The organism is Paenibacillus sp. FSL W7-1088 (assembly GCF_037969855.1).
In the GTDB taxonomy this organism is placed as follows: domain Bacteria; phylum Bacillota; class Bacilli; order Paenibacillales; family Paenibacillaceae; genus Paenibacillus.
Genome location: NZ_CP150216.1, coordinates 6,398,079 through 6,628,764 on the forward strand (window position 1 = coordinate 6,398,079; position 230,686 = coordinate 6,628,764).

Annotated in this window: 180 protein-coding genes, 1 tRNA gene, 3 rRNA genes, 1 pseudogene and 1 riboswitch; of the genes and pseudogenes, 24 read left to right on the forward strand and 161 right to left on the reverse strand. The window is 46.9% G+C overall.

Annotated elements, in window-relative coordinates:
- Window positions 1-72: 72 nt before the first annotated feature.
- The 12 genes from pssA to MKY42_RS29115 form a co-directional block, all read right to left on the reverse strand.
- Entirely contained in the window at window positions 73-804 is a 732-nt protein-coding gene (pssA, locus tag MKY42_RS29060; RefSeq protein ID WP_090905263.1) for a CDP-diacylglycerol--serine O-phosphatidyltransferase, read from the reverse strand.
- Window positions 805-847: 43 nt separating this feature from the next.
- On the reverse strand, window positions 848-1,924 hold the full coding sequence (disA, locus tag MKY42_RS29065; RefSeq protein WP_076292150.1) for a DNA integrity scanning diadenylate cyclase DisA: 1,077 nt from the start codon (window positions 1,922-1,924) through the stop codon (window positions 848-850).
- A gap of 13 nt (window positions 1,925-1,937) precedes the next feature.
- Window positions 1,938-3,305, reverse strand: a complete 1,368-nt coding sequence (radA, locus tag MKY42_RS29070; protein WP_090905261.1) for a DNA repair protein RadA — start codon at window positions 3,303-3,305, stop codon at window positions 1,938-1,940.
- A gap of 300 nt (window positions 3,306-3,605) precedes the next feature.
- A complete protein-coding gene (gene clpC, locus MKY42_RS29075) occupies window positions 3,606-6,068 on the reverse strand; it encodes an ATP-dependent protease ATP-binding subunit ClpC (protein WP_110002403.1) in 2,463 nt (820 codons plus the stop codon).
- A gap of 187 nt (window positions 6,069-6,255) precedes the next feature.
- Window positions 6,256-7,326, reverse strand: a complete 1,071-nt coding sequence (locus MKY42_RS29080; protein ID WP_053779232.1) for a protein arginine kinase — start codon at window positions 7,324-7,326, stop codon at window positions 6,256-6,258.
- Window positions 7,327-7,354: 28 nt separating this feature from the next.
- The gene (locus tag MKY42_RS29085) at window positions 7,355-7,879 is read right to left on the reverse strand and encodes a UvrB/UvrC motif-containing protein (protein WP_339846574.1); all 525 of its coding nucleotides are present in this window, start codon (window positions 7,877-7,879) and stop codon (window positions 7,355-7,357) included.
- 30 nt (window positions 7,880-7,909) lie between these two features.
- The gene (locus tag MKY42_RS29090) at window positions 7,910-8,371 is read right to left on the reverse strand and encodes a CtsR family transcriptional regulator (protein ID WP_024633618.1); all 462 of its coding nucleotides are present in this window, start codon (window positions 8,369-8,371) and stop codon (window positions 7,910-7,912) included.
- 472 nt (window positions 8,372-8,843) lie between these two features.
- Window positions 8,844-10,019 carry a GNAT family N-acetyltransferase gene (locus MKY42_RS29095; RefSeq protein ID WP_339846578.1) on the reverse strand — a complete coding sequence of 392 codons (1,176 nt, stop codon included), beginning with the start codon at window positions 10,017-10,019 and terminating at the stop codon, window positions 8,844-8,846.
- A 231-nt stretch (window positions 10,020-10,250) separates the two neighbouring features.
- Window positions 10,251-10,367, reverse strand: a 5S ribosomal RNA gene (gene rrf / locus MKY42_RS29100).
- A 146-nt stretch (window positions 10,368-10,513) separates the two neighbouring features.
- A 23S ribosomal RNA gene (locus MKY42_RS29105) occupies window positions 10,514-13,438 on the reverse strand.
- A 209-nt stretch (window positions 13,439-13,647) separates the two neighbouring features.
- Window positions 13,648-13,723 (reverse strand) — tRNA-Ala (locus tag MKY42_RS29110).
- A gap of 153 nt (window positions 13,724-13,876) precedes the next feature.
- Window positions 13,877-15,428 (reverse strand): 16S ribosomal RNA (locus tag MKY42_RS29115).
- Together the 16S, 23S and 5S rRNA genes with 1 tRNA gene alongside form the textbook arrangement of a ribosomal RNA operon.
- 700 nt (window positions 15,429-16,128) lie before the next feature.
- On the opposite strand from MKY42_RS29115, the gene MKY42_RS29120 reads away from it, so the two are divergent.
- Window positions 16,129-17,481 (forward strand): molybdopterin-dependent oxidoreductase, encoded by a 1,353-nt coding sequence (locus MKY42_RS29120; protein WP_339846581.1) that lies wholly within the window; start codon window positions 16,129-16,131, stop codon window positions 17,479-17,481.
- A gap of 150 nt (window positions 17,482-17,631) precedes the next feature.
- Here the strand turns inward: MKY42_RS29120 and ligA are convergent, their stop codons facing one another.
- From ligA to uvrB, 15 genes are all read right to left on the reverse strand, one after another.
- Window positions 17,632-19,650 (reverse strand): NAD-dependent DNA ligase LigA, encoded by a 2,019-nt coding sequence (ligA, locus tag MKY42_RS29125; RefSeq protein ID WP_090903600.1) that lies wholly within the window; start codon window positions 19,648-19,650, stop codon window positions 17,632-17,634.
- A gap of 81 nt (window positions 19,651-19,731) precedes the next feature.
- Window positions 19,732-22,095 (reverse strand): DNA helicase PcrA, encoded by a 2,364-nt coding sequence (gene pcrA, locus MKY42_RS29130; RefSeq protein ID WP_339846586.1) that lies wholly within the window; start codon window positions 22,093-22,095, stop codon window positions 19,732-19,734.
- A gap of 292 nt (window positions 22,096-22,387) precedes the next feature.
- Window positions 22,388-23,083, reverse strand: a complete 696-nt coding sequence (locus MKY42_RS29135) for a heptaprenylglyceryl phosphate synthase (RefSeq protein WP_339846589.1) — start codon at window positions 23,081-23,083, stop codon at window positions 22,388-22,390.
- A 281-nt stretch (window positions 23,084-23,364) separates the two neighbouring features.
- On the reverse strand, window positions 23,365-24,240 hold the full coding sequence (locus MKY42_RS29140) for a phosphatidylinositol-specific phospholipase C/glycerophosphodiester phosphodiesterase family protein (RefSeq protein ID WP_339846593.1): 876 nt from the start codon (window positions 24,238-24,240) through the stop codon (window positions 23,365-23,367).
- 190 nt (window positions 24,241-24,430) lie between these two features.
- Complete coding sequence (gene rfbD, locus MKY42_RS29145) at window positions 24,431-25,312, reverse strand: dTDP-4-dehydrorhamnose reductase (protein ID WP_339846596.1); 882 nt, start codon at window positions 25,310-25,312, stop codon at window positions 24,431-24,433.
- Complete coding sequence (gene rfbB / locus MKY42_RS29150) at window positions 25,309-26,334, reverse strand: dTDP-glucose 4,6-dehydratase (RefSeq protein WP_090903595.1); 1,026 nt, start codon at window positions 26,332-26,334, stop codon at window positions 25,309-25,311. The genes rfbD and rfbB overlap by 4 nt, the downstream gene beginning before the upstream one ends.
- A gap of 55 nt (window positions 26,335-26,389) precedes the next feature.
- Window positions 26,390-26,938 (reverse strand): dTDP-4-dehydrorhamnose 3,5-epimerase, encoded by a 549-nt coding sequence (gene rfbC / locus MKY42_RS29155; protein WP_064641968.1) that lies wholly within the window; start codon window positions 26,936-26,938, stop codon window positions 26,390-26,392.
- Between the two features lie 181 nt (window positions 26,939-27,119).
- A complete protein-coding gene (gene galU / locus MKY42_RS29160; RefSeq protein WP_179262867.1) occupies window positions 27,120-27,998 on the reverse strand; it encodes a UTP--glucose-1-phosphate uridylyltransferase GalU in 879 nt (292 codons plus the stop codon).
- Window positions 27,999-28,079: 81 nt separating this feature from the next.
- Window positions 28,080-31,700, reverse strand: a complete 3,621-nt coding sequence (locus MKY42_RS29165; RefSeq protein WP_339846605.1) for a DEAD/DEAH box helicase — start codon at window positions 31,698-31,700, stop codon at window positions 28,080-28,082.
- Window positions 31,701-31,873: 173 nt separating this feature from the next.
- Window positions 31,874-34,387, reverse strand: a complete 2,514-nt coding sequence (locus MKY42_RS29170; RefSeq protein ID WP_339846607.1) for a DUF3656 domain-containing protein — start codon at window positions 34,385-34,387, stop codon at window positions 31,874-31,876.
- A 511-nt stretch (window positions 34,388-34,898) separates the two neighbouring features.
- Window positions 34,899-36,797 carry a stalk domain-containing protein gene (locus tag MKY42_RS29175; RefSeq protein WP_256222280.1) on the reverse strand — a complete coding sequence of 633 codons (1,899 nt, stop codon included), beginning with the start codon at window positions 36,795-36,797 and terminating at the stop codon, window positions 34,899-34,901.
- 43 nt (window positions 36,798-36,840) lie between these two features.
- Window positions 36,841-38,007 (reverse strand): trypsin-like peptidase domain-containing protein, encoded by a 1,167-nt coding sequence (locus MKY42_RS29180; RefSeq protein ID WP_339846610.1) that lies wholly within the window; start codon window positions 38,005-38,007, stop codon window positions 36,841-36,843.
- A 272-nt stretch (window positions 38,008-38,279) separates the two neighbouring features.
- Window positions 38,280-38,492, reverse strand: a complete 213-nt coding sequence (locus tag MKY42_RS29185) for a hypothetical protein (RefSeq protein ID WP_090903589.1) — start codon at window positions 38,490-38,492, stop codon at window positions 38,280-38,282.
- A gap of 322 nt (window positions 38,493-38,814) precedes the next feature.
- The gene (uvrA, locus tag MKY42_RS29190; RefSeq protein WP_339846615.1) at window positions 38,815-41,673 is read right to left on the reverse strand and encodes an excinuclease ABC subunit UvrA; all 2,859 of its coding nucleotides are present in this window, start codon (window positions 41,671-41,673) and stop codon (window positions 38,815-38,817) included.
- Between the two features lie 527 nt (window positions 41,674-42,200).
- Window positions 42,201-44,192 (reverse strand): excinuclease ABC subunit UvrB, encoded by a 1,992-nt coding sequence (gene uvrB, locus MKY42_RS29195; protein ID WP_090903587.1) that lies wholly within the window; start codon window positions 44,190-44,192, stop codon window positions 42,201-42,203.
- Window positions 44,193-44,361: 169 nt separating this feature from the next.
- Between uvrB and MKY42_RS29200 the strand changes: the two genes are divergently transcribed.
- Window positions 44,362-45,159 (forward strand): flagellar motor protein, encoded by a 798-nt coding sequence (locus MKY42_RS29200; RefSeq protein WP_339846620.1) that lies wholly within the window; start codon window positions 44,362-44,364, stop codon window positions 45,157-45,159.
- Complete coding sequence (locus MKY42_RS29205; RefSeq protein WP_090903585.1) at window positions 45,143-45,985, forward strand: flagellar motor protein MotB; 843 nt, start codon at window positions 45,143-45,145, stop codon at window positions 45,983-45,985. The genes MKY42_RS29200 and MKY42_RS29205 overlap by 17 nt, the downstream gene beginning before the upstream one ends.
- A gap of 133 nt (window positions 45,986-46,118) precedes the next feature.
- Here the strand turns inward: MKY42_RS29205 and MKY42_RS29210 are convergent, their stop codons facing one another.
- From MKY42_RS29210 to MKY42_RS29235, 6 genes are all read right to left on the reverse strand, one after another.
- A complete protein-coding gene (locus MKY42_RS29210; RefSeq protein ID WP_090903584.1) occupies window positions 46,119-46,802 on the reverse strand; it encodes a DUF1266 domain-containing protein in 684 nt (227 codons plus the stop codon).
- Window positions 46,803-46,814: 12 nt separating this feature from the next.
- Entirely contained in the window at window positions 46,815-49,604 is a 2,790-nt protein-coding gene (locus tag MKY42_RS29215) for a J domain-containing protein (protein ID WP_090903583.1), read from the reverse strand.
- Between the two features lie 7 nt (window positions 49,605-49,611).
- Window positions 49,612-51,309 (reverse strand): molecular chaperone HscC, encoded by a 1,698-nt coding sequence (locus tag MKY42_RS29220; RefSeq protein WP_090903582.1) that lies wholly within the window; start codon window positions 51,307-51,309, stop codon window positions 49,612-49,614.
- A gap of 290 nt (window positions 51,310-51,599) precedes the next feature.
- Window positions 51,600-52,778: an ABC transporter permease gene (locus MKY42_RS29225; protein ID WP_339846629.1), complete on the reverse strand. Its 1,179-nt coding sequence runs from the start codon at window positions 52,776-52,778 to the stop codon at window positions 51,600-51,602.
- Window positions 52,771-53,961 carry an ABC transporter permease gene (locus MKY42_RS29230; RefSeq protein ID WP_339846632.1) on the reverse strand — a complete coding sequence of 397 codons (1,191 nt, stop codon included), beginning with the start codon at window positions 53,959-53,961 and terminating at the stop codon, window positions 52,771-52,773. Before MKY42_RS29230 ends, MKY42_RS29225 begins: the two co-directional genes overlap by 8 nt.
- Window positions 53,962-53,972: 11 nt before the next feature.
- Complete coding sequence (locus MKY42_RS29235) at window positions 53,973-54,908, reverse strand: ABC transporter ATP-binding protein (protein WP_339846635.1); 936 nt, start codon at window positions 54,906-54,908, stop codon at window positions 53,973-53,975.
- A gap of 218 nt (window positions 54,909-55,126) precedes the next feature.
- On the opposite strand from MKY42_RS29235, the gene MKY42_RS29240 reads away from it, so the two are divergent.
- Together MKY42_RS29240 and MKY42_RS29245 are read left to right on the forward strand one after the other, a co-directional pair.
- Entirely contained in the window at window positions 55,127-56,401 is a 1,275-nt protein-coding gene (locus MKY42_RS29240; protein ID WP_339846638.1) for a sensor histidine kinase, read from the forward strand.
- A gap of 19 nt (window positions 56,402-56,420) precedes the next feature.
- A complete protein-coding gene (locus MKY42_RS29245) occupies window positions 56,421-57,110 on the forward strand; it encodes a response regulator transcription factor (RefSeq protein ID WP_339846640.1) in 690 nt (229 codons plus the stop codon).
- Window positions 57,111-57,162: 52 nt separating this feature from the next.
- Here the strand turns inward: MKY42_RS29245 and MKY42_RS29250 are convergent, their stop codons facing one another.
- The 5 genes from MKY42_RS29250 to ftsE form a co-directional block, all read right to left on the reverse strand.
- Window positions 57,163-58,488 carry a PDZ domain-containing protein gene (locus MKY42_RS29250; protein WP_179262859.1) on the reverse strand — a complete coding sequence of 442 codons (1,326 nt, stop codon included), beginning with the start codon at window positions 58,486-58,488 and terminating at the stop codon, window positions 57,163-57,165.
- A gap of 64 nt (window positions 58,489-58,552) precedes the next feature.
- The gene (locus MKY42_RS29255) at window positions 58,553-60,022 is read right to left on the reverse strand and encodes a S41 family peptidase (RefSeq protein WP_076287642.1); all 1,470 of its coding nucleotides are present in this window, start codon (window positions 60,020-60,022) and stop codon (window positions 58,553-58,555) included.
- A 134-nt stretch (window positions 60,023-60,156) separates the two neighbouring features.
- The gene (locus MKY42_RS29260; RefSeq protein ID WP_090903575.1) at window positions 60,157-61,437 is read right to left on the reverse strand and encodes a M23 family metallopeptidase; all 1,281 of its coding nucleotides are present in this window, start codon (window positions 61,435-61,437) and stop codon (window positions 60,157-60,159) included.
- 153 nt (window positions 61,438-61,590) lie between these two features.
- Entirely contained in the window at window positions 61,591-62,508 is a 918-nt protein-coding gene (gene ftsX, locus MKY42_RS29265) for a permease-like cell division protein FtsX (protein ID WP_063567509.1), read from the reverse strand.
- The gene (ftsE, locus tag MKY42_RS29270; RefSeq protein ID WP_024631580.1) at window positions 62,498-63,184 is read right to left on the reverse strand and encodes a cell division ATP-binding protein FtsE; all 687 of its coding nucleotides are present in this window, start codon (window positions 63,182-63,184) and stop codon (window positions 62,498-62,500) included. Before ftsE ends, ftsX begins: the two co-directional genes overlap by 11 nt.
- Before the next feature lie 252 nt (window positions 63,185-63,436).
- On the opposite strand from ftsE, the gene MKY42_RS29275 reads away from it, so the two are divergent.
- Window positions 63,437-64,870: a VanW family protein gene (locus tag MKY42_RS29275; protein ID WP_179262855.1), complete on the forward strand. Its 1,434-nt coding sequence runs from the start codon at window positions 63,437-63,439 to the stop codon at window positions 64,868-64,870.
- 156 nt (window positions 64,871-65,026) lie between these two features.
- Here MKY42_RS29275 and MKY42_RS29280 read toward each other — a convergent pair whose 3' ends face one another.
- The 4 genes from MKY42_RS29280 to MKY42_RS29295 all read right to left on the reverse strand — a co-directional run bounded on the left by MKY42_RS29280 (window position 65,027) and on the right by MKY42_RS29295 (window position 68,766).
- Complete coding sequence (locus MKY42_RS29280; RefSeq protein WP_179262853.1) at window positions 65,027-66,589, reverse strand: MDR family MFS transporter; 1,563 nt, start codon at window positions 66,587-66,589, stop codon at window positions 65,027-65,029.
- A gap of 73 nt (window positions 66,590-66,662) precedes the next feature.
- On the reverse strand, window positions 66,663-67,367 hold the full coding sequence (locus tag MKY42_RS29285) for a hypothetical protein (RefSeq protein WP_339846652.1): 705 nt from the start codon (window positions 67,365-67,367) through the stop codon (window positions 66,663-66,665).
- Window positions 67,368-67,402: 35 nt separating this feature from the next.
- Complete coding sequence (locus MKY42_RS29290) at window positions 67,403-68,128, reverse strand: polymer-forming cytoskeletal protein (RefSeq protein ID WP_179262849.1); 726 nt, start codon at window positions 68,126-68,128, stop codon at window positions 67,403-67,405.
- A 14-nt stretch (window positions 68,129-68,142) separates the two neighbouring features.
- Window positions 68,143-68,766, reverse strand: coding sequence for a YhbD family protein (locus MKY42_RS29295; protein WP_179262847.1), 624 nt, complete (start codon window positions 68,764-68,766; stop codon window positions 68,143-68,145).
- A 305-nt stretch (window positions 68,767-69,071) separates the two neighbouring features.
- On the opposite strand from MKY42_RS29295, the gene MKY42_RS29300 reads away from it, so the two are divergent.
- Complete coding sequence (locus MKY42_RS29300) at window positions 69,072-69,860, forward strand: alpha/beta hydrolase family protein (protein WP_179262845.1); 789 nt, start codon at window positions 69,072-69,074, stop codon at window positions 69,858-69,860.
- 211 nt (window positions 69,861-70,071) lie between these two features.
- On the opposite strand, the gene argH is transcribed toward MKY42_RS29300, so the two are convergent.
- The 7 genes from argH to argC form a co-directional block, all read right to left on the reverse strand.
- Window positions 70,072-71,475: an argininosuccinate lyase gene (gene argH, locus MKY42_RS29305; protein WP_090903650.1), complete on the reverse strand. Its 1,404-nt coding sequence runs from the start codon at window positions 71,473-71,475 to the stop codon at window positions 70,072-70,074.
- Window positions 71,476-71,580: 105 nt separating this feature from the next.
- Window positions 71,581-72,816 carry an argininosuccinate synthase gene (locus MKY42_RS29310; protein ID WP_090903568.1) on the reverse strand — a complete coding sequence of 412 codons (1,236 nt, stop codon included), beginning with the start codon at window positions 72,814-72,816 and terminating at the stop codon, window positions 71,581-71,583.
- A gap of 85 nt (window positions 72,817-72,901) precedes the next feature.
- The gene (gene argF, locus MKY42_RS29315) at window positions 72,902-73,870 is read right to left on the reverse strand and encodes an ornithine carbamoyltransferase (RefSeq protein ID WP_090903567.1); all 969 of its coding nucleotides are present in this window, start codon (window positions 73,868-73,870) and stop codon (window positions 72,902-72,904) included.
- Window positions 73,871-74,069: 199 nt separating this feature from the next.
- Entirely contained in the window at window positions 74,070-75,326 is a 1,257-nt protein-coding gene (locus tag MKY42_RS29320; protein ID WP_090903566.1) for an aspartate aminotransferase family protein, read from the reverse strand.
- 369 nt (window positions 75,327-75,695) lie between these two features.
- Window positions 75,696-76,535 (reverse strand): acetylglutamate kinase, encoded by an 840-nt coding sequence (gene argB, locus MKY42_RS29325; RefSeq protein ID WP_090903565.1) that lies wholly within the window; start codon window positions 76,533-76,535, stop codon window positions 75,696-75,698.
- Window positions 76,536-76,855: 320 nt separating this feature from the next.
- Window positions 76,856-78,094, reverse strand: coding sequence for a bifunctional glutamate N-acetyltransferase/amino-acid acetyltransferase ArgJ (gene argJ, locus MKY42_RS29330; protein ID WP_339846659.1), 1,239 nt, complete (start codon window positions 78,092-78,094; stop codon window positions 76,856-76,858).
- 116 nt (window positions 78,095-78,210) lie between these two features.
- Complete coding sequence (argC, locus tag MKY42_RS29335) at window positions 78,211-79,260, reverse strand: N-acetyl-gamma-glutamyl-phosphate reductase (protein ID WP_110000868.1); 1,050 nt, start codon at window positions 79,258-79,260, stop codon at window positions 78,211-78,213.
- A 330-nt stretch (window positions 79,261-79,590) separates the two neighbouring features.
- Here argC and cls point away from each other — a divergent pair, with 330 nt between their 5' ends.
- Window positions 79,591-81,039, forward strand: coding sequence for a cardiolipin synthase (gene cls, locus MKY42_RS29340; protein WP_090903562.1), 1,449 nt, complete (start codon window positions 79,591-79,593; stop codon window positions 81,037-81,039).
- Window positions 81,040-81,237: 198 nt separating this feature from the next.
- Here the strand turns inward: cls and MKY42_RS29345 are convergent, their stop codons facing one another.
- From MKY42_RS29345 to rfbH, 9 genes are all read right to left on the reverse strand, one after another.
- Window positions 81,238-82,143: a YitT family protein gene (locus tag MKY42_RS29345; RefSeq protein ID WP_090903561.1), complete on the reverse strand. Its 906-nt coding sequence runs from the start codon at window positions 82,141-82,143 to the stop codon at window positions 81,238-81,240.
- Between the two features lie 100 nt (window positions 82,144-82,243).
- Window positions 82,244-83,357 (reverse strand): peptide chain release factor 2 gene (gene prfB / locus MKY42_RS29350; RefSeq protein ID WP_143067070.1). Its coding sequence is split into 2 segments (ribosomal slippage): window positions 82,244-83,284 and window positions 83,286-83,357, totalling 1,113 coding nucleotides; the frame shifts between segments, so codons are not numbered across the junction.
- Window positions 83,358-83,796: 439 nt separating this feature from the next.
- Entirely contained in the window at window positions 83,797-86,301 is a 2,505-nt protein-coding gene (gene secA / locus MKY42_RS29355) for a preprotein translocase subunit SecA (protein ID WP_090903559.1), read from the reverse strand.
- Window positions 86,302-87,315: 1,014 nt separating this feature from the next.
- Window positions 87,316-87,879 carry a ribosome-associated translation inhibitor RaiA gene (gene raiA / locus MKY42_RS29360; protein ID WP_062329707.1) on the reverse strand — a complete coding sequence of 188 codons (564 nt, stop codon included), beginning with the start codon at window positions 87,877-87,879 and terminating at the stop codon, window positions 87,316-87,318.
- Window positions 87,880-88,296: 417 nt separating this feature from the next.
- Window positions 88,297-88,494, reverse strand: a complete 198-nt coding sequence (locus MKY42_RS29365; RefSeq protein ID WP_024631599.1) for a cold shock domain-containing protein — start codon at window positions 88,492-88,494, stop codon at window positions 88,297-88,299.
- Between the two features lie 150 nt (window positions 88,495-88,644).
- Window positions 88,645-89,535, reverse strand: coding sequence for an NAD-dependent epimerase/dehydratase family protein (locus MKY42_RS29370; protein ID WP_339846666.1), 891 nt, complete (start codon window positions 89,533-89,535; stop codon window positions 88,645-88,647).
- 13 nt (window positions 89,536-89,548) lie between these two features.
- Entirely contained in the window at window positions 89,549-90,625 is a 1,077-nt protein-coding gene (gene rfbG / locus MKY42_RS29375) for a CDP-glucose 4,6-dehydratase (RefSeq protein ID WP_339846669.1), read from the reverse strand.
- Entirely contained in the window at window positions 90,625-91,422 is a 798-nt protein-coding gene (rfbF, locus tag MKY42_RS29380) for a glucose-1-phosphate cytidylyltransferase (protein WP_339846672.1), read from the reverse strand. The genes rfbG and rfbF overlap by 1 nt, the downstream gene beginning before the upstream one ends.
- A 17-nt stretch (window positions 91,423-91,439) precedes the next feature.
- Window positions 91,440-93,005: a lipopolysaccharide biosynthesis protein RfbH gene (rfbH, locus tag MKY42_RS29385; protein ID WP_339846675.1), complete on the reverse strand. Its 1,566-nt coding sequence runs from the start codon at window positions 93,003-93,005 to the stop codon at window positions 91,440-91,442.
- Between the two features lie 246 nt (window positions 93,006-93,251).
- Between rfbH and MKY42_RS29390 the strand changes: the two genes are divergently transcribed.
- Complete coding sequence (locus tag MKY42_RS29390) at window positions 93,252-95,123, forward strand: glycosyltransferase (protein ID WP_339846678.1); 1,872 nt, start codon at window positions 93,252-93,254, stop codon at window positions 95,121-95,123.
- Window positions 95,124-95,269: 146 nt separating this feature from the next.
- On the opposite strand, the gene pseC is transcribed toward MKY42_RS29390, so the two are convergent.
- The 80 genes from pseC to MKY42_RS29790 all read right to left on the reverse strand — a co-directional run bounded on the left by pseC (window position 95,270) and on the right by MKY42_RS29790 (window position 186,611).
- Window positions 95,270-96,472, reverse strand: a complete 1,203-nt coding sequence (pseC, locus tag MKY42_RS29395) for a UDP-4-amino-4,6-dideoxy-N-acetyl-beta-L-altrosamine transaminase (protein ID WP_339846681.1) — start codon at window positions 96,470-96,472, stop codon at window positions 95,270-95,272.
- 16 nt (window positions 96,473-96,488) lie between these two features.
- Window positions 96,489-97,331: a TylF/MycF/NovP-related O-methyltransferase gene (locus MKY42_RS29400; RefSeq protein ID WP_339846683.1), complete on the reverse strand. Its 843-nt coding sequence runs from the start codon at window positions 97,329-97,331 to the stop codon at window positions 96,489-96,491.
- Between the two features lie 49 nt (window positions 97,332-97,380).
- A complete protein-coding gene (locus MKY42_RS29405) occupies window positions 97,381-98,337 on the reverse strand; it encodes a GDP-mannose 4,6-dehydratase (protein ID WP_339846686.1) in 957 nt (318 codons plus the stop codon).
- Between the two features lies 1 nt (window position 98,338).
- Entirely contained in the window at window positions 98,339-99,385 is a 1,047-nt protein-coding gene (pseI, locus tag MKY42_RS29410; protein WP_339846689.1) for a pseudaminic acid synthase, read from the reverse strand.
- The gene (gene pseG / locus MKY42_RS29415) at window positions 99,385-100,461 is read right to left on the reverse strand and encodes a UDP-2,4-diacetamido-2,4,6-trideoxy-beta-L-altropyranose hydrolase (protein ID WP_339846692.1); all 1,077 of its coding nucleotides are present in this window, start codon (window positions 100,459-100,461) and stop codon (window positions 99,385-99,387) included. The genes pseI and pseG overlap by 1 nt, the downstream gene beginning before the upstream one ends.
- Window positions 100,443-101,126, reverse strand: a complete 684-nt coding sequence (locus tag MKY42_RS29420; protein ID WP_339846694.1) for an HAD family hydrolase — start codon at window positions 101,124-101,126, stop codon at window positions 100,443-100,445. The genes pseG and MKY42_RS29420 overlap by 19 nt, the downstream gene beginning before the upstream one ends.
- Window positions 101,123-102,082: an ATP-grasp domain-containing protein gene (locus tag MKY42_RS29425; protein WP_339846696.1), complete on the reverse strand. Its 960-nt coding sequence runs from the start codon at window positions 102,080-102,082 to the stop codon at window positions 101,123-101,125. The genes MKY42_RS29420 and MKY42_RS29425 overlap by 4 nt, the downstream gene beginning before the upstream one ends.
- A 31-nt stretch (window positions 102,083-102,113) precedes the next feature.
- Window positions 102,114-102,842 (reverse strand): glycosyltransferase family protein, encoded by a 729-nt coding sequence (locus MKY42_RS29430; RefSeq protein ID WP_339846699.1) that lies wholly within the window; start codon window positions 102,840-102,842, stop codon window positions 102,114-102,116.
- Window positions 102,843-102,901: 59 nt separating this feature from the next.
- A complete protein-coding gene (locus MKY42_RS29435; protein ID WP_339846700.1) occupies window positions 102,902-103,105 on the reverse strand; it encodes a hypothetical protein in 204 nt (67 codons plus the stop codon).
- Between the two features lie 145 nt (window positions 103,106-103,250).
- A complete protein-coding gene (locus tag MKY42_RS29440) occupies window positions 103,251-104,243 on the reverse strand; it encodes a UDP-N-acetylglucosamine 4,6-dehydratase family protein (RefSeq protein WP_339846703.1) in 993 nt (330 codons plus the stop codon).
- 16 nt (window positions 104,244-104,259) lie between these two features.
- Window positions 104,260-106,041 (reverse strand): 6-hydroxymethylpterin diphosphokinase MptE-like protein, encoded by a 1,782-nt coding sequence (locus tag MKY42_RS29445; RefSeq protein WP_339846705.1) that lies wholly within the window; start codon window positions 106,039-106,041, stop codon window positions 104,260-104,262.
- 240 nt (window positions 106,042-106,281) lie between these two features.
- Window positions 106,282-106,626 carry a hypothetical protein gene (locus tag MKY42_RS29450; protein WP_339846706.1) on the reverse strand — a complete coding sequence of 115 codons (345 nt, stop codon included), beginning with the start codon at window positions 106,624-106,626 and terminating at the stop codon, window positions 106,282-106,284.
- A complete protein-coding gene (gene fliS / locus MKY42_RS29455; protein ID WP_339846708.1) occupies window positions 106,623-107,006 on the reverse strand; it encodes a flagellar export chaperone FliS in 384 nt (127 codons plus the stop codon). The genes MKY42_RS29450 and fliS overlap by 4 nt, the downstream gene beginning before the upstream one ends.
- Before the next feature lie 21 nt (window positions 107,007-107,027).
- Window positions 107,028-108,533 (reverse strand): flagellar filament capping protein FliD, encoded by a 1,506-nt coding sequence (gene fliD, locus MKY42_RS29460; protein WP_339846710.1) that lies wholly within the window; start codon window positions 108,531-108,533, stop codon window positions 107,028-107,030.
- A 17-nt stretch (window positions 108,534-108,550) separates the two neighbouring features.
- The gene (locus MKY42_RS29465) at window positions 108,551-108,922 is read right to left on the reverse strand and encodes a flagellar protein FlaG (protein ID WP_339846713.1); all 372 of its coding nucleotides are present in this window, start codon (window positions 108,920-108,922) and stop codon (window positions 108,551-108,553) included.
- Window positions 108,923-109,075: 153 nt separating this feature from the next.
- Window positions 109,076-109,855, reverse strand: a complete 780-nt coding sequence (locus MKY42_RS29470; protein ID WP_339846716.1) for a flagellin — start codon at window positions 109,853-109,855, stop codon at window positions 109,076-109,078.
- A gap of 191 nt (window positions 109,856-110,046) precedes the next feature.
- Window positions 110,047-110,280 (reverse strand): carbon storage regulator CsrA, encoded by a 234-nt coding sequence (gene csrA / locus MKY42_RS29475; RefSeq protein ID WP_337033165.1) that lies wholly within the window; start codon window positions 110,278-110,280, stop codon window positions 110,047-110,049.
- Window positions 110,280-110,729, reverse strand: coding sequence for a flagellar assembly protein FliW (locus MKY42_RS29480; RefSeq protein WP_339846722.1), 450 nt, complete (start codon window positions 110,727-110,729; stop codon window positions 110,280-110,282). The genes csrA and MKY42_RS29480 overlap by 1 nt, the downstream gene beginning before the upstream one ends.
- An 88-nt stretch (window positions 110,730-110,817) precedes the next feature.
- Entirely contained in the window at window positions 110,818-111,726 is a 909-nt protein-coding gene (gene flgL, locus MKY42_RS29485; protein ID WP_339846724.1) for a flagellar hook-associated protein FlgL, read from the reverse strand.
- Between the two features lie 23 nt (window positions 111,727-111,749).
- Window positions 111,750-113,312 carry a flagellar hook-associated protein FlgK gene (flgK, locus tag MKY42_RS29490; protein ID WP_090903543.1) on the reverse strand — a complete coding sequence of 521 codons (1,563 nt, stop codon included), beginning with the start codon at window positions 113,310-113,312 and terminating at the stop codon, window positions 111,750-111,752.
- Window positions 113,313-113,330: 18 nt separating this feature from the next.
- Entirely contained in the window at window positions 113,331-113,831 is a 501-nt protein-coding gene (locus MKY42_RS29495) for a flagellar protein FlgN (protein ID WP_090903542.1), read from the reverse strand.
- 8 nt (window positions 113,832-113,839) lie between these two features.
- Window positions 113,840-114,124: a flagellar biosynthesis anti-sigma factor FlgM gene (gene flgM, locus MKY42_RS29500; protein WP_062329757.1), complete on the reverse strand. Its 285-nt coding sequence runs from the start codon at window positions 114,122-114,124 to the stop codon at window positions 113,840-113,842.
- A 152-nt stretch (window positions 114,125-114,276) separates the two neighbouring features.
- Entirely contained in the window at window positions 114,277-114,684 is a 408-nt protein-coding gene (locus tag MKY42_RS29505; protein WP_064641917.1) for a TIGR03826 family flagellar region protein, read from the reverse strand.
- Window positions 114,685-114,994: 310 nt separating this feature from the next.
- Window positions 114,995-115,699 carry a hypothetical protein gene (locus tag MKY42_RS29510; protein WP_339846734.1) on the reverse strand — a complete coding sequence of 235 codons (705 nt, stop codon included), beginning with the start codon at window positions 115,697-115,699 and terminating at the stop codon, window positions 114,995-114,997.
- Window positions 115,700-115,706: 7 nt separating this feature from the next.
- The gene (locus MKY42_RS29515) at window positions 115,707-115,901 is read right to left on the reverse strand and encodes a hypothetical protein (RefSeq protein WP_339846737.1); all 195 of its coding nucleotides are present in this window, start codon (window positions 115,899-115,901) and stop codon (window positions 115,707-115,709) included.
- A gap of 109 nt (window positions 115,902-116,010) precedes the next feature.
- Window positions 116,011-117,150, reverse strand: coding sequence for a helicase-related protein (locus MKY42_RS29520; RefSeq protein WP_339846740.1), 1,140 nt, complete (start codon window positions 117,148-117,150; stop codon window positions 116,011-116,013).
- A gap of 1,315 nt (window positions 117,151-118,465) precedes the next feature.
- Window positions 118,466-118,873, reverse strand: coding sequence for a hypothetical protein (locus MKY42_RS29525; RefSeq protein WP_339846743.1), 408 nt, complete (start codon window positions 118,871-118,873; stop codon window positions 118,466-118,468).
- 299 nt (window positions 118,874-119,172) lie between these two features.
- Window positions 119,173-119,895: a response regulator transcription factor gene (locus tag MKY42_RS29530; RefSeq protein ID WP_024631627.1), complete on the reverse strand. Its 723-nt coding sequence runs from the start codon at window positions 119,893-119,895 to the stop codon at window positions 119,173-119,175.
- Window positions 119,896-119,899: 4 nt separating this feature from the next.
- The gene (locus MKY42_RS29535) at window positions 119,900-121,060 is read right to left on the reverse strand and encodes a sensor histidine kinase (RefSeq protein ID WP_024631628.1); all 1,161 of its coding nucleotides are present in this window, start codon (window positions 121,058-121,060) and stop codon (window positions 119,900-119,902) included.
- A gap of 47 nt (window positions 121,061-121,107) precedes the next feature.
- Window positions 121,108-123,831 carry a stalk domain-containing protein gene (locus MKY42_RS29540; RefSeq protein WP_339846747.1) on the reverse strand — a complete coding sequence of 908 codons (2,724 nt, stop codon included), beginning with the start codon at window positions 123,829-123,831 and terminating at the stop codon, window positions 121,108-121,110.
- A 325-nt stretch (window positions 123,832-124,156) separates the two neighbouring features.
- Window positions 124,157-124,561, reverse strand: a complete 405-nt coding sequence (locus MKY42_RS29545; RefSeq protein ID WP_339846750.1) for a hypothetical protein — start codon at window positions 124,559-124,561, stop codon at window positions 124,157-124,159.
- Window positions 124,562-124,792: 231 nt separating this feature from the next.
- Entirely contained in the window at window positions 124,793-128,554 is a 3,762-nt protein-coding gene (locus MKY42_RS29550; protein WP_339846753.1) for a SwmB domain-containing protein, read from the reverse strand.
- A gap of 207 nt (window positions 128,555-128,761) precedes the next feature.
- A complete protein-coding gene (metK, locus tag MKY42_RS29555; protein ID WP_094939255.1) occupies window positions 128,762-129,964 on the reverse strand; it encodes a methionine adenosyltransferase in 1,203 nt (400 codons plus the stop codon).
- Between the two features lie 257 nt (window positions 129,965-130,221).
- Window positions 130,222-130,494, reverse strand: coding sequence for an alpha/beta-type small acid-soluble spore protein (locus tag MKY42_RS29560; RefSeq protein ID WP_053782866.1), 273 nt, complete (start codon window positions 130,492-130,494; stop codon window positions 130,222-130,224).
- Window positions 130,495-130,642: 148 nt separating this feature from the next.
- On the reverse strand, window positions 130,643-131,236 hold the full coding sequence (locus tag MKY42_RS29565; RefSeq protein ID WP_339846761.1) for a hypothetical protein: 594 nt from the start codon (window positions 131,234-131,236) through the stop codon (window positions 130,643-130,645).
- Between the two features lie 148 nt (window positions 131,237-131,384).
- Window positions 131,385-134,030, reverse strand: a complete 2,646-nt coding sequence (locus MKY42_RS29570) for a hypothetical protein (RefSeq protein WP_339846764.1) — start codon at window positions 134,028-134,030, stop codon at window positions 131,385-131,387.
- Window positions 134,031-134,170: 140 nt separating this feature from the next.
- Window positions 134,171-137,695: an S-layer homology domain-containing protein gene (locus MKY42_RS29575; RefSeq protein ID WP_339846767.1), complete on the reverse strand. Its 3,525-nt coding sequence runs from the start codon at window positions 137,693-137,695 to the stop codon at window positions 134,171-134,173.
- Window positions 137,696-138,211: 516 nt separating this feature from the next.
- Window positions 138,212-138,553, reverse strand: a complete 342-nt coding sequence (locus MKY42_RS29580; protein ID WP_179262783.1) for a hypothetical protein — start codon at window positions 138,551-138,553, stop codon at window positions 138,212-138,214.
- A 207-nt stretch (window positions 138,554-138,760) separates the two neighbouring features.
- Entirely contained in the window at window positions 138,761-142,651 is a 3,891-nt protein-coding gene (locus tag MKY42_RS29585; RefSeq protein WP_339846772.1) for an S-layer homology domain-containing protein, read from the reverse strand.
- Between the two features lie 161 nt (window positions 142,652-142,812).
- On the reverse strand, window positions 142,813-143,940 hold the full coding sequence (locus MKY42_RS29590) for an MraY family glycosyltransferase (protein WP_072733618.1): 1,128 nt from the start codon (window positions 143,938-143,940) through the stop codon (window positions 142,813-142,815).
- A gap of 370 nt (window positions 143,941-144,310) precedes the next feature.
- Window positions 144,311-145,069, reverse strand: coding sequence for a WecB/TagA/CpsF family glycosyltransferase (locus MKY42_RS29595; RefSeq protein WP_339846780.1), 759 nt, complete (start codon window positions 145,067-145,069; stop codon window positions 144,311-144,313).
- Window positions 145,070-145,075: 6 nt separating this feature from the next.
- The gene (gene csaB, locus MKY42_RS29600) at window positions 145,076-146,230 is read right to left on the reverse strand and encodes a polysaccharide pyruvyl transferase CsaB (RefSeq protein WP_339853156.1); all 1,155 of its coding nucleotides are present in this window, start codon (window positions 146,228-146,230) and stop codon (window positions 145,076-145,078) included.
- Complete coding sequence (locus MKY42_RS29605) at window positions 146,206-148,227, reverse strand: DUF5693 family protein (RefSeq protein ID WP_090903525.1); 2,022 nt, start codon at window positions 148,225-148,227, stop codon at window positions 146,206-146,208. The genes csaB and MKY42_RS29605 overlap by 25 nt, the downstream gene beginning before the upstream one ends.
- Before the next feature lie 238 nt (window positions 148,228-148,465).
- Complete coding sequence (locus MKY42_RS29610; RefSeq protein WP_339846783.1) at window positions 148,466-150,187, reverse strand: phospho-sugar mutase; 1,722 nt, start codon at window positions 150,185-150,187, stop codon at window positions 148,466-148,468.
- A 57-nt stretch (window positions 150,188-150,244) separates the two neighbouring features.
- Window positions 150,245-150,676: a 3-hydroxyacyl-ACP dehydratase FabZ gene (fabZ, locus tag MKY42_RS29615; protein ID WP_024632705.1), complete on the reverse strand. Its 432-nt coding sequence runs from the start codon at window positions 150,674-150,676 to the stop codon at window positions 150,245-150,247.
- 482 nt (window positions 150,677-151,158) lie between these two features.
- Window positions 151,159-151,383 (reverse strand): DNA-directed RNA polymerase subunit beta, encoded by a 225-nt coding sequence (locus MKY42_RS29620; RefSeq protein ID WP_024632706.1) that lies wholly within the window; start codon window positions 151,381-151,383, stop codon window positions 151,159-151,161.
- A gap of 12 nt (window positions 151,384-151,395) precedes the next feature.
- Window positions 151,396-152,235 (reverse strand): flagellar hook-basal body protein, encoded by an 840-nt coding sequence (locus tag MKY42_RS29625; protein WP_339846787.1) that lies wholly within the window; start codon window positions 152,233-152,235, stop codon window positions 151,396-151,398.
- 523 nt (window positions 152,236-152,758) lie between these two features.
- Window positions 152,759-153,643, reverse strand: coding sequence for a flagellar hook-basal body protein (locus MKY42_RS29630; protein ID WP_090903522.1), 885 nt, complete (start codon window positions 153,641-153,643; stop codon window positions 152,759-152,761).
- Between the two features lie 102 nt (window positions 153,644-153,745).
- A complete protein-coding gene (locus MKY42_RS29635) occupies window positions 153,746-154,744 on the reverse strand; it encodes a rod shape-determining protein (RefSeq protein WP_090903521.1) in 999 nt (332 codons plus the stop codon).
- A 219-nt stretch (window positions 154,745-154,963) separates the two neighbouring features.
- On the reverse strand, window positions 154,964-155,251 hold the full coding sequence (gene spoIIID / locus MKY42_RS29640) for a sporulation transcriptional regulator SpoIIID (RefSeq protein WP_024632710.1): 288 nt from the start codon (window positions 155,249-155,251) through the stop codon (window positions 154,964-154,966).
- A gap of 171 nt (window positions 155,252-155,422) precedes the next feature.
- Complete coding sequence (locus MKY42_RS29645) at window positions 155,423-156,163, reverse strand: M23 family metallopeptidase (RefSeq protein ID WP_090903520.1); 741 nt, start codon at window positions 156,161-156,163, stop codon at window positions 155,423-155,425.
- 555 nt (window positions 156,164-156,718) lie between these two features.
- Window positions 156,719-158,065 (reverse strand): stage II sporulation protein D, encoded by a 1,347-nt coding sequence (gene spoIID / locus MKY42_RS29650; RefSeq protein ID WP_179262771.1) that lies wholly within the window; start codon window positions 158,063-158,065, stop codon window positions 156,719-156,721.
- 461 nt (window positions 158,066-158,526) lie between these two features.
- Window positions 158,527-159,873 (reverse strand): UDP-N-acetylglucosamine 1-carboxyvinyltransferase, encoded by a 1,347-nt coding sequence (gene murA / locus MKY42_RS29655; protein WP_083678749.1) that lies wholly within the window; start codon window positions 159,871-159,873, stop codon window positions 158,527-158,529.
- A 520-nt stretch (window positions 159,874-160,393) separates the two neighbouring features.
- Complete coding sequence (locus MKY42_RS29660) at window positions 160,394-160,651, reverse strand: DUF1146 family protein (protein ID WP_090903518.1); 258 nt, start codon at window positions 160,649-160,651, stop codon at window positions 160,394-160,396.
- A 604-nt stretch (window positions 160,652-161,255) separates the two neighbouring features.
- Window positions 161,256-161,660 carry a F0F1 ATP synthase subunit epsilon gene (locus tag MKY42_RS29665; RefSeq protein ID WP_090903517.1) on the reverse strand — a complete coding sequence of 135 codons (405 nt, stop codon included), beginning with the start codon at window positions 161,658-161,660 and terminating at the stop codon, window positions 161,256-161,258.
- Window positions 161,661-161,719: 59 nt separating this feature from the next.
- Entirely contained in the window at window positions 161,720-163,123 is a 1,404-nt protein-coding gene (gene atpD, locus MKY42_RS29670) for a F0F1 ATP synthase subunit beta (protein ID WP_024632716.1), read from the reverse strand.
- A gap of 94 nt (window positions 163,124-163,217) precedes the next feature.
- Window positions 163,218-164,090, reverse strand: coding sequence for an ATP synthase F1 subunit gamma (gene atpG / locus MKY42_RS29675; protein ID WP_090903516.1), 873 nt, complete (start codon window positions 164,088-164,090; stop codon window positions 163,218-163,220).
- A 130-nt stretch (window positions 164,091-164,220) separates the two neighbouring features.
- Window positions 164,221-165,735 (reverse strand): F0F1 ATP synthase subunit alpha, encoded by a 1,515-nt coding sequence (atpA, locus tag MKY42_RS29680; protein ID WP_090903515.1) that lies wholly within the window; start codon window positions 165,733-165,735, stop codon window positions 164,221-164,223.
- A gap of 16 nt (window positions 165,736-165,751) precedes the next feature.
- The gene (locus MKY42_RS29685; RefSeq protein WP_090903514.1) at window positions 165,752-166,300 is read right to left on the reverse strand and encodes a F0F1 ATP synthase subunit delta; all 549 of its coding nucleotides are present in this window, start codon (window positions 166,298-166,300) and stop codon (window positions 165,752-165,754) included.
- On the reverse strand, window positions 166,297-166,785 hold the full coding sequence (atpF, locus tag MKY42_RS29690) for a F0F1 ATP synthase subunit B (protein WP_063568355.1): 489 nt from the start codon (window positions 166,783-166,785) through the stop codon (window positions 166,297-166,299). The genes MKY42_RS29685 and atpF overlap by 4 nt, the downstream gene beginning before the upstream one ends.
- Window positions 166,786-166,900: 115 nt before the next feature.
- Window positions 166,901-167,125: a F0F1 ATP synthase subunit C gene (gene atpE / locus MKY42_RS29695; protein WP_090903513.1), complete on the reverse strand. Its 225-nt coding sequence runs from the start codon at window positions 167,123-167,125 to the stop codon at window positions 166,901-166,903.
- Between the two features lie 76 nt (window positions 167,126-167,201).
- Window positions 167,202-168,020, reverse strand: a complete 819-nt coding sequence (gene atpB, locus MKY42_RS29700) for a F0F1 ATP synthase subunit A (RefSeq protein ID WP_090903512.1) — start codon at window positions 168,018-168,020, stop codon at window positions 167,202-167,204.
- A gap of 41 nt (window positions 168,021-168,061) precedes the next feature.
- Window positions 168,062-168,442, reverse strand: a complete 381-nt coding sequence (locus MKY42_RS29705) for an ATP synthase subunit I (protein ID WP_090903511.1) — start codon at window positions 168,440-168,442, stop codon at window positions 168,062-168,064.
- Window positions 168,435-168,689 (reverse strand): AtpZ/AtpI family protein, encoded by a 255-nt coding sequence (locus MKY42_RS29710; protein ID WP_076287589.1) that lies wholly within the window; start codon window positions 168,687-168,689, stop codon window positions 168,435-168,437. The genes MKY42_RS29705 and MKY42_RS29710 overlap by 8 nt, the downstream gene beginning before the upstream one ends.
- 186 nt (window positions 168,690-168,875) lie before the next feature.
- The gene (gene wecB / locus MKY42_RS29715) at window positions 168,876-170,033 is read right to left on the reverse strand and encodes a UDP-N-acetylglucosamine 2-epimerase (non-hydrolyzing) (RefSeq protein ID WP_076287588.1); all 1,158 of its coding nucleotides are present in this window, start codon (window positions 170,031-170,033) and stop codon (window positions 168,876-168,878) included.
- Window positions 170,034-170,071: 38 nt separating this feature from the next.
- Window positions 170,072-170,701, reverse strand: a complete 630-nt coding sequence (gene upp / locus MKY42_RS29720; protein WP_053782842.1) for a uracil phosphoribosyltransferase — start codon at window positions 170,699-170,701, stop codon at window positions 170,072-170,074.
- Window positions 170,702-171,127: 426 nt separating this feature from the next.
- A complete protein-coding gene (gene glyA, locus MKY42_RS29725; RefSeq protein WP_143067069.1) occupies window positions 171,128-172,375 on the reverse strand; it encodes a serine hydroxymethyltransferase in 1,248 nt (415 codons plus the stop codon).
- A gap of 217 nt (window positions 172,376-172,592) precedes the next feature.
- Window positions 172,593-173,186: a TIGR01440 family protein gene (locus MKY42_RS29730; RefSeq protein WP_090903509.1), complete on the reverse strand. Its 594-nt coding sequence runs from the start codon at window positions 173,184-173,186 to the stop codon at window positions 172,593-172,595.
- A 139-nt stretch (window positions 173,187-173,325) separates the two neighbouring features.
- A riboswitch (ZMP/ZTP riboswitch) is annotated at window positions 173,326-173,407 on the reverse strand.
- Between the two features lie 115 nt (window positions 173,408-173,522).
- Entirely contained in the window at window positions 173,523-174,095 is a 573-nt protein-coding gene (locus MKY42_RS29735) for a low molecular weight protein arginine phosphatase (RefSeq protein ID WP_090903508.1), read from the reverse strand.
- 124 nt (window positions 174,096-174,219) lie between these two features.
- Window positions 174,220-174,780: a manganese efflux pump MntP family protein gene (locus MKY42_RS29740; protein ID WP_064641890.1), complete on the reverse strand. Its 561-nt coding sequence runs from the start codon at window positions 174,778-174,780 to the stop codon at window positions 174,220-174,222.
- Between the two features lie 172 nt (window positions 174,781-174,952).
- The gene (locus MKY42_RS29745) at window positions 174,953-176,146 is read right to left on the reverse strand and encodes an L-threonylcarbamoyladenylate synthase (RefSeq protein ID WP_090903507.1); all 1,194 of its coding nucleotides are present in this window, start codon (window positions 176,144-176,146) and stop codon (window positions 174,953-174,955) included.
- 248 nt (window positions 176,147-176,394) lie between these two features.
- On the reverse strand, window positions 176,395-177,054 hold the full coding sequence (spoIIR, locus tag MKY42_RS29750; protein WP_090903506.1) for a stage II sporulation protein R: 660 nt from the start codon (window positions 177,052-177,054) through the stop codon (window positions 176,395-176,397).
- 292 nt (window positions 177,055-177,346) lie between these two features.
- Window positions 177,347-177,601, reverse strand: coding sequence for a hypothetical protein (locus MKY42_RS29755; RefSeq protein ID WP_339846816.1), 255 nt, complete (start codon window positions 177,599-177,601; stop codon window positions 177,347-177,349).
- Between the two features lie 81 nt (window positions 177,602-177,682).
- Window positions 177,683-178,906, reverse strand: a complete 1,224-nt coding sequence (locus MKY42_RS29760) for a glycoside hydrolase family 18 protein (protein ID WP_339846818.1) — start codon at window positions 178,904-178,906, stop codon at window positions 177,683-177,685.
- Window positions 178,907-179,526: 620 nt separating this feature from the next.
- The gene (locus MKY42_RS29765; protein ID WP_090903505.1) at window positions 179,527-180,747 is read right to left on the reverse strand and encodes an FtsW/RodA/SpoVE family cell cycle protein; all 1,221 of its coding nucleotides are present in this window, start codon (window positions 180,745-180,747) and stop codon (window positions 179,527-179,529) included.
- Between the two features lie 215 nt (window positions 180,748-180,962).
- Window positions 180,963-182,183, reverse strand: a complete 1,221-nt coding sequence (locus MKY42_RS29770; RefSeq protein WP_090903504.1) for an FtsW/RodA/SpoVE family cell cycle protein — start codon at window positions 182,181-182,183, stop codon at window positions 180,963-180,965.
- A gap of 85 nt (window positions 182,184-182,268) precedes the next feature.
- Window positions 182,269-183,153, reverse strand: a complete 885-nt coding sequence (gene prmC / locus MKY42_RS29775) for a peptide chain release factor N(5)-glutamine methyltransferase (protein ID WP_339853159.1) — start codon at window positions 183,151-183,153, stop codon at window positions 182,269-182,271.
- 25 nt (window positions 183,154-183,178) lie between these two features.
- Entirely contained in the window at window positions 183,179-184,246 is a 1,068-nt protein-coding gene (prfA, locus tag MKY42_RS29780) for a peptide chain release factor 1 (protein WP_090903503.1), read from the reverse strand.
- 601 nt (window positions 184,247-184,847) lie between these two features.
- Window positions 184,848-185,948, reverse strand: coding sequence for a redox-regulated ATPase YchF (ychF, locus tag MKY42_RS29785; RefSeq protein ID WP_090903502.1), 1,101 nt, complete (start codon window positions 185,946-185,948; stop codon window positions 184,848-184,850).
- A gap of 192 nt (window positions 185,949-186,140) precedes the next feature.
- Window positions 186,141-186,611, reverse strand: coding sequence for a GNAT family N-acetyltransferase (locus MKY42_RS29790; RefSeq protein WP_090903501.1), 471 nt, complete (start codon window positions 186,609-186,611; stop codon window positions 186,141-186,143).
- Between the two features lie 528 nt (window positions 186,612-187,139).
- On the opposite strand from MKY42_RS29790, the gene MKY42_RS29795 reads away from it, so the two are divergent.
- Window positions 187,140-187,571 carry a hypothetical protein gene (locus tag MKY42_RS29795; RefSeq protein WP_090903500.1) on the forward strand — a complete coding sequence of 144 codons (432 nt, stop codon included), beginning with the start codon at window positions 187,140-187,142 and terminating at the stop codon, window positions 187,569-187,571.
- An 81-nt stretch (window positions 187,572-187,652) separates the two neighbouring features.
- On the opposite strand, the gene MKY42_RS29800 is transcribed toward MKY42_RS29795, so the two are convergent.
- Together MKY42_RS29800 and MKY42_RS29805 are read right to left on the reverse strand one after the other, a co-directional pair.
- Window positions 187,653-187,826: an aspartyl-phosphate phosphatase Spo0E family protein gene (locus tag MKY42_RS29800; RefSeq protein WP_090903499.1), complete on the reverse strand. Its 174-nt coding sequence runs from the start codon at window positions 187,824-187,826 to the stop codon at window positions 187,653-187,655.
- A gap of 355 nt (window positions 187,827-188,181) precedes the next feature.
- A complete protein-coding gene (locus MKY42_RS29805; RefSeq protein ID WP_339846829.1) occupies window positions 188,182-189,507 on the reverse strand; it encodes a transcriptional regulator in 1,326 nt (441 codons plus the stop codon).
- Between the two features lie 218 nt (window positions 189,508-189,725).
- On the opposite strand from MKY42_RS29805, the gene MKY42_RS29810 reads away from it, so the two are divergent.
- The 3 genes from MKY42_RS29810 (at window position 189,726) to MKY42_RS29820 (ending at window position 191,501) form a co-directional block, all read left to right on the forward strand.
- Complete coding sequence (locus MKY42_RS29810; RefSeq protein ID WP_090903497.1) at window positions 189,726-189,983, forward strand: hypothetical protein; 258 nt, start codon at window positions 189,726-189,728, stop codon at window positions 189,981-189,983.
- Between the two features lie 124 nt (window positions 189,984-190,107).
- Window positions 190,108-190,974, forward strand: a complete 867-nt coding sequence (locus MKY42_RS29815) for a hypothetical protein (protein WP_143067068.1) — start codon at window positions 190,108-190,110, stop codon at window positions 190,972-190,974.
- Window positions 190,975-191,051: 77 nt separating this feature from the next.
- Entirely contained in the window at window positions 191,052-191,501 is a 450-nt protein-coding gene (locus MKY42_RS29820; RefSeq protein ID WP_090903495.1) for a membrane lipoprotein lipid attachment site-containing protein, read from the forward strand.
- 403 nt (window positions 191,502-191,904) lie between these two features.
- Here MKY42_RS29820 and MKY42_RS29825 read toward each other — a convergent pair.
- Window positions 191,905-192,291 (reverse strand): annotated as a pseudogene (locus MKY42_RS29825) (transposase); the annotation flags it as partial.
- Between the two features lie 286 nt (window positions 192,292-192,577).
- On the opposite strand from MKY42_RS29825, the gene MKY42_RS29830 reads away from it, so the two are divergent.
- Entirely contained in the window at window positions 192,578-193,036 is a 459-nt protein-coding gene (locus MKY42_RS29830) for a hypothetical protein (protein WP_090903494.1), read from the forward strand.
- Window positions 193,037-193,277: 241 nt separating this feature from the next.
- On the opposite strand, the gene fni is transcribed toward MKY42_RS29830, so the two are convergent.
- From fni to MKY42_RS29875, 9 genes are all read right to left on the reverse strand, one after another.
- The gene (gene fni, locus MKY42_RS29835; RefSeq protein ID WP_090903493.1) at window positions 193,278-194,345 is read right to left on the reverse strand and encodes a type 2 isopentenyl-diphosphate Delta-isomerase; all 1,068 of its coding nucleotides are present in this window, start codon (window positions 194,343-194,345) and stop codon (window positions 193,278-193,280) included.
- A gap of 333 nt (window positions 194,346-194,678) precedes the next feature.
- Window positions 194,679-196,160 carry a phytoene desaturase family protein gene (crtI, locus tag MKY42_RS29840; RefSeq protein ID WP_339846836.1) on the reverse strand — a complete coding sequence of 494 codons (1,482 nt, stop codon included), beginning with the start codon at window positions 196,158-196,160 and terminating at the stop codon, window positions 194,679-194,681.
- The gene (locus MKY42_RS29845) at window positions 196,157-197,305 is read right to left on the reverse strand and encodes a glycosyltransferase family 2 protein (RefSeq protein WP_339846839.1); all 1,149 of its coding nucleotides are present in this window, start codon (window positions 197,303-197,305) and stop codon (window positions 196,157-196,159) included. The genes crtI (MKY42_RS29840) and MKY42_RS29845 overlap by 4 nt, the downstream gene beginning before the upstream one ends.
- 2 nt (window positions 197,306-197,307) lie before the next feature.
- A complete protein-coding gene (locus MKY42_RS29850; protein WP_090903490.1) occupies window positions 197,308-198,066 on the reverse strand; it encodes a lysophospholipid acyltransferase family protein in 759 nt (252 codons plus the stop codon).
- A complete protein-coding gene (locus MKY42_RS29855; protein WP_339846843.1) occupies window positions 198,035-198,802 on the reverse strand; it encodes a carotenoid biosynthesis protein in 768 nt (255 codons plus the stop codon). Before MKY42_RS29855 ends, MKY42_RS29850 begins: the two co-directional genes overlap by 32 nt.
- A complete protein-coding gene (locus tag MKY42_RS29860; protein WP_339846845.1) occupies window positions 198,802-199,674 on the reverse strand; it encodes a phytoene/squalene synthase family protein in 873 nt (290 codons plus the stop codon). Before MKY42_RS29860 ends, MKY42_RS29855 begins: the two co-directional genes overlap by 1 nt.
- A complete protein-coding gene (gene crtI, locus MKY42_RS29865; RefSeq protein WP_179262748.1) occupies window positions 199,671-201,134 on the reverse strand; it encodes a phytoene desaturase family protein in 1,464 nt (487 codons plus the stop codon). Before crtI (MKY42_RS29865) ends, MKY42_RS29860 begins: the two co-directional genes overlap by 4 nt.
- Window positions 201,131-202,681 carry a phytoene desaturase family protein gene (gene crtI / locus MKY42_RS29870; protein WP_339846850.1) on the reverse strand — a complete coding sequence of 517 codons (1,551 nt, stop codon included), beginning with the start codon at window positions 202,679-202,681 and terminating at the stop codon, window positions 201,131-201,133. The genes crtI (MKY42_RS29865) and crtI (MKY42_RS29870) overlap by 4 nt, the downstream gene beginning before the upstream one ends.
- 285 nt (window positions 202,682-202,966) lie before the next feature.
- Complete coding sequence (locus MKY42_RS29875) at window positions 202,967-203,899, reverse strand: MerR family transcriptional regulator (RefSeq protein ID WP_090903646.1); 933 nt, start codon at window positions 203,897-203,899, stop codon at window positions 202,967-202,969.
- Between the two features lie 321 nt (window positions 203,900-204,220).
- Here MKY42_RS29875 and MKY42_RS29880 point away from each other — a divergent pair, with 321 nt between their 5' ends.
- The 8 genes from MKY42_RS29880 (at window position 204,221) to MKY42_RS29915 (ending at window position 214,142) form a co-directional block, all read left to right on the forward strand.
- Window positions 204,221-205,696, forward strand: a complete 1,476-nt coding sequence (locus tag MKY42_RS29880) for a phospholipase D family protein (RefSeq protein WP_256222267.1) — start codon at window positions 204,221-204,223, stop codon at window positions 205,694-205,696.
- Window positions 205,697-205,821: 125 nt separating this feature from the next.
- Window positions 205,822-206,445, forward strand: a complete 624-nt coding sequence (locus MKY42_RS29885) for a TetR/AcrR family transcriptional regulator (RefSeq protein ID WP_090903484.1) — start codon at window positions 205,822-205,824, stop codon at window positions 206,443-206,445.
- Window positions 206,442-206,783, forward strand: a complete 342-nt coding sequence (locus MKY42_RS29890) for a multidrug efflux SMR transporter (RefSeq protein WP_090903483.1) — start codon at window positions 206,442-206,444, stop codon at window positions 206,781-206,783. Before MKY42_RS29885 ends, MKY42_RS29890 begins: the two co-directional genes overlap by 4 nt.
- On the forward strand, window positions 206,783-207,097 hold the full coding sequence (locus tag MKY42_RS29895) for a multidrug efflux SMR transporter (RefSeq protein ID WP_090903482.1): 315 nt from the start codon (window positions 206,783-206,785) through the stop codon (window positions 207,095-207,097). The genes MKY42_RS29890 and MKY42_RS29895 overlap by 1 nt, the downstream gene beginning before the upstream one ends.
- Window positions 207,098-207,460: 363 nt before the next feature.
- Window positions 207,461-207,592: a hypothetical protein gene (locus MKY42_RS29900; protein ID WP_256222266.1), complete on the forward strand. Its 132-nt coding sequence runs from the start codon at window positions 207,461-207,463 to the stop codon at window positions 207,590-207,592.
- A gap of 281 nt (window positions 207,593-207,873) precedes the next feature.
- Complete coding sequence (locus tag MKY42_RS29905; RefSeq protein WP_179262744.1) at window positions 207,874-208,821, forward strand: TetR/AcrR family transcriptional regulator; 948 nt, start codon at window positions 207,874-207,876, stop codon at window positions 208,819-208,821.
- A 40-nt stretch (window positions 208,822-208,861) separates the two neighbouring features.
- Complete coding sequence (locus MKY42_RS29910) at window positions 208,862-212,080, forward strand: efflux RND transporter permease subunit (protein WP_339846859.1); 3,219 nt, start codon at window positions 208,862-208,864, stop codon at window positions 212,078-212,080.
- 373 nt (window positions 212,081-212,453) lie between these two features.
- On the forward strand, window positions 212,454-214,142 hold the full coding sequence (locus tag MKY42_RS29915; protein WP_339846861.1) for a PucR family transcriptional regulator: 1,689 nt from the start codon (window positions 212,454-212,456) through the stop codon (window positions 214,140-214,142).
- A gap of 4 nt (window positions 214,143-214,146) precedes the next feature.
- Here MKY42_RS29915 and MKY42_RS29920 read toward each other — a convergent pair whose 3' ends face one another.
- The 11 genes from MKY42_RS29920 to MKY42_RS29970 form a co-directional block, all read right to left on the reverse strand.
- The gene (locus MKY42_RS29920; RefSeq protein WP_110000715.1) at window positions 214,147-214,374 is read right to left on the reverse strand and encodes a hypothetical protein; all 228 of its coding nucleotides are present in this window, start codon (window positions 214,372-214,374) and stop codon (window positions 214,147-214,149) included.
- A gap of 5 nt (window positions 214,375-214,379) precedes the next feature.
- Entirely contained in the window at window positions 214,380-215,819 is a 1,440-nt protein-coding gene (gene hydA, locus MKY42_RS29925) for a dihydropyrimidinase (RefSeq protein ID WP_339846866.1), read from the reverse strand.
- Window positions 215,816-217,111, reverse strand: coding sequence for an NAD-dependent dihydropyrimidine dehydrogenase subunit PreA (gene preA, locus MKY42_RS29930; protein ID WP_339846869.1), 1,296 nt, complete (start codon window positions 217,109-217,111; stop codon window positions 215,816-215,818). Before preA ends, hydA begins: the two co-directional genes overlap by 4 nt.
- Window positions 217,112-217,575: 464 nt before the next feature.
- Window positions 217,576-218,946, reverse strand: a complete 1,371-nt coding sequence (locus MKY42_RS29935; protein ID WP_339846872.1) for an NAD(P)-dependent oxidoreductase — start codon at window positions 218,944-218,946, stop codon at window positions 217,576-217,578.
- Window positions 218,947-219,073: 127 nt separating this feature from the next.
- On the reverse strand, window positions 219,074-219,955 hold the full coding sequence (locus MKY42_RS29940) for a nitrilase-related carbon-nitrogen hydrolase (RefSeq protein ID WP_339846875.1): 882 nt from the start codon (window positions 219,953-219,955) through the stop codon (window positions 219,074-219,076).
- Between the two features lie 166 nt (window positions 219,956-220,121).
- Window positions 220,122-221,387, reverse strand: coding sequence for a M20 family metallo-hydrolase (locus MKY42_RS29945; RefSeq protein ID WP_339846878.1), 1,266 nt, complete (start codon window positions 221,385-221,387; stop codon window positions 220,122-220,124).
- Window positions 221,388-221,466: 79 nt separating this feature from the next.
- Window positions 221,467-222,840 (reverse strand): aspartate aminotransferase family protein, encoded by a 1,374-nt coding sequence (locus tag MKY42_RS29950; RefSeq protein ID WP_339846881.1) that lies wholly within the window; start codon window positions 222,838-222,840, stop codon window positions 221,467-221,469.
- 87 nt (window positions 222,841-222,927) lie between these two features.
- Entirely contained in the window at window positions 222,928-224,001 is a 1,074-nt protein-coding gene (locus MKY42_RS29955) for an ABC transporter substrate-binding protein (RefSeq protein WP_090903472.1), read from the reverse strand.
- Between the two features lie 102 nt (window positions 224,002-224,103).
- Window positions 224,104-225,054, reverse strand: coding sequence for an ABC transporter permease (locus MKY42_RS29960; protein ID WP_256222263.1), 951 nt, complete (start codon window positions 225,052-225,054; stop codon window positions 224,104-224,106).
- Entirely contained in the window at window positions 225,051-225,884 is an 834-nt protein-coding gene (locus MKY42_RS29965) for an ABC transporter permease subunit (RefSeq protein WP_339846885.1), read from the reverse strand. The genes MKY42_RS29960 and MKY42_RS29965 overlap by 4 nt, the downstream gene beginning before the upstream one ends.
- A complete protein-coding gene (locus MKY42_RS29970; RefSeq protein WP_339846887.1) occupies window positions 225,844-226,659 on the reverse strand; it encodes an ABC transporter ATP-binding protein in 816 nt (271 codons plus the stop codon). The genes MKY42_RS29965 and MKY42_RS29970 overlap by 41 nt, the downstream gene beginning before the upstream one ends.
- A 543-nt stretch (window positions 226,660-227,202) precedes the next feature.
- On the opposite strand from MKY42_RS29970, the gene MKY42_RS29975 reads away from it, so the two are divergent.
- Window positions 227,203-229,425, forward strand: a complete 2,223-nt coding sequence (locus MKY42_RS29975; protein WP_339846890.1) for a methyl-accepting chemotaxis protein — start codon at window positions 227,203-227,205, stop codon at window positions 229,423-229,425.
- Between the two features lie 120 nt (window positions 229,426-229,545).
- Window positions 229,546-230,547: a GTP 3',8-cyclase MoaA gene (gene moaA, locus MKY42_RS29980; protein ID WP_090903468.1), complete on the forward strand. Its 1,002-nt coding sequence runs from the start codon at window positions 229,546-229,548 to the stop codon at window positions 230,545-230,547.
- Window positions 230,548-230,686: the final 139 nt, after the last annotated feature.

Genomic DNA, 230,686 nt, shown 5'->3' on the forward strand with positions numbered 1-230,686 from the left:
GTTCAGGAGCGTACGTGCTTTTTTGTATTGGTTAGGAACACGGACCAACCGATTTACACCATACTGGATTGCCTAGCGATCGGATGGACGGGAAGACTTCTCTTCTTTACGCTTTTTGGCCCGGTTACGTGAGGCTGCCGTCCGCATATTATGCTTCATCCCATAAAGAGCGTATAACACAAGTGGAATAAAGATCAATTTGGACAATTGTTCTGGAAACATAACCGCCACCACTACCGCGAAGACGATAACCCAAGGTGCAATCCAGATCGCTTTGCGCGGCAGACCAACCTTTTTGAAATTGGGGTATTTCAGCGAACTTACCATCAGATACGATAACAGCAACGTGGCAATCATCATACTCACGGGACCGATATCCTTATTAAACAGGGACAGTGTAGCCAGTACCCCTCCGGCCGCTGGAATCGGTAAACCTGTAAAGTACCCGGGGATGCCGGGGCGAACGTTAAACCGGGCAAGCCGGATAGCCCCACAAATGGGAAAGCTTGCGGTTGCGATCCAGGCAAGAACCGTTGTTGCATCCTGAAACGAGACCATGAATATAATCAGAGCTGGAGCTGCACCAAATGAAACCATGTCAGACAAAGAATCCAGCTCTTTACCAAACTCACTCTGGGCATTAAGTGCACGTGCCACACGGCCATCCAGACCATCCAGCAACATCGCAATAATGACCAAAATCGCAGCCAAACTATAATTCCCATCAATTGCAAGCAGGATTGCCATCATTCCAAGAAACAGATTACCCAAGGTAAAGAGATTCGGAATGAATCTGGTTAACATCGTTGTTTCACCTCATTATTTTCAAGCCGTTATAGGCAAACCCTTACATTTGTCTGTCAATAAACATCTGCTCCTGCAAACGCTTGAGACCTTCCTTAATGGTTCGGGCGCGTACCTCTCCAATCCCGTCCACTTCGTCCAGCTCTTCAATTGTAGCCATGATGACATGAGGCAATTGTTCGAACTGATCCACCAGGTTATGGATGATGACATTCGGCAAGCGGGGGATCTTATTTAATACCCGATATCCGCGAGGTGCAACCGAATCTTCGGACGTAGCTGCTGACGAAGGGTATCCCAGCAGACGTACAATATGATGTGCATCCAGCAATTCATCGTCCGATAATCTTTTCAGACCAACGATAATCTCACGGATTTTGTCATCACTGTCATCACGGGCATAGTCCTTATACAGCAACCAGGCTTCTTCTTCCGTAGTACCGACGAGTTCCTCCATTTGCATGGAGATCAGACGTCCCTCGTTGCCGAGTTCATGAATATAACGCTTGATTTCCGTTTTGATCCGCATAACCATTTCCGTACGCTGAATGACATTAACCACCTCAGGAATCGTTACCAGTTCCTCGAACTCGGAGGCACTCAGATTCGTAAGGGACTGTGTCAATACAGCTTTGTATTTTTCCAAGGTTTGAATCGCTTGATTCGCCTTGGTCAAAATAACCCCAATTTCTTTGAGGGAATACCGTAGTGTTCCTTGATATAAGGTGATAATATTCCGGCGCTGCGATATAGATACGACTAATTTGCCTGTTTGTTTCGCGACACGCTCAGCCGTCCGGTGACGGATACCTGTCTCAGATGAAGAGATGGATGAGTCAGGAATGAGCTGTGTGTTGGCGTATAAAATACGCTTTAAATCCTCGCTAAGGATGATGGCACCATCCATCTTGGCGAGTTCATACAGATAGTTCGGGGAGAAATCACAATTAATTGAGAATCCTCCATCCACTACTTCCATCACTTCAGGGCTGTATCCTACAACCAGCAGTGCACCCGTCTTGGCGCGCAGCACGTTCTCCAGACCTTCGCGGAAAGGTGTACCTGGTGCGATCAGCCTTAACAATTCGTTCATATTATCCAGTTGGCTCGAATCTTTCATCTTGTTATGCCCCCTAATCTAAAGCAACCGCTAGTGCATCTGCCACGGTATTCACACCGATCAGTTGTATCCCGCGAGGATGTTTCCAGCCCTTTAAGCTTTTTTCTGGTAAAATGACACGCTTGAAGCCCAATTTCTGAGCTTCTTTCACACGTTGTTCAGCCCGCGAAACGGCCCGAACCTCACCCGTCAAACCGATTTCCCCAAAGATAACGTCATCTGGCTTGGTAGGCACATCTCTCAAGCTGGATGCGATACTTATAGCAACCGCCAAGTCCACTGCCGGCTCATCTAATCTCACACCACCAGCTACGTTCAGATAAGCATCCTGTGTTTGCAGGAACATGCCCATCCGTTTCTCCAGTACCGCAATAATCAAATTTAATCGATGGAGATCTACCCCAGTTGCCATACGTCGGGGAGAAGGGAAATGTGTGGTAGAAATCAATGCCTGCAATTCCACAAGCAGAGGACGTGTGCCCTCCATGCTGGCCACTACGGTAGAACCAGCCACACCCAGTGGACGTTCTGACAAAAAGAGCTCAGAAGGGTTGCCTACTTCACGAAGTCCATCTTCGCCCATTTCAAAAATACCGATCTCATTGGTCGAACCAAAACGGTTCTTGACCGCACGTAAAAGGCGATACGTATGATGCCGCTCTCCTTCAAAATAAAGAACACAGTCCACCATATGCTCCAACATACGGGGACCGGCAATAGCACCTTCTTTCGTAACATGCCCCACAAGTACGGTTGCAATGCCTCGCCCTTTGGCGATCCGCATGAACCGTGACGTACATTCCCTTACCTGAGCTACACTACCGGGAGCACTGGTGACTTCTGGCAGATATACGGTCTGAATGGAGTCGATGACTAGAAAATGCGGTTGGATCTGCTCCACCGCTTCCTCAACCCGCTCCATATTGGTCTCACATAGTACATATAACTCAGGAGACAGCGCACCCAGACGGTCAGCCCGCAATTTCGTTTGCTTAACGGATTCCTCGCCTGAGACATATAACACGCGCAAACCTGAATGAGTCAATGCATGAGATGTTTGCAACATTAACGTTGATTTTCCGATTCCGGGGTCTCCGCCCACCAGAACGAGAGATCCTGGAACAATTCCGCCGCCCAAAACCCGGTTCAGCTCTTCAATTCCAGTCTGTACACGCGGTTCCTGACCGCTATCTATATCTATGATGGGAAGTGGCTTATCTTTACTCTCAAAAAGAGGGGAATTTCTCCCTTGTGTTTTGACCACTGTTTCGGTTTCTTCCACCATTGAATTCCAAGACTGACAACCCGGACATTTGCCGTACCATTTGGGGGCTTCATAGCCGCATTCCGTACACTGAAACTTGGTTTTAACTTTGGCCACTTCAGCACTCCTAGGATTTATTTTATAACAGCATTTTGCATTTTTCGACGAATTTTGCCTAAACTCCCTGACGTGCAGGGTTAATAAAAGTTTACCATTGTTTGAGATTTTTCGTAAAGGATTATCGCAAACTTTACACATGTTCGCAGCCAGTTCAACGTTTGTTTCCTGATAAACAACAGCTTTGGGGCTATGACTGGCACTAAAACAAAAAAAAATCCTTCCCGACAAAAGCCAGGAAGGATTTTTGTTTTATACATCAGACTCAGTAGCACCAGCTATTCACTAGCTATGTGTCACTTATTTCGTTTCGATTTCCTCAGTAGAAGGAACAACAACTTCTTTTTTCGTTACCGACAATGCTCCATTCTCTTCATCGATGAGTAACGAATCACCTTTGATCACATTACCCGTGAGCAACTCTTCAGACAATTTGTCTTCAATATGCTTCTGGATCGCCCGACGAAGCGGACGAGCACCATAGGCTGGATCGAAGCCTGCTTTGGCAAGGAATGCCTTGGCATTGTCGGTGAGTTCAAAGTCGACCTCATACTCACGCAGCCGTTTGCGAAGCTCTTCGCTCATCAGTGTAACAATCTCCGCGATATGTTTCTCTTCAAGAGAGTGGAACACGATAATTTCATCAATCCGGTTAAGGAACTCAGGACGGAAGCTTTTCTTCAGCTCATCCATCACTTTACCCTTCATGTTATCGTAATCCGCACCTGCATCCACTACTGCCGTAAAGCCCAGTGTAGAATTACGTTTGATCGCTTCTGCACCCACATTGGATGTCAAAATGATCAACGTATTCCGGAAGTCTACGACGCGTCCTTTGGAGTCGGTCAGACGACCATCCTCAAGCACTTGCAGCAAGATGTTGAATACTTCCGGATGTGCTTTCTCGATCTCATCGAGCAGGACAACGGAGTAAGGTTTACGACGAACTTTCTCAGTCAGCTGTCCACCTTCTTCATATCCCACATATCCCGGAGGCGCTCCGACGAGTCTTGAAGTGGAATGCTTCTCACCATACTCGGACATATCAATCCGGATGACTGCATTTTCATCGCCGAACATGGCTTCTGCAAGTGCACGAGCCAGCTCGGTTTTACCTACCCCGGTAGGACCCAGGAAGATAAATGAACCCATCGGACGTTTCGGATCTTTCAATCCGGCCCGAGCACGACGAACTGCACGGCTGACGGACTTCACAGCCTCATCTTGACCGATGACACGTTCATGAAGAATAGATTCCAGGTTCATCAAGCGTTGTGTTTCTTCTTCTTTCAGCTTGTTCACAGGAATTCCAGTCCAGTTGGCTACCACTTGCGCGATATCCTCAGGCGTTACTTCAGAATCCGTGCGACCTTGTTTTTCTTTCCATTGGTTCTTCGTTACATCCAGCTCTTCACGAATTTTTTGTTCCGTGTCACGCAGAGCTGCTGCTTTTTCGAACTCCTGACTTTGAACCGCTGCGTCTTTTTCCTTACGGATATCTTCAAGACGGCTTTCCAGTTGTTTGAGGTTTGGTGGGATCGTGTAAGAGTTCAATCTGACTTTGGAACCCGCCTCATCAATCAGGTCAATTGCTTTGTCCGGCAGGAAGCGGTCTGTAATGTACCGGTCAGACAGTTTAACCGCCTGTACAATCGCTTCATCCGTAATTTTCACCCGGTGATGCGCTTCGTAACGATCACGCAAGCCGTGTAAAATCTGAATTGCTTCTTCTGGAGAAGGTTGATCCACAGTGATCGGTTGGAAACGACGCTCCAGGGCAGCATCCTTCTCGATATATTTGCGGTATTCATCCAGTGTTGTTGCACCGATGCACTGTAATTCTCCACGGGCCAACGCCGGTTTCAAAATGTTCGAAGCATCAATTGCACCTTCCGCTCCACCTGCACCAATCAGGGTATGCAATTCGTCAATGAACAGGACGATGTTACCCGCTTGACGAATCTCATCCATAATTTTTTTCAGACGATCTTCGAATTCACCACGATATTTTGTACCTGCAACAACCGAACCCATATCCAATGTCATGACACGTTTGTCACGCAAAGTCTCCGGAATTTCATTCGCGATGATTTTTTGTGCAAGTCCTTCAGCAATGGCTGTTTTACCTACACCTGGTTCACCGATCAGTACCGGGTTATTCTTGGTACGACGGCTCAGTACCTGAATAACACGTTCAATTTCTTTACTACGTCCAATCACGGGGTCCAGGTTGTTCTCTCTGGCATACGCCGTGAGGTCACGTGCCAGACTGTCCAGTGTTGGTGTGCTGACATTGGCAGGTGTACCGTTATGACTGGATACAGCTTCACTGCTGCCAAGCAGTTGCAATACTTGTTGACGTGCCTTGTTCAAACTAATACCCAGGTTGTTCAGCACACGTGCCGCAACCCCTTCGCCTTCTCGGATCAATCCGAGCAGGATATGCTCTGTGCCCACATAAGTATGGCCCAATTTGCGCGCTTCATCCATAGACAGTTCAATTACTTTTTTCGCACGAGGCGTATATGCAATGTTCGTAGGTTGCTCTTGACCGCGGCCAATCAGCGTTTCTACTTCATCTTGAATTTTTTCCAATCCGAGTCCCAGGCCGATCAGCGCTTTGGCTGCGATGCCTTCGCCTTCACGAATGAGGCCGAGCAAAATGTGCTCTGTACCGATGTTATTATGACCAAGACGGACAGCTTCTTCCTGCGCCAATGCGAGCACCTTTTGGGCCCGTTCCGTAAATCTTCCAAACATCATATCTCCTGCACCTCCATGGTTTTGGATAAAACGGGGGCTGTTAAAAGGATCCCACCGTATTCTTCATATCATTTTTTTTGCAGCCGTGCTGCGAATAAAATCATTCAGCATTCAGTTATAGAAAATGCTCTATTATATAGAAGCCGCAGATGCGGCGTGAAACCTTTATAAACAACGCTTGAACAACCTAAGATTGATTGGCTGCACTGATCGTATCACGAATCAACTGAGCCCGATATATGTCACGCTCATCTGTCCGCATGTCTTCCCCAAATGTTTTCTGCAAAAAGCCCGGCTGCGTCATCACATTCAACTCGTTCATCACGGTTATGGACAAGCCGTCCAACAAGCCGAGATCCACACCAAGTCGAACATCAGACAAACGCTGTGCAGCTTCCTTCGAATCGACAATTGCAGCATGGGACAGAATGCCATATGACCGCATAACCCTGTCGGTAATTCGCAGTCTGGAGTCGGTAATTAACCGTTCTCTCGCGGTACGTTCATGCCCTATCATCTGTAACACAACACTATGCAGGTTATCAATGACTTCTTGTTCCGTCTGCCCCAGTGTGATCTGGTTCGAGATTTGGAACAGGTTACCCATCGCCTCACTGCCTTCACCGTAAATTCCCCGTACAGTCAGTCCGACTTGGGAGACTGCGGTTAGAATGCGGCCGATCTGCTGTGTCATCACCAGAGCGGGCAGATGCATCATGACAGATGCTCTTACACCTGTACCTACATTTGTAGGGCAACTGGTTAAATATCCTCTGCGGTCATCAAAAGCATAATCCACATGCGCTTCAAAAGCATCATCTATGGCGGAAGCTTTCTCCCAGGCTTCTTTCACCTGGAACCCCGGATAGAGGCACTGGATACGAAGATGATCCTCTTCATTAATCATAATACTGACAGATTCATCCTCACTGAGAATAACAGCACCATTTCTGGATTCGTTCGCAAGACTGGGACTTATCAGATGTTTCTCCACCAGCACCCGTTTGTCAAGGTCATCGATATCAATCAGATCCAGAGTATGAAAATCTCCAAAGGCATGAACGTCATCGTATTGAAGTACTTCGCTCAGCTTATTCAGCACTTCTTCCGATTGCTCATTGGAAGCCAGCATCGGAAACGGATAATGCTGCAGGTTGCGTGCGATCCGGACCCGGCTGCTAATGACGATTTCGGAATCAGCCGCATCACTACGCATCCAGTCGCTGAGCGCCTTCTCTGTAAAACGAAGATTAGGCATTACGCATCCCTCCTACTCATCACAAACTTTACTCCTGAGCTATTTCTTTTTCAAGTTCCCTGATCTGATCACGAATTTGAGCAGCTTCTTCAAACTCCTCTTGCGTTATGCTCTCCTGAAGATCCCGTTTCAGATCAGCAATCTGTCTTTTGACCTTGATGCGGCCACCAGCTCGTGCAGGCACTTTCCCCACGTGGAGAGTGCTGCCATGAACCCGTTTGAATAGCGGGTCCAAACGACTGTCAAAATATTTATAACAAGAACTACAGCCAAAGCGGCCGATTTTGCTAAACTGTGAATAGGTCATGCCGCATTCTTCACAACGAAGGGATTGTGCAGGTGTTGCTCCCGCATTCCCATTCTTGCCTGAGGGTTCAAAATCAAGCAACCCGGACAATAAGTTGTGAATGGAAAATCCGTTGGATGTTCCGGGAATCATTTCCCCTTTTTCACGAGCACATGACTCACAAATATGGAATTCCGTCTTCTCTCCGTTCACGATCTTCGTGAAATGGAGTGTTGCCGGTCGTTTGTTGCATTCTTGGCACAGCACAATGATGTACCCCCTTGATCCCGATAGTTTTCATTTACCGAGCAAAGATATTAACATCGCCTTTAACATTCTGGCACGAATTTGATCCCGGTAAGGAAGTTTGACCAATATAATCTCTCTCGATACAGCTGCCCGCATCAACCCGGCTTCCCTTTTGCTCAAGAAACGTGCTTCTTCCAGTTGGTAGATCAGACCTTCGGCAGCTGTCTGCCCGATCTCATCTCCAATACTATGGTGCAAATGGTTATGCAGAGCCGAGTGAGCTGGCAATTCGATCCGCTGTATGCGAACATAACCGCCGCCGCCACGTTTACTCTCTACAAGGTAACCTTTTTCGAGTGTAAATCGGGTGCTGATGACATAATTGATCTGGGAAGGCACACATGAAAATTGGTCAGCCAGATCATTACGTTGAATTTCGACCATTCCTTCGGGACTTTCATGCAAAATACTCTTCAGATATTGTTCGATAATATCAGAGATATTACGCATCCACTCATCCTCCACTGTCTGAAACGTTAAGTCAATAAGGACCCACACGCCCCTACAGAGTACACCTTCTCAACCCATTTAACCAATCAAGGAAACAGCGAAACTGATCTTCAACGGTCTTTAACAGGAGAGCGAAGGACGCTCGAAGGTCCTTTAATATTGCCTTTATCCGCTGATGTGCACTACCTTTAAAATGGCTCCCACCACCGGATTGCAGAAAGAAAGCTACGTAAGTATTTAACCTTTAGTTGACTTTGACTTTCTTTGACTTTATATACATTATAGCATATTTTGTGGTTTTGCCAAGAGGGAGCACTATTCATTTTTTACGATTTTACACGAAATATTCGGCTGACACAAAAAAACCTCTCCAAAATAACTGGAGAAGTCCATTTGTCTCACACTAGCAACGTAATGCTATACACGTTAAATCTATGAAATTGATCCTAGAAAACTCTTTACTCTATGAGGATCAGAAAAAATCAAGTAAATACGTTTCCCGATCAGGAATTGCTTGTTCCAGAGCTTTTATTGCTTCATTTGGTCCTTCCATTCTACCTATCTGAGCCATCTCTGTGGGCCTACGATACCCCATCAGCATAGCGGTAAGCGTCTGAATGTCTACTTTAACAGTCTGATCTTTAGCAGCAGGCTCAGATGTTTTCCATATTGAAGCTGTACCGTTCATCGCCACATTTAATTGCCATACCCCTTCATTCCATGGTGCGTATGCATCCTCTACCTGGAGATTAATCTGTACTGGTGAGTCTGGGCTCGCAAAAGGATACTGGGAAATAAATTGTTCGACACTCACAATACGTGCCATGAAGAAAGGTACAATTTCCTGCTGAATCCGCGGATTATCTAATTGAAAAGCAAGCATATCACTGGCTGGTGCCTGTAAAGTGACTTCCTCAATCATGGAATCATGGTTGGCTATAAAGGTCCACAAACCTTGTCTTGCCTCTTCATTCAGATAAATGATCTCTTTAATGGTAAACTTTCTTTCCTTAACCTCATATAAAACATAGCCTTGTGCTTTACCAGCTTCATCATAATATACAGCCTTCTGGCTGGCTCCATTAGTGAGAACTGAATTCTCCCATCTCGCATCATCTCGGATTAAGGTTCCGTTATAGCGCTCAGCATACGCACTGTATACTTCCTTTAATACGCTGATTCCCGGATCGCCACGCCGAATTGTTCCAGGGGTTGCCTTTTTTGCAGGCAGATGAGCTGTAGGCACTTTATATCGTTTAAACTCAACATACGTCTCCCATCCATATCTCCGATAAAATGCAAAAGAGAACGGATGCAAAAACGATATACTTTGTTTGTTACGGTTCATTTCCTCCAGCGCATGCTTCAATAGCCCGGCTACCCAGCCTTTGCGTCTATATTCTGGCCATGTGGCTACTCCCGCAATACCGCCCATCTCGAACGATCTTCCGTGAATATAAGTTTGATAAGGAATAATGTGAAGTTTGGCACCCAATTGTCCTTCCTCAAATACACCCCATATATCCTGTGAATCAAATTGACTCCGTCGCTTCTCCGTTTGTTCTTCACTCATTACCACTTGAAAAGCATACTCGGAGAGTGCCATAGCTGGCTCAAAATCATCTACGGTTAATTTCTGAATTTCCATGTCGTCCTGCACCCCGTTCTCTAAGTTATGATATCTTTCAAATCATGGCCTGATACGTGATGTATGTATCTATTTATGAGTGTGTCAGAGGAACGGGACAAAGTCAAACAAGAGATGCGTGGGCATCTCTCGGGAATATTTTTTTCGTGTATAATAATTGTTCCACCTGTGATCTATAGTAAAAAAACGCAAATAAAAACCACCACCGAATAACATCGGCAGTGGTTCTTCGCTTGGCGGCGTCCTACTCTCCCAGGACCCTGCGGTCCAAGTACCATCGGCGCTAGAGGGCTTAACGGTCGTGTTCGGGATGGGTACGTGTGGAACCCCTCCGCCATCGCCACCAAACGCGATTTGTCGAAGCATAGCTTCTTGAAATCCAATATGGAACTGAAAATCATACGCACATTCTGTGATGTACCAATTTTCATTTCAGAGATTATTCTCTGAAAACTAGATCCGAAACGAACTTTGCGAGTTATAACCTGCATATCTTGGATAAGCCCTCGACCGATTAGTACTGGTCAGCTCCATGCATTGCTGCACTTCCACCCCCAGCCTATCTACCTCGTCGTCTTCAAGGGGTCTTACATACTGGGAAATCTCATCTTGAGGGGGGCTTCACGCTTAGATGCTTTCAGCGCTTATCCCTTCCGTACATAGCTACCCAGCGGTGCTCCTGGCGGAACAACTGGTACACCAGCGGTACGTCCATCCCGGTCCTCTCGTACTAAGGACAGCTCCTCTCAAATTTCCTACGCCCACGACAGATAGGGACCGAACTGTCTCACGACGTTCTGAACCCAGCTCGCGTACCGCTTTAATGGGCGAACAGCCCAACCCTTGGGACCTACTTCAGCCCCAGGATGCGATGAGCCGACATCGAGGTGCCAAACCTCCCCGTCGATGTGGACTCTTGGGGGAGATAAGCCTGTTATCCCCAGGGTAGCTTTTATCCGTTGAGCGATGGCCCTTCCATGCGGTACCACCGGATCACTAAGCCCGACTTTCGTCCCTGCTCGACTTGTAGGTCTCGCAGTCAAGCTCCCTTATGCCTTTGCACTCTTCGAATGATTTCCAACCATTCTGAGGGAACCTTTGGGCGCCTCCGTTACTCTTTAGGAGGCGACCGCCCCAGTCAAACTGCCCACCTGACACTGTCCCCGCACCGGATTACGGTACCAGGTTAGAACCTAGATACGATCAGGGTGGTATCCCAACGGTGCCTCCACGCAAGCTGGCGCTCACGCTTCAAAGGCTCCCACCTATCCTGTACAGATCGTACCCAAATTCAATATCAAGCTGCAGTAAAGCTCCATGGGGTCTTTCCGTCTTGTCGCGGGTAACCTGCATCTTCACAGGTATTAAAATTTCACCGGATCTCTCGTTGAGACAGCGCCCAAGTCGTTACGCCATTCGTGCGGGTCAGAATTTACCTGACAAGGAATTTCGCTACCTTAGGACCGTTATAGTTACGGCCGCCGTTTACTGGGGCTTCGGTTCACAGCTTCGGATTGCTCCTAACCGCTCCCCTTAACCTTCCAGCACCGGGCAGGCGTCAGCCCGTATACTTCGCCTTACGGCTTCGCACAGACCTGTGTTTTTGCTAAACAGTCGCTTGGGCCTTTTCACTGCGGCCCCCTCGTGCTATTCACACTACCGGGGCACCCCTTCTCCCGAAGTTACGGGGTCATTTTGCCGAGTTCCTTAACGAGAGTTCTTCCGCGCGCCTTAGAATTCTCTTCTCGCCTACCTGTGTCGGTTTGCGGTACGGGCACCATCACCTGGCTAGAGGCTTTTCTTGGCAGTGTGAGATCATGACCTTCGCTACTATAATTTTCGCTCCCCATCACAGTCCAGCCTTACGATGTGCGGATTTGCCTACACATCAGCCTCACTGCTTAGACGGACATCCATCAGTCCGCGTCACTACCCTGCTGCGTCCCCCCATTGCTCATAACGGCTTACGGTGGTACAGGAATTTCGACCTGTTGTCCTTCGACTACGCCTTTCGGCCTCGCCTTAGGTCCCGACTTACCCTGAGCGGACGAGCCTTCCTCAGGAACCCTTAGGCTTTCGGCGGATCAGATTCTCACTGATCTTTTCGTTACTCATACCGGCATTCTCACTTGTATAATGTCCAGCGCTCCTTACGGTACACCTTCAACCCTTATACAACGCTCCCCTACCCCTGATGCAAGCATCAAGCCATAGCTTCGGTGGTGTGTTTAGCCCCGTTACATTTTCGGCGCAGAGTCACTCGACCAGTGAGCTATTACGCACTCTTTCAATGGTGGCTGCTTCTAAGCCAACATCCTGGTTGTCTGTGCAACTCCACATCCTTTCCCACTTAACACACACTTGGGGACCTTAGCTGATGGTCTGGGCTGTTTCCCTTTTGACAATGGATCTTAGCACTCACTGTCTGACTCCCGGAAGTAAGTCTATGGCATTCGGAGTTTGACTGAGCTTGGTAACCCTTGCGGGCCCCGCACCCAATCAGTGCTCTACCTCCACGACTCTGTTTTCCGAGGCTAGCCCTAAAGCTATTTCGGGGAGAACCAGCTATCTCCGAGTTCGATTGGAATTTCTCCGCTACCCCCACCTCATCCCCGCACTTTTCAACGTGCGTGGGTTCGGGCCTCCAGTGCGTGTTACCGCACCTTCACCCTGGACAGGGGTAGATCACCCGGTTTCGGGTCTACGTCCACGTACTACATCGCCCTATTCAGACTCGCTTTCGCTGCGGCTCCGGCTCTTCACCTTAACCTTGCACGGGAACGTAACTCGCCGGTTCATTCTACAAAAGGCACGCCATCACCCCTAAAACGGGCTCTGACTTTTTGTAAGCACACGGTTTCAGGTTCTATTTCACTCCCCTTCCGGGGTGCTTTTCACCTTTCCCTCACGGTACTGCTTCACTATCGGTCGCTAGGAAGTATTTAGCCTTGGCAGATGGTCCTGCCGGATTCATACGGGGTTTCACGTGCCCCGCACTACTCGGGATACATCTCGGAGAGAGCCAACTTTCAACTACAGGGCTTTTACCTTCTTTGGCGGGCCTTTCCAGACCTCTTCGTTTAACCGGCTCCTTTGTAACTCCATGTGAGATGTCCCACAACCCCAGAGAGCAAGCTCTCTGGTTTGGGCTTCTCCGCGTTCGCTCGCCGCTACTGACGGAATCACTATTGTTTTCTCTTCCTCAGGGTACTTAGATGTTTCAGTTCCCCTGGTATGCCTCTACATAACCTATGTATTCAGTTATGAGTAACTGGAAATTACCCCAGCTGGGTTTCCCCATTCGGACACCCCCGGATCAAAGCTTGCTTACAGCTCCCCGAGGCAGTTTCGTTGTTCGCCACGTCCTTCATCGGCTCCTAGCGCCTAGGCATCCTCCGTGTGCTCTTAGTAGCTTAACCATTCCGCTCGTGTTCGAGCTGTCGCTCCGCTTGTTTTGGACTGCGTCCAAAGCCAAAAGTCGCTCCATTTCGATCACTCGCTCATGCAATCTACCGTTTTTATTGAAACTTGTTTTAACACAAGTTCAGCTTAAAAAGGAATGTTCTAATTCGCAATTTTCGTTTCGATATCTAGTTTTCAAAGAACAAGCTAAATAGACGAAATTCTTTGGTGGAGCCAAGCGGGATCGAACCGCTGACCTCCTGCTTGCAAGGCAGGCGCTCTCCCAGCTGAGCTATGGCCCCTCAAATTCCATCAAAACTGAACAAATGGATAAGTAACTGTGTTTTGCTCTTCATTTCATCCACACTAATGTGATGGACCGAAATGAATCGCTGCCGCAGGTTCTAAGAACCTGCGTATTTGAATGTTTCCACGCAGGAAACGATTCTCCATAGAAAGGAGGTGATCCAGCCGCACCTTCCGATACGGCTACCTTGTTACGACTTCACCCCAATCATCTATCCCACCTTCGGCGGCTGGCTCCTTGCGGTTACCCCACCGACTTCGGGTGTTATAAACTCTCGTGGTGTGACGGGCGGTGTGTACAAGACCCGGGAACGTATTCACCGCGGCATGCTGATCCGCGATTACTAGCAATTCCGACTTCATGCAGGCGAGTTGCAGCCTGCAATCCGAACTGAGACCGGCTTTTTAGGATTCGTTCCACCTCGCGGCTTCACAGCCCGTTGTACCGGCCATTGTAGTACGTGTGTAGCCCAGGTCATAAGGGGCATGATGATTTGACGTCATCCCCACCTTCCTCCGGTTTGTCACCGGCAGTCACCTTAGAGTGCCCACCCGAAGTGCTGGCAACTAAGATCAAGGGTTGCGCTCGTTGCGGGACTTAACCCAACATCTCACGACACGAGCTGACGACAACCATGCACCACCTGTCTCCTCTGTCCCGAAGGAAAGGTACATCTCTGTACCGGTCAGAGGGATGTCAAGACCTGGTAAGGTTCTTCGCGTTGCTTCGAATTAAACCACATACTCCACTGCTTGTGCGGGTCCCCGTCAATTCCTTTGAGTTTCAGTCTTGCGACCGTACTCCCCAGGCGGAGTGCTTAATGTGTTAACTTCGGCACCAAGGGTATCGAAACCCCTAACACCTAGCACTCATCGTTTACGGCGTGGACTACCAGGGTATCTAATCCTGTTTGCTCCCCACGCTTTCGCGCCTCAGCGTCAGTTACAGCCCAGAGAGTCGCCTTCGCCACTGGTGTTCCTCCACATATCTACGCATTTCACCGCTACACGTGGAATTCCACTCTCCTCTTCTGCACTCAAGTCACCCAGTTTCCAGTGCGATCCGGGGTTGAGCCCCGGGATTAAACACCAGACTTAAATGACCGCCTGCGCGCGCTTTACGCCCAATAATTCCGGACAACGCTTGCCCCCTACGTATTACCGCGGCTGCTGGCACGTAGTTAGCCGGGGCTTTCTTCTCAGGTACCGTCACCTTGAGAGCAGTTACTCTCCCAAGCGTTCTTCCCTGGCAACAGAGCTTTACGATCCGAAAACCTTCATCACTCACGCGGCATTGCTCCGTCAGGCTTTCGCCCATTGCGGAAGATTCCCTACTGCTGCCTCCCGTAGGAGTCTGGGCCGTGTCTCAGTCCCAGTGTGGCCGATCACCCTCTCAGGTCGGCTACGCATCGTCGCCTTGGTGAGCCGTTACCCCACCAACTAGCTAATGCGCCGCAGGCCCATCCCCAAGTGACAGATTGCTCCGTCTTTCCAGTTCTCTTCAGGAGAAGAAAACAACTATTCGGTATTAGCTACCGTTTCCGGTAGTTGTCCCAAGCTTGAGGGCAGGTTGCCTACGTGTTACTCACCCGTCCGCCGCTAACTATCTGAGAAGCAAGCTTCTCATCAAGTCCGCTCGACTTGCATGTATTAGGCATGCCGCCAGCGTTCGTCCTGAGCCAGGATCAAACTCTCCAATAAAGTATTGAAAAGAGCGATAAGCTCATTTTGAAACTGACGATTCATTATGAATCAAAAGTTACTATCCATTTGTTCAGTTTTCAAGGAACTTGTTGTCCGTTCGTGTTAATGCTTGTCAACCGGACAGGAATCTTATCTTATCATGTTGACTAACTAACTGTCAACTCTTTTTTTCGTCAGCGTTCAAAGCGTTTCGACAATCATTCGTTTGAGGCGACAAGAAATAATATATCATGATCTAATTTATTTAGCAAGCACTTTTTAATAACCTTTATATAAATGATTTATAATCCACAACTCCCGCTAACTCAAGAGACTCTCAACTACATCATTCGACAGATTATATGAATGCAGAAGGATCAACTCTATTTACATAAAGATACTTCGGGTTACTGAATAAATGAATTCTATTTACTAAAAATAGATGAACACATCTACTTGTGAACAAATAGTATTTAGATAACCACTTAGAGGATACTTTTATATAAGAGGTGTTTCCCCTCCCCTTTTGATGAAGTGATCCAAACGCTCTATAATAAGGTATATATAATATAGAATAAGGAATGAATATGATACTCCCTCAAGTAGTCACTGACACAATACTCAATAATACTAAATTCAGAACCCTCTCTCTAATCACAATAAGACTTCATTTATATCAAAGATGCTCTGATGAATAACCTATATGGGGTGAACGCAAATGCTGCAATGGCTGAAGAACATTCGAAAGGGTTATGGTAAAAAGCTCGTTTCTATTCATGCCTGGAATGCCTGGATTGTTGTCATCCTCGCGGTATCAGGTCTTATGTTGGTCGGTGGTTTCTGGCGCGAGTTACTCGGGATTGGACGCGTATGGTTAAAGTGGCTACATATTTTCGTCGGGCTAGCTATGCTGGCACCCGTGGTGTATTACTTACTTTTGGCCGGAAAGCATTGGAAACAACTTCGTAATCGGCCTTGGCAAAGAGCAAATACAATCGTTGTTCTTATACTGCTGGTAGGGTGGCTGTTATCAGGGATTGTGTTATGGCAGTTCAAGCTCGCTGGGCCGAGATGGTCGAATACCGCGCTTCTTGTTCATGATTTGCTGACTTGGGTTGGCCTGCCTTATATTATCTACCACTCCATCACGCGAACGAGATGGTTAAAAGACCCTGCACGCCGTGCAGTAAAAGCAACGACAGTTGTAGCAGAGGGTAGAAATATGGTGCATCCAGCTGATGCTCCTGATGAAAATACGACGCCAGCTGCGTTAGTTTCCACCGAATCTATACGTACCATTAAGGAGAGTCCTCTCCATCAACCAGAGAAACCTCAACCCGTGTATACACGGCGGGCCTTTATTCGGTCTGCTGTAGGCGTGGGCCTAGCTGTGACTTTAGGGCCTACTTTTATATCATGGGTTGGACGAAACCTCAAACTAGACAACAGTATTGATAGCATGCTGGAGAACGACCCCAATCGCATGGTGCCCTTACCACAAGCACTGCCAGCTTCCTCACCTCCCGTTGGAGGCGGGTCCGAAGGTCATTTTCGTGTATACACCGTAACACCGATACCTTCCTTTTCCAATGCAAACTGGTCATTCCGGATTGATGGGCTTGTTGAACGCGCACAGGTATGGAACTGGGGGCAATTTGTGAAGCTTGCTCGTACCGTTCAGGTCAGTGACTTTCACTGCGTAACAGGCTGGTCTGTTTATAAGAACACCTGGGAAGGCATATCTCTTAAGCAACTATTGACCCAAGCCGGCGTAAAACCCGAAGCACACAGCGTCAAGTTCTACTCAGGAGACGGTGTATATACAGATGCGATAACGATGGATCAGGCACAGATGGAGGATATAATGATAGCTGTCATGCATGATGGGAAACCGATTCCAGCAGATCTGGGCGGTCCGGTACGATTGGTCATTCCCCAGATGTATGCCTATAAGTCCGTCAAGTGGTTGAATCGTATTGAACTGATTGACAGCGAACATATCGGCTACTGGGAAGAACGAGGATACGACAAGGATGCATGGCTTACTGGTGCTTCTCAGGCGCGTTCCTGATTGGAGTTACTGCCGATATAGTTTAGTTTAAATAAATGTGCAAACCAAAGACCCCCGTTCCACTTATTCGTGGTACAGGGGTCTTTAAGTTATCTATTACTTATTCGAGATAAGCTGCGATTTAATCAAAGCCTACTCCACATTCAAATTCTATCCCTCTTGATTCAAAAGACGTACAAGTTCGTCCTCATCCTCAATGGTAGGAATGCCGAGATCATGAGCTTTGGTCAGTTTAGAACCTGCCTTCTCTCCGGCTATAACGAGGTCTGTCTTTTTGGAGACACTGCCCGTTACCTTCGCTCCAAGTGCTTCTAGTCGTTGCGTCGCTTCTTCCCGCGTGAGTTGATGCAGCGTTCCGGTCAGCACGACCGTTTTGCCACTGAAGAAGGAATCTTCCACAATCGCTGCTGGTGCCTCAGGTGCCTGGGCTTTCACACCCAAATTCAGCATCTTCTCGATAGCTGCCTGTGTAAACGGGTCTGCAAAGAAAGTCACGATGCTCTCAGCTACAATGCCGCCTACGTCCGGAAGTTCAACGAGCTCCTCTGCCGTTGCATTCATAATGGCATGCAGGTCGCGATAATGGTCAGCCAGCATACGTGTAGTTGATTTACCTGTGTTCGGAATACCCAGTGAGTATAGGAACGAAGCGAGGTCACGATCCTTGCTCTGCTCTAGGGCAGCAATAAGGTTGTTTGCTTTCTTCTCACCAAACCGCTCCAGCTTCACCAAATCATCGAATTGCAATGTATACAGGTCAGCGGGCTCACGCACATTCAATTCATCGTACAGTTGAATCGCCGTTTTCTCGCTGAATGTCTCAATGTCCATTGCATCACGGGAAGCAAAATGAGAAATCCGGGCCACCGTCTGCGGTTTGCACGCCAGCTTGTTGTTACAGAACAAATGCGCTCCACGCTGTTCCAGCGGGAATCCACATGCCGGACATTGCTCAGGGAATACAATCTCCTCGCCGTCACTCTCTTCAGTCACTTTACCCAGGATTTCAGGAATGACATCATTGGAACGACGGATAAAGACACGTGTACCCAAGGCAAATTTCAGATTTTTCCGCTCAATGTCACCTACGTTATTCAACGTGCAGTTCTGTACCGTTACCCCAGCTAACTCAACCGGTTCAACTCGAGCAAGTGGTGTCACTTTACCGGTACGGCCCACATTCCAGACAACAGAGTTCAGAACGGTCGTGGTCTCTTCCGCCTCAAACTTGTAAGCTACCGCCCAACGAGGGAATTTATCGGTGTAACCCAGTACCTCACGGGTGCGCATGTCTGTGATTTTGATAACAGCTCCATCAATCAGGTAGTCCAGTTGACCACGACTCTCCTGTATCGCTGCCAATTGCTCCATCACATCATCAAACTCATGGAAATACGTAATGGATGGATTGACTTTGAATCGATTCTCACGGAGAAAGTCCATCATCTCCTGATGGTTGGCAAACTGAATATCATCCGAATAACCTACATTATAGAAATAGGCGTTCAACCGCCGCTCAGCGGTAGTCTTCGGATTCAGGTTGCGCAGTGCTCCTGCTGCGGCATTCCGGGCATTTTTAAGCGGCTCTGCTGCTGTTTCATTATAACGATTCAATACAGACAGGTTCATGATGCCTTCACCCTGAACTTCAATCGTGCCGCCTGTATAAGGTATTTTGAGGGGAACCGACTTAATCGTTCTAACCTGTGCCAAAATGCCCTCGCCTACGGTTCCGTTTCCACGCGTAGAGGCTTGAACCAATTCACCGTTTGTGTACGTTAGATTCAGGGTCAAACCGTCAAACTTCAGTTCAATCACATAGCCAGGTTCGGGCAACGGATTGTCCGGATTTTTGGTGTTGTAGTCATTGACCAGCTTGAGCACGCGAGTATTCCAGCTTCGCAGCTGCTCTATATTCTGGGCTTTGTCCAAGCTCCACAATGAGGATAAATGTCGATGCGGTGTAAACCCTTTGAGCAGTTCACCACCCACACGCTGTGTCGGAGAATCAGGCAAAACCATACCACTCTCCTGTTCCAGCGTAACCAGTTCGTCGTACAGAAGATCATACTCCTTATCACTGATCTGCGGCTGATCCATCGTGTAGTACTGATAATTATGCTGGTTCAGCTCGGTAACGAGTTGCTCCATCCGGTGCATCGGGTCCATACAGGGCCATCCCTCCGTTATTATAATTTGGATCTATGTAGAACGAACGTTAGAGCAATCTCTACGTTCGTTCATGAATATCTATTCCACTTTGGTGATTGGGGCAAAGCCTGCAAGCAGACGTTTTAGGCCAACCGGGGCCGGGAATGCGATCTGAAGCTCTGTGTCATTACCCGAGCCTTTCACCCCAACAATGGTACCTGTTCCCCATTTTCCGTGTTGTACTTTATCTCCTGCTTTGAAACCATCAGAACCAGCTCCGGCAGCAACCGGTTTAGATGCCGACGACGGGGCAGGCGTGCTGGATGTGCTGGACGACGTACTCATGGTAACCCGTGAGGAAGTAACTGACGAAGCGGAAGAACCGCTTTGGCTCTGACGATCAAACAGCTTGCTTGCTCCGCCACCAAAATTGCTCCCTCCACTTGCACCAAGTCCACGGCCACCATATGATCCCCCTGCGCTGCTACCACGACGATAGCGGTCACGAGCGATGGAGGTATCTTCTTTGAGCTCATCCGGAATTTCATCCAGGAAGCGTGAAGGCGGGTTCGCGGTTGTGCGTCCGAACAAGGTCCGCATTTGTGCGCAAGACAGGAAGAGTTGTTCTTCCGCACGCGTAATGCCCACATAAGCCAGTCTGCGTTCTTCCTCCAGCTCCTCGTTATCCATAAAGGCCCGGCTGTGCGGGAACACACCTTCCTCCATACCAACGATAAAGACGACAGGGAATTCCAGACCTTTGGCACTGTGCATCGTCATCAGGGTAACGGCGTCACTCTGATCTTCTTCATCATCGTTCATGCTGTCGATATCCGCAATCAGTGCGAGATCGGTGAGGAACGACACGAGCGTTTTGTCTTCATTATTTTTCTCAAATTCCATGGTAACGGACAGGAACTCATCAATATTCTCCAGCCGTGCACGGGATTCGAGTGTGTTTTCATTTTGCATCTCAAGTCGGTACTGGCTCATCTCGAGAATCTTCTCGGTCAATTCGGTCACAGACAAGTATTCTACCATCTGATGCAGCGCGGCGATCATGTCATAGAACTCCACCAGCGCATTCCGCGTTCGACCGGCAAAACCGAGATCGTCCACGACCTGAAGCACACGGTATATTGAAATCCCTCGTTCTCCTGCTGCAGCTGCCAGCTTCGCTACCGTTGTATCACCAATGCTGCGTTTTGGTACATTAATAATCCGGGTAAGGCTGATGTCATCATCAGGGTTGGAAAGCAGGCGTAGATACGCCAGAATGTCCTTGATCTCTTTACGATCATAGAACTTGATGCCGCCAACGATCTGATACGGAATATCAGACTTGATCAGAATTTCCTCTATAACCCGGGACTGGGCGTTGGTACGATACAAAATGGCATGGTTCTGATAGGATTTGCCGTTCTTCACATTTTTACTAATCTCGGAAGTTACAAAATACCCCTCATCATGTTCGGAATCCGCACGGTACACCTTGATCTTGGAGCCACCCTCTTTGTCCGTCCACAGTTTCTTCGGTTTGCGCCCAGTATTCAGGCCGATTACCTCATTCGCTGCATTCAGGATATTCGAAGTGGAACGATAGTTCTGCTCGAGCAAAATCGTATTGGCTTCAGGGTAGTCTTTCTCAAAATTCAGGATGTTGCTGATATCCGCTCCACGCCAGCGGTAGATTGATTGGTCACTATCCCCTACGACGCAAATGCGGTGATGACTATCAGCGAGCATACGGCACAGCATGTACTGCGCACGGTTGGTATCCTGGTACTCATCCACGTGAATGTACTGGAATTTCTTTTGGTAAAAGTCGAGAACTTCCGGTACCTCTTTGAAAAGTTGAATAGTCGCCATGATGAGATCGTCAAAGTCGAGCGAGTTGTTAGCACGGAGCCGTTTCTGGTACATCTTATACACTTTCGCCACAATGCCTTCAAAATAGTCAGCAGCCTGCTTCTCATATTGCTCCGGACTGATCAATTCATTCTTCGCGGTACTCATCATCGATTGAACAGCTTTTGGTTCAAATTTCTTGGTGTCGATGTTCTGGTCTTTCATACAGCTACGGATTACAGATAATTGATCAGATGAATCCAAAATGCTGAAATTGGAGGTGAAGCCGATGCGTTCAATGTCACGGCGCAGAATACGCACGCACATGGAGTGGAACGTTGATACCCAGATGTCACGACCCTGAGAGCCGCCAACCAGTTGGGATACCCGGTCTTGCATCTCGCGTGCTGCTTTGTTCGTAAACGTAATAGCCAAAATGCCCCACGGGGGTGCTTTGCGTGTTGCAATAAGATAGGCAATCCGGTGTGTGAGCACCCGGGTCTTGCCACTGCCCGCTCCGGCCATAATCAATAGCGGTCCATCCGTCGCCTCGACGGCTTGCCGTTGAGGGGGGTTAAGCCGTGCAACGGCATCATGTATATTTACAGGTTGCATGCATGCATGCTCCTTTCGTTGGTTAATCGGTTAAGCAAAATCAGAAGGTTACACTTGTCACTCCGATGGCAGTACCATCTTCCGATCGTTGTTATCCCCAGATTTTTTGATCCCCTTCTTCAAAGGGAAAATCCGGTGATAAACACGACCACTTCGTTTCTTCAGATTGGTTCTGCCCTCTCCGTTATTGTGTAAACGTAATTGTGCTTAATATAACTTTTTAATTAGTAAGGTCAAAGTTCTATTTTAACAGATCAAGAGGGGAAATTGGGGGAATGGTAAACTAAACCGATTAAACGGATTGTTTCACAGCTTGGACCGTCTCCAGCGCCTTGTTCAAATCACTGTAAACAATGTTGCCAACCACTACGGTGTCTGCGACCTGTGCGGCTTGTCCAGCTTTCTCCGGACTATCAATCCCGCCGCCATAGATGAGATGCGCCTTGGTGAGTTGTCTGTGTGTCTCTCCAACCAGCTCCATATCTCCAAACGTTCCGCTGTACTCCATATATACGATAGGCAGGTTCAGCAGACGTTCCGCAGCCTGGGCGTAAGCAACTGCAGCATCCGTCGTTAATTCCGTATCCGCTCCGGTCATTCGGGCAACAGTGGATTCGGCATTGAGGACAATATAGCCTTCTGCAATAAGCAAATCCCATGGAATCAGATATCCGTAACGCTCGATGGCTTGCTGGTGCTGTCCGATCATCCATTTGCTATCCGTTGCATTCAGCACAATCGGAATCAGATATCCGTCAAAACCAGGCACAACTGCCTCCAGCTCGGATACTTCAAGCACGCAGGGCAGCTCGTAGCGACGTACTCTGGACATCAGGTCCACCGTGTTGTCATAGGTAATTCCCGAAGACCCGCCAACAATAATGGCATCGGTTCCCGACATGCAGATCAGGTCGAGTGCTTCATCCGTTATTTCCCGGTCCGGGTCTAGCTTAAATACATGTCTCCACTGCTTAATCATGTCTATCAACGAACATTCCTCCAGAGGTTCTTCTGCATCCTAAAAAGCTTGTAAACTAAGTCTAAGTCAGCAGGGGGTGAGTGTCAATGTTCGTATAAAAAGGGGAACAAAAAATCACAGACTTTTCCCTGGAATTGCAGGAGAAGCCTGTAATTTCAGATGGCAGGGGTGTAATGCACCAAAAATTAAGTCAGGCCTGGTGTTACTACGGACACGAACATGCATATCTTAGGTGGGGTTAAACAGTCTCAAGTAGGAGCAACTGCATGATTTGAAGCACTATTTAATACTTAAGGCTTCCAGGCAAAACGTGTGTTCATCTCATCCAGTTCCTGCTCGGTTAATACATCCGAATACACGCCGTACACGCCCCATTTCTCATAGTTCGCTACCTGGTCGGTGTCATTAATGGTATGCACGTAGGTGACGGCTCCTGCCTGCTTCAGCTTGGCAACAAAATTCTGGTTTACTTTATATTCCGGCATGGTTACGGCATCGATGTCATTCTTTTGTACAAAATCAACCACCTGAGCTTCAGTATCCTGCGTAGCGTAAAGAGTATAGATAATAGAAGGAAACGCATAGATTTCTTTCACGGTTTCGAGCATTGGCTCGTTATAGATCTGAACTACAACCCGATTAAGGATTGAAGGGTCATGTTTCTTGGCTGCGTCCACGAGTGATTTTAGCACCTGCTGAATATCCTCGTCCTTCTGTTCTTTGGTATCAGTCACGATATACATATCCGGGTACTTGGCCAGTACATCCATAATGCCTTCGGCATCCATCGGTTGGTACATGCCCAGAATGGGCGTATTCATAAATTCATCATGTGTCAATGCTCCAGCCTGTTTGTCTTCGGGTAACTCCTCGTCCTGTCCCAGCATTTTGCTCATGTTGGCGGTCCATTCATGTCTGGCTACTGCTTTACGGTCCGAGGTCAGCATAAAGTCAATCTCAAACACACGTGTGCCCTTCTCATAATTGGCAATCATCGCCTCATAGGCGTTGGTGTAAGGCTGTTCACGGATACTGCCCATGGCATGAGCAATCAGTCGATAGGCCGTAAACCCATCATGCTGCTCCTCACTTTGACTGTCATAGGCAAAAAAGAGTGTGCCCACGGTTACAATGAGTAGTGTAATGACGGCTGCAATTCGTTTCATATGGCGTTCACATCCTTAGTAAGGTGGTAGGGAAGAAAGAAAGTATGATAATTATGATATGACGAAGCATGTGCGGTATTTCCTTTTTGATAGCTAACTACCCTGATTGGAGAGGTGTAAAACAAAAAGCCGCCCGAAGGCGGCTGTTAAATCTAGGGGTGCAGTATTTCGGATGGATAAGAAGCAGCATCTATTCGGCTTGTTGTACACTCAATTCATTCAGAAATGCGATCAAAGCTTCACGCCAAGCTCTCATGGGTGGCAGACCGTTTGTACGAATAGCGAGATGATCCATTACGGAATATTGAGGTCGAGGAGCAGGACGTGGGAATTGTCCGGTGGTGCACGGCTCGAGAACAGCATTCTGTTTGAATCTGGATTGCTTGGATGCTTCTTCTGCAATCGCCTGTGCAAATTCATACCAGGTGCATGTTCCAGAATTAGAGGCATGGTAGATACCATATTTCTCAGTTAATGAAAGGTTACTCACGAGTCTGGCTAAATCCACAGTATATGTGGGCGACCCTTGTTGATCATGAACCACCTGCAGTCGGGGACGCTTCTCCAGAAGTTCCAGCATGGTTTTGACAAAATTGCTGCCGCGTACTCCAAACACCCAGGATGTTCGTATAATAAACCATCGCGTGCAGAGACTCTCGACCAATCTCTCTCCGGCAAGCTTTGACTTGCCATACACGGTCTGCGGGTTCGTCAAATCAAATTCCTGATAAGGTCTCGTTGCGGTGCCATCAAATACGTAATCGGTACTAATATAGATCAGTTTGGCTTTCACTTTCTCTGCAGCAACGGCTATATTTCTAGTGCCTGTTACATTGACTGTGTACGCCATATCCTCATCTGACTCGGCCTTATCAACGGCTGTATAGGCAGCACAATGAACGATGATGTGAGGCTGAAAAGCGTTAATGGTATCTCTGCATTGCTGTTGGTCTGTAATGTCCAATTGATCCCTGTCACAGGCCATGACATCATGACCACCTGCTTGAAAGGTCTTTACAACGTCGTATCCGAGCTGTCCCGCAGCCCCTGTAACCATCACTCTATACTTCATTCTGCAGGATCACCCATTCGATTACCATACTGAAGCTTTACATAATCTTGATACGTACCCGATTGAATTCGTGTCCACCATTCCTGATGGTTCAGATACCACTGGATGGTTTCCTTGATCCCTGTCTCAAAATTGTGCACGGGCTTCCAGCCAAGTTCGGTATGCAATTTGGTCGGGTCAATCCCATAACGTCGGTCGTGGCCCAGTCGATCCTTTACATATTGAATCAAACTTGCAGGTTTGCCTAGTTGTTCTAGAATCTTTTCAACAATATATATATTAGTACGTTCATTATTTCCCCCGATGTTATATACCTCTCCAATCTTGCCATTATGAATGACCAGATCGATAGCACTACAGTGATCTTCTACATAGAGCCAATCACGAATATTAAGCCCATCCCCATAGACAGGAATAGCCTCATCATTTAATGCACGAGATATAATAAGCGGTATAAGCTTCTCTGGAAATTGGAAAGGTCCATAATTGTTCGAACAACGTGTAATGTTTACAGGCAAACCAAAGGTTTCATGATACGCTCTTACAAGCAAATCCCCACCCGCTTTACTGGCAGAGTAAGGACTGTTCGGCATTAGAGGCGTCTCTTCTGTAAACAAACCTGTTGGACCAAGCGAGCCATATACTTCATCCGTAGACACCTGAACATATTTGGTAACCTGATATTTTTTCGCGGCATCCAGCAACACCTGAGTTCCAAGTACATTGGTGCGCACAAAAATATCCGGGGACAGAATGCTGCGATCCACATGAGACTCAGCCGCAAAATTGACGATTACATCGATCCCTTGGGAGATAATTTGTTCCATCTGTTGTACGTCAGTGATATCCGCTCGGATAAACGTATATTGAGAATTCGATTCTACCGATTGCAAATTCTCAAGGTTGCCCGCATACGTTAAGGAATCCACGTTAACAATTTCATAATCAGGATGTTCACGAAGCATATACATCACAAAGTTGCTGCCAATAAATCCAGCCCCTCCAGTAACGAGCAGTTTCATGTTATCTCTCTCCTTCTGCCCCCAGATACTGTACGATCCGAGAAGCTTGTTTTAGTTACCCAAAATTCAGTTCCGCTCCTTGAAGTAAAGGATGCTTCTGATCTTTCTCGGAGAGAATGGGATCCGACACAGGCCAATCAATTCCGAGCGCTGGATCGTTCCACAAAATACCCCTGTCATGTTCAGGCGAATAGTATGCATCCACCTTGTATGTCACCTGTGTATGTGGCACCAGTGTACAGAATCCATGAGCGAAACCTTGAGGGACAAGCAACTGCCGCTGATTATACTCACTGAGAATGACACTTTTCCACTGTCCGAAGGTTGGTGAAGTGGTACGAATATCTACAATAACATCATAAATGGCTCCAGATATAACTCTGACCAACTTGGTCTGTGCTCTGGGCTGAAGCTGGTAATGAAGTCCACGAAGAACTCCAGCTTCTGCGGACAGGGATTGATTGTCCTGAACGAATACATGATGTATACCATTTTCATACAGAACACGTTCATTATAACTTTCCATGAAATATCCCCGATGATCGCCATAAACCTTAGGTTCCAATATAGCTGCGCCATCCATAAACAGCGGAATCACCTTCATGTTATCCCTCCGTTATTGCTATTAACAGCATTTCTTCATATTAATCTATGTATATGTAAGGCGTCGGGCAAGTGATCGTTCATTGGCCTGGTTAAATCATGATATTTCAATACTGTTCCATAAAAGAATAAAAACCCAGCCGGTGTCTAACTTTCGGCTGGGTTTAATCATAGCTATTTCTCTATTTGTTCTGTACTATCTGCTCCAAATACTTCAACAAATCCTCCCGCAAATCCGGGCGCTGAAGTGCATAATGAATCGTGGTTTCAATAAAACCAAGTTTCTCCCCAACATCATGACGTAGGCCATCAAAGTGATAGGCAAGAATCTGTCGTTGGTCATTCAGACGGGACAAGGCATCCGTTAATTGGATTTCTCCACCCACGCCAGCAGACTGCTGACCTAGGATATCGAAGATATCTGGCGTCAGAATATAACGTCCCATAATCGCCAGATTGGAAGGTGATTCATCCGTCTTCGGTTTCTCGATCAAACGACGCGCGCGGTACACACGATCTTCGGTGCGAGAGAGCAATTCCCCATCCACAATGCCGTAACGTGACACTTCGCTCCAATCAACAGGCTGTACACCTACGATCGGAGATTGCAATTCATCATAGACTTCGATCATTTGCTGAAGACAGGGATGATTGGACTCCACAATGTCATCTCCTAGCAAGACAGCAAATGGTTCATTTCCGATAAACTTGCGGGCACACCAGATGGCGTGTCCAAGACCTTTCGGTTCCTTTTGACGGATATAATGGATGTCTGCCATCTCGGAGGGTTTGCGAACTTCATTCAGCAGATCCCATTTCTGTTTACCAGCCAGGTTCTGTTCCAGTTCGAATGAATAGTCAAAATGATCCTCGATGGCCCGTTTACCTTTACCTGTCACGATAATGATATCCTCAATGCCTGAAGCCACAGCTTCTTCAATAATGTACTGAATCGTCGGCTTATCGACGATGGGCAGCATTTCCTTGGGCATCGCCTTCGTGGCAGGCAGAAACCGTGTACCGAGCCCGGCTGCTGGAATAATTGCTTTACGGATGTGCATGCTGAGCCCCACTCCTTTTTTTTGCTAGAGTCATATTTAAATATATTAAATGATGGCAAACTCCAATGCGATTGGACTTCATTATACCATCAGCAGTTCCCGGATATCCTGCTCGGATAAGGTAGTCGATCCTCGATCTCCGGGTTCAATGACTTCGGCAATCAAATCTTTTTTGCGCTGCTGCAGTTCCAGAATCTTCTCCTCAATCGTACCTTCCGTAACGAGGCGGATAACCTGTACGACTTGTTTCTGTCCCATACGATGGGCACGTCCAATGGCCTGTTCTTCAACTGCGGGGTTCCACCACAAATCATATAAAATAACTGTATCTGCACCCGTTAAATTCAATCCGGTACCGCCAGCCTTCAACGAGATCAGGAACAGTTCGGCTTCGCCCTCATTGAATCTGCGGCACATTTCTACCCGACTCTGGGCAGGTGTCTGACCATCCAGGTAGAACAAATCTCTCCCCTGTGCAGCGAGCGTCTGTCGAATCAGATTCAGCATGCTAGCGAACTGGGAGAAGATGAGAATTCGCTTGCCAGCAGCCAGACAATCCTGCACCGTCTCCAGCAGCTGTTCCATTTTCCCGGAATCCCCTTGATACCCCTCCACAAAGAGAGCCGGATGACAGCACAACTGGCGCAGGCGTGTAATACCAGCCAGAATTTTAATGCGGTTCTTCTGAAAACCGTTCTCTTCCATATCCTTTGATGTCTCATCCTGAAGCTGTGACAGGTACGCGGCATACAGTTTCTTCTGTTCGTCCTTCAGCTCGGAGCGTTGTACGGTTTCAATACGATCCGGCAATTCCTCCAGCACATCTTTCTTCAGACGGCGGAGAATAAACGGACGGACCATTCGCGCGATCCGTTCAGGAGGCAGATCCCGGAATCTGCGATAACTTGGAAACAAACCCGGGAAGACGGCTTCAAAGATTGACCACAACTCATCCAATGAGTTTTCCACGGGTGTTCCTGTAAGAGCGAAGCGACGTGGCGCCTGAATCTGTTTAACAGCCTGAGCCGTCTGGGAAGAAGCATTCTTGATCGCCTGGGCTTCATCCAAAATAAGCGTATGAAACGTTCTTCCGAGATATGTGTCCAGATCGCGGCGCAATAGCGGGTAGGACGTCACAATGACATCTGCGTCATCCATACCTTCGAGCATACTGGCTCGTTCGTCTTTTTGACCTGCTGCAATCAGTACTCGCAAATGCGGTGCAAAACGGGCAAATTCATTCGCCCAGTTGTACGTTAATGAAGCGGGTGCAACGACGAGTACCGGGGGATGAGCAGGTTGTTGGTCTAACATTCCGGCCTGCACTTCATCTGGGATGTTACTCTCGAAAGTTCCCTCATCGACAGTGTAATCAGCATCACCTGGATTGCTAATGTGCAGTTTCGGCTTTTCTTTCAGTTCTGCCGCGATATAGGCGATACTTTGCAGCGTTTTACCAAGTCCCATATCATCTGCCAGAATGCCGCCAAATCGGTAAAATGCGAGTGTACGCAGCCACTGGTATCCACTCGCCTGATAATCACGCAGCACAGGAGCAAGCGTATCTGGCAGTGCAAAATCCATCCGCTCGGGATCACGAAGATCATCCAGGAAACGTTTCAGGGAACCTCCCCACTTCACATGGCCCGAAACCTCGTCCCGGCCAGGAAGCTGCAACGCTCGAACTGCCGGCATCCGAATATGACTGCCCTTGATGTCACCCGACGCAAGTCCAAGCGAATCCGCCATGTGTGCGAAGCTGTCCGCTCCTTCGTTTTCGAGAGAGACAAACACACCGCTGCGCAAGCGGAAATACGGTTTCTTTTCTACAATGCTGCGCATAATTTCCTGAAGCTCCAGCTCATCTACACCTTCCATCTCGAATGAGATCTCCAGCCAATCCAAGCCTTTGCCCAGATCTGCACGAACTTTGGGCGGTGTCGGATAAGATTGCACCATGGCCTTCACCGCATTCGGAATATAGATATCTACCTGCTTCTCAAGCTCTGGCAGCAGATGGTACATCACATCGTATACCGCATCTTCTCGTTCACTTGCCCATACACTGCCATCCCGTTCCAGGAAAGAGCGATCTAGTCGGTCGATCAGGTTACGCTCCGCATGACGGTCACGTACCAAAATCACCTTTTTCTCTTCCTCATCGATCAAATATTCGGCCAGCGGATTAATCACCATTACACCATAATCAAACTCCAGACGCGCAGTAATCCGTTCTCGGTAGAAATCGATATACAACTTTGGCGCAAGCTCCGGTTCTGCGATTCGTTCTCTCACCTGGGAGTCGATGGACAGATGTCCAAGTGTACGTAGTTCCGGCACTACATGCTGCACAAATTCATCCACCTGCTGAGCTGAAATATCGATACTTTCCTTGATTCCATAAGAAGTGAGCGCTCTGCTCAAATCCTCCAGACTTCGCATCTGCATCGGCTCCAACATATGCAATTGCCCTTCCACTACGGCAGCATCATAGGCTGGAAGAAGAATCAACTCACGCAATCCGGAGATCTCCAGCTGATATCCTTCATTAGTCCCCTGCGCAATACGGTAAAATAAAGGCAGTGCCCCCTCACCCAAAGTGAGCGGTCCATTCGCTAACCCTGTTCCCTCCATCCGGCTATCTGCCTGAAGCAGCAAATCCAATAGAGGCTTCCAGACCAGAGGAGCAATCAATATATCTCTTCCGTCTGAAGCACCCAAGTAACCGGAGATGGATTCGCGGTAAGCCTCCTCACTCTGCCTCATCCGGATAAGCATAGACAGGATGGCCTGATCCTGGGGACTAAAATAATGCATTGAAGGGTCATAGAAAAATAGCTTGGTAAACGACATTGGCTCACCATTCTCAATGCAATTCAGGAATTGCTTCACTTTCTGAACGACATACAGCCGTTTATTTCCGACCTTCAGTTCGAGTGCGAGCTTGGCTCCGCCTTTGTGAACTTGCACAAGCTTGCATATAAATTGGAGCTGCAGCTCCTCCCGCAATGAAGACCGGGTTACAGGCGCAGTGTATTTACGATCATTTGATTGCAGGGGGCTGCGTTCTTTGGCAAACATGGAAAGAATCTGATCGGCTGTGCGGTACGAAGGTTTATCTGCTGATCTGCCCCATCCAGGAGCAGAGCTTGGACGACCTGCTTGAGCGAAATGCACAGACGGACGATCCCTATCCGCATGGTCATCAAGCTTGGAATCGGAAGGCAATGGCTCGGCTGCAAAGGCCTGAGCAGATGAAGTTGAATGAGATCCCACATTCATTACTGAGTCGGTATTTGAAATGGAGTTTGGACGCTCCCACTCCTTCTCCTCCACCAGCGTTCCTACTCTGGAAGCGGAGCCACGATCAGGTTTAGACACCAGCTTCGACGATGTTTGAGAGCCCGTGTCACGCTGTTCTCCCCATTCATGGATCGCCAGCAAAACGGCAGCCACATGTTTGCAATAGTCATAATATCTCCCATCGCCCGGACAGCTGCATCCGGCAACCACCTCACCTGCATCATCCAGATCAACCGTTACTTTGTATCGTTCTGTACCTCGAACCACAGCTTCGTAATGGCGTTCATCGTGACTGGCGACCAGGTTGGTCACCCTGCCAGATTGGTTATACGCTTCTCCCCGTTTGAATGCCGTGACCCCGCACAGCAATTTGATATCCATCATCGTGAATGGCGCCACGGTTCTTCGCCTCCTATATTACTCTGACAAACAAGATACCACATACGAATTTAGTATCGGTATAATTCAAGTCTCTTTTATAGAAAAAACCCCAAGAGCTCCGTAAAGCAGAGATTGGGGTTGCTTCAAACTTTCATGCCTGTTGCGTTGCTGATTGTTCCAGTTTCGATCTATTATTTCACCAGTTGACCACGCGTTACGCCAAGCTGGTTTGTTGCTTTCAGTGTTTTCCAAACTTGTGTACCACTGATCTCGCCACGCAGAGCACGGTTGTACAGATCAATAACCTCGCGCACTTGCTCTGGAGTTTCCTCCAGGAATTCCACACGGTAACGGGATACACCCAGATCCATGAAGTTGGTCAGGTATTCAGCACCAGATTGTTCCACTGCATTATACACGGTATTACGGCAGCCTTCGTCCACACGTACCGGGTGGGACATACCGATCCGGTCTTGCAAGGAAGCCCGGTGATCTTCACATGGACGTCCACAGTTCGTATAGTCCGTTCCTTCACTCATAAACGTACAGTACACACAGTGCTCGGTATGGAACATCGGCAGATGCTGATGAATAACGACTTCTGTCTGACTTGTACGGGAGTGTCCCAGCAAATCAACCATTTGCTGAATGTTCAGGTCATAAGAAGGTGTAATCCAGTCACAACCTGCTTCCAGGAACAGTTCCACTGCTTTGTGATTGGCAATGTTCAGCGAGAAGTCACCGATCAATTCAGGGTGCTTCGCATCCGGATTCTCCATCCGATGGCGCAAGTAGAAGTACAATGCACCCGTATTACGTACAAGCACAGCATCCGGCTGCAAACGCAGGATGTTGTTGTGATACCCGTTCTCGCCAGGCATATGAATGCGTGGTGTTGCCAACGCAATCTTGCGGCCTGCGGCACGAACAGCTTCCACTGCTGCCGGGAACTGCTTGATAAACTCGAAGTCGGCGTAGATCATGCCGACACCCGCGTCCAGCGCTGCCTCCACTTGTGGCAGGCTGCGGCAGAGCGCGGTCAGCTCCGCATGACCGCGAGCAACTGGCGCTGCCGGTTTAACCGCATCGCCGTAGACTTCCACCGCCCGTTTCACGTAGACGGGCGGTTTAGGGCGCTCGCCCGCGAGTTGTTCCACCGCCTGACGGCGAATGTTATTCAACTCGCGCATCGGGATGATGACGTCACCGTGCAGGTTGACGTCCAATTCTTCCAGCTGGAACACAGTGCCGCCCAGACGTCCGAATTGCTCTTCGAGCAGTTCGTGCGTCATTGGACGCTTCTGGGCAATATCCAGTTCCATCTCGGAATTCACACGGACCGTCGTGCCCTTCTGCACGTCCGTCCACCATGTACTAAGTGGCTGCCCTGGGCTGCCGATAACTTTTACGTTTACCGGGAAGATGCGATAAGGCTTCTCGGTTTCAAAGCTCTGACGCAGACGTTTGTCCAGCGCCGGATCATTCGTTTTCCATACTTTGTCGCCAACTTTCACGCGGCGCAGGTCCACATCACTACGGCCGGGTACAACGTCCACGATCCAGCCTTCCTCGGCTTCGCCTTCAAGCTTCACGCCTTTGCGACGTACATCGTAGACACGTCCGCCTTCTTCCTTCTTCGTTGGATCTCCGGCATCAAATACGATTCCGTCTCCACGTTTCACTGGTGCATCCAGCTTCAGGACGACACCATCACGCAATACCTGGTCTACACGACCCAGATAGACACCACGGCTTTTCGGGAACGTACCGTCAACGAGTTGTTTATTGTTCGTTCCGTCCAGGAAACCGTGCGTGAATCCACGAGAGAAGCTCTGCTGCAATTCACGAACTTCTTCCTTACTTGGAGGAGTGTTATCTCCATCAAAGTAACGGTCGATCGCTTTGCGGTATTTACTAACCACGTTGGCCACGTATTCCGGCGTTTTGAGACGTCCTTCGATTTTGAAGGAAGTTACGCCCGCTTCGATCAGTTCCGGCATCAAGTCAATCGCAGCCAGATCCTTCGGAGACAGCAGATACGCCACATCGCCCATTGGTTTATGCTCGCCATCTACCATCAGGTCGTACGGCAGACGACAAGCCTGTGCACATTCCCCACGGTTGGCGGAGCGTCCACCCCACATTTCAGATGTCAAACATTGCCCAGAATAAGATACACACAACGCACCGTGAACAAATACTTCCATCGGCAACTTCGCCTGTTCTCCGATCTTCTGGATCTGCTTCAGGTTGTTCTCCCGTCCGAGCACGACACGTTCCATATCAAACGGCTTCGTAAACTCCACCGCTTCCGGTGACGTAATCGTCATTTGGGTGGAACCGTGAATCGGGAAATCAGGCGAGATCTCGCGAATCATTTTGACCAGACCCAAATCCTGTACAATTACGGCATCCACACCTGCATCGACACAAGCATCAATCAGTTCTTTGGCATCCGTCAATTCATTTTCAAAAATCAATATATTAAAGGTCAAAAAACCTTTTACGCCATAACTGTGCAAAAACGCCATAATCTCCGGCAGCTCGTCCATACGGAAATTGTTCGCCCGTGCCCGTGCATTAAATTTTTCGACTCCGAAGAAAATCGCATCCGCGCCGTTGGCTACCGCCGAACGCATACAATCCCAGTCACCTGCGGGTGCCAGAAGCTCAACGTCTTCTCTTCGTATTGTTGCTGTTTTCATGTGTATCCTCCCCATAACCGGCATAGCCGGATTTCATCCCTGTGCCCTGTGCCCTGTACCCTGTACGCTAACATCCTGTACCTTGATCCATACGCCTGCATTGTCACTGTATCGCTATATCTATACATTATGTCTGTATTGCCTGATTCCCAAGCCTACAGTCATTCTTATTTTTCAGAACAGCAGTCATAACTCCTGAACTAGTATAGTGTACCACTTCTGCAACGACTCTTCTACGCTTTCCTGAAAAAACCGTTTATCATTTTCATTTCCATTAAACTTTACACTAGACACTCCGATTGCAGTACCATCTTCCGATCGCTCGATAAACACGTAGCATATGCTTCCGATGCAGCTTTCCTTCAGAAAGCTTGTAGCTTTCGCTTCTTCAGATCGGTTCTGCACTCTTCGTTCCAGTGTAAATGTCCATTTTTTTATATAGAAACCAAATAAACCGGAAGGTCTCTCGACCCTCCGGCAAATTGCATCTCTGTTGTTTCAGCATTTTGCATTATTTAATAAAAGTAAATGAGTTCACGGCTTTTTCCAGCGCTGCTGCCTGCACTTCCGTCTTGTTGGCATCATTCAGCCCGCTCGTAATCGTATAAGTCGTTCCATTCTGTTCAAACACGATCTGACGTCCGGTATACGGCACACCATTGTCCACTTCATGATAGATAAAGGAAAACGCAGGCACACCCGCAAACGTCAACTCCTCACTGCTAAGCAACTTGAAGTTTTTACGCGTTTTGGTTGCTTCCGTATATGCCTCTCTAAGTTGACTGACGGTCATTTCAATGGATTTGTCCTCACTCGCGGCAATGGAGAATTGACCACCTGTGAAGGTATACACAACAGGAGAATACTCAAACCGATCATTGTACGGCGTCCAGTAACGTGGAATATCAACACTGTAATGATAACGTTTGGACGTTCGTGTCACAGCTTTTGTTTTATCCGTCAAATACGGGTCTTCATCCAGCTGGCCGAAATTATCGGATACGGTATCAAAATCAATCACGACACTCTTCATGATACTCTTAAACCATTCACGGTCCTTTGTCTGCTCCTCAGGGAACGTATACTCTGCATAATAGCGATAACCGTTTTTTTGCAAAAGAACATCGAACTCCGTCTGCCATCCATCTCCAAAGTTATAACGGAACTCATTCACCTCAGCAGTCTCGCCTGATACATCCATCGTATACGAACCTATCGGTTCATAACTATCCGGCGTGAACGTCTCGCGCATCCACTTGTCCAGTTGGCCGCTCCACTCTTTGACCGTCGCACCTTTCGGTGCAGATGTAACACGCAGCTGCAGATATGCACCATCCTTGGCTTCGTATATCATTTGGTTGTTGTCCATAGACCAGCCTGCTGGAATCTTCAGTTCAATGCCATAATCGTCATTCCAGGTAGAGCGCATACCCTCATCCACGGTTGAAAGATCCTTAATTGTACGATCGGACTGAACATACGTAGGCTGGAATGAATTGAGCAGTGCTGCACGCTTGCCCAGATCCTTGTAATTCAGAGCTTCATAGTCCGCGAGGTATACGTCATATTGGCGACCATCATGGATATATTGGCGCATTTCCCATAACACCCCGTCCGCATCTTTAACCACAATCCGGGCATAAGGGGTTTTCCCTTTGGCAATCGATTCCCGATCGAGCACCGTATCTCCGGTTTCTTTTGCTTCCTGAACAAGCTGCTGTAACAAATCATCCGAATCCAGACTCACATCCTGGTCACTCACGTACACTTCAAGATAATAACTGCTGTCCTCCGCGCCAAATGTCATCATGCGCTCCTGCTCACCCGTTTGCAAAATCATGAGGTCGGATGGGTAATTAATGGACCAGCCGTAATAACTGTTACCAATTCTCGTTTTGCCTTCGTCCAGATTAATGCCGCCCTCGTCCTCATCCGTCGATTCATCCGTTTGCAATAATCGAATGACCATTTCTCCTGAGCTGCTTGGGGCAAGTGTAGCGCCTATCCCCGCAGCTATTGGGCGAAGTGGTACCATGAGCACGCCATTCACCATTTTTGGAGCAGCGCCCATCTCTTTTTTGACTCCATCCACCCAGGCAATCGAACTGCCAATCGTTAAGGTGACTGTATGCGGACCTTCCTTCACTTTGACCACATCATTCTTCTCCAGTCGGATCTCGCTGCCAAAAGCTTTCTTGAATACACCGACAGGGACCATCGTAACCCCTTTGAACTTATATGGTTTCACGATTGTCTGTTTGCTGCCGTTGATGTAGGCGCTCGTGCTACCTGCTGTGATCCGCAGCTCACTCGTTGTAAGATCGGATGCCCACGCAGGCAATGCCGCTCCAATGCTCAGCATCCCGGCTAACACACCTGTGTTCAGCACACGTAAAAATGTTTTTTTCATTCCGTTCATTCGTCCTCTCTGGATCCGGATGGCTCGCCGGGCTTTATTGATCTTCTTCTACAGGGAACTGCTCATCTTCCTCTTCTTGGATATCCGCTCGATCAGCAAGGACCACCGTACGAGTGATAATATCGCCGTCCGTTTGCATTAACAGTTTGACCTTCTGTCCTGGCAGATACGTTTTGAGCAACTCATTGATATCCACCACAGAGGACACACGTGTGCCTGCCACACTGTATAACACATCTCCCTCTTTGATTTTGGCTTTCTTCGCTTGAGCAGACAGCACGCCCGTAATCGTCAAAGGATCATCTGTAGGCAGGCCCACAATCGCTGACCAGCTCTCTTCCAGTTGCAAGCCGAGGCTTGCACGCTTGATTTTTCCGTATTCAAAGAACTGATTAATAATATATTGGACGGTATCTACTGGAATCGAAAATCCCATGCTCTCGATACCTACTGCTGAAAATTTCATAGAGTTAATACCCACAACTTCACCTTTCAGGTTGACCAGCGGTCCGCCGCTGTTACCCGGGTTAATGGCCGTATCTGTTTGAATCAACCGATATGTTGCCTCCACTCCCCGATTAAGACCACTGATTACGCCCACTGTCGCCGAGTTACGCAAAGAGAAGGAAATCGGTGTGCCGATAGCAATGACGGTTTCTCCAACGGTTGTTTGTGAAGCTTTGGCAAAGGTCGCCGGTTTAAGAGATTTAGCATTAATTTTGATTAGAGCGATATCGCTTAACGGGTCACTGTATGTTTTGGTGATTTTATATGTATTGCCATCCGTCGTCACGACCAAAGGATTGATTAATCCATCAACTACATGGGCATTCGTTACAATCCAGCCGTTGGAGCGGATGATCACGCCAGTGCCATGAGCCAGGTTATAGCGATCCGATGTGACGCCATCCTGTGATTCAGTAGATTTGCCGATAATGCCTACAACAGAAGGAGATACTTTTTCAATTACTTTTGGAACTGCTTCACTGCCCTTATACTGAAACGTTCCAGATTTGGCGTCATATTGCCCACTTCCTCCAAGCGCTTTGACCAAATCCGTTGAACTAACATAGACTTGTCCATCTACCACTTTGGCTTGCATACCTGATGAAGACTCCGCTGCTCCAGCAGTTGCTGCAACACTGATCGAGAGTACAGCAGCCATTAGTATGGCTACACCCTTTTTCCCCAACACTCTCATTCTCTCACCTAACCCTCTCTATATATCCTCCGTTATGCAACCGAACCATATGATCCATGACTGAATCTCTTTCTCTATTATCTGCAATACCGGTATCCTCAAATTTAACATACAAATTATTCCTATACAATCGCTTTAAGACCTAATTTCAATAGAGAAGACCGTATTGTTCGAACCACTCTGCAAAACACAAAAAAACACCCTCCTTCATTCCCTGGAAAGTGTTTGTCTGTTCTTCTACTTGCTGCTTTCAAATAAGTCCAGCCTTGTCTCTACGAACCAAACCAACCGGTAATCATGGCATAGTCCGTCAAAAGAAATACCAACAGACTAACCACTGCAAATCCGATAGCAAACAAATTCTTCTTCGGCGCGCGAATCAGACGGACCACTCCGATGAAAATCAGGATCGTAAATAAGATGACAAAAATATCAAACGCATTAAAATTTGAAGTACTCGCCGCGGCAGCTTCTGCAAACAGCATGGATAGACAGACCTCCTCACCATAGTTGAACAGCTAAACGCATACCCTAATATCTTCCTCTATGTTATCTGTACCCTGCTTGTAATGCAAGCCCTATCATCCAGAAAAATGAAAAAAATCCAGTTTGGCAGTCGATTGTTGGAATGCTTGCTCTACCGCATATGTAAACACTTTCACCGATGTCATATTAAGATTGGCACAACGGCAAAATATCAGAAAACCCTTCTCCTCGGAAGAAGAGGACATCATATCATACACCGATGCCGCCTACTTCATGAAAAGAAGGGTTAGATATTCACAAACAAGCTGTAAACTGGAGCATTTATTCCGTCAATTGTAACGTCTTGCTTCGTTCCGTATCCCGCTCCAATACTGGCTTCAAGTACTTACCAGTATAGGAAGCTTCCACTTTAATAATATCCTCTGGTGTACCTGTCGCAACAATAGTTCCGCCACCACTTCCACCTTCTGGACCCAGATCAACAATATAATCGGCTGTTTTGATAACATCCAGGTTATGCTCGATAACCAGTACCGATTCTCCGGAATCCACCAGACGGTGCAGGACGTTCAGCAGACGATCAATATCATCGACATGAAGACCGGTCGTTGGCTCATCCAGAATATATATTGTTTTACCCGTACTGCGACGATACAACTCGGAAGCGAGCTTCACGCGTTGTGCTTCACCGCCAGACAACGTTGTTGCAGGCTGACCCAGGTTAATATAGCCCAACCCTACGTCAAGTAAGGTTTGCATTTTGCGATGAATTTTCGGAATGTTCTCGAAGAACTGCGTTGCATCCTCTACCGTCATTTCCAGCACATCTGCAATATTTCTGTTTTTGTATTTGACTTCAAGGGTTTCGCGATTATACCGTTTGCCTTTGCAGACCTCACAAGGCACGTAGACATCTGGCAGGAAGTGCATCTCAATTTTGATAATGCCGTCCCCACGACATGCTTCACAACGACCACCTTTAATATTGAAACTAAATCTGCCTTTTTTGTATCCACGCACTTTGGCTTCATTGGTCTGTGCAAACAGATCACGGATGTCATCAAAGACGCCTGTATAGGTAGCCGGGTTGGAACGTGGTGTCCGTCCGATTGGCGACTGGTCAATATCAATAACTTTATCGATATGTTCCAGACCCCGAATCTCTTTGTGCTGACCAGGGCGTACCCGTGCGCGGTTCAAATCACGAGCCAGCGTTTTATACAAAATCTCATTAATTAGCGTTGATTTACCCGAGCCGGATACACCCGTTACTGCGGTGAATACACCCACTGGAATTTTTACATTCAGGTTTTTCAGGTTATTTTCCTTCGCTCCACGTACTTCCAACCAGCGGTCCCCGACACTACGGCGTTCGGTACGTACCGGAATAAACTTGCGCCCACTGAGATATTGACCCGTTAGCGAGTTCTCGTCATTCATGATTTCTTCCGGTGTGCCCTGAGACATGATGGTACCACCGTGGATACCTGCCCCCGGACCAATATCGATAATATAATCGGCGGCCATCATCGTATCCTCATCATGTTCAACCACGATCAGTGTGTTACCGATATCCCGCATGTGAGCGAGTGTGGAGATCAGACGATCGTTATCCCGTTGATGCAGGCCGATACTCGGCTCATCCAGAATATACAGCACGCCCATCAGGCTGGAACCAATCTGTGTCGCCAGTCTGATCCGCTGGGCTTCACCACCGGACAACGTTCCTGCAGCACGGCTCAGGGTCAAGTAATCCAGTCCTACGTTTACCAGGAAGCCGAGACGGCTGTTGATTTCTTTTAAAATAAGTTTAGCGATTATTTCTTCTTTCTCACTCAATTGCAGCGAGTCGAAGAAACGACCAGCTTCTCCAATGGACAAACTTGTCACATACGCCATGTTGTGATCGTTAATCGTAACTGCAAGGCTTTCACGTTTCAGTCGCTGTCCTTTACATGTTCCACAAGGCTTAGCACTCATATAACCTTCAATGAATTCACGGATACCTTCGGATGCTGTCTCACGGTAACGACGCTCCAGATTATTCACAATACCTTCAAAGGTAACCAATGCTTCTTTCCGTTGTCCAAAATCATTCTCGTACCGGAAACGAATTTTCTCCGTACCTGTACCCTGCAAAAGCTTGTTCATTTGTTCAGCAGGCAGGTCTTCTACAGGTACGTTTTGCGGAATGTTAAAGTGTTCGCATACCGATTTGAGGAACTGCGGATAATAGGTGGATGTACCACCTGTCCAGGCATCAAACGCACCCTCTTCAATGGTTTTGCTGCGATCCGGTAACAACAGGTCCGGGTCAACAATCATTTTGACACCTAATCCATCACAATCCGGGCAGGCTCCAAATGGGCTGTTGAACGAAAACATGCGCGGCGCAAGCTCTTCAATACTGAATCCACACACCGGGCAGGCAAAGTTGGAACTGAAACGCAGTTCTTCTTCACCCATAATATCTACCAGCAGTTGTCCACCGGACAGATTAAGTGCAGTCTCAATAGAATCGGCCAAACGTGATTGCACATCTTCCTTGATTACTATCCGGTCAACCACAACTTCAATCGTATGCTTTTTGTTCTTCTCCAATTGAATATCTTCGGACAGATCACGTAATTCCCCGTTCACCCGAACACGGACAAAACCTTGTTTGGAGATATCGGAAAACACACTTTTGTGTTCACCCTTGCGTCCCGAGACAATCGGTGCCAGAATCTGCAATCGGGTCCGCTCAGGATATTGCATGATGCGGTCAACCATTTGTTCTACGGTCTGGGAGCTAATTTCCACGCCATGATCCGGACAATGAGGATGTCCCACACGTGCAAACAACAGACGCAGGTAATCATAGATTTCCGTAACGGTTCCCACGGTAGAACGCGGGTTACGACTTGTCGTTTTCTGATCTATGGAGATGGCCGGAGACAATCCTTCAATGGAATCAACGTCCGGTTTCTCCATCTGCCCCAGAAACTGCCGTGCATAAGCCGATAATGATTCAACGTAACGTCGCTGTCCTTCGGCATATATCGTGTCAAAAGCCAGCGAGGACTTGCCTGAGCCACTCAGACCGGTTAATACAACAAAACGGTCACGCGGGATGGTGATATCAATGTTTTTGAGGTTATGCGCTCGCGCGCCTTTGATGACAATGTTCTCGCTCGCCAATGGGTTTCATCCTTTCAATGTTGAAATTCCAACCTTTTTTAAAGGCTTTTCAATCCCTCCCAAACCCTCCCTTCCAAGGGAGGGCCCCAAAGGGCGCAGCCCTCTGGACACCCGAAACAAGCGGTGCAATGGTGAATGGTCGGGTCTTGCTATGTGAAGGTTGTCGTGTGCCCGCAGCTTCGTCCAAGATCCCGGCTGATCGCCGGTCTCTTGGACGGCCGCTCTACCACGAGAGGACGCTCACGGCTTCGCCTCGTTCGCGAAGGTCGCCATTGCCTTCGGCTCGGCTCCCGGGTACACGACTTCCAAATGTTTTCCCTATAAACCTTTTAACCAATTTCAACTTTTCTATCAGTATAGACCTGATTTTACGTTTTCAACATATCTAATTATCGGTAGATATCACTGATTTCCTGACTCAACAAGAGAACGGCCACCCGGCCGTTCTCTTGTTGCAGATCTATCCTTGCTGCGACACATTCATTAACTGTGCCTTTATCTTATATCTCTACAGTCTACTTAATAAGCTATTCTGCGCGCAGTTCCAGCAATGCATCACGAAGTTCAGCAGCACGCTCAAACTGCAGGTTTTTGGCTGCGTCTTTCATCTCTGCCTCTAGGCGCTGAATAAGTGACTGACGTTCCTTCTTCGACATCTTCTCGGCAGCGCCTGTAAGATAATCTTTCTTGGATTCGGCAACTTTGGTTGCTTCAATCACATCACGCACTTTTTTACGAATCGTCTGTGGTGTAATGCCATGTTTTTCGTTATATTCAATCTGGATTGCACGACGGCGTTCTGTTTCCTTAATCGCCTTATCCATGGAATCCGTCACTTTGTCACCATACAGAATGACTCTACCTTCGCTGTTCCGCGCTGCCCGACCAATCGTTTGGATCAGTGAGCGTTCCGAGCGCAGGAAGCCTTCTTTGTCGGCATCCAAAATGGCTACCAGAGAAACTTCAGGAAGATCGAGACCTTCCCGGAGTAAGTTGATTCCGATCAGCACATGGAACGTACCCAGCCTTAGATCACGCAGGATCGCCATACGCTCCAACGTCTTGATCTCGGAGTGCAAATAACGTACCTTGATTCCAATCTCCTTCAGATAATCTGTTAAATCCTCGGACATCTTCTTCGTTAATGTTGTGATCAGGACCCGCTCGTCTTTCGCAATCCGGTCGTTAATCTCACCGATCAGATCATCGATCTGTCCCTTCGTTGGGCGCAGTTCAATAATTGGATCAAGCAGACCGGTTGGACGAATGATCTGTTGTACCATCGTATCCGTATGCTCTATTTCGTAAGGACCCGGTGTCGCGGATACATAGATGATCTGATTCATCTTTTCTTCGAACTCTTCGAATTTGAGCGGACGGTTATCCAACGCAGATGGCAGACGGAATCCGTGGTCAACCAGTACAGTCTTCCGTGCTTGGTCACCGTTATACATTGCACGGATCTGTGGCAGCGTCACGTGGGACTCATCGACCACAATCAACATGTCATCCGGGAAATAGTCCATCAGTGTGTAAGGTGTATCGCCACGTTCACGGAACGTCAGTGGTCCGGAATAGTTCTCAATCCCTGAACAGAACCCGACTTCCTTCATCATCTCGATATCGTAACGTGTACGTTGCTCCAGTCGCTGAGCCTCCAGCAATTTCCCCTGTTCTCTCAGCACTTCAAGACGCTCTTCCAGTTCACGCTCAATGTTCACCAGCGCGACGCGCATCGTCTCTTCTTGGGTTACAAAGTGAGATGCCGGGAATATGGCGATATGTTCACGTTCGCCAACCAGTTCTCCGGTTAACACGTCAATCTCCGTAATTTTCTCAATCTCATCACCGAACAATTCCACCCGAATCGCATGTTCACCCTTTGATGCCGGGAAAATTTCGATAACGTCCCCTCGAACGCGGAACGTGCCACGCACAAAGTTAATATCATTGCGCTGATACTGAATCTCTACCAGACGAGACAAAATCTGATTGCGTGGTTTCTCCATTCCTACCCGCAGGGACAGAAGCATGCTCGAATACGAATGCGGCGAACCCAAACCATAGATGCAGGATACACTCGCTACAATAATGACATCTCTGCGTTCGAACAATGAACTCGTAGCCGCATGGCGCAATTTATCGATCTCTTCATTGATACTTGAATCCTTCTCGATATACGTATCCGAGGAAGGAATATAGGCTTCTGGCTGAAAGTAATCGTAGTAACTGACAAAATACTCAACCATATTATTTGGAAAAAAGTCTTTGAACTCACTTGCAAGCTGTGCTGCCAGCGTTTTATTGTGGGCAATAATCAGCGTGGGACGTTGCAGCTTGGCAATCGTCTGTGCAATGGTAAACGTCTTACCCGTACCGGTTGCACCCAGTAGCGTCTGATATCTCTTCCCCTCCTGAACACCCTTCACCAATTCTTCAATGGCTACAGGCTGATCACCTTGGGGAGAAAACTCTGACTCGATTTCGAACGTTTTGTCGCTCATTATAATATCGCTCATTGCCGTATCTCACCCTATCGTCTAAAATAATAGTCACTATATATTGTCGAAGTTCCCCGAATTTACATATGGGAAAACTTATAGTAATAGGAATATTTGTTCCCGTTTAATTATACCTCGTCTGTGCAAGTGATGCAATCGCGAACTAAAGATAGGAGTGGGTTAATTTATGGATATTGCGACACTTATCGGCATTATTGCCGGGATTGCCGCAGTCATTAGTGGTTTTTTATGGGAAGGTGGCCAATTATCCGGTCTGATGCAAAAGACCGCTGCTCTAATTGTATTTGGTGGAACAATTGCCGCAGTTGTTGCCAGTTTCCCTGCACATCGGCTGCGTACGATTCCTGCTGCCCTCCGCATGGCCTTTGGGCGTAACAACAATGACTCAAGCCAGTGGGTTGAAGAACTTGTAAATATGTCTTCAATTGCTCGCCGCTCAGGCGTGCTTGCACTGGAACGAAAAGTGATGGACCATCCGCATCCATTTTTACAAGATGGTATTCAGATGGTTGTCGATGGCACAGATCAGGATGTTGTTCGCCAGATCATGGAGATGGAAATTGATTCCGTCGAACAAAAATATGAAGGTTATGCCAAAATTTTTGAATCAGCAGGCGGTTATGCTCCAACGATGGGTATCATTGGTACCGTGATGGGACTTATTCAGGTGCTTGGCAGTCTGACCGATCCTACCGGACTCGGACCAGCCATTGCTGTTGCTTTTACCGCAACCCTTTACGGGGTCGCCAGTGCCAATCTTATTTTTTTACCCATTGCTTCCAAAATCAAATCCCGTGGAGCAGACGAAATTCAGACGATGGAAATGCTGCTCGAGGGCGTACTATCCATTCAGAACGGGGAGAACCCTCAGCTTGTGCGTAAACGGCTGGAGTCCTTCACACTCTCTCACCGCCAGATCACACGTCCTGTAGTGAAGGAGGGATTGGATGAGTCGGCGCAGTAAACGGCGCGGAAAACGTGAACCTGGAGATCATCGAGATCGCTGGATGATTACCTATGCCGATCTCATTACCCTGCTGCTGATCTTTTTTGTGATCATGTATGCCATGAGCAATCTGGATTCTGGCAAATACGATGTGGTTACTCAATCGTTGCAAAATACTTTCAACCAATCCAACTCCCTGCTTGATCAAGGTGAAGGCATTGGTGGTACAGCTGGACAAGCCATTACCAAAAATCCACCTTCCCAGATTCAGGGCGAAGACCCTGGAGAAGGCGAAGGATCCTCTTCCGACTCCGAAACAGGCAAGCCAGATGATGAAGATCAGCCACTTACGGAGCGGGAAGAGCAATTCAGATCACAGGAGCAGGAGCTGCAAAATCTGTTCAATGTGATTACCCAGTATATTGAGGACAATAAACTGGAAAATCAGATTTTTGTTGCAGACAAGCCGCAAGGCATCTCTATCACACTCAGTGACCGCTTCCTGTTTGATCAGGGAAAAGCTGCACTCAAAAGTGATGCTTCACCCACACTAAGCAAATTGGCAAGCCTGTTCCGTGACCTGAGCACAGTTGTCAGCATTGAAGGACATACGGACAACGTTCCTGTCGGGGCAAACGCTACCTATAAAGACAATTGGGAGCTTTCCGGTGCACGTGCACTGTCTGTATTGCGATTTTTTCTCGATAAAGAAAAGCTTGATCCTGACGGTTTTCAATATGCCGGATACGCGGATACCCGCCCAACCAGTGACAATACCACGGCGGCTGGACGGCAAAAGAACCGCCGTGTAGAAATTACCGTGTTGCGGCAACTCCAGCCATAATAACTGTAATTTCCAATCCAGGATTAGTTCATCACTTCATATTTTTATAAAAGAAGCACGATCTGTCTCAGAACCTGAGCAAGATCGTGCTTTTCTTTTTCCAACGTATGAATATCAATTTCATAACAGAAGGCTATTGTAACGAAAGATTCCAATCTATCTTTTTATAGATGCTGTTTGGATGAACAAACAGATTCTGTAGATAATTCATTTGCCGCTTTACAACCGATTCATCGGTTTTTTCAAGCCAGTATAGCCTCCCTGCCATAAAAGCCACCGTGTAGGCCTTCCAGGACGTATACGCGGATTGTGCGTCTAATGCCGCCTGTAAAACCAGCTGTTCTGATTCAGTTTCAGTTATATAACCCACATGGGCGCTTTGTCGACACAGGTTCGCATAACATCCCCAGTCCCACGCTGCAACTCCTTCGGCTGGTAATTTGTGCATATATGTTTTAACCACCAGATATTCGTGATATTTCCCTGTATCTGGATCCAGCGAGTTCATATAATTCCCCTGATCCTTTTCAGACATTGTACTCAAGAAAGTCCGCTTCTCATCAAATGATATACGATATCCTTCGTTCCGAATCCAATCCAGTGAAGACATCAAACTCTTCCTGTCATGAATTTCCCAGTTTTCCTCTAATTTGGTGCAAAATTTTTCTCGTTGTTCTTCATCTGCATGATACTCATAATCATTGTTAATATCCAGATCGATGATTTCGTTAAGTATAGCAGCCATGCCACGAAACCAAAGTTCTTTGTCCGTAACACGATGTATAGACGAGGATTCTGTCGCATGGTGTCCTCTCAACGCAGTGCCTCCTTATACAAAATGTAAACTCACGACGTCATCAGGCATCAGATGTTGAAGCGGTAACCTGGATGGCCACAGTTCATACGCCGGTTTTGATTTTCTCAATCTTCTCCAAAATGGAAGTCCTCGCTGTTCTGCACGGGCAACGATAGCTTCCCATCTCAGAACGTAGTCTGGATGTTCCGGCTGTTCACGAACTGCTTTTTCGGCATAAATACGCGCACGATCCATATTTCCGATATCGTAATAGACCATGCTCAGGTAACTGCATACATCACCTTCAAGCCCTCCACGATACGCTTTGTCGAGATCAAGCAGCGCCTGATTCAAATCCCCCATACGGTAAGCAGCAATCCCCGCGTACAACCAAATATGAGGATCAATATTCTCTGATGGTTCTCCGTCTATATAAACCTCAACCCAAGAAAGGGCTCGCTCCCAAGAATGACTTTCCACATGATAGCGTGTTATGAAGAGTATTCCCCACAGCTGAATCGAATCGAAGTTAGACATCTCTTCAGCCAGCCGATTCAATATATCATCTCGTTTTTGAACATCGGACTCCATGACGCAAACAATTACCATTCTGATCAGTTCATATGTGCCGGGGTTTTCGTTCAGGCCATTCCTGTACACATTCAGTGCCTCGTTAACCCTTCCTTGCTCACGCAAAATATCCCCTTCAAGCAGAGGACCGTCCGGATCTTCAGGATTTTCCCTGCGAAATGTTCTAACTTCCTCCAGCGCCTGAACGCCCTCCCCCAATCTTGCATGAGCAACCGCCAAATAATAGGGTGTGTTTGTAGAGCACCCAAATGTTTGTGATACTTTAAGTGATTGGAGCGCTTCGGCATATTGCTGCCTTTTCAGATGTGAGAAGCCCTTGCGAAACCAGTCCATCGTGTGATCCGAATCATCAAGTGTAACATGCTCATAGTCAACCAACGCTTCTTCATATCTTCCGTTAATATAGTAACAAAATGCCCTTAATGATCGGTATGCATATACGTGAGGATCAAGTTCAATGGCCTTATCTGAAAAATAAATACATTTCATGTTTTGTTCCTGGCGATGATGTGCAATCGCAAGAGAGTGCCACGCCCCTGCATGGGAAGGATTCAACTGGGTCGATTTATCCAGATCAAGTATTGCCTCTGGGCTGTTTCCCATTTCGAGATGCAACTGACCGCGTTCAAAAAGGATTGCAAAAATATCGCCTTCCGCTTCGATTGCTGCCATTTCCGCATTTTTTAGGATCTCCAGCGCTTCCTCATTTTTCTCCATCCGAATGCATGCCTGCGCCCACAATACATATAAACCTTCATCGAGCTTATCCGCCATGTGAATTTCGGCCATATATCGAAGAAGCTGTTCATCTTCATCCATTTCGACATAACTTAGGGCAACCAGACGTTGAAGCTCTTTGCGAGCACTCCAATCCTTCTCATCCTCTGCCGTTTTCTTCTGCGCCTCAACTAAAGCCAGATTTAATTCTATCAAAGCAATCTGTGCTTCAAAATCAAACGGATGAATGGAGACAATCCGTTGCAATAGATGGATTGCCTTGGCGTCATCTCCGTGATGTTGATGATATCTCGCAAGTCCATTTAAGGCATCCAGATGATTGGGATGAAGCTCCAGAATCTTATTGTACAAATTGACGGACAGCTCAAGATGTCCCGCATTTTCCAACAATCTTGCACGGTGAAGCAATCCGTCTATAGATTCAGGAACCAGTTCAATCAGTCGTTCAAACAACATCTCTGCAGCCATTTCCTCTCGATTCCACAGACGAAATTTGCCTGCCAACAGAAGCATATCGGGATCGTCTGCATATAACTCCATCGCAGCGTCAATATGGGGACTGACTTGTCTCCACTCCCCCTGTAACATCCTTTGAAATACAGTATCCCGGTACCGTATGAACGTTTCATAATCCACTTCTTGTTCAGGATCAAACGTGTCGTAACGCAATTCCCAAGCACGTTCCAGCTCTAGAGTAGGACGATCAGCAATTTCATCCGATAACAACGCTCTTAATTCATCCTGACGCTCCGTCCATCCGAAGAATTCATTTAATATGCGCCAGATTGCTTTCGGCATATAAGGATATTCCACCAGAATCTGCAGCAATTCAGTTCCGGTGTGATATTTCACATCGAGCCGCCATAGCTCCTCTCTCTGTGTCCATTCTTCCCAAACAGTGATTTCTGGGCGCCTAAAAATATCCTCCAGAATACCTCGTGCCTGAGCCAGCAGCAACACTGAATCGCTCAGGTCTCTGGAACCTTCAAGCGATAATGCCTCCATCCACGATGGAGATACCCAATTCGCTCTATTCAGCGGTAAAACAGTAGCACTTAGATCTTCTGCAGGAGCAGAGACTTCAATCCAAGACGGAGGCACCCAGTGCTCTTGTTCTATGGAGGGATACACTGGTTTAACATCAGCCTCATTCTCCTGCAACCATTCCTGATTTTCAATATCATGCTTGGCATCAACTTCGATCAAAGTCTCCCGATCCAAGTTATTTAGTTGTTCAGTTTGTCTATCCTCATCATGTCTTATTTCCTGCCTATGCACGGGTCTCAGTTCAATCTGATCTCGATCACTTAACAGAAAGCCCTCTTTCTCAAGCTCTTTAGCAGCCTTGAGTGCTTGTTCATAAGCGGATCGAAGTAACTGAAAACCGTCCGGATCATCTTCCGGATGAGTCATCCGAAGTTGCTTGGCATAAGCTCGTTTGATAACCCTCACATCCTGCGTCGGCTCGAGTTCTAATCGCGCCCAGAAGTCCATTCACGAATCACCCCCAAACTTTTTCGATTTGATCCAGCACTTCCTTCAACTTCTCAGCTTCTTTCTTGATTTCCTTGTCATCCTGACGTTTAAGGGTCTCTTCATATCCAAGCATGGCCTTGGCGATGATTTCCCGATGCTCAGACAGCGATTCTTCATACATTCGTTCTCCCCGAGCCAAAAGCAAGCGATTCTCCATCCGTTCCCGGGGATGAATCTTGATAGCCTCCAACGCTTTGAAACGTTCGATAATCTCCTCCTTGGACAACTCAGTTTCCTTCGCCTGAATGATCGCTACCTTCTTCTCTCCCGTTCCAACCGCTGTGACTTCCACTTCAAGGATGCCGTTAATGTCATACGTGAACCGGATATCCACAGCTTGCTCTCCTCCAGGAGCTGGAGGTATTGAGATGGCCAGATCCCCAAGCTTCACGTTGTTTTTGGCCACGCGGCTCTCACCTTGGTAAATGTCCGCAGTAAGAGAGGTCTGATTATCGTCTATCGTGTAGTAACGTTCCACTCTACTGACCGGAATCACTGTATTTCGTTCGATAATTGGGGAAAACATCCCGGATTCGTATCGTCCATTTCCGAGTGATACGGAAACCGAAGTCCCCAATGTATATGGACATACATCCGTCAGGATGACTTCCTGTAAATCTTCATGGCGCGATTTCATTGCCGCCTGAATGCCGACACCTAGCGCAACAGCTTCATCGGGATGCAAGTGATTGGCAGGCAATCTACCAAACAGCTTGCCAGTAAATGAATAAATAAGTGGCATGCGAGTAGCTCCTCCCACGAGGATTACTGCATCCAATTCACTTAGTTTAACTGAAGCATCACGCAGTGCCCGTTCAACCGGTTTTTGCAGACGTGCCAGCAATGGCTTCGCCGCCTGATCGAAACTGGAACGATCTATACCAAACTCTTTCAACCCTTTTTCAAAAGTCAGGGACATTGCACCCTCACGTCCATCGCTTAATGCCCGCTTACACAACTCTGCCTGCTTCCATAATGCCGACTGCTCTTTGGCTGACAAGGTATCTTGCTGAATCTGATGCTCCAACGCAAACAAATCCGCGAGCAGACGTGTGAAATCTTCACCACCCAGAAAGTTATCCCCAGCAACCGATTTTACTTCCATAATCTGATCAAACAGCTCCAAGACGGATACATCAAATGTACCTCCACCCAGATCAAATACCAAAAACTTGGTTTCAGATTGCTGTTGATGCAAACCATAAGCAATGGCTGCCGCAGTCGGTTCACTAAGAAGGCGTTCCACCTTAATGCCGGCAAGCTCACCTGCACGCTGAGTTGCCTTTCGTTGAGCATCATTGAAATATGCTGGCACGCTGATGACAGCTTCTGTCACTACTTCTCCCAGAAAAGCTTCTGCATCCGCTTTGAGTGATTTCAAAACAAACGCCGAAAGTTCCTCCGGTAAAAATCGATATGTACCCAAACTAAAGGTTCTTCCAGTACCCATGTATCTTTTGAAAACGGATGCTGTACGCTCAGGATGCGTGATCATTCGCTCCTTGGCCACTTCTCCTACCAGTACCTCTCCATTGTCATCCACGCTGACAACTGAAGGCGTCAAACGATTACCCAGGGCATTCGGAATAATAACCGATTCTCCATTCATCCAGCAAGATACAAGGCTGTTCGTTGTCCCCAAATCAATACCAATAATTGTCATTAACGTATACCTTCTTTCTAATTACAATCTAATCATGCATAGAATAAATCCACATGCCTTGTTGTTATGTGATGGCATGTTAGGCCAATCTTTGAAATCTCAATCTTTCTATAGTTCTAACGATCAATTTATCACATATGAGTAGCACCAGGACATAGGTATAACTTCACTGATTCTTCCCCAGCAATTACACGAAACAGAAATCGGCACGCTCCATGCCTTATGGCAGCTCAAAAAGCCGGATGCATAATTGTGCATCCGGCTCATTTATTAAGCGTTACTCCTGTAAGTTATGCATTCACCCCCGGCTGGCTGGGACGAAGAATCGCAGAACCCACCGTCAGCAAAATGGCTGCCATGCCAAATAATATCAGCAGCGGCAGTGTAATATCCGACAACGTACCACCTGCAGAGATCGTTTCCACCGCTTGAATCGCCCATTTCTGCGGAACAAAATTGGCGAGTTTTTGCATATAATCCGGCATGATCGACAGCGGCCAGAAGCAGCCACCAATCATACACGTCGGTGTAATAATCAGTGAATTCAGCATGGTTGCATTTTTCGATTCACGAATCAAGCCGGCAACCGTACTTGCAATCCCCATGGAGACCAGCATAAATGCGGCCAGAATGAGAAGGTGAATGCCAAATGGGATCCCCGCATCATAATGAAGCACCCATCTGCTAATCCCCAGCACCAAAACAATTTGGATCAAACCGATTGCAAAACTCCCAAAAAAATTGCCCAGTGCAATTTCATAAGCCCGGACTGGCGCCGTGTAGACTCTTGCCATCGTCCGCTGCCTGCGGTCTTCCATAATAACAGCAACTGTACTGGTCAGCAGCCCCATCATGAACATGATCGTAAAACCTGTGACATTGTTCAGACCCGGTTTGGGATACATCTGAAGCTCCGTTGCTTCACCCGAAATTTGATGTTTGCCAAGTTCAAGTAACAACTCTTTCAATTTTGCTTCTGCCAGAGCTGGATCAGGAATCTCACCCGATGCCGCATCTGTTGCTGCCAGTACTGCCGAAGCAGATTGATTCAATCCCGCCGCCAAACCTTCAACCGCAGCTCTCAGCGTATAAGAGCTTTCTCTGACACGAAGTTCTACCAGTTGGACTTCAGGCTGTTTGTCTTGCAGTAGATCGTCCGTGTAATGCGCCGGGATAACGAGTCCTGAACTCCCCGTTTGCTGCGCGATGGCTTCATTAACTTCAGCAAGGGTTTTCATGGGTTTGAGCAGATATTCCTCTTTGCGGCCAAGCTCATTCAAGATCCATGCTCCTGCTGCACCCTGATCCTCGTTTACATAAGGAATGACCGCACGCGTTCCCTCCTCGCTCCCAAACAGCGCAATTGTTCCTGTGACGACAAGGCAAGGAAGAAGAAAAAACGTGATAAAGCCGCGTTTGCGCAATATCGTGCGCCTGATCATCAGCCAGGCAATATTGAGGCTATTCATACCGATATCCCGCCTTTCTATAGATCAGTCCCGTTGCCGCCACCATTACCGTACATACCGCACCAAGCATCATGATGCTATACATAATCTCACTTACGGGAGCGTTCAGCATCATTCGCAGAAAACTTTGCAGAGCCCAGTGATTCACCGTAAATTCGCTTATTCGCTGTACAAAACCAACGGCAATGGGTGTAAATCCACCGCTAATAAACGTCATGGCAATAATGATGCCTTGAAGAGCGGCGCTTGCGGATGCGGCATTCTTGAAAAGTAGGGCAACGATCACACCGAGAGTCATGGAAGCCAGCGTAATTAGCACACAGATCAGAACAATCAGCCAGGGATGTGTGCCCCAGTTCACACCATATAACCAATGTGTCATCAATACGATGATGATGGCCTGCGAGAAAGCAATCAGGCTGTTGCCTGCAATTTTCCCTGCAAAAATGACCCCATTGCCGATTGGAGCTGCCTGTAAGCGAGTTAGCGTTTTTTTGTCTCTCTCACCAAACAGACTGTTGCTAGTTGTCATGCCTGAGTAAAGCATGAACATGGCGAGCATGGAAGCCGCATAATATTGTGAAGCACTATAAGAGGTGCCCACTTCTCCGGGACTGCTGACGGCTATATATGAAGAGCTCGCACTATGGGTCTGCGAATGCTCAGCCATTGCAGCTGCTGCATCAGGACCTAACACTTTCGCCACAGCGACCTGTCTGTTCAGTTCATCCGTGAACCGCGTAAACAAAGTTTCACCTATAACATTGAGTGTTCCGTCTTTCCCCAGTATCCATTGTAACCTTGCCTCTTCCCCTTTCATGATCTGCTCCTCCAGATCTGATGGGACGATTACGGCAAAATCCAAATCACCACCTCGCATTGCACTTACAGCCTCTTCTTCCGTAGGTATGCTCTGTACCTTCATCATGTCGGCTACCGCCGGGGATGTCACAAATGCATTTAAAGCTTTACTGATCGCTCCCGAACCGGAATTCTCTTCTGTTTGAATGATCCCTACTCTCACCGGGTCAGGAATGGCTTCTTTTACCGTACCCATTGTACTGGAAAGTGCAGTACCCAATATAAAGATGAGCAGCAGCGGTAGAATAAACAGATTCAGCAGAACGGAGCGAATTTTCAGAATCCGTCTTAACTCAAAGATGCAAATATGCCATATGTTCATCTGAGCTCCTCCTAGTCCCGAAGCGTACGTCCGGTCAGATTGAGGAAGAGCGTTTCCAGATCAGGCTCTTCAACCTTGAGCGATTGAATGGAGATTTCATGTTTGCTGCAAATGAAGAGCATATCCTGTAGATCCTGCTGCGCAGAAGGCAGCGTAACGATCAATGTATCGTCTGATACGTCTACCGCCCGCACACGGGGGTGAAGCTTTAACTCCTCCACAACATCGGGACCAATGCCCAAAGTGGTGAGCACTATTTTTTCCTCAGATGCAACTCGTTCTCTCAGCTCTGCTTCGGTGCCGCAGGCAATGATATGTCCCTGATCCATAATCGCTACCCGGTGACTGATTGCAGCAACTTCCTCCATATAATGACTTGTATAAATGATGGTTGACCCCATCTGATTAAGCGTACGGACCGACTCCAAAATATGATTCCGCGATTGCGGGTCAATGCCCACTGTTGGTTCATCCATAATGATTAAATCCGGTCGATGCATAATGGCACACGCAATGTTCAGCCTACGTTTCATACCACCGGAGAAAGTGGACGGGGCATCCTTCGCTTTGTCCTGCAAACCTACAAATTCAAGAGATTCCTGCACTCTTTCTTTCAGCATTTTTCCACGGAGTCCATATAGTCTGGCAAAAAAAGTTACATTCTCCGCAGCGGTCATCGTTTCGTATAAAGCCAGATCCTGTGGTACCAGCCCGATTTTGCGTTTCACCTCAAGCGGCCGTTCCCTAACCGATATGCCATCCAACCGAATTTCACCCTGATCCATATTTAAAAGACCGGCAATCATGCTAATGGTGGTACTTTTCCCTGCTCCATTGGGTCCAAGCAATCCAAAAATTTCACCTTTACCTACACTCAGATTCAAATGATCCACTGACAGCTTGCTACCGTATCGTTTCACCACATGATCCACTTCAAGCATAGCCATAGATTATACACTCCTCTTCCGTCCAGCTATCCCCTGCTCCTGCGACTGGATTTTATATTTGTATTGTAACGAATTGTGAACTTCTGCGAAGGTACGAAAGGTCATGAAACAAAGGTGACTTAAGTCATCTTCGGTTGGGAAAACTGCCTATGATATAATCGACATACATTACCGGAAGGTATACCTTCACTTCTAAAAATAAAGGATGTCTCTGACATATGCCGATGCGGTTGCTGCAATACGGTTTACTCATAGTTCCCGCGGTCCTGTACATTCTGGTGCTACCACAGGAACAAGAAGATCGCTATACTCTGTATATTATCATTGCGCTAGGACTCGCGGTGTGGAAAGACTTCACCCGTTCAGGTATGCAGAGTTTTCTTCTCGCAGCCGAAATCCTCTTCAGCTGCTGGTTGATCGCTCTATACGGCCCATTTATGTTTTTCCTCTCCTTATCTGCGCTTTATGTATATATGTACAGACTGGACAGGACCCAGCGTTGGTTAATGCTCGCCATTCAGCTTATCGCCAGCAATATTGCGCTACATTGGTATTACGCCCCACCACAGGAGCTTCATGCATGGCTTACATTTCACACAAATACAGCCATTCCTTTTAGCTTCACCCAAGAGACAATGGCTCGGGTTGCAGGTAACTTGCTCCTGCTCATCACCGCAACACTCTCATGGCAGGGGTCTAAAAGCGCGAACAGCCGTGGGCAGCTTGAACAGGTGTACGATGAGCTGCGAAGTAAACATTACGAGCTTCAGGAGACACGCGAACAATTGCTGCAATTCACGAAGCAGCTTGAAGGAGCGGCACAGGTTGAGGAACGTACCCGGATATCCCGGCAGCTTCATGATGATATTGGTCATCGCCTGATTCGCACCAAAATGATGTCTGAGGCAGCCCTCCTCACCCTCCCTATACATCCAGAACAGGGCACGGAAATGGTGAGACAGATTCGGGATCAATTGGCCGCCAGTATGGATGACATGCGGACCACGCTTCACAAGTTGCGGCCTGACTCTTATATATCCGATGCCTACGCATTAGATCGTCTGCTTGAAGACGTTGGAAGGGAAACGGGTGTGAAGACGAGTTACAAAGTGCGTGGGCATTCACATGTACTTTATCCCAGTATGCAGATTGTCTTGTACAAAAATGCCAAAGAGGCCGTGACCAATGCACTCCGTCATGGTAATGCCACTACGATTAGTGTGGAACTGGAATTTGGGGAAAGAGAGATCTGTATGTCCATCAGCAACGATGGGAAGATTCACACCCTTTCCACCAACGAACAAACGAAAGGAAGACATGAAGGATCTCGTGCTAAACCGGACTTAAAGGCAGAGTCTACAGGACTCGGCATGGGACTTGAAGGAATGCGCCTACGCACACAATTGGTTGGTGGGAAACTGGAGATCAAGTCGGACTATCCCTATACGGTGATTACACGCCTGCCCATGACGAACAAAGCTGAACTGATCTGAAAAAGGAAGTGATTTGCTCATGTCTGACCTGAATGAAATAAATAACTCGAGCCATTCTGTCCAACCTCAGTCCATTCGGCTGATGCTTGCGGATGATGATTCCTTTATCCGTGAAAGTCTCAAAGTCCTTCTCGGACTCGATCCTGGTATTAACATTACAGGTACAGCTTCAAACGGACGAGAAGCTTTGGAACTGTTGGAGTCAGGGACAATTGCCGACGTTGTACTTATGGATATTCGCATGCCAGATTGTGACGGAGTTGAAGGCACCCGAATCATTAAGGCAAACTTCCCTGACGTGCGTGTACTGATGCTTACCACGTTTGACGATGATGAGTACATCATCCAGGCTTTGCAAAACGGAGCAAGCGGTTATTTGCTCAAAAACGTGCCCCCTGACCGGATCATTCAGGGCATCAAGACTATACATAACGGGGACATGTTGATTCATCCCGATATTGCTCGTAAGCTCGCGAGTCTACTCCGTCCTGCTGCAGCGCCTCAGATACACGAACCCATTGACTCTTACGGGCTAACCCGTATGGAAATGGCTGTTGCAGAGGCTATATCAGAAGGGCTGTCCAATAAAGAAATTGCCGCAAAACTATTCTTGAGTGAGGGCACGGTCAAAAACTATGTTACCGATATTCTTGGCAAGCTTAGTTTGCGTGATCGGACTCAAATCGCTATTTTCATGTTAAAAAAGTAGCAAAAAGGGTATTTCCCTCGCCTAATTAGGCGGAGGAAATACCCTTTCGTCATTACATCTCTACAGATCTTTGCTCCCCCGCCGGGGCGGGTGGCAATGCCAGTGGAGCCTCAACATCTAGCTGATCTTTCCGACGTCGTGCGAACAACTTAAGACTTACGATATGAAACAGCGTTAACGGACGCAAGCGGAGCGCCCAGGCTTCATGATTGTCCGGGGCCATGAGCACCCCGAGCTGATGATGCTCACCTTCATAGATCGCCCGTTGCATGAACTTGCTCTCACCCTGATGATTACGTACCTCCAGCTTACAAAAAGCCGGATTCATACGCAAAGCGCGATGTAACTGCTCAGGCGAATGCACCAATACGCCATTCACCTTGTACAAGGTCTCCCCAGCTTCTATCCCCAGCTCTTCCGCAGGACTATCAGGAATGACGCCCAGCACCTTCAAGCCGTGCTCAGGGTGTACAAACAGCGGGCTGCGGTTTTGCTCCTCAAAGCCGCTGTACCACACCAGGAACTCATGCCCAATGAAAGCAGCCAATGCTGCGACAACCATGAGTGGAGACCACCACGCAGCCAGGAGGCTGAGTACAAGCAGCCCTGTCCCATATAGCAGCAATCGTTTTGCGGAAATCTGGACCTTTTTCCCCGGGAGCATACTTTGCGTAACTTCTCCAAATCCCAGCATAATCGGCAGCGCAACCAGCATGTAGCCATTCCCTCCGCTGATCCAAGCGGTCCATGGCAATTCGGCCCCGCCCGTAACTGGAACAAGAATCAGTAACGGAATTGGCCAGAAATGCTGCAACTGGTATCCTCCAACGAGCTTGCCTCGTTTACCTTCGAAGAGCAAAGGCGATGCCATCGATACCCCTTGCATGCGTACCATCAGTGCTTCACCGATATGTAATACAGCTGCGAGCACAAGCAGTGCAGGCATATCCAGCGCACGTAATGCTTCTGTGACACTTCCTATCCATCCTGCCGGGTGCCAGCCCGAAGCCATATTTAAGCCAAACTGCAACACGCCAAGCAAACCTGCTGCATAAGCAAAACATAAGTATCGGATACGGAATAATGCCAGGAATAACGTAGCTGCCCAAATACAGATCAGGCTGCTCAGTGTAAGATGTGCCCCAAGAAACAGCGACACGATTGAGACCATTACACCAATCACAATACCTCCAAGTACTGCACGAATGGTCTGTGTTATCGAGCTTTGCAGACGAACGTGGAACAATTTACGTTCCTGTAAGAGTTGACGATGATAAACGAGAGCAATCAAGATTACCGCAATATAATAAAACGGCTGAATAAACAACTGCAACAATGCTTCTCCTAATGTGGTCAACCATGGCCAAGCCCATTCCATTGTGGACGGTCACCCCTCTCCTTCAGCCGGTTCAGAAAAAAAGAAGGCTGAAAATCAGCCTTCTTTATGGCTTCGACACTGCGGACGAAATATCCTTTGAGACATTTTCGATCGCGCGCTTCAGCTGTGCATCATATTGAGGATTGGCAATGCGTTCAATCAGAGCCGCTTCCAGTGATTCCGCGGTTTTCTCATCAATCTGGCCAGTTGCCTGAATGCCTTTTTGTTTCTGGAATGCTTTGACCGCTTCTTCTGTCTTCTGGTCATAGTATCCGTCCACACGATCCGGCTTAAAGTCAAGTCCTCTCAGCATCGTCTGCGCACTTTTCACATCCGTGCTATTGCTGTCGTATTTCAAAGGTAATTTTTCTTTGTTGATTGGTGCCACCGAGAAGTAATCCGGCTGGTTCACAGCGATATCCGGTTTAATACCTTTTTCATGAATCCAGTCTCCGTTCGGAGTCAGCCATTTCGCGATGGTGATTTTCAGCAAGCTGCCATCACCCATCTGTTTGTCATAACTCGTCTGTACGGTTCCTTTACCAAAGGAGTTTTCTCCAACCAGCGTTGCGCCTGCCGACTGTTGCAATGCACCAGCCAAAATTTCCGACGCACTCGCGCTCCCCTTGTTCATCAATACCGTAATGGGGTACGATTTACCTGATCCGTTCGATTTGCTTTGTTCCTTTTTACCGTTCTTGTCTTCGACTTGAACAATAACTTTGCCTTTCGGAACAAATTGCTCTGCAATATCAATAACGACCTGCAAAACACCACCCGGGTCATTACGAACATCAATGATCAAGCCCTTCATGTTCTGCTTCTCCAGCTTCGCCAGTTCTTCCTTAAAGCGATCTCCTGTGTTCAGCGAGAATTGGGTGATTGTAATCACACCAACACCATTATCCTCCATGTGGGCGTACACCGTCTCCAGATCAATGTCATCACGCACAATGACAAATTCAATCAGCTCGGAAGATCCGGCACGTTTAACCTGTACCTTCGCTTCACTGCCTTTTGGACCTCTGATTTTATTAACGGCTTTGTTCAGTTCCAATCCTTGCAGGGATTCACCATTCACGGACATGATCATGTCTTTCGCGCGAATACCCGCTTTCTCGGCAGGCGATCCTTTGATCGGTGATACCACTACCACATTTCCATCCTGTGAGGATACCTCTGCGCCGATTCCGGTAAACGAACCTTCAATCGACTCCTCGAACTGGGCTGCTGTTTCCTGTCCCATATAGTTGGAGTACGGATCACCAAGAGATTCCATCATGCCGTTGATCGCACCATCAATCAGTTTGGTTCGATCCACGTCTTTATAATAGTTGCTTGAGATCAAATCCATCGCGGTTTCAATCTTCTTCAAATCGTTCTTCTGCTGCGAACTGCCAGTAACGCTGGCGAGCAATCCTTCGCCAGGTGTCGTCTGTGCCAGGCCAGGAGAGCTCATCAGCACCAGCGTAAGCAGGCTGCCTCCGAGAAGGGCTACAATGACAAGCAGCAGGGCCGATCTTTTCTTCATCATCCGTTTGTCACCGCCTTTAGTATTGAAGCGTGTCAAATTCAATTGTTCTGTGAATCATTCCCTGAACATGCCAGCTTAGTATATGCCTAGCTTGTACGGAATATGTTTGTTCCATTCCAACTGTTGGCTAAAAACTACAAATAGTTGAATGGATTCACTGCTGTTCCATTATCACGTACTTCAAAATGCAAATGCGGTCCAGTGGAGTTGCCTGTATTGCCTGATTCAGCAATAATGTCGCCACGGCTTACCGTGTCACCCTTGCTAACCTTAAATCCGCCTTCACGTAAATGACCGTATAGCGTCCATAATCCGCCTCCATGGTCAACAATGACGGTGTAACCATACCCGCTATACCATTCAGCCATGATGACGATCCCGCCAGAAGCGGCATGAACGGACGTTCCTTGAGCAACAGCAAAGTCTACACCTGCGTGCAATTTACCCACTTCACCCGTGATCGGGTGAATACGAGGTCCAAAACCGGAAGATACACGCGCACCTGATACTGGCATGCCAAAGATGCCGTTACCACTTGAGTATGAAGTACTGCTACTGCTGTTGGAGCTGACCTTGGTCGGTGCCTTCGCAGCAGCCGCGGCACGGGCAGCTGCTGCTGCTTTTGCTTTGGCAGCCGCCGCCGCTTGCTGCTCACGCAATTTATTTTTCTCTTGCAGAAGGGCCGAACGTTTGCTGGCAATCTGCATCAATACATCTTCCTGCTCTTGCGTCAGCTCTTCCGACTCTTCAATTTTAGCATCATAGGAAGCGAGAAGCACCTGCTTCTCCTGCTCCTTCTCATTCAACTGGGACTTGCGCTGTTTCTTCTGTGCATACAGACTCTTGGCTTCTGCATATTGCACATCGAGTTCTGCTTTTTTGTCCACGACGAGCTGCTTGTCCTTTTTGTGTTCATCCAGCAAGTGCTGGTCCTGATCCACAATCGTTTTCAGTGAATCGGCACGAGTCAGAAAATCAGAGAAGCTTGTAGAAGTTAGCAACACATCGAGATAAGAAACGGCACCGTCTGTATACATCAGCCTTACACGCGATTCAAGTAATTTTTCTCTTGCAACGATACGTTCTTCTGCGGCCTGCAGATCTTTTTTCGTTGTCCGGAGATCCTCTTCCGTATTTTCAATCTGCAACGATACGTTTGCCAGCTCATCACTAACTACATTGATCTGCTCCATGACGACTTTCAAGTAAGCATTGGTCTTGTTCTTGTAATGTTGAGCTTCCTTTTTGTTACTGGCAGCCTTTTGCTGCTCCTTTTTGGCCGAAGCCGCCTTGCTCTCCAGTTGCTGAATCTGCTGATCAATGTCGCTAATGCTACTCTTGGCATATCCGTCAGAAGGTTGAAGCGTCAAACTGGCCAATAACGTTAGGGCCAGCAGCGAAGCTGTTTTTTTCAAAATGTGATCCCCCATCCTATGAATTCACAAGAAAGCAACCTGCACAGGTGGTGAACAGCATGTTCTTTTGCTTTCTTACACTAAAGACTCCGTCTTTACTACATATCGTCAAACAGCGTTCAGTTGTGAACCTGCTTTGCCATTCTTTTTGGATTAAACGTTAAGAGACTTTCGGATGGACAATGTGCTTCCCAAAATACCAACCAGCACACCCAGTCCGATCAACAGTGTTCCAAACAGCAGCCAAATATCACCGAGTGGAATCAGGTTAAGCATCTGCATGAATACATCCTGACCGATCGTAGCCATCAGGCGGCTGTAACCGAAGAACAGTACCGCTACCGTAATCGCCGAACCGATCAGTCCAATCAATGCCCCTTCGACAAAGAAAGGCCAGCGAATGAACGTGTTGGTTGCTCCAACCAGTTTCATAATACCGATCTCCCGGCGCCGGGCCAGAATCGTTACGCGAATCGTATTCGAGATCAGGAACATGGACATCAACCCCAGTCCCCCAACAAAAATAAATCCGATATTCCGGACAAGCTTCGTAAATTTGAACAACACTTCCACCGTTTCCTTGCCGTAGTTCACTTTCATGATCGGCTTCTCCGGGTGTTTATCGTTCAATGCTTCGATTTTTTGCGCCACAAAAGTGACGGTTTCCGGTTCAATGACCTCTACTTCAATGGTCTCCGGCAGTGGATTGTTATCCACATCGAAACCGCTTAGCACATTGTCTGCACTTTCTCCGAGACGTTCACGGAACTCCTTGAGTCCCTCTTCTTTGGAAACAAAACGAATTTCACTGACTTCAGGCATGGCACTGATTTCCTGCTCCAGCGTGTTACGCAGGTTCTCATCCACGTTCAGCTCAAGAAACGTACTGATCTCGACCTGACTGTCCACCTGGTTGGCCATGGAATTCACATTAAGCACCAGCAGCATGAACACGCCCAGAATGAGCAGAGACACGATAATGGACATGATGGAGGCCACGGACATCCAGCCGTTGCGGAATACGTTTTTGAATCCCTCCCGTAAATGGCGCAAGAGAGTACTAAAATTCATAACCGTATTCCCCTCTCATCTGATCCCGTACAATCTGTCCCCGTTCAATCGCAATAACCCGTTTACGCATCGTATTAACGATATCCTTGTTGTGGGTCGCCATAACAATGGTTGTCCCGCGAAAATTAATTTCATCCAACAGCTGCATAATGCCCCATGACGTCTCCGGATCAAGGTTCCCCGTAGGCTCGTCCGCAATAATAACAGACGGATTGTTCACGATGGCACGTGCGATGGCAATACGCTGCTGTTCCCCACCCGACAACTGTGAAGGTTCACGATTCGCCTTGCTGCGCAATCCAACCAGATCAAGTACTTCCATCACTCGTTTCTTGATGTGGCGCTTCGGTGCTTCAATAACTTCCATGGCAAATGCCACGTTCTCAAATGCCGTCATGCGTGGCAGCAACCTGAAATCCTGGAACACAACGCCGATATTCCGGCGTACATAAGGAATTTTGCGTGGCTTTAACTTTCCGATATTAAATCCGTTAATGGATATTTGTCCTTTGGTCGGAACTTCTTCCCTGTACATCAATTTCATAAATGTCGATTTGCCTGCGCCGGACGGACCGACGATATAGACAAATTCATTGCGGTCAATCTTCACCGACACCCCTTGTAATGCGTGGGTACCATTGGCGTAGGTCTTCCACACGTCCTGCATTTCTATCACATCATCACTTCCCGTTGCATAGTTAGCCATTATCATTTCGACACAATCCCGGCATTTCCTTTAAAAAGACCTGAATTTCATCAGGGAAAATCCATTTCGCCCTTTTTTCGATGGTGAAGCATGGATTCATATGAATTTTATTGTAACAAATTTGTTACCTATTGAGTACCCGAAAGTTTTCCATCATTGGATCATATATATGGAAAGTGTTACGAAATGCGGAACAACAGAAGTACAAAGGAGCGTACGGATATGAAAAAAATACATTTGATGGTCATTGCACTGTTCTCCATCCTATTAATCGGTTCCGCGTCCTATGGATTGCTGTATATGTACGTGAACCAACCCACCCTACCAGAAGGTGTACGTGTTGGTGAGTGGTCGGTTGAGGACGTGAAGCGCAAGGAAGTTCTACTGGGACTGGATGAACGATTGAAACAAATGGAAGCGTGGCCGATCACCCTGGAGGTTGACGGTTCTACACCCAAAGCAATGACGTTCACCGCCGCCCAGACAGGCGCAAGCTACAGTGCTGACGACTTCCGGACAGCTGTGCAGCAGCTGGATGAAGGCAATCTGTGGGAGCGCGCTTATGCCCGATATCATTTCATCAAGGAATGGCCCCTGAAGCTGACGTATAATTCAAAAACACTGAAAGAGCAGCTTACCCCTGCCTGGGAAAAGGAAACCTTCGGTACACCCGCGAACGCCGTTCGCCGCATTACCGCAAGTGACAAGGTCCAGTACATCCCGGAAAAAGGCGTCCGCCGGATCGCCTGGGATGAACTCGCGAGCCTGATGCAGGCTAAACTGCACCGGGATTTCGCTCCACTGGACCATGATGCGAAGCCCAACCCGCTGTTGATTCAGCTGCCGTTGTATACGCTGCAGCCCGAAGTGACTCTCGATTCGCTGCGCCAAGAAGGAATTGACCGGAAGATCATTCAGTTCTCCACTAGCCTCGGAAACAGCAGCGCAGGCCGGATACATAACGTCAGCGCAGCAGCACAAGCCGTTAACGGCATGATTTTGCCGCCGAATGGTACTTTTGATTATGAGAAGGTCATTAAGAAGGCCGAGGAAGACTATGGTTTTCGGGAAGCCCCGGTAATCGTGAATGGGCAGCTGACTCCTGGCATTGGTGGTGGTATCTGTCAGGTATCAAGCACCGTTTACAACGCAGCCCTGTTGACCGGACTGGACATTGTAGAGCGCCGCAATCACTCCCTGCCCGTCAAATATTTGCCGAAGGGGCTGGATGCCACGTTTGCCTCAGGTTCCATCAATTTTCGGTTCAAAAACAATACCGGCAAGTCTCTGCTCATTCATGCCAAAGTGGAAGGTGGAAGCTTAACGGTCAAATTTTTCGGCACCTTCCCGGAGAACGTCAGTTATGCACTGGAATCCCGCACAATTGAGACATTAAGTGCTCCCGTGAAATATGTATCGAGCAATGTGCTGCCTGAGGGTGCCCAGCAGGTGCTCCAGAACGGTCAACCCGGATATATTGTAGAGACGATGCGCACCAAAAAGGTGGATGGCAAAATTGTCGAATCCAAGACCATTACACGTGACACGTACAAAGCACAGAATCGCCTGATTGCCCGCTCTGGTCATACTAACTTACCTGATCCCAGGGAGCCTTCTGTTGTAGAGGATGGCATCAGCGACACGAAGCAGCCTTAATCTTCATTTCACTTGCGTACACTTGGATAGGCTCAACTCAGCAAGTAATAACAGATAGAAAAAGACACATCTCCCGTTTCCCATTATGGGACCCTCGAGAGATGTGTCTTTGGTTTGTTGTACAGATACATATTAGGTTTGATTAGACTGAAACATCTAATGTCCGCCTGTGTACTCTTTCTGCTCCTCGCCGATAACCATCTTCTCATTACCCATGAAGAAAGCAGCAATCAACGCGAGTGCAGCCGGGATCGCAGCCCAGGCAAAGAGCTGCACGATAGATGAAGACAACGCGTGCGTAATGGCATCCAGCACCTGAGGCGGAATCGCCTTTCTCAGCTCTGGCGACAGCAACGCATGTGGATCGCTCAGATTCACTCCCTGAGGCACGCCGCCTGCTGCAGGAGCACCAGCGCCACCCGCTTCCGCCGCTGATCCGGCGAGGGCATCATTCATTTTGCGCGTAAATACCTGGCTCTGCACGATACCAAAGATCGTAATACCCATCGTCATCCCAAGTGAACGTAGGAAGTTAAGTGTAGAGCTTGCCGCTCCGCGTCTTTGCGGTTCAAACGCGTTCATGGCTGCATTGCTAAGTACCGAGAACGACGCTCCAACACCGAGACCAATCATCACCATGAATATACGTATGGTCCATAGAGATGAAGTTTCATCCAGCGTTGTCAGCAATCCAAGACCAACTACCAGCAAGGCCAGCGTAGGAATCATAATGTTGCGATACTTGATTTTGGTCATCAGTACGCCACCCATGGAAGCCGTCACAACAGACCCCAGCATCATAGGCAATAACACGAGACCAGAGTTGGTCGCTTTGCCACCGAGTACCCCCTGGATGAAGATTGGAATGTAAACGGATGCGGTAATAAACGCCGCACCACTGAACATGCCAATAACGTTACTGGACCAGTACACCCGGTTGCGGAACATGCCGAAGGAGATGATGGGTTCCTTGGCTCTCGTTTCTGCAAACAGGAAAAGCAGCGCAAGCACAACGAATCCGGTAAACAAACCGAGGATCTGCCATGAACCCCAGGCATACGTTTTGCCACCCAGTTCAAGCCCGAAGATGAGACAGACTACCGCACCAATCAGTGTGATTGCACCGAGCCAGTCAATCTGTTGGGATTGATGCTGATGAGATTCTTTGTAGAAAAATGCAATAAACACAAACGCAATCAGACCAAGCGGCAGGTTAATATAAAATACCCATTCCCATGTCGCATACTCTGTAATGTAAGCACCCAGCAGCGGACCAAATACGCTCGATAAACCAAACACGGCTCCGAACAAACCGCCCAATTTCCCCCGTGATTCCGGTGCGACCACATCAAACATGATCGTAAAGGCAATCGGCACCAATGCACCTGCACCAATACCCTGAATAGCTCTGTACATCGTCAGCTCAACGATTGATGTTGCCGTTCCACATAACGCAGATCCGAGCATAAATACCAGTATTCCGAAAACAAAAAACTTCTTTCGTCCGTACATGTCGGATAACTTACCGAAGATTGGCATACCCGCCATCTCGGCCACCATGTAGGCGGAAGTCACCCAGACGAACTTGTCGAGTCCACCCAACTTCCCGACAATGTCGCCCATAGCTGTTGCCACGATGGTATTATCCATCGAAGCCATCAGTATGCTCAGCAGTAACCCTGCCAGCACCAATCCAATATTATTTCTACGTGTAGCCATTCTACTCAATCTCTCCCATTCACATCCGATTCATATGACTGAATTAGTATATCCGAAAAGTTACGGCGGATAATCAGTCCAAGGACCGATTGCTTTGCACCAAAACTTCCGATTGTGGATGAATTTGCAGAGAAGAGCGGTATTCTACTGTACCAATCCGGCAGCCTGGGCCAATTTTTATTTTATCTCCTCGTACAACCTCGGCCTCCGTGTTCTCAAGTTCAATTTCGTCGCCTTCGATCATGTTCACTTTGAGAATCGATTTGTTACCAGTGAACAAACCCTCCAGCAGTTTCCCCCGCGAACTCTTCACTGAAATGATGGAACCGCCCATTTCCTTCACCTCGGATGGCCCCATAATTTTGAGTGTCATTTGTTCGGCACTGAGCATACCGGTTATCGTAAAACGGCCATTCAACTTCATATTCTCCACCTGACAATCGCCTGCTACATGAAGCTCGCCTACCACTTTCATATGTTCAGCTTTGGCATACAGGTTAGAGGCAAAATCGCCCTCCTGATCTTCGTCGCCGGCAGCAGCCCGCTCTTTCAGGGTAAGGGTTCCTGTAATTTTGATATCGGTTGATTCCAGAGATCCGTATACGACCGATGTGCCAGTGCATTTGAATTGATCACAGATCAGATTATCGTTAAATGAGGAATCCCCCACTACCTTGACCTTGCCGTACACACCGCCAGAAGAACTGCCGTCGCCGATGATGCTAATATCGTGTTTTTTAGCCAATGAACCAGCAAAATGGTTATTCAAATCGATCAATCCCTTTCTCTCCAGGTCAAAACTTAAACTAAAACTTAAATCCGCTGACTGCTGCCCACCTTGGCGTCTGGATCAACCTCTAGTTCACCCGAATATTCGACCAACCTGATGTTACAGCCACGACCGATATGAACCTTGCTGCCACGAACAATATCAGCCTCGGTATCTTCCAGCACGATTTCATCTCCCTCAATTAAGGCTGACTTAAATGAAGGTGTGCCTCCCAGGCCAATACTTTTCCAAAAACCAGTCTGTTCCTTACGACGAATATCGATGCGTTCCCCGCCGATCTCTTTGGCGGAAGAGGATGTATGCAGCCTGATCTCTACCGTCCCCGCATTCAGAAAGCCACTGATTTTAATATTGCCCTGTACGTTCAGGGACTCACATTGTACGTCGCCTTCAATATCAATCACGCCACCAATATCGATCCGTTCCCCATCTACCCGACCGCGTACAGTACACTTCCCGTTAACTTCGATCTCCGGGCTTCGGAGGTCTCCGTTAATGGTTGTCAAGCCATCCACACGAACACGAGAACTAACCAAGGGGCCGTTCAGCGTGCACATACCGTTGATCGTTGCACTCTCTGAGCTCAAAGCTCCGTGCATCTTCATTGTTCCATTCACATTCAAAGAGGTACAGTCCAGGTTACCGTTTACTTTGGCCATGCCATCGATGGATACCCGGTGAAAATTCCCGCCTGCCGTTTGGCTCATGCCCGCTATATTCAGATCATTGCGCAAATTACGTTCCTCCATATATGAACCTCTCCTTATCCCAATTTGAGTTTTAACTCTTCCATGAACGTGCCCATTGGCTGCCTGAGAACGACCTTCACTCCATTGTCAAAATAAAGCTCTGTCCCTGCCGTTACCAGCAAGAATGAAGGGACACCCATCTTTCGAATAAGCACCAATTCGCTTGGCTTACCTGTAAAACGATAATAATGCTCGGACATGACATCGATCAGCAGCGAACCCTCCTGGCGGGTAATATCTCCGCTCATTAGCAGCTTATCGAGTACATAAAGCATCATGATCTGCTCCAACGCATACAGCGGCCGCTCCCGCCCTGCTTCTTTTAACAGCTCAAGCGAAGTGCTCGAAACAATGTTTCGCTCTAATAGTTCCTCAGCGGACATTTCCACTTCACCCAACGTTGGTGAAAACACGTCTGCCAGTTCATCCAGCGACAAGCCGTCTTTCATATTAAGAATCTTGTCAATCCGCAGTAAAATCTGTTGTTTTGGAAAAAAAGTTTCTTGTCCCGTATAGGACGACTTCCGAATAAACCATTCCTCCGGAATGAGATTCTTCCGCTTCCAGCGGTACAACTGGCCGTAGGAGATACCCGTCAGGTCCAGCAATTCTTTTTTGGAGATCAAATCATCCGTCATATATGGTCCCCCTTTGTGTTGAAAACAGTGTAACATAACATTGTTACGTTGTAAAGAAGGCGAAGAACATTGGGAATTGAACCTACGTGTACTATTCATATCTCTTACTCCCACATTAAAATTCACTCATCTTCGAAAGCGCTTACTTATCTCTCCCTACAGTGGACCTTGTTGTTGCATCGGAAGAGATTTACGTATAACCTGTTTACTATAAACACTTTGGAGCCATGACGGCTCCAGATCCCATCCCTTGTATCAAATCAGAACACTTCGACAATGAATTATGAAAGGGGTTACTTTAACACATGGCACTTATTCAATGTAATTTTTACTCGGACACGCTTGGTTTAAGCACCAGCATGCATGTCATCCTGCCACAACAGACCCACAATCAGATCGGCATGGAGAACGTATCCGGCCAGGGGTTACATCCCACGCTGTATCTGCTGCACGGGCTATCGGATGATGACTCCATCTGGCTGCGCCGCACATCCATTGAACGTTACGTCGCTGACTTGGGGATTGCTGTGGTCATGCCTCAAGTGCATCGCAGCTTCTACACGGACATGGTTGAGGGCGGATCTTATTGGACTTTCATCAGTGAGGAACTGCCTGCACTTGCACGTTCCTTCTTCCCACTATCACACAAACGTGAGGATAACTTTGTTGCGGGCTTGTCCATGGGGGGCTACGGTGCATTTAAACTTGCTCTGCGTAAACCAGATCAATATGCCGCGGCAGCAAGTTTATCCGGGGCACTCGACATGACGGCGCATCTGGATAATATGAAATCCAGCCCACTCTGGCGGGCCGAAATGGAACGTATCTTTGGGCCGAAGATTGAAGGCTCGGAGAACGACCTGCTCCAACTACTGAAGAATAACCAAGCGAGCAGTGGACCTCGGCCATTGCTCTATCAATGCTGTGGTACGGAAGATTTCCTGTATGATCAGAACCAATCCTTCCGTGAAGCCTGTGCGCAGACCGATCTTCAATTGACCTATGAGGAGGAACCCGGTGAACATGAGTGGGGCTATTGGGATCAGAAAATTCAGAGTGTATTGAAATGGTTGCCTTTGCGTGAACGTAAATAGCCGAGAAGTTTAAATGAAGCCATTGCATTTTAGATGGATATGTACACTGGCACTCCAATGACAGATTAACCTTCCGATCGCTGTTATCCAGTAAATGTTGAGTTGAACATATCTAAATCGTTGTAACACACAAAAAAAGCAGGCCCTTGAGAAGAAATTCTCGGCCTGCTTTTGCGTTGTATATCTTTATTTCATTATGGTAAATGCGTCATTATCCTCGATTGGTGATCCATTGCTCCGTAATTTCCAGCACCTTTTCACTACGTGCAATCGCCTCAGCCACCTGGTTCGAAGCTGTTCCGCCGTATACGTTACGAGCATTTACAACCGCTTCCGGTTGCAGCACGTCGTAAATACGCTCATCGAACAACGGGGAGAATTGACGGAATTCATCGATGGTCAGGTCCAGTAGATACTTGCCGTTCTGGATACAGTACAATACCGTTTTGCCGATAACCTCATGTGCCTGACGGAATGGCAATCCTTCGCCCACAAGGAAGTCCGCAATATCTGTAGCGTTCGAGAAATCCTGATTGACCGCTTGACGCATCCGACCCTTGTTGACCGTCATCGTAGCAATCATCGGAGCGAACAATTGAAGTGCGCCTTCAAGCGTCGCTACTGTGTCAAACATGCCTTCCTTGTCTTCCTGCATGTCCTTGTTGTAAGCAAGCGGCAGAGATTTCAGCACTGTCAGCAAACCGATCAGGTTGCCGTACACACGCCCTGTTTTACCACGAACGAGTTCCGGAACGTCCGGATTTTTCTTCTGTGGCATAATGCTGCTGCCCGTACAGAATGCATCGTCCAGTTCAACAAAACCAAACTCCGTGCTGCTCCACAGGACCAACTCTTCGCTCAAACGGGACAAGTGAGTCATGATCAGCGAAGCGGCTGCCAGGAACTCCACAATAAAGTCACGGTCACTGACCGCGTCCAGACTGTTCTCGTACACACCATCGAAGCCCAGTTGTTCCGCCACAAAATGACGGTCAATCGGGAACGTTGTGCCTGCAAGCGCACCTGCACCCAGTGGCAGTACGTTAATGCGTTTGTAGCTGTCCATAAGACGCTCTGCATCCCGTTGGAACATCGATACATACGCCATCAGGTGATGGGCGAACAGAATCGGTTGTGCACGTTGAAGATGCGTATACCCCGGTACAATCGTATCAAGATTGTCTTTGGCTTGTCCGATCAGCGCTTCCTGCAACGAGTGCAGCATGCCAACAAATCCAACTACGCGCTCACGCAAGTACAAGTGCATATCGGTTGCCACCTGGTCATTCCGGCTGCGTCCCGTATGTAATTTGCCGCCTACAGGGCCGATGGTATCGATAAGATTTTTCTCAATATTCATGTGGATGTCTTCATCCGATACGGAGAATTCCACTTCCCCTGCACGGATTTTGTGCAGAACCGTGATTAGACCTTCCTTAATCGTCTCTACATCCTCTGCCGGCAGAATGCCGCATTTGCCCAACATCGTGACATGAGCCAGACTCCCTTGAATATCTTCCTCGGCCAACGCTTTGTCAAAATTGATTGACGCTGTATATTCCTCAACCAGGTGATTGGTTTGTTTGGTAAAACGTCCTCCCCACAGCTTGCTCACAGTGAGTACTCCCCTTTCGCTCATGGACAAAGCCGCTCCTGCCAGATGTGCAAGAACGGCCCGCCTTGTCAGTTATTATCGTGATGCTGTATATGCATAATGAAATTAGTTTTTGTTTTGTTCCACACCGGAATTCACTTTCAAACGCAATGCATTCAGGCGAATAAAGCCCGTTGCATCCCCTTGATCGTACGCTTGTGTTGGATCAGCTTCCATCGTGGCAATGTCCGGGTTGTACAGGCTGACAGGGCTTTTCACACCTGCACCGATGATGTTGCCTTTATACAGTTTCACACGAACGGTACCTGTTACATTTTTCTGGCTTTCGGTCACCAGCGCTTGCAGCGCCAGACGTTCCGGTGCGAACCAGAATCCGTTGTATACGAGTGTGCTGTAACGTGTGATCAGGCTATCACGCAGGTTCATGACTTCACGGTCCATCGTGATGGATTCCATTTTGCGGTGTGCCGTGAACAGAATTGTTCCACCTGGTGTCTCATATACGCCACGACTCTTCATGCCGACGAAGCGGTTCTCTACCATGTCCACACGGCCGATACCATGTTTGCCACCAAGTTCGTTCAGTTGCTCCATCACTTGCAGTGGGCTCAAGCGCTCACCATTCAGTGCAACACAGTCACCTTGTTCGAATTCAAGCTCAACATATTCCGCTTGATCCGGTGCATCTTCAGGTGCACTGCTGAGCAGGAACATGTCTTTGTTCTCGTCCATACTTGGATCGAACCAAGGGTCTTCGAGCACGCCGCTCTCATAGCTGATATGCAGCAGGTTACGGTCTGTGGAGTACGGTTTAGCCGCCGATGCGGTTACCGGAATACCATGTTTTTCAGCGTAAGCGATCATCTCCGCACGTCCCGGGAACTGGTTGCGGAATTCTTCCAGACGCCAAGGCGCGATGACTTGAATGTCTGGTGTCAGCGCAGCTGCGTTCAACTCAAAGCGAACCTGGTCATTCCCTTTACCCGTAGCGCCGTGAGCAATCGCAGTAGCGCCTTCTGCACGAGCGATATCCACCATACGTTTAGCGATCAGTGGACGTGCGATACTTGTGCCAAGCAGATACTGTCCTTCATAAAGAGCACCTGCCTGGAACATTGGATAGATGAAATCTTTGGCGAACTCGTCGCGCAGATCATCGATGTACACTTTGGAAGCGCCTGTAGCGAGTGCTTTTTCCTCAAGGCCGTCCAACTCATCCTTTTGTCCAATATCCGCCGTAAATGCAATAATCTCCGCATCATATGTTTCTTTCAACCATTTCAAAATTACAGATGTGTCCAACCCGCCAGAATAAGCGAGTACAATTTTTTCTTTAGCCATGTGTGGTGGTCCTCCCCAAGTTCAGTTGCTTAATCTATCATCGCGAAATCTGCGCCTAAAATCAACCCATTCAGGCAAACAGCATCTATTCGCTCATTAACGCAGCCATCAATGCTTTCTGCGCATGCAGTCGGTTCTCCGCCTGATCAAAGATCAGGGAGTTAGGTCCGTCAATTACCCCAGCACTCACTTCTTCTCCACGGTGAGCTGGCAGGCAGTGCAGGAACATGTAATCCGGCTTCGCGCCTTTCATCAGTTCCTCATCCACCTGATACGCAGCGAATGCTTGTTCACGAATCTTCTGTTCCTCTTCAAAACCCATGCTCGCCCATACATCCGTATACACGATATCTGCATCTTTCACAGCTTCCTGTGCACTGTACGTTACAGTCACCTGCGACCCGCTCTCCTGTGCGATGCTGCGCGCCTGCTCTACAACTGCGCTGTCAGGCTCATAGCCTTCCGGAGTCGCTACCGCAACATGCATACCCATCTTCGCTGCACCAAGCATTAGGGAGTGCGCCATGTTATTACCGTCTCCGACATAAGCCATTTTCAGACCTTCCAGCTTACCTTTGTGCTCCAGCACAGTTTGGAAGTCTGCGAGTACTTGGCATGGATGTGCTGCATCGCTCAGGCCGTTAATAACTGGAATATCCGCATGTTGTGCCAGTTCAGTCACATTATGGTGTCCAAAGGTACGAATCATGATGCCGTCCAGGTAACGTGACAGGACTTTGGCTGTATCATGTGTCGTTTCCCCGCGACCAAGTTGGATATCGTTTTTGCTCAGGAAGAGCGCGTGACCGCCGAGTTGGAACATGCCGACTTCAAAGGATACACGGGTACGTGTAGATGATTTTTCAAAAATGAGTCCGATCGTTTTGCCTTGGAGTGGCTTATACGGCACACCGTTCTTTTGTTTGCCTTTAATCTCAATCGCAAGGTCCAGCAAATAGCGAATTTCCTCTGCTGTATAATCTGTAAATTCAATAAAATCACGGCCTCTAAGATCGACCTTCTGGACTTTCTCCGTCTGTTGCGTTTGTGTCATGTTCTTTTTGTCCTCCTTATTTCCGGTTCCCTGCACCCGCATGGGCAGAAGAGTGTAGAACGTTAAGATTTTGCCATCCGGCTACTCACTATCAGCTTCCGCTAGTTTACCGCGCGGCTACAGGGATTCATGATTCATCATTATGTTCCGCTTCGAGGCCCGCGAAGGCCCCGAATCAGAAAGATTGTATAAAGTCTTATTAAGCGTTCTTCGCTGCCACGTGCTCTTCAATCAACGTAGCTACCAAGGATACTGCCTCATCGATCTCTTCCTTGCTCACATACAAGTTTGGAAGCAGACGAATGACATTTGGTCCAGCGGATACAAAGAGAATGCCTCGTTTCTGACCGGCAAGCACGATGTCGCCTACCGCTTCAGCACATTCGATTCCAACTAGCAGACCCATACCCCGAACTTCTTTTACAAACGAGTTGCCTGCCAGACGCTCCCGCAGAGATTTCATCAGGTATTCGCCCATTTCAGCTGCACGTTCTGGCAGGTGGTCTTCAAGCATCGTTTCAATCGTTGCAATGACCACGGAGGAAGCAAGTGGTGTACCGCCAAACGTTGTAGCATGGCTGCCTGCAGTAAACGCATCCTTTAGATAACCTTTACCTAGCATCGCACCTACAGGGAATCCACTACCAATACCTTTGGCTACCGTGAAAATGTCCGGCTCAATGCCATAATGCTCATGCGCGAACAGTTTGCCTGTACGTCCCATTCCGGTCTGCACTTCATCCACAATCAACAGCAGTCCGTGTTCTTCACACAGTTTCCGAACGTGATGGACAAAATCCGGTTTAACCGGATGCACGCCACCCTCAGCTTGCACCATCTCCAGCATAATTGCTGCTGTATTGGGTCCGATTGCCGCTTCGAGAGCGGCTGTATCATGCAATGGTACGGTCACGAATCCGGCTGGCAATGGCAAAAATCCTTCTTTCACCTTATCCTGTCCAGTTGCTGTCAAGGTTGCGAGTGTCCGTCCGTGGAAGGATTGGGCAAATGTAATGACTTCGTACCGACCTGTGCCTTTTACCTTCTGGTGATAGCGACGCGCCAGTTTGATTGCCGCTTCATTCGCTTCTGCACCACTGTTACAGAAAAATACAGCATCTGCGCACGTATTTGCAGTCAACAAAGCCGCTGCTTTTTCCTGACCGGGAATCTGGAACAGGTTGGATACATGCCACAGCTCATCAATCTGAGCTTTCAGCTTGGCTCCCACTTTCTCCGGTGCATGGCCCAGACTCGTTACAGCCAACCCGCACATGAAATCAAGATAACGATTGCCCTGATCATCCCACAGCCAGCTGCCTTTACCTTTGACCAGACTGATTGGATAACGTGCATACGTTTGGAAAAGAGAGCTTTCCGTCTGTGACGCTGCACCTGTCGCTGCTACGCCCGCTACTGCTGTGCCAGAACCTGGCTGTTCATTGCCTTTTGCCATCACCTATCACTCCTATTGGTTGGTGCAACGGCAATCATATAAGAGCTATAATTTACACTAGACCACTCCGATTGCAGGACCATCTTTTGAACGTAAGCATACTCCACTTCGATGACAGAACAACCTTTCGATCGCTGTTATCCCCGGATTTTTTTGATTGATCCTTAAAGGGGAAAATCCGGGGATAAAGGCGCACGCTTCGCTTCTTCAGGTTATTTCTGTCCTCTACGTTATGCATTTTTATTCTTCAGATTGGTTCTGCACCCTACGTTATTGTGTGTGTAATATTAGATTTCTTATATAAAAAAGCGATGCACATATTTTTTTATTTACTATAAGACCATGAAGACACTAGCGCACTGAGAATAATTACTGCATACGGATAATTCGGGTTCCGATCGTTTCTCCGCCAAGCACACGGCTCAGGATCTGTGGTTCGCTGCCATCTACGATGATGACCTCACGCACTTTGCCGTGAATACAAGCGATGGCTGCACGCACCTTTGGAATCATGCCGCCATAGATTTCTCCGGTTTGGATCATATCCTCGATCTCTTGTACAGAGACGGATGGCAGTACTTTTTTCTCGCCACCTACATTTTTCATAATGCCAGGGACATCAGTCACTACGATCATCCGGCTCACTCCGAGGTGGGAAGCTACCGCACCTGCTGCTGTATCGGCGTTGATGTTATAGCGTTGCCCAGATGCATCCACACCAACTGGCGCGATAACTGGCATATAGCCCATTTCCACAATACCTTGAATAATCTCCGCGTTAACACCAGTTACGTCGCCTACAAAACCAATCTCTGCATGGTTGCTAACTGGTTTCGCCTGGATCAAACCACCGTCCACACCCGACAAGCCCAGCGCACGTCCACCAACACGTTGGATTAAACGTACGATCTGTTTGTTAATACTCCCCGCAAGAACCATTTCCACGACGTCCAGCACAGGTTCCGTTGTTTTGCGCAATCCGTTCACAAACTCGGTCTCTATGCCCAGCTTCGCCAGGTTATTCGAGATCGCAGGGCCGCCACCATGTACGATGACAGGCTGTGTTCCCTGGGACTGCAAGTCACGCAGATCTGCAAAAAAGGATTCAGGCAACGCCGCCAGCGTGCTGCCTCCGCATTTCATGACAAACGTCTGCTTCTCGGCACCTGCTTCAGTTCCGGTACTCTCATTTTGCAATGTTGAATTCATGAGGGCACTCCTTTCGTTCAAATATTCTAAAAGTCCTAACACTTATTGATGCGATATTCGGTGGCTGACCGTTCCGAATCCGGATCGTTCTTTCATCGCTGTTGTCTCCAAGTTTTTTTGGGATTCCCCTTCTCTAAGGGGAAAACTCGGAGACAAAGGCGAACGCTGCGCTTCTACAGAATCGATTCCGACTTCTCCACTGCCTTCGCCAGTTATCAACTACCAAATAAAGTTTAATCCTTATACATTTTCTATATATTTACGAAACAGCTTCTCATAGGGAAGCTGTTAGCTTCAATAAAATAAATGCGTAATAATTATTACGTGCGGTATGCCGCGTTAATTCGTACATAGTCATACGTCAGGTCACAGCCCCATGCAATGGCTGTTCCGTCGCCGTGGTGCAGATCGACTACAATACGTACGGTATCGGTTTGCAAGTAGGCCAGCGCGGCTTCTTCGTCGAATACGACTGGACGGGATTGTTCAAGTACATAGATGTTACCCAGACGGATATCAACCGTCTCCGGATTCACCGGCTGTCCTGCGCGTCCTACGGCTGCAATAATTCGTCCCCAGTTGGCATCAGCACCAAACATGGCGGATTTCACCAGGCTGGACCCAATGACGGTCTTAGCAATAGCTTGCGCAGATTCATCACTTACGGCACCCGTTACGTATACTTCTACCAGCTTGGTTGCTCCTTCGCCATCGCGCGCGATGGCTTTGGCAAGCACTTCGCACACATATGTGAATCCTGCAGCAAAAGCATCCCAATCCGGATGTTCCACGGTCAGCTCTTCGTTACCTGCCAGACCACTGGACATTGCGACCAGCATGTCGTTCGTGCTCGTATCTCCATCCACTGTAATCATGTTAAAGGTATGATTGGTCGCCTGGCGCAGCAGGCGCTGCAACGCTTCTGCACTAATGACCGCATCCGAGGTCATGAAGGCCAGCATGGTCGCCATATTCGGATGAATCATCCCCGATCCCTTGGCGGCACCTGCAATGGTAATCGTTTTGCCGTTCACCTCAACGGAGACGCAGGCTTCTTTTTTTACCAAATCGGTTGTCAGAATAGCTTGGGAAAAATGCTCCGCTTCTTCTGCTTCCTTGCCCAAACGTGCCGGAAGTGCGGTAATCCCCGAGTGTACAGCGTCCATCTTCAGCAATTCACCAATGACACCTGTAGAAGCGACAGCAACATCCTCTTCTGCTACTCCCAATTCACGTGCAGCCGCCGTACGCATGGCGTAGGCATCCTCTTCACCTTGCTGTCCAGTACACGCATTGGCATTCCCGCTATTCACGATGACTGCCTGAAGGCGTCCATTGCTCAAGCTCTCACGTGTGACTTTCAGAGGTGCGGCTTGGAACACGTTCGTTGTATACACCGCAGCTGCAGTTGCCGGCACGTCACAGCGGATGACCCCGATGTCGTTACGAGACGTTTTTTTCAATCCGCAGTGCAGTCCGCCAGCAGTGAACCCGCGCGGAGTTACAATCGTTCCGTTCTCAACTATAGTAAAGGCCTTTTGCTCCACATTTGTTCCCATATGTTATCCCCCGTTATGCGTTCGGCCGCATGCCGATTGTCCGCTTGCTTTGCCTGATCCGTCTTCCCCACATGGTTTCGAGATTGCGTCTAGACGCAATCCCAATGATTCAACCCTTATGGATATACTGGAGTCATGTTCAGCCCGAGGTTCTCCTCCCATCCCATCATCAGGTTCATATTTTGAATGGCTTGCCCGGATGCACCTTTCACCAGGTTGTCGATGACCGAAATAATCGTCAAACGACCTGTACGAGGATCAGCCGCAAATCCGATATCACAATAGTTCGATCCGTACACTTCCTTCGTTGAAGGCCAGATCCCCGGCTCACGTACACGCACGAACGGCCGATTCTCATAATATTTGCGGTACAGATCAACGATTTCACGGTCACTATGTTCACCAGTTAGATTGGCATACATCGTACTCATGATTCCACGCGTCATCGGCACCAGTTGAGTTGTGAACGTTACTGTGACTGGAGTGCCAGTGATATTTCCCAGCACTTGCTCGATTTCGGGAATATGCTGATGTTTATTGAGTTTATATGCTTTGAAATTCTCATTCATTTCTGCATAATGATACGCCAGAGCTGTTCCCCTTCCCGCACCCGATACGCCGGATTTGGCATCAATGATGATACTGGAAGGGTCAATCCATCCTGCCTCAACAGCTGGAATCAATCCGAGTAACGTAGCCGTTGGGTAGCAGCCGGGGTTGGAAATAAAGTTCTTGCCCTTCACTTCGTCGCCATACACCTCTGCCATGCCGTATACCGCCTGTTCCAGCAATGAAGCAGATGGTGCCGGATGTTTATACCACTCTTCATACACCGTTCCATCCTTAAGTCTGAAATCTCCAGACAAATCAATGACCTTAAGACCTGCTTCAAGCAGGCTCGGAACGAGCTTTGCGCTTACACCAGACGGGGTCGCTGTGAACACCAGATCTGCACGACTTGCAATCTCAGCCGGGTCTACGCCGTCGAGTGGCCTCTGAATCACGTCCGTCAAATGCGGGAATCCATCTGCGATGGACTCACCACTGCTGGATGAAGAGATTACCGAAGTAATTTCAACCTGCGGATGATTCTGGAAAAAACGAATCAGTTCCACCCCGCCGTAGCCGGTGGAACCGACGATTGCCACTTTTAATTTGTTATTCACTCTCGCTCCCCCAATCTTGTCGTATGCGCTACTTATACTGTTCTCCTGCTCCCAATGAGCTTTCATACAGCAATTCCGTCGCTTCTATGCATATTTGTGTATTATTATACAACTCTAGTTATATAAATACAACACTCTATCATCAATTTTACATGGATTCTCATTGCTTCCGAACATATCTTTCCAACATCTGCGGACGAACCCGTATACTTCTGCTAAAATACGTATTATAGGAAACATTACAACCAGGGTCTATTTCATAATCAATCTACACGATGAAGGGTTTATGAATGGATTCATGATGGTCATTATGAGACATGGGGGACTACAGTGCATATCGAATCCATTTTACTTGTTGTACTCCTGGGCCTGAATATTATTTTTGCAGCAGCGGTCGTTTTCTTCGAACGAAAGGATGCCAGTGCATCCTGGGCTTGGCTGCTCGTCTTAAACTTTATTCCGGTTTTCGGGTTTGTACTCTACTTATTAACAGGGCAAAACCTGACGCGCTATCGGCTTTTCCAGTGGAAAGAGCGCAAGAAGCTTGGGCTTGAAAAACGTATTGCTGCCCAGCTTGATCAGCTGCAAGACAACCGAACACCGTTCCGTAATCAGGCGACGGAGAGTAGTCAGGACATGATTTATATGAACCTGAAGCAAAACGATGCTCTTTTGACCGAAGATAATGCAGTCGAGATTATTACCGACGGAACAGACAAATTTCAGCGGTTGCTCGATGATATCGAGGCAGCGAAGGATCATGTTCATGTGCAATATTACATTTATAGAGGCGACCGACTCGGCAAAAGAATCCGGGATGCACTCATCCGTAAAGCGCGCGAAGGTGTCAAAGTTCGTCTGCTGTATGACGCGTTGGGATCACGGCGCGTATCCAAACGTTTTTTCAAAGAATTGCGCGAAGCAGGCGGTTTGGTTGAGGTCTTTTTCCCATCCAAATTCAGTCTGATTAACCTGCGTATGAACTACCGAAATCACCGTAAAATCGTCATCATTGATGGTAACCTTGGATATACAGGCGGATTTAATGTGGGGGATGAATATCTCGGCTTGAATTCCAAGTTCGGTTACTGGCGCGATACTCATTTGCGTATTCAGGGTAATGCTGTTCATGCTCTTCAGACCCGTTTTCTTCTCGATTGGAATGAAGCGTCCAAGCAGCACGATACACCATATGTTCCGGCGCATTTCCCTCATATTGAGGGCACAGGAACAACTGCCATGCAGATTGTATCCAGCGGACCGGATGCAGAGACAGAGCATATCAAGAACAGTTATCTGAAAATGATTAATGGAGCCAAACATTCGATTCTGATTCAGACGCCTTACTTTATTCCAGATGCCAGTGTATTCGAAGCCATTCGTCTTGCGTGCCTGTCAGGAATTGATGTTCGCATTATGATTCCAAATAAACCGGATCACGCCTTCGTATATTGGGCTACGCTATCTTATATCGGTGAGTTGTTAAAAGTGGGAGCCACCGTGTTCATCTACGATAACGGCTTTATTCATGCGAAAACGCTCATTATCGACAGTATGGTCGCATCTGTGGGAACCGCTAATATTGATTACCGCAGCTTCCGATTGAACTTTGAGGTCAATGCTTTTATGTATGATGAGGCGATTGCGACTGCTCTTGTGCAGACGTTTGAGCATGATCTTCTTGTATCCCGTGAGATGACGCTGGAGGAGTACAATAAACGCAGTGTGAAAATCCGCTTCAAAGAAGCGATCTCTCGTCTGCTATCTCCGATTCTGTAGATACAGGTAGTAGTAGAAGGATTATCAGTCCAAAGAAAAAAGCAGGTGCTTCCTTTCCAGCTATGTCTGGTGGAGGAGTACCTGCTTTTTTTCGGATTATAAATTTAATTTCTTATAAGTTAAACGAATGATCTCTACACTGTTCTCCGTTATCTTATGAATGTTAGTTTCAGTTATAAAGCCCCTACTCGCTGTACCTTAAAATTCCCCACGCTTAAAGCCTTCGCCGAGTACTTCATGCGCATTGCTAATAATGACAAAAGCCCCCGGGTCCACGGACCGGATCAACGCTTTCAGTCTAGGCACCTCATTCTGTCCAACGACCACCATGAGTACGGTTCGCTGATCGTCGGTGTAGCCACCTTTTGCCTCCAGCTTCGTCAGTCCGCGATCCAGATCATCCAGAATCACCTTCGTAATCGGTTCGGTCTGGTTGGAAATAATGTAAGCTACCTTCGAGTTACCAAGGCCCATCTCGACGGCATCAATAACTTTACCGGTAACGTATAACCCGATCAGAGCATAGAGCGACTGCTCCAATGACAATACAAAAGCAGCCATAATAATGACCGTAGCATCCATCATCACCACGCAAAGAGAGTAACTTAGTCCACTATATTTTTGTACGATCCTAGCCAGAATGCTCATGCCCCCTGTTGAGCCTCTACCCCGATATACGATTCCAATCCCAAGTCCAACCCCAATTCCGCCATAGAGTGAACCAAGCAGCGGATTCGTTGTTGGAATGGCCCAGTCTTTCGTGAGATAGACAAACAGTGGCAGTACAATACTGCCGAGTACAGAACGTATTCCATACTGCTTGCCAATCAGGAGAAAACCCGCGATCAGAAGCGGAATATTAATAGCCCACTGGGTGTATGCCGGCTCAAGCCCCAGCCAATGTTTGCCCAATATCGATAACCCGGATACCCCACCTGAAGCAATCTGATTCGGAAGTAAAAATAAATTAAAGGCCACGGCAATCAAAAACGAACCTAAAATAATGGATACGGTATCTACAACGTTTCTCCATGGGCCGTTCAGGGGAATGAGCGTGGTTAGCCTCTTCTTGCGGTTATTGTGTAACGGCTGTTGCTGTTGCATGTCATCTTGCTCTCCTTTTTTTGTATATATGCTCAAAAAAAAGCCCCTGTATACACCCAGCATACGCCTACACGTATCGGGTCTATACAGGAACTTTTGATTAATCGGTATCTACTTTAATCTGGCTGCGCAAATAACCATCGATGAATCCATCGAGGTCGCCATCCATTACTGCTCCTGTGTTTCCAGTCTCTACGCTCGTACGGTGATCCTTTACCATACTATAGGGATGGAATACATAGGACCGAATCTGGCTACCCCACGCAATATCCGACTGTTCTCCTCGGATTTCGTCCAGCTGTTGTTTTTGTTCTTCAATTTTACGTTCATACAATTTGGAACGAAGCATCGTCATCGCTCGCTCACGGTTCTTAATCTGTGACCGTTCATTCTGGCACGTTACAACCACACCTGTTGGAAGGTGAGTAATCCGTACAGCTGAGTCGGTGGTATTGATATGCTGTCCACCCGCGCCGCTCGCACGGTACGTATCGATCTTGAGATCTTCTGTCCGAATGTCCAATTCAATCGTGTCATCAATCTCAGGCACCACGTCACAAGATACGAAGGAAGTATGTCTGCGTCCTGAGGAGTCAAAAGGTGAGATCCGCACCAATCGGTGCACACCCTTTTCGGCTTTCAGATACCCATAAGCATTATGCCCCTTGATGGATAGCGTGACACTCTTTATTCCTGCTTCATCTCCTGCCAGATAATCCAGCACCTCAACCTTGAAGCCACGCTTCTCGGCCCAGCGTGTATACATCCGCATCAGCATCTGTCCCCAGTCCTGTGACTCGGTACCACCAGCACCCGGATGAAGCTCCAGAATCGCATTCATCTTGTCATACGGCTGATTCAGGAGAAGCTGTAGCTCGAACTCTTCTACCTTGCTCACGATGGCTGTCACGCTGTTGCCGATCTCCACAGCCAGATCATCGTCGCCTTCTTCGTCAGCCAGTTCTGCCATCATGACCGCATCGTCATAATCCTGCTGCAGCTTGATGTATTGGTCCACAGATCCCTTCACCGCGTTCAGCTCAGCGATTACGGATTGTGCCTTATCATTATTATCCCAGAAATCCGGGGCGGACATCTTCACTTCGAAGTTCTCAATCATCTCTTGCTTAAGATCTAAGTCAAAGAGACCCCCTAAGATTTGTTAGTTTCTTGCCTATTTCACGCAGGTCCTGCTTCACGCTTGGATCGATCATGTGCAATTCCTCTTTTCATTAAGATAAGCTCCCCGCATTCAGGGCATTCCTTCAGATCAAGTATCCGATGCTTCACCTTGGAGTCTCGGTTACCTTAATAACGGCAAGCCTCTTCTCCATGATTATGGTACATAGTTATAACTATGCACCAATTACAGGTTATGCATCCTTCATTTGATCATTTGGAATACCCGGCTGCAAGGAGCCGTTCATGTCATTCTATTTAAGTTGATCCAGCATTCGTTACACCTTATCACTCCGATTGCAGTAGCATCTTCCGATCGCTCTTATCCCCAGATTTTCTTGATTCCCTCTCACAAGGGAAAAATCCGGTGATAAATGCGAACGCTTTGCTTCTCCAGATTGCTTCTGCACTCTCCGTTATGGTGTAAAAATTCAGATCCAACTTATAAACAGGGTAATGTAGAGAGTCGTTTAACTACTCTTGACCGTGGCAGTGTTTGAACTTTTTGCCGCTACCACATGGACAAGCATCGTTGCGTCCGATTTGGTCAGACACTTTTACCGGACGTTTCTCTGTAGGTTCGCCGCTTGTCGAGATCTGACTTTCGTCAACAACCGCTTGACGCTCCTGATTGCTCTCGATTTGTGCTCTCATCACATAGGTTGCCACTTCTTCCTGGATCGAAGCAATCATCTGATGGAACATTTCGAAGCCTTCGAACTGGTACTCACGCAGCGGATCTGTACCGCCGTAAGCACGAAGGTGGATACCTTGACGCAATTGATCCATCGCATCAATATGATCCATCCATTTGCTGTCTACTGCACGGAGTACAACCACTTTCTCGAATTCACGAACCATCTCTTCACCGATCCGCTCTTCACGCGCATTGTACTTGTTCTGAACTTTCTCAAACAGGTAGTCGATAATCTCTTCTGCTTCTTTGCCCCACAGATCATCTTTCGTTACTGAGCCTTCATCCAGCAATTTGCTGTTCATGTAGTCGGCAACTTCCTGCAGCTCCCAGTTTTCCGGAATATCGTCACTGCAATGAGCTTCCACAATACGTTCAATGGAAGGCTTGATCATATCCATAACGATCTGTTTGATATTCTCGGACTCAAGCACCTCACGGCGTTGTTTATATATAATTTCACGTTGTTGGTTCATGACATCATCATATTGGAGAACGACTTTACGTACGTCAAAGTTATTACCTTCAACCCGTTTTTGTGCCGACTCTACCGCACGGGTAATCATCCGGCTCTCAATCGGTTGGTCTTCTTCAAAACCAAGACGCTCCATCATGTTCAGTACATTGTCTGCACCGAAACGTCTCATCAGCTCATCACCAAGTGACAGGTAGAACTGTGTAGAACCAGGGTCACCCTGACGTCCCGCACGTCCACGCAGCTGGTTATCAATCCGGCGTGATTCATGACGCTCTGTACCGATGATATGAAGGCCGCCCACTTCAGCTACGCCTTCACCCAGGATAATATCCGTACCCCGTCCTGCCATGTTGGTAGCAATCGTAACCGCACCAGCCTGACCCGCACCTGAGATGATCTCCGCTTCTTCCGCATGATATTTGGCGTTCAATACCTGGTGACGGACACCACGGCGTTTCAACATATCGGAAATACGCTCGGAGTTTTCAATGGAAACCGTACCAACCAGAACCGGTTGGTTCTTACTGTGACGTGCCACAATTTCTTCCACAACCGCGTTGAACTTGCCATCGATGCTCTTGTACACCACATCAGCCATATCATCCCGTTTGTTTGGACGATTGGTTGGAATCTGCAATACTTCGAGACCATAGATTTTTTTAAACTCTTCTTCCTCGGTCTTCGCTGTACCCGTCATTCCCGCAAGCTTACGGTACATCCGGAAATAGTTCTGGAATGTAATTGTAGCAAGAGTCATGCTCTCGTTCTGTACTTCAATACCTTCTTTGGCTTCGATCGCTTGGTGCAATCCATCGCTATAACGACGTCCTGCCATCAGACGGCCTGTGAACTCATCGACGATCAGTACTTCTTCATCACTCACCACATAATCGACGTCACGACGCATGATTACATTGGCTTTCAATCCCTGTACGATGTGATGGTTCAGCGTAACATTGGCATGATCATACAAGTTTTCGATACCAAATGCTTTCTCTGCCTTCGCCACACCAGCTTCAGTCAGTGCTACGGATTTCACCTTGATGTCCACCGTAAAGTCTTCCTCTGGAACCAGACGCTTCACGAAACGGTCAGCTGCATAGTACAGATCTGTGGATTTCTGAGCTTGTCCGGAAATGATCAAAGGCGTACGTGCCTCATCGACCAAAATGGAGTCCACTTCATCAATGATACAGAAGAACAATGGACGTTGTACCATCTGCTCTTTGTATAACACCATGTTATCACGCAGATAGTCAAAACCAAATTCATTATTCGTTCCGTACGTAATATCACATGCATAAGCATGTTGTTTCAAAGCATGGTCCATACCGCTCAGGTTAACCCCAACCGTCATGCCCATGAATTCATAAATTTGTCCCATTTCCTGGCTATCCCGTTGAGCCAAATAATCATTGACCGTTACCACGTGTACACCTTTGGACATCAATGCATTCAGGTATACCGGGAGTGTTCCTACCAGTGTCTTACCTTCACCCGTTTTCATCTCTGAAATCCGGCCTTCATGCAAGGCAATGCCTCCGAGCATCTGTACGTCATAGTGACGTTTGCCCAGTACACGGCGAGATGCCTCACGTACGGTTGCAAATGCCTCAGGAAGAAGTTCATCTGTCGTTTCTCCCTTTTCAATGCGGGCACGGAATTCCTCCGTTTTGGATTTCAGTTGTTCATCAGACAGAGCCTGAAATTGTGGTTCCAGTTTATTGATCACATCGACTGTCTTCATCAGACGTTTAACATCACGTTCGTTCATGTCGCCGAAGATCTTTTTGACAAGTCCTAGCATGGTATACCCCTTTCGTGCAAAACAGAATAGACCCCCTGCTGCCGCCGCGCGACACCATCGGATGGATATGAACCCACTTGCCCGGGGGTGACAAACGATATAATTTGAGCTTACTGAAGGTTACACTCCATTACTCAGCTGGCAGAATGTCCTTCCGATCGCTGTTATCCCCCGATTTCTTTAACTCCATCTCAGAGGTAGAAATCTGGGGATAAAGGCGAACGCTTCGCTTCTACAGGTCATTTCTGCCCTCTTCGCTATCCGTGTAAAAATCAAATTCAAATTATTATGAAGAAATAATAATATAAATGAATCAACTCCAGGCTTGCCAAGGTTCCCTCATGAAGCTGATTCGGTATTCATCCGGATCCGGTTATTAGAAACAACCGAATACCGAGCCTTATGAATCATGTTCATGGTGCTGTGCCTGTCATTGATTATGATTAGTGATCATTCGTTGACAATTCCTCATCAGGACAATGATTCTCTTTGTATAAATTGTAACAGTTTGTAAGGGTCGCCGCAACACGCCACGGCACACTTCTTTGAACTTCTGAAGCCTCTCCGATGGAGTTTAAGTGCAAAAAATCATAGTCGTTAGCGGAAGCCCTAAATTCTATCGTTTCATTTTCCAGTTGGATAAGGCATGTTAACGAATTTTGATGGTAAATTTGGATGAAAATCTCAATATAGAGAAAAAGAATACATCTTTAACGACTTCTCCGCAAGCACTGAAAATTTTTCATTCAATTTGCACGGATTTGTCTCATTCCTATTATCTATTAGACGCAGTAGCATGGGAAATAGTTTCACAATCTTGCTTCATCCACTTTTTCTAGCCCTAGTACGCACAAAAGAGCCCCATCCCATAAAGGATGGAGGCTCTTGTTAGTTCGAAGTCCTATACAGGAGATAAGACCCCTGTCTTCATTCATTATCATTTAAAAAAATCATTTTTTCATTTCAATTCAATGGTTCAGTCACCAAACTAGTTTAGTATTTTAACTCAATCCATTAACCTTGTTCAATTAAACCGTATTTCCCATCGTTCCGTTTGTACACCACGCTGACTTCTTCATTCTCGATGTTCGAGAATACAAAGAAATTGTGGCCAACCATGTTCATTTGGAGAATAGCTTCTTCCACGTCCATCGGTTTCAACATAAACCGTTTGGTCCGTACCACTTCCAAGTCATCGTCTTCCGTATCCGCATCCAGTTCAGCAGTAGCTACTGTGCCTGTCGGATCTTCCACGAAGAAAGTTTTTAGGCCGCCTTCCTGGCGGAACTTACGGTTAATTTTCGTTTTGTGTTTACGGATCTGACGTTCCAGCTTGTCTACCACCGAGTCAATGGAAGCGTACATATCGTCGCTCTCATCCTCGGCACGGAGCACAAAGCCTTTCAAAGGGATCGTCACCTCTACCGTATGCAAGCCTCTCGTCGTGCTCAATGTAACAGCACCGTCAGAGTTAAGGGGTGCATCGAAATACTTCTCGAGTCTACTCAACTTTTTGTCGACATAATCCTTCAAAGCATCGGTAACCTCGATTTGTTGACCTCGAATACTTAAATTCATAGGGCACTCCTCCTTTTCCTTTGCCACTTCATTATAACACGAATGTAAGCGCCATGTAAAAACTCCCGGTGACCGAATAATGACATCTGTTCAAGTCACATCAGCCAACATAGGCTTACCGCCATATTTCGCGATATTTCACCATTTTGGGGCATAATCGTTCATTAACATGGATGGTCTTATTAGGCGCTTGATGATGTAATTAACCGTTTCCGAGCTCCTTCAATCTATTATGTAAAATGAACATGAACTATGACTTGAATTTATCAAATTCATTAGAATAATGTTCTTCGGCTGATTCTCAAATTTCGAATCTATTAGAACAAAAAAAGACCCCGGAAAAACCGGAGTCTGATGCTAGCGATAATTCAATTGGTAACCATCTAACCATATATGTAGGTCGGATTGTCCGGATGATTATAATTTGATTACGTTAGCTGCTTGCGGTCCACGCGCGCCTTCGACGATGTCGAATTCTACGGATTGACCTTCTTCCAAAGTTTTGAATCCTTCGGATTGAATTGCGGAGAAATGTACGAATACGTCGCCGCCGTCTTCAGTTTCAATGAAACCGTAACCTTTTTCTGCGTTGAACCATTTTACTTTACCTTGCATGCACTAACATTCCCTTCGTCATCAAATGAAGTGAAGCCCTGGCCAAGACCCTAGCCCACAACTCAGATAATACCATCCAAAGTTATCCATTGTCAATTGGTAAAGTAAATGTTTTCTTGGAATTAAATGTAATGTTTTAAATGACAATAATTACATTTTTCCTTTTAAACTCTCCACAATCACTGAAATCCCTGAGGTGAGATCCGTTTCTGCTCTCCAACCTAAAGCAAGCATCCCTCTATGATCCGCATAGGAGTCCATGATTTCAGACTCTCGGTATGGCAATGAGCCGAAATCCAGGTTTGTCGATGAAGCTGTAAGCTGATGCGCCAGCTCCACAAACTCTCGAATGGAGATACTACATCCTCTACCAATCTCAAATTCCGTTATTTCCGACAAAGCTTCCAGATGAGCGATCACGGTCGTATACGCTTTGGCCACATCTTCCACATACACAAAATCTCGCTTTTGTTCTCCCGGCGTGAGCTGTAACGATGGCTCCTGAAGCAACGCTCGCATAGTGGCACTTATGAATTTATGCTCCTGATCCTTTGGACCATACACATGCTCCAGTCTCATATTCACATATTTTATCGAATGAGAAGCTGCATATGCCTTCGCTGTGCTATCCATGAACTTTTTACTCTTGCTGTAACTGTCCAAGTAGGTATATGAACTATGTTGTTCTTTACCAAAAAAAGTATCTGTATTTATAAATGCTTTTGCTTGATACTTCGCTCCCAATTCAAGCAATCGAATGGGATACTGGATATTGGCCTCCAATTGCTCACTTAATAGCTGATTGCGGCCATACGAGGTAGCCGTATGAATAATAACCTCAACCTGTTGCTTTTGAAATATAGATTCCAAATCACCATAATACAAATTATACACTTGTGCTACCTCATCTAGCCTAGAGCGGATTCTGTATACATCGGATGAGCTTCTTATTATAATGGAGACCCTATGTCCCTGATCCAGTAACTCTTCGAGTACATGACTTCCTACAAATCCCGTAGCCCCCGTTAAGAGTATTTCCATTTAATCTCCACCTTTAGCGACTCGAATGTGTATATTCTTCGATTTGTCTCAGACAGAGAGCCTTCATCCGCTCGTTCCTCTCATATGCCAAAGTCCACTCGATAATTTTGTCTATGGCCTGCTCCAAATTCCAACGCGGGTGCCAATCTAGGTACGCCTTAGCTTTGGAACAATCCAATTTTAATTGGTGAGCCTCATGTAATGTTGTCTCGGGCTGAATTACATATTTTGACGTTCCCCCCCATTTGCTGCTGAAGGACTTCACAATCCACTCAACGGTCTGCACATCCGCATCATCAGGGCCGAAATTCCATGCTTCCGCAACCTCTTCTCCCTGATACAACCGCTCTGCTAACTCCATATAACCGCCAAGCGGCTCTAGTACATGCTGCCACGGACGTATTGCTTGGGGGTTGCGAATGATAATTTCAGTTCCCTTTAACAAAGATCTGATAATATCAGGCACGAGACGATCTTCGGCCCAATCGCCTCCCCCAATGACATTGCCAGCTCTGGCTGAAGCCAATGCGATCCGTGGTCCTTTCACGCCTTCTTTAAAAAAAGAATTGCGGTATGCGGAGGTGACTAGTTCAGAACATGCCTTACTGCTTGAATAAGGATCGTATCCTCCTAAAGGCTCATCTTCGCGATATCCCCATACCCACTCTTTATTTTCATAACATTTATCTGTCGTGACATTTACAACAGCCCTCACCGTACCGCTTTCTCGACTAGCCTCAAGCAAATGCACTGTCCCCATCACATTGGTCATATACGTATCCACGGGGTTACGGTATGATTCCCTGACTAGCGGCTGAGCTGCCAAATGAAATACGATCTCCGGTTCCGCCTCTTGCATGGATTTCGTAAGGTTCGCACTGTCTTTAATATCGCCAATAATACTCCGCTCAATTTCACTCTCAATCTCTGCCACATGAAACAAACTATTGTTATCTTGAGGAGAGAGAGCATACCCGGTCACCCTCGCGCCTAGTGAAGATAACCAAAGACTTAGCCAGGAGCCCTTAAATCCGGTATGTCCCGTAATAAACACCTTTTTCCCGTTCCAAAATGGATGATGCTCCGCCATTACTTTACCATTCCCATCTTATCGTTTTCCCATATTTTCCAAGGGGCTCCTGTTCTCCAGAGCTCTTCTAAGTAATTTTTATCGCGCAAGGTATCCATCGGTTGCCAAAACCCATCATGCTTATAGCCTACCAGCTCACCATCCCGCGCAAGATGCTCAAGCGGCTCCTTCTCAAAAAAGGTATCGTCACCAGCAATGTAATCGAAAACTTCAGGCTGTAGGACAAAGAAACCAGCGTTGATCCATGAACCGTCACCAGCAGGCTTCTCCTGGAATCCCTTGACCTCGTTGTTCGTATCAATATCAAGCGCTCCAAAACGTCCACTAGGCTGCACCGTCGTCACCGTAGCCACTCGCCCGCGCAGTTTATGTTGCTCTACCAGCTCGGTAATATTTACATTGGAGACTCCATCTCCATAAGTCAGCATAAAAGGTTCGTTCCCAATATACTTCTGTATTCTTTTGACCCGTCCACCTGTCATCGTGTCTACGCCTGTGTTGGCCAAAGTTACCTTCCAGGGCTCAGCTGAGTGAGTGTGTGTCACCAATTGACTATTATTCGTAAAATCAAAGGTAACATCGGATTCATGCAAGAAGTAGTGAGCAAAATATTCTTTAATATAGTAGCCTTTATAACCCAGACATATGACAAAATCATTATAACCATAGTAGGAGTAATGCTTCATTATATGCCACAAAATCGGTCTTTCCCCTATCTCAATCATCGGCTTCGGTTTCAGATGAGACTCTTCACTTATGCGTGTTCCATATCCTCCGGCTAAAATGACTACTTTCATACCCTGATCCTCCGAATCTATTTTTTCTCCAGCACAAAAGTCCGAATGGTATCTATCATGTAATCTATCTTTTCTGCTGTCAGTCCTGGATAGACTCCTATCAGAAATGTATCGTGCATGATTTTGTCTGTATTCGTTAGATCCCCACTAATTCGATAGTTAACTTGTTGAAATGCAGGCTGACGCGTGAGATTACCCGCGAACAACATTCGTGTCTGAATGCGATGAGCTTCCAAGTGAGCCACAATTTCATTTTTGGTAAACTTCACACCATCGCGCACCGTTAATATAAATCCAAACCAACTGGGGTCCGAATCTCTAGTAGCTCTTGGAAAGATAAAGAATTCTTCCAGATCCTTCAATCCTTCCAAAAGGCGATTAAAGTTGTTTTTGCGGGCTTGGGTAAATTTTGGAACCTTTTTCAACTGTTCTACTCCAATAGCTGCCTGCATTTCAGTTACTCGAAGATTATAACCAATATGCGAATACGTGTATTTGTGATCATATCCATAAGGTAACGACCCTAACTCCCAGCTGAAGCGTTTATTACAGGTATTGTCACAGCCGGAAGGGCACCAGCAATCTCTTCCCCAATCTCTAAACGACTCAACAATGGACTTTAATAGTGCATTATTCGTATAGACTGCTCCACCCTCTCCCATCGTCATGTGATGGGGTGGGTAAAAGCTGGATGTGCCGATATGTCCATGAGTTCCTGTCAATTTACCTTTAAAAGTAGACCCGAGAGCATCACAGTTATCTTCAACAACCCATAAATTATATTTGGATGCAATCTCCATCACTTGATCAAGTTCGAATGGGTTCCCCATCGTATGAGCGATCATAATTGCTTTGGTCTTGGATGTAATTGCAGCTTCAATCCGATCAACCAAAATGTTATAGGTCCCTAAATCTACATCTACAAATACAGGAACAGCACCATTCTGAACAATAGGTGTCACTGTCGTAGGAAATCCTGCCGCTACCGTAATCACCTCATCTCCAGGCTTGATCTGACGATCTTTCAATTTTGGCGAAGTAAGTGCCGAAAAAGCTAGTAGATTAGCGGAGGAACCCGAGTTGGTCAGGAGCGCATATCTCACTCCCAGGAATTGTGCATACTCTTGCTCAAATCTCTTGTTGTACCGCCCAGCGGTTAACCAAAAATCCAAAGAAGAGTCTACCAGACTTCTCATTTCTCGTTCATCATATACACGTCCACCATATGAGATCGAGGATGTATCCGGGTCAAACACTTCATCCCGATTTGCATGGAAAAGATCGTAATAGTTTTCTACTTTGGAGAGTATTTCAAGTCGAATTATTTTTTCAAGATGAAATTTATCCAATTCACCAATCGTCACGAGACTACTAGACTTCCATGCGTCTTTATTACGAACGTCCAAATACGACGTTTGACCGAGTACTGACATAGTCATTTCAACAATATTTTTTTCGTCATGCCTCTGTGGGGGATCGAACGTCAATGGATAGACTCCAATCTTATCCTCATTGATGTCAGAAGAAACGACACCATAACCTTCAGTTTCCTTTATACGAACAATCTTTCCTTGCTCAATCATTTGCACACCCCTTACATTCTTAAGCCCTCATCCTCGATTTAACTACATGCAGGCTGAAAAGACATAGTCTAGATCGAACTAATGCAAAATTATGACTGCAATCCACATAAATTTTGATTATACACAACGGACTGTAAATTCAAACTACTAACTATTTTAACGACAAAAACCGTTAAAATAATTAGAGCATATCTTTATTTTATTAATCGCTTTAAATAATAAATTTACTATTAGGAGCAAACGTACATGAAAAACATAGAATCATCTGAGCTTGCCAAGCAATTAGAGCAAAAATTAATCGACATCCAGGAACTGATCAACATGGAGCGTGCCGATGATGCCTTCCATGAATATAGCTCGCTTACTGATGAGGTAGAAAAGAACATTTCTATGATAGATACGAGTCTGGCTGCTACAATCTATAGTTCTTTTGCCATTTTTTTGTTTAGAGTATCTGAATACGAATATTTCTATACTATGCTGATAAAAGCACAGGAGTATGGCTATTCATCAGAGGAGATTGAATCCTTCTTGTGGGCTGCTTTTATAGAACCCAACATTTCGGAATTTGAAAGAAATTATGCAGAAAACATTCAATTTCTTCAGTCAGACAATAAACTTCATCTTCAAAAAATCCCTTCATTTCAGGAACTTCCTTACTGGATGCTCCCCATAGGAACAGAGAATGAATTCTATCTCTACAATAAAAAGAACAAACGGATTGAAGAACGGATTGTATTATTTCAATATGAGAGTCTTCAGAAACTTCCGACCGTTGATGCCTTAGCTGATTATTTAGTCATGGTCAATTGGAACTGGAGTAACACCTTAACGTGTATCCAAGCCATCAAAAGCATTAACAAAAAAAGCTATCTCGTAGTGAATGAAATAGGCAAATTCCTCTCGTGCTTACAGGGCAATCTTCTGGATCGTACAATCATTTCGGATGTGGTAGTCACTGACGATATAAGTCAACTGGACTTTTATTTTTCCAACCCCAGCATAAGGCTCCCAAGAAATATTATTGACCTTACACGAAACAAAGCATTAGCCGAAAAGTATATCAATCGGTGGCATAATTTCCGGCTTTCAAAAGAGAATCGAGATGGTTCACACATTTTATTAAGCATTTGCATTCCAAGCTACAACCGCGGAAACCGCGCTTACGAGAATATTCTGGCATTGATGAAATCGTATTATGATGAAGAAATCGAGTTCGTTCTATCCAACAACGGAACTGAAAATGATACAAAGAACTCTTATGCTAAAATCAAGGAGTTAGAGGATTCGCGGATAAAATATTATGAATTTGAGGAGAACCGCGGATTCGCGATCAATTGCTGCAAAGTGTGCGAAATGGCAACTGGGAAATTCATCTTGTTGCTTAGCGATGAAGATTTAATCGATCTTCATTCACTACATCTGATCATGAAGCAACTTGACGAATCATCTGACACGCTGGCTATACTGAAACCATCCGTCTCTAATCATTCCCAGTTAACTGATACCATTAAGGCAGCAGGTCCAGAGGCTTTGGAAGCATTCATGCTTACCTCCAACTATATGTCTGGACTTACACTAAACAATATTTTACTTAAGCAGCATCAAGGTATTGATTATATAAAAAACAACTTGGATAACAAAGTATGTTATTATTACCCACACATGTATTGGGATCTATTACTGGCTCAATACGGAGCCGTGATCAGCACGTCTGTTGTCCTCATTCAAGCGGGTTTAGCAGAAAAAACGAGTTTTTCACAGATGGAACTCGAGAATAGCAAAGTTGAAATTACTCACTATGCTACAATTGAGGGGCGGCTGGAGCAACACGAAGGATTCGCGAAAATCATAAAAGAAATGCAAGTCTCTAAAGAAAACTTTGACTTTCATAGACTTATGTACCTAAAAATTTGTATAAAAACATTGTTCCTTACCAACTTAGCGATTAACGTATACTACAGCAAAACTGGTGTAAATACAGGTGAAATATTGAAAAAATCTTTTCAATTCATGTCTGATCTTGACTTCTATAGGCTCTACGTCAGTACTAATGAAGAAGCATGGACTGCCGATTCCAAAAAAATAAAATCCGTTTATGAAAAATTGAAAAGATAACTCTTGGAGAAATCAACCTTCCACCAAGTAAAAAAAATGAGACCAAGCCTCTGTTGAATTGAAAATCAACAAAGGCTTGGTTTGGTTCTGTCCGGTATTTTGTGTAAGCCCACTAACATAAATTTTTATGTTTTACAAAAATCAATTTACTCACTTGTAGTCGCGTAAGATGACTGGACCTCTGATTTATTACTGAGAGCTTTAATGGCACTAATAACATACCAGGCATCATCATCTGTCATCTTAGGAAACAACGGGAGCGTAATGGTTGTCTCGTAATAACTCTCAGCGTTCGGACACAACCCTTTTTGATAACCTAATTCCTCATAATAAGGTTGCAAATATACTGGAATGTAATGCACATTCACACCAATATTCAAAGCACGCAGCTTGTCGAAGATTTTTTTTCGATTGTCTTCAGAGAATTCTGGCAAAAATCGCACAACGTATAAGTGCCAGCTTGAATTTGCTTTAGGATGCTGATAAGGCAAAACAAGCCCTGGAATATTCGATAAGTTTTTATTGTAAATCTCTACAATTTCCCTGCGTCTACTCACGAATTGATCTAGCTTGTCCATTTGCGATACACCCAACGCAGCCTGGATATCGGTCATTCGATAATTGTAACCGAGTGCCTGCATCTCATAATACCAAGGACCGTCATTCCGAGTCATTTCTTTCGGATCCCGAGTCATGCCATGACTCCGGAATTGGATCAACTTTCGATAGAACCCTTCATCATCTGTTACAATGACACCACCCTCACCAGTGGTTACATGTTTAACCGGATGAAAGCTGAACATGGTCATATCGGCCCATGTCCCTACTTTACGACCTTCATATTCCGCCCCAAGTGAATGAGCCGCGTCTTCAATCACGACAAGACCATGCTTATGCGCAATTCTAGATATTTCATCCATTTCCGCTGGCTGGCCCGAAAAATCGACGGCTATAATCGCCTTGGTACTGGGTGTGATTTTGCGTTCTAGTTGCAAGGGGTCGATATTATACGTCTCCATGTTAATATCACAGAAAATAGGAGTACCTCCCTGGTAAAGCACACAGTTACTGCTTGCCAAGAAAGTTAGTGGCGTGGTTACGACTTCATCTCCTGCTCCAATCCCAGCTGCAAAACAAGCCCCATGCAGTGCGGCTGTTCCATTTGTGAAGGCAACACCGTATTTAGCGCCAACATAATTGGCCACTTTTTGTTCAAAAGCCTGAATAGCAGGCCCTTGTGTAAGAAAATCGCTTCTCAGCACGTCAATAACTGATTCAATATCAGCTTCATCCAGCCATTGCTGACCATAAGGAAGCAAGCTCGACCTCGGTTGATATGATTGGCTCATGAATTGCCCCCCAGTCTTATTTCACAATTACAGCACTGCCACACATATCGCTAATAGGAACATATTTTATATTGTATTCTTTAGAAAAGTCCCTTATCGCGCTTTTTACTCCTGAGAATCGTGAGCTGTTATAATCGTGGACAAATATATATCCACCTTCCTGCATTCGGGGATAAAAATAACGCAACCCCTCTATGATCGGACTATAAAGATCGACATCTATACTTACAAAAACAAATTTTTCTTCTAGATTAGCGGCGGTTTGAGGGAAGTAACCTTTTTTTATGAAACAACGATCCCGTGACACCATTTTATTCAGCACAGTATCAATGCTGGTATCTTTAAATTCACCCACTTGAGCATCCGAAAAATCTTTTGCTTGTTCGTTCAGAATATCTCTTTCATCAAATCCTTCAAAGGTGTCAAATAAATAAAAATCCCGATCATAAAAAGACTGATTAATATATTTTGCAAATTCCCCTTGAAAGACTCCTAATTCTGCGACGCACCCTTCTATATTATTGAAGTATATTTCATCCGCCACTTGCCTAAGAGTCGCTACCCTTGAATCGAGCATATCATTATGGTAATAGTCGATGATTTTCGCTTCTGGAACACCAAGTTCCTCGACCAATTGCTTACGAACTTGCTTCCCATAAATATTGGCGATAATAGCGTAATCGTAGGAATAATCATTAATTTGTGCAGGAGAAATCACCGGCCTCGATAGGAGAGTACTCCCGTGCTTCTGCACATTGTTGTCAACAAATGCGATCACTTCATACTCTTGTCTCAAGGATAAAAATGCTCGATATCCTCCATCGCCAGCACCAAATAAAATAATTTTTTTTGTAGTCACGTTATCCCCCGTTCCTTGATTAAGAACTGCAGCATTGTTCAGTTAAAAGTTATGAAGATAAACCACCTTGCGCAATCCACTGTCTTGTACGGGCAATCCCTTCTTCAAGAGATACCTCTGGTTCCCATCCCAGGAGCCTCTTCGCCTTTGCGGAATTGCAGAGAAGCTTCTCAATCTCGCTTTGAGGGTGAATGTGCTCTACGTGTTTGATTTTGCTAGGGTCCTTGGCAATGAGGGAAGCCAGATCATTAACCGAAATATCTCTGCCCAGACCTGCATTTACAACTTCTCCGTTCACAGCGTCGTTGAATCCCGCGGCCACAACAAAACGGGCACAATCCTCGACATACAGCAAATCACGTGTCTGCGTACCCGAACCGTAAATATTCAGCGTTTTACCGTCGAGTTCATGTTTAATGAAGATGGCAACTACGCCGCCTTCTCCGCCCGTTTTCTGAAAAGGCCCGTACGTATTAAATGGCCGGATCACTACGGTAGGTAGACCATAAGCATAATAATACGAGAGTACCATATTTTCAGCGCCAATCTTGGCACCCGCATATGGAGAAGCGGGTTTGGTTGGATGCAGTTCGTTAATCCCCTTTTCGTCCGTGCAGCGGTCATATACCATACAAGTGCTCATGAATACAACTTTGGTGTCATGCTTACGGCACTGTTCCAGTATATAGAAGGTTCCGATTGTATCATTATTAAAAGTAGTCCGAGGATCATCAATGGAATCCTGAACGTTAATGGAAGCCCCCAAATGATAACAAATCGAGAATTTGTGCTTCTCAAACAGCTCACTCAACAGACTTTCGTCCAGAATGGTCCCTTCAATAAAAGCTTTAAAGTTAGGATGATTCTCAAACTCTGCGATATTGGAGCGGCGCCCATTGGACAAATCGTCCAAAATCCATACAAAATGACCTTCTTCCAACAAACGCTTGGCAACCCATCTTCCAATAAAACCAGCGCCACCTGTCAGCAAAATATTTTGTCCCATATTAAATAACCTCCCAAGTGAGTGGTGTGCCTTTAGCCACGTCTTTGGATACCTTCCGTCCCAAAAGCTCATCTAAATATTTGGTAGGCAAGCCCATACCAGGCCGAATCGCCTTAATATTGTCCCTTGTCAGCACATCTCCCTGTTTCAAATCTTTGGATATATACAAAGAACGCCGATGCTTAAGTGACGGTTTTTCACGCTCCGTAGCACCATAGGTGATCTTTCCAAGAGCCTGCCAGGCTCTCTCCGATTCAGTCACAAGCGCTTCAAGTTCCTCCGGCTCCAGGGAAAAGGCCGAGTCAACTCCACCATCTGCGCGCCGAAGCGTGAAATGCTTCTCAATCACTACCGCTCCCAGAGCTACTGCTGCCACAGATACACCAACCCCCATTGTGTGATCGGATATACCGACAGAGCATCCAAAAAGCTCCTCCAAATGGGGAATGGTTAAAATATTGGTATTTACGGGTGTTGCAGGATACGTACTTGTACATTTCAGCAGCACCAGATGTTCACAGCCAGCATTACGGGCTGCCCTAACTGTCTCATCCAGTTCAGCAATGGAGGCCATCCCAGTAGATATAATTAAAGGTTTCCCAGTTGCAGCCACTTTGCGGATCAACTGAATATCCGTATTCTCAAATGAGGCAATTTTATATGCAGGAACATTCAGGCTTTCCAGGAAGTCCACTGCAGTTTCATCAAAAGGAGTACTGAAAGCCAGCATTCCTAGTTCAGCTGCCCGGTCAAAGATGGGCTTGTGCCATTCCCATGGCGTATAGGCCTCCTGGTATAAAGAATACAGGGAATTCCCCTTCCAGAGACTATTGGGATCTTCAATAAAAAAATCGCCTTCATGGATGTCCAAGGTCATGGTATCTGCAGTGTAGGTCTGCAGCTTTAACGCATCCGCTCCGGCTTTGGCAGCTGCTTCTACAATTTGCAAAGCACGCTCCAGGGACTGATTGTGGTTTCCCGACATCTCAGCAATGACAAACGGTTTATGGTTGCGACCGACCCAGCGATCGCCGATTTGAAAATGCATTAATTGCTTCCCCCTTCAAATATAGATAAGATAGGATGTCTTCCCCTACTTCTTGTTTCCTCCATTAGAGCTAATCCTGCTCTGCTTTTTTCTTCGAGCAGCTTCGGATTATCCAGTATCTTCTCCAATATGGATATAATTTGTTTCTCATCTATGTTTCCACTGGATCCAATGTTCCACACGATTCCACGTTTTTCAGCTTCAGCTATCGTCTCTTTCTGATTATCGGCGACACTGGTCACCATTGCAGGAACTCCCATGAAGCAGCGCTCCCACATGGATATTCCACCAGCACCAATAGCCAGATCCGCCCAAGCAAGAAGTTCTGCCATGTTGTGCTCCTCGTAGAACTGTACTTGAGGAATTTTGGAGAACATTTCTCCAAGGTGTTTTTTTAATGGATTAGCTGGTCCTGCCACTATAACAAACTCAAGCCTTTTTCCTACTCCGCTGAGCACAACAGGAAGCATCTTGGCCAGTTCGTTTGTTGGGTCACTACCACCGAAGTTCACAATCACCCTGTGACATTGTTTTCGAATAAGCGTTCTTTCCCTATACTCAAAAAAGTCACTTTGTAACAACGCATACTCTGGACCCAAAAATTTCTGCGTCTGATGTGGAACAAGGTCATCATACCTATGCTTCAAATTGAAATATAAATTTTGATCTAATAATATATCACAATCATGGCATCTATTAGCTAAATCATCTACGACCAGGATTTGTTGTGTATACGGACGCAACTTTCGCTCCCACCGTATGTCCAAACCATAATGATCTACGATCAAAAGATCGCATCGACCGTTCAGAGCGAATATGGTCTCCCGTGCATCGTGTTCTGCATCAACCTGAGGCTGGTCTGCTTCAGGAAGAAGTTTAACCAAAAATCCCTTACCCATAATATCTTCCAACAGAACTTGGGGTATATCTCTGTTACAGATAAACAGAATATCAGAAATCACTTTCTCGCTGATCATGGTTGCTAGAGCAAGGCATCTTTTGACGTGACCCGTGCCAATGCGCGCAGAAGCGTTACTGCGTATAACGATGCGTATGCTCATGTTTGTGTCTTCCATTTCACTAGCACCCGAAGCAGTTCATGAAGTGTCTCGATTTCAGCCTCAGCGTTATATTCTACCGATTTCATAACATTCTTGAAATGTCCCTTACGAATTCTAATGGTGCGAAATCCCAAGGGTTTGATTCCTACAAAATCTTTATTGGGGTTATCTCCGACGTATACAATCTCATCAAATCGAACCTTTTCTCTTTTTGCAATAAGTTCAAAACAATAGGGAGAAGGTTTTGAACGATGATGGCCATACCTGTAAGTGATATAGCATTTTTCGACCCGATCTTCCAGTCCAAGCGCTTTTATTTTATTGTACTGAACATTTTTATTTCCATCAGTAACAATGTACACTGGATATCCTAGTTCCTTAAGGCGAGATAACACTAAATCGGCATCAGAAGATAGCTCAATTAGAGGCTGATGAAGTCGGTATTCGGATAGACATCTCATAACATTGCGACGGGTCTCCAATCCATAATAAGAAAGCACTCTATTGAAGACTTGACCTCTACCCTCTTTTTCCAAAACATCGCACATAATTTTGAAGGCTTCCTGGGCATTCACCTGAAAATGCTCATTCAACAGCCGAGCAACCGATTTAAAACCGCTTCGGACAAAAGTCAATTCTTCATATAATGTGTCATCTAAATCAAATACAACCACTTTCATAAAATCAAATCCTCCGCATGACGGATAAGCATCATTTCCTTCTCCCCTCTTTGAAAAGGGAACTCCCTCAAGCTTGCCCCTGTACTTTCCTTATAGAACCAAAAGAAACTGTCCAGTCCCATCGCCACTGCCAACGTTGATGCCCCGCCGAAACGGCAGTTACATTCAATAATGTGGGGGGAATTTTTCTCGTCGACTATAACCTGAAACATAACATGGCCCCGCAAATTATATTTTGACGCAATCTCTTTACACAATTTTTCAAGCTCAGGGTAACGAGTTGTTGTTGTGATCTGCGACTCACCATTAACGATCCGATTCCTCTTTCTGGCAATTGCCCCTTGCGGAAATGAACTCCTGTTTAAATACAAATCAATGCTGTACTCTGCTCCTGCAGTAAACGGTTGAAACACAGGCGATTTCATATTTTCAGCGATCCTCAATGCATCCTTCGCTTGAACACCAATCCCTGCACCAACCGAACCAGCGCCAAGACGTTCTTTCACAACAAATGAACCCGAATGGTTAGGAGAAGGTAAAATCAATTCTTCAAGGCTCGTGAATGTCGGAATAACGGGATAGCCTTGCTTACGAAGTACCTTATAAAAGTACAACTTGTCGAGACAGAGCTGCACAGCCTCTGCTTCGGATATCATCACCTTAATCCCGGACTCGTTTAATAGGTGTTGATGCTCGGCGAAATATGCTAATTCTCCGTCGCGACTAGGGAAAATGACCGATATGTTTTGTTTATGGCAGTACAAAATAAGATCGTTCACAGATAGCTGATTTAGGGACGGACACTGCCAAAACATGTCTACCCAATATCGTCCTATACAATCGGCACTCGAATCAGCCCCGTACAAAATTGCTCCTGGATGGGCACGCTGGAGGGCACGCTTTATAGCTTTAATCATCGGCACCTTTTGGCTAATGCTCATCATTAAAACATTCATGCGAAAAACCTCTCTTTTATTGGAGGGTACGTCACTCACCCAGTTTTTTTTGGATTACTTCTGCATTAATTAGTGGAAGATCAGGGTAACGTTCAAAAAGCTCTATGATTTCTTTTATATGAAAGATCCCCCCCGAGTATAGCTCATGAAATATGCGTGAGATCAACTCCCAATCCTCATTAGTATCCAAAGTTAAGCGGTATTGACTGTAATTCTGAATGCTATCATATTCATGAACCCGAAACAGATCTCGGTTCCCATAAATGTAAGGAGTAACATGTTCACGCTCATACTCGCGTTTTGCTTGTTGGAAAGATTTCTCCAACGCCCGAAAAGTAAAAACCTCGGTATCTAGTCCTCTAGGAAATGTACCACTTAGTCCACTACTTGAATAGTCATATCCATTTTCAATAAAGTGCTGTATAACCTCATTCGAAATGATCGGATCCAGCAGCGGACAATCCGAAGTAATGCGAACAACCACATCAGCATTACCTTCCCTTGCTGCTTCATAATAACGGCTGAGCACATCTTCTTGACTGCCTCGGTAATAATCCACACCATAATTAGCAGCTTCTGAACAAATGACTTCATCTTCATCATTGGTAGTCGTCGCTACGATAACTTGATCGACTGAGGGGATCGCAAGGACCCTTGTAATAACATGTCCCAGTACGGTCCTATCCCCCAGCATCTTCATTACTTTGCCAGGAAGACGGGTAGAACCCATGCGTGCTTGTATGATAGCGGTAATCTTCATTTCATTTCCCCTGCTCTTTTATAATGTCAAAGTTAAAGACCACTCACTGAGCCATATCCCTATTCCTTAATTGCATAGATGACAGCTGAACGTCCCAGATCAAGCTTGGCTAATGAATTGTACAACCGTTCCAATAGTTCTTTACGATCCGTTTCTATAAAAGAATTCTCGAAGTTAGAGATGATAGAACCTGCCTTTGCTTGTTCATCCTTATTCGTATGATAATTCAATCCACAATACTGATTTGTATAGAATTCCAACAAAATTTTCTCGGAAGGAATGGGATCAAGATGTTTAAACCACAGCTTTTGCAGTCAATAAGCCGTACATTGTTCTGTTCCCAAAAAAGATCATAAAGATGTTCCGTTTCACACCTACTTTTGCCTCCTAGCTATTATAATCTTTTCTTTATACCATATTTTCTGAATGCAGCCAGTCGAACACTACTGATTTACTAACCGGTCTTAATGTTGTCTCAGGAGTTTCGATGGCCATTGCTGATTTATTACCTTTGATCAAAGAAGGGATAATGAACATGTCCTCCTTTTCTACTGCAATAAGCTGTTCATCGAGAGTCATGAGCTCCTCATAACGCTTTTCGCCAGGGCGAAGTCCAATACACTTTATGCCTATGCTCTTATCCATATCATATTTTTTGGACACCATCTCTACCACAACTTCGGCCAGGTCTCCAATCCTAATCACTGGCATCTTCAGAACAAACACTTCCCCACCACTAGCCAACTCATTTGCCTGCAAAATCAATTCTATAGCCTGTGTTGGTGTCATCATGTACCGGAGCATATCAGGATCTGTAATTGTAATCTCTCCGCTCTCCAGAATCTGCTTCTTGAAAAGAGGAATTACTGACCCTCTTGATCCCATTACATTCCCAAATCTCACTGAAGAAAAAATGGTTTTTCTGGAGCCTTTTTGATATTCGGCAGCCGAAATCAATCTTTCAGCTGTAAGTTTGGTTGCCCCGTACGTATTAGTTGGCGAGATAGCTTTATCCGTACTTGTGAACAGCACTTTTGTGACATTATTCTCCAAAGCGGCCTGTATCACATTTTGTGTACCTATTACATTGGTCTGAACGGCCTCGAATGGATTATATTCGCAAGATGGAACATGTTTCATCGCTGCAAGATGAAACACATAATCAATCCCCTCCATAGCTCTTGTCAATCGTTGAAGATCCCTAACGTCACCAATCAGGTATCTTAGTCGGTTCGCATCTTCCTGAAACTCGATGTTCATTTCATATTGCTTGTGTTCATCTCTACTAAAAATACGAATAACTTGTGGCTCCTCTTGCAACAATCTTCTTACCAAATAATTACCGATCGTTCCGCTTCCACCAATAATCAAAATTTTCTTGCCAAAATATTCGTTGTACATTACTCACAACCGCCTTCTACAAGTTAATGGCATCAATTCTCCGGATGGACTCTTCGAACACACTTTTCAGCATTGGAATCTTACTTTCGATTTGCTTAATCAAGGTTCCCAAATGTTTATGAATAAGGTCTGCTTTTCGAATCAAATTCTGCTCAATGGCTATCAATGGCTGATGCTGGTCAAAATGCGCAATTTCAAGCGGTAAAACAATCTCATAAATGGCCGAGAACCATTCTCTGTAAACAATGTCAGCCCAGGCTTTTTCAATTTCTGCGATGAGTTGCTGACACTTGGCAGGTTTATTTCGGCTCATTTCCCGAATGGTATTCATCTTTTTTTCAAGTACTGACAGTTCATCTTTCATAACATCCAAATCATTCATTGTTGTAATAATTTTTTCTCTTACGGGATAGATCAAATCCGCATTAGCCCAGCTTCTGCCGTTAAATAATCCAGTAACTTGATCCAAAACAAATTCGTTATGTCTGACCAGTTCATACACCTGTTCTATTGGCTTCCAAATGGTTCCTTCCAGAGATACTCCATATCTTGTGGAATTGATAAATTCGATCCCAGGTAAGGCTTCGAATAGATTTTCAAGTGAATCTTTCATAAAAATAAAGCTATCGCTTGCTTGATTATACGAGCCTTGAACATTCAATACTTTATGGGGTGCATTTTCAACAAGGGATGCAATTTTCTCTTCATCTGCATGCTCGACTCCATCGGTATAAAACTGTCCTCCCGGGAAAGACAGGTCCTGCCCCATTAAAATGACTCTTCTGGCGCCCATCCATACAGCAGCCTGAATCGCTGTTCCCGTTACAGTCGGAGTGGGTGACAAAGCTGTCTCTGCTTTTTCAATCCCCATAAAATATTGAGATATCTCATCATTGCTCATTACAGCATGTATTTTATTATTAATTTTCCGATCCGTTATTTCATAATAAGACGTAGACGCATATAGAAGAGGGGCTTCCAATGATTTCGGATCCAAGAACACCTTGCCATTAATCGGCCCACCATCTAGTGTAACAGCGATGTGCGGCTGTATGCCATGTTTAACAAGGGCCTGAATGCTTGATCCGGCACTTAGTATAAGCGCATGGGGGTATAAGCGATTGATCCAATCTATGTCTGCTTTTAGAGAAGGACCTGAAGCTACAACCACAGCCGTACTATTCGGAAAAACATTCTTTAAGCTTTCTATGGAAATAGATGACAGCATATCGGCAATTTGGTACAGTCCATTACGAACCCAATCTTCCTTAAAAAATTGATGGGTTTTCAAGTTCGATTGATACGTTACTTGAAACTTTTCAAACTTGCTCTTTATCTCTCTTAAAACGTCCATTTCCCGCTCCAAATAATAGCGAAGAGCCACAAATGCAAGAGTCTGCTGCATATGGACAGCAGCCATATAGAAGACTGAATTTAATTGTTCTTCCCCAATAGCTATATAATGAAGATTACGGTGGTTCAGCAAATCCCTAAGGTCATAGTTCATCAAAGTCTTGTAAAATTGAATAATGTCAGGCTCATACACATACAACAACCGGTCAGGGTATATATCTAACAAGTCAGCGATGGCCAGCCCTTGGGCGAACCCATATACGAAAATGCATTCCGTACTTTCAACGGATTGGCGAACGGCCTGAAGCCATTCATGATCTGGTTCAACCCTCTCGATATAAGTGGAGGTCCCTTCCGTAATGGAAGTTTCGACTTCAGCGATTTTATGTGCTACATGAGAAAAACGCTCTTTCAGTACATTTAAATTTAACATTAAATTGGTCAAATCGACATACCACCATTCTGGGCTTTATATTTCATTTATCGGTATACGCTGAAAGGAAATGAACATTTCCTCAAAAATACTGAAATTAAGGAAAACTTTATCCCCACCAATTACCATATTCTGAAACGGATCAGCATTCGGATTTTATTTCGAAAAACAAAATGACCCATAAGAGGATACTTTTCTTAAAGTGTCCTTCTTATGGGTCAAAATTCTAAGTTCAAATGAAATTGCTTTTTTTTATTTTCGCTGATCAATAAACAAACCATCTGTCATATAGGCATGTTGGTAGGCATTTTGCTGGGTACGTATCTTTCCTTGCTTCTGCATCCAGTTACCTGCTTCATCTTTTAATTGATGCATTCGTTGTAAAATAAGATCATCGGATGATAATATATCTTTTATTTTCTCTCGATGGGAATCTTCAATTTTAGAATGGAAAGATTCAAGCTGTTCAAATATAGCTTGTCTTTTTGCCACAAAAAGAGTGAACTCTTCCTCATCCCAATCATATAATTGTGAAACAGCATTTCTGCTTGTTCGTTGTAATTCGTCAAGTAATATTTCAATTCCCTGCCCCATCATACTTCTCCAGACACACTTGATATCTTGCTCGCTTCAATCCAAGTCTCGCGAAGTTCCTTCAGGTGCTCAGCTACTTCTTTTGCTTTTGTCGCATTTTTGTGAATATTTGATTCAATCAAGCAGCGCAACATGTATTCATATATTGCCAAAAGGTCATTAGAAATAGGATAATCGAAGTTTAAAGATGAAATCAATTCATGTACAATTGCCTGAGCTTTGCAGAGATTAGTATTTGCCTTTTCATAATTCCGCTCCTCGATCCCTTCAATACCTGCGTGGACGAAACGAATCGCCCCATCGTACAACATGATCAGCAATTTAGGCTTAGATGCGGTTTGAGCCTGCGCTTGTTGATATTTTTGATAGGGTGAATAGATCAAAATTTTATCCTCCTTTTACCGTTACAAGCCAGCCAGACTTGATGAAGTAGAATTATATTTGTTAATGGCTGTCTCCATCGCAGTGAATTTCTTGAAATAATTGGTTTCAATTGTATTGAGTTTTCTGGTCATATCACTAATACGACGTTCAAGAGCAGTTAAGGCTTCACCCATAGTACTGTTTGCTAAAAACGTTGAAGTTAAATCCTTACTGACCTGAGAGGTACCTGCTGTTTGGGCCATTTGCTGCAAGGATACATTTGTAATTTTACGCATTTTTGCAAGTAAACCGTCCGATTGTTTATACGTGTTATCAGTAAAAGAAGTGCTATAATTTGTTGAGAAAAAGTTGGTTACAATATCAGGATCTTTTTCTAGAGCCGTTTTCAACTTATCCGTATTCAGTTCCAGCTTACCATTTGTCTGATACGTCCCCGTGGTGATTCCAAGCTCAGTCAACATTAGAGGCTTCTTAACTGTTGATGTGGTTCCATCAGCATTCGTGACTTCAACTGTTCTCCCAATATCTACACCTTGTAACATGGCAGTTCTCATATCAGATAAGGTTTGCCGTAAGATACTATCGTTTTTGAGCATACCACTCTTTGCTTTATCGTTCCAAAGTTTGGCTTCCTCATCACTCATCGCAGCTCGCTCTTCTGTAGAGAGCGGTGTATACTTTTTGTAGCGTTCCTCGCTAACCTTACTATTTAATGTGGATAATACTTCATTATAAGCATCAACAAAGCTTTGAACAGCTTCGACGACTTTATCTGTATCTTTAGAAACCGTTATTCGGGTGGTATCAGTAGGAGTAGTGGCATTCAGGGTTAGCATAACTCCATTCACGTCAAAAGTGTTTGAAGATTTACTAACAGTCAGCCCATTGATAACAGCCTTAGCATCTTGTCCAGTAGTTGAAGTTAAGTTAAATTTGCTAAGTATAGCGGGGTCAATTTGTAGAGCACTGGAAGTGCCTGTAGCTTTACTTGTAAGTGACAAACCACCCGCAGCATCGTAAATGGCAGTAACACCTGCTGTTTTATTATTGTTAATCTTTGAAACGAAGGCCTCTATTGTATCACCTTCACTCACATCAATTGTTGCATTTCCGATTTGAACCTGCCCAGTTGCAATCCCTAGATCTTGGAGCGTAGTTGTAGAAGCATCTCTATTTGTCCAAGTCCCACTTCCTGTAACAGCGATAGAAGCGCTTGCTAAGCGTTCCACTTTTATATCTATTACACCACTGGCAGAGGAAGAGGCAACTGCAGAAACAGCAGAGGTATTTCCAGTTACATTTGCTTTCTGCGCATTTAATACTGTAGCAGAACTCAGCTTTGTAATCTTGTCTTGAAGGAAAGTAACTAACTTTGTGCTTACCTCGCGGTAGTTTTCCCGTTTCCATTCCATCAATTGTTTCTGCTGATTCATTTTTGTAAGGGGAATGTTTTCAGCAGTCATCAGTTTTTTAACCATTGAATCAATATCCATACCTGAAGCAAGACCAGAAATCCTTGTAACCATACATTGTCCTCCTCAAATTATACTTTTTTATCAACAAGTATCCCCGTGAATTCCATCATTTTAGCAACAACATCAAGGATTTTTTCGGGCGGTATTTCGCGAATCAGATCCCCGGTTTCTTTATTTAATACTTTGATCGTAATGGCATGCGTTTTATCGTGAACAGATATTTCCAATGTTCTTTGAGGTCCCTGAATGGCCTCGATGGCTTTCTGCAATTCCTGAATGGATTGTTCTTGAGTTTGATGCAGCTTGGGTATGGTCGTTACAGGTGGGGGTTGCAAAGTTGAATCGACATCATTCGGACTTGAGGACGAATCACTTTTTGAATAGGAGCTCATCTGTAAAGGGAAATTCCCGCTAATTCCGTTAGAAATACTCGAATCCATACTTTACCTCCATTTGTTTAAAATAAAATATCCAGCTTCTTCTCATCGTTAACTTATATATCGGTAAAATTTCGCAATTATTTATGAAATTCAAAAAAATTAATTAAAAAAAGACCTCGCTTGTGGCGAGGCCTTTCCAAACATGATTCAAAATTAACGCAGCAAGGACAGAACGCCTTGTGGCGCAGAGTTTGCTTGAGCAAGCATGGATTGGGAAGCTTGAAGCAAGATGTTGTTTTTGGACAGAGCAACCATTTCCTTAGCCATGTCAGTATCACGAATACGGGATTCGGATGCAGTCAGGTTCTCAACTGTTGTTCCCAAGTTGTTGGAAGTGTACTCCAGACGGTTTTGAACCGCACCAAGGTTCGCACGTTGTGTAGCTACTTTCTCAATCGCTGCACTAACATTCGACAAAGATGTTCCTGCACTCAGGTTCGAGAAGCCAGTTGTAACAACTTTGGCAATGTCAATTTTGAATTTAGCATCATCCGCTTGGATGGATACGTTTGAATTAGCAGCACCTTTGATTTTGATGCCGTTGAAGTTTGTGTTGGACATAATCGAATCGATTTGTTTACCAAGCTGTCTCAACTCGGCGTTGATGTTGGATTTGTCTCCGGAGCCATATGTTCCGTTTTCTTTTTGTACGTTCAGTTCTTTCATACGTCCCAGCATGGAGCTTACTTCATTCATTGCGCCCTCAGCTGTTTGTGCGAATGAAATACCATCTTGAACGTTACGTTGAGCTTGCTCCAAACCACGGATTTGACCGCGCATTTTTTCGGAAATGGAGAGACCTGCTGCATCGTCAGCCGCACGGTTGATGCGCAGACCGGAAGACAATTTCTCCATGTTTTTGCTAGCATTAGCACTGTTCAGACCCATGTTACGGTGTGTATTTACAGCTTGAAGGTTGTGATTGATAATCATTATTTGTTTCCTCCCTGAAATGGTTATATGCCCACGTCCATGTGGTATAAGCGTCTTCACAGGTCGGCCGCCCTGAAGAATTACCGCTCTAATATATATATCGACGACATGCCATAATTTGTTTATAGCCATTTCGAACTTTTTTCTTATTTTATATTAAATATTGAAGCTATGAAGATAGAACATCACCATTAATCATATTTTCTCCCCAAGTGCTTTATCGCCTCCTGGAGTTTATTTAGATTCATTGCAGCACTTTGATTATTCTGCTGGATAGCGTCAAGGACTTCTTTGCGATATATATCAATATCTCGAGGCGCCTCAATACCAATCTTTACAGCATCTCCATCTACTGATAAAACTGTTAACACAATATCATCTGAGATAACAATAGATTCACCCTTTTTACGTGTGAGTACCAGCATCAGAAATCACCGTCCTTGCTTTGGGATTCTTTATCACTCCAAAATGTATGTTTTGTCTTGTATTCGTTATTAGTCAAAATAATTTGTTTGCCTAGGTGTTGGTCTTTGTTAAATACAAGCGGGGCCAACAGATTGGCAGTTGTATTTTGTATTTGATCATGTAATGTTACAATGCATCGGACCAGAACTTGATCTTGATCTGTAATTTGAAGTTCCTCAATACACTCCGATGACAATTCAAACTCATAATTACGATAAAAATCAAACGGATTAACTGTAACAAAAGCAACCGTTGATTCTTCCAAAGCACTAAAAAGACTGAAAACCTCGTCATGCTGCTGCAAGTTAAATAATTTCAAATGTTCGAACCCAGGTATTCCCTTATTAAAGGTATATGTCTCAATCAACTGTCGATCGTCTTTATTGTTAAATTCATCATTTTGTTTCATTTTCCAACCCTCCTAATGTATTAAAAAAAGCTATGGACTATCACTCCTTGTCCATAGCTTAATGCGCACCTCTTAATAATATCAAATATTACCTCATGAAATCCATTAATGAAGGCTGCATAATCTGAGCAGAAGATTTTAGAGCCGCCTCATATATTGTTTGCGCTGAAGTAGCCTGAATCATTAGGCTTGCGACATCAGCATCCTCTGTTTTTGATTGAAGTGTGGTAAAGTTGAGGTTTTGGTCGGTTAAACGATTTTGAACCAACTCGATTCGATTACTCCGAGCGCCTACCTCTGAGAGGCTAGCTTGCATTTTCGTAATTCGAGATTCAATATTCCCAAGTTGAGTTTGCACTGCAGAGTTATCTCCACCATTTAACGCAGCTGAAAGATTGTCAATGACTTTAAATACATTGTCACTTTCTCCTTTGTAACCAAAAAAATCTGCACCAGACGTATTAATCTGGAATGTGACTTGCTCACTGATGGAATACATCACCCCCTGCGTATCCGTCTCAACATCCGCATAATCCGTTAAAGTACCCGATAATTCATACGGTGCCTTGTCGTAAGTTTGACCATTAAAGATAAATTTCCCACGGATTTGTGTATTACCGATATCTACAAGGTGTTTTTTCAATTCTTCTACTTCCAGATTAACAGCTTGTAGGTCAGAATCAGATAGCGTACCAGTAGAACCCTGAATAGCTAACTCTTTAAGCCTCTTCATTACATCATTAGCTTGCTGCATATTTGAATCCGTCGCATCCAGCCAACTTACCGCTGCATCCGTATTAGATTGGTACTGCTCATTCGCCGCCAACTCTGCACGGTAACGGAGCGCGTAAGTCACACCAACAGGATCATCGGATGGTTTATTGATTTTGCGCCCTGTGGAAATCTGGTTGGACATGTTATCCATACGGTTCAGGTTGCGGTTCAGGTTGCTAAGCATCTGAGTGCTCATCATTCCTGAGGTTACGCGAATAGCCATTATTGGTTACCCCTCTCTACGTCTTAGCGACCGACTACACCGGTGCTGTTAATGAGTTTGTTCAGCAGTTCATCGTAAGCAGTCATAAAACGAGCAGCTGCACTATACGCGTGCTGAAACTTGATCAAGTTACTCATTTCTTCATCTAGCGATACTCCACTTACCGATTGACGATTCAAGTCGACCTGTTCAGTGAGGAGTTGAGCATTTTGTGCTTGACGGTTAGCTTCTTGGGTCTGTACACCAAGTTGTCCTACAATTGCGCCGAAAAAGTCATCTACCGTGGTTGGTTTGGACAATGCCGATCCAAAATCAAATTTCGCATCTTTTAAGCCAGCTAAAGCCAGCGCCAGGCTATTATTCCCCAGTACTACACTCTCACTTGTACCTGTTCCGGTCGTACGCATCGAAGTTGCGATGTTATTCGGATCATTTTGGATATCTTTACTTAATGTAATATTTCCAGCCGTGATCGTTCCTGAACCGTCTTTGGTTGTAAAAAAGTCCCCGCCCGCAGTTGGTGTACTCCCACTAAGCGTATAACCCAGTTTATGAAGCCCATTAATCCCTTGAACCGTCACTTTCAGATCAGAAGTTATCGTTCTGTTGTTGTTGGCATTGGAATACGTAACATTGTTCAGGACTGTGCCTTCTGGCAAAACCGATCCCGCTGGAATTGTAATCTCAATATCCCCGGTTGCGAGCGTATTCGCCAGTTGATTGATTTGATTACGATAGTCTGCTACATATTGATCACGAGAATGAATCATTCCGTAGACTTCGCCACCAGTTAAAGTCCCCGCTTGATAGGCATTCTCTAAAATATCAGCCGTGACAGGAACCACCGCAGCTCCAGTGACTGCTACTTGGCCTGCAATCGTTACCTGGTAGCCACTATCTAGTTCTGTTATCTGAACGCCTGCAATCTTGGAGAGCTGGTCTACGGCGTAATCACGTTGGTCACGCAAATCATTGGCATTGTCTCCGAGTTGCTCCACTTTTACGATGTTGTTGTTCAGATCCGCTATGGACTGCAAATATGAGTTGATCTCAGTGGTTTTTAACGAAACGTTATTGGTCAAATCACTAGTCAGTGCATCCAATTGGAGACTGATTTGATTTAAACCATCTGTTAACGCCAAAGTTGTCTCTTTCACAATTTTGCGGTTTGTAACATCCTGTGGATCTTGACTAAGATCGGACCAAGAGTTCCAGAAGTTATTCAGCACTGTGCGAATACCCGTATCCGAAGGCTCATTCATGATGGTTTCAAGCTTTTCAAGTGTACTATTACGAATGGTCCATCCTCCAAGAGAGGTATTCTCATTGCGGAATTGGCCATCCAAAAAAGATTCACGAACACGCATAATTGAGTTAAACTCCACACCAGTTCCAAGCTGACCTGGTGCTGTTGTACGGTAAAATGCCACTGCATCAATTGGATCTGCTGCCGTCATGTTGACAACTTGTCGTGAATAACCTGGTGTATTCGCATTGGCAACGTTATGTCCTGTTGTGTTCAAAGCGGCCGTTTGTGTGATCAGACTGCGTTTGGCCGTTTCAATTGAATGAAATGTTGAAGCCATATTATTTTTCCCCCATTGTTAACCACGAGTATCAAAAAGACCAGAGCGAGCTATACCATAAGATTTCTCTAAAGGATTCTGATACGTGGCTTCTGATTCAGCATGAAATGACATTGTCTCAATAAAAAAGTCGATGTACGAGAGCGACTGCTTAATAAGCTGTTGATTGGATTCATTAAGATATTTCACCTTTTGTAGCACATCTGTTAATGAAGTTTGAGCTTGAAGAAGCCTCTTTTTCTCTGCGGTATCAAAGACCAGTCTTGTCAACTCACTAATGGTCAGATTTAACTTGGACTTAATACCACGTCCCTCCAGAAACTGGTGGACAGCCAGAAATCTTTGCTGCTCGATCAACTCAATCCTTTTCAGCAGTTTAGATTCCTGGTTAATTAGAGAAATCAGTATATCAACTTTGTTGGCAACAACAGCTTCCTTCTTCCGTTCCCCCAGCTCAAGCATCTCCACATGTGCGGCTTCCAACTGTTCAAGTACATCAATTATCGATTCAATTGCCATGTGTCCTCCTATTGATTAGGGAAGTTCTTAAAGTATGGAGCGAGCTTCTCGGCAAGCTTCTGGCTGTCTACTTGATAAGTTCCCGAATTTACCTGTTCCTTTAATTCTTGAATACGTTGTATACGTCCTGCATCCTGTGTACGACCTTGTTCCTCAAGCATCTTCATCGCCTCCGGAGAAATGGATACTTCGTCCTTACGGCGGCTCTTTTTGGCATCAGCCTGCTGATTGGATTCAACGTTTCTCTGATAGGAATTGATAGCACCAATTCTATTTGGTTCATTGATTTTCATACAAACTACACTTCCTTTACCCTAGGATTTTTTACATTATCTTTATGTTATTGAATGATTGAGATAATAAAAAAAACCGATAATCTTTAATAAGTTTATCGGTACGTTCCAAAACATTTGTTATAGCAAAAAGTGTATTTAAGCCCTCGCTCCTATGAATCGCGCAGTTTGTCGACAGCATTGTAGGCTCGCCCGCCTATATTATTGTTATCCTTCTGGCCTACTTCACGGGCTGCTCCTGCCAAATCTTTGGTCAAGCGGCTTCGACATGAATCACACATATGTCCTTCACGAATCAGCGTTCCACATACTTCACAAGGATACATCATGTTAGGGGCGTTTTCGATGGAAATCCGACCCTCCCGAATAAAGCGTGTGATTTGCTTAATCGAAATCTCCGTTGCATCAGATAATTCCTGTATATTGGTACCCTTATTCTCACGTAGGTAGTCTACACATGTCTGGTATTCCTGCTCAATTTCTTTGATACAGTTCGAACATACATCCCGAAAATTCAACGCATATAATCTGCCGCAGCGAGGACAATTACCTAGATTCATTGCTAAAACGCCCCTCTCATACTTCCTTTTCCGAATGGATAATAATTATACATTACCTTATTTTCACACATCAAGCCATAGTCTATTGCAAACATAGCAAGGGGTTAAAATGCATGTATGCGCAATCTTATGGATATTAAACAAGTTGTTTTTGCAGAATTACACATTAATCTTTCTCAGTGAAGAACTGATGAGCATAAACCTAGATATGTTGTTATTTAAAAATTAGTAAAGTGATCCCCAGTAATGGAGACAGGGATCACGTTAAATTTAACATGCATTTTCATATATCACTTATCGATTTTCAAACTTAAGATCTGGCCAAAGTCAGCGTGTAAATCTCGATTGGAATGTTCATGGAATATCCGGCGTTCAGTATCACCTGTCCACAAGCATTCAAAGTGCTACCCGTTGTGTAAATATCATCGATTAACAGCAAGCGTAAGGGAGGAATATGCCAGCTTTGTGGGGATGATCTGAAATGTGCAGAGACTCTTTCTCCAATGGCGTATGAATTTGTTGATGGCTGTGAATGTATCTCCTTTTGCGCGAATTGAGAGTTGGCTTGATACAAGTCATGTATCAACTCCAGTCCATCCGGCTGCATTGCAAATGCATCCTGCATGGTCTGAATACGCTCGCCGCGTGTCTTGAAGCTTTGTTTGGTAGTGTTGATCCGACGCTGCAGCAGATCAACTACAGGCAGGCGGACGGCTGCGGCAAGTCCTGCTGCGAGCCGCTCGGCCTGGTTGAAGCCGCGCTCGGCCAGGCGTTCGTCGCTGACGGGCACATAGGTCACCGCGTCTGGCCGCCATCGCTGCTTGTTGTTTTGGAACAGCGACTGGCGGTGGCGCCTCGCTGCTCCGGGATGAGCCACGGGGGCCAGGGTTTCTTTTGCCAAAACAGGGTTGAGTTCTTCGCTCATTGCTTGAAATGCTTGAATAATAAGTGCTGTTAACAGTGGTGCATAGCGCTCGTGTCCTCTGAATTTGTACATCCCAATCCATTCCTTCATAAGAGCGTTATACTGGACGGCGCTGCGGTTGCATATGAATGAACGGTTTTGCATGTGTGGGCGGACGCAGTCCGGGCAGCCGATCCCTCGACCACAACGCAGACAGCGGATGGAACGAATCCATGGAATTTGCTGCATACAACGCGGACAGATGCCGGGGTAAATCGGAGACAATATCGCACGTGTACCACAGGTTAGACAAGTCGCTCCGGGTGGGGCGAGTAATCCATGCAGGCGATGGGTGAGTTGGTGCAGGTGGTCAGTGATACTGCTTAGCCAGTTTGACATTCCATTGTTGCCTCCCTTCGTATCTATGGGTGTGTTGGCGGGTGAAGGTAGCCTTTGCGTTTTGCGATGGTGTTCATCTTTTGGATCTGGGCCACCGCTTTCACCTGGGAACGCGTACGACGGGATGATGCGAAGACGACTCTTCCTGCTGGATCATCCATAGATCGACCCGCTCTACCCGCCATCTGTACCAGAGATGCTTCGTCAAAGAGGCCATTGTCCGCATCCAAAATAAATACATCGCTGCGCGGAATGGTGACGCCCCGCTCCAAGATAGTGGTGGTCACGAGCAGACGTATGGTCCGTTCACGAAACGCAATAACTTTGCTCGCGCGATCCGGATCTTGGGATGATGTTCCTTCGATATGGATTTGCGGAAACATGCGACGCATGAGATTTACAAATGCCTCAATCTGAGCGATCCGTGTCACAAAAACAAATACCTGAGCTTCCCGTAGCAAGGAGGTTTGAATACTCTTTTTTAGCGTGGCGGGCAGCTCTCGCTTCCGAATACACTCAGCGACGGTAGGCATTTTCAGTAAACGCGGCACGGGCAAGGGATGGCGATGGAAACGTACCGGAACTTTGGCGTGAGTGAGTTTCCCTTGCGCCGCTTCCCGCTGCAGCCTAGCTGGTGGTGTAGCGGACAAATAAACAAAATGACCATCAGGCTTGCATGAGGACGCAGCTGCATGAGCGAGCATTGGATCATTATGGTAGGGAAATGCGTCGAGCTCGTCGATAATAACCAGATCAAATCCCTGGTAAAAACGCATCAGTTGGTGCGTGGTCGCGAGTATGAGCTGTGCGTCTTTCCAGCGCTCGGTGCTGCCTCCGTATAGCGTAGCGAGTGAGATGTCGGGGAACGCCTTCGCCAGACGAGGGGCGAGCTCCAGCACGACATCCCGGCGCGGCGTAGCAACAAGCGCACGTCCACCGCGCTCCAATATGTATTGGAGCAAAGGGAATATCATCTCGGTTTTACCTGCCCCGGTCACGGCCCACAGCAAAAACCGCCCCGGCCCATACCCTGCGGATGGCTGGGCCAAAAACGCCAGCGCCGCGGCAGCCGCCGCGCTCTGCGCAGGGCTAAGTCCCCACCGGGCAAGTCCGCCCTCGGTGGGGACAACGGCCGTGCCACGCTGCGATGCACCGCGTGGCACGGCCGTATGCGCTGCGCTACGCAGCAGCAGCGCACAGGCACGGCTGCGCCCCAGCGCGAGGCAAGCCTCGCAGTAGGCGCACGCCGCCAGGCCGCAGGCAGCGCAGGGCACGCGCTGCCCGGCAAAGCTGCCGCATCGGCGGCAGCGGGGCGCGCTCTGCGCGCGACCAAGCCACGCGAGGCGTTGCCGCCGCGTGGCAGGCCCTTCCAGGGCGGCTGTTATGCTCAGCCGCCCACGCAGGTGCGCGAGCTGTGCAGCCGCGCACCAAACCGAGGCAAGCTGCGGCGACGTATCCGCCAGCAGCGCCTCTGCCTCGGCCGCCAGCAATTGGCGGCCGCGAAGCCGCTCAGCCAGCAGGGCCGCGCCCCGCTCCAGCTGAGCCCAGTCTCCGGCGGGATACGGCTCTGGCGTCCCGCCCACCTCCGCACCTCTTTCAGCAGTAATCCCCGCGTTGCCCGCCATCTCTCCCCTAGCCTCCAGGTCCCCGGTGGCCCGCTCGTACTTTTCCAGTTTGCGCTGCATATACACCTGCCAGTGTTCCTCTCCCCACTGATCCATACCTCGCTCCACCTCAAAATTCTCTACCATCCACGAGGCCTGACTTAAAGGTAATTCCCTGCCTAACATCAACCATCGCAACACCCGCCGTCCGCTCACCCCCTCAAGCCACCACGCCACATCCACTCGGATATCCAGTGACAGCGCCATCTTCCACTCTTCTCTCACTCGGCACACATACAACCCAACCTTCATCTGCTCTCCTCCTTCATTCTCCATGTCCCGAAACGCAAAAAAGCACATGCCAACCGACTATTCGTCGGAGCATGTGCTTCATGTCCATATCTCATAAATCCAATATCCATTTGTATTATCACTATATCAATTGTGGAGTCGTCCAACAAGTCGTTTAGTTTCCAAAAGTAATTGTTACGATCATTTTACCCATTCAATGAGTACCGATAATCTTTCTTTGATCATGCGAAACTTTTTCCAATCTGCATCGTCTATACTTTTAACTTAAGAGTTCTGATTTCAAAAAGGTTCATGCAACGATCCCTACAAAACTCTAACAGGGACAATAACCATAGATTGCATAAAAACCCATATTTAATTTAACAGCAAGCTTGGCTACAATGACAAAAAAAGACTACAGCATACGCTGTAATCTTTAACCTCAAACATGATGAAATTCACGCTTATTTGAGCAAGCCGGCATGACTTCATTGAAAGTGCATTCTGACTGATGACACGCTTTAGCCAGTCTGTCTCAGCAGCTTGCACGATGAATGAGCCCAACTGTTGCAAAAAAAAGCATCTACTGCTTTGGCTCACGCAAATCGATAAGGCGAATAGAACGATTCCCGGTCTGATTCCCCTGTTCCATATCAGTAGGGACAGCAGACAAGTAGGATAACTCCATTCCTTGCCTAAGCATAAGCTTTTCAATAATACGAACCGTTTCGGCTTCCGTGCGATCAGCGACAACCGTCAACGTGAAGCTCTTTCCACGGTAAAATAATTCCCGGCAAAGCGCTCTTACAATGCCTTCAATCCGCTGCTCCTGATTGGAAGGAATGAGCATAATCTGCTCGTAGCCTTCAGGGTCTGGACGGGAAAGATGGCGCTGGTGCATGGCATGAACGGCCATTGCCGCCAGGAAGTATATGAGCAGAATCATAGTCAGATGAGCAACCATGGCAACTGCACCTCCTCGGAAGGTCATGCTCACCCATGGCGAACATCCCTGTATACAGCAGTATATGCCGCATTCCCCGAAGGGTTACACTTGCAAATCCCATACGCGCATATTCCATTCTGATCGACACCGGACGAAGAAGACAGGCCAGGTCGTTCACTCATTCATGCCGAAGCTTGCACATAAGTTCTCCTAACTTCACACTTTGCTCATTTGCAGTAATAAAGTCCATTAACCCGCTAACCAGTCCAATATTATGGAATGGGCGCGAGTAAACAGAATCCTATAATTGCTACATCCAAATTGCATCTAAATACAATCGTATATTAAAGGGTAACCCAACCATATTTGATCGAGTTGATAACCGCTTGCGTACGATCGTCCACTTCCATCTTCTGCAGAATACTGCTGACATGGTTTTTTACTGTTTTCTCACTGATGAACAGGAACTCACCAATCATTTTATTGCTCTTACCTTCAGCCATCAGACGCAAAACTTCAGCCTCACGACGAGTAAGCGGATTATTGTCGCCAGCGACAAATTTAACGCCTGCTTCCTTCGAAGCTCCTTCGCTCATTGCCCCTGTCTCATTAAGGTACGTCATCCGACGCAACTGCATGATCAGTTTGCCAGTTACTTTAGGGTGGATGAATGCATGCCCTTCATGAACGGAACGAATCGCATTGATCAGGGACTCGGCCTCCATGTCTTTCAGCAGGTATCCGTTAGCACCTTTACGGAGCGTTTCGAACACATAACTCTCATCATCATGAATAGACAAGATAATCACTTTGACATCTGGGAACAGCTCACGCAATTTCTCCGTCGCTTCAACCCCGTTTTCCACCGGCATGTTGATGTCCATTAATACGATGTCCGGTTTATCCTGATTACAGAATTCGAGCACTTGAATCCCATCGCCGCATTCGCCGATGACCTCAATGTCGTCCTCCATATTTAAAATGCGTTTCAGACCTTCACGGAACAGCTGATGATCATCAGCCAAAAGAACTTTAATTGATGCCTTACCAGTATCACGGTTTTCCATCCTGCTACTCCTTTCCCTTATCCACGTTTGTCGGGATATGAATCACTATTTTGGTTCCTTGATTTTCCGCGGATTCAATCTCTATTCTTCCTTCTAACAGTTCAACCCGCTCTCTCATCCCAATCAGACCGAAGTGGGTATGATCCTTGCTCTTCTTCGCAAGAAGCTCCGGTTTGAACCCAAGCCCATTGTCCTGCACGACAATCTTGACGAGCTGAGCCTGGTATGTAATTTCCACTACAACATAAGTGGGATAAGCATGCTTTGCAGCATTGGACAGACCTTCCTGCACGAGGCGGTAGATCGCAGCCTCCATTGCCGAAGATAAACGGTGTTCCTTGCCTCTCGTTTCAAAAAGCGAGCGGATTTTTGTTTTTTCTTCAAAATCCTGCACGTACTTCCGAAGCGTTGGAATCAATCCCAGGTCATCCAGTGCCATAGGACGCAAATTGAAAATAACTTTTCTCATTTCTCCAAGACTCGAACGAACCTGGCCTTTCAAATCTACTATTTCGGCCTGGACCATCTTAAAATCCTGCTTTATGAGCATTCTTTCTACAATTTCCGTCCTAAGTACTAGATTTGCGAGCATCTGCGCAGGTCCGTCATGGATCTCACGGGCAATACGTTTCCGCTCTTCTTCCTGGGCCAAAATTATTTTCAAACCAATCATTTGTCGATTTTTGGCGGATTCAATGATGCGGGTCACTTGACCCAGCTCACCCGACAGATACTCCAGTACAACCCCCATCTGGGAACCGATCGTCTCGGCGCGCTCCACGGAAGCTTCCACATTTTTGGCACGCTTCTGCAGATCATCCCGACGGGCTTTCAGATACATTTCCTTCTCACGGTAAATCATCAGATCCAGCTGTAACTGCGTCGCTTTCTCATACGCCTGCTTGATATCATGCTCGGAATAACGGACGAAGTCACGGCTAACCTCAGTTAGCCGGATCCGGGAGCGGCGGTAGTTGAGCTCCAATTGATCTACTTTCTCGATCGTTTCCGCCGTCTCCTTCAGAACCGACTTCAACTCCTCGTTCAGCGTTTTCAGCTCATTCCGAGTCGAGTCCATAATCTCAAACATTTGATATTTACTGTTTTCCATGACTTGTATGGCGTTTTTTATGACGCGGTCTATGGCATCGGCTTGTAAATCCACGTTTGTTCGACTCCATTTCTATCGTTTCCGGTATATATCATACCATATCACGATGAGATGGTAACGGTCTTCGTGTTCTGTTCCCATTTTACAGTCAGTCCAAGCTGCTCCGAAACGAGTCTGAGCGGGACTAAAGTCCTACCACCAGATACGTAAGGTGCTACTGTTGCACTTTGTCTTTTGCCATTGATAATGAATTCTTTCTGGCCTACCACCAGATCAATCAGCTTGCCGCCACGTACAACCGTAATCCGTTGGTTTTTGCTATCCCAGCTCGCCTGTCCGCCAAAAGCATCCAATACATGCTTGATTGGAACATATGTTGTACCATTTTTCAGTACTGGCGCAGCATCGATTGCCTTTTTCGTTCCGTTTACGGTCATGGATTTCTGTCCAAGCACGAGCGAAGCAGTTCCTGTAGGCAAGCCCACTTCACTGGATTTGGATGGCATGGTGAAAGCAATGTTGTCAAAAGCAACCGTGCCTGTCTTCGCACGCTCATCCTGACCTTCTTCCACATTCACCACATAAACACGTTTCAGCTTCGCCGGATAAGCCATGTTCAGCCCATTTAGGTCCACATTCAGCTTTTTCCAACCATCCCAATCAATCGCTTTAGCGAGATCGGCATATACCGTTTTGCCATTGGCATCGGTAAATTCGGCACGCAGCCAGTTCAGACTCTTATCTCCCATAACATCCATCGACATGGATGTCGCTGTTGCAGATACCTCTTTGCCAGTGGAACCGTTCAATTGGGCATATGCATACATTTTACCTATTCCTGCGGTCATATCATAGCTCAGCTGCAGCACCTTGGAACCGGCTTTTTCACCTGTTCCCGCTGTCACGGATGCCGATCCAGTTACACCTGATGCGTTGGTCGTGAAGTTGATCGGGTAGCTTACATTCTCGAAGTTCTCCCACATTGTTTCACTTGCCGCAGCGGAAAGCACAACTACCGTGCTGTAGCCGTCATAACGACCGATCGCATAGCCAACTTGAGCGCCAGAGTTCACGGAGGATACGGTTAATTGGTCTGCAACCACTTTACCTTTGAAACCGATAAATTCCCAAGTCAGCGAGTCCGCCGGAACTGTCACACTTTGTCCGTCTTTGGTCTTCGCCGTTACCGGTATGGAAATCGTTGTGCCCGCTTGGAGCGATCCCAAGCCAGACCCTGCTGTCAGGGAAGCCAGTTCATTTCCGCCCAGCACGGTAACTTTAATGGAAGATGAAGCACCATTACTTGTTGCAGTCAACGTCGCTGTACCTGGTTTCACACCTTTGATCGTTCCATTGCTTACACTCACGATGCCGTTGTTGCTCGATTTCCAGGTCATCTTGATATCGCCTGTGGCAATCGGGTTATAGTAGGTGTCATATCCTTTGGCTGTATACTTGCCCTCTTGTCCGACCAGCAACGTTTGGCTGCCACTCACGGCAAAGCCCTTCAGCTTACCTTCCGGAGCCGTAGAGAACACGCCCAGCGTGTTTACGACCTGACGCTGCTCTGTACCATACTCCGTGTTGAACGTAAGCCCTGCTGTCTCCTCACCAAGTGGACGAGTTACCATCGTTGTGGAGCCGCCTCCGTCCAAATTCATGCCTTTCCATACACCAATGCTGGTCATGAAGGATTGCAGTTCAGTCAGCGATAAACCGCTGCTGTTACTGTTTTTCTCCGCTGCAATAATGTAGACATACCGACCATCTTGAGAGTAGCCGACTGCTGTTCTCGCACGAATGCCACCGATGCCGGAAGCAGCAATATCGCGGGAAAAAGTTGCCGCCTTGCCACCATTCACCAGAATGGTATGGCCACCGATCATCATCTGCAGGTTGCTTGGATCAACGGTTTCCCCCGTCGTTTTGGCTTTCAGCTTGTAATCTGCATTCAGCGTCTGGCCTACCGCCAGGTGAGTCATAATCCATGTCGCTGCCGTTCCGTGCGCACGCAAAATGTACCCATCCGCCGGCACCGTCATGTTTAACGCTTTTTTATCCGAAATCTGCGTGATCACACCGTTCTGCACAAGGACCTCGGTTGGTGTTGTGGAAGGATCATTCGGCCGCTTCGTTGACGTCCAAGCCGGTGTATAAATATACATCGAATTGGCATGACTGTACTTCACCGAGCTCGATTCGACCGTGTAGTCCTCTTTATTTATCCCACGCAAAGCAAACGTTGAACCATCATCTGCCTTCACGGTGCCATCGAATGAATATTCATCAATCATCGGCTTGCCGTCTTTGGTTACGGTGAGGGCATACATCCCTGACAGTTCGGATGGAGTAGATACGAGGACCCCATCCGAGACCTGTCCACCGATTGGAGCAAGTTCCCCGGATACATTGAAATAATCGCCGTTCACGGCGGCTACTGCACCATTTTCCTTAGCCATGCCACCCGTGCTTTGTTTACTATTCAGATTGCCACCTTTGCCTGTCATGACATCCAGCTTCACATAGGGATTTTGCAAATCCACTTGAATGACGTCAGCCAGTACGTTCACCTTCGAGCCGGAACGTGTTGTTGTATAATTGTATTTCATTAACTTCGCACCCGAAGTCAGAATTTCTTCACTCAATTTGCTTGTTGTTGTAGAGGCCGCTGCAGCCACCGACTGCCATGAACTTCCCGACCACACCTGTTGTCCTGCTCCCAGAACCGGTGCAATCCAGATCACGCCTGCCAGCGTCACAATCGCCCATTTCTTCGCCTTGCTACCCTTAACGTCGTTCAGCCGTTTCCCCTTTTTCCCCAGCATGTTTGAAACGTCTCTCCCATCTTGTATATCAATCTTAGATATCACGATCTCTACCACGTGGCAGCAGATAGCGAGATTTCTAGTATACTCTTCTATTAATAGACTACTTATTGTGGAAAAAGTTACGCCCCGAGCCTGAATTCAGGTATTTATTGGGTTATGCGACATCTTCTGATTATGTTATACGAATAACGTATAGAGCAAATAGACTTCAGCTATGCCTAGTTCAGCACAACAGAAGTCTGCTTGGATTAGATTTGACTCTTGAAACTATTGCCGGACCCTCAATCGACTCTTACATGAAACTCCATTTGATATGATGCTATTATTTCCCTGACGATCTCGACATGATAAATTCACCAATAATTGTTGTTCCATCTTTCTCGTACACGGGTATGCTTCGATCCATCTTCTGCTGGCTCTGCCATTGCAACGCTTCTTCAGGGGTTCTGTGATCTGGTCCTTGTAAATCAGCCTCTAGAACATAACCGATAGCCCCATTAGTGGCTTCAGCCAATACCAGATCTGGACCTACAAGCTCCTTTCCATAATCGCCAGAATTCCCTCCGTACGTCTGACCTGCCTGGTTTACTGGATAGGTGGTGTGACTCCCTTTCGCTCCATTTTCATTCTGTGCAGAATTAGCAGAGTCGATATAAACAGAACCCGAAATAATTACTACAACAGCCATTATAGTTAATATAGCTATCAGAGATTTCTTTATTTCCATCGTACCCTTACCTCCCTATCAGTTCAGCATGCCAACACTGTGTAATTTCACATATATATTCTCTCACTATTGACTAGCGTACCACTCTAACTACAATAATGTAAACATTTCCCTCTTTCAAATTAAAAAGGAACACCTCAAGAAATGAACTTTCTTGAAATGTTCCAACCTTGTTACATATCGTTATCATGACCATTCTTGAATAAAATGAATGATGTAATAATCTCTTTTTTACAAATATCCTAACTTATCCAGAACACGTTTCAACATTGCCGCCGCTTGTGCACGAGATGCATTCCCCTGGGGTTCAAATGTCTTTGAAGTCATTCCCTGAATAATGCCTTCCTGCACCGCTTTGGCGACAGAATCCTTGGATTGGATCTTTTTATTATCCTTAAACTTAGCTAATGTTGATGCAGCCGAAGCATTCAAAGCAGTTGGTTGACCACCATAATTCAAGGCACGAACCATCATGATTGCCATCTGCTCTCGCGTGATTGGACGATCCGGCTTGAAGGTACCATCGGTATTGCCTGTAATGATTCCCGCTTCAGCTGCAGCACCGATATAGGCACTGGTAACACTGCCACTACGAACATCCCGGAAACGACTTGCTGCGTTTGGTTCTCCCTTCAGCCCCAGACCTCTAGCTACCAATTCTGCGAATTCTGCACGTGAAATATTCTCATTTGGCCGATAGAAGGAACCATTCGACGCACTAATAATCCATTTAGCAGAGAGCTCATTAATAACTTCACTAGCCCAGTGTGAATACGTATCCTGATAACTAACGATGTGGTTAACAGGAACTACTGATTGATTGCCATTCAGCTGTCCTTGGATAACCACACCCCCGGCAGTACTTTTAAAAGAACTTGGTACATTAGATAACATAAAGGTAACCGGATCAATATACGTAAATCCGGATGTTAATCTAGGCGTATTTGCAGACAATTGCATGGCCAACTGGCTTTTGATATTCTGCTCCACACGTTGATCGGCATTTCCATTACTAGCAGACACATATACATCTGTATAATTGCCAAGCTTCTGCGCCCCTGCACTTGCAATCAAACCTTCGATTGAGCCTGATGAAGACACAGGAACCGTTTCTAACTGAACGTACAAGGATGGGGTTGTAGCTCCTGTCGTTGTACTTGTGTTGATTGGTGCTCCTACGTTCTGGCTTATAGCTGCTAAATTCAGATTAGACAGCGGTACAGTCCAGAGCCGCTCCCCATATTTCACACCGATTGTACCTGTTCGATGACTTGCCGCAATCTGAATTAGTGCATTCAATGGGAACCCAACATACGCAGAGGATTCGCTATCTGGAATCTCAAAAACAACAGGCTGATTCATTTTCCCTACGGTTGAAGCATATTCAAAAGTCTGGATCAACTTGTTCGCATCCACATTAAATTGACGAGTTGAACGATTATTACGTGACACCGCAGATACGGCAGAAGCCGTATTGTTGTTCATCACAAGTAAAGGCTGACCATAGCTCGAAGAATCTAATTCCTCCAACCAGGTAGGACGTACCCCCGTTTGACCATCACTAACACCCGAACTATTGGTCGTCTGTTGCAGCGTAAGAGGCCCGAATGCTGCTATAGTAACATTCGACGAGTCCCTTAATGGGACTGCACCAGGTACATAACTAACGGTACCTGTCTGGCTAGCTGTAGTAGATGATGAAATATCTAATTTCAGCGTCACCACAGATCCAGAAGCTGAAGCCGACAATACAGTTGTGGATGAATTGCCAAGCACCACACTGAACTGACCTACCGTTAATGCCGCCTGAGACTGAATTGCATCACGGAAGTTTATCTGAACGGTGTCTCCTTGGAGCGTAGCCGACAGAATTTTACCATTTCCGTAGGTGTACGTTACTGGAGTCAGATTGAGATAGCCCGCAGGGTTATTATTCAGATCCGTTAATCGCAGGGCTCCAGGTACATACGATAAAGATATATTTTGTGTATCCTTCACGGCTGATGCCAGTGTTAACGTTACCAGATCATCTTCAATCATGGAATCCGTTACGTAGAGTGGCTTGCCATCCACAAGAACCGAATATTGGCTATTGAGCGGCTTATTCGTCGTTTTCAGTGGTTCATTGTATCGAATCCATAATTTATTCCCACTGACCTCAGCGCTCTTGAACTCAGGCGGTTTGGTATCAATCGTATTTCGGACATAGAAGCCACTGAATCCAGCAAGAGCCTGTCCACGAGTATCTTTTACAGGCCATGAACCTGGCGTGTACGCAACACGAACGACTTCACCATCTGTAATAGACCGACTGAGATTCAATGTTACAACGGAACTATTATTGACCGATATGCTATTGATGCCTACAGCTGACTGATCAGCAGTTACACTGAATTGTCTCACTGCATCACTTGAGGTAATGTACACCGTCTCAGGGTAATACAACGTAATTGTACTGTAATAAACACTACCTTCTCGCGGCTTGGACATGACGGAGTCCAAACTGTTCTCCACATCCCGTGCACCAAAAGCAGCTGCAGCATTCAGAGACTGATCTGTAAGCCGATTACCAGTACCCGGCGCATAAGCAATCCGCACGACCTGTCCTACCGCTACACCGGTATCCAATACAACATATACACTATCACCTGAAATATAGGTGGAACTAACGTTCCGATTTTCTCCATTTACGGTAACTGTATAACTGCTAGTGAGTGAATTAGTGCTGTACAACCATTCATCGTACGTCAGACGAATGGTGTTATTACTATGCATTTTCGCGCTCTTTAGCACAGGTGCCTTTGTATCCGGGCTGAGCGTCCGGAATGTCCATGACGTTGCGCCGTTCAGACCAACGAACAAGTTCCCTGTCGTATCCTGCAAAGCCCCGCCTGCGATATCTACAGTATAGCTCGTATTGCTAGCCAAACTGGTGTTTGGGGTTATGCGCAGCTGCCTTTTGTTAGAACTGATAAATGAAGGAGTAGTCGCTATAATTGAACCATTAGCATTCTTCAGCGTAATCCGTCCAATAAAGCTCTGATCCAAGTCCTTGTTGAACGTTACAAGTAAATCGCCAGTTAAAGCAACATTACTTGCTCCGTTGGCAGGGGATAACGTCGCTACAGTCAACGCAGCCGGATCGGATTGGAATGCAGTAAAGGTCCATTCCCCCTGTTGGATGGCCGATACGTCATTGCCTTGTTTAAGGTCTCGTAATGCACCTTCTGGAACAATCACCGAGTACGTAGCCTTGTTCTCAAAGGGTTTGGACGGCGTAATTGTAATGGAACTATCACTTATACGAATTCGGTTGGAGTCCTTGACATTGAATTTCTCAAACAAGGTGTTACCCTGCATGATCTGAATTTCACCTGCTCCAGCTTTAATCGGTTCACTGTATGTCAGTTGAATATTTGATGCAAGAGGAACTGAATTAGCCCCTTTCGTCGGAGAAAACGCTGTTGCTTTCGCCGTACCTATTCCCTTCGTGGTAAACTTCCATAGGCGATAAGATGGAGAACCTATTCCTATGGTGTTTGCTACAGTGACAAAAGCTCCTGCATCATACATCACATAATATGTACCACCTGGCAACTCTTTGTGCTTAATAGTCACCTCAGTCCCTGTTCCCTTACTGCTCGCAGGTATCGCCGGATCGGCAGAAGGGTCACGGATTAGAATATCCTCACTATTAATGAAAATCGTTTCCTCTGCTTCATCATCCTGATAACGAAGGATATACAGCTTTGTAAGGTCACTTTCTGCTTTTCTAACCGATTCCTTAAAATGCATAACCAGCGGCTCTTTACCGTCTACTTCCTTAGCATCAACTGCTGGAATGGTTGATTCAATAAATATTTCATCCCAACGCGGATCTTCTGCTGCATATGCCCTATTTTCCGCATTCGGGAATCCAAAACTGCCTTGGACTGCCAATAGTGAAACCAATAAGACAATCATGCTTTTACGAGCCAATCTTGATATGCTCACCTTTTTCTTCCCCCTCATCCGTATCAAATGTCCCTAATTTTATTATGTAGACCTCATTGTGTATATCGGGTTTAGGAGCGTTTTCCTTTAGTAATATGGAAAATAACGTAACAAAAAAACATTTAATCGTAATCGTCAGCTTAACACAAAAAGAGCCTTAACCCCTTTTAAGGGATCAAGGCTCTTATTAATTTCAACCATTTGGACTTACAGACCTGCTTGCTCTTTCAAAACGTCTGCCTTGTCCACTTGTTCCCAAGGAACATCCAGGTCTGTACGGCCGAAGTGACCGTAAGCAGCCGTTTGTTTGTAGATTGGGCGACGCAGATCCAGCATACGGATAATGCCAGCCGGACGAAGATCGAAGTTATTGCGTACAAGCTCAACCAATTTCTCTTCGCTGACTTTGCCTGTTCCGTATGTATCTACGTTGATCGATACCGGGTTGGCTACACCAATCGCATAAGCGAGCTGGATCTCCACTTTGTCGGCAAGACCTGCAGCAATAAGGTTTTTCGCTACATAACGAGCTGCATAAGCTGCGGAACGGTCTACTTTTGTTGGATCTTTACCAGAGAACGCGCCACCACCGTGACGTGCATAACCGCCGTAGGTATCTACGATGATTTTACGTCCAGTCAGGCCTGCATCTCCTTGAGGTCCGCCAATAACGAAACGTCCCGTTGGGTTGATGAAATATTTAGTCTGCTCATCCAGCAATTCAGCTGGAACGACAGGCAAAATTACATGTTCTTTGATGTCTTTTTGGATCTGCTCCAGCGTGGTCTCTTCAGCATGCTGAGTAGACACGACGATTGTATCGACACGTACCGGTTTGTCACCGTCATATTCAATCGTTACTTGAGTTTTACCATCCGGACGAAGATATTCCAATGTACCGTTTTTGCGCACTTCAGCCAAACGGCGAGCGATACGGTGGGATAATGCAATTGGCAAAGGCATGAGTTCAGGTGTTTCATTCGTTGCAAAACCAAACATCAGACCTTGGTCACCAGCACCAATGTTCTCTGTTTCGCGAGCCATTTGTTCCGGGTCACGGTTCTCCAGAGCTGCGTTAACGCCTTGTGCAATGTCAGCAGACTGCTCGTTCAGAGAAGTCAGGACTGCACAAGTATTATAGTCGAAACCGAACTTGGCACGAGTGTACCCGATTTCCTTAATCGTATTACGAACGATGGACGGAATGTCCACATATTCAGACGCGGAGCTGATCTCACCGATGACAAGCACAAGTCCTGTTGCTACGGAAACTTCGCACGCTACACGAGCGTTTGGATCATTCGCGAGGAACGCATCCAATACGGCGTCCGAGATCTGGTCGCAAATTTTATCCGGATGTCCTTCAGTTACAGACTCCGATGTGAATAGATGTCGGCCTTTAATAGACATTGAAGTTTCAACCTCCCATAACGAGTAGTATGGCGATTGCCCGAACAAAACATTTACGTTGATTCGTTCACTGTACCCTCGAAAGCTTTCCGGGCGGAATAAGGACGCAGGGTCCGCAGTTACGAAGATAAGGATTTTTCAGGTAATGGCCTCAACAAAAAATCAACCTTTCCCTAGCGGAAAAGGTTGCGTACCTCAACTGCCATCTTAACGTATTTGTCAAGACGTGTCAAACAGATTGGGATAAGGAAAACACCCTATAAGTGCTGCTGTGCCTGGCGAATCAGCCTTTTTGTAATCTCTCCACCGACCGATCCATTCTCACGGGAAGTCAGATGGCCCCAACCTTTATATTGGCCATAGGAGTGATCACTTACCTCACCCAGTTCAGAACCAAATTCGGTATCTGCACCAGCAAGACCTCTACCGCCATATCCCACATTCAGACCAAACTCAGCGGCAATTTCATACTTCATCTGATCCAACATCTGACGACTTTCGGGTACCACTTTGCGGTTGCTTCTAGCCATGATTCCTGCACCTCCGGTTATTGGTTGTGTACAGTTATAGAGTGAGCAGGAACAAGGCTGGCTAGCCGTATTAATGTTTGTTAGAACTGGGTAATCTCAGCAATCCTTATTACGTAATATTGAATAATTTCAGGTTACAATGCTCAAACTACTTCAAAGAGTATCCACCGCGAACCATAACGGTCAGACTGTATTTGTTGCCATCGAGTACTGTAATACCGCGACCATCCTTTGGAAAAGAGAGCAGGTGATTAGTCGGTGCTTCCTGACCATTCGTCAAGTCTACTCCATCCGTCAGATCAGCTACACCATTCGTACCTTCACTGACGATCACAGCCTTGCCGCTACGTACGATGAACTCCGCACCAGTTGCACCGATCAACTGTTGACCTGGTTTCACCATAACGATCTCAAGCGCATCCGAAGCGCCGGATACTAGTGGAGGAAGCGTGGTATCGGCACCTGTGTTACTTGAGTTTCCAGTTCCAGTTGAGCCGGTATTGCTACCATTGCCTGCATTACTGTCTGCACCACTACTGGTATTACTACTACCTGTGGAAATTTTGCCACCCAGCGCCTGCTGAATTTGTTGGTCTACATAACTTTTGGTGACTACAGGATCATCTGCTGTTCCCGGTTGTATTGTGCCTGCACCTATTGCCGTGTTGCTGTATACAGACCCAACCCACACGCCAACACCAATTGCCAGCGCAGCCAGGGATACTTTCATATAAGGTTTCATGTGATTTATTTTCCTCCTCTGGAAATCTATTAACTTTAACTATAGAGAAAAAATGTTGTGGGGACAAGCAAAACCTCGCTCCCGAATTCTCGGAAACGAGGTTTTGTCTGTATTCACAGTATAGTAGTATAGATAATCTATCTACTTATTATTTAGTATTGTTGTTGCCGGAACCCTCTTCCGGAAACTCTGGTTCTTCTTTTGGCAGTTTGGACACATCGTAACTGTACCCTTGTTCTGCAAGACGAATCCTTTGGCCTTCAAACACATCATACAAAGCTACGCGATATGAACCTCCACGTATTTTATCGAAGACAGTGTCATCTATGCTCCAGTTCAGCGTCTGATTAATACCTGTTTTCAGATCGGTTCCCGGCGTAAGCTCTTTATCAAACACTTTACCAGATCCATCTGTGAGAGAAAGAATCAATTTGTGTCCGTATTCGCCGCTATCTACTGCTTCTTCCTGCGTTAACGAGTAAATCATCTCAATCTGAACCGATGTACCACCTGTGAGATATGCTCTAATGTTGCTACCAGAGAATTTGAACGGATATAAGTCGATATCATTCAGAGATGACAGGACAGGTAAAGATTTCGGCTGCACCTCAAAGGACATCGCATTAACATACGCCGTTGCTTCACCTTCACCGGAAACAAATTTGTTGTCAGCCACACCTTCACCCACGATTAGACGCATATCGGATATCGACGTTACACTCTTCGGTACTTTGGCCCAGAAGGTCACAACACTCTTCTGCCCCGGTCCTGGTACACGATCAGCTTGTTTAGCTGTTGCCTTGTAATATTGACCATCGGCTGTTTTATAATATCCTACGAGTTTTCCGAGACCATTCTGTCTGAGGGACTTATTCGTCATTTCAAACTCGGTATATACGATATCCGAAGAAGATCCAGGATACACATAGGTTCTGCGTACACCAAGCTCGGTTTCTTTCTCTGAAGTACCTTGAGTAAAGGTCTTCCCTACTCCTACATACGAAAGTGGCTGGATTATACCGGACGTACTAAGAGTAATCCAGTCATTCGTTTCTTCTTCGCCTACCTTCTCCAGCAAAGTTACTTCCAGACGACTCATATTCAACTCGGATGGAATTTTGGTCAAAAGATAAGCCTCTGTTGTCATACCTGGGCCGAGCAGCTTGCCCCCTTGCGCACGAATCAGCTTTGTATCCCCATCAATCCTTGCAGAATCGATAGTAAACATCGCTTCCAGTTCAGGCAATTGAACCGTTTTGGTCGATGCATTACGGATGGTCACTTTGGCTGCAATAATATCGCTGTCTGTCCAAGGCAGGCGTTGGAGAGAGCCGACAGACACACCGAATGTACCTTTGCTGTTCTTGATTACCGTCTCTGTCGTAAGTCCATCCCCACTTGTGACGGACTCAGGAATAGCGTAGATGCCTACCGGATAAGAAAACTGGAAACCGTTAGTACTTGCACCTGCGCCTGTTTCACCTTCTTTGCTCTCATCCTTGGTTGTTGGTGTCATCACATAAAGTTTAATTTTGCCGGTATCCCCATCACCTTGAATGGTAGTAATCAGCTTAATCGTCTTGGTTGCACCTGGCTTTAACTTCAGATCATCCAATGCCTTCGTCTCAATCGGGTATGCTGTACCATCTGCTGTTCGAATCTCTAATGCATATTTAGGAACCTTAACTTCTTTCTTACCTTGGTTTTTAATGACCATTTGCATCGTCAGATCGTACTCTTCATCCTCTGTACGAACACGCGCGGATTCCAAAAGGGTGGATACAGGTTGTCCATCAATCGAAATAATATTCGGTTGATTGGCTGCCGTATCTACATTAGATTGACTAGCTTCTGGCAGTTGTAAAGCGGCTACAGGCAGGGCTGTCTTCTCTTCACCTTGTTCTTCCACAAGCAGCAATTCAGACTTTTCGAGTTTCAACGCTGTGGGTAAAGAGGCCATTAAGCTCAATGTTTTATTGGCCTGTGCCTGAATGCTGATGCCTGTACTGTCTTTGTCAGGGGTTAATGGATAGTTCGTACCATTCGGTGTACGCAAAATCCATTTGATATTCGGATTATCCAGCAGTTTATAACTAATGTTATTGAGGTTCACGCCAACTTTGACGTACTGCTTCTTATCTTCACCCGGATATACTTTGATTCCGGACACCTTAACTTTGACCGCTGAATCACTCAAACGAACCGTTTTGGTCTTGCCTACAGGTGTAGTAATGCTGTAGGAAGCAGGAACGTTGAATTTCCCTAATGTGCTTTCATAGTTAGGTTTACTGAAATCCCATTTTACAATGAGGAAGTTCAGGTCGCTCAGCTTCACTTCACGTCCAACCTTCATGACATAAGTAAGATCAACCGTAGAACCAGGTGATACCGTCTTTTTTTCCTGGTCCTTGGCAATCAATTTAGGTGAGAAGCTTGTTCCACCTTTGGTCTTCACTTTGCTCCAATAATCGAGCATCATCATTGGTGTGCTGTCATTGTTTTTATATGTCAGCGTATATGTTACTGTATTCCCGTCGTCTTGAGACAAGAGATTTACATCCGTTAATTTCACGGTACTCCGCGCAGTGACTTTCACTGCTGGAACGTTGGCCAATGTATGTACTACTTTTGTAACTGTGGATGTTTGTTCTTTCTTCGTTGTATTGTTCGTTTCACTGTTCTTCGATGTTTTATTTGAACTCGTCGACGTATTCGCAGCTGCTGCGATACCTCCACTTGAACTGATCAACAACATGCTTGCCATTAAAGTCATCATGACCTTTTTATGATCCACTTCCAAACCTCCCATAAGTTGCTTGTTGCTTTATAGTATAAACGTTTGAGAGGGAGAGAAAGTTACGATGTTGTTGGTTTTTATGTAATAAAAAAACAAGTCAGAGAAATCTCTGACTTGTTTTTTTATTACATATGATATTATTCAGCAGCTACTATAGCTTTAACCTCAATATTAAGACCGTTAGCATCTTTAGCAGTAACAACAGCTGTTTTACCAGCTACAGCATCATTGTTAGTATCAACAGCGATTTTTGTTTTGTCAGTGCCAACAAACTCAGCATCGTAAGGCAGTCCACCGATTTTAACTTCAGTAATAGCACTGATAGCTTTGTTCAACGTAATTGTTACTACGCCTTCAGAAGCATCTTTACCATTATTAAGCGTAAAACCTGTAGTTGGAACTACATCACTTACTTTAGTTGCAGCGGAGTAAGGAATAGTAGGATCAGTTTGTTTTGTACTAATTGCAGTAATAATCTCATCTACTGTAGTACCAGGCGCAAAAGTGATTTTATTTGCTTCTACGAGCACTGGATCACCAGCAGGACCATTAGGTTCAATTGCAACAGTGATTGTTGCTGCACCAGCATTTTTGGCTTCAAGTTTAAGGCCGCCTACTGTAGCGGAAGCTTTAGTAGCTGTTGTAGCTGCAGTTGTTACTTGAGCTGTACCAGTTACAGAATCAGCCACTTTAGAGTTACCACTAGTTCTGTATTCACCCGATTTACCAGCGAATTTAGTTGGAGCAGCAGCGTTACGGATAAATGTAGCATTATCTTTTACGCTAACAATGTAAACAACATCATCAGGATTTTCATCCAAGAAAGTAACAACAACTGTATTACCTTCAACTACTGTAGTGTAGTCTTGTTTTGGTTTCAGCTCATCACCAGCATTAGGCTTATCAGCTCTTTTAACCAACAAGTTTGTTGCGATATCTGCTTCGTTAGCATCATCCAAAGCAGTTGTAAATGGAATTACAACTTTTCTATTAACTTGATTAAGAACTTTGCTGCTAGGCAACAGACTTTCGTCAACTTTTGGACTAACATCGCCTACAGCATTTACTGGAGTAGCACCAATTTTCTTACCAGCATAAGTTTGGATGTTGTTGCCAGCAAGGATATTCACTTCGCTTCCAGCAGCAATATCAGAGTTAGTTTTCAATGTAACTTTGTTTCCATCAACAGAAGCTGAAGTTACAGAAGTACCAGCTACACTGAAATCACTAGCAGATGCATTAGCGATAATTTTGTTAAATACAACCTCAATTGTTCTAGCATCTTTACGAGTGCCAGAGTTAACACTCAATGCACCAAGATCATCAGTACCAAGGATACCAGTTTGAACATATCCTGTTGCTTGACCAGTTTTAGATCTCAAACCAGCAATACTTACAGATTCAACAGAACCCGGGAATGATACAGTTGTACCGTTAATTGTTTCTGGGAATACCAGAACCACTGTTTTACCGCTGTTGGATACATTCACTCCAACATCAACAGGAAGGCTGATGTTTTGAGTAACTCCACCAGGTGTTTTATTGAATCCAATGTAGTAGTTAGCTTTGTTGTTCAAAGTTGCGAGATCGATTTCTCTGTCAAATGTAAGTGCAACAGTTTTGTTAGCATTATTTACGTCTACTCCGTAAGCAGTGTTCAATGCTGGTGCTGCACTGTCACTTGCTACGAAAGTACCTTCGTAGTTAACCATAGTGTTTTTAAGAGCAGTTTTATCTTGTACTCCAGAAACTTTCAGAGTATAAGTTCCGCTAAGATTAGCGTAGAATTCTACGTTAAACACTTTATTATCAGATCCTGGACCAGCTGTTACACTCTTAACAGGGATTACATCGCTACCTTTGTTAACTGTGAAGTATTTGATATCAGCAGCATCAACTGATTTGTCAAAACGTACAGTCAATTGGTTAGCAACTTCTGTTCCGTAGGCAACGTCAATCAGTTTTGGTTGAACCAGATCTACAGTTGCAGTAACTTTATGCTCTTTAGTAGCATTAGCGTTACCAGAGTAGTCTTTTACGTCAACATAAAGTGTAGTTTCATATCCTGGCAGACGGTTCTCAGTGAAGTCCACTTCATATACGTTACCAGAGATTTGAGTCCATTTACCAGTTTTCTTAGTTGTTCCAGACAACCAGTAGAAGCTTTCACTTGTCAAAGCTTGTGGATCGATTTCTTCGTCAAAAGTAACTGTTACTTTTTCCAATGTAGCAGTGATTCCAGTCACTTTAGGACCTTCAGTATCAACTGCTGCAGTGAAATCTGTAGTTGCAGACAAAGATTTCAGACCTGCGTAATCTTCAACCAAAGAAGTTGTCAGCTTGTGAGCTCCTTCAGCGATTGTACCTGTGTAATCACGGAGAATTACTTCTCTTTCGTTAGCACCCAGAGTTACAGAACCAACGTAAGCTTTATCATCCAATTGGAAATTGCTGCTTGTTGGTGTTTTGATTGGCTCAGAGAAAGTTACTTTGATAACTTTTGTTCCCAGAGCTTTAACTTCTGTTACTGTAGGCAAAGTGTTGTCAGCAGATGTGAAGGAAACTTCACCTTGTGGCAAAACAGTACCATTATCAGCTTTTACGTTTTTCACAACTACTTTGTAAGTAGTACCTTGAGAGAAACGACCTTTGGAAGTAGTATCCAACAGAATGCGAACTGTTTTACCATCTTCCAACAACGTTACAGACTTAACTGCACGGGAACCAGCATCTACAGTATAGTTTGCTTTGTCAGTTGCAGTAGCTTTGTCTACTTTACCGTCAAAAGCAACTTCTACTTCTTTCAGGTTTGTGGAAGTAGCAGATACAACTTTAGTAGCTGTAGTTACAACATAAGTAACTTTTTCAGTAAATTGTTTTTCTTTGTAAGTGAATTTCACTTCAGTTTCTTTGTTAGCTTCAAGAGCTTTATCCAAAGTCACTTTTACAGTTTCGCCGTCACTGATTGTGAAAGTAACGACTTTACCGCCTTCACTTACTTCGTATTTAGTAACTTTCAAGCTTTGCGCTTGGTCAATTGCGTAAGCAGCGCCTACAAGCAATTCACGGGAAGCGTTAGATTGGAAGTTCAATTTGGAATCAAGCAATCCAGCGTTGATTGCCGCTTGAACATAACCTTTAGCCCAAGTTGTTGCTGAGTTGTTAGTTTCAGCTGGAACTTCAAGTTCCAAAGCGATTGTCAGAACTTTCGCCATTTCTTCAACTGTTACTTTACCGTTAAAGTCGAAGATTTTCTTCTCAACGTTTTTACCTTCCATGATGCCTGCAGCTGTTACTGCTTCGATGTAAGGAGCAGCCCAGTTTTTAGCATTGTAGTTTTTATCGTTGTAAGAATATACACCAGTGATTTCTTTCAGGCCAAGCAATTTAGTGATAACTTTTGCGAACTCAGCGCGAGTCATCTCTTTGTTCAAACCAGCAGTTCCATCTGGGTAACCAGTGAAAATACCTTTTGCTTTCAATGCATCAAACTGTTGTTGTGCTGATACTGCTGTATCACCGAATGCTACAGATGCAAACATTGAGAATGCCATTGCTGTAGACAGAGCTACGGATAAAATTTTCTTCATAACCTTTTTTTCTCCTCCTTGGGCGTTCATAACATTTGAATTTTCTTTAATAGGGTCGCTCGTATTCCTCATATATTGTTGCACCCCCTTTCCAGAGTTTTGAGCAAGTTAATATAAATGATGTCTGTGAGCATATCACAGAAACTTGTAAACTAGGTTGTAATGCAGAATCATACGAAAATAGAGTAGTTTCCTAATCCTACCTACGTATTATACAATGGGTCTTCCGTGTCGTAAAGCAATTTTTTCTAAAAAATAGACAAGATTCTTCACGAGGTCAATCTTGGTAACAGGCCCAATGTTTTTGACTCTACATCTTAAACGCAGCAGATTTCAAAAAGTTGCGGATTCCACAAAAAAAGTTTTGAATTTATTTATGTATAGGTGCAGTGCGGGTTAAGATGCCATTCAAAACGATCGGAAACCCTTGTTAGAACTGGAATTGGTGAAAAACTTAGTGCGTCGTCTGAGTTGCTATCGTTTATTTATACCCACACTTTCCAATCATGAAGCGACAAATTCTTCAGAATAAAAAAATAAAAAGCACCCCATTATGGGATGCTTTAGGTACAGTTCTGGTTCTATACGTTAGCGAATCTTCATTGCAAGGTCAATAATTTGAGCTCGCATATTCGGATCGCTGTTCAATCTTAGATACATATCATCAATGGGTTGTCTGTTCTCACGGTACGTTTTTTCATGCTTCATCGTTGTGTGAGACCATTCAATCAATTCATTCTCAGCCAGAACCAAATTGTTATACGCATCATGGAAGCCAGTGGATTGTACCAGCCCTTCCATTACTTCTTGGGAAACCTCTTGTACTTTGCGTGCCTCTTCTATTTTCTTCTCCATAATGACTGCCTGCTTCTCGAACTGTGTCTTTGCCTTCATGTAGCCCAGCTGGGCTTTCGAATAAATCGGTTTCATTAGCTAACTTCACCCTCTAGATCATTGTGTATTTACCGTTATTGTATCTTAAACTCTAGCAAATTACAAAAATAGTTATTGGTAAAAAACTTATTTCTTCTATTATAAAAGTGTTCTTTATCAGTTACATAACACTCATAAAAAGGACCTGACCCTTTAGCGCAAGGGACAGGTCCTTCCTAAAATGCATCGATGGTATCACATAAATTAGCTCAGGTTTTTGGGGAATACTTTGGTACTCTTCTTAAGCAATTCAACCGCGATCTTACCTGCTTCTGCACGAGTCAGGTTTCCTTTCGGGTTAAATGCATACTGTGGTTTGCTTTGACCGGCAACTGTTACAGGAGACCCTTCCATGATCTTCGCTTTGGTAACAGCTTGCACCGCAGGACCCGCGTAGTTCTCCATACTGCCCGAGTCGATGAAAGACTTGGCCAATGCACTTTGGAGCTTGTTGTCATTTGCAGCTAACTTGAGCTCAAGTGCTCTCGCTATCATGACCGCTGCCTGTTCACGTGTGAGAGGACGATCCGGCCCAAACACACCATCGGTCAAACCTGTAATGATACCTGCTCTGGCGGCTGTCTCAATACTGTCATAATCCCAAGTATATGAACTTGTTCCAGGCGCCACATCTGTAAATGTTCTTCTGCTATCAGAAGTAATCGGAAGATTCAATCCTTTTACCAAAAGTGTGGCAAACTCTCCTCTGGAGGTCCGATCATCTGTTCCAAATTGTTCAAAACGCAATGGTGCCATAAATCCTTTGGCGTATAATGCATTAAGAATATTTCTGGCCCAACCGTGGTTCGTGATATCGTTGTAACTTCTTCTAAGCTTCATGACTTTATAGTACCCGAAATTATCGAACGGAACGGTTACTGTATGCTTCTTGGAATCCACTTCTCCACCAATACGTTTCCATTCTCTACTTGAAGAGTAGTAGAATACCGAGATTGTGGAGCCCGCGTCATCTACCACATTAGAATCATAAGTCAATGTCAATGTACCACGTTGAGATGGTTTGATTTTGCGTTCAGTTGGTGTTAATGGGTTACCATACAATGAATCTATAGTGTATGGACCTACCCCATTTGTTGGCTCTTTGTAGTTGTCAGTGCCTCTTGTGCCCGACTCCCCCAAACCTCCACTAATCCAGTAAATGTCTGAAATCGGACTAAAGTTCACAGAATCTCCCGTGATCGCCGAGAACCTTCTGTAATAATCATCCGGTACGCTTAATGGATTGGGATCTCCTTCTTCTGTTTTGAAACCAACAATACTTCCGTAATCGTTACGACGTTCCACAATACCAGTATTCGGATCTGCAATACCAAACAACAGTTTGTTATTAGGATAGAACTTTGCGATTCCACTGGTGTCTAAACTTTCCATTACCGTCCCTTTCGGGAAGCTTAGCTCAAGCTGTTTATTGAAGGCAGAGTACTTAGTAGCTACTTTAGGAGCCATATACTGAGAATCCACTCCAGTAGCACTAGTATAGTACACTTCAATTGTATCCGTTGTTTTTACACCATTACGGTCAATTGTTAGTTTAATTTTGTTCACTTTATCGGATTTGAGTCCAACATAATCAAGAGCAAAACGGTCCGTTTCTGTTCCTTGAAGCTTTTTAGCTGTCTCTTTATCAATAATAACGGACGTTGCTCCCTCTGCCTCAATATCAAAATGAACAAAGTTTTTGTTGACAACAATTTGACTACCTGAAGTAGGTTGCGGAGCTATAATACGATAACCTGCAGCTTCTCTGACCACTTCTACCTTCTGGCTTGTTTTTGCTCCAGTTTTGTTATAAAGATCTAATGTGTAGATATATGTTCCTGGTGTCTCAGCTTTCAGGTCTCTTAACCGTACAACAAAGTCCTTCTGACTACCGGCGCGATCCACAATAACATTACCATTGTTCAGCGCATACTCAGGAGAAATTGTTGGATCTGCCCAAGTTGTATTACCTGCCGAGCCTTCTGGTATATTCACGTCAAAAATAGTTTGAGTCCCCATACTCAGGCTCATTCGAATAGCCCCTGCACCACGTATTGCCAAGTCAAAATTTTTAAGGCTGGTCGTGTACTTCTTGTCGGCAAATGTGAAATCCGTGGACAGGTTAAACAGGTTTTTCACCCATTGATCATCCGGGTTATACGGATCAAGGAATGTGGAGCGATTTTTACTTGGTGCCGGCTGAAAATTGTTGATTGTCGATACATTATTATCATTAATGTATATGCGCAATTCTTTGGTTACTTCATTCAGCTGGCCTTTCTCTCCAGTTCCTGTACCCGTTAATACGATGCGGTTTTCCCCGAAGAATAAAGGTCCCTTATCTCCGTCAATATCAATTTCAACGTCTTTAAAGCTTCCATCCGCGCCCAAAGTCAACTTTTTTTGAGTCGTGTTCGCTGCAGGGTGTGTCGAATACACTTTTACACCGTTTGCGAAAATCTCTGCTACAAAGTAGTTGCTATCTAATGTTGCAAAGTCAACGTACTTACCTTCAACCAGCAATTTATCTGTTTTTTTGGAGTTCATGTCATATGTCTGACCATCCGTCAGGTTGCTCACAAAAATATAGTTTTTGGAGGCAAAGGAGATCGTCGCATTACGACTTGATGTTGATCCAGCAAACTTGAACTGAACGGTTTGATTTCCGTTTTTGAAGCCTTTGATTTGATAGATGTATTTAGTTGGTGATACTTGTATCGGTGGTGAGAGCTCAATTGTACTTGTACCTCTTGGAAGGTACTCAGCTGTCAACTCACTTCCATTAGGATTTCTGCTAGTTTCTACGAGGATATAAAAATCCGCAGAAGTGACACTAGAACCCGAAAGAGGCACTCCTGCTGGTGCTACACCAGTACCGCTGTAGTCCTTAAGATACCTTAAATCCGTAATAACCGTTTCATTCGCTAAATATTGAAAATTCATATTTACACTTGCTGTGTGTTTTCCATACTTCACACTCAACGAATGATTTTGCAAACGATCGATCGTAGTATCAGGAGCAGTTCCTGATTCTGTAAATTTCAATGTTGGAATTTCAAACGAAATAAGAGCATATGAAGGCGTGTTGATTCCCACACTAGGAATGGGTTCAATCTTTGGAACAATGCCACTCAATGCGCCATCCACCGAGATTTCAGGAACAGCCGTTGTTTTATCATCCGGCAAAAGTAATTGAACAGTCACACTGGCTTGTGAAGGGTCACCTCCATAAGTAGGTCTTTCCGAGAGCATACTCTGCGACAGTCCACCTGATCCCTCATTCAAATCCAGTTGAGAGAACGGATTTTCCTCATCATAGTAGAGAAGAGAATAAGTGTACTTATTTTTGTCCACGCCGCTTTCAATAGTGATGACCACATCATTCTTGCCTGCCTTCAATCGAAGCATTGGCGAGAAAAATGTGCCATCTTGTTGAGACAATGCTGTTGGTAATGCCTCACCATTATTCAAACTTACTGTTACTTTAGAGGAGTTGTGGGCTACACCTTGAATAGTCACATCACCCGTATCTACAACAACCTGTGATCCTTCATTTAGATCAAGATTATCGGCTCCACCCAAAACTTGCAGCTTTTCAATGTATGGTACAGAGTCATATAAGATATAGAAGCTTTCAGAACGTTCGCTTGGTCCCTGGGAACCCGTAAACGTTACTTTGTTCATTCCGGGAAACAATGTAAGTGTTGCTTTAAAACGATTGTCTGGCCGATCTGGATCAACCGTTACAACCGCTGGTGCTACCCGCGTGCTGTCTGGAACCCAAGTGCCATCCTTCAGATTCATCAGTTGAACGTTGGCACCCAATGTAGAGCCTGTTACGTTTGTAAATGTACCCGTTACGGCCTGTTCACTGTTAGTTACAACAAACGCAGTTGAACGCGATAGCACATCCGTTCCAGTTCCACTCATTTTGAGACCTACTGTATTTTTCAATTGGACGTTCCCAGCATTATCCGGAGTAAAATAACTCGTCTGTCCTGCCGCCGACGCGACTGGTGCAAGGCCTGCTGGTATTAGAGATACAACCAGTGCCACCATCATCAGCCAAATCATCGGCTTCTTCGTACGCTGCATGCAATCATCTCTCCTCTATTTAAGTCAGTTAACTTTTTTATCGGCCGAAAGGTTCCAATTATTTAGTAAAAACAGCAAAATAAACAAAAAACCTTGTCCACGAGGGACAAGGTTTGGGCCTGAAAGAATATTCAATAAGATCAGTAAACGAGCGTTTCGATTTAGGATTTCGAGCGGGTCTCCGGGTTCAACTTGACGCGCATACGCATCAGGAAGTTAATAACCGGCCTTCTGGTTTTGCTTACAAGTCCGATGACTTCTGCTCCAACCTGGAGGAAGAACATCATGATACAGATCACGACGAACGTTACCCAGTTGGCTTCGAACATCGCAGCGGAAGATTGGATAATCGCCAGTACACCGAAGAAAGCGGCAATACCGTAGATGATCAGCACTGTCTGACGGTGACTGAATCCAAGTTCACGCAAGCAGTGATGCAAGTGACCTTTATCCGGTGAGAAAATCGGTTTCCGTTGTACCGCACGACGAATGATCGCGAAGAAGGTATCCGAGAGCGGCACACCGATAATGATCAGCGGTGTAATGAAGGACACTACAGCAATTTGTTTGAAACCAAGCATGGACAGCATTGCCAGAGAGAAACCAAGGAATAGAGATCCCGTATCCCCCATGAAGATCTTGGCCGGGTGGAAGTTGAAGAACAAGAATCCAACAATACTACCAAGCAGTACAAGACACATCAAGGCAATCATCATGTTACCCATCAGGAAGGACATCACGGCAATGGTACCAATGGCAATACCGGATACACCGGCAGCCAGACCATCCAGACCATCAATCAGGTTAATCGCATTCGTTACACCAACAATCCAGAGGATCGTCAGCGGAATGGACACCCAAGCTTCCAGGGAGGAGTACGCATCCTGAAAAGGAATATTAACGAAGTCTACACGGATGTTAAATCCGAATACGACTACAGCAGCAGCAACAATTTGTCCGAGCAGTTTCACTTTGGCTGACAGTTCAAAACGGTCATCCAATGCACCGATCAGTACGATGATCGATCCACCAATCAGAAAAGCACTGACAAAGCTCATGTCTCTTGTCGTAAACCATGCCGACACAAAAGGAAGCAGTGCAGCAACCGTAATGATAAAGGCCAGGAATATTCCTAGACCACCAAGACGCGGCATAATCCGAGTATGCACTTTACGAGCATTCGGCGTATCCATTGCTCCGATTCTGACTGCGAACTTTTTGACAAGTGGTGTCAGGGCAAGAGCCAGTCCCATTGACACGATAAATCCAATGATAAAGATCGCTACCATTTGAACATTCGACCCCCAATTATAATACCTGTAAGAAATTATAAATCCCCTGATCTCTTTTTATATATAAAAAATCATTTGTTAGTCATTTTTGAATACTTGTTACACGATAACGAAGAGAGCAAGGAAAACCTGAAGAAGCGAAGCGTTCGCCTTTATCACCGGATTTCACCCATATAAAAGGGTAATAAAAGAAATCTGGGGATAACAGCGATTGGAAGGTTGCCTTGCTATCGTAGTTGCTCAGTGTAACGTTCTAATTCAAGCAGCACGACACATGTAATCCGGAATGAATTATACGCTGATCACAGGCGAAATGCCAACCTCAATTTTTAGCAAAAACGTGCATTTTACTCGTAATAGCCTAATTTTAACGGACTTTAGTCACGTTTTCTTTGTCCCGCATCACTTTGACAGCGAATTTCGGAAGCGCAAGCATTCGGCCAGCCCGACTAGGTTCGCGAAGCAGACGATAAAACCATTCCAGTCTTAACTTTTGGAACAGTTTAGGTGCACGTTTGGTTTTACCCGAGATCACATCAAAACTGCCTCCAACCCCCATAGTAACGGGAACTTGAAGTGCATCTTTGTACTTGTGAATCCACGGTTCCTGCGTGTCTGCCCCACGGGCAACAAACAGCAGATCAGGTGCAGCTTCACGGATGGAAGCGACAACCTGCTCGTCCTCAGCCGGACCAAAATAACCGTCGCGATAACCTACAATTCGAATCGCCGGATATTGCTCTTGTAACCGAACTGCCGTTTCTTGAATCACCTCAGGTGTGGAACCGAGCAGATACACGCCCCACCGATAGTTTTCTCCAACACGCAGCAATTCATGTAAAAGCTCAAATCCAGGCACCCGCTCTGCCACAGGCTCCCCACAATAATTGGCAGCCCATACAACGCCTGTTCCATCAGGAACAATCAACTCCGCAGATTGCATAACCTTCATCATCGCCGGATTCTCCAGCGCGGCCATAACCATGATAGGATTGGCTGTGATGACTTGGTGCGGCTGCTTCGTGAGCACAGCTTCGCGTAGTACCTCCACCGTTTCTTTCATCGTTAGTTTGGAAAAAGGAATACCATAGATCGAAACGGTAGGTATTGGTCCGGTCTGATTCATCTTATTTCACCCTTTGCGGCCTAAATATTTAATAATTTGCTGAGCAGGCACTTTGGCTTCCTGCTTCAATTCGGTAATACCTTCTTCATGTTCCTTCAGCCACTGTGAACGCTGATCCAACAGGTTAGCCACCGTCTTCGCCAGTTTATCCCCATCCAGCGCATCCGTACTGCCCACGGTTTCACTATCCAGACGCAGCATGAACTGATCAATCTTCGGATCATACGAGATACCAACGGGTGGAACATACTGCGAAGCTGCATAGATCAGACTGTGCAGACGCATGCCGATAACGACATCACAATTGCTAACTTCCTGCAGCATCAGCTGGGGATCGGTGAGATCCTTGGTAATGCTGACTTCGCTACCCTTGTTACCGAGGTCACCGAGCATTTCCATGACAAAACGTGAAGCCTGCTCATCAATCGGTAAGTGAAAGGGCATAAAGCGCAAGTGAACGGCTTTTTTGGAGCAAAGCTTCTTGAGTCCAGCAGCAATCGCTGTAAGCTCTTTACGATCCGACTCCCAGAAACGTACCGAAACGCCAATCACTGGGAGTTTGGTATGAACGCTTGCTCCTTGGGCATTTAGCGTGACTGAACTTACTTCTTCCGCTTGGGCTTCAGGCAGCGGCAGACCCATCACCGGGTCAGGGACCACATGAATCTGATTCCACTGCAATCCGAGCCCGCGCAAATATTCAGCGGATTGTTCATCACGGACAGATACATACTTGCAGGCCTTAAAGACCGAACGAATCATCGGATTGAACATTTTACGATTTACAGGTCCAATGCCCTGCGCATAGATAAATGTTGGCTTTTTCAACCATTGGGCCAGTTTAATGACCCCCAGGTAGTAGGGGATGGATTTTAGTCCGGTTGCATCCTGCAACAAACTTCCTCCCCCACTAATTAAACCGTCACTTTCCTTGATCGCTTCGCGAACCTCCTTCAACTTCATCCGATGTACTGAACGTACACCGTACATTGAAGTGGTCCACTCCGGGTCACCGGAGAGCACAATCGGCTCAATCGTGACATTCGATCTGTGACTCTCCTCTTCCAGCGCCGTCAAAATTGACTTTAGTACCGCTTCGTCTCCGCTGTTGTGGAATCCGTAATAACCCGAGATGACTAACTTTTGAGAAGTGGTGACCATTTTTTCCAACATCCTTCCGCTACTTGCCACACACCCACAGCAACGATACCGAAGATTAAGCCAAGTCCCAATCCCATCACTCCACGAATGAGTGACAATACAGCTGGCGTATGGATATGCGCGAACGTATCCACCATGGACAATTGTCCAATTGCTGCAATAATGAGCACAAAGATGACTTTACGATATTTTAAAGCGGCGAACACGCCAACGATAAACAGCGGGTGTCCCAGCATAAATTCTTTGAATCTTGGCCGCACGCCGAACGTATCTTCTAGCGTTGTACGCAGGAACATCTCGAATGGAGTAACCGAACCCGAGTTGCCTGTACGGCTCAAATAATAGTATCCAACCACAGCAGCAACCAGTGCCAATACAACCATCAATACGTTAATCGGTGTACGAAGAATATCCTTAATTTGTTTAATGGAGAACGTACCCGAACCACGGTAAAACACAATATATATCGCTACCAGCGCCATCGGTGCAAAGTGCAACAGACTCACGCCTCGGAACTGGTTGATGACCAAACTGTACGTAATGCTGTTCAGCAATGCGATGACAAAAGGCACCGCCAGGAAAGAAAGAATTGATGTTCTTACATATAAGAAGATCGTTTGTGCCAATCGACGACCCGCAGGCGCGTCTGGCTGACGCTGTTGCTGATAGTTCACTGTTCGAACCGCCAGCACCATCGCAATGGTTGGCGCACTAATAGCGACCAGCAAGGCGATTCCTTGCTCCAGCAACGTCGGTTTTAGCAAGAATAATCCGGCACTACCCACCAGAGCCAGCGCAAATACCAGCAATGTCAGCAGTGGTACAAAATATGAAACCATAAGCGTAATCATTGCGATTGCACCAATCAGAGCAACCAGCTTGGCATAACGCTGAATGGAAGAATCTTTCACCGTAAACGCTTCAGCTTGTCCCAGTTCGAAGCCGTGTTTGCCCATACGTTCAATCGCATGACCTGGCTCACCCAAACTGTTGATCAGATTATCAATTGGATCGGTGATCATGGCTTTGGCCGTATTCCGACTTGGCGAAGCATTCATATAAATCATCCGAATGTTGCGGTCTTTGGTAGCCAAAACAAAACGGTCAGCAATGGTGTCTACATCCAGATTGGCATCCCCGTCACTTAAGGAGTACAGACGAGTTACATTGTAGTCAATTTTATAGGAGAGAGTCTCAAAACCAGATTGTGGTTTCTTCAAATTCTCAATAGCCGCCAGTCCAATATGATGCTTGTTCAGCAACTGGGCAAACATATCGAGACTCTTCATCTCTGCATTATCATTGTACCCTTTCACAGCATCGCCATCAAACAAGATACGCTTTACCCCATTCTCTTCAAAGAACGTAAGCAAGCGTTCCATGGATTCCTGATTGTAAGGAACACTGTCAGCGATCCGTGGCAAAATGTAAAATCCTTTATCACGCAGCATCTTCACGGCAACCGGATCTGGTTGCAAAGGCTGCATGTTCGCATTCTCCGGTGGAGTCTGCAATATTAAGCCGCTACGACCTTCATATTCCCATGGAAGCACAGGAATCTCCCGATCGGCGAACGTTTGTTCAATGATAGGGGTATACGTTTGTGCATTTTCTTCATTTGTGAACAACACATACGTGTAATTATCGTTAGCAGGAATGACATTTTTGGTCATGTTCGCAAGATCCTGCCCGCTATATACCATTAGTCGACGTGACTTCTTCAACTCATCCAGTGTACTTTCGAACACCGCCATGGTTGTCACTCCGGCATCTTTCAAACGAGTCAGTTGTTCATTCATGAAGTCTTGCGGATGGGCCTGATAAGCCGAGATATCCAATAGACCCCGATAATTGAAGACAAGCTCCACCTTTTTGGCGGAAGATTCCGTCTGCACCCGATCACTGATGACAGGGATGGAAGCAATCAAACCGATAATGACAACAATCCACAGCCACTTCCGTGAAGCGGTATTCCAATAAAGCCATTTTTGACGCACTACATGTACCTCCTCAAGTGTTGGAACCAAATGCACGTTCAGCTCATGATTTTCATTGCAAAATAGTGAATAAATACCGGATACAAACAGCTTGTGTCAACAAACGTGCATCTATCCGCAATTCATCCAAAATAGACGCAGGAATTCACCCTTTTACCTAAAAGAAAAGCCCCTCCGCCAACCAACCTTACGGTGCGGAGAGGCTTTCTCATGTTCTTGCTCAGTACTGCATTCGTATTTATTGTGCGTCTACACGCGTCATTACCGTAGTAGCCAAACGTTCGATACGGCTTTCGGCGTCTTGCAAGTTCTCTCCACGCACCGCGAAGTACACTTTGATCTTCGGTTCTGTTCCCGAAGGACGCAGGCAGAACCATGATCCGTCTGCCAAAATAAATTTCAGAACGTTCTCTTTCGGCAAGCCATCCAAGCCAAGGGAGTAATCCAGCACATCCTGCACAGCGATGCCGGCTACTTCTTGTGGCGGATTAGAACGCCAGTCGGTCATTTTCGTCTGAATTTGAGCTACGCCGTCCTTGCCTTTCAGCGTACGGGACTCCAACTTCTCCAGGAAATATCCGAATTGTCTGTACAGCTCTTGCAAGACATCATAGAGCGTTTTGCCTTGGTTTTTATAATAAGCAGCTGCTTCAGCAATCAGCATTGCAGCCAGGACTGCATCCTTGTCACGTGCGTAGCTGCCTGCCAGGTAGCCATAGCTTTCCTCATAACCGAACAAGAACGTGTGACTGCCGGTTGCTTCGAACTGGTTCATTTTTTCACCGATATATTTAAAGCCTGTCAGAGTGTTCATCACTTCTGCACCGTAATGCTCGGCAATGACCGCTCCCATCTCGCTTGTTACAATCGTTTTGACAACCGCGCTATTTTTCGGCAGTTTACCTGTCTCTTGCAAGCGGCTCAACACATAATGCACCATGATGGCTCCGGATTGGTTACCCGACAGTACGAAATACTTGCCATCATTGTCTTTCACTACCGCACCCATGCGGTCTGCATCCGGATCTGTACCGATCAGAATGTCCGCACCCACGGATTCACCCAGCTTCATTGCAAGCGTAAATGCTTCGCGCTCTTCCGGGTTAGGGGATTTCACTGTGGAAAATTCAGCATCAGGCTGTTCTTGTTCTGCCACAATGTGAACCTGCTCGAAACCGATCTGTTCCAACACACGACGTACAGGCACATTACCTGTTCCGTGCAGTGGAGTGAAGACGATTTTGAAATCACGGCCGACGCCGGATTGAATCAGATCACGACTAAGACTTAGGCTTGCAACGGTATCAACAAATGCCTGATCCTCCTCTTCCCCAAGCCATACGAGCAATCCTTGAGCTTCGGCTTCTTCCTGCGTCAGCTTTTTCACGTCCGCGAGAGAAGGAACTTCCTGAATGTATTGAATGACTTTCTCTGCTTCGTGTGGTACCAATTGTCCACCCTCGTGGTTGTACACTTTGTAGCCATTGTATTCAGGAGGATTATGACTCGCCGTCACCACAATACCGCCGGTTGCTTGCAGATGACGTACACTGAAGGAAAGCTGAGGCGTAGGACGCAGGGATGTAAACAGCTTAGCCACAATGCCATTTCCAGCCAGAACGAGGGCAGCATCCAGTGTGAACTCCGGTGAGAAATGACGGGAATCATGCGCGATCACTACAGAAGGTTTACCTTCTTTGTCTCCATGCTGCTCCAGCAAATAACGGGCAAACCCTTGCGTTGCACGACCTACCGTATAACGGTTCATCCGGTTGCTTCCCGCTCCGATCACACCACGCAATCCACCTGTACCAAACTCCAGATTTCTGTAGAAACGATCTTCCAGCTCTTTCGGCTGATCCTGCAAATCACGAAGCTCCTGTTTCGTCGCTTCATCAATCGAAGCATCCTCCAACCACTGCTGCAATGTTTGTGCTGCTGTTGCGCTTAACTGTTCCATTCCTGCAAACCCCTTCCTTCTATATAAAATTCAATGAACTGCTGAACGCTACAATCATTAGCTTGGGTCAGACAGTGCGAACATGATCTCGCCTTCAGCTACCACTTTGTCGCCTACTCTTGCTGTAGCTTTGCCTTTACCAATTGAACCTTTGAGACGCGTAATCTCCACTTCCAGCATCAATGTATCTCCAGGCACAACTTGTCCACGGAATCGGAAATTATCCAGTCCCGCCAAAAAGCCGATTTTACCTTTGTTGCCTTCCAAATTAAGAATGGCTACTGCACCGACCTGTGCCAGTGCTTCTGTAATCAACACACCCGGCATTACCGGATACTCTGGAAAATGACCTATGAAGAAAGGCTCATTAATGGTTACATTTTTCAAACCAACGGCACGTTTGCCATCCTCTAACTCTACAATCTTGTCCACCAGCAGAAACGGGGGACGGTGTGGAATAATTTCTTGAATCTGTTTGATATCGAGCACAGTATAATCTCCTCTCAGGGTCATTTATACGAGGGTCATCCCCAACATAATGTATTGCCTACTACCAGCGTGTTGAACGTTACGGTTACGGATCGTCCTTCTGATCGCTGTTGTCTCCAAATTTTCTAGATGCAATATTAGAACGGTTAAAATTTGGAGACAAAGGCGAGCGCTTCGCTTCTTCAGGATCGATTCCGTCCCCTCCACTACGCCGGTGGTGAAACAAACATTATGATAATGCCCCTCATATAAAATGTGTTTTTCATTTTAATTTGTATGAAAAGCATATTTTCAGTTAACACTAGTTATATCCTTCATGACTGCAGTAGTGAAGGTTGAGATAAGGGGTCTCTCTTCGCGATGACGAATGTCTTTCGCAGGGGAGGCCTCTTTTGACGTCAAACGTCATCCATCATTATACTGTTTTCAACGCCAAAAAGAAAACTCCTGCCTGCGCAGGAGTTTTAGCATATGTCGTTCATCTACGGAGCGAACACCAAATCATATACATGTTCCCATGTACTCCACTGCAATACGGAACCGATATCCTGTTTGCCCAGTACCACGTAGCCAGCCACCAATCCGCCAGCGAGGGCAAGAACAAGCAGGACCGGAACCAAAAACCATCTTGCGATGCGCCATCCACTCTTCTTCTTCTTGACTTTCGTCTTATCCGGCTTGCTGTTCTGCTGCTGTGTATCTGTCATCACATTCACCTTTTATGCTCTCATATTGTTGGCAAGACCCGCCATAGAATCACTGGATGTCAGCGCACGTGCCGCCAGTTGGTAAGTCCGCTGTCCTTGCATCAGCAAAGCCATCTCTTGTGTCAAATCCACGTTGGATTGTTCAATGTAGCCTGCACGAATCATAGCTGTCGCTTCACGTGTAGCTGCATTGGCTCCAAATACATCATCCTCGGTTAGACCCGCATCCAGACCAAACAGGTTATCCGCATACTGCACAAGCCCTTCCGGGCGCTCGATATCTACGAGTTGCAGTTGTGCTCGAATCGTTGCATTGGCTTCATTGCCACGACGGATCAACAGATTGCCTTTTTCATCAAATGCAACCTTGCTGTTATTCGGCGCTGTAATTCGATTACCTTGACGATCCAATGCAAAGTGGCCTTCGCCGTTGACCAACACCATCATATCTGGCGCATTGGGATTCGTTTTGGGTCTTGTATCAGGGACAAAATGGAATGCACCCTGACGCGTCCACATTTTCTCACCATTTGCTTCCACGGCAAACATCGCATTGCCTTCAATCGCCAGATCGGTAGGATTGCCTGTCTCATTGAGTGAACCCTGAGTCATATCCTTGGTCACGTCAGCCAAACGTACGCCAAACCCGAGGTTGTATCCCATCGGGGTCGAGCGTCCATCCAGCTTGTACTTGTCCGGCTGCTGCTGCACACGTGTCAGTACATCTTCGAAGGCAGCTTGCTTACTCTTATAGCCTGCCGTATTCACGTTGGCAATATTATCGGAAATGACATCCAGTCGCTGCTGTATTCCGGTCATGGAGACCATTGCACTAATCATGGAATTATTCATTCGGTGGTTACCCTCCCTGTTTTCACCCTCCCAAACCCTCCCTGGTAGGGAGGGCCCCAGATGGCGCTGCCCTCTGGACGCCCGAAACAGGCGGAGTGGGTGCGTGGGGTACGATCTTGCTAAGTGACGGTGGTGTGTTTGCGCCGCGACTGCCCAGTTATGATTCTCGCCATGGTTCACATGGCTGAATCATAGCTGGGCACGCTCTTTGTGCGGCGGGTAGCTCCGCGTGGTCTCTCCTTGCTTTGCTTCGCAAAGGGCTGTCGAGACCGTCGCTACGCTCAGCTTAATGCTGCGCAATCCTCGCATAGGCTCGACTGCGTTTAGGCTTTTGCGCTCCGCGTGGTCTCTCCTTGCTTTGCTCCGCAAAGGGCTGTCGAGACCGTCGCTGCGCTCAAGCTACTGCTGCGCAATCCTCGCATAAGCTCGGCTGCATTTAGGCTTGCGCTTCGCGTGAGCCTCTCTGCTTTGCTTCGCAAAGGGCGTTTGGCTCTCCGCTACGCGGCTATATTATACGTTGGCGTTATACACGCCCAACTTCATTGACGGCTTTATCCAGACTGCGGTCGTAGAATTGTACGACCTTCTGGTTCGCTTCATATGCACGGAATGCTGCGTTCATATCTACAGTTGCTTGTGATGCATCCACATTCGAACCTTCCAGGTAGCCCTGACGGATCTGCACATTATCACCGGCAGCCATCATCCGGGCCGTTGCTCCATTCTGATCATTCAGGCTGAAATTACCATCGCCTTGACGTACCAGTTGGTTGGGTTGGTCGATGACACTGATTCCCAATGTAACTCCTGTGGGTGCACCCGTGTCTGCATTAACAAGACGACCTTGCTCATCCACTTTAAATTGGTCAACCGAGCCTGTCAATACAACAGGTTGTCCATTATTATCCAGGACTTGTGAACCTGTTGAGCTGAGCAGCTGTCCAGTTCCTGTAACGTCGAAGTGACCATCACGTGTGTATCTTGTGTTACCTTCTGCATCCTGTACTGTAAAATACGCCTGAGGTTGGTAAGTTACCGTGCCATCAGCTCGTACAAATTTGCCTGAACCGTCAAACGGGACAGGTTGTCCTGTCTGTGGATCATTCACGGCCAGATTGGACGAAATGGCAAAATCACTCTTTTGCCCACTTTCCATAATGGCTCCCTGCAAATTCATGGACAAACTTTCTTCCGCGAACACACCCGTGTTCAGCTTGCCCAGCCGCTTTGTCGGAAGATTGGCATCTCCGCCTACCAAAGTAATGAGCATCTCCGGGAAAGATCGGCTTACGCTGTTCACTTGTTTATATCCCGTTGTGTTCATATTTACGATATTCTGCGTTGCTGTGTCATGGCGGCGTTGTTGCGTAATCATTCCCGCAGTAGCGGTGTACAGACCTCTTAACATGTATTAACCCCTCTCCTCAAGCGCTTGTCCTGCATTACAAGATGGCTGCTTGTCTGTTCTAATCCCGAGCTTGGGCGAACCTTTGCTTTTTATATCGGCAGATTAGAACTTTTTCTTAACTACTTGATCCAAATTATTCAGCATAATGCCAGTCCCCTTCACGACACAATGCATCGGATCCTCTGCAACCCATACCGGTACATGCAATTCATTGGACAACAGTTCGTCCAGTCCGTTCAGCAAAGCGCCTCCCCCTGTCAACACGACACCACGATCAATAATGTCTGCTGACAATTCCGGTGGCGTCCGCTCCAATACCGACTTGGCTGCAACGATGATGGATTGCACGGAATCCCATAGCGCCTCCTGTACTTCATTTCCCGACACCGTTACGGTGACAGGTAAACCGGATACCATATCCCGACCGCGAATGTCCATCTCCGTTTGACGTCCACCCGGATGCACGGAACCAATCGCAATCTTGAGATCTTCGGCTGTACGTTCACCGATCATGAGCTTGTATTTAGCTTTGATAAACTTGGTAATCGCTTCGTCGAACTTGTCCCCTGCGACTTTAATAGAAGAGGCGGTGACTACGTCGCCCATAGACAGGACTGCAACGTCAGTCGTTCCGCCGCCGATATCCACGACCATATTGCCGCTCGGCTGAAAAATATCCATTCCCGCACCGATCGCTGCCGCTTTCGGCTCTTCTTCCAGAAATACTTCTTTGGCACCGCTGCGCTCTGCAGCTTCACGGATAGCCTTCTGCTCCACGGAAGTAATGTTGGTTGGTGCACAGATCAGAATACGCGGGTGGCTGTACCAGCTTCTTGCCCCCACACGATTAATGAAATGTCTAAGCATTGCTTCCGTAATTTCGAAGTCCGCAATAACACCGTCACGCAGCGGTCTAATGGCAACAATGTTACCTGGAGTACGCCCCACCATACGACGCGCTTCTTCCCCAACAGCAAGGACCCGCTTCGTATCGCTTTCAATGGTCACGACGGAAGGTTCATCGAGGACAACCCCACTTCCTTTCACGTGAATAAGCACGTTCGCCGTGCCAAGATCAATACCGATATCCTTGCTAAACATAAAAGAGCCCCCAAAGTGATATTATTTGGTCAGCGTATCCTGTGAAAAAGAGTCCCTTATCACGTCACCGCTCGTTCGACAAAGTGCAACATATATATGTAAAAATCGGGCTGATAAGATGTCATAATTCGATCCTGTACCAGCTTTTAACATATCATACTTCAGGGGAGGGATTCAATGCATGTGTGAGCTTTTTGGCCTACGTCTTTCCGCAGGTCCCTACGATTTAGCGGAAGCCAGCACCTCGCGTTTTTTACCACTTGTTTTTTTGTATTTAATTTTGGTCGCTTCACCGCCCCGCAAATGACGGATGGACTTGTGATACTCCAGAATGTGTTTCACCTGGTCAGCAAGATCAGGGTTAATTTCCGGCAGACGCTCCGTCAGATCCTTATGCACAGTACTCTTTGACACGCCGAATTCCTTGGCTATGGTACGGACCGTATTCCTCGTCTCAACAATGCAGCGACCAATTTTGATGGTCCGTTCCTTGATGTAATCGTGCACGCTCCCGCCTCCCTACTGTGTGGATAGTTTGGTACATTATATGAGGAGCATGCCTATATATTCGCGGTTTAAAGGTGTGACAAGCTTCGAAGGTCCCATTATTTTCTGAAAAGCACAAAAAGAGCAGAGGAGAATTCCCTCTGCCCATCATGTTGCTGCGGTAAAAATCATTTATTTTTCCGGAAGATATCCTTGCGGGTTAACCGGTTGTCCGTCTTCGTAAACTTCAAAGTGAAGGTGGTTGCCCAGCGTTTTTTCCAGTTCATTAACACCAGCCGATGCAATTGCATCTCCTTGCTTCACTTCATCATCCTGTTTTACTTTAACGTCAGCCAGGCTTTGGTATACAGTCTTGAGGTTATCACTGTGTGTGATTTCCACAACTTGACCCGTTATTGGGTTTTGTTCAACCCGGGTAACTTTTCCGCCGAGTGCTGCTTTGACTTCGAACGTTTTGTTATCACCACGTGCCAGATCTACACCCGTGTTCGGAATAAATGTGTCATTGTACTGCACCATCGCTGCTTCATGTTCCTCGGTTGAAGCTTCGTTGTCATAGAAAGGTTTGACTACCGAAATTTCGGACGGAACCGCTACCGGCCATACAAAATTCTCCGACTTTGCAACAACTTCCACACTTTCCTCTTCTCCGTTAACCGCTGTTCCTTCTGTACCCGCCGATGCGCCTGTTTCTACTACCCCGTTAGCAGGGTCCGAGTTCAGCGTTTTGTCGCCTGTGCCCTGATAGACCCACACTAAGGTTAGTATAATGCCTGCTGCTGCGATGTAGGCTGCCGGGAAGACCCAACGTTTGGACATTGCTCTTTTCCATGAAGAGGGCTGGCTAGCCGGTACTCCTTGAGTTGTTTTAGGAGTTTCTTCTTGGACTGTTTTTTTGTTTTGTTCATTCATCTTGATCACCTCAGTAACAAGTGTTACCGGGTGCAACTCTTTTATACACGCGCGACTCTAATTATTTTCACGGAACTTTCAAAGAGTGCTATATAAGTTAGGAGATGAGCTCAGTTTGTGCGCCGCTTCGGGGCCAGAAAACCTTTCGACCGGCTGTTACTCCCAGATTTCTTCTATCACCTTCTTCAAAGGTGAAATCCGGGAGTAAAGGCGGACACTTCGTTTCTACAGGCCTTTTCTGTCCCCTGCGCTCTCCATACGCTCGCACACTCCGCATATATAGCCAAGTCTTGAAAGCCCGGAAGGGGTGGTTGGTAGAAATACATGGATTGGATTTAACAGCCACTCCTTATAAAGTGAGTCTGTGAGATTGAACATGGCGTTATAGTTTTAACTTCATTGTTAGAGCAAACGTTGGATTTTAATTCTAGGCTTAGCAACCTCATAGATTGTCTGCGAGGCCTCGCTTTATATTATCAGTGTGCCCCATTACTGCTAATAGACTAACGTTTGGTCAAATCAAATGGCCTGGACGATACCGACTTCCATGTTGGCCTACTTTGAGGCTAGCATCTTGGATGCCTGTCCGAAGGAGATACCTGTGTAGTAGTGTTTGAGAATCTGGGTCGCTGTGTGACCCTCCTGTGCCATGCCGTTGGCTCCCCACTGGCTCATGCCGACTCCGTGACCGTATCCATACGTTGTAATCTGAACCTCGTCTCCATCGGTCTTCCAGCTGAACTGGCTGGATCGAAGCCCAAGCAGCTTTCGAACCTCCGGCCCGCTAAACGTTTTACCTGCAATCTGCATCTCCTTGATGCGATGGCCCTGCGTTGTAGACAACACTTCCATCCACCCACCGCTCTGCTGCGCGCTCACAGGGATGGCATTTGCCCCCAGATTCAACTTTTGGAGAATCTCATTGCGCTTCATGGTGATGGTTTCCTTAAAGCCCGGAGCCAGGTTTTTATCCCACGGACTCGCTACGCTTTGTAAATAAGGTACAGGGTTGCCCCATACATCCTCAGCATTTTCCGTATACCCATTACTTGTGGAGAAAAAGGATGCAGTAATTGCCTTGCCTTGATATGTCATGACGGAATCTTTGCTTTCGCGTACAGCCTGCTGCAGCTTCTCCCATTCCTTCGCTTTCCCCAGACGTGTCCAGTCGGCTTTTACTTGTTCTGGTGGTATAAATACCTGATGACTCACAGTATCCGTTACATCAGCTTCTCCTGAAGGTACACCGCTTGTATCGTTGGCTGCCAGCCTTCTCACGATAAATGTCCTTGCAGCAATAGCCTGTGCCTTCAGAGCCTCCAATCTGAACTCCGCTGGCATCTCGGCAGCGACAACTCCGGTAACATAATCTTCAAGGGGAAGATTCATCGTTGTACCGGTTGCTGACAGGTAAACCCTTACTTGAGGTTCAGGATAGGTAACAGGTACAGCTGGAGAAGGTGCTGGAGTCGTTACACTGCCTGTACCTGGTGGGACAGGGATGGGTTTAACAGGATCATCCGTCCGAGGCCAGACCAAAATGGCGGGGATCAACAACGCAAGCGCCAGTACTGCCGATACAGCTGCTGCGGGCTGCCAACGAGTATTGTTCTTGCCCCATCTGCGGCCTCGGCCGAACGTACGCATTCGGCGGCGCTTCACACGACGAAACTGATCTAATTCAATGACAGGCATGTGTATACGTGCCGCAGGCTGTTGAGCTGGCTCCTGTTGGGAGCCAGGCCGTCTAGGAGATGTTGTTACGGGCTCATCTGGAACCGTTCTAATGTTCGTTGAAGCAAGCTTGTCTTTTTCCACACCGAAACCAGCAATTTCTTCTGGCTCCTTCACTAGTGGACGTGGGACAAGAGGTACCTTAACCTGCACACGGGCTTCTTTCATTTTGATATAACCCTCCGTTGTCCATGGCCGGTCAAACGCCGGTCCTTTTGTTCAAATCCATAGTTTAGGGTATGAGCTGGCTGGATCTGATAGAACCTGATTTAAGAGAAACGAAGGCATTCCATATGTGGCGATTTCTAACTTACTTTTGCTATGTATTATGGAAAAACATTGATCTGTCGCGGAATCCGGTTCCATAAGGTACCACCCGTTCCTCAAAAAGCAGGCTCTTTCATTTGTTCAGAATTGGTACAGAATATGATGTTATGCTATATAAGTTAGGACCAGCTATTAATAGAATCAGGTACTGATTCAATTGATCGTTGAACACAAAAAAAAGCCAAGCCAGATGGCTTAGCTTTTGATCTGAATTTAAAGGACAGCACGCATGCTCTCGTATCCGCAATATACAATGATGTGTGATTCATATTAGAGAGCAACGCCTATTGTCCAATTCGATGTTATGCCCAGGTCGGTTGTACTTTGAACAGCGGTACTTCTTCCCCGACTTTTTCATTCGATGCTTTAACTGCATCCAGCTTAGGCTCTTCAACCGAAATACGATAAATATCGGCTCCAAGTCCGTTAAGCTTCTCAGCGAGATGTACGTAGCCACGGTCGATGTGATGAACACCGCCCACTTCTGTTGTACCTTCAGCAACAAGACCCGCAATAATAAGTGCGGCACCCGCACGCAAATCGGTAGCAGTTACTTTGGCACCCTTCAGCTTGGCATTGCCCGTGATGATGGACGAACGTCCTTCAACTTTGATCTCCGCATTCATCAATTGGAATTCATCCACATGCATGAAGCGATTTTCAAAAACAGTCTCTGTTACAACAGAAGTTCCTTCAGACGCAAGCAAAAGCGCCATCATTTGGGATTGCATATCTGTAGGGAAACCTGGGTATGGTAATGTTTTCACATCCACAGCCTTGAGGGGACGATCTGCAATGACACGAACGCCATTCTCGTCAGGATGAATGGTTACACCCATTTCTTCCAGCTTCGCAATAACAGAACCCAGGTGGTCTGAAATCGCACCTTCGATATACACATCACCACCGGAGATTGCAGCAGCAGCCATATAAGTACCTGCTTCAACCCGGTCAGGAATGACGGTATGCTTCACGCCAGACAGTTTCTCCACACCTTCGATGCGGATGACTCCTGTTCCAGCACCTCGTACTTTTGCACCCATTCCATTCAGGAAGTTGGCAAGATCCACAATCTCTGGTTCTTTAGCCGCGTTCTCCAGAACAGTTACACCCTCAGCCAATGTTGCAGCCATCATAATATTTTGAGTGGCACCTACGGAAGCCACATCCAGATAAATTTTCGCGCCACGCAACCGTCCTTGGCTGCGAGCTTCTATATAGCCTTGGCCCAAGCTGATCTCAGCGCCCATGGCTTCAAAACCTTTCAAATGCTGATCAATAGGCCGTGTACCGATGGCACATCCACCAGGAAGCGAAATTCTTGTATGACCCATACGCGTCAACAATGGCCCCATGACCAGAAAAGACGCCCGCATTTTACTTACCCATTCATACGGTGCCTCACAGGAAGTAAGTTTCTCCGCATTTACGGTAATCACTTCGTCCCGGTATGTAACACCCGCTCCCAGCGATTCCAACACCTTGTTAATCGTCATCACATCGTCTAGAGGAGGAGCGTCAATAATAACGCTTTGTCCTTCTTCCCCTAAGAGAGAGGCAGCGATGATCGGAAGAACAGAATTTTTAGCGCCGCTAACTTTGACACTTCCGGTCAACCTTTTGCCACCGCGGACGATAAATTTGCTCATCATGGTTCCCTCCGCGCTTTTATTCCCTTTTCTTCATTCCGGAATACATGAGCCCTTCTGTAATAGAAAAGACTGTTGCTGTGTGTGGAATTTCGACATAACCTGGCAAATAATGCCCTTGATGTCTATTCAGAAAAGAATTGGTTTATAATCCATATCGATGATACCACGTGCGTTGCATGATGCCCTCCGACTTGTAAATATAACGCCTTACAGGCCAGCAAACATCTGAACAGACAGATTGGGATGATTATTAGCCGGATTCAACCGGATATCCCGTTTATAACCACAAAATAAGTGAACAATTGTGAATTCCCTAACTTCCATCATAACATTGTTGAATTGTACGATACAAGCATTTTTACATAAAACATCTCAAATCCATCCAATTAAACGTCACACTTTTTTCTTAATTCCTTTGCCGACAACTCATACTCTAATTGTTAACACAATTAATCGATGTTATTCGACATTACACTGCTTGAAGAACCTAACAGATGATTAACCAACCATCTCAACATTAAAACAAATGGTGCAACATTTGTGTCCATGACAAATAGTCAATGACAAAGCCTGAAACAGCATGCCCAAGTATAATGGCCAACAGTAAATGTAACAGTCTTCCCTGTGCTCCTCTTGGCTGCCTGATGATTAAATCCAGCTTGAGATTCTGCAAAGCCCACCACGACAACGCTATACATAAAAGAGAGACGATAATCGAAACTAAGCCATTCGTACTTAATGTCTGGTTCAACTGATTCGTCAGGTCAGTATCCATATATTCATTACCTCCACATTTGTTGCAGCGATCAGCATAATTATGCCTGGCATCCATAACTTGTTAGAACAATGGAATGACTTGAACACAACACACTGAACCTACTGTCAGACTTACTCCTGCTATGCAGGAAATCTGGATGCCCAATCACGGAGCAGCAACAATCTGGCTGTGAATGACTATGGAATTCATCAACGCAGCTTCCTGCATCTGCTGACTCTATGGAATATAGGCTCTTTCATCATACATTGTCAATTACATTGATTTCCACTTTGATAATATTTTAAATTCAAAATGCCGGGATTTTGTGACTAAAACGACATAAAAGAGCGTTATTTCGATATCGATCTTGTCATTTCCTCGGAAATAATTTGGATTTACGTCGTTAAAAATGGTTCCAACAGTGATCATTATCGCCACGACTTTAGTCCTACATTCTATTCAACTGCCCATAAACGGTGAATACAATTAAACTATATTTCCCGTTAAATCAAGAGCTTCAACCGAAGAAAATGAACATATATTTTACTGTAACTGTAAAAGAGAACGTTCTAAAAACTCAAAAAAGCCCGGCAGACTAAGCCGCCAGGCTCCAATGAACAGTTTATTTGCCGTATACGTTGATCCGGTTAACCGCTTTTTGCAGAGCAATCTCTGCCCGGCGGTGATCAAAATGGTCCTGATTGCTTTGGCTGCTGAGACGGCGTTCTGCCCGCTCTTTCGCTGCACGCGCACGGTCCACATCAATATTTTCCGGGAATTCGGCACTTTCTGCGAGGACAACAACCTTATCTTTACGGACTTCGATAAACCCGCCGCCAATAGCGACCTGCTTGTTCTGTTTTCCGTTTTTGATAATGATTGGTGCGATCTGCAATGGTGTGACCATAGGGATGTGACCTGGCATAATACCCAGTTCCCCTTCAACACCACGAACGATGATACTATCCACTTGCTCTGTAAATACCAAACGCTCAGGTGTTACAATTTCCAACAAAAAGGTGCTCAATTCCATCCCTCCTGAAACTATCCGATAGCTCGCTTCATAAGGACAATCCTGGATTCAGATTATACCAGTGTTTTGGCTTTCTCCACTGCCTCTTCGATTGTACCCACGAAGAGGAAAGCTGCTTCCGGAAGATCGTCATGCTTGCCTTCGAGAATTTCTTTAAAGCTGCGCACCGTTTCTTTAACCGGAACGTATTTACCCGGAATACCGTTAAATGCTTCAGCAACGTGGAATGGCTGGGACAAGAAACGTTGAATCTTACGAGCACGGTAAACGAGCGCTCTGTCTTCCTCACTCAGCTCGTCCATACCCAGAATCGCAATAATATCCTGCAATTCATTATAACGTGCCAAGATACGTTTAACGCCTTGCGCTACGTTGTAATGCTCTTCGCCTACAACTTCAGGGGACAAGATCCGGGAGCTGGATGCCAACGGATCTACCGCAGGGTAGATACCCATCTCGGAAATTTTACGTTCCAGGTTCGTCGTTGCGTCCAAGTGGGCAAACGTCGTTGCTGGAGCCGGGTCAGTGTAGTCATCCGCAGGCACGTAGATGGCCTGGATGGATGTTACGGAACCTTTTTTAGTTGAAGTGATACGTTCTTGCAGTTGACCCATTTCCGTTGCCAGCGTTGGTTGGTAACCTACTGCGGAAGGCATACGTCCGAGCAAGGCAGATACTTCTGAACCTGCTTGGGTGAAACGGAAGATGTTATCGATAAAGAGCAACACGTCACGGCCTTCTTCATCACGGAAGTATTCCGCCATGGTCAGACCAGTGAGGGCTACACGAAGACGTGCGCCTGGAGGCTCGTTCATTTGTCCGAACACCATTGCTGTTTTGTTGATAACACCGGAATCACTCATCTCGTGATACAAGTCATTACCTTCACGTGTACGCTCACCAACACCCGCGAATACGGAGATACCACCGTGTTCTTGTGCGATGTTGTTGATCAATTCCTGAATCGTTACGGTTTTACCTACACCTGCACCACCGAAGAGACCGATTTTACCACCTTTGGCATAAGGAGCCAACAAGTCGATAACTTTGATTCCTGTCTCCAGCATTTCAGCCTGGGTAGTCAGTTCATCAAATGCAGGAGCCGAGCGGTGAATCGGATTTTTATGTGCAGCAGCTACAGTGCCGCCAGTATCAATGGCTTCGCCGAGTACGTTAAATACACGACCCAGTGTCGCTTCCCCAACAGGTACAGAGATTGGAGCTCCTGTATCTACGGCTTCCATACCACGAACGAGTCCGTCCGTGGAGGACATCGCGATACAACGTACCCGGTTGTCACCCAGATGTTTCGAAGCTTCGAGTGTCAGATTCACACTTACGCCGCTTTCGCTTACTGTAGTGATCGTAATGGCATTGAGGATTTCCGGCAGACCGCCGCGATCAAACTCGACGTCAACAACCGGACCCATGATGCTCACAACGCGTCCTTTGTTCATCTTAACGTTCCCCTCCTACAAGCCTGCTACTTTTGCAAAAATAATGTACCGTTCGTTTATCTTTGCTCTGCAAGCCTTCATTAATAAAAAACGGTTAGCCTTGTGCTGCGTTGGCACCTGCCACAATTTCCGTAATCTCCTGCGTAATCGCCGCTTGACGGGCACGGTTATAGGTCAATGACAAGTCATTGATGAGTTTGGATGCATTTTTGGTTGCATTACCCATGGCCGTCATTTTCGCGCCCAGCTCACTCGCTTTACCGTTCAGAAGTGCACCATAGATCAGCGTTTCCGCATAACGCGGAAGCAAAACCTCCAGTACAGCTTCAGGAGACGGCTCATACTCGTAGCTTGCAGTCGGTCCTTCTGCAGCAGTTACCTCAGGTGTTTCCATCGGAAGAAGTCGTTCTACCGTAGGAATCTGGGTCAACGCATTTACAAAGCGGTTATAACAGATGTACAATTCATCAAATTTACCCAATTCAAACCCTTGAACAGCTTCGTGTGCGATGGATTTGATATCTGCAAATGATGGCGAATCAGAAAGATCCGTTGTAGTGGATGTCATCGCCATTTCACGCCGTTTGAAATAATCGCGTCCCTTACGTCCAATGACGAACAATTCGTAGTCATTCTGAGAGTTGTGCTTTTCTTTGAGTGTCAAGTTAACCTGACGCAAAATATTCGCATTGTAACCACCCGCAAGACCGCGGTCCGATGTAATAACCAGATAAGCTGTCTTTTTGACCGGACGACTTTCCAGCATCGGATGCTGAACCCCTTGCGTGCTTTTTGCAATACTTGCCACAACTTCCTTCAGCTTCTCCGAATAAGGACGAGCTGCTTCCGCTTTTTCCTGCGCTTTACGCAGTTTTGCGGCAGCTACCATCTCCATTGCTTTGGTGATCTGCTTGGTGCTTTGTACGCTTTTAATTTGCCGCTTTATTTCGCGCATGCCTTTTGCCATGATTTCACCACCTTCAAGTTTTGACATAGTCAAAACTACCTCGTAAGCATATTGAAACTTTGATAGATCAAAGTTTTACATGCAGACATGCGGAATCGGTTAAACAACTCCGCAACTGCATATCATCTATTTAGACAGAGACAGCAAAGCTCTTTCTGAATTTCTCAATAGCATCTTTCAGAGCGGATTCATTGTCTGCAGTCAATTCTTTTGTATCACGGATAGACCCAAGAATTTCCGGATGGCTGCTCTCCATGAACGCGAGGAACTCACGCTCGAAACGAGTAACATCACCTGTAGGAATCTCATCCAGGAATCCTTTAACCGCTGTGTACAAGCTGACTACCTGTTGTTCTACAGGCAGAGGCTGGTTAACACCTTGCTTCAGGATTTCCATCATACGAGCACCACGATTCAGGCGGGCCTGAGTCGCTTTATCCAGATCGGAACCGAACTGGGAGAACGCTTGAAGCTCACGATATTGAGCGAGGTCGAGACGCAGGGAACCTGCAACCTTTTTCATCGCTTTGATCTGAGCAGAACCACCGACACGGGATACGGAGATACCTACGTTGATCGCCGGGCGTTGTCCAGCATTGAACAAGTCAGCTTCCAAGAAGATTTGTCCGTCCGTAATGGAGATTACGTTCGTCGGAATGTATGCAGATACGTCGGAAGCTTGTGTTTCAATGAACGGCAGTGCGGTTAAAGAACCACCACCAAGCTCATCATTCAGCTTCGCAGCACGCTCCAGCAAACGGGAGTGCAGGTAGAAGACGTCACCCGGATATGCCTCACGGCCCGGTGGACGGCGAAGCAGCAAGGAAAGCTCACGGTATGCTGCCGCTTGTTTGGTCAAGTCATCATAGATGACCAGTACGTGCTCACCTTTGTACATAAAGTACTCGCCCATCGAACAACCGGAATACGGTGCGATGTACAACAATGGTGATGGGTCAGAAGCTGCTGCAGTTACAACAATCGTGTACTCCATTGCGCCTTTACGACGGAGAGTTTCTACGACTTGTGCAACTGTAGATTGTTTTTGACCGATAGCAACATAGATACATTTCATGCCGCTGCCTTTTTGGTTCAGGATGGCATCGATCGCGATCGATGTTTTACCTGTTTGACGGTCACCGATGATCAACTCACGTTGTCCACGACCGATTGGAACCATCGCATCAATCGCTTTGATCCCTGTTTGCATCGGCTCATGAACCGATTTACGATCCATTACGCCTGGTGCTTTACCTTCAACCGGACGGAATTCTGTTGTAGCGATTGGCCCTTTACCATCAACAGGAATACCGAGCGGATTTACAACGCGGCCAATCAATGCTTCGCCAACTGGCACTTGCATGATTTGACCGGTACGTTTTACTTGGTCGCCTTCACGGATGTCCGAGTAAGGTCCCAGGATAACGACACCGACGTTGCTCTCTTCCACGTTCATGGCGAGACCCATAACACCGCTTGGGAATTCAACCAACTCGTTGGACATGACGTTCTCAAGTCCGTAGACACGAGCGATACCGTCACCAACCTCAATAACCGTCCCGACTTCGACTACATCGATATCGTTCTTGTATTGTTCGATCTGGCTCTTAATTAATGTACTGATTTCTTCTGGTTTGATACTCAAGTGTCCTCACCCCAATCTACTGTACTCGTCTGTTAAAAGACTGCTCAAGACGTTCGAGCTTGCCAGCCAAGCTGCCGTCATAGATCGTATCGCCAATGGCAACTTTCAATCCGCCCAGCAAAGTCGGATCGACAATGTTCTCGATACGGATCTTTTTATTCACACGGCCGCCGAATTCACGGGCTACCGCTTCTTGTTCTTCATCATTCAAGGCATAAGTCGAGTACACGCGCGCATCGGCTATGCCGAGCGATTCGCCCTCGATCTTCACATAATCATTCAGCAGATCTTCCAGCAGTTCAACACGTCCACGCTCAATCAAAAGCAAAACGGTTTTCAGAACAGGTTCAGACACCTTGCCGTCAAGACTTGTGCGAAGTACGTTCTGTTTTGCTTCTTCAGAGATGTTGGGTGACTCGATAAATTTACCGATTTCCGCATCACCTGTGATGGCAATTACTACAGTACGCAGCTCTTGTTCGACTTCGAGCACCTGATTCTGTCCGAGAGCAACTTCAAACAATGCTTTCGCATAACGCTTAGCAACAATCGTATCGCGGCTCATTGTCGGCCTCCTACCTCATTGAGGTATTGGTTCACAAGCTCCTCTTGTGCAGGACCGTTCTCAACTTCTTTTTTGATCAGCTTGGAAGCGATTTGAACGGAAGCTGTACCCAGTTCGCTGCGAAGCGCTGCAACCGCTTTGTTCTTCTCGCTCTCAATCTCACGCACAGCATCGTCTTTCAGGCGATTCGCTTCTGCTTTTGCATCCGCCAGAATCGTTTCAGCCTGTTTGCCGCCTGTTTGTTTGGATTGTTCAATGATGTCATAAGCATCTTTACGCGCTTTTTCAAGAGCCTGCTTCTGTTCCTCAACATAGGCAATAGCCTGATCCCGCGTTTGGGCAGCCTCATTCATTTGCGCCAATACGAGCTCACGACGTTTTTCCATAATGGAGAAAAGTGGACCAAATGCATAACGGCTAAGCAGCCAATATAAAATACCAAATGCTATAATCGCCAGAACTGTATTTTCCCATACGAAATTCAATCTGTTCACTCCTTCCTGAAGGTATCCTCAGGCCGCAACTCCGCGTTTACGGACGCTACCTAAAAAGAAGGCGCGGATGGCTGTGGCCTTCCCCGCCAAACCTGCACTGATTTTATTAAGCCGCTCCGTAGAAAATGAACGCGAGTACCACACCGATGATCGGCAATACCTCGATCAAACCTACACCGATAAACATTGTTGTTTGAAGAGTGGATTTTGCTTCCGGTTGACGGGCAATACCTTCCACCGTTTTGCTGATTACCAAACCGTTACCGATACCTGCGCCAAGTGCGCCCAATCCTGCAACAATTGCTGCTGCCAATAATGCCATTGCTCCCATTTGTATATCCTCCTTAGAATGTTCGTTCAAATTTTATAGTTCAGCCCTACAGGGTTAACCGTATTGGACTTGAATCTTAATGTTCCTCGTGCGATTCGACGGTTTGTGATATGTATACCATCATCAAAACCGTAAATACGAATGCCTGTATGGCACCGATGAAAATACTGAACCCCTGCCATGCCGTCAACAGCGGAATTGCTGCAATTGCGCCAATCCATTTGAATGCTGTAAGCTTCATAATCGTGGAGATCAGAACCTCACCTGCAAAGATGTTGGCGAACAAACGCATACCGTGTGTCAACAACTTGGATGCCGTCTCCACAATGTTGATTGGGAAGAACAGCCAGTGTGGTTGGAAATAATGCTTGAGATACGTTTTGGTGTTACGGAAAAGTCCCAATCCATGCGCGATAGCAAATGCAATCAACGCTAGACCCATGGTTACCGAAAGATCAGCCGTAGGTGATTTCCACCAGGCAACTTCGATATGTGGATGAGCTTCAGGATCCTTCTCATGAGCTTCATGGAACGCTTCTTGGACCGAGACAATTGGCTTACCAAAGATTTCAGCTTGGCTTGCATCAGTAGCCCCAGTTACTACGCCCAAAGGGAGACCCAACATGTTTCCCACAAAGATAAACATAATCATTGTGGTTGCCAAGGTAAGGAAATGCTGCCCCTTCTTCATATCCATCGTGCTCGAGATCAGGTTGCGTACAAACTCAATCGCCCACTCCAGGAAGTTTTGCATTTTGCCCGGATTCTCTACCGACAAGTTCCGCGTAGCCAGCTTTGCAACAATAAATACAATGGCGGATGTTACGATCAGCATCAGCAGAACAGACAAATCCAGATGGAACCCACCCAGGTTAATTATCGGAGATTCATGCATATTTTTCTCACCCCTTTCTCATTCGAAAGCTTGCAGCACCACTATGAGTCTGCTTTGCGGGACAACAATATCCCTATAAATAGTAAGGAAAATTGCGCTATGACCAAGCCAGCTACAACCGCATATAAATTGAAGTATTGCGGATACTGCATCGCCATGAAAATAGCGAGTACTGCGAGAGCTGCTCTAGTCAAAAATCCCAGGTTCACTCGCTTAAGGTTTCCTTCCGCTGCACCATCCAACATTCTCCTGACTTTGCGACCCAGATACGAAGCGTTGATCCAACTGATCACCGTTCCAAGGGCCAGTCCCAAAGCTATTGTTTCCACACGGGGCAGAAAGGCCGCTGCGAGAAAACAAATCATAAGAAAGTACATGATGAAAACAGTCATCCATCTGCGGTATCTGGTTAGTTCACTCATCACTTTCCCCCATGAATTTTTTCGCGATAAAGTAGATGCTTACGCCGCCTGCTGCCAAAAAAAAGAGAACGCTTACGGCGATCCATATTCCGCTACCCCCGATGGTCTTGTCCAACCAGGAGCCAACGTAATATCCGGCAACAGCGAGAATGGCAATCTCGATTCCAAAAGCTGTCACGAGCCCCATCGCTTTCCACACATTATCGTCATGGTTACGGGATGAATTTGGTTTGTTCGAATCGGCCATTTTCCACGCCACCCTTGCAATCCCAGTTAATTTTACTGAATGATGAGAGCCTTTGTCAATTGAATGATTTTAGCGTTTTAAAGGGGAAAACGACGGGAATGCAGGCCATCAGAGCCCATAAACCCGCGTAAACCGTACAGTTTAACTGTATGCTGTACCCTATAATAATCCGTCAGAAAAAATGAATTATTTTTTGAATTTTCTGTGAAATGATTCCGGACGTTCACTATTCACACCAAAATGATGCAAAATCGCATTGACAATTCTTTCCGAAGCATGTCCATCACCATAAGGATTGGCAGCCTGACTCATGCTTGCATACAGTGTTTCGTCTGTAAGCAGAGCTTTGGTCCGCTCATATACACGTTCCTCTTCGGTACCCACCAGCTCCAGTGTTCCAGCCTCGATTCCCTCCGGACGCTCCGTAGTATCCCGAAGGACGAGAACAGGCACACCAAACGAAGGCGCTTCTTCCTGCAAACCGCCTGAATCTGTCAAAATCAAGTGAGTATGCGGGTAAAAGTTATGCAAATCCACCACGTCTAGTGGATCAATAAGTTGAATACGGGGGTGATTCCCCAAGATCGCGTGAGCCGGCTCCTTCACAGCAGGACTTAGATGCACCGGATACACGATGGCAATATCCTCAAACTCGTCGGCAATCCGTTTGACGGCCTGGAAAATGTTACGGTGAGGCTCGCCTTGGGATTCACGGCGGTGAGCTGTCATCAACACAAGACGCTTGCCCTGTGCCCAATCTAGTACTGGATGTGTGTAATCCTGCCGTACTGTATATTGAAACACATCTGTTACCGTGTTGCCTGTGACATACGTACTAGACTCCGATTTATTTTCTTTGGCAAGATTGGAAGACGACCAGTCCGTAGGCGCAAAATGCAAGTCAGCAAGCACTCCGGTTAACTGACGGTTCATTTCTTCCGGGTATGGAGAGAGCTTGTTCCACGTACGAAGACCTGCTTCCACATGACCCACCTGAATCTGCTGCAGGAACGCAGCATAGCTGGCTACAAACGTTGTCAGCGTATCACCGTGAACCAGCACAATATCCGGCTTTGCTTCACGCAAAACCGGCTCCAGGCCTCCCAGCACACGAATCGTAATTTCATTCAACGTCTGACGATCTTTCATCACATCCAGATCGTAGTCTGGATGAATATTGAATACTTCAAGAACCTGATCCAGCATCTGACGATGCTGTGCAGTAACGCATACGATCGATTCAATAGATTCGGGATGTTTCTGCAGTTCCAAAATAAGCGGAGCCATCTTGATGGCTTCCGGGCGCACCCCGAATATTGTCATGACTTTAATTTTCTTGGACATTGAAGCAAAGCCCCTTTTCTATTCAGCATGCAATATGCTTATTTAGTGCCGTACAGACGGTCTCCTGCATCTCCCAGTCCGGGAACGATATAGCCGTGATCATCCAGACGATCGTCCAGTGCAGCAACGTAGATGTCTACATCCGGATGTGCATCCTGAACAGCTTTTACGCCTTCAGGAGCTGCAACAAGGTTCATCATTTTGATTTGCGTGCAACCGCGTTTTTTGAGCACGTCAATAGCAGCAATGGCAGAACCGCCAGTTGCCAGCATCGGGTCGATGACAATCAACTGACGCTCTGTAACGTCCGTAGGCAGCTTGGTGTAGTACTCAACCGGTTGCAGGGTTTCCGGGTCACGGAACAGACCTACATGTCCTACTTTTGCAGCTGGCAACAATTTCACAACACCATCCAGCATTCCAAGGCCCGCGCGCAAAATCGGAACCAGCCCAAGCATACGTCCGGAAATGACTTTTCCTTGTGTTTCAGCTACTGGTGTCTGTACATCAATAGTCTCCAGCTCAACATCTCTTGTAATCTCATAAGCCATCAGTGTAGCCACTTCATCCACCAATTCACGAAAATCTTTCGTATTCGTACGCATGTCGCGTATAAACGTCAGTTTGTGTTGAATCAAAGGGTGATCACATATTACTAATTTTCCCATCTAATTTGTCCCTCCGGTATGTTCTTCATGTTCAGCATTACCAAATATGCCTAATCACCATTCATAGGCCCGATAAATCCTGTATATTATATCATCACCTACACCGAATTACACCATCAAAGGGCACTTAATCATTACAGAAAACCAAATCCTATAAAAATAGGACCGGAAACATGAGTCATCCGGTCCTTTTTGCTCTCGCTGTTATGTCAGTTGAATGTTAAAAAATGTGTAAACACTATGAAGCTCCGCAAACCGAATGACCTTCTGATCGCTGTTATCCCCAGAATTCTTTTGATCCATTAATAAATGGTGGAATTCCGGTGATAAAGGCGAGCGCTACGCTTCTTCAGGTTCTTTCGGTTTGCTCCGTCTGTATGTTTACATTTAGAACATCTCAAATACAAACAGCACGAGCAAGTTTTTTTAGTATTTAAGATCTGTGTAGAGTGGGAATTTGTCGGTGAGCGCCGTTACTTCCGCACGGGCTTCATCCAATTTAGCTGCATCTTTAGGGTTTTTCAATGTTTTGGCAATGATCTTACCAATGGCTACCATTGCTTCTTCGTTCATACCACGGGAAGTAGCAGCAGGTGTACCGATCCGGATACCGCTCGTTACAAACGGGCTGGTTGGATCAAACGGGATTGCATTTTTGTTCACGGTAATGCCGATGGAATCAAGTACATGCTCGGCTTCCTTACCTGTGATATTCACGCTGCGTGTGTCGATCAGCATCAAGTGGTTGTCTGTACCGCCGGATACGATGTTCAATCCTTCAGCAATCAGCGTTTCAGCCAATACTTGTGCATTTTTCACCACGTTTTGTGCATACGTTTTGAACGAAGGTTGCAGTGCTTCACCTAATGCTACCGCTTTGGAAGCAATTACGTGCATCAGAGGTCCACCTTGGGAACCCGGGAATACCGCTTTATCAATGGCTGCTGCCCAAGCTTTGCGGCACAGAATCATACCACCACGAGGTCCACGCAGCGTTTTGTGAGTTGTTGTCGTTACGAAATGCGCATGTGGAACCGGGCTTGGATGCAAGCCTGCAGCTACCAGTCCTGCGATGTGAGCCATATCCACCATGAACAAAGCACCTACATCATTAGCGATGGAAGCAAGCTTTTCAAAATCAATGATACGCGGATATGCACTTGCACCTGCAACGATCATACGAGGGCGATGTTTGAATGCCGCTTTGCGCACTTCATCATAATCAATCAGGAATGTATCTTCTTGTACACCGTAAGCCACGAAATTGTACAGCAATCCGGAAGCGTTAACCGGGCTACCATGTGTGAGGTGTCCGCCATGCGCAAGGTTCATACCCAGAACGGTATCACCTGGTTTCAGAGCCGCAAGGTATACTGCCATGTTCGCTTGTGCACCGGAGTGAGGTTGAACATTCACATGTTCTGCTCCAAACAATTCTTTGGCACGATCACGGGCGATATCTTCAACGATATCAACATGCTCACAACCACCGTAGTAACGTTTGCCCGGATATCCTTCAGCGTACTTGTTGGTAAGTACAGATCCCATTGCCTCAATTACCGCTTCGCTTACGATGTTCTCGGACGCGATCAGCTCAATGTTGTTTTGTTGACGTTTCAGTTCAAGATTCATCGCTTCCAGTACTGCCGGGTCATTCTTGCGCAATTGTTCCATGATTAAATTCCTCCCAGTTATAAGTGAAGTTATAAAGCGAAATCATGTTTACACGAAAACGGAGAGTGCAACACCAATCTGGAGAAGCAGAGCGTTCGCCTTTATCACCGGATTTCCCCTTATATAAGAGATTCAAAAAAAATCTGGGGATAACAGCGATCGTAAGATGGTGATGCAATCGAAGTCAGGAGTGTAACCAATCGTTTCGGTTTATACGTTAGTCACAAAATGTCGAATCTGGTTGCTCTTCCATACGATACACTGCACGCTCGCCGCCAATCAACTTCGGACGGGTCAGTGCTGTAGTTACTCGGGCATCACCGATGTAGCGGAGTGATGTTCGGAAGGGTACTGCCACATGCCGCAAGTGCATGCCAATCATCGTCTCCCCAATATCCAGTCCCGCATGGGCCTGCACATGTTCAGCCAGGCATGGATCGGTCAGCGAACGATACGCTGCGGATGCCATGGAACCGCCTGCTTTGGGCACGGGTACTGCACCAACCTCAGTCAATCCAAGACGTGTAAGCAATGAACGCTCCATAACCAGTGCCCGGTTCAGATGCTCACAGCATTGGAATACAACATCAAAACCGAACTCCTGCTGCACCTCGCGTATACCCGCAAGAAGCTGCTGCGCCACTTCAACCGCACCGCTTGTACCAATCCGTTTGCCCGCAACTTCACTTGTACTTGTACCGATCACCACGATCTGTCCAGGTCCAAGCTGTCCGGCAAGCGCCAGTTCACGCAGAATGGATGCGGTCTGTTCATGCAATCCGGGTTGTTCCGAATCTAACTCAATAGTCATCCTATCGCCTCCCGATAAAATCATGCCCGGCTTCCTCTTGGCTGCCCTTGGTATTCTTACATGGCATTTCAGGTACTATTATAGCGAATAATCAGATGAAAGACGAAAAAAAGAGCAGTCTGCGGGTACCGCAGAATTGCTCTTTTGCCCAGGCGACCGGCCGTTTGTTCCGGTGCTCCATCGTGGTTATGCCCACTTCGTCGCCAGTTACACCGGATCCCTGTTTTCCCATTCATCATAAAACAACCTGCGTTTAAAATCAACGGGTAATTTACATCCCGTGTACGTTTTTATATGGAAAACCATCGGCAGCTGGGAATGATTAAGCAAATCCAATTAATCCAGCTTGTCCAAAAGTCTGTCGAGTGCAGTCCGAATCTCTGCCGCAGCGATGTTGTAATCATCACGACTGCCGCCAAACGGATCCGAAATATCAAAGCTCGGTATGCGTTGTCTGATCTCGATCGCCCGCTCACGTTCAGACGCCAAAATTTCCTGACCTAGCGCACGTTTCATTTCCATTGTCGCAAACAGGCTGTCCAGTTCCTGAAGATCATTCAGGACTTGTTCGTCATTTTCCACATACTCTTTCAAGGTATACGTCTTGTGTATAGAGTCAGGAAAAACCTGCATAACATGCTGTTTATGACTGCGTGTCAACGTAAGGATCAAATCGGCCCAACCGACCAGGTTAGAGCTCAAGAGCGTCGAATGAGGCGGTCCCTCAACGTTGTGATCCCTTAATACGGCCTCCGCATGACGGGAAATCGGCATGCCCGTAGTTGCGGCTACACCCGCGGAACGAACGTCCACCTGAATGCCCCGCTCAGACGCCAGTTTACGTAAAAGTCCCTCCGCCATGGGGCTGCGACATGTATTCCCTGTACATACAAACAAAATATGTTTCATTGTGGTTAGCCTCCCCATTTTGCAAATGTTGTCGAATCATGTTTGAAACTCCATCTGAACCAATGAAACTCATAACTATATATCGAAGACTGCACTAGGCTGTAATCATTATTAACGGTGTATTTTAAAATATAAACAAAAGTCCAAAAGCGAGCAAGATCGCTCCGCCGACCGCTTCCCCGTAATCCCCCATGTTTTGACTCACACGCCGTCCCAACAGCAGACCCATGACGGACATTACTCCACCACAGACACCGAAAGCCAGCACCGTTAACACCAAATCACTGCTGAACATGCCAAGCGAGACTCCAACGGAAAACGAATCCACACTGACACTCAGTGAGAACAGAATCACACCGAGCAGAGATCGATGATCCACCAGTTTGGTGTCTCCCTCCCGGAAAGCGTTCAAGATCATATGGGCGCCGAGCAGGACCAGCAGACCGCCAGCTGCATATGTCGTAATGTCACCAAGCAGGGAGCTGACGTATTTGCCCGTGTACATGCCGATGAGCGGCATGATGATGTGAAACAGGGCCGTTACGGTACTGATTCGCAATACGTCTCTCATCCGAATGCCCTTCATACCAATCCCGATGCCGAGTGAGAACGCGTCGAGTCCGAGAGCGACGGCCATAATCAAAATGGTTACCAACTGCCCTACATGGGCAGACACATCCCACATCCCCATACCCCCAAGTCACGTAAAGGTTCTTGTACACCATATGCGGACAAGAACATAAACATGACCTGAGAAGGCGTTTTCCATAGCTGCATTCAAAGAATGATTGGCTAGTCGTGGCTAGAGGTCAGGTGCCAGAGGGAAATATTCATAGCGATATTATGGAAAAAGGGAGCTATCGGTCACCGACCTGAATGAGTCGGTGACCTGCCGCCTTGAGCAGCCGGTTCATGACGGCTGCTCCCAGCCCTTCGCGCGAGCAGGCTTCAGCCACAATATATGTGGCCCCCTGCTCATCGCAGCTGCGCAGCGCGGCGTACAGCCGGCGCGCTGCTTCCTCCAGCTCGCTGGCTTCGCCCAGCGAGAACACGGCATCGGCGCGGTACTGCTCCGCGTGCTCGGCGAACGCCAGCACCGCGGTGCGCTCCCCGCGCTGCGCCGCCTCTGCGAGGGCGGCGCTGATCCAGGCCGCCACCGCTGCGGGCGGCCCCTCCACCACGCACAGCGCACCTGCGGGCGCGTAGTGCGTGTACTTCATGCCCGGCGAGCGCGGCGCCGGGCTGTCATCGCCACCGGGCCCCTCGGCGAGCAGCGCCGGGTCCGTGGCGACACGGGCGGCAACGGCGGACAGCTGTTCCGCCGTAATGCCGCCAGGGCGCAGGATGGTGACAGTACCGTCGTCACCGACCTGCACCACCGTGGACTCGACGCCCACCCCGGTGGGGCCGCCGTCCACGATGCCGCCGATGCGGCCTGCCAGATCCTCGCGCACATGTGCGGCGAGTGTCGGGCTTGGCCGCCCGGAGCGGTTGGCGCTCGGCGCGGCGACCGGGCATTCCGCCGCCGCGATCAACTGCAAGGCCACCGGATGATCCGGCATCCGCACGGCCACCGTGTCCAAACCGGCGGTAACCCGCGGGGATACCGCCCCTGGCCTAACCGGCAGCACAAGCGTAAGCGGCCCCGGCCAGAAGGCTGCCATCAGAGCCTCCGCTGTGCCATTCACATCTGTGACCAGCGAATCCAACTGGTCACGCTGTGCAATATGAACAATCAGCGGATTGTCTGAAGGCCGCCCCTTGGCTGCAAATACAGCTTCCACCGCAGCTGTACTGCGAGCATCTGCACCCAGACCGTATACCGTCTCGGTTGGGAATGCCACGGTCTGCCCTTGACGAAGACAGGCTGCAGCATCCTGTAAGTAAACAAGAGCCTGTTTATACGCACTCCCTTTTGCCACATCATCCGTGTTCTCATTGGCTAGCAGTACATTGACATCCCACATGCTCGTAACCATTTCCTCTGTACGTTCATCGTTCTCCATGCCTTTCATGGAAGACTGATGCAATTGCTTGTTCTCTCTTGTCATATATCCATCATTCCTAAACTTCAGTAGGGTAGTTAATGCAAGACATCACACTTCCGCGATGCCTTATTCACTTATGTTTTCTGATTCCTATAATTATAACATATCTGCTCTGCCCAAGGATGCGGTCTGAATCTTCCCAGCGATTAACATCATGCGATCTTTGACTCGAGCCTATGATAAAACAAAAGGGCACTTCCCTGAATCGAAGTCCCCTGATAAAGCTTATATCCAGCAGCATGTTCATTCAGTTATGCAAACAATCCCGTTACCCAATCCCACAATTTGACCGCCATATCCCACAGGAAGAAACGCGCTTCCGGTGTAGCTGCCTGCACAGATGCTTGTGCGTCCCCAGGCTCTGCGGCAGCTGCTGATGCTGTTGCAGGCTTCGCCAGTGCATCCCCTGTTCCTGCATCTATGAAGCACAATGGTGGAAACAACACACACCACCAGTTTTGACCTTCACCTTTACCCAGTGTTATCCGTACTGCCTCATAATCTCCAGCAGGATATACGGTACCCCCATATAATTTGGTTGGAAACGGAACCACTCCGAGTTCAACCTGATACGAATAGGTTAAGCCACGATTGGCAAGCTCTTCTCCCACACGATCCTCAATTTCAGATAGATGCTGACGAATGACCCCACGCGCTTCTTCCAGACTTTGCGGATTCTCCAGTTCGGTTACCCACTCATTCATTTGGGCAACGACGGCGTCACGAATCTCGCGTTTGACCAACTGATCTCCCGCTGCATCCGAGTTTGCGAGAATACGTAAGCGAATGGATTGTTCTGGAATCGCTGTGGCCGCCACAGCTGCATCCGTTTTCTGACCTTCCCACATCATAATAGTCATCATAAGACATACAATTATAAGTCCAATTTGTTTCACGACTCTTCTGCTCATTCCGTTCTCCCCCTCGGCTCCCGTAATCATGATCCCTGTAACTCTCTCATGTCTATCAGTATGCCCGGAAGGGGCGGAAGTAAACCTGCTAGATTACAAATCTACTAAAATTTTAATAGGCGGGTTAGACCTAAAACAAAAGACTGTTAGCTCGCTCATGAAACTGACGAAAATCAAAAAAGCGCCTGCCTATGGAACGCTTGTCGGCTGGCACTTCTTTGAACAATCTAAAATCTCTAACCTACCCTTGATGTTCCAATTAGCATGCTGCATGAATGCCCTTGCTTCTCTGTTACTTATTAACCCGAAAAGCTTCCCAGGCCCCGCCAACCGAATTGCGGCTCGCTACAAGCTTACCGCCATTATTCAGATCACAGGTTACATACAAGTTATTGGCAAGTGCCTGCAGCGCGATTGTTCCATCACCCAAATCCACACGATTGAACTTCTCCCATTGCTGAATGGTTGTCGCTTTTGCGATCAGGGCACCACCCACATTAACATCTGCTGTGACATATTTATTATTGATTTTGGACTTGAGGGACACCGTTCCATCGGAGTTCGTAATCCATTCAAAAAGCTCCCAGTCTCCTGCGGTCGTCCGATTGGCGACAAGCTGGTCATTGCCTTAATTTTCGGCAGAGACGATTTGCTGATTGGCTTGAGCAACCAGATAGTTGTACCCGCTTGGATTTGGAGGCTGCACCGTCCCACCACCCGTAACCTCTGAATATACGGCCTGAAGCAGCGCACCTGAGCGGTCATTGCTGTACTCCCAGAACATGATGCCACCCAGATTGCTGTTTTTCACATATTGCACCTTCAAGCTGAGCGATTGCGGGTCATCATAGGAGATAAAGGTATTTCCATTAAACAGATAAGGAGCTTGGGCACTGCTGTCCCAGTACCGTGTATACCCGTTTTTATTCAAATATTGGCTGACAATAGTGTTGTAGTCGGGTTCAAAACCACCGGAAGCGGGCCTGTCCAGACCATTGTTCGAATTCTGAACACCCGTCCAGGCCCGGCCGTAAAAAGCTCCGCCAATGACCAGTTTATTCGCGGGAACACCGCTATTTCTGAACAGATTGACCGCGGACGTTACACTGATATCTCTTCCGGACAGATTCGTATGATGACCTGTGGTTGCATCCCAGGTTCCATGAAAATCGTAAGTCATCAGATTGATCCAATCGAGCAGAGGCGTGATATTATTGATCTCCACACCATTCAGATAACTGCTGCTCGCTCCTGCGGCAATGGTCAGCAGATATTGCTTGCCATTAATCTGCCCTTGAGCATTCAGCTTCTCACGAACCTTCGAGAGCAGTTGTGTGAAGTTTTGTTTATCCTGCGGTCGCGCAGTTGTTCCGGCCGCAGGGTTGGTCGGATATTCCCAATCCAGATCGACGCCATCCAGATTGTTGGAGGTTACCAGCTGCACAATACTGTCGGCAAAGGTTGTACGTGAGGCGTCCGTTAGCGCAGCGTCTGAAAAACCATTAGCTCCCCAACCGCCAACAGACAATAACACCTTCAGGTCAGGGTTTCTGGATTTCAATCCTACCATCAGTTGCAGTTTGGTACGATCTGAATTTGTGATTGTTGCTTTGCCGTTGGAGATGAGAGCGAAGGAGTAATTGATATGAGAGAGCTGTTCTGCCTTAATATCATTCGCGGTCCAGTTGGCCCAACCAGCCACATAAGCAATAATTTTCTTTGGAAGAGGAGCTGCGTCAGCTTGTTTCGCTGGTCCGATGGCAAATGTTGAAACGGTTAGTGCAAAAGATAAAAACAAGAGCATGAACACGTTGACGATCGAAGGGGTCTTAACAACTCGATTTTTATTCATCTCAAACTCTCCTTTTGGGTTTAAAATTAATCATTCAGCGACCTGATCCTTCGCCCACATCCCACTTCGGCAGGAGGCCCACGTACCGCACTACGCACCTCTTCCTTGATCACAGCCGCTGCACTGCCAAACTTGTTAAAACACATGGCTTCTCATCCTCTCCATTTCAAATCAGATAGAACTAAAAGAAAGTAAGCGTTTACAATTAATTGTGAAATCGATTTCATTTCATTGAGAAATAAACAAGCCATTGGATGTTCTGTACAGGAACCAATAGAATTTGTAGAAGTGTAACCAGGACGATAAGAATGGAATATCGAATGCTGATCTGAGAGACACGAGGAAAACAAGGATTCTCCAGGACTGCTGACTTATTCTGAGTATAGTTAAAATTAGGATAATACAGAATTGAAATATTTGTCAATAAAATTTAAATTTGTCATTCATTTAAAATTCAAAGTTCTCACTGCCTTTAAAAATAAAAAAAGATCTTCGCCTAGCTGCGCAGGCAAAGATCGGACTAACAAACCAAAAACTTACTGCTCCATAACCTACTCCAACATCCTCTGAATGGGAAGCTGGATTTCTATAGCAAAGATGAATCATACCAAAGTTCAGGATTACGCTGTTGTCTTTTCCTTTTTGACCATACTCCACAAACGTTCTAATAAGGTAGGTCGCTGTTCTCCCATAAGAAGCTCGTCCTCGTCTTCCTGACCATACAACTTAATACTCATCACCAGCCCGATACATGCCATATTAATGAGCAGCGAGGTGCCCCCATAGCTGATAAACGGCAGCGTAATGCCCGTAAGCGGCATCAGCCCAAGGAAAGCGCCAATATTTTCAAACACCTGATATAACAGCATCCCGATAATACCTACAATCACCACAGGTCCTGCCCGGTCTCTACAGTGTAATGCGATTAATACCATACGATGAATGAGGATAAAATACAGTAAGAGCAGAACAGATCCGCCTACAAAACCAAACTCCTCGGCAATGACCACAAAAATGGAATCCGAGTATGTATACGGTACACGCCCCGATTGAACAGATGTGCCTTGCATGTAACCTTTGCCTGTTATGCCTCCCGAGCCTATGGCCAGACCCGCATTTTTCGTATGCCAGGAAGCTTTCGACGTTGCTTTATCCGGTACAAGCCAAGGATCAATTCGCTCGGCCCAGTGCTCACGGTTCGCCTTTTCCAGAAAGGTGAAAATCTCATCGTGATACGACGTATATGCTTTGACGAATCCAAAAAAGGTGATCCCCACAATAGCAAGAGCAATTAATGCATGAGACCACTTGATATTCCCTATCCATAACACGGCGACCAGAATCACGATGTATCCGAGGGCGTTTCCCAGGTCATTTTGAGCCATTACTAACGCAAAGGGAACGAACGTCCATAACCCGATGGGCACGATATCTTTCCAGAAACGAAGCGTAGAATTTTTTCTTTTGACCAATACATGCGCCAGAAACAGAATCAAGATCATTTTAAACAATTCTGCTGGTTGAAAAGTGAGACTCTCACTAATCTTTATCCAGCCATTCGCATTATTAATCGTGCCACCTACAAAGTTGACAAGAATCAGCAGGACGATTCCAACTGCGTAAATATAAAACGCATATTGGATATACAGTTTATAATTGACTAATCCGATACCAATGATGGCTACGAATCCAATCCCGTAAAACAGCAAGGTTTTGATATGATGATTTCCAAGTTTCGGATCGGACTGAATCGCACTGTACACCGTAAATACACTCATGACCATAAGCAGCAGCAACACAAACAGAATAACCCCGTCCATCTTCTTCAGCATTCTCAGCATGTTCCCACGTATCCCCCTGAGGCTCAATAACCCAATAATTATTTCCAGTAGTCTTCAATATTACCATTGTATAGAATTGGAAGACAAATTGGAAATCCGTCAAACAAGACAACGAAAAACCCTGAAACCCACAGATCCATCTTGCTCCGATCTGTTGATTCCAGGGTTAACTTATATCGTATTCACTCCGCAAAGAGTCTGTCCTTAGATAAAGACTATTGCTCCTGCTGCGTTGATTTGCGTCTAAATAGCTTCAATACCAACTCCGTAATGCTTGGCTGTTCTGCGGAACCGAGAATATCCTCGTTCTCTTCTGTATGCACTTTGATACTCATCACAAGACCCATACTAAGCATGTTGAGAACAAGCGAGGTGCCCCCGAAACTGATAAACGGCAGTGTAATCCCTGTCAGCGGCATCAGACCAATGAATGGACCAATGTTGACAAAGATCTGGTAGAGCAGCATCGCTATAATACCGACAATCAGATATGGTCCTGCCCTATCCTTACATTCCAGTGCAATCAGCACCAGCCTGTGAATCAAAATAAAGTAGAGCAGGAGCAGCACCGATGCTCCAACAAAACCAAATTCTTCACCAATCTGCACAAAGATCGAATCCGCATAGGCCAGCGGCACCCGATTCGACTGAATCGTGGTACCTTCCAAGTATCCTTTACCGCTAATACCTCCAGAGCCTATAGCCAACTTGGCATTGTAGGTCTGCCAGAGCACGTCCCTTGACGTCTGATCCGGTACAAGCCAGGGGTCGAAACGATCTGCCCAGTGAGAGCGACCAATGTCCTTCAGAAATCTTACAATTTCATCATGGTAATGAATATAGGCTTGTGTTCCACCAATCAGAGCGGCCACCGCTATAACAAAACCGATCAGGGCATGCGTAAATTTGATATTGCCTATCCAGAGAAGCCCTATCAGGATAACGACATAACTCAGCGCATTCCCCAAGTCATTCTGAAGCAAGACGAGCAGCAACGGAGGAAGCACACAGAGCGAGATGGGGATAACGTCTCGTCCAAAAAATAACGGCCTGTTTTTCTTTCTCGCCAGAAGTGCTGACAGAAAGACAATCAGACATAGTTTGAATAGCTCGGCAGGCTGCAAGCTCAGGCCAAATATGGATAACCATCCTTGAGCGCCGTAGTACTCCTTACCGATAAACATAACAAGAATAAGCAGTATCATGCCCACACCATAAATGTATAGGTAATTCTTAATGATCAATTTGTAGTTAATCATGGACATTCCGAAAAACACAATAAAACCGATAATGTAAAAAATTACTGCTTTCTGGGGATAAGCCTCCCACTTCGGTCGGCCGAAGGTGGTACTATAAATCGACAAAATACTAATAGCCATCAGAATGAGCAATATAAAAACAATCGAATAGTCTATTTTTTTGAATTTATGCAGCATGTAGTTATGTTCCTCCAAGCATTCAGCAATCTTCGGTATATCTCATTGTAGAGGATTTCACGGCAAAAAGAAAACCTGTGGAACCTTACATTTTCGTCACCTGTTCCGAAGTACGAACACCCAGTACATGCCGTTCAATGCCTGCAAGGTCTGGCACGACGATAATTTCCGGCCAATATCCGGCCGATTCAAGCAGAGCTGCGATGTCCCCGGCCTGTCCCTGACCCAGCTCAAAACCGATGATCTGCGGTGGTGCAGGCAGCAGCGCCAGCTGCTCCAGCATGATGCGGTACGGCCCCAGTCCATCCGGGCCGCCGTCCAGTGCCGTGCGCGGCTCATGGTCGCGCACCTCAGGCTGCAACCCGGCGATATCTGCCGCCGGGATGTAAGGCGGGTTGGACACCAAGATGTCCACCCGTGCCCCTGCGAACGGGGCCAGCAGATCGCCTTCACGGAAGTCGATCTGTACCCCGTTCGCGGCCGCGTTGCGCGCGGCCACTTGCAGGGCAGCCGCCGAGATATCTCCGGCGCCTACCTGCCAGCGCGGGCGCTGCGCAGCCATCGTCACTGCGATGGCCCCGCTGCCCGTGCCAATGTCGACGGCGAGCGGAGCGCCGCCGGGAAACACGCGGTCGGCTTCGCGCAGCACAGCCTCGACCAACAGCTCGGTCTCCGGCCGCGGGATCAGCACGGCCGGCGTGACCTCGAACGGCAGCCCATAGAATTCCTGGCTGCCGATGATGTACTGCGCCGGCTCACCCGCAGCCTTGCGCGTGACGGCGTCTTCCCAGCGGCTGCGAAGCTCGCTGGGAAAGGGCTCCGGCTGCATCATATAGTACGCGGCCCCTTCGCGGCCGAGTACATGTTCCAGCAGCAGCCGGGCATTGTTGTGCGGCTCGTACACGCCGCACTTCTCCAAAAAAGAGGAAGCCTCAACGAAGGCTTCCCGACAACTCTGTTCCGGCGTCATGACAAACTGCGCGCGGGTCACAGCATTATTCTCCTCTATCCATCATATCCGTCTGCTCGGCAATCGTCAGTGCAGACACGATATCAGCAATCTCACCATTCATGATTTGATCCAGCTTGTGCATCGTCAATCCGATCCGGTGATCCGTAACACGGCTTTGTGGGAAATTATAGGTACGAATCCGCTCACTGCGGTCACCTGTACCCACTTTGCTCTTCCGTTCACTCGAAATTTTCGCTTCTTCTTCCTGACGCATCATATCGAAGATACGCGTACGCAGAACTTGCAATGCTTTTTCTTTATTCGAGTTCTGGGATTTACCATCCTGACAAGTAGCCACAATTCCCGTTGGAACGTGAGTTACCCGTACAGCCGATTTCGTGGTATTAACCGATTGTCCACCGGCACCACTGGAACAGAACGTATCTACACGGATATCTTTATCATGAATTTCGATATCGAAATCTTCGGCTTCAGGCATAACAGCTACTGTGGAAGTAGACGTATGAATCCGGCCGCCCGATTCCGTTGTAGGAATACGTTGCACACGGTGTGCGCCACTTTCGTATTTCATTTTGCTGTAAGCGCCGCGTCCATTAATCAGGAATACTACCTCTTTGAAGCCGCCCAGATCATTTGTGTTAACGTCCATCAATTCCACGCGCCAGCCTTGGGTATCGGCATAACGTGTATACATCCGATAGAGATCCGCTGCAAACAGCGCCGCTTCATCCCCACCAGCTGCTCCACGAATTTCAACGATGACGTTTTTATCATCATTCGGGTCTTTTGGCAGCATGAGAACACGAATCAGTTCGTCCAATTCTTTCTGGCGAGTGCTCAGTTCATCAATTTCCATTTTGACCATTTCACGCATCTCGTCGTCCAGCTTCTCGCCCTGCATTTCTTTCGCAGCTTCGAGATCCTGGCTTACCTGTTTGTACTCATTGTATGCTTCATAGGTGGGCTGCAGATCCGATTGTTCTTTGGAATATTCCCGCAGCTTCTTGTTGTCACTTGCTACATCCGGGTCACACAGCAGCTCGCTGAGTTTCTCGTAACGGTCGGCTAACGCCTGTAATTTATCAAACATGTATAGTCACCTCACGCGTTATTTTCGTTCCAGCATTTCAACATTCATTCGATTCCGATAGGCATACATTTCATGCATCATCAGACCATTTATATTTCACAAGGCACGGAGTTCTCAGAAATCCCTGACCGTAACATTCATTTTATGATCGACGTATAACATCGCTACAACGTCATCAAATCCTTTACGTTTAAGTTATATAAAAGAAATCGCGTACCCGGTATCAAACCCGCTTCAACCCATTCAGCCGAGCGTGAAATTTAACATAGGTATACGACTCTTAATTATAGCATATTCTTATGCTCCTGAATAGCAACTGTTTGCAGCATCTGCATCCAAATTTTGATTTACTTATTTTAAGCAACCAGATTGATTTGCAAAGGACTATAAGAGCTCATCTTCCATGAGCCTTCTTCCTTTTATTATATCCAGAGCGAGTAAACAATCCAGTAGGATGTACAGGATATAGAGCAATTTTATTGTTGAATGCTTATTGAAGAATATTCTGCCCTATGTAAAAAGCCCTGCCATCTTCAATAGAAGACGACAGAGCTGCTATACTCGTATATTCAAGTATGTTTTCTTATCTAGACTATCGATATTAAACGTTGAAGCGGAAGTGCATAACATCGCCGTCATTGACAACATACTCTTTACCTTCAAGACGAAGTTGTCCACGTTCTTTCGCACCGTTCATGGAACCGGCAGCAACCAGATCCTCGTAGGAAACAACCTCTGCCCGAATGAATCCGCGCTCGAAGTCGGTGTGAATGACACCCGCTGCGCCAGGTGCTTTGGTACCCTTACGGATTGTCCAAGCACGAACTTCTTGTACGCCTGCTGTGAAGTACGTATACAGACCCAGCAATTTGTAAGCAGCTTTGATCAACAGGTTCAGACCGGAATCCTCGATACCGAGCTCTTCCAGGAACATTTGTTTATCTTCGCCTTCAAGCTCCGAGATCTCTTCTTCCACTTTTGCACTGATCGGCACCACTTCTGCATTTTCAGCAGCGGCGAATTCTCTTACTTTTTGCACGTAAGCATTGTTTGCCACATCGCCGATTTCGTCCTCAGCTACATTGGCTGCGTACAGAACAGGCTTCAGGGTAAGCAAATGCAGATCGCGTACAATCAGACGTTCTTCGTCTGTAAGCTCCATGCTGCGTGCTGGCTTGTCTTCGTACAGAACAGCCTTCACTTTCTCCAGTACTTCCACTTCCTGAGCAGCTGACTTGTTGCCGCCCTTCATGTTTTTCTTGGAGCGATCAATTTTTTTCTCGACACTCTCGATATCGGCCAGAATCAGTTCCAGATTGATCGTCTGGATGTCGCTTACCGGATCAATTTTGCCATCGACGTGTGTGATGTTCTCGTCTACAAAGCAGCGCACCACATGTACAATGGCATCTACTTCACGAATGTGTGCAAGGAACTTGTTACCAAGACCTTCGCCTTTGCTCGCACCGCGAACAAGACCTGCAATATCTACGAATTCAAACGCCGTTGGTACCGTTTTTTTCGGTACAACGAGTTCTGTCAATTTGTCCAAACGCTCGTCCGGTACTTCAACGATCCCCACGTTAGGGTCAATCGTACAGAACGGATAGTTTGCCGATTCGGCACCAGCTTGTGTAATTGCGTTAAACAGTGTGGATTTACCAACGTTAGGCAGGCCCACGATTCCAGCTTTCAAAGCCATGTATATGACAACTCCTCATTGATTACTTGTTCGGTATGGATAATCCTATACATTATATATGACAAACCCCAAGGCATCAAGGAACTTCGCCAATTCGACCAGAGCACCCTCCGCTTTCCGAAATCCCCTGTTACAGAGGATGATTCGTTTTGCGTAGATCATACGTTTGACTTAGATTATCCGTGTTTAGATTTACCCTTTGATATCCTTGTACATCGTCAAATCGGTTACCTCATATCCCATTTTGCGATACAGGCTGCTCGCCCGCACATTATGTCCAAACACATGCAGACCAATGCGATCCACGCCAAGACTCAAGGCTTCCCTTTCAAGTGCTTCCATCGTCTCTGTACCATAACCCTTGCCCCGATAGGCTTCTTCGACCACAATATCCAGCAAAAAAGCGTCTTTTCCACGGCGGTTATCCGTAATGTTAAACCAGATATAACCCACATTCCCGTCAACGGCATGTACCAAATTATAGAGGTAAGCACCCGGTGTATTCAGCCCTTCAGGCAAATATCTGTCGTAGGATGCCTCTGCAAGTCCTTGCGCCTCTTCCGCAGCCCAAGTACCCGCCTCCACTTTCTCTTCTGCAAAATCTTTAATCGAGCGAACACGGAAATTTGCATATTCTTCTTGATTCATTGCGGTAAGTTTCATCAGAGTATCCCTCCACATTCATAAATATGTATACAGTTCTGGTGATGTATTTACCAACCAACAGAGCCCTATCTAAATTTGTTATCCTATTCAACAAAATGAAGATTATGGTATAATCACTGAAGCAACAGAAAGGCTAATATGGGCGGTCTCGGCTAACCTCTCGGAAGGGAGGTGATGCCCCGTGGAAGTATACCAAGCGATGACGCTAATGATTTCATTTGCGACTCTTGTTGTCTTGATACTTACAAACAAACGGAAATAGACCGCCCTCGGCAAAAGGAAGCGGTCTATTTTTAGGCTTTCATTCTAAATCCGGAGCCGAACCGCCCTTAAAAGCGGCTGTTGCAACGGGGAGTCGTGTTGGTATCACGGCTCTCTTTGCATTTTATACATTTCCTGACCTTATTATAACACGCATTTTAATGCGCAGTCCACAATTCAAGCCCCTGTTCCAACGTATTCCTATACAACTTTTAGTTACCTGATTCTGTTTATATCTATATGAAAGAAAGGAGCAGAAAACTTATGAATACGCGTCGTCCCTTTTCAAAAAGGAAAATAATCATCCTATCTACACTGATTCTCTTCATTGGATTAGTTATTTCTATGGGTTACCAGGCGATGGACCCCTTTAGACATTTAAGGATCACAATTTATAATCAGTCCGATTATGATCTCTCTAATATTACAGCACGTGTGAGCACCGGCGTTGACTCGTCCAATACAAACAATGAGGGTACTATACACGCCTTAAAGAAAGGTATACCCAGCGGTGAAAAATTGAAGTTCGCTCCACAGCTGCGACTCTCCGGTGAAGGATCCATCTATCTGGAGTTTACGGACAGCCGTGGTGAAACCTATAACAAGACGGTATGCGGTTATACCGAATACTTGTCTGGCAACTCTTATGTGACTGTAACCAACGAAACGATAACTGTGAAAGAAAAATGTATGTAATAACGATACTTCGTCCAAGAACTTATGTTAAAATATAGGGGCGAGCGACCCGCCAAAGTTTCTCGCCCAAAGTCGATTGAATTATTTAATCGGCTTTTTTATTTTAACTTGATTGTATTGATTAATTAGATCATCCAGGACCATAGATTGCTGTATAACATGAGGATGAAGCAGATCTCCGTTATAGTCCATCTTTAGTTGATAGAGCTTTTGTCTCGCTGCTTCGATCTGCAACTTGAGCTCACCACAATCCATATTCACCCCTCCCTGTTGTAACATTCTAGTCCATTCTGCTAATTAGTAGGAAATCAGGCGAACTCCAACACATTTTGGTCATCATCGTCTGTAACCATGTTGCCGAGCCTCACGGCTTCCTAATCTCCCTTCAAAAAAAACAGCAAAAAAAGACATTCCTAATACGAAAAAAAGCCCCCTATAAGGTAGACGGATTAAACCAGTCTGCTTAAGGAAGCATCTCAAATTAAAAAACGCTTTTTTTTGTTATGTTTGTTAACTTCCAAGTCCGTGACTGTTTGTTGTCATTTGGATAGCCGGTGGTTGTCCAGTATCTGCCTGAGTTGTTACTGGAACAGACATTACTACGACAATACTACAAACCACTATAAGCGAAACTAATTTTTTTCTCATTGAGATTTTGCACCTCACAGATCAGATTTTGGTACTGCTGAGTCACTGTATCAGAAGCATAACTTCGATATTTTTCAAATATCCCAACACATTTAAGCATAGATAAGCCACTGTTAATTTCAAGAGAAAAGAATAAACCGTCTAATAACGCTTTGAAACCTTTTTCATAGTCTTTTTTCCTTAAATAATACTCACTTAACCCCATTAATAGACGAACGTAGCGGTCACCTGTAAGCTGAGTGCTAATCTTTCCAATTCGGCTACCCTGTTCCTGATACAGCACAAATGATTCATATTCGTAAAGAACATAGTCAATATCCAAGTCATATTGATTAGCTGCAACGACAATCTCACATAAAGCTGGAAACACTTCATTTTCTTTATTTGAAATATACTCCAGGTATTCGGGTAGTACATGTAGTTGTCCATCTCTCAACATATACATAAAACGATTCGCTTCAGCCCATTCCTGGAATTGTTCCATCACAATTTGTTCAGCTTGACTAGGGGATTTCACCCAACTATGGTCAATATACTGTGTGATATAATCGAGGGCGATCTTGTAATCCTCAAGATAAAAACAGGCACTTCCCATGACTAAATAGGAATACAAAATATAAAATATAATCTCTTTTTTGACTTCTTTCGGCTTGGTGTTGCCCTGGAACTCATAATGAATGGTTGCTTTTACTTTCAGTTTCTCGCCCAATTCCAACAACTTATCCCATCGGCGCAAAGAAGCATACACATTAATCAGATCGTTCAACCCGTCCAGCTGATAAGGCTCGTCAAGCCGATCTACAAAAAACTCAAACTGCGTAGCAAGTGCAAGATTGCTCGTCTGGTCCTTGGAAAGCCCGATCGTGAACAAACGATACTGACTTAGAGCCAACCGTTCAGAGTGTTGCATTTTCTCACTTTCAGCTACACAACGATATAGGGGCTTGGCTGCTTCCAACTTCCCTTCGCGATATAGCTGCTCGGCCAACTCGAACAAAAGGGGTGCATAGGAAAGATTATCCATAATTAGATTAACGGCTTCTTCCATACAATTGACCTTACCGAGTTCGGCACAACGGTATAGAAAAGGCCCAAGTCTTCGCCAATCCGGGCTTGTATGTACAAAACACTCATTTATGTATAATTCATAGAAGTAACCCTCAGTTAAACCCATCCCTGCAGTAAGTCGATCCAGCTGCTGCATGCCTATGGGACGAAGCCCGTTCAGCGTACCACTCAACGTTCCTGAGTTAATTCCCGATATCTCAGAGAATTGATTGAGTGTCATATGGTTAGTTTTTAAATAGTCTGCCAAATGATCACGTATTGTGGTTACTGAGTTCAAAGGTACACCACCTTCCAAGCAAAATTAAGCAATGGTCAATAAAATAATACTATATTTTTGAATTTAATATCAATATTTTACTTGTAAATAATTTACTTTTACTATAAAAATACTTATCTTCATTGCCCATTTGCTGTAATGTGGTTCCAAAGGAGGTGGAATTGGTTATTTCTATAAAAATAAGATTGGACTACACATTAGATGCAGCCAGCGTCACTAAAAATGCACTAGCTAGGGAAGCAAAAGTCAGACCCAATCTTATATATGATTTGTGCGAAAGAAAAACGAAAAGGCTTGAGATTAATATGAAGCCTTCACCTTCTGACTTTAAAGAGAAACACAAACAAACCGTCCATTTTACTTTGGACGGTTTGTTTGGCTTTCTACTGACTCTAGTCATGTTAAAACACACGAAATAGATAAGGCTTTTCTTAGAGAGCTACATTAATTGTAAAAAAAATACAAAATTATCTTGATGAAAGCGCTTTATTTATGTTAGTGTTTATAGGGAAACAAAACCAAAAAAGGGAAGGTGTACAAATTTTGAATTTTAAAAGAAAACTGTTTGGATCGGTACTGTCTCTTGCTCTTATTCTACAGGTTTCACCAGTCAGTGCTACAGAAGATTCCACCTATGATCCTCTAACAGAATCAACTACTATTACTAAAGAATATCTTAAGAAAAAGGCAATTCGTGAAGGAAAGGAATTGGATGTGGCTGAATATGAAAGCAAACTTGAGAATGCAAAGACTCAATCCGAAATAGAAGAAATAATGGAATCTGTTGACGATTATTCAGTGCACACAGAAATTGAATATCAGAATAAGCTATATAGTGTAGATAATGTGGATAGTTTCGATAGATCTATAACCATTATGGCATCCCCTGGAGACACAAGACTGCGTACCGAATATTCTTATGGCGCACAAACATTATATGGAAATGAGCAAGGGGACTTAACTAAGATGGGATTTAAACTGCTTAATATTGGAGCTGGTATGACGCACCCTTATGTAGGAGCATTTATGACCGTCTTAGATCTATTTATCAAAGATAGTGAGTACGATAGCTATAAAAGTACAATCATTAGAACAATGCATGACTATGTAATAATTTATAAATATGTTGACGTGTACCAGTGGAATGGTTTCCAATATATCTGGGCACCAATGGCAACTTCAACTAAGAAAAATAGTTCTGCTCAGCTTAATGTTGTGTACTATAAAAATTCTGTCCGGTATACACCGAGTAATTATGATCTAGGGCAAATATCCGGTCAAGCTGGTGACTATTTTTACGATGAAGCAAGATTAACTCAACTCGCTAAAAATACTCTATCTCCTTTGTATTATGGTTACCAAGCTGGAACTGTTGTACCAGTAAATGTCTCCGGTAAATTTAAGTATTAAATATTATACCTTAAAGAGGGGGCAGAATTTTTTAGATTAAGTCCCCTTATCTTCTTACTTATTGTGGAGGTGTAAAGATGAAGAGAATAATTTTTGTTATTTTCCTTGGTTTGCTTGTTCTTTCAGCGTGCAGCAACAATGAGAAAATTGATATATCATCACCGTCTTATATGTTTAGTGAAGACTACAAAATAAGTAAGGAGATAGAGGTGAGTTTAAAAGGTCATTTCAATAAAGATGATAATAACTATGAGGGTTCGTTATCAATAAATGAAATTAATTTTAAAAAAGTACTTTTTAAACATAATTCCTTATTAATATCATATGAAGGCTCAGAAAGAACAGTACTAGGAGATATTTACTTGAATACTTCGGATAATCAATTTGCAATTGTAATTACTGAACCGTCATTATACAAGCAATTAACTAATGAGGAATACAATAAGGATGGTTTAATCATAAGTTCTCCCGCATCAAGCCTAGAGGAGGCGAGGAGTATAGAAGAAAATTTAAAAGCAATGGAGTGATTATGCAAGACACTCCCACTATAAATTAATATTTTCTCTTGTTTACTCACTCATTCTTAGATTTTTAACCATAGACTATTCGATATATGGATAATTCATGTAATAATTACATTATTTATAGTGGAGCCAGTGGCGGGAATAGAGATTGGAGGAAGTTGTCTCCAACCCCTGGATCATTCTTGTGATCGCACTTGGATATCCACACCTGACTCTTGACGGCTTACCCTCCATTTCACATTGGGTCACTGCCCTTACATTCCTTCGTTCTGCCTCTCAAGACATGGACGCCGTTTCTTGCTCCTTTACAGGGTCGTTGCCCTTATGGAATTGATTCCTGCGGCTGCTCCGTGCTTCCTTTGTCTTAGTTCTTTCATTCCGGTGAGAAACGTAAGTTCGGTTTTTCTTAAGCTGCCATCTGTAACTGAGCCTGACGTACTGGTCCTAGCACGTCGTTTGCATCGTACGGAATTTGCTTGGTGCCGAGCGTATGCAGGACACGTATGAGTTTCCCGCACAAGGCTACGAGCGATTGCTTTTTCTTCAGTGGATTCTGACTTCGCTTCGTGAAGTACTGGTGCAATGCCTTGAATTCCGTGTTTTTTGCTACCATGGGCATGACCGCCCGGAATAGCAGAGCCCTTAAGCGTGCGCGTCCACGTTTCGTAATGCTGGACTTGCCTTTTTTCTTTCCCGAACTATTCTCTTTGAGATTCAGTCCGGCCAGCCGAATAAGCTGCTGTCCATGCTCATAACCGCTCAGATCTCCAAATTCCGCCAGAAATCCCGCCAGCTTATTTATTTCCAATAGGTGTCGCACTTCATATTACAATCCGTCTATTATTAGTTATTTTACAAGAAAGAGATGGACAGTTATGATGGAATGAAATTAGCCTAATCGTTCTACAAAAGCTGTGATAAATGAAAATGTGGACATGATAGAATGCGTGAAAAGATGAAGGGATTCAAGAATACAATAATATAACATCACCAATAAAAGTTTAATTTTACCAATTATATTTATGCAAGTATAACAACAGAGAAACTATTACATATTAATTGTTGGAGGTATTGGATAAATGATCAGCAGAGCGAAAGATTTGATTCCAGTTGTTGAAGAGATAATTCAACTTAAACAAGTATGTGATCAAGCGGCAAGAGCTTTAGAAGAACACTACGGACACCTTAGTTCTATTGAGAAATTCGAAAAGTATGTTGAAGACAAACACAGTCAACACGCAAGAAGCAATATTGAAGATTATTTAGAAATATTATCCAAATACGATATTGCAATTATCCAATCAATAATGTATTCTGGACGCGATCATCACCGTTCTGTCTCTATTGAACATGAAAACAATGTTGAACAAACGGAAAGTTATGACGAAAATGATGGGTATACACCAAGGGATTCGTTTATTGCGTATTATAATAGTGTGAAAAATGATAATAAGAATGGAGCCATACAGCACCTATTGGGAAAGGGGCAGCTTACTCAATACTTAATTAATGGCATTCAAATAATTAGGACAATGTAAGAGAATGTTAAATAATAGAGCAATACATGTGTCGCTCTGTTTTTATAATGAAAGATTAATTTTACCCAGAAGAAAGCAGTCCTAATGGATTGTTTTTTTATTTTATGAGTGGAATAAATTTCTTCGAACACCACTGTTGCCAAAAGGTCACGAAAACAATGTTTTCGACAAGATTCGAGGTGCGAATCCCCCAGGGAAATCATGTAGGCTCAGGGTTCGCACCTCCGTTTTCGTCCCCGGCCTAACGCCGCTCCACCAGACGTGGTGTGCCTTTCAAATCCTCGATCCGCCCTGCACCAATGCCAAACATGACGGTACGCAGCTCGAATTCGACCTGCTCCAACCGCTCATTCAGCGCATCATCGGAAGCGACCGCAGATTCCAGCAAAGATCGCCCGAACCCAGCCAGATCCGCACCAAGCGCCAGCGCTTTGGCCGCATCCACGCCAGTGTACAATCCACCGCTGCCAATCAGAACACCTTCCGGGTTTACCGATCTCACTTCCTGAATACACTCCGCTGTCGGAATGCCCCAATCTGCAAAAGCTTCCGCTGCCGCACGACGTACCGGATTAGAATTCCGGAACTTCTCGACCTGCACCCAGCTTGTACCACCTGCTCCAGCCACATCGATAAAGGCCACACCTGCTTCGTACAATCGCTGTGCCGTTACTCCATCGATGCCAAAACCCACTTCTTTCACGCCAACAGGCACATCCAATTGACGGCACAGATCCTCGATTCGATAAAGCAATCCGCTAAAATCCGTGTTCCCTTCCGGCTGGAAAACCTCCTGCAACGTGTTCAAATGCAGCACCAGCATATCCGCGCCGGCAATCTCAACTGCCCGCTGAAAATCAGCAGTATTGAAGCCGTAGTTCAGCTGCACCGCACCGAGGTTCGCGATGACCGGAATATCCGGTGCCCAGCGCCGCACATCAAAGGTGGTTGCCAGTTCCGGCTGTTCCACGGCAGCACGAATCGAACCTACGCCGAGTGCCCAGCCTCGGGCGTTTGCCACACGGGCAAGCCGCTCATTGATGGCGCCCGTTGTTTTGCTTCCACCCGTCATCGAACTGATGAGCAGGGGTGTGCGCACCCTTTTACCAATAAACGCAGTCTCCAGACTTACCTCTTCAAAATTCAATTCAGGTAACGGGTTATGACGAAAAGCATACCGCTCCATTCCGCTGGTTACCCCTTCTCCTGCCACATTCTCTTCAAGACAGAGGCGCACATGCTCCAGCTTCCGTTCCCCCGTAGCCACCTCGGGAAGCAGCCGTTCGCCAGCTCGCTCTTGTTCATTCATGATGAGACCTCCTTATGTGAGAATAGTGCTGATGGACAGGATCATTGCCAGTTTCGGCCAGGTTCCGTTCAGGATGTTGCCCAGTGCAGCAGAGAGATTCTCAGAAATATTAATTCTTATTATGTAACGTACAAACGGTATGATTTGGATCTATATTATAAATGATATTTACACTCAATGCGTCAACTCTACCAGTATAACGTTCCGTCCCAGCAATGGAAAGGGTGCCCCGAAACCCAACATTAGCTTGAATTTCGAGGCCCCATTTATATTGGCTGCTCAAATATTTGGAGGTTGGATCAGTTATTCTGTTATACGAATTGTTTCTATAACTTACGTTACGATCTCCGATGCAAGCTGCGCGCCAACAAGCTGCCCGGATAACGTCACAATGGGCGTGCCGCCGCCCGGATGCGTCGTGCCGCCCACGTACCACAGCCCTTGCACATCCTTGCTTTTGTTGCCGGGGCGCATGAAGGTCTGCTTCACGGAGTTGGACGAGATGCCGTAGATCGACCCTTGATGGGCCAGGGTTTCCCGTTCAATATCCTGTGGCGTGTACCGGATCAGGACATCCGACTGCTTCAATCCCATAATTCCCCTCTCGGCCAGCTTCTCCAACACCAATTCTCCATAACGATCCATCTGCTCATCCCAATGCCAGGAGTCCGACAAATACGGAGCGTTCACCAGAATGAACAGATTGCTGGCTCCCGCTGGAGCCATACCCGCTTCCGAATAACCGGAATAACAGATGTAGATCGTGGGATCGGCAGGCATTTTTCGGTCACGGAAAATATGGTCAAACTCCGGTTCATACCGTTCCGGAAAAAAGACGGTATGGTGCAGCAGGGATTCATACTGTCTCCGCACACCAGCCAATGTTACAAACCCCGAAATCGACGGCTCATACTTGCGAATTCGTTGATCACTCATCTGTTTGCGATATTCTGGCGCAAGCAGCAGCCGATTGACGCTCAGCACATCTCCATTTGCAACAACCTGATCGGCTTCCCGGAAGCCCTGATCCGTATCCACGCCTGCCACCTTGCCATGCCTGACAACAATTTGCCGGACTTCGATGCCAGTAACGATCTGCACCCCTTTTTCCTGTGCAAGCTGTGTCATGGCTTCTATGAGTTGATAGGTTCCACCTTTCACCCCATAGACACCCTCTTCTGCTTCCACATGGCCCATCATGGCAAAGATCGAAGGCGCCTGATAGGGCGATGATCCAACATAGGTCGCATACCGACCGAACATCGCAAGGGTATGGGGGTGCTGGAAATAAGAACGCAGCAGCTTGTCCAGCTTCACTGTAGGCCGTACGCGCAACAGACTGCGCAGCATTCGAAGATTATATTTATCCTTGGGCGACAACAGCAGCTTTCCAAGAAAATGACGATTAGCTTCCGCATACAGCGCAGCAGACTCATCCATAAATGCATCATAACGGGCTGCATCCTCTGGGCTGTAGTCAGCAATCTGCTCCTTCATCCACCCTCGATTACCCGACAAATCGACCACGGTCCCATCCGGGAATATATTACGCGTACGTGGCTCCAACTCATATAACTGCACGTAATCTTCCATATCTACATCTGCGTGATCGAAGACAGAACGGAAGCTTGCAGGCATCGTGATCGTACTTGGCCCTCGGTCAAAATGATATCCATCCTGCTCAATCTGCTGCAGCTTTCCACCGACCCGCTCCTGCCGTTCCAGAATGGTGACCCGTACGCCCTGTGAAGCTAACCGAATGGCACACGATAGACCTCCAAAGCCTGCTCCGATAATAATGACGTTACCCTTCAACTGTACCGCCTACCTTTCCATACATACCCCTTGCCGGAACGACCTGCCTGCCAGGAAGCTATACCAATCGCAATGACACAGGCCATACTAATCGGTTGCAGGAAAGCAAGCCACCAGGGTTGTCCTCCAGCGTGATCCGATACCCTTTTGACTGCCATCCCGAGCACGGTTCCCGTAAGACCATAGATGATGGACATAGCATTGCCCGTCAACAAACCGATAACCAGACCGAGCGGAGGCACAATATACATCACTGTATACATCAGCATCGTGCCCAACAGCAGCACATCTTTGCGCCCCATGCCTTCGTACATGTTTTTCTTATACCCGTTCCACACTTCTGCACCATTCTGGTACATTCGTGTATTCGTCACGTCATGAACATCGGCCAACATAACGGGATGTCCCGCACGCTTAACCGCCTTCGCCAGACTCATGTCATCGACCAGATCAGCCTGGATTGCAGCATGTCCACCGGAGGCCTTATAACTGGAACGATGAATGAGCAAAAAAGCCCCAGTAGCGGCTACAAACATCGGATTAGATGATCTGCGTATCATGAAAATAGGAAGATGACTGATGATGGTGAACACCATCATGGGCACAACGAGCTTTTCCATCCAGGTCTTCGTCACCTGATAGGGGAATCCTGTGACGAGGCCCCCACCTTGCTCACACCCCGCAGCAATCGTCTGCCGAATGGCTGCAGGTTCCAAGCGCACATCGGCATCCACGAACATAAACCATTCACCCTTGGCCTCCTGCACCAGTCGGTGACAGGCATGAGATTTACCCATCCAGCCTGCGGGCAGCTCCACGCCATGCAGCAGGCGCACACGTGGATCACGATCAGCAATCCCCTGAACTATAGCAGCGGTCTCATCTTCAGAGCGATCATCCAGCACCAGTACTTCCATCCGAAATCCGGATGTATCGCTGGCAAGCACACTTTCCAGACATCCTTGAATGTGGAGTTTCTCGTTGCGGGCAGGGATCAGCACAGAGACCAGGATATCCTTGTTTTTGAATTCGTCTGCGTTGAATGAACGCACTTTGGGCAGACAGGAGACGTTCCATACTGCGAACACCAACTGAACGCCCAATACACAAGTCAGTATAATCCATCCTATTTCAGATGCATTCATCGCTAACGGTTCACCCGCTTTCGTGCGGCATCGTATTTTTCACTCGTAGAACGCACATGGCGGATCAGTGGAAAAGCACCCGGCAAACTGCCCTGCCCGATGCGTACCAGCTCTGATTTATGATCATTCAACTGCTGCTCCAGCACCCTGCTCAATCTGGCGGCAATCTCTTCACTCTTCCATGTCTTCCAATCTTCTATCACAGGCGTACCCACCTGCATCGATATTTCCGGCAAATCATGCTGAACCATGCCATGACACAAAGTCACGGGTACAGCTACGGCGCGCGAGGAGCGGCGTAGCAGCAGACCAATGCCTGGACGAAACTCGATTGGCCTGGCATCCTGATGCAGAATTTCCCCTTGGGGAAAGATCCAGACCCTTTTGCCAGATTGAAGCAGCTCGGTCGTATATTGCAAGGAGGTTCGAATGCTGGATGCATTCTCCTTGTTGATTGAATACGCGCCAAGTTTGCGAAAAAAGGCATATTGTCGCAGCTGCTCTTCTTCCATCATGACATAATGATCTCCACGGGAAGTCTGCTGCGACGCATGATAGAGCAGCAGACCATCCCACCAGGAGCTGTGGTTCATGAAATAGATGACCGGTTGATCCGGTTCCATGGGTGAATCCGTATTCGGGAGTAGCGGGTCCAATGAACCTGATAATGTAAACGAGCGAAAACGTCTCCGCAGCAAATAATAATGATTGTATAAGGAAAAAATCCGGTTAAACGGTTTTGATTTTACGGCGCGAATCATATAGCCAGCTCCCCTCAGCAAGAAGCACACCCACAATAGCAATGATAAAGCTGCCCGTAATTCCTTCTTTGAGAGCTAGTAACCCAAACAAAAGAATAAACAGCTGATACAACCATTTCGCACGCAGCAATGAGCTTCGATCTGAAGGCATTGCCGGAAGAAACAAGGAGAGGAACGCTCCCATTACAAACCAGCTTATGTAATTGGTCCAGGGCACACCGTAGAATCCACCTGGAGCCTGCCATTGCCAGAATCCTCTGGCATGCGCAACCGGGTCCAGTACCAGATCGAGCACGATAGCCCAAAATCCGGTCTTAACCGCCCGGATCAGCTTGCCGGTCCAGGTCGAGCCACCGCCACTGAGCAGAGCCGAGTTACCAACTACGGCAATCCAGGCGAAGCCTAATGTAACGGGTACACTGAACAGGTGGATTCCGAAGAAGTCCGAATACGAATACTCGCCAAAGGGCCAGTGTGTATGCACGCCGACCCATTCTACTCCCATGCCTCCCAGCCATATAATAAAGGAAACCAGCCAGAGTTCAGGTTTTATCCAGATGACTGACTGGTCGGACAACCCTGTCCGTCTCCGTCCTTGATATATCAGATCCAGCACGTACAGTGCATAGAAGATTAGAAACAAGCCGTTGGAGAAGGACAGTACATCCGGAACGCCAATCGTCAGCATCAGTGCCGCTCCGATGAAATACCACGCCCAGTACAGGCCCTGAACCATCAGGATACCGCCGTGCGGGAGGCTTGGTAAGCCAGAATTGGATAACGTTTCACAATGGCACCCAGCATCTCCAGTTTCAGCTCATCACTAACAAATGCACGCTTGGTATACACGTCGTAGTCGTTGCGCTCAACCGCATGCAGAATGGTCGAGTAAAAGGCTGCCGCCAGCTCAATGGCAAATGCACTTTCGGTTGGATACGTATCCAGACGGTCCATACCTACTCGGAACCAGCCCAGCGCAGCTGCTTTTAGTTCATGAATAATGGCTTTAAACCTTTCGTCAACCACACCGTTAGTCCAATCCTGTTCGGAATATCCATGCTCCTCCATCAACTCCAGCGGTACATAGCGGCGGGCTCTTGCCCGGTCTTCGCCCACATCACGGATAATATTGACGATCTGCATACCTTTGCCCAGCGCAATCCCGTTGATTGCGACTTCAGCTCCGTTATCATCCCGCAATACAGGCAGCAGCATCTCGCCCACGGTTCCGGCAACCAGATAACAATAATGCTCCAGTTCCTCCATCGTTGTATAATGCGTGACTTTAAGATCGGTTAGTTGTCCGTCCATTTGACGGAAGAAAGGCCCTTTATCTAAATGAGGGAAGCTTGTAAACAGCCATCGTAATGCCGGCCAAATAAAATGTCCTTCCGCTTCTTCCAACTGACTGAAGAGATTGCGGATTTCATGAATCGTATAGGGCGACTGCTCCGGCTCATCCACACTGTCATCGATCATGCGGCAAAAAGCATAGATCACGTACACGGCCTCGCGGCGTGGGCTGGGCAGACCTCTGAAGGCTTGATAAAAAGATGACGAGCCCTTTTGCATTAATTCCTCACATTTGTTCAAAATCGCTTCATTCATGTTTCCATCTCCTTCGTGAGTAGATTTACTGCCATCCGTGCACTTTGCATCACAATAGGAACCCCGCCTCCCGGATGTACAGACGCTCCTGCCGCATATAGTCCCCGAATTGCCGGGAACGGCTTCGGTTGCGGACGATATACACCGGATTGGAACAGTACGGGTGCGATGCCAAAGCTGCCGCCGCCATACAGCCCGTCACGCTCAGCGTCAGCGGGAGTACGTATTTTTTGCCACCTGATCGCTTCACGGAGTCCCGGAAATCCACGTTGTTCCGCTTCTTCCAGCACACGCTCTGCCAGCGCCTCGCTCTCCCGAGACCAGTCGACACCATCGGCATCCGGCACCGGAATGAGGAAGTACAACACACTCTGACCTGGCGGAGCTGCCGTCTCGTCCAATGCAGCCGGATTGAATACATAAAAAGAGGACTTTGCCGGAATGCGGCGCTGGTTAAACACTTCCCGTAAACTGCCGTCCAGACTTGGGGGCAGGAAAAACTGATGCGTCGTGGCATCCTCCCAGGTTTTGTCTACCCCCGCATAGATCAACACACATCCCGATGAGGGACGATATGGCTTTCGTTTGCGTGAACCATCAGGCGTCTGACCAAGCAGACCAGACAGGTGGGGGAAATCACCATTGTAGATAACTGCATCCACATTTTCTGCGCCTGCGGCGGTTTCTATACCTTCGCATACACCATTTTTAATATTCAGTCCCGTCACTTCGGTGTTTAATACGACACGTCCACCACGTGATATTAGTTCCTGTTCCAGTATGGCAGGTAATGCAGCATAACCGCCTTTCACCATCCAAATGCCATATTCGTGCTCTGCATAAGGAAGAAGGGAGTAAATGCCCGGCGTACCGAAGGGAGAGCCTCCAATGTAGAGACTTTGCAGCGAATATGCATCCAATAGTTCCTCATGCTGAAAATAATCACCTACAGCCTTCCGTACACTCTTGTGTGCGCGTAATCGGCCCATCAGGGACATCAGAGAGGGAGTGAAGAAATCCCTTTTTCGTGGAAAAGCCCGTTCCAGAAACGCAGCCCGTCCAGCCGGAAACAGCGTGTCCATATCTTTCATAAATTTCGAGAATCCTTGGCTTTCTCCAGGGAAGAGACGTTCAATCTCTTCGGCCTGCTGTTCACGAGCCGTCATTTTGGTCATCACACGTCCACTACTGTAATGCACCCTGTACAATGGATCACAACGCAGCAGCTCAACCTTCGAACGATCCACCCCCGCTTCCTCCAAAATGCCAAGCAGCATCTCGGGCAGAAGTACGATCGTAGGGCCCTGATCGATTCGATAGTCCCCTTCCTGCTCGTAGCCGATACGACCTCCAACTCTGGAACCCCGTTCGTATACCGTTACATCCCAACCCTGTTTATTCAGCAGCAACGCTGAAGTCAGTCCACCAATGCCTGCACCTACGATGGCAGCCCGTTTCATGAATGGCCTCCCGCTTCCGCCGTCTTCACATACGAGGATGGTTTAGAGCTCGTGCGAGCGTCCTCTTCCTGAATTAGCTTCACGCTGATCCGAGCTGATTCGAAGATGGTCGGTAATCCACTGCCCGGGTGGGTTCCGCCACCCACCAGCCACACTTTTTTCAACTCCTCAAACTGGTTATGCGGCCTCAAGTACATCATCTGTCCGAGGTTATGAGCCATGTTGAACGTTGCTCCGCGATACACATCCAGTTCATTTTGCCAGTCCAGCGGTGTAAACATCATGGATTCTTCAATACGGCTGCGGATGTCTGCCAGCTCAGGAATCGATTCCATCCGCTTCATCATCGCCTCCCGCACGTTCTCCCGTTCCACCTCCCAATTGATGTCGCCAGTCAGGTTCGGTGTAGGCATGAGAACATAAAGAGCAGATTTTCCTTCCGGTGCGAGCGTCGAATCGAGTCTGGACGGGTTATGAATATAGAGAGATGGATCAGCAGACAACACTTTGTGCTTCGTAATCTCGTCGACGTTCAGTCGATAGTCCTCGGGAAAATAAATGGAATGGTGCGGCAGATCGACATCACCGTCTACCCCCAGATACAACATCGCTGTGGAGCAGGAGAACTTCTTGCGTTTCATTTTCTCGGGTGTATATTTCTTGAGTACGCCTGGTTCAAACAGATGATTCACCGCATGCGCGAAGTCTGCATTAACAACGACATGATCTGTTTCGATGCGTTCACCGTTTTCAAGCAAAATACCTTCTGCTCTCCCATTGCGAACAATGACCTGTTGAACTGGACAGGATGTATGTATTCGTCCTCCGTACTCCTCCACGACATCAGCCATGGCTTGAAATACGCGATTGACCCCACCAATAGGATGAAACAATCCATAATGGTGCTCAATAAACGACAGAATCGTAAACGTACCCGGGCAATCCCAAGCGGACATGCCGAGGTATTTGGACTGGAACGTAAATGCCCAGCGGAGACGCTCGTCTGTAAAGTAACGGGACAGGATGCCGTATACTGTATTGTTAATGTCCAGTTTCGGCAGAGCCGATATGGCGTCTTTTCTCAAATAATCGGCCAGTTTTCCGAAAGGCCTGCGCAGCAAAGGCATGACTTTGCCAAACTTCACTTCTTCTTCCTGCATGAACCGAAGGTAATTGTCCTCGTTGCCGGGGAAAAGTTCCTTGATCTGTGCGGCTGTATCTTCACGATTGCGGGAAGGCGTAAACACCTTATCGCCAAAGTTCAGGGCATACAGCGGAGTCAGCTCTTTCATCTCCACATAGTCGGATAGCTTGCGTCCTACAACATCGAACATCTCTTCAATCAGCTGAGGTATCATCAAAAACGTTGCACCCCGGTCGAACCGATATTCGCCCAGCTCCAGTCTGGCGGAACGTCCCCCAATGACTGACTGTTTCTCATACACATCTACGTCGTACCCCTGGCCAGACAATAACATCGCTGCTGCAAGTCCACCCGGACCTGCACCAATGACAGCTGCACGTTTACGTTGCTGATTCGGTATCATGCCACTCACCTTTCCTATGTTAAGAACTATCTCTAGGACTATAGTCTTCAACCTATATTAAACCGCCCATGAACAGTTCAAGCGGGTAAACGCAAAAACATTATACAAATATAGTACAAATATTATACACCTATTAAAACAAAAAATGACCCGCTGGTCAAATTCTCTTGAAAAGATATTTTGGGATACAAAAAAAACACCCTCTGCGCTCTTGCGTCAAAGGATGTCCTGTATACCTAAACCTATACATTCTATTTTAAAATACATTTCATAAAAGCATACCCATCAGTATCTTCGTCCAGGCGATTGTTCAACAAAATACTCACGTTCCATCCACGATTGCCAATCCGCTGAATCTCCAGGCATAATCCACTGCGGATATCGTGCGTTCTCTGTACGCTCATAGCCCTTGCCTCCAAGTACAAAGCGCATATGCGGGAACTCGTCCACAATTCGCCCTATGAGTTGATCACACCGCTCAAGAAGTTCGGAACTGGTAACCGATAGACAGACCAATCGGATGTTCTGCTCCCGGATTATTGGGAATAGCCCCTCTTCCGGCGTGTTGGCTCCGAGATAGAGCACTTCGGCACCATTTTTACGCATAAACAGGGAGAACAGCAATAACCCCACCTGATGATGCTCCCCTTCTGGGCACAAGGCCAGAACTTTGGGCAAATGCGGATAGATCGGGAACAGATGGAAAAACTGATAAAAGCGCTGTGAGATCAACTGAGTCATAAAATGCTCCTGAGCGACCGAAGCCCTGCCCTGCTCCCATGCATCCCCAACCCGAACCAGAATGGGCACCAGCACATGATAAAACATGGAATCATACCCGTACATGGTAAAGCCAAAATCAATCAGACCATTGGCCCGTTCGCCCTGAAAGTTGTATAGCGAGTCGTAGATCTGATCGGCTATACGTACATATGCCTCTTCCATCGTGGGTACTGGAGGCGTTAACGACGTAGGTAACGCAGCTTCATGTGGACTGGTTTTATTCTCCTTGAGCATGCGTACCGCTTCCGAAATATTCGTCTGGTGCTGCTCCACCTGCTCTTTCAACCAGCGCAGATCTGCAACATTCTCTTCGGTGTACAAGCGATAACCCGATTCCGTCCGCTCAGGGGTGACCGCACTGTACCGATTCTCCCAAGCCCGGAGCGTTACCGTCGGAATACCCAGCATGGCAGCGACTTGTTTGATGGAATACACCTTATTACCCACTTTCTTTCCTGTAATAGCCAGACTTTCGCAGGTTAAACGAATCCTTATCCCGTCCTTGTCAGGTATATGAAAATCCGAACATTCCACAAAAATAATACACTCATTATACACAACGGTCATATTACTGTCGATGCATCCATACTATTCTTAAACCTGCCCGATCCATCCAAATACCATTCAACTCTTTCCCGGGTACAAGATGTAGACGAACGATCTCCTGACGATATAAATAATCCGTTAGTCTCTCTGCGTCAATGTTGTCATCCGGGTGGTAATAGAAGTCAGCACGTTCAGAAAGGGGAGTTATTTTTGTTTTCTTATCGCCGCCAAACATCCGACCGCAAATCTTCACGAGGCAAATTTCCATACATACGAACAGGTCTCCTACTACTGGTGCTATGGCTCATCGGCGTCATGCTCTACCAGACGTATAAACCGTTACCAGCTGGCATTTCCTATGAAAGCCCTGAATACCGTGTGGATCAGGTGCAATTTCTGCATGATCTGACCTATCCATCCGCTGATGGACAGATGGAGCACGAACAGCAGATTTTCCAGCGCATGCAACAGATCGTTGAAGACGCTGAACAGTTCGTCGTCGTTGATATGTTTTTATTCAATAATTACCAGCACAAAGGTCAGCAATTTCCACCCATCAGCACCGAGTTTACGGAAACACTGATTGCCAAAAAGCTTCAAAAACCCGATATGGATATCTGGTTCATTACGGATGAAGTGAACACCAACTACAACTCTGCACCCAACCCGTTACTGGAGCAGATGAAACAGGCCGGAATTCACGTGGCCATTACAAATGTGGACCCTTTACGTGACTCCACTCCTGTCTACTCCGCAGTCTGGCGCACCTTCTTCCAGTGGTTTGGACAATCCGGGAATGGCTGGATTCCGAACCTGATGGCAACCGATGGACCGGATGTTACTGTGCGTTCCTACCTTAAATTGCTCAATGTGAAGGCCAACCATCGCAAAGTGGTGGTCAGTGAGAAGACGGCTATTGTGTCCTCAGGCAATGTTCATGATGCCAGTGCCTATCATTCGAACATTGCTTTTGAAATAAGCGGACCGATCATCGGAGATATCCTTGAGTCGGAACAGGCTGTGCTGAATTTCTCAGGCGGGGGAAAGCTTCCTTCCTACACTGCTCCTTCGACAGATCCGAATAAGGGAGATTTGCGAATTCGCTATCTGACCGAGGGCAAAGTGAATGACGCAGCGCTCCATGAGATCAATCAATCCACAAAAGGTGATACCTTATGGATGGGCATGTTCTACATCGCTTCACCCAAAGTTCTGGACGCCCTGCTCGAAGCCTCGAAACGGGGAACCGAAATACGGCTTGTGCTCGACCCGAACGAAAATGCTTTTGGTCAGGAGAAAACCGGCATTCCCAATCGTCCTGTAGCTGCGGAGTTGCATGATAAATCGGATGGCAAAATCCAAATTCGCTGGTATAACACAACCAAGGAGCAATATCATACCAAGATGATGTACATTGCCAAAGGCACCGGGGATCACATCGTCCTTGGAGGATCGACCAACTTCACCCCCAGAAACATGAATGATTATAATTTGGAAAATGACCTCTGGGTGGCTGCCCCACCAGACAACTCATTTACTCAAGATATCGCGAATTATTTTGATCGAATCTGGAATAATGAAGATGCCGAGTTCACCCTGAACCTGGATGAATTTCAGGAGAAGACTACATTTTTGAAAGAAATCGTATATAAGCTGCAACTGATTTTGGGTTTAACGACCTTCTAATTGAAGATAAAATCTCAAGCATAAACCCGCCTGTACACTATCGTGCAGGCGTTTTTTGTGCCTTGACAGCGAATGTAAAATGTGAAAATATAGGTTACCTAACGACCGTTAGGAAGGTGATATTAATGACTGCACATTCGATTCGGGATGCTGCCCTGTTCTATTTTGCAAGAGATGGATATGAAGGAGCTTCCTTAAGAGCTATTGCTGACGAAGTCGGGATTAAAAAACCGTCCATATATGCACATTTTAGCGGCAAGGATGACTTGTTTTTGCACACCCTTGCGCATGCCTTCAAGGAGGTTCAGCGTCGAACGCTGGAATACTTCCGTGACCACGCCGATCTTCCTCTGGAACAAAGGTTGAAGGGTCTGCTGATATGGTTTGAGCAAGAGTATAACTGTAACGCCTCTGCCCGCTTTATGCTGCGTATGTGCTATTTCCCGCCGCTTTCGCTATATAACGAAGTGATGGATCTAGTTTATCCGTTTCTCGACGGTATGGAGCGGTCACTGACACGGCTGCTGCAAAGGGCGACACGCAAGGGAGAATTACAGGCTGTTCCAGCGGAACAAGCTGCGATTGCCTTTATGACTTTTCTCGATGGCATCACAGTTGAGATTATTTATGGAAGTTCACGTCGATACAAGAGACGGATTGAAGCTTCCTGGCCTGTTTACTGGCATGGCATTCATCATCTGAAACAAGAGGCACAGCCCGTTGTGCCGAAAGGAGATTCATCATCATGAACCGCAACTGGTTATATGTATTTGTCGGAGGGCTCATTGAGATTGTATGGGTAAGTGGGCTGAAACACGCCTCCAATGTTTGGGAATGGGCTTTGACGGCCCTGGCCATCATCCTGAGCTTTGGATTAATCATCGCTGCTTCCAAAAGATTGCCTGTGGGTACGGTGTATGCCGTATTTACCGGGATTGGTACCGCAGGTACGGTACTGACTGAAATGCTGTTATTTGGTGAAGCATTCTCACTAGCCAAAGTTTTGTTAATCGGTCTGCTGCTATGTGGTGTGATCGGACTGAAACTGGTCACGGATCAACAATCGGCAAAAGGAGGTGAAGCATAATGGCTTGGATGGCAATTGTGGGTGCAGGCATATGTGAAATTTTTGGCGTCATCGGCATTAATGGTGCTTCTTCCCGGAAGGGCTGGCCTTATATCGTGCTCATGCTTGTATCGTTCGTATTCAGCTTCTCCCTGTTATCCTATGCGATGACGTCCATTCCCATGGGTACCGCGTATGCGGTGTGGACTGGAATTGGTACGGTGGGCAGTACGCTTACAGGTATGTTCCTGTTCGGTGAGCGGAAGGAAGCAAAGCGGTTGCTGTTTATTGCCATGATTTTGGTGGCGGCGATTGGATTGAAACTGATTACGTAAGATATAATGTAAGGAAACACAGAAGAGGTTTTGCCGGAGGTAGTTTCAAGATGCTAACGAACCTACCGCACCTTAATAGGTGGATTATTGCAAATTGTAAAGTTTAACGAACTTCAGGCAACTTATTGTGGTACAAAACTGGGCAGAACTTGCAAAAACAACCCATTTGACGAAATAAAGCCTCTACGATTCGTTAGAACTCATACTTGAGCAAATAGGAGCGAATAGCGTGTGCTCGGTTCGTTACACCGCTTTAAGCTCAGTTATAAATAAGACGACTTCGTTCAGTAAGTCGTCTTTTTGGGATATGATATAAAAGGAAACCTCCTCACACTCTGTTACGTAAGAAAGGATGTCGTGTTGATGAAGAAATTGTTCGCGCGCATGGGTTCTTTAACCGGGTACATCTTCCTGATTGCTGTGGGAGCCTTTTATTTGTTTGCTCTTGTAGCCATCATTCTCCTAGCCATATACGTCTTTAAGGGCGGAGCCTGAAAAAAATCATTTTGAACTCATCATGCCAACTTCTTGCACCAACCATCGATACTCATGATTTGATACATATTGCATTGCAATGAACATATCGTCACTCATTATACTGCCTTTATGGCGTCTTCATGACGTAGGAAAAATGCTCCAGCCCCTTAAAACACACCCTCTTCTTTTTCCATTTATCTCCCATTTGAATTCCGTTGTATATATCGTTTATACTTGGTTTGACCCTAAAGTCAATTCAAGAACTCATAAGTTCCGCAGGTGAGGTGGATGTATCGTTAATGAACCCTATCCATGAAATGAATGAGAAGAAAAAGCTCATTATTACCACAGCACTCAAGCTGTTCTCGGCCAAAGGCAGTGCTGCAACCTCTATGCAGGAGATTGCAGAGATATGCGGGATGTCGAAAGGCAGCCTCTACCTCATGTTCAAATCCAAAGAGGAATTAGAGGCCAGTACAATGGAGTACTGCATATTCACGCTCATGGACGAAATGTCCCAGATTGAACACGAAGCTGGGCTCACTTCGAGAGAACGTCTGCACAAACAGATTGAAACACTGCTTGGCCATGTATCCGAGCTGAAGGAATTTTTACGCGTGCAAATGCGCAGCATGATGATGGATGAAGAGCAGAATCGCAAGGAAAAGTGCAAACCGCAGAACAAGGATCTGGAGATCCGTACCTTGCACTGGTTTAAGGACAAACTGGAAGATATGTACGGACCGGAGATTGAACCCTATACCATAGACCTTATTTTGCTCACGCATGGTCTGTTCCTCTCCTACATCAAAATCTGGTTTACGGAAATGCCTTCCCTTACCGTATCCAAGATGGCAAGCAACATGCTGCAAACGATTGATTATGCAGCTCGCGGATTGCTCGATCAACGCCCTACCCCTCTGGTTCCTTTGGAACATTGGCCAGCATGGAGCAGCGATTCAGATACAGATTCCACAATGATGCGTCATCCCATTCATATCATCAAACAAATGAAGGATATCATCACTTCGGATATGCCTCCAGGGCAATTGCGCAATGACGCGCTGGAGACCATCGCCATCCTGAGACAGGAAATGATGGAATTCACACCGCGACGTGCCATTATTCTGGGCATGATGCGCAATCTGGATCACATTCCTGTCATCCAGCCATTGCACTCCGAGCTTCAGCATATTATGGATGCCATGTATAGCCGGTTCATCCAGGCTGACTCGTCACAACAATAAAGAAATACAGGGAGAAACAGAGAGGAGAAGAAACCATCGTATGAAAGGAATTATTAATTTTTCACTGAACAACAAGTTTGCGATCTGGATTCTGACCATCATCGTTTCCTTCGCCGGTTTGTACAGCGGACTGACGATGAAACAGGAGACCATTCCAAACATCAATGTGCCCTTCTTGAGTATTACGGCCATTGATCCAGGGGCAGCTCCAGAAGGTATTGTCGAGGATGTCACCAAGCCACTCGAACAGACCTTAAGAAATGTAGAGGGAATTAAGACACTCACCTCCACCTCCATGGAGAACGCCTCTTCCATCACCCTCGAATTTGACTATGGTACTGATCTGGGCAATGCTACCGCAGCGGTACGTGAAGCACTGAATGAGGTGCAGTTGCCGGATGGGGTACAGAAACCAACTATCTCGAAGTTCAGCATCAACTCCTTCCCGGTTGTCTCGCTCAGCTTGTCTGACAAGGACGGCGGCGATCTGGAACAATTGACTCGACTTGTTGAAACGGATATCCAGCCTGCACTCGAAGATATTGAGGGTGTAGCTCAAGTCCAGGTTTCCGGCCAATATGTTAAGGAAGTTCAACTGAAGTTTGACCAGAAAAAAATGAATGAACTCGGTTTGACTGAAGATACAGTCAACGGTATCGTTCAAGGCTCTTCTGTCCGTGTACCACTCGGACTGTTCGAACTGGACAAAGCGCAGAAAGCTGTTGTTGTTGATGGCAATATCATCGATCTGGATGATTTGAAAAATCTCGCCATTCCGGTTGTACCAAGCGGTGCAGGAGCAGGCAGTAGTTCTGCCACAGCACCACAAGGCGCCGGCGCACAAGCTGGCGGGGCAGCTCAAGGCTCTGCGCAAGGTGCTGACCAGGCTGCAGGACAAGCCGCTGGCGGAAATGCCAGCGTGGGCAGTACTTCAGGCGCCGGTAACGCACCTGGAATTCCAACGGTTAAATTAAGCGAGATCGCCAAAATTGAAGTTATTGGTCAGGCGGAATCGATCTCCCGGACAGACGGTAAGGAATCCATCGGGATCTCCATCGTTAAGTCCAATGATGCCAATACGGTAGATGTCGTTAAGGCGGTTAAAGACAAAGCGGAAGAATTGCAAACGCAGTTCAAAAACGCCGATTTGACTGTTTTGCTTGACCAAGGTAAACCTATTCAGGACTCCGTAAACACGATGTTGTTCAAAGCGATGTTTGGTGCTTTGTTCGCCATTTTGATCATTCTGTTGTTCCTGCGTGATATTCGCTCCACCATTATTTCCATTGTCTCTATCCCGCTCTCCTTGCTCATTGCATTGACAGCACTGAATATGATGGACATTACGCTGAACATGATGACCCTGGGTGCCATGACGGTCGCGATTGGACGGGTTGTCGATGACTCCATCGTTGTTATCGAGAATATCTATCGCAGACTGACACTCAAGGGAGAAAAACTCAAAGGCCGTGATTTGATCCGGGAAGCTACCCGGGAAATGTTCATTCCGATCCTCTCTTCCACCATCGTAACCATTGCGGTATTCCTGCCGCTGGCACTGGTGAGTGGTATGGTCGGTGAGCTGTTCATGCCATTTGCCCTGACTATGGTCTTCGCTTTGCTGGCATCCCTGATTGTGGCAGTTACGATTGTACCGATGCTGGCACACACGCTGTTCCGCAAAGGTCTGAAGAACAAGCAGAATCATGAGGAAAAACCAGGCAAGATGGCTGAAGGTTACAAACGACTCTTGAACTGGACATTATCACATAAACTCATCACGGTTGGCGTTGCTGTATTGCTGCTGGTCGGCAGTTTGTTCCTCTATCCGTTCATCGGTGCAAGTTTCTTACCGGAACAACAGGATAAATATGTGACCATTACGTACAGCCCGGAAACTGGAGCTCTGCGTGAGGATGTAGAAAAAGAAGCACTTGTAGCCGAGAAGTGGTTGCTGACGCAGCCAGGTCTGGAGAAAATGCAGTATTCCATCGGCGGCAGTAATCCACTGAGCAGCATGGGTGGAGGCAGCTCCAACTCTGCTCTCTTCTATATCGAATATAACGAAGATACGAAAGACTTTACAAAAGTGAAAGAACAACTTGTGGAAGGTCTGAAGAAAGAAGTTACTGTAGGAACCTGGAGTGAGCTTGACATGTCCGGCGGTCTGGGAGGCAGCAGCTTGAGCCTTTCCATCTATGGTGACAATGTAGATCAGATCAAACCTGTCTCGGATGAAATTCTGAAACTGGTTGAAGCAGATACGGAATCTTTTGAAAAAGCCGACACTACACTCTCCGATACCTACGGGCAATACACGCTCGTCGCGGATCAGGAGAAACTGAGCTCGCTGGGTCTGACTGCTGGCCAACTGGCTATGACGCTCAGCCCTGCACGTGAACGCCCTGTGCTCACAGAAGTAGATATCGATAACAAAACGTATAAAGTCTATGTAGAGACTGACAAAAAGACATTTAGCAGCATTGCTGATATTGAAAACGAAAAAGTCACTTCACCACTCGGCATCGAAGTACCAATCAAAGATGTCGCCAAAGTGGAAGAAGGCACCTCACCGAACTCCATCATGCGTATTGACGGTAAGGTTGTCGCACAGGTGACTGCCAACATTCTCGCTTCCGATGTACAAAAAGCATCATCAAATTTGCAGGCGAACATCGACAAACTGGATCTGCCAGATGGTGTTGAAGTGAAGTTTGGCGGTACAACCGAACAGATTAATGACACGTTCACCCAACTTGGTCTGGCCATGCTGGCAGCCATTGCAATTGTGTACTTTGTGCTTGTCGTAACGTTCGGCGGTGGACTGGCGCCATTTGCCATCCTGTTCTCCCTGCCATTTACCGTCATTGGTATTATGGTTGGCCTGTTCGTGGCTGGTGGTACGCTTGATGTATCTGCCATGATGGGTGGACTGATGCTGATCGGGATCGTGGTCACCAACGCCATCGTCCTGATCGACCGTGTTATTCACAAGGAAAAAGAGGGAATGCCTACTCGTGAAGCCTTGCTGGAAGCCGGAGCAACGCGTCTGCGTCCAATTCTGATGACAGCTCTGGCTACCATTGGTGCCTTGCTGCCACTGGTGACAGGACTCGAAGAAAGCGCAGGGATCATCTCGAAAGGTCTCGGAATTACCGTAATCGGCGGTCTGATCAGCTCCACGCTGCTGACTCTGGTTATCGTGCCAATCGTGTATGAGTTCCTGATGAAGTTCAAAAAGAAAAGAATTGAAGATTAATCGACACCTTCTGTTGATCAAATCAAATCATCATTCAGAATTAAGATGAGCTTCTAACTTAGAACACCCCTTAGTCCACATTAGAATGGTTTTACATTCTGATCTCCGGCTAAGGGGTGTTTTACATTTAGCTATAATTTCTTAGCATCGGTCATAGAAACATCTTGATGTCAGATAGAACTACATAGGAATAATCCATTTTGTTTTATTCCATAAAAGGAAGAGGTCCTTTTGTAAAATAAAACAAATGAACGTGAGATTTAAGCCCATCTGCTGTAAACAGACTTATAATCAAAACAAACGCTCTTCAGAAGCCCGACTTACAAAACGGGTATGGAAAACTGCATGTATTTGTGGGAAGGACGGTGATGGTGTGGGGGAAACGACGCTGCATATTCAGATGAGAGACATGCTGAAACGTCCGGTGTTCCGCAAGGCTGAGGTGCTCGCCAGTGAACGGGCCTTGGAGCGATACGTGCGCTGGGTGCACATCATGGAGGTTACCGAAGTAGGCAATTTGCTAAATGGCGGGGAACTGGTGCTGACGACCGGCATTGGCTGGCAGGATGATGAGAAACAGGGGCTGTCTTTCCTGCGGCAGTTAATTGCTCGCGGAGCTGCGGGACTCTGTATCGAACTGGGGGCTCACACCAAGTCCCAGCTTGGACCCATGAAGGAACTTGCAGCAGAAGAGGATTTCCCACTGATTTGGTTCCACGAACAAGTGCGTTATATCGATATTACACAGGACCTGCATTTCGCCCTGATTCGCAGCCACCAGCGTATGCTTGCCGAGCTCGACAGCCTCACCACCTCGTTCAACCAACTTCTTTTGAATGGAGACGGTGTACAACCACTGCTCCGACTATTGTCTCGCACAACGGGTTACCCTGTAGCGTTATATCCACTGGATGGGGAAGCAAGTGCCGTTCCCTACTGCCCTCCAGCCCAATTGGAGATTCGTCGGCAGGAGTGGTTGACACGTCGTGGTCATTCGGACGATGGAGATCATTTGGGAGATCATTCTGTGCAGAGGAATCACTCGGTGCATTCACTGGATGCACTCACCCTGCCTGTTCAGGCGCTTGATTATGTATTTGCCGATCTGGTGCTGATGCTCAACAGGCTGCCGGATCATGATCAGGACCTGCATAACAGACCCTCTGATGAGTTCATCATTCAGGCACTGGAACGTTGTGCAGCCGCCATTGCTCAGGACTGGATGCGCACCAAATACATGGAGGAAAAACGACGCTATAAAGAAGATATGTGGGTCATTGACTGGCTTAACGGACATCATTCTGCGAAAGAAATTCATGAATATGTATCTGCTGCCAATGCCCAGCTTGCTTCTGGAAAAGGTACTGTCATTTTGTTCGATAGCAACCCCAGCTACACAGACAGTCTCAAACTACAGAAACTGCTGATTCAACGTAACATCGTTGCCCGTTCCGTTTTCTCGCGGGAAGGATTCGCCCTATATAGCACGGTTTTAAACCACCAGATCATTCTGATTATTATTGACCCTTTGCCTGGATCGCAGCGTAAAAGCAGTCTTTGGCGGTGCATTGAACAGTTACAGCAGCATGAACAGGAACAGACCCATCGCCTCTTCTCGGGTCTGTTCGGCATCGGTCACAGCTGTGCTGATCTATCACGTCTGAAAGACAGCCTTGAGGCAGCCAAGGATACCCTGCGCATTCAGAAGGACATCGGTGTGATGCAGCAGCCCTTTTACAGCAATCTTCACTGCTATCGCATTATAGCCAGCATGAAGCAGAGCGGCAGTCTGGATAACTTCATTGAGGAATATCTCGGGCCGGTCATTCGTTATGATGCCGAAAAAGGCGGCCAGTTGTTACGTACGCTTAAACAATATTTTATTCTGTGCTGCTCCAAGCAGGAGACGGCCACGGCTTTGTTTATCGTCCGACAGACGTTATATCACAGATTACACAAAATTGAGACACTCCTGGGTGATGACTATACCCTCCCCGAGAAACGCGTCGCCATCGAACTGGCCATCTATGCATATGAATACGTTCATGGGCCACTCGCGTGACCCTCTACGCTCCTTTTTGCTCCTGAAGCTGCCGGATCAGGATCTGGCTGAACCACTTCCGCCCAGACGCCGTACCCACATATTGTTCCTGCTTCTCCCCGGGAAGGTCGGGGTGCCCCCAAACGACATGAGCACCCTCCAGATGTTCCCGAACGGCATAAATACGATAACCCTGCGCCACCATTCGTTCAATCGCTATCTTTTCCGCTTCAAATACATCATGGTCAGACATCAGCTTCACCCTCCATTCACTGCCGTCACTGGCTGTCTCACAGGTAATGGTGCACCGGCATCATATTTGTCACGCTTCACATAACGGCCCGCGCCTGCCACTCCGGTAAACTGCCGGTCCCGAATCACATATTCCCCGCGGCATAACACCGTCACCGGACATCCCTGAATTGGCATGCCTTCAAAGGCGCTATAGTCCACATTCATATGGTGGGTAGCTGCCGAAATTACCCTTGAGATCGATGGGTCAAAAATAACGATATCTGCATCTGTCCCCACAGCAAGGGTTCCTTTCTGCGGAAATAACCCAAATAGTTTGCTTGCCCGTGTAGAGCATAAATCCACCCACTGATTCAGCGAAATCCGCCCCTTCATTACCCCTTCGGAATATAAAATGCTCAGCCGATCCTCAATGACAGGTCCGCCATTTGGAATTTTGCTGAAATCATCCCGCCCCAGATCCTTCTGTCCCTTGAAGTTAAATGAACAATGATCCGAGCCAATGGTCTGCAATTGACCGTTCTTGAGTGCATTCCACAGCACTTCCTGATGAGGGGCTTCACGCAGCGGTGGGGACCAGACATACTTTGCACCTTCAAAATCCGGTTGATCCATCTTCGATTGATCCAGAGTTAAGTACTGCGGGCAGGTCTCGCCCCAGATTCGGTAGCCCATGTCTCGCATACGCGCAATCTGCTCCACGGCCTCGGCACAGGTCACATGCACCACATAGAGCTGTGAATCGGCAAGTGCTGCCAATCTTGCCGCACGTCCTGTAGCCTCACCCTCCAGAATGGATGGTCGGGTAAGCGCATGGTGGATCGGCTCTGTTCTCCCATCCGCCAGCGCCTGCCGGACCAGCAGATCAATAACATCGCCGTTCTCGGCGTGTACCATGACGAGTGCACCGTACTCTTTGGCCTTTTGCAGCGTCTGAAAGAGAATGCCGTCATCGGCCTGAAACTGGTTTTTGTACGCCATGAACACCTTGAAGGAAGACACACCCTCTTCTTCAATGATCTGTGGCAGTTCCTCCAGCACCTGATCATTCATCTCGCCAATCATCAAATGAAACCCGTAATCAATGGCGGCTTTGCCCTCGGCTTTGGCATGCCATTCCTGAAGGGATTCCAGCAAAGGTCGGCCTTTTTGCGTCAAACAGAAATCAATGACTGTCGTTGTGCCGCCGAAGGCAGCAGCTGCGGTTCCTGTTGCAAAATCATCCGCCGTCACCGTTCCGCCGAACGGCATATCCAGATGAGTATGCGGATCTATCCCGCCAGGGATGACATAACAGCCGGACGCATCCACAACCTCCGTTCGTTCATCCGGCACAAGTCCCATGCCAATCTGCACGATCCTTCCATTTTCAATGCAGATATCCGCTTCAAACGTATCCGACGCCGTGACCAACATTCCATTACGAATCAATTTGCGGGTACTCATGATATCGCCTCCTTGGTGGATTGATCTCTGGCCGATTGCAGCAGGGCAATCGCAGACTGACGGTCATTCCAGGTTAACGGTTCCTGTTCATGTGTGATCTCTACCATCTCAATTGCGCCGTCCACCGGACAGACAATCGAGCACAGATTACATCCGACGCAATCTTCCTCAACGACCTCCAGATAGGAGCCAGAGGGATCAGACAGCATATCAATACATTGATGCGAGGTGTCTTCGCAGGCGATATGGCATTTGTTGCAGTTGATGCAGACATCGCGGTTGATGCGGGCTACCACTTTGTAATTCAAATCGAGATTGCCCCAATCGGAATAACGCGGAACCGTTTGGCCAATCAATTCAGATACACTTCGCAGACCTTTCTCATCCAGATAGTCGTTCAAGCCATCGATCATGTCCTCCACGATACGGAAGCCATGATGCATGGCTGCGGTGCATACCTGAACCCCCGTCGCACCCATAAGTAAAAATTCTGCGGTATCCCGCCAATCGGATATGCCTCCGATGCCGGAGATGGGTACCCCAACTGCCGGATTGCGCGCGCACTCGGCAACCATGTTCAGGGCAATCGGCTTCACAGCCGGACCGCAGTAGCCGCCATGCGCCCCTTTGCCACCTACATGAGGCACAGTATTCCAGGAATCGAGATCCACACCCGCCAGGGAGTTGATCGTATTAATCAGGGAAATCGCATCCGCACCGCCGCGAACGGCAGCCCGGGCAGTTGCCGTAATATCGGTGATATTGGGCGTTAGCTTCACAATGACAGGTGTGGTTGCCACTTCCTTCACCCACATCGTCTGTAATTCAACCAGATCCGGTTGCTGACCAGACGCTGCCCCCATACCACGCTCGGCCATGCCGTGCGGACAACCAAAGTTCAGTTCCAGCCCGTCTACGCCGACAGCTTCGACTTTCTTCACAATCTCATGCCACTTCTCCCGTTTCGGTTCCACCATGAGTGAAGCAACCACTGCCCGATCCGGGAAACGCCTCTTGGTCTCTGCGATTTCACGCAGATTCACCTCGAGCGGACGGTCGGATATCAATTCAATATTGTTAAAACCAGCGACGCGTTGCCCGCCAAAATGAACGGCTGCAAATCGCGAAGAGGTGTTAATGATTGGCTCGCCCAACGTCTTCCAGACGGCACCACCCCAGCCTGCTTCAAAGGCGCGCTGAACCTGATATCCGGTATTCGTAGGCGGCGCCGAGGCCAGCCAGAATGGATTGGGCGATCGAATACCTGCCAGATTAATGGATAAGTCAGCCATAACGATCCCTCCTTGGTGTGGTTTGAACTCACTAGTTACACTAGAATATTTGGTCGTGCTCAGGCTCTCTGCGTAGTAATGGTGTTTCTGGATAGCACCTAAATTCTAACGAACCGCAGACCTCTTATTTGACTCATATGTGGTGAATTCAAAATCTAAGGAATCGTAGAAGTCTTATATTGCTGTAATAACTCATTTCGGCTTTATTTCAACGGTTTTTCATCAAAATAGGACGTGTGAGATTCGTTAGATTTTTCAATCCTTCATAATCGCCACTATAAGATGTGTGGGGTTCGTTAGCGCGTCAGGGACACGAGAATTTGATGCACACACACCTCTTGCTCAGCTTTATTCCTCTGTCACTCTCGCTGTCCCCTTGCGCTCTCCCACCCGTACTCTCTCCTTGCACCCTTTCATTGCACGCTTTCCGTGCAATCTCCACTTTCCCTTGTCTCCCTCGCTGCTCACGCCGTCTCTTCCACTTGTCCGGGCAACACCTTCATCACCGATGCAGCCGCCAACTTGCCCTGCTGTGCTGCGGAGACCACCATCGCTTCACCCTGCCCCTGTCCGAAGATCACATCACCTGCCGCATAGATCTGTGGATGGGACGTACGGTACGTCTGTGGTTCCACTTCAACAACACCCCAGTGATGATGCAGGCCAAATGCCTCAATTAATGGCAGCAAACGGTTCTGTCCAATGGCTCGAACAACAGTGTCACATTCAAGCATGAACTCCGATCCCTCTATCGGCACAGGCAGTGCCCGACCACCTCCAGGTGGAGTAACCAGCTTCATTTTCACACACTCTAACGCCTGAACTCGCCCATTCTCGTCTCCAATAATGCGCTTCGGCATGGTAAACCAGCGGAATTCCACACCTTCCTGCTTCGCAAATGTATATTCAAAGGCATAAGCCGTCATCTGGCTCTCCCCGCGTCGATAAAGCATCTGCACACGCTCGGCCCCCAAACGCACCGAACAGGTTGCTGCATCCACTGCCGTATTGCCCGCACCAATAATGGCAACCTTCAGACCGTTCAGTGCCGGAGGCACACCCTGCTTCGTGGATTCCACCAGCTCAATGGCATCATAGATGCCCTCCAGCGTCTCTCCTTCAATGCCAAGCATCGTAACAGCGCCCATGCCACAAGCCAGAATAACGGCTTCGTGCTGCTCCAATAACTCTTCAGCGGACACATCCACCCCGATACGCACACCATACCGAATCTGCACACCCAGTGCTTGCACCTGTTCGACTTCCCATAAAGCTACGGATTCCGGCAGGCGAAAGGACACGATACCATACGTGTTCAGCCCTCCGCCTTTCGCTTTGGCTTCATAGATCGTCACCTCGTACCCTGCACGCCCCAACTCTCTGGCCGCAGACAATCCCGCAGGCCCTGCTCCTACAATCGCAACAGTTCTTCCGTTGGCAGGCGCTGCCTTGAATAACGGTTCATTCTTCGTCCGTGCCCAGTCTGTTGCATATCTCTGCAAATCACCAATCCGAATCGGTTTGGATGACTCGTTCAGTACACAAGCGCCTTCACACAGTTCCTCTGTCGGGCACACCCGCGCACAACTTGCTCCCACCGGGTTGGCTTCCATAATGGTCCGAGCCGAGCCTTTGAGGTGACCTGTCGATATTTTTTTGATAAACGAAGGAATATTGATGTCGGTTGGACATGCCTTGATACAGGGTGCATCATAACAGTACAGACAGCGGTTCGATTCCTCCATCGCTTCCTTGCCCGTCATTGCAGGTTTCATTTCGGTAAAACGACTCTCCCATCCGTAATCGGACAACGTTGCTCCTGCGCTGTTCATCATGTCTTACACCTCCAAGGTTTGATCTCTGTTTTTCCTTTAGCCGCCGGATAAAGTTAACGACTGATTCACACTGGGTAATGCAATGGCAGAACTATCTTCGATCAATCGCTGTTATCCCCAAATATTGCTACAAGTTAACGAGATGTTCGTAGGTCTCGGGCCGTCGATCCCGGTAAAATTGCCACACATTGCGCACTTCCCGAATCAACTCCGTATCCATCTCGCCAATGATGACCTCATCCTGATCCCTGCTGCCTATGGCCACCATCCTGCCTCGCGGGTCCACCAGATACGACTGACCATAAAATTCACCCATATTCCATGGCGATTCTACGCCCACTCGGTTGATGGCAGCCACATAATAGCCGTTAGCCACCGCATGGGCAGGCTGCTCCAGCTTCCACAAATATTCCGATGTTCCGGCTACCGTTGCGGAAGGGTTGAATACAATCTCCGCTCCCGCCAGCCCGAGCAGCCTTGCTCCTTCCGGAAAATGACGATCATAACAGATATACACGCCCACTCTGGCGTAGGCTGTATCAAATACCGGGTACCCCAGGTTGCCGGGTCTGAAATAATATTTTTCCCAGAACCCATTCGTGCCTTCGCCTGCCTCCACATGCGGAATATGATGTTTGCGGTATTTTCCCAGGTAGGAGCCGTCCGCATCAATAACAGCAGCCGTATTGTAGTACGTAGCGATTCCTTCCACCTCATATACAGGCAAAATGATTACCACCCCAAGCTCCTTCGCAAGCTCCTGAAAACGCCTGGTCGTCGGTCCTTCCGGCACCTGCTCGGCAGATGCATACCACTTGGGGCTCTGCTCCGTGCAGAAGTAAGGTCCGTAGAACACTTCCTGCAACCCAATAATCTGTGCTCCCCGAGCAGCCGCTTCACGCACCAGCGCCATGTGTTTCTGAATGGCGGCCTCCTTATGCACTTCAACTGGGGCCGAGCCCTCCACCTCGTGAGAGGCTTGAATCATCCCGATGCTGATTTTACCCATAACGCCACATCGCCTCCTCTAAGAAACTGTCCGTTTATATGAAAATCATCATCTTATATGACTGTAAATCCCACCGATTCTATTGCATTTGAAGTATCCATCGGATCGTTACCAAAGAAATGAAAGAAATGAACTTCCATCGTCTTCCCTCCTGTATGTCCCCTCGTTATTCACCAATTTCCGGGCTGCACATCTGCCTGATCGTGCGGTACAGCACTTCTGTACCGAGAGCAATGTCCTCGGGCGAAGAATACTCACTTGGATGATGGCTGATGCCATCCTTGCTGCGAACAAAGATCATGCCATAGTCACACACGTAAGAAAGGGCCAGTGCATCATGAAATGGACCACTCATCAGCTCCGGTAAAGGCAGGCCGATCTCTTCGGCAGACGAGCGAATGGCATTTTTGATTCGTTCTGCACAATATCGCGGTTCACTGTTGGTATCTTCGGTCAAGGAGTAGGTCAGGCCGTATTGCGAGCTAACGTCATCCAAAAGGCTCATTAACCTTCCTTCAAGCCGATTTCTGCGCTCCATCTCCATATCTCGCAAATCAACCGTAAAGCTGACCTGCTCAGGAATAATGTTGCGTGAGTCCGGGAAGACACGGAGGCTCCCCACGGTCCCTACTGTCGGAGCATCAGGATCTTCTCTGACCATATCGTCAAAAGCCGCAATGATCTTGGCGCTGCCCACCAGCGCGTCATGACGCATCCCCATCGGTACGGACCCGGCATGCCCTGCCATGCCTTTCATGGTCACCGTGAGCCAGAGCGGGCCCGAGATGCCAGTCACCAGACCTACCGGAGCGTCCAGCGATTCGAGAACAGGTCCTTGCTCAATATGCAGTTCCAGATAACTGCCAATCGAACCAGCCGGATAGATCGCTTCGGCAAATCGTTCTGGTGCACAGCCAAAGGCCTCCAATGCCTCTCGTCGAGTCACCCCATTTTTGTCCTTTCGCTCCAATTCTCCTTCATCCAGCTGTCCGGTTATACCACGTGAACCAAATAATCCTTTGTTAAAACGCGACCCCTCTTCATCACAAAAAGCAATGACCTCAATCGGCATCCGTGGGCGAATGCCTTGTTCCATCAGACACTGCACAGCTTCCAGCGCGCCAAGGACGCCGATGGCCCCATCATACCGACCGCCATACGGCTGGGAATCGATATGCGAACCGATCATGAGGATCGGCAGGGACGAATCTGTACCCTCAAGACGGCCAATCAGATTACCAAACGGACCAAGGCGAGTCACAAGTCCCGCCTCTTCCATCCATAGACGAACCTGGATAATGCCCTCCATATCTTCCGGGGTTAACGCTAGTCGACAGACACCCGTCTCCACTATTCGGCCAATACGAGACAGCTGTTCAATTCGATTATCCAGACGCAGCTGATTGATGATTTTCCCGGTGGTGGTCTGCATTCTCCCTCGCCTCCTTACACCTATTCAAAAGCACGATATAAATAGAAATTCCACCTAAATTTCCGCTTCGACACCATCACTACCCTGCATCCAAACTGCGTAGTGCAGCCAGCAAACTGCCAGCGATCAGGTCCAATTCCTCCTCGGTTGTGACAAACGGCGGTGAGATGGTCAAAATATTCGCAAAGCCAGGCACGGTATCACCGTTCTTGCCAATCAGGACGCCGTCCTTTTTGCAGCTTGCCAGCACGTTCATGACCTTATCCGCATGAGCAGGCGAACCATCGGCTTCAATCAGCTCCACCCCGCAGGCGAAGCCAAATGTGCGGATATCTCCAACCACCGATAACTCCAGCAGCGGCTCCAGCTTATCCCGAAGCAGGTATCCAAGTTCATCGGCACGGCTGACCAGATTCTCTCGTTCCAGAATTTCTAGATTTGCCAGTGCCACACGGCAGGATACAGGATTGCCCCCGAATGTATTCACATGACGAAAGTGTGAATCGGGTCCGGGTACTCTGAACGTGTCATACAGATCCGCTCGAACGGCTGTCGCCGATAATGGGGCGTATGCACTCGTCATGCCCTTTGCCATCGTGACGATGTCGGGCTGCACCCCGTAATTCTGATGACCGAATTTTTGCCCGGAGCGGCCAAACCCGCAGATAACCTCATCCACAATGAACAGCACCCCATAGCGCTGGCAAATCTCCTGCACGGTGCGCATGTAATCCGGAGGCGGGACAATCATGCCGCCCCCTGTAATGACCGGTTCCATAATGACCGCAGCTACCGTCTCCGGCCCTTCCCAGCGAATAACCTCTTCATAGATAGTGGCGCATTCCAATCCGCATCCATCCTTGTTTCGTCCAAATGGACATCGATAGCAATAAGGAGGTGGTACATGTGAAAAGCCTACGCCCAGCGGCTCGTATTTGATTTTGCGGGCGGCTTGCCCGGTAGCGCCCAGTGCGCCCATGGAGTTGCCGTGATAGGCACGGTGACGGGAGATGAATTTGTGACGAGTGGGCTCACCATTCTGGTGATGAAACTGACGGGCTATTTTGAACGCCACTTCATTGGCATCCGAACCTGAATTGGAGAAGAAAATGCGATATTCCCCCTCCAGCCAGTCATTCAGCTTCTCTGCCAGCAGAATCGCCGGCTCATGACTCTGGGTCATGGGCACGTACGCAAGAGCTTTCATCTGCTCATAGGCACTTTGGGCAATTTCCTCGCGTCCATGCCCGACGTTCACACACCACAGTCCCGACATCGCATCCAGATACCGTGTGCCATCCTGATCCGTGATCCAGCTGCCCTCCCCGCTTACGGCAATCATCGGATGATCGTTATGAGGCGAGATGTGATGCCACACATATTTGCGATCCTTCTCCAGCCACTCTTCCTTCGTACCACCAAAAGGCTGGGGTTGCTGATCCACTGAGCTCATTCGTCATCCTCCTCTCCAAGCTGAACCTAAGACTTTACAATTGAACACTTCGATTGCAGTACCATCTTCCGAACGCTCCACACTTATTTAGTTCGTCACATCCTTCACCGCTTCTTCATAGATGCTTTTCTCCAATGCTTCGTCCAGATTAGCGGCTTTCTTGATCAGGCCATACTTCAGGGCAATATCCGCAGTCCGGGTAAAAGACTCATCCACGAAACTGCCCACCTGTTTCTCCGTAAATCCTTCCGGTCGAATCAGCTTCGCAATCTCTTCGAGCATGGTCACCTGATGTTCACGGGTCGTGCTGCCGTCGGTTACGTTCTTCATGACGATATCCACCGTTTCATTCTGATTGTCGATAGCGTAGTTCCAGCCTTTCAGAACGGCACGGGTCACTTTCACCGCGAGCTCTTTATTACTGTCCACCCAATCCTTCTTGGCGATCAGCGTATCCTCCAGCATGCCTACCCCGGCATCCTCAATGTTGAATACATCCAGGTCGGACTCCTTCGTCCCACTTTCCAGTACCACGTGATATTCGTTATAGATTGTCGCCGTGGCAACATCCACCTGATCGTTGAAGAACTGATCCATCGTGAAGCCCTGTTTCACCAGTTCAATATCCTTCTTGGGATCAAGGCCGTTCTTCTCCATAAAAGCGAGAACCTGAAACTGCTGGCTGCCAAACCATGTGCTCACTTTCTTGCCTTTCATCTGGGCGGGATCGGTAATACCTGCGGACTTCTTGGCAATCAATCGATAACTGCTCTTCTGCGAAATCTGGGCGAGGGAGACGAGCGGAAGACCGTTATCCCGGCTGACCAGCAAACTGTCCACCCCGGTGATGCCCACATCGGCTGCGCCGTTGACCACCTGCTGTTCGATCACGATATCCGGGCCACCCGGAATAATCTCGGCATCAATACCTTCATCTGCAAAAAAACCTTTCTCCTTAGCGGCGTATATCCCGGCGAACTGAGCCTGCGGTACCCATTTAAGCTGAATTTTCACTTTGGTTAAGGGCTGATCTGACCCTCCCGCTCCCTCCGAGCTGGCAGCAGCAGGAGTGACAGGCTCTGATTTTGCGGAGCACGCTCCCAGCATCGCAACGACCAACAGTACCCACACCAGAAAACCCGGTTTTAACGTTTTGTACATGTACAGAACAACCCCCTGTTTATATAAGGATTTTCAATCAGGTACTGTGAAGCGCTGCTTCACGAGTCAATCGATCTGTGGAAGGTTGGCACCTTGATGAGCTTACGGGTCTGTATGTGCACGATTCCACGGGGTCAGCCGTTTTTCGGCCAGAACGACGGCTTCATACAACACAATACCGAGCGCGGCGGCGATAACAATACAGGACCAGGCAAGTGGCATGTTTGCCAGTCGGATCTGATCCGAGAGCAAGTATCCCAGCCCCTGGGAGGCGATGAAAAATTCACCCACAATGGCGCCAATAATGCTGGTCGACATATTAATTTTCAGACCCGCGAAGAGGGAAGGCAGCGCATGTGGCCAGCGCAGCTTCACGAAAACCTGCATCCTGCTGGCAGCAAGACCACCCATCAGATCACTGTATTGCGGCTGAATGGAGGTTAATCCCTTGAATAAACTCACAGCCATAGCAGCCATCGTAATTACAGCTACAACGGCGATACGGGACCATATCCCGTCCCCGAACCAGTTGTTCATAATCGGGGCCAGCGCAACAATCGGAACGGCATTCAGTGCTGACATCACGGCAACCGCCGCCCTGCCGCTCGTCGGAAAGAAGGATGCACCCGCAGCGGCCAAGGCTCCCAGCAAGGAGCCGAGCAGAAATCCACCCAGCATCTCGGTTCCGCTGTACATCGCATATCGGAAAAGCATCTCTGCATTTTCCCTGATGGACGCTGCAATCGCTGACGGAACAGGCAATTGGTAACTTTCAAGCGAGAATAACTGATGGAACAATCGAAGCTGCCACAGGGTTAGAAATAAGGCTCCTGCAAGCCACGGCAATAGGCGCAATCCAATTGATCTTTTGCGAACACTACTGCCCAGCGGCCTCTGTGCGGCTTGTCCCTGATGTCCATCGATATCCGCACTTGAAGGAGATGGTACCCTAACCGAATCCGCGATAGACTCCCCCATGGAGGCCGTGCCAGAGACAGAGACAGTCGCACCCTCCTCACCTTTGCGACTTACCATCACACGTTCATTCATCATGCAGCACGCCCTCCCTTGGCCCTAAATTCGGGCTGCCATGGGGTTAGCCAGCGCTCAGCGAGGCTGATGGCAAGGTACGAGATAAGTCCAATGCCAATGCTGAGCATGATGGTTGCCCAGAACATGCCGATTTGGGCACTGCCGTAATACAAGGAACTGACCATTAGTACACCAAGTCCATCCGGGGCTCCCATCAGCTCCACCACAATGGAAGAGGTGACTGCGAGTGGAGCAGCTATTTTCATACCCGAAAACAGACCCGGCAGCGCAGAAGGCAGCAGACATTTGATATAACGCGCAGGCAGGGAAGCTCCACAGGAACGCATAAGCTCCAGATGCTCCGGCGCTGCACTTTTTAATCCTTTGAGTGTGTGGATGATAATCGGGAAGAACGTAACGTAAGCCGCCATTATAATTCGGGCCCACTCGGCGTTATGGATAATGCCATAGACAATGGGCGCAAGACCGATTACGGGAACCATCTGGGAAGAGATGACATACGGGGATAAGGTACGTTCCACCCAAACCGCCACACTCATGAGCAGGGCCAGAAGCAGACCTAACACAGTTCCACCGGCAAAACCAATTGCTGCATTCCCAAACGTTACGGCCCCCTGTTCAGCCAATGTGCCTGAGTAACGAAACAGGGCTGCGAGAACCTCGTGCAGATAAGGAAGACGGGATGCTGCCTGCTGGGGTGACAAGAACAAGTGGAGAATCCAGGCGATACCTTCCCACAGCAGCAATACGGACAAAATCCAGATCACTACCCATGAGCGAAAACCCAGCTTATTGGTGTGCAGGAACATGGATTGGATCACGCTCCTCATAGAAACAATTGCGGATGGTGGTCATCATGCAGTAAAAGGCTTCGGTTTCCCTCAGCTCTCGATCCCGCTCGGCTGGCAGGTTAACGGAATGAATGGAGTGCACCTGACCAGGGTGTGCGGAGAGGACGATGATGCGGTCAGATAGAAATACGGCTTCGGGGATACTGTGTGTAACAAAAAGGAATGTCTTGCCTGTAGATCGCTTAATATCAAGCAGCTCCAGTTGCAGCTTCTCCTTCGTGAATTCATCCAGTGCGGAGAAAGGTTCATCCATAAGCAGCAATGGCGGATCAAGCGCCAGTGCCCGTGCGATGGAAACACGCTGCTGCATGCCCCCACTGAGCTGCCATGGATAATGGTCAGCGAAGCGGGTCAGCCCGACCATTTCAAGCAGTTCACCACTCAAGCGGCGGCACTCCTTCCGGCTTGTGCCGAGCAGCTCCAGGGGAAGCTCCACATTGTGACGTACCGTGCGCCAATCGAACAGAGCTGGTGTCTGAAAGACAATACCGAACTGGCGCTGCAACCGCGCCCGCTCTGGTTCTTCCCCGGCAACCCGGATGCTGCCTGTCGTTGGCTGGAGCAAATCGGCTACAAGTCGAAGCAGTGTAGACTTGCCACACCCCGAGGGGCCAAGCAGAGAGACAAATTCATTGGAATGGATTTGAAACGAAACGTCGGACAGGGCGGTAACTTGCTGTGCTCCACTGCCAAATACAACGGACACGTGATCCAGCTCAATATGGCAGGTGTCGGGGACGATGATTGAGGACATGGGCATTCTCCTTTTCGCGGGAAGCTCGCAATCTTTTCACACCAAGGCTGAATGGAAGGTTTATATACACGAACGTAACAGGTTTTGCTTGTTAGGTAATACTATATATCTTTGGGCAGGGATTACATTATACAGACTGTTTTGAGTATGGGCCTGTTCATGTTACACAGTGTAAAATGATATCGATTCTCAGTCCTAAGCATGTTAATTTTCGTGTATGTTATCTTACATCTGCTTCACTCACACAGAATTCTTGTCATGTTCAATAAAGGCGGATAATCATTTGTATTTATTGAATAAATATTCGGAAAATATGACATATACCCTCGTATTCTTGTTGATTTTCTTGTATAAACATTGATAACAGCATTTTACAAAATGCTCATATAGAAGGACGTGAACTCTCGCCCCGATACGGTGTCTGGTTCTGGGATCATGAAGGCGGTGTCATTGATTCCCTTCCACCACCCATAGTGGCTGGATAATCGCGTTTCCGAACAGTCTCGCAAAGGATTTTCAAAATCAGAAATCGGGGTGGTCCGTATGTTTGATTGGCTGGGATGGAGAAAAGGGTGGCCGCTGTGGCGGTCGTATCGGTTGAATGCAAGTATGAAGCAAGACGTAGAGGAAATCTTTGAGGGCATCGCCGAGACCCGGCGGCAGCTCTTGATGGATTGGGCTGAGGAGCAGTGGAATCATCTGGATCGATTGCTTCAGCAGGTACGAGCTGTTCATCCGCAAGGTATGTTGCAAGGCACGGAAGATGTACACGGATTGGAGGTATGGTTCGCAGCAAGTTATGCACGCGCTACTGATAGTACTGAGCTTTTTATGCTGAACGAGCAAAACCAGGTTGTATTTTCTACATATAAGAAACATATTGGACAAGTCTACGAAGATGGAAATGCTTTGATTGGGCCAGGACTGAGGTATACCCAAGCGGATATCAACGGACAAAAGTGCCTGTTTGGACCTTATTCTGATCCGCTCACACTAGAAATTGGACCACGTTCTTCCACGTTTCACGATGATGTAACCCTGATGTTTATCGTACCGATCATGGAAAACGGCCGTTACATCGGCTCCCTGTGCAATCGCGTGCCTAATGATGTCTTGGGCGATCTTATCCAGCGTGAATCAGGCCACATCTACCCCGATTCCGGGGATAATTATCTATTCATGGCTGAGTCGAGACTGCGACCCACGCTTCAACCCGGGACTGCCCTGTCCCGCAGCCGCTTCGAGGATCATACATTCACCCATGGGGAGAATCTGAAAGACGGCGTAACCACCGAATGGGGCGTGGTATCTGTTAAAGAACATACCGAATTGGAACTGATGTTTACCGATCCTTCCACCAACGAACTTCATCCTGGTGTAGCGAATACCATTCGCAATGGCTCCAATCTGTTTGTAGCATTTCCGGGTTATTCGGATTATCGTCATATTTCAGTTATCGGTAAAGGCATCACGTTCCAGCTTCCCCACTGTCCGGATCTGTGGGGCATGATGTGTGAAGGCGATCTGGAGGAAGTGTATCGGATACGCAGCATTGGCTGGCGCCAATTCAAGCAGCACAGCTTGTACATCCTGTTGTCAGGCATTGCAGGAGCGGCACTTGTATATGCGCTGACTGGAAGTGCATGGAGCGCAGCAGCCATCGCTGCCTTTAATATCATCTATGGATTCCTGACTGCAAACCAACTGCAACGCAAACATGTTCAACGGGTCCATGAGGATTTGCGCCGCATTAGCCGATTTATTCGGATTAACGCCGAAGGCAAAGGCGATCTGACCCAGCGTCTGGACACGTCGGCTTTTGCCCAGGATGAATCAGGTGAACTGGCGAAATGGATCAACAATATGATCGACTCTCTGGAAGGAATCATGCTCAAGGTACAGCTTGCCACCGTGGATGTGATGAACAACCAGCACCAGATGCGAGCCTCAACGGAAACTACACAGGGTACAACCGAACGTGTAAATCTCAAACTTGGCTCCATGATCAAGGGGATACGCAAGCAGCTAGAGGACCTGGATCAGGCCAAAGTAGCCGCCGACGAAATGCGCCTCACTCTACAGCAGCTTGAAGTGTCTGCCACAGAGCAGATTGACGTTGCCCGTCAGGAAGTGGAGCGTATCGGAGACAAAATGACCCAGATCTCGGGAGCCGTGTCTGACACCAACCATACGATTTTATCCTTTATGGCGACCATGCAGGACATCTACCGCGCACTTGCTGTCATTGATGAAATTTCGGCACAGACCAACCTGCTTGCACTGAATGCTTCCATTGAAGCAGCCCATGTCGGCGAACATGGACGCGGATTTGCCGTCGTTGCTGGTGAGATTCGCAAGCTGGCCGAATTATCCCGTTCCTCCACGGAAGATATTCATCAGATTCTGGATAATATATCTGTAGCAGCAGGAGCAGCCTCGCAATCCATCAAGGAAGGCGATCAGGTGCTGGCTGAAGGCACCACGCTTGTTCAGGCTGCTTCACGGTTACTGCAAAGTGCTACGGCTGAAGAACCCCAAAGAACACAGGTTGTAGATCAGGTCGTGGTATTGATGGAGAATATCGCCGCCATCAGCCACAAAAACCGTTCCACGTCTTCGGAGGTGGAAGCCGAGATGGTTGAGCTTATTAACGACATGCTGCACGTCCAGCATTCATCGCACAATGTAGAAGCCATCACGGTCTTCTTGCAGCAGCTTGTGGGGCAATTCCAACTGACCCATCCCGATAAAAACGCGATTATCTGACGTTATCATTGACGCGGATTGGAGAAATAGCTAAAATTTGATGCAACTGTTCGTTTAGTACATTGTCGGTTCATTTCATATAGAAGCTTTCCAATCTGATTCAATGAAAGGGTGGTCTGCATGGAAATGCTCCAGGATTCTTTTGGCAGAATACATGACTACATCCGTATTTCTGTTACGGACCGCTGTAATTTGCGTTGTGTGTACTGTATGCCCGAAGAAGGCATGGAATTTGCCCCGCATGACCAAATTATGAGCTACGAGGAAATCGCCCAGGTGCTCAAAGTGCTGGCTCCAATGGGGATGCGCAAAGTCCGCCTGACCGGAGGCGAGCCACTGGTACGGAAAGATCTGCATCAACTCGTAAGTATGATCTCGGCCATTGAGGGGATTGAAGATATTGCGTTAACTACCAATGCATTGCTGCTGGACAAACAAGCTCAGGCCTTGAAAGACGCTGGACTGAACCGAATTAACATCAGTCTGGATTCCCTGCAGGCGAGCCGTTTCTCCATGATTACTCGCGGCGGGGATGTAAACAAGGTGCTGAAAGGCATTGAAGCCGCCACGGCAGTTGGACTTGCTCCGATCAAGCTGAATGTCGTGTTAATGAAGGGCATCAATGATGATGAGATCAAAGATTTCATTGCCATGACCATAGATCAGCCACTGCATGTGCGCTTCATTGAATATATGCCGATTGGGCAGGCTTCGGACTCATGGCGCAAATCGTATTTGCCGCTGGAGGCAGTCACGGAGGTATGTGCTGAGGCTGGCTGGACGGTGGAAAATACGGCAGGTCCTGCAGGTAATGGTCCATCACGAAACATGAAGATTGCCGGTTCACAAGGGACATTCGGATTGATCCATCCGGTCAGTGATCACTTCTGTGACAACTGCAACCGTCTCCGCCTGACAGCAGACGGACATATCAAAGCTTGTCTGTACTGGTCGGATGAATACAACGTGCGCCGCTACGTAGATGCTCCCGATGCTATGGCGGCACTCTTCCTTAAGGCACTTGGCACCAAACCGAAGAACCATGAAATGGCGCTGGCCCTGGAGCAGAAAATGCAAAGCCATACACCGACGGTACGACGCATGTCCCAGATTGGTGGATAGGCAAAGCGTGATCTGGCGGGTAATACATCCATATTTATGTGCATCAGAGCGATTCACTTCATGATTGTACCAATCATTGTTGTATCAAAAGCTGCTGAGGACGTTCTGTCTTCAGCAGCTTTTTGGATCAGAAAAAATC

What these genes read in the sequence shown, in the direction of transcription:
- pssA (WP_090905263.1), bottom strand. Translation starts at nt 804, where the DNA reads ATGTTAACCAGATTCATTCCGAATCTCTTTACCTTGGGTAATCTGTTT.
- disA (WP_076292150.1), bottom strand. Translation starts at nt 1,924, where the DNA reads ATGAAAGATTCGAGCCAACTGGATAATATGAACGAATTGTTAAGGCTG.
- clpC (WP_110002403.1), bottom strand. Translation starts at nt 6,068, where the DNA reads ATGATGTTTGGAAGATTTACGGAACGGGCCCAAAAGGTGCTCGCATTG.
- MKY42_RS29080 (WP_053779232.1), bottom strand. Translation starts at nt 7,326, where the DNA reads ATGCCTAATCTTCGTTTTACAGAGAAGGCGCTCAGCGACTGGATGCGT.
- MKY42_RS29090 (WP_024633618.1), bottom strand. Translation starts at nt 8,371, where the DNA reads ATGCGTAATATCTCTGATATTATCGAACAATATCTGAAGAGTATTTTG.
- MKY42_RS29095 (WP_339846578.1), bottom strand. Translation starts at nt 10,019, where the DNA reads ATGGAAATTCAGAAATTAACCGTAGATGATTTTGAGCCAGCTATGGCA.
- MKY42_RS29120 (WP_339846581.1), top strand. Translation starts at nt 16,129, where the DNA reads ATGCTGCAATGGCTGAAGAACATTCGAAAGGGTTATGGTAAAAAGCTC.
- ligA (WP_090903600.1), bottom strand. Translation starts at nt 19,650, where the DNA reads ATGGACCCGATGCACCGGATGGAGCAACTCGTTACCGAGCTGAACCAG.
- pcrA (WP_339846586.1), bottom strand. Translation starts at nt 22,095, where the DNA reads ATGCAACCTGTAAATATACATGATGCCGTTGCACGGCTTAACCCCCCT.
- MKY42_RS29140 (WP_339846593.1), bottom strand. Translation starts at nt 24,240, where the DNA reads ATGAAACGAATTGCAGCCGTCATTACACTACTCATTGTAACCGTGGGC.
- rfbD (WP_339846596.1), bottom strand. Translation starts at nt 25,312, where the DNA reads ATGAAGTATAGAGTGATGGTTACAGGGGCTGCGGGACAGCTCGGATAC.
- rfbB (WP_090903595.1), bottom strand. Translation starts at nt 26,334, where the DNA reads ATGAAACTGCTCGTTACTGGAGGGGCTGGATTTATTGGCAGCAACTTT.
- rfbC (WP_064641968.1), bottom strand. Translation starts at nt 26,938, where the DNA reads ATGAAGGTGATTCCGCTGTTTATGGATGGCGCAGCTATATTGGAACCT.
- galU (WP_179262867.1), bottom strand. Translation starts at nt 27,998, where the DNA reads ATGCACATCCGTAAAGCAATTATTCCAGCAGCCGGGCTCGGTACACGG.
- MKY42_RS29170 (WP_339846607.1), bottom strand. Translation starts at nt 34,387, where the DNA reads ATGAAAACAGCAACAATACGAAGAGAAGACGTTGAGCTTCTGGCACCC.
- MKY42_RS29175 (WP_256222280.1), bottom strand. Translation starts at nt 36,797, where the DNA reads ATGAAAAAAACATTTTTACGTGTGCTGAACACAGGTGTGTTAGCCGGG.
- MKY42_RS29180 (WP_339846610.1), bottom strand. Translation starts at nt 38,007, where the DNA reads ATGAGAGTGTTGGGGAAAAAGGGTGTAGCCATACTAATGGCTGCTGTA.
- MKY42_RS29185 (WP_090903589.1), bottom strand. Translation starts at nt 38,492, where the DNA reads ATGCTGTTTGCAGAAGCTGCCGCGGCGAGTACTTCAAATTTTAATGCG.
- uvrB (WP_090903587.1), bottom strand. Translation starts at nt 44,192, where the DNA reads ATGAGCGATATTATAATGAGCGACAAAACGTTCGAAATCGAGTCAGAG.
- MKY42_RS29200 (WP_339846620.1), top strand. Translation starts at nt 44,362, where the DNA reads ATGGATATTGCGACACTTATCGGCATTATTGCCGGGATTGCCGCAGTC.
- MKY42_RS29205 (WP_090903585.1), top strand. Translation starts at nt 45,143, where the DNA reads ATGAGTCGGCGCAGTAAACGGCGCGGAAAACGTGAACCTGGAGATCAT.
- MKY42_RS29215 (WP_090903583.1), bottom strand. Translation starts at nt 49,604, where the DNA reads ATGGACTTCTGGGCGCGATTAGAACTCGAGCCGACGCAGGATGTGAGG.
- MKY42_RS29220 (WP_090903582.1), bottom strand. Translation starts at nt 51,309, where the DNA reads ATGACAATTATTGGTATTGATTTGGGGACAACGAACAGCCTTGTATCT.
- MKY42_RS29225 (WP_339846629.1), bottom strand. Translation starts at nt 52,778, where the DNA reads ATGAATAGCCTCAATATTGCCTGGCTGATGATCAGGCGCACGATATTG.
- MKY42_RS29230 (WP_339846632.1), bottom strand. Translation starts at nt 53,961, where the DNA reads ATGAACATATGGCATATTTGCATCTTTGAGTTAAGACGGATTCTGAAA.
- MKY42_RS29235 (WP_339846635.1), bottom strand. Translation starts at nt 54,908, where the DNA reads ATGGCTATGCTTGAAGTGGATCATGTGGTGAAACGATACGGTAGCAAG.
- MKY42_RS29240 (WP_339846638.1), top strand. Translation starts at nt 55,127, where the DNA reads ATGCCGATGCGGTTGCTGCAATACGGTTTACTCATAGTTCCCGCGGTC.
- MKY42_RS29245 (WP_339846640.1), top strand. Translation starts at nt 56,421, where the DNA reads ATGTCTGACCTGAATGAAATAAATAACTCGAGCCATTCTGTCCAACCT.
- MKY42_RS29250 (WP_179262859.1), bottom strand. Translation starts at nt 58,488, where the DNA reads ATGGAATGGGCTTGGCCATGGTTGACCACATTAGGAGAAGCATTGTTG.
- MKY42_RS29255 (WP_076287642.1), bottom strand. Translation starts at nt 60,022, where the DNA reads ATGATGAAGAAAAGATCGGCCCTGCTGCTTGTCATTGTAGCCCTTCTC.
- ftsX (WP_063567509.1), bottom strand. Translation starts at nt 62,508, where the DNA reads ATGAATTTTAGTACTCTCTTGCGCCATTTACGGGAGGGATTCAAAAAC.
- MKY42_RS29275 (WP_179262855.1), top strand. Translation starts at nt 63,437, where the DNA reads ATGAAAAAAATACATTTGATGGTCATTGCACTGTTCTCCATCCTATTA.
- MKY42_RS29280 (WP_179262853.1), bottom strand. Translation starts at nt 66,589, where the DNA reads ATGGCTACACGTAGAAATAATATTGGATTGGTGCTGGCAGGGTTACTG.
- MKY42_RS29290 (WP_179262849.1), bottom strand. Translation starts at nt 68,128, where the DNA reads ATGGAGGAACGTAATTTGCGCAATGATCTGAATATAGCGGGCATGAGC.
- MKY42_RS29295 (WP_179262847.1), bottom strand. Translation starts at nt 68,766, where the DNA reads ATGACGGATGATTTGATCTCCAAAAAAGAATTGCTGGACCTGACGGGT.
- MKY42_RS29300 (WP_179262845.1), top strand. Translation starts at nt 69,072, where the DNA reads ATGGCACTTATTCAATGTAATTTTTACTCGGACACGCTTGGTTTAAGC.
- MKY42_RS29310 (WP_090903568.1), bottom strand. Translation starts at nt 72,816, where the DNA reads ATGGCTAAAGAAAAAATTGTACTCGCTTATTCTGGCGGGTTGGACACA.
- argF (WP_090903567.1), bottom strand. Translation starts at nt 73,870, where the DNA reads ATGACACAAACGCAACAGACGGAGAAAGTCCAGAAGGTCGATCTTAGA.
- MKY42_RS29320 (WP_090903566.1), bottom strand. Translation starts at nt 75,326, where the DNA reads ATGGCAAAAGGCAATGAACAGCCAGGTTCTGGCACAGCAGTAGCGGGC.
- argB (WP_090903565.1), bottom strand. Translation starts at nt 76,535, where the DNA reads ATGAATTCAACATTGCAAAATGAGAGTACCGGAACTGAAGCAGGTGCC.
- argJ (WP_339846659.1), bottom strand. Translation starts at nt 78,094, where the DNA reads ATGGGAACAAATGTGGAGCAAAAGGCCTTTACTATAGTTGAGAACGGA.
- MKY42_RS29345 (WP_090903561.1), bottom strand. Translation starts at nt 82,143, where the DNA reads ATGCAACAGCAACAGCCGTTACACAATAACCGCAAGAAGAGGCTAACC.
- secA (WP_090903559.1), bottom strand. Translation starts at nt 86,301, where the DNA reads ATGCTAGGACTTGTCAAAAAGATCTTCGGCGACATGAACGAACGTGAT.
- raiA (WP_062329707.1), bottom strand. Translation starts at nt 87,879, where the DNA reads ATGAATTTAAGTATTCGAGGTCAACAAATCGAGGTTACCGATGCTTTG.
- MKY42_RS29365 (WP_024631599.1), bottom strand. Translation starts at nt 88,494, where the DNA reads ATGCAAGGTAAAGTAAAATGGTTCAACGCAGAAAAAGGTTACGGTTTC.
- MKY42_RS29370 (WP_339846666.1), bottom strand. Translation starts at nt 89,535, where the DNA reads ATGGAAATACTCTTAACGGGGGCTACGGGATTTGTAGGAAGTCATGTA.
- rfbG (WP_339846669.1), bottom strand. Translation starts at nt 90,625, where the DNA reads ATGGCGGAGCATCATCCATTTTGGAACGGGAAAAAGGTGTTTATTACG.
- rfbF (WP_339846672.1), bottom strand. Translation starts at nt 91,422, where the DNA reads ATGAAAGTAGTCATTTTAGCCGGAGGATATGGAACACGCATAAGTGAA.
- rfbH (WP_339846675.1), bottom strand. Translation starts at nt 93,005, where the DNA reads ATGATTGAGCAAGGAAAGATTGTTCGTATAAAGGAAACTGAAGGTTAT.
- MKY42_RS29390 (WP_339846678.1), top strand. Translation starts at nt 93,252, where the DNA reads ATGAAAAACATAGAATCATCTGAGCTTGCCAAGCAATTAGAGCAAAAA.
- pseC (WP_339846681.1), bottom strand. Translation starts at nt 96,472, where the DNA reads ATGAGCCAATCATATCAACCGAGGTCGAGCTTGCTTCCTTATGGTCAG.
- MKY42_RS29405 (WP_339846686.1), bottom strand. Translation starts at nt 98,337, where the DNA reads ATGGGACAAAATATTTTGCTGACAGGTGGCGCTGGTTTTATTGGAAGA.
- pseI (WP_339846689.1), bottom strand. Translation starts at nt 99,385, where the DNA reads ATGCATTTTCAAATCGGCGATCGCTGGGTCGGTCGCAACCATAAACCG.
- pseG (WP_339846692.1), bottom strand. Translation starts at nt 100,461, where the DNA reads ATGGAAGACACAAACATGAGCATACGCATCGTTATACGCAGTAACGCT.
- MKY42_RS29420 (WP_339846694.1), bottom strand. Translation starts at nt 101,126, where the DNA reads ATGAAAGTGGTTGTATTTGATTTAGATGACACATTATATGAAGAATTG.
- MKY42_RS29425 (WP_339846696.1), bottom strand. Translation starts at nt 102,082, where the DNA reads ATGAATGTTTTAATGATGAGCATTAGCCAAAAGGTGCCGATGATTAAA.
- MKY42_RS29430 (WP_339846699.1), bottom strand. Translation starts at nt 102,842, where the DNA reads ATGAAGATTACCGCTATCATACAAGCACGCATGGGTTCTACCCGTCTT.
- MKY42_RS29440 (WP_339846703.1), bottom strand. Translation starts at nt 104,243, where the DNA reads ATGTACAACGAATATTTTGGCAAGAAAATTTTGATTATTGGTGGAAGC.
- MKY42_RS29450 (WP_339846706.1), bottom strand. Translation starts at nt 106,626, where the DNA reads ATGATGGGGCAGGGAATTGAAATATTACTTGACGAATTACAACGAACA.
- fliD (WP_339846710.1), bottom strand. Translation starts at nt 108,533, where the DNA reads ATGGTTACAAGGATTTCTGGTCTTGCTTCAGGTATGGATATTGATTCA.
- MKY42_RS29465 (WP_339846713.1), bottom strand. Translation starts at nt 108,922, where the DNA reads ATGGATTCGAGTATTTCTAACGGAATTAGCGGGAATTTCCCTTTACAG.
- MKY42_RS29470 (WP_339846716.1), bottom strand. Translation starts at nt 109,855, where the DNA reads ATGATTATCAATCACAACCTTCAAGCTGTAAATACACACCGTAACATG.
- csrA (WP_337033165.1), bottom strand. Translation starts at nt 110,280, where the DNA reads ATGCTGGTACTCACACGTAAAAAGGGTGAATCTATTGTTATCTCAGAT.
- MKY42_RS29480 (WP_339846722.1), bottom strand. Translation starts at nt 110,729, where the DNA reads ATGAAACAAAATGATGAATTTAACAATAAAGACGATCGACAGTTGATT.
- flgL (WP_339846724.1), bottom strand. Translation starts at nt 111,726, where the DNA reads ATGGCTATTCGCGTAACCTCAGGAATGATGAGCACTCAGATGCTTAGC.
- flgK (WP_090903543.1), bottom strand. Translation starts at nt 113,312, where the DNA reads ATGGCTTCAACATTTCATTCAATTGAAACGGCCAAACGCAGTCTGATC.
- MKY42_RS29495 (WP_090903542.1), bottom strand. Translation starts at nt 113,831, where the DNA reads ATGGCAATTGAATCGATAATTGATGTACTTGAACAGTTGGAAGCCGCA.
- flgM (WP_062329757.1), bottom strand. Translation starts at nt 114,124, where the DNA reads ATGAAAATCAATGAACCAAATAGAATTGGTGCTATCAATTCCTATCAG.
- MKY42_RS29505 (WP_064641917.1), bottom strand. Translation starts at nt 114,684, where the DNA reads ATGAATCTAGGTAATTGTCCTCGCTGCGGCAGATTATATGCGTTGAAT.
- MKY42_RS29510 (WP_339846734.1), bottom strand. Translation starts at nt 115,699, where the DNA reads ATGAAGGAATGGATTGGGATGTACAAATTCAGAGGACACGAGCGCTAT.
- MKY42_RS29525 (WP_339846743.1), bottom strand. Translation starts at nt 118,873, where the DNA reads ATGACCTTCCGAGGAGGTGCAGTTGCCATGGTTGCTCATCTGACTATG.
- MKY42_RS29530 (WP_024631627.1), bottom strand. Translation starts at nt 119,895, where the DNA reads ATGGAAAACCGTGATACTGGTAAGGCATCAATTAAAGTTCTTTTGGCT.
- MKY42_RS29540 (WP_339846747.1), bottom strand. Translation starts at nt 123,831, where the DNA reads ATGCTGGGGAAAAAGGGGAAACGGCTGAACGACGTTAAGGGTAGCAAG.
- MKY42_RS29545 (WP_339846750.1), bottom strand. Translation starts at nt 124,561, where the DNA reads ATGGAAATAAAGAAATCTCTGATAGCTATATTAACTATAATGGCTGTT.
- metK (WP_094939255.1), bottom strand. Translation starts at nt 129,964, where the DNA reads ATGTCTATTAAAGGCCGACATCTATTCACATCGGAGTCTGTAACTGAA.
- MKY42_RS29560 (WP_053782866.1), bottom strand. Translation starts at nt 130,494, where the DNA reads ATGGCTAGAAGCAACCGCAAAGTGGTACCCGAAAGTCGTCAGATGTTG.
- MKY42_RS29565 (WP_339846761.1), bottom strand. Translation starts at nt 131,236, where the DNA reads ATGAAACCTTATATGAAAGTATCCCTGGCTGCGCTGGCAATTGGTGTT.
- MKY42_RS29575 (WP_339846767.1), bottom strand. Translation starts at nt 137,695, where the DNA reads ATGAGGAATACGAGCGACCCTATTAAAGAAAATTCAAATGTTATGAAC.
- MKY42_RS29580 (WP_179262783.1), bottom strand. Translation starts at nt 138,553, where the DNA reads ATGAAACCGATTTATTCGAAAGCCCAGCTGGGCTACATGAAGGCAAAG.
- MKY42_RS29585 (WP_339846772.1), bottom strand. Translation starts at nt 142,651, where the DNA reads ATGCAGCGTACGAAGAAGCCGATGATTTGGCTGATGATGGTGGCACTG.
- MKY42_RS29590 (WP_072733618.1), bottom strand. Translation starts at nt 143,940, where the DNA reads ATGGTAGCGATCTTTATCATTGGATTTATCGTGTCAATGGGACTGGCT.
- MKY42_RS29595 (WP_339846780.1), bottom strand. Translation starts at nt 145,069, where the DNA reads ATGAATCAGACCGGACCAATACCTACCGTTTCGATCTATGGTATTCCT.
- csaB (WP_339853156.1), bottom strand. Translation starts at nt 146,230, where the DNA reads ATGGTCACCACTTCTCAAAAGTTAGTCATCTCGGGTTATTACGGATTC.
- MKY42_RS29610 (WP_339846783.1), bottom strand. Translation starts at nt 150,187, where the DNA reads ATGGAACAGTTAAGCGCAACAGCAGCACAAACATTGCAGCAGTGGTTG.
- MKY42_RS29620 (WP_024632706.1), bottom strand. Translation starts at nt 151,383, where the DNA reads ATGACAGATACACAGCAGCAGAACAGCAAGCCGGATAAGACGAAAGTC.
- MKY42_RS29625 (WP_339846787.1), bottom strand. Translation starts at nt 152,235, where the DNA reads ATGAATAATTCCATGATTAGTGCAATGGTCTCCATGACCGGAATACAG.
- MKY42_RS29630 (WP_090903522.1), bottom strand. Translation starts at nt 153,643, where the DNA reads ATGTTAAGAGGTCTGTACACCGCTACTGCGGGAATGATTACGCAACAA.
- MKY42_RS29635 (WP_090903521.1), bottom strand. Translation starts at nt 154,744, where the DNA reads ATGTTTAGCAAGGATATCGGTATTGATCTTGGCACGGCGAACGTGCTT.
- MKY42_RS29645 (WP_090903520.1), bottom strand. Translation starts at nt 156,163, where the DNA reads ATGAATGAACAAAACAAAAAAACAGTCCAAGAAGAAACTCCTAAAACA.
- spoIID (WP_179262771.1), bottom strand. Translation starts at nt 158,065, where the DNA reads ATGAAAGAAGCCCGTGTGCAGGTTAAGGTACCTCTTGTCCCACGTCCA.
- murA (WP_083678749.1), bottom strand. Translation starts at nt 159,873, where the DNA reads ATGAGCAAATTTATCGTCCGCGGTGGCAAAAGGTTGACCGGAAGTGTC.
- MKY42_RS29660 (WP_090903518.1), bottom strand. Translation starts at nt 160,651, where the DNA reads ATGGATACTGACCTGACGAATCAGTTGAACCAGACATTAAGTACGAAT.
- atpD (WP_024632716.1), bottom strand. Translation starts at nt 163,123, where the DNA reads ATGAACAAAGGACGCGTTGTGAGCATCATGGGTCCGGTTGTTGACGTC.
- atpG (WP_090903516.1), bottom strand. Translation starts at nt 164,090, where the DNA reads ATGGCAAAAGGCATGCGCGAAATAAAGCGGCAAATTAAAAGCGTACAA.
- MKY42_RS29685 (WP_090903514.1), bottom strand. Translation starts at nt 166,300, where the DNA reads ATGAGCCGCGATACGATTGTTGCTAAGCGTTATGCGAAAGCATTGTTT.
- atpE (WP_090903513.1), bottom strand. Translation starts at nt 167,125, where the DNA reads ATGGGAGCAATGGCATTATTGGCAGCAGCAATTGTTGCAGGATTGGGC.
- atpB (WP_090903512.1), bottom strand. Translation starts at nt 168,020, where the DNA reads ATGCATGAATCTCCGATAATTAACCTGGGTGGGTTCCATCTGGATTTG.
- MKY42_RS29705 (WP_090903511.1), bottom strand. Translation starts at nt 168,442, where the DNA reads ATGAGTGAACTAACCAGATACCGCAGATGGATGACTGTTTTCATCATG.
- MKY42_RS29710 (WP_076287589.1), bottom strand. Translation starts at nt 168,689, where the DNA reads ATGGCCGATTCGAACAAACCAAATTCATCCCGTAACCATGACGATAAT.
- wecB (WP_076287588.1), bottom strand. Translation starts at nt 170,033, where the DNA reads ATGTCCAAGAAAATTAAAGTCATGACAATATTCGGGGTGCGCCCGGAA.
- upp (WP_053782842.1), bottom strand. Translation starts at nt 170,701, where the DNA reads ATGGGAAAATTAGTAATATGTGATCACCCTTTGATTCAACACAAACTG.
- glyA (WP_143067069.1), bottom strand. Translation starts at nt 172,375, where the DNA reads ATGGAACAATTGCGCAAGAATGACCCGGCAGTACTGGAAGCGATGAAT.
- MKY42_RS29730 (WP_090903509.1), bottom strand. Translation starts at nt 173,186, where the DNA reads ATGACTATTGAGTTAGATTCGGAACAACCCGGATTGCATGAACAGACC.
- MKY42_RS29735 (WP_090903508.1), bottom strand. Translation starts at nt 174,095, where the DNA reads ATGAAACATATTTTGTTTGTATGTACAGGGAATACATGTCGCAGCCCC.
- MKY42_RS29740 (WP_064641890.1), bottom strand. Translation starts at nt 174,780, where the DNA reads ATGTGGGATGTGTCTGCCCATGTAGGGCAGTTGGTAACCATTTTGATT.
- MKY42_RS29745 (WP_090903507.1), bottom strand. Translation starts at nt 176,146, where the DNA reads ATGACAAGAGAGAACAAGCAATTGCATCAGTCTTCCATGAAAGGCATG.
- spoIIR (WP_090903506.1), bottom strand. Translation starts at nt 177,054, where the DNA reads ATGAGCAGAAGAGTCGTGAAACAAATTGGACTTATAATTGTATGTCTT.
- MKY42_RS29760 (WP_339846818.1), bottom strand. Translation starts at nt 178,906, where the DNA reads ATGAATAAAAATCGAGTTGTTAAGACCCCTTCGATCGTCAACGTGTTC.
- MKY42_RS29765 (WP_090903505.1), bottom strand. Translation starts at nt 180,747, where the DNA reads ATGCTGAGAATGCTGAAGAAGATGGACGGGGTTATTCTGTTTGTGTTG.
- MKY42_RS29770 (WP_090903504.1), bottom strand. Translation starts at nt 182,183, where the DNA reads ATGCTGCATAAATTCAAAAAAATAGACTATTCGATTGTTTTTATATTG.
- prmC (WP_339853159.1), bottom strand. Translation starts at nt 183,153, where the DNA reads ATGACGCCGGAACAGAGTTGTCGGGAAGCCTTCGTTGAGGCTTCCTCT.
- prfA (WP_090903503.1), bottom strand. Translation starts at nt 184,246, where the DNA reads ATGTTTGATAAATTACAGGCGTTAGCCGACCGTTACGAGAAACTCAGC.
- ychF (WP_090903502.1), bottom strand. Translation starts at nt 185,948, where the DNA reads ATGGCTTTGAAAGCTGGAATCGTGGGCCTGCCTAACGTTGGTAAATCC.
- MKY42_RS29790 (WP_090903501.1), bottom strand. Translation starts at nt 186,611, where the DNA reads ATGAAACTTACCGCAATGAATCAAGAAGAATATGCAAATTTCCGTGTT.
- MKY42_RS29795 (WP_090903500.1), top strand. Translation starts at nt 187,140, where the DNA reads ATGAATACGCGTCGTCCCTTTTCAAAAAGGAAAATAATCATCCTATCT.
- MKY42_RS29800 (WP_090903499.1), bottom strand. Translation starts at nt 187,826, where the DNA reads ATGGATTGTGGTGAGCTCAAGTTGCAGATCGAAGCAGCGAGACAAAAG.
- MKY42_RS29805 (WP_339846829.1), bottom strand. Translation starts at nt 189,507, where the DNA reads ATGACACTCAATCAATTCTCTGAGATATCGGGAATTAACTCAGGAACG.
- MKY42_RS29820 (WP_090903495.1), top strand. Translation starts at nt 191,052, where the DNA reads ATGAAGAGAATAATTTTTGTTATTTTCCTTGGTTTGCTTGTTCTTTCA.
- MKY42_RS29830 (WP_090903494.1), top strand. Translation starts at nt 192,578, where the DNA reads ATGATCAGCAGAGCGAAAGATTTGATTCCAGTTGTTGAAGAGATAATT.
- fni (WP_090903493.1), bottom strand. Translation starts at nt 194,345, where the DNA reads ATGAATGAACAAGAGCGAGCTGGCGAACGGCTGCTTCCCGAGGTGGCT.
- MKY42_RS29845 (WP_339846839.1), bottom strand. Translation starts at nt 197,305, where the DNA reads ATGAATGCATCTGAAATAGGATGGATTATACTGACTTGTGTATTGGGC.
- MKY42_RS29850 (WP_090903490.1), bottom strand. Translation starts at nt 198,066, where the DNA reads ATGATTCGCGCCGTAAAATCAAAACCGTTTAACCGGATTTTTTCCTTA.
- MKY42_RS29855 (WP_339846843.1), bottom strand. Translation starts at nt 198,802, where the DNA reads ATGGTTCAGGGCCTGTACTGGGCGTGGTATTTCATCGGAGCGGCACTG.
- MKY42_RS29860 (WP_339846845.1), bottom strand. Translation starts at nt 199,674, where the DNA reads ATGAATGAAGCGATTTTGAACAAATGTGAGGAATTAATGCAAAAGGGC.
- crtI (WP_179262748.1), bottom strand. Translation starts at nt 201,134, where the DNA reads ATGAAACGGGCTGCCATCGTAGGTGCAGGCATTGGTGGACTGACTTCA.
- crtI (WP_339846850.1), bottom strand. Translation starts at nt 202,681, where the DNA reads ATGATACCGAATCAGCAACGTAAACGTGCAGCTGTCATTGGTGCAGGT.
- MKY42_RS29885 (WP_090903484.1), top strand. Translation starts at nt 205,822, where the DNA reads ATGACTGCACATTCGATTCGGGATGCTGCCCTGTTCTATTTTGCAAGA.
- MKY42_RS29890 (WP_090903483.1), top strand. Translation starts at nt 206,442, where the DNA reads ATGAACCGCAACTGGTTATATGTATTTGTCGGAGGGCTCATTGAGATT.
- MKY42_RS29895 (WP_090903482.1), top strand. Translation starts at nt 206,783, where the DNA reads ATGGCTTGGATGGCAATTGTGGGTGCAGGCATATGTGAAATTTTTGGC.
- MKY42_RS29900 (WP_256222266.1), top strand. Translation starts at nt 207,461, where the DNA reads ATGAAGAAATTGTTCGCGCGCATGGGTTCTTTAACCGGGTACATCTTC.
- MKY42_RS29905 (WP_179262744.1), top strand. Translation starts at nt 207,874, where the DNA reads ATGAACCCTATCCATGAAATGAATGAGAAGAAAAAGCTCATTATTACC.
- MKY42_RS29910 (WP_339846859.1), top strand. Translation starts at nt 208,862, where the DNA reads ATGAAAGGAATTATTAATTTTTCACTGAACAACAAGTTTGCGATCTGG.
- MKY42_RS29920 (WP_110000715.1), bottom strand. Translation starts at nt 214,374, where the DNA reads ATGTCTGACCATGATGTATTTGAAGCGGAAAAGATAGCGATTGAACGA.
- hydA (WP_339846866.1), bottom strand. Translation starts at nt 215,819, where the DNA reads ATGAGTACCCGCAAATTGATTCGTAATGGAATGTTGGTCACGGCGTCG.
- preA (WP_339846869.1), bottom strand. Translation starts at nt 217,111, where the DNA reads ATGGCTGACTTATCCATTAATCTGGCAGGTATTCGATCGCCCAATCCA.
- MKY42_RS29935 (WP_339846872.1), bottom strand. Translation starts at nt 218,946, where the DNA reads ATGATGAACAGCGCAGGAGCAACGTTGTCCGATTACGGATGGGAGAGT.
- MKY42_RS29940 (WP_339846875.1), bottom strand. Translation starts at nt 219,955, where the DNA reads ATGGGTAAAATCAGCATCGGGATGATTCAAGCCTCTCACGAGGTGGAG.
- MKY42_RS29945 (WP_339846878.1), bottom strand. Translation starts at nt 221,387, where the DNA reads ATGCAGACCACCACCGGGAAAATCATCAATCAGCTGCGTCTGGATAAT.
- MKY42_RS29950 (WP_339846881.1), bottom strand. Translation starts at nt 222,840, where the DNA reads ATGAGCTCAGTGGATCAGCAACCCCAGCCTTTTGGTGGTACGAAGGAA.
- MKY42_RS29955 (WP_090903472.1), bottom strand. Translation starts at nt 224,001, where the DNA reads ATGTACAAAACGTTAAAACCGGGTTTTCTGGTGTGGGTACTGTTGGTC.
- MKY42_RS29960 (WP_256222263.1), bottom strand. Translation starts at nt 225,054, where the DNA reads ATGATGAATGAACGTGTGATGGTAAGTCGCAAAGGTGAGGAGGGTGCG.
- MKY42_RS29965 (WP_339846885.1), bottom strand. Translation starts at nt 225,884, where the DNA reads ATGAGGAGCGTGATCCAATCCATGTTCCTGCACACCAATAAGCTGGGT.
- MKY42_RS29970 (WP_339846887.1), bottom strand. Translation starts at nt 226,659, where the DNA reads ATGTCCTCAATCATCGTCCCCGACACCTGCCATATTGAGCTGGATCAC.
- MKY42_RS29975 (WP_339846890.1), top strand. Translation starts at nt 227,203, where the DNA reads ATGTTTGATTGGCTGGGATGGAGAAAAGGGTGGCCGCTGTGGCGGTCG.
- moaA (WP_090903468.1), top strand. Translation starts at nt 229,546, where the DNA reads ATGGAAATGCTCCAGGATTCTTTTGGCAGAATACATGACTACATCCGT.